Below are 222,169 nucleotides of genomic sequence, written 5' to 3' on the forward strand. Positions count from 1 at the left end.
GGGTGCGGGAGGTGGGGGCCGCACCCAGTACTTCTTTCTTCTACCTGAAGGGTGACTCACATGGCGTCTTCCAAGCCTGCTCCCAACTCCAAGCCGAAGCCCAAGCCGGCTCCTCAGAAGGCCCCGGCCAAGAAGACGGCCAAGGGCAAGCCCGCTCCCGGCTTCGAGCACCGCTCCGCCAGGGCGAGGTACTCCAAGGAGGGCTGATGGCAGGCGTTGGACCCCCTCCCAAGGAGAACGCTGTCCGCCGCAACGCGGTGGACCTGAGCCACCTTGAGGGTGACGACGACGTCCCCGACAAGCTCAAGAAGCTGTTCAAGCGCGATGGCTACTCAGTGGCCACCCACCGCTGGTGGGACACCTGGGTCGACTCCGACCAGTCCGAGAGCTTCAAGGCCACCGACTGGCAGCGACTCCAGATGCTCGCGCCTCTGGTGGAGGCGTACTACAAGCGCCCTGGCCACAACGCCCTGGCCGAGATCAGGCAGAACGAGAGCCTCCTCGGCGCGACCGTGACCGACCGCATGCGCCTACGCATGAACAAGAAGGACAACGACCAGCAGGGCTCCGAGAAGCCCAGCTCACTCCCCGAGAACGTCGCCGACATGGATCTGTACCGACAGCTCGGAGGCGCATAACTCAAGAGGGAGGTGACCGGCCATTCAGACCGGAAACCTCCCCGAGGGTGTTCCGCACCCCACGCGCAGCCTGGGCTACCAGATCCTGCGCTGGGGCGAGACCTACCTTGTCCAGCCGGACGGCGAGAACGCCGGCCAGCCCTGGCAGTTCACCGTCGAGCAGAAGCGCTTTATCCTGTGGCTCTACGCCATCGACGACAAGGGCAAGTGGCTCTACGACTCCGCCAGCCTGAGACGTTCCAAGGGCTGGGGGAAGACCCCGGTCCTCGCTGCTCTGTCGATCATCGAGTTCATCGGCCCCTGCCGGTTCTCGCACTTCGACGAGAACGGCTTCCCAGTCGGTAAGCGGGTCGGTCTGCCCCTGGTGCAGATCGCAGCTACCTCGATCGATCAGACGGCCAACACGCGAGACATGATCCGCGGCATGCTGGCCAACTCGCCGGCAGAGCTTGAGTTCGATCTGGAGCTTGGCAAGGAGCGGATCCAGTTCCGCTCCGGCAGGCCCGGCCGTATTGAGCCCGTCACCTCCTCCAGCCGCGGCCTGGAGGGTGCTCGTCCTACCTTCGTCGTCGCCGACGAGACCCACCACTGGGTGCCGTCCAACGGAGGCATCTCGGTCTTCGAGGTGCTGGACAGAAACATCCGTAAGACGGCCGGCTCGGGCTCGCGCTTCGTCGAGTCGACCAACGCGTTCAACCCGAACGAGGACTCGGTCGCTCAGCGCACCTACGAGGCGTATCAGAAGAAGCCCAACGGCAAGCTGCTCTACGACTGCATCGAGGCTGACTCCGATGAGATCGACCTCAAGGACACCGAGGCCGTCACCCTCGGCCTGAAGCAGGCGTACGGCGACTCGCACTGGGTGGACATCGAGGGCCTGGTCGCTGCGATCCAGGACCCGCGTACGAGTGTGGCACAGGCGTACCGCTTCTACTTGAACAAGATTCAGGAAAGCGCGGAGACCTGGCTGGCCCGGCCCATCTGGGATGGCCTGCGCAAGGACGACGACCCGATCAAGGCCGGCGACCAGATCTCGATCGGCTTCGACGGCTCGCTCTACTCAGACTCCACGGCGATCGTGGGCTGCCGCCTGAGGGACGGCAAGCTCTTCATGATCCATCTGGATGAGCAGCCTGATCCCAAGTTCGTGAAGAACGCTGCCGACTGGCAGGTGGACACGCTGCTGGTGGACCGTAAGATGCGGGAAGCCTTCGCGACCTACCGCGTCGAGTGGGCGTTCTGTGATCCGTCGTACTGGCAGAACGTCGTCGGTACCTGGGCGCTGGACTTCAAGGAGTCCGACCGGGACGGACGGGACATCGTCTTCGAGTTCTCCCCCCAGCGTGCCCGGCAGATGTGTGACGCGATCGAGCGCTTCCACACCGCGGCCTGCCTGGCGGAGGACCTCTGCCACGACGGCAACCCGGACCTAGGCCGGCACGTCACCAACGCGGTCACCTACGAGGTGCCCCAAGGGACCTTGATCCGCAAGGAGTCCAAGAAGTCCCGCAAGAAAATTGACGCCGCCATCGCGGCTGTCCTGGCGTACGAGGCCAGGGGCGAGGCCATCGCTGACGGACGCATGAAGGTGCGCCGCAGGGCCCGCATTCGCAGCTACTGACACAGGCCCTCGGCCACGCCGGGGGCCTCTTTCATGCCCAGATACAGGAGATTGGTAGCTTATGGCCCTCGGCCGCATAGGGGGCCGCCCCCAGACTCCGCTGGAGTGGATCAACTACCTCGAAGGAAAGTTGTCCAAGCAGCGCGCGGACGTACGCAAGTACTCCGCGTACTACGACTCCGAGAACAAGACCCTGTCGTATGCGCAGAAGAAGTTCGCCGAGATCTTCGGCGATCTGTTCGTCGGCTGGCGCGACAACTTCTGCCCGCTCATCGTGGACAGCATCAGTGAGCGCCTGAGGATTCAGGGCTTCCGGATGGGTCCGGAGGAGCCCGCAGACAAGGACGCCAACCTGATCTGGCAGCGCAACCGCCTCAACGCCGAGAGCAACGCCGGCCACATCGACGCCCTGATGGGCGGTGCCGCGTACCTGACGGTGTGGGGCGATGAGGACGACAAGGCGATGGTCGTACCCGAGAGCGCCGAGGACGTCACCGTCCAGTACGAGCCTGGTAGTCGGCGCAAGCGCGCCGCCGCGATGAAGCAGTACACGGACGACTGGGGCGACGAGCACGTCACCCTGTGGCTGCCGGACGGTGTGCACACTTCCGACCGGGTCAACGACGGTGGTAACGGTCGTCGGTGGACTGATCCGGTGACCGAGAAGAACCCGCTCAAGGTGGTTCCGGTCGTTCCCCTGCTGAACCGTACGCGGCTGAAGCTGACTCCGTTCTCGGAGCTGGCCTCGATCATCCCGGTGCAGGACGCCATCAACAAGGTGGCGGCTGACGCGCTGGTGGCCTCGGAGTTCGCGGCCTTCCCGCAGCGAATTTTGAGTGGGGTCGAACCGCTACCCGACGACCCCACTTCCGGTGAGGTTGAGGCTGCCCGTCAGGAAGCCATCAGGGCCTACATCGACCGCATCTTGACCTTGGACAATCCCGATGCCAAATGGGGTCAGTTCGAGGCCGCGGACCTGAACAACTATGTGGTGCTCATCGACATGCTGGTCCAGCACATGGCCAGCCAGTCCAGGGTGCCCTTCCATTACTTCTTGTTGAACGGCGGCCAAGCCCCGTCCGGCGAGAGCATCACCGCAGCAGAGGCCGGCCTGGTGGCCAAGGCCCGAGAGCGGATGCTGCATTTCGGAGAGTCCTGGGAAGAGGCCATGCGCCTCGCGTTCCTGGTCGAGGGCGACATGTCCAAGGCCGAGGCATACGACGCAGAGGTCATCTGGGACGACCCCGAGTACCGTAGCAAGGCACAGCTAGCCGACAGCCTCCTGAAGATGAAGGAGCTCAACGTCCCGGACAAGCAGCTCCAGGAGGAGTACGGCTACACCCCCACGCAGATCGAGCGTTTCGATCAGATGCGTGAGGAGGAGATGAAGCGTCAGAAGGAGCTGGACGACAAGTACGGCCCCAAGGACGTGGACCCTCTCACCGGCAAGCCCATCGCTGGGCCGGCCGGTAGCAAGCCTCCCGCTCGCGGCGAGGCCAAGCCGAAGACCGCCCAAGACAAGGTCGCTTCGGTTGAGCGCCAGAAGGCCGCTTAGTACCACCCCTCAGCACGCCCCCAGGCCCGAGCCGACATGGCATCGGGCCACTCAGCCCCCCATCCGACATGGAGAAGGACCTGATGACGGACACCCAGCCCAGCACCGACCCTCAGACCGCGACCGAGCCGGTTACGCCTGCCGCCAATCAGCAGGATGGTAGCCCGGACGTCAAGGACTGGGAGGCCGAAGCTAAGAAGTGGCAGCACTTCAGCAAGAAGCACGAAGCCAACTGGCAGAAGGCGACCACTGAGCTTGCCGCTCTGAACCAGGCCGGTATGACCGACGCGGAACGCGCGGTCGCCGAGGCCAAGGAGCAGGGCCGCAAGGAGGCTCTGGACTCCGTCATCACCGAGCGTGCACAGCTCAAGTTGGAGGCAGCAGCCGCGAAGGCCGGCGTGGATCTCACCACGCTGATGCCGCTGCTCGACACCTCCAAGTTCCTCGCCAACGGCGATGTGAACGATGCCGCGATCAACGAGTTCGTCACCGGCTACGCCGGTAGCGCGCCGAAGGCCCCCAAGTTCGCACAGGGCTTGGGCATCGGCCCGCAAAGCGACTCCCGTGCACCGGGCCAGCTCACTCGCGAGGAGCTCGCCCGACTGAGCCCCCGTGAGCGTGTGCAGGCCCGCAAGGACGGTCGCCTGGACGCGCTTTTGCGCGGCGAAATCTAACCCTCCCGCATACAGGGCCCTCGGCAGCAGCCGGGGGCCTTTCGTATGCCTACCGTAAGGACCCTCTCCCTTGGCTACCACGTTTACTGATGGCCTCTACGCCGACGGCGGCGCGAGGCTGACCAACGGCACCGCTGGTGTCTTCATTCCCGAGCTGTGGAGTGCACAGCTCCTGACCGACACTGAGGACCAGCTCGTCCTCGGCAACCTGTTCGGTACGTCCACGTACGAGGGCGAGTTCAAGCGTGAGGGCGATGTCATTCGCATCCCGCACTTCGTGGACACCGTCACCGACAAGGGCGTTGTGCCGGCCTACGGCACGATCACCGGCCGGGACAAGGCGCAGCTTGAGTACATCAAGATGCAGGTCGCCAAGGGCAGCTCCTTCAACTTCGAGGTCGACTCGCTGCACCAGCTCCAGACCAAGCAGGGCATCGACCTGATGACCGAGCTGGTCCGGCAGCGTGCCCGCAAGACCGCTCTGGCTCTGGATGCTCTGGTGGCTACCGCCATCGTCCAGGGCTCGATCGAGACCGCCGTGGCCTCCGGCGTCGGCAAGGACGCCAACTCCGACGGCGGCACCGCTGCGCTGCACGGTCTGGTCGAGACGGTTCCGCTGCCCACGGGCACGACTGGCCGCTACAACCAGGTCGTGGACATGCTGTCCCTGCTCGACGACGCCAACAGCGAGGGTGAGCAGTTCCTGGTCATCGGGACCGCCATCAAGGCGGAGTTCTTGAAGATGAAGGAGTTCATCGACGCCAGCCACTGGGGTGGCGCTCCTGTCATGGTGAACGGCTTCTTCGGCGTTCTGCTCGGCGTCCCGGTCATCGTGTCCAACACGATCGGTACCCGCATCACCCGCAAGGGCAAGCAGGCCCAGCTCACGGAGTCGCACGACGCCGCGCGGGCCGTGGACATGATCCTCGGTACCCGTGGCTCGGTCGCCGCGGTCATCCCGAACGTCGACATGAAGGTCTACGAGCCCGAGGACTCGTTCACCCAGGCGGTCAAGAGCCGTATCCACTACGACTCAAAGGTCATCGCCCCCCACGAGATCGTCGTCGGTGCCGGCGTCGCGGCCTGATCCGCTCCCTCTTGGTATGCCCCCGGCCTCGCGCCGGGGGCCTGCCCCTGCCTGGAAGGAGCCTTCATGCTGATGTCGGTTGCCGACATCGAGGCGCGCACTCAGCAGGTGTACGAAGACGCAGCGCTGATCCAGGTCCAGTCGTACATCATCGACATCACTGGGCTGATCGAGGACTTCCTCGGCCGCTCGTACGCGACGACCGAGCCCCCGGCCGCTGTGCGGGCCATCGCCTGCCGCGAGGTGATGCGCTACGTCAATACCGACCCTGGGATCGCCACCGACAGGCTCGGTGAGCTGTCCACGGGTTACGCCCACCAGGGCGCAATCGAGGTGCTCTCGGACGCCACAGAGTCCGCCCTGCGCCGCTACAGGAATCGCCGCGGAATCGGCTCGATCCAGCTTGTCAGCCGGTTCATTCCCGATCCCGTAGAGGACACCGGGAGTACTCCGTGATCCTCGACAAGGCCAACGAGATCGTGAAGATCTTCGACACCGAGTGGGTTCCGGACGGATACGGCGGGGGGCTCTCCCCCGTCAAGAGCGAGAACTTCACCGAGTACAAAGCGTTCCTCCTGCCGACCGGCTTTGCCGGCGCGGGCTGGGCGGTCAACATCCGCTACTCCGGACAGGGCTGGGCGGACACCGCTCGACTGACGGTGATCATGAAGTGGAAGCCCAGCTTGCTGAGCATGGGCCAGTGGACGCAGGTCGAGGCCCAGGGCCAGATCTGGACCGTCGTGCAGGCTCCCAGGCGCTGGAAGAGCCAGCGAGTGGAGTACGTGACGGTGCTGGTCGAGCTGAAGGGGGACCTGGAGTGAGTGTCTGGATCGACCCCAATATCGCCGAGATCGTCGCCGGTTTGGACGGTGTCAAGGACGAGGTGGTCGCCACGGCCCACCGTGGCGCAGCCAAGCTGCGGGCCAACATCGCCAAGCGCTCTGGGGCCATGGCCCGAAGCGTGACCGTATCCAAGGGCACCAAGGACGCCTTCTTCGGCATCAAGGATGCAGGCGCGTTGGGCTACAACTACGGCCACCACAACAACTGGTCGGACAGGGACATCGCCGGCAGCCATGTGATCGAGAAGACGATCAGGGAGATGTGATGACCCCTGATCCCGAGAAGGCGATCATCGCCGCTCTTGAGCACTACCTACCGGACCTCGTCCAGGGTGGCCAATCTCGCGTCTTCCCCGTCGCCCCGAACAACTGGGACAAGCTCGATTTCCTGGTCGTCAGGGCGACCCAGGGTGGCGCGAGCACGCTCCCGCACCTGTGGGCTACCTGCTTCTTCGAGATCGAGGCGTTCGCATCTACGCGCGGGGATGCCTCCCTACTCGCTCGTCGAGCTTCCGTAGCGATGTCGCAGGCAGCTCGCGACAACTTCCGCTACGAGACGGAGACAGAGGCCGGCTACCTGTTCCGCTTTCGCGAGGTCAACGCTCCGAGCCTCATCTACGACGGCCTCAGCTCGAAGCATGGCGACCGCGACATGTTCCAGGGGACCTACCAGATCTCCTTGCGCCCGCTGCGCTGAACCCGCCTTTCCCATGCCTACTTTCAGGAGGTTGGCAGTAGATGCCGCCCACTTACGTAACTCAGGACCCGGTCCTCGTCCCCGCAACTGGCTACATCTTCGTGGCCCCGGCCGGCACCCCCAAGCCGGTGCTCCCCTACGACATTCGCAACGAGCGGACGCTGAAGCAGAGCGTCGGCCTGTCCTGGTCCAGCATCGGCAACACGTCGCTGGAGTCCGGGATCAACCGCGAGTTCGAGGGTGACGACCCCGAGGTGCTGGGCACCTGGCAGCGCCCGAACCTGCGGACGACCAACCCGACCAAGGTCTATGCGCTGACCATCGCGCTGGCCGACTTCACCGTGGACAGCTACACCCTCTACTACGGCGGCGGAGACGTCGCCGCGGATGGCTCCTTCGTCATCCCGAACGTGAGCGCCGCGCAGGAGCGCGCCCTGCTGATCGTCGCCGTAGACGGCGACAAGCATGTGGTGGAGCACTACGAGCGGGTCAGCCTGATCGGGGCCGAAGGCACGCAGTTCGACCCGGCCGCGATGGCGGAGATGCCCGTGCGAGCCACGGTCCTGGGCGGAACTGAGGGTCAGGGCCAGATCAGCCCCGTCATGTGGGGTGCCGCGGTCGAGGTCAACCCGCCGACCGTCACCACCGTCGAGCCGGCCACTGCCGCGCCTGGTAGCACGGTCACGATCACCGGCACCTTCCTCAACGCTCCGGTCACCGTGTGGTTCGGGGTCTACGAGGGCCTGGAGCCCATCACGACTCCGACCGGTACCCAGCTCACCATCACGGTCCCGACGCCGGTAGAGACCGGCGACCTGCCGGTTCAGCTCCGGGTCCAGACCAACTTCGGCGAGAGCACCGAGACGCCGTTCACGATCGACCAGGTTCCCTGATCCCTTCCTTCCTTCCTTCCTTCTATCAGCCCAGGTGAGGCGTCACAGCCCACCTGGGCACTAGCCCTGCCGCGCGTGTTGGGGATGGCCGCGCGGTGGGGCTTTGCCATCCCTGCATCCCCTGAAGCAAGAAGAAAGGAAGCCCTCGTGGCTCTCAACTATGCGGACCTGATCGCCGAGGTCGAGCAGGAGAAGGCTGACAAGTCCCTGCCGTTCGTTGCCAAGGATGGCAAGACGGTCCTGCTGCGCCCGATTCTCCTGCTCAGTGACGCCGAACTGAAGACTGTGCAGGTCCTGATCAAGAAGATCGGTGACGACGACGCGGACTCCATCGACCGCCTGACCGCCATTGACCACCTGCTCGCCGCGGTCGCCGACAAGAAGGACTCCCTGAAGAAGTCCCTGGCTGACCTGCCGCCCGGCTTCCACGCTCGGATCTTCAACGAGTGGAACAAGGCCGTCAACGCGGGGGAAGCCTCGGCCTGATCGAGCTGCTCGACGAGCACGGGGGCGAGCTGTACGCGGACTTCCGCCGCTACTACCAGCTAGATCTACGTGATCTCGCTCGTGGCCGGCTCTCCCCCAGGCTTGCCCTGGCCCTGATCAGGCACCTCCCCGCTGAGTCCGCGTACGTCTCAGCCCTCCGAGGCATCGAGTACGCCGGCTGGGACCGGCACGCCTACATGACGGCGGACCTCTACGACGCCGTCAGCTCCTTGACCTACCTCTTCCTGGCCACGAAGTCCGAGAAGCCCAAGAGGGTCAAGCCCTTCCCCCCGTACCCGCGCCCCGGCGTGAAGGCCGAGGAGGGGTCCACCAAGCCCACCAACCCACTGCTTGCCCGTTTGAGGGGTGAGGACGCACCAGCCCCCTTCCTCGGGCCTGGCTCGAAGATCCCTCTTCCTCCGTCCCGCCCCTAAGGCCGGATGGAGGAACACATATGGCGGGGAGTCCCGCTCGCAAGGAAGTCGGGCGCGTAGGCGTCAAGGTCGTCCCGGATACCTCAGGGTTCGGATCTGACCTCAAGAGCGAACTGGCCAAGCACGCAAACACCAAGCTGGACATCGAGGTCGAGGGTGACTTCGCAGACTTCGAGGCCGACCTCAAGCGGATCACCTCCGGCAAGCACACCGTCAACATCGAGGTCAAGGCTGACGTTGCCGCCGCCGAGGCGGCCATCAACCGGGCCGCCCAGGACCGCACCGCCAAGCTCAAGCTCGACGTCGACACCAGTTCGATCGACGCAGCTCTAGCAAGGGCCCAGCAGCGTCTATCCGGGACCACCACCCAGAAGATAACCCTTCAGGTCGACCTGGACTCCAAGGCGGCTGAGGCCAAGCTACGAACGCTGACTCGGACCCAGACGAAGAAGATCCGGGTCGATATCGACACCAGCTCCTTCGACAAGGCCAAGGACGCCATCACGGACCTTGGCAGTGCCATCACCAGCGCCCTGTCAGGTGCGGCAGGCTTGCTCAGCGGCGTCACGAACGCCTTCAGCACCTTGGGCAGCACGGCAGGCTCGACAGCTTCGGCGGTGACCAGCTCGGGCTCCGCCATCTCTGGAGTCCTAGGCAGCGTCTCCAGCGCAGCCTTGTCCATCGTCAGCACCATCGCCCAGATCGCCGGCATGGCTGTGGTGATCACCGGAGTGATCGCCTTGCTGGGCTCACTCATCGTCGCAGCCGGAGCGGCAGTCGTTGCCCTGGCCGGCGTAGCCATCGGCGTAGCCAGCCTCATCGCACTACCTGCCATCTTCGCGGGCGTCGCGGGCCTGATGATCGCCAAGTCCGACGAGCTCAAGGCCGCTTTCTCCGAGCTCGGAAAGACGCTCAAGGCGACAGTCACCGAAGCCGCGATGCCCATGATGGACGCGCTGACGGCGGCGGTCGGCCGGATCAACGACGCCGTGTCCGAGGGCGCTCCGCTGTATGACGCGCTGGCCCTGGCCTTCGAGAGTGCCAGCCAAGCCGTAGGCCCTCTGACCGATGGCCTGATCGCCTTCGCCGAGAACGCCCTCACCGGGATGGCGAATGCCCTGTCCGACCTGGAGGCCCAGGGCTTCTGGGACGGGATCGCCGACGGGCTGGGCACCCTGGGCGAGGCGTTCGGTGGCTTCTTCACCAGCCTGGCCGCCTGGGCTCCTGAGCTGGAGGCATCGTTCCAGGCGCTCGCCGACGGGATGAACATCCTCCTGCCCTCGCTGGCCAACCTGTCAGGTGCGTTCGCCTCATTTGCTCCTGAACTGATCAACGGACTCGCGACCGCGTTCGGAACATTGTTCGATGCTTTCGCCGCCAACAAGGACATCTACGGCACAGCAGCCGTGGCGCTGGCCGACGGGCTCAATCGGATGGCACCTGCCTTCGAGAAGATCACGTCGGCACTGGCCCAAATGACTCCAGGGATCATGGACGCCCTGGCAGCCGGCCTGGAGCGCATCGCCACCTCCCTGGATGCCGACACCATCACGAACCTCGGCCTGTTCGCCCAAGCGATGGTCGATATGGGGGTCAAGGCCGCCGAGGCGGCGATCTCCATGACCTCGACCTTGGGTGAGGCTTGGGAGAGCATCGGCCGTGGTGCCGACATCAACGCCGGCATCTTGAAGGAGGCGGCCTCCGTCTCCGTGGAGCACCTGAAGGGCCTGGTGACCCAGGCCGACTCCACCCGCGAGGCAGCCAACAACCTCGTGCGCCAGCTCCAGGTTTCCTGGGAAGCGGTGATCACCTCCACGAAGGCCGCCGCGGACGGCACCTGGGACGCCTGGAAGACGGGAATCGACCGGCTCCAGGAGACCAACCAGACCGGCCTGGCACAGCTCAACGAGGACTTCAGGACGCGCTTCGGCGAGCTCATGGAGACGGTCAACGAGACCGGCGGCCAGCTCTCGCCAGCCTGGAAGGCGCAGATGCAGACCCTCATCGACGAGACGAGGGCCTCTGGCGGGCCTCTGGGCCAGTCCATGGCCGACAACATGCAGAAGATCCTCGATGCGCTGAGCACGGGCGGAGCAGCCAACGTCGCCAAGGTGCAGGAGATGCTCCGGGGCATGGAGAACCAGGTCCAGGCATCCCAGATCGCCTCGGCCCTGGGCATCAAGATGGACGAGGCCAGCTCGAAGGTCACTTCCAGTGGGGCGCAGATTCAGACGAGCTTCGCCGCTGTGATGAACGCACTCCCGGAGATGGTCCGCAGCGCCAAGACGCCAGAGGAGCTCCAGACCAAGCTGGACCAGATGACCACCATCGTCTCGGGTGCGGCCCCCGCCATGGGGACCGCGTTCAAGGCCCTCGGTGACTCCATGGTCAAGGGCATCGCCGACGCGGACGTGACTACGGCCACGACCACGCTGATGACCTCGATCCAGACCGCGATCACGAGCGGCGTGCCGGGCGTCGTGTCGGCCTTCCAGCAGCTCCCAACGCAGCTCGCCTCCGCGATGGCCACAGGGTCAACGACGGTGACCGCAGCGGTCACCACCCAGATGACCAACATCACCCAGGCCGTCACCACAGGCGTGACCAACGCGGTCACCGCGTACAAGAAGCTCCCGACCGACATGGCCGCGGCCTCTGACTTCTCCACCACCAACGAGAAGATCAAGACGGCCATGGAGACGGCCAAGAAGGACGTCGAGAGCAACGTCAAGCTGATGGTGACGGAGCTCAAGAAGCTCCCCGACGCCGGCAAGGAGGCCGGCAAGCTCGGAGGCTTCGCAGCAGCGGTCAAGTCCGAGGTCGAGGAGGCTAGGGAGGCTGTGGCCCTTGCGGTCCAGCAGATCGTCAGCGAGCTCGAACAGCTGAACCGCACCTTCACCACGAACATCGTCGTCAACGTCACCCGCAACGAAGAGGGCGGGGGAGGCGAAGGAAACATCGCCCCCAGCAGCCTGTCCCTTGCTAGCTCCGAGCCCATGCTGATGAGCACGGAGCCTGTTGCCCTCGCAGCGATGGCGTCGCCCTACACGGAGCAGGCCCGGACCACCGAAGCGATCATGAGCTATGCCCGCGCCATGAAGTCCGGCCGGCCGTTGTCCACGGAGACTCCGACCGTTCAGAAGGTCTACAACTTCACTATCAACGCGGCACCCAACGTGCCGACCGAGGAGCAGTTGAGGCGGCAGCTCGCCTACGCCGACGCGCTCTACGAGTAATCAGCGCCACCTCTCACCGAAGGCCCCGGCCCACCAGCCGGGGCCTTTCAGCTGTGCCCTCAAGGAGGCTCATTGCTGTTCCAACCGACCGTCGTACAGCTCCGAGGCGTGGACAACAAGCTCTACACGCTGGCCGGCGCTGGAGAGAGCTCAGCGGCGATCCTGCTTCAGCCGGGAGCCAAGGGCCTCGACGCCCCCACCTTCACTCTTCACGAGGACGAGTACCCGGCCATCGAAGGAGGCCACCTACGCTCCGCCCGAGCAGGCATCCGGGAAGTGTTCCTCCCCCTGAAGATCTCCGCGACCACCAGGCCCGAGATGATGAAGCTCAAGCGTGACTTCATCGCCTCGCTCAACCCGACTCAAGGTCTGGTCAAGCTCCTCTTCACTGAGTACGCCCAGCCGTCTCTCGAAGGCCCGCTCGAAGCCGAGCCCACCAAGCAGCTCACCTGCTACTACGTCTCAGGCATGGAGGGCGGTGAAGACGCCTCCGACGGGGTGAACTGGTCTACCTACGGCCTGATCCTGCACGCAACGGACCCATACTTCCGTGCTCTGCTCCGCACCAATGTGAGCTTCGTCCACTACGACACCTTGCGTCCGTTCATCCCGGACGTCGGCGCGAACCCGTTCCTGAGCCTCGACGGGCTGACACCCGGCGAAGGTCTGGCGCTCTCGACCAACCCCGAGTGGATCACCACTCAACTGGTTCCCAGCATCGGGAACGCCGAGGTACGGCCCCGATGGACCATCCGAGGCCCGCTCAACTCGACCTTCAGCCTGCGCTTGCACAACGCAGCAGGCGAAGTCGTCAAGGAACTGCGCATACACAAGCCCGTCTCGCTCGGCCCCGATGAGGTGCTGACCATCGAGACGACGCGCGGAGAGCTCGACGTCTTCCTTCAGGCCGTCGATGGCACCGGCCCCCGCACGCCCCTGTGGAGCCACTTCGACATCAGCTCCGATATGTGGGGGCTCAAGCCGGGTGACAACCAGGTGACGTTGCAGGTCGATCAGCCGCCCAACCTCACGCCCGAGGAGCTGGAGGACTGGCTGGTCCTCAACCGGCCGGTCGTGTCCCTGTCCTACCTCCCGGCATACCTAGGGATCTGAGCTTTGGACGCCAACTTCAAGATCTACGTTCGCGAGTCGCTGTTCCCCCGCGACACCAGCATTCCTCCGCTGGCTATCGTCAGTGCGCTCGACGCCTACACCAGCTTCGACGCGATTGTCCGCCACAACGATGTCGGATCCTGGACCCTCGTACTTCCCGCAGAGCATCCCCAGGCCCGGCTACTCCAGCCGGGCCGCGGCATCGTCGTCCTGAGGGAAGGGAACAGCTCCCCGGTCATCTCAGGCCCCATCCGCAAGATCACCCGAACGTGGGATGACTCCTCGGACTCTGGAGCCGGCTCCATCACGGTCACCGGAGTGGACGACAACGTGTTCCTGGCCGAACGCCTCGCTCTGCCTGCCCCTCAGAACGACATCCACCTTCAAGGAGCTGCCCAGCTCTGGAAGGCCGACCTGGCGTGGAGGAATGCCGGCGAGCTCCTGTACCACCTGCTCAAGGAGAACACCCAGGGCCACTCGTCCAGAGCCTTCCAGCCGCTGTTCTTGGCACCTCCGTCCGAGGATCTCTTGGCCGACGAGTCCACCAAGTCAGTCCGTCTCAAGTTCGACCGGATTGACGAACTGGTCGCTCTACTGTCGAGCGTCTACAACATGTCCGTGCGGTGCGTCTGGCACCCAGACCCGAAGGCAGCCGGTGGCGACAACGGCGAGCCTTCAGCGGCCGGCCCCGGCCTGCTGGTGACCTTCGAGCCCATCCGAGACATGACGGGTACCGCTCGCTTCTCTGCGGATCAGGGCAACCTGCGAGGTTACACGTACTCGACGGACGCCCCCGATGCAACCAGGTTGGTGATTGGCACCCAGAACCGCACCTGGCACGAGGCCACCCACGAGCCGACCTACGACGAGCTGGGGAACGTCACCGGCTACACGGTCAACATGGCCGAGAAGCAGGGCCCCGAGCGCTGGTTCGGCTACTACATCAACCGCTTCCGAGACCCGTGGTGGTGGGGCGACCCGGCCTCGACGCCGGCCGAGTTCCAGGACACCCTTCAGTGGGCCCAGCAGGGATTCTCTGCCACGGAGGTCGAATGGGGCATGTCGACCGAGCGATACAAGGACCGGCGTGACATCCCTTGGCAGTGGGCTCAGGACCCGTACCAGCAGACCGGCTGGCAGCTAGACCCTCCCACATGGTCCCCGCACTACAGGGCGCTCATGGACGAGGTGGAGTCGTTCAACCTCGAATCCGGCCCGAAGGGGTCCATCAAGGTCCACCCGATCGAGACACCACGCCTGCGCTACCACCTGGACTACGGCATCGGCGACCGAGTGAGCGTCAACGTGGACGAGGTGGACCAGGTCGAGCAGGTGAACGAGGTCCGGCTGAGCGCCACCGCGCAGGCCGGCCCAGAGGTACACCTCACGATCGGCGCGTCCAGCGCCACCGAGACGCCTTACCTCTACAGGTCCATCCGGGATCTGTGGAAGTCGCTCAACAACCTGTGGACCCGTGAGGCGCTGAGCCAGCCGCTCGACACGATCCCCCCGGCCCCGTTCGTCTTGAGGAAGGTGGTCTGAGTCTATGGCGATCACAAGCGTCACCGCCGTGGAGTGGAACGGCTCATGCGATGTCTCCATCGTTGACGGCCTCCCCACCGCCCCGGTGCCTGTAGGGAACGTCGGCTTCCGTATCGTCGTGGACAGGGCGCACACTGTCGGCATCTTCGTGGACAACGTCCTGCTCCCCAACTCCGAGTGGCCTATAGACACATCCAGCACCTATACGATCCAACTCAAAGTCCCCAACGACGGACTGGACCACAAGATCCAGTTCATTGACGACGGGACGCACGGCAATCCTGCGGCCAAGTCCTCGATCCTCACGGCACCCGCAATTGACTGTGCGGGCTTCATCACTTTTGAGGCCCTGGGCGAAGCCACTCACCCGGTGACCAAGGAGAAGTACGTCAAGGTCCGGGTGGCCAACACTGGCGCGGTCAATGAGACTCTGCTGGCTGACCTCTTCATCGACCCTAGCGCCACCTTCGCTGAATACCTTGAGCCGGGCGAGTCGAAGGTCATCACCGGCGTAGTTCCCGCCGATGGCAACTACCACCAGGTGGAGGGTCGCGCATGGCGCATCCAGCCCGACGGCGGCTTCGCCTTCCACGGGCACCTAATGAGCTGGGGTATCAAGGCCAACCCCACACCACCCCCGGCCGAGGACCCCACGAGCAGCGCTACGGTGTTCACGCCTGGCGAGACGATCTACGTAAGCAGCGCCACAGACAGCACCCCGCTGGCAGTGGACGGCTCGGAGTGGATTCTCCTAGAGATCCGTGAGCGGCCGGAAGCCGCGGAAATCCCCGAGCCCTGGAGGCTCATCGGAACAGAGGGCGGCTTCGTCCTGCCTCAGCAGGACGGCTCCTGGGTGTCCTCGATCTTGACGGACGAGACGTCGTACCCCCTGGGCACGAAATGGGATCTCCGCGCCCGCAGGTTCCAGGAGTACCGCCCATCGGAGGAGTACCTCCAGTACTTCAACATGGGCGAGACCGGAGGCGAGGAGCCCGAGCCCCCCAGCATTCCCTTCATCCTCGGGCCCAACAGCCCGTTCCCTGACGGGATCATGCGCCTCAACACATGGGTGACCTTGTACGGCAGTGGCACCCCTGGCTCCGTCATCGAATTCCAGGCCGCCCACACCAGCTCCGGGAGCGAAGGCGAGGAGACGATAACGCCGAACACCCCCGCGTCATGCACGGTCGGGGCGGATGGCCGCTGGCAGACCCGCATCTACGAGTTCGAGCGCGGCCCCTACTCCGAGGTGTGGATTGTCGCCTACCGAGCCCGAGCCCAGCTCAATGGCCAGACAACCGAATGGTCCGGCCCTAGCACGCTGTGGTGGGCCGACCACTGATCGATAACACTCCCAACCACGAGAGGCGAGGGCGTTGATTCTTGCAGGCAGCGTAAACCCCAGTGAGCACGGCTGGCCTTTCGCCGAAGGCGCGGGCCAGGTTGTCACCCAGCACCACTGGAAGACCATGGCCCAGACGTGGCAGTCCAACGGCGTGGCTGGTATGCCCTATACCGGCACGCCTTCGGCCGGCAACACGGGGCTGACGGGAGTGCGAGCCTCTGAGACGGTGGTCACCGTCCAGCCCGGCCACGCCACCATCAACGGCTTCTACTACGAGCTCACCACTCCGAAGGACTTCTCGCTCGACATCACGGGCTTGGACTTCGCCGACGACGGCACAGGCCGGCTGATGCGCCGCGACCTGGTCGTGCTCAAGGTGGACGAGGTCCTCGGAGAGTTCAGGCTGGTCCAGATCAAGAACGGTGTGACTAACGCCTCCGGCTCATGGCAGGTAGTCCTCAACGATCCCACCACGGAGATCCCCCTGTTCCAGGTGGATGTCCAGCAGGACATCGGCGTCGACCGGATCGTAGACCGCCGCTGGTTCCTCTCTCAGAGCATCCGGCCGCTGAGGTTCGAGGAGCCCGGCTTCGAGCCGGCCCCGGCCGATGGCGAGCTGGGTGTGGACGCCACGGGCTCTCGACTGGTCATCGGCAAGGCCGGTCAGTGGATCTCGGCCCGCGAGGTCTTCACCAACGACATCCCCCCGGAGATCACCACCCGCCTCGACGGACACGACACCAGTCTGACCGGACATGGCACACGCCTGGACACCCTCGACGGCTCGGTCTCGGCTCTACAGACCAACGTCTCCGAGATCAACACCACCATGAGCAACGGGCAGCTCATGCGTGACCTCACGTTCACGCTGGAAAACACCGCGAACTGGAACCTGAACAGCCCAGCCGGCGCGACCCTCATCTCGAATGCTTACGTCTTCGACCGGTACTTGCATGTCACGATCGGTATGCAGAGGCTCTTGACCGACTTCGCGCCTATGGCGTGGGGCGCAACCCCCATCGTCTTGATGAAGAACATCGTGCTGCCTGCGGGTGCCGAGTTCAGGAACAACTACCCGTACCCCGCAGTCGTAAGCCTCCCCACCGTGACGACGGCCGGCACCAACACGACCGCCTGGATCACGGCTACTCAGACCGACGGTATGCCCAGCTTCGTTCTGAAGGCGTGCCCGTCAGGTATCAAGGTGAACGGGTTCCTGCACGCCACTTTCTCCATGCCGCTCATCGGGGACTGGGCGTGACCAACACCGATCCGAGCCTCGGTATCGCCATGGAGAGGCTCCAGAGCCGCGTGGAGGTTGGCTTCGCCAAGATCGATGGCCAGAACGCCCTCATCCTTCTGCGCCTCGATCAGTGGGACAGCAAGCACGCTGACCTCACGCTCCGCGTCAATGAGCTGGAGGACTGGAAGGGCGAGATGGACAAGTCCGCGGTGACCAACGAACAGCTCAAGGACCGTACCCGGTTCATTCTCACCATCATGACCACGGTGGTCGTGGTCATCACCGGCGTCTTCGGCGCTATCCAGTTCTTCACCCCCTGAACAAGAAGTAAGAAGTCCATCCCTGGGCCCTGCCATACGGCGGGGCTCTTTCCTTTGGAGGTCCTTTGACGACCGCATCCAAGGTGGTGGCCGAGGCAGAGCGCGACCTCGGCATGAAGGAGAAGCCGCCCGGCTCAAACCTGGTGCCCATCACCCGTGAGTTTGGCAAGATCCCCGGCTACCCCGGCAAGGGCTACGGCTACCCCTGGTGCGCCGCAGCCACGTCAGTCTGGCTGGAAGCCATCGGCCTACGGCCGAACGTGGACTACCCACACACGGCAAGCACCATCACCCAGTACAACTGGGCCAAGAGCCGCGGGCGCTGGTACAAGACCCCCAAGGTCGGGGACCTAGTCCTCTACAGCTCCAACGGGGGCTCCAGCGGCATCTACCACGTCGAGCTCGTGACGAAGGTCAGCTCCAGCTCGATCACGACCATCGGTGGCAATACCTCCGGATCCGATGAGCGTGGCATCCAGGGCAACGGAGACGGCTGCTACCGCAAGACCATCTCCCGAGGCAACAGCCGCATCTACGGCTTCGTCAGGCCCCGCTACAGCAACTCCAACGACGCACCTGACAAGCCCTGGGATGGTAAGTCGTACCCCGGCTTCCTGATGCGCCTGGGCGACCGGGGAGCCGAGGTCAAGGCAGCTCAGAAGCTGCTCAACTCCTTCGGCTGGAAGCTCGTCGTCGATGGGGACTTCGGACCCGCCACCCAGCACGCGGTGGAGGTCTTCCAGGACCATCACGGCCTGGAGTCCGATGGCGTCATCGGCAAGAACACCTGGGCCAAGCTCTCGGCGGGAGAAGGCCGCGGGAAAGCGGTTGCTGCGCGGCCTACGCCGGCCTCGAAGCCGGCCCCGCGCCCGGCCGTCAAGCTGAACCGCACTCTCAAGCTCGGCAGCGAAGGCGCAGACGTGAAGCTGCTCCGCGACCGGCTCATCGCCAAGGGCTACACCTACCTCAAGCCCGGCTCGAAGTGGGGCTCCTACATGACCGTCGCGGTCATGGACGTCCAGGCCCGCCATCACCTCACGGTTGATGGCCTGGCCGGTGCCGACACCTACAAGGCCCTGGGCCTGTGAGGAGCTTCCGTGGATACCGCTGAGTTCGCTGCCAGCTTCCAAGCCCTGCTGGACCAGCAGAGGCCCCAGGACCTCAAGCCCCAGCCGTCACAGGACGTGCTGCTGGTGTCCGAGCCTCTGCCCGAGCCCGAGCTGGACCCGTTCTTCGAGCACTACTTCGTGCCCGAGACCACCCACACCAGCGACCTGCCTGCCTACCCCCTTGCCCCCGAGGACCCATACGGGGTCTTCGACGATCACCTGCTCGAAGAGACAGAGGAGACAAAAGACGTGGCTGTTACCAACCCCGCGAACGCTGCCTACCGGGCCAAGAGGACCGGCTTCCAGGGTGCCCTGGTGTCCGTCCTGGTCGCTGTCGGTGGGGTCCTGGCCTCGCTGACCATCGGCGCTGAGATCGACTGGAGGCTTCTGGGCCTGTCCGTCGGCCAGGCCGTCCTGACCGCTGTCATCTCGTACCTGCACAACGACAAGTCCGCCACCAGCGAGTGACCCTCGCCTGAAGAAGTAAGAAGCCCCCTCCTCACGGAGGGGGCCTTTTTGCGTTGTGTCACTTTTGGGTCTTGAGACCCTCGTTGCACCCGAGCATGAACGCGTCCTTATCCTCGTCGCTCTGGGGCTTGGCGAAGTCTTTGAGACCGTCCATCTCGTACATGTGCACGAACCCCTGCTCGCAAGAGGAGAACTTCCTGGTCGTCTCCAGAGACTTGCTCGTGAGGATGGTGGCGGCGGAGGATCCGTCTACGTAGAACCGGCTTCGCCTCAGGTCGTCGTCCGACGCCGAGCATCCGCTCATCGCCACGCCGGCCACGATTCCGAGGGATAACCACGCCTTTGTACGCATGGCCCGAGAGGGTAGCCGACGCCTACGACAACTTCGGCCTAGGGAATCGGGTCAGGGCCCGCAAGGTCTCCCCCACGGGCCCATACCGGCGTGCTAGTGGGTCTCGTCCAACTTCCGCAGGTGTGCTACAGCACTCTCAGGGCTGGAGAAAGTCAGGATCTCCTTGTCCGGGCTCGGAGCTCCGACCAATACCGAAACGGTAGGCCCGTCCGTCACCAAGATGCAGACGGGCTCGCTGTGAGTCCGGAGGTGGATCGCCGTAGCGTTGACGCTGTACCGAAGCAATGAGAACCAGCCGATTGAGTCGAGCTGCTTCCGGACCGCCTCAGCCGCTCCGTAGTGGTTCAAGCGGCCCTCCTGACCGCGATCTCGCGGGTAGCGATGGGGTCCACCACACCCGGATCCTCGCCGAACGGCGTCACCAGGAGGTCACCCGAGACCTTGACCTCGATCGTGTGGGAATCGAACCAATCCCACATGCCCGGAGCCGCTGGCCGACCCCAGAGCGGACACTCCTTGCTGAACATCAGAGTCCCGTTCCAGCTATCTGGGATGGGGTCGTCGGCGGACTCACGCCGCACAGCCGTCAGCGTGAAGCGCTCCAGACCCTCGTACGGGTCGTACTCGAACGCCAGCGGCTCGCTCTTGATCGTGTAGGGGACCTCGTCGTCCTCGTAGTGGTCCCAGTGCCACCAGGTGACCTTGACCGTGCCATCCGGCAGCTCCTCACGGCGAAGCTCTACCGGGTCCAGGTCCAACCCGCCCGCCATCTTGATGTAGAACTGGACCTCCGGCCAGTTGGCGAACTCAGGCTTGATCGCGCCCTCGGCCACGCTCCGGTGAACGCTGATGTAGTTCTTCACCCAGTGGTCGTAGTCCTGGACGTTCATCCCGTTCTCGTAGACCTCGACGATGGCTCGACCCTTGAGGGACGTACCGCAGCCAGACATGCTGTCTCCTTCCATGCGAAGGCCCCGGCCGGTTGGCCGGGGCCAGAGTCATACGGCTAGGTCAGGCAGCGGCGATGTTCGTCTTGAACTGCTCCCAGGTGCCAGCCGGGATCGAGACCCCCACGGTCACCTCTCGGCCGTCGCTGTCGTAGCCCTCGAACTCCAGCTCGTAGGAGCCGTCGGAGAGCTTCGCTGCGTCGGGGATGGTGTACGGGTCCAGATCGACGTACGGCATGCGTTCTCCTCTTCTGGTGGTGTAGGCCGCGGGCCGAGCGACCTTGGCCACACACGGACCGAAACCCGTGCGCGACCAGGAGTGCTCGATCTACCGATGTCCTCCGGGATGGGTAGTCTGGGCTCGTGGAGGACTTTCTGATCCGAGCCCTATTTGGGGCGGCACTCTTCTGCGTGCTGACGCTGGCTATCTGGCTCGTACGCTGGCTGGTCGGGGACTTCGGCTAGAGCGAAGGGCTACCTGCGCTCAACCCACCAGGAGGCCAGCTCGTTGCCCTGGATGACCCAGCGGCCGGTCAGCTCGTAAACCCAGCCCTTGGCGTCGTCCCAGCGTTCCTCGGACAGGAACGACCGAGGTACGAACCCGTTCGCCAGGACCTCGTCCAGGTTCTCGACGGTGCCGTCCCAGGCGTAGACCGTCCCGTTGTTCTGGTAGACCCGCGGCTCATCTGGGAGCCGTACGTACATGCCGAACGTGATGACCAGGTCCCCGGCGCGCAGCTCGGGGGTGGTCAGCATCTCCAGCTCACTCATGAGCAGTCCCTTCGGGTGTCTGTGTGGGTCAGGCGGCGAGAAGCTCCTGGGCGTCCTCTTCGGAGTCCTCAACCCAGACGAAGAGGGTTGCGGGGCGTCCGCCCTCCGAACGCATCTTGCGGGCCTGGACTTCGGCGCAGGACTCCACGATGGCCCGGATCTCCGCAGCCCTCGTACGCTGGAACTTCCGGGCAACCTCGGAGGAGGTCACACCCTGGTCCCCCGCCTCGCGGATGAAGGACAGGACCCGAGCCGGCACGTCGTCACCTGCTGCTTCGGCCTCGGGGAGCGTGTACGTCACGGTCGCGACCATGTACTGCACCAGAGCCAGCGCTGCATCGAAGTCCTGGATCTTCAGGACGTCACGCTTGTCGGCCAGCGCGTACAGACCGGCGATCCGGATCATGTACGCCATGGCCCGCTCGGTGTACTGGCCGAGCTCCTCCGAGCCTGTTGTGAGCGCATCGCAGATCTCTCGATGCTTATGCTCGAAGACCCTGGCCACGTCATCCGGGACGATGAGATCCGTAACCTCACCAGCGAACTTGAGGATCTGGCCGAGTCGAGTGCCCAGCCTCTTGATGACCTCGGTCGGGTCGACCGTTGCGAACACCGGCAGCTTCTTGGACTGGAGCACCCAGACCGGGAAGAACCTGTTGTAGGTGCCGCCCGTGGCGTCCTTAGACCCGGAGATCGCACCCCAGTTCTTCGGCTGGATGTGGCCCACGATTGCAACGTGTGGCTTCTTGATGACCAGGTCGGTCTGGCTCGTGCGGTGCGCGATGTTCGAGCCGTCCCACGCCTTACGCAGGTACGTACCGATCTTGGAGTCGCGCTTGCTGTTCGTGATGAAGGCATCCATCTCCTCCTCGACGAACATCATCGGCGTGGCAACCCCTCGGATTGCCCTCTCGGACAGCTCCGAGGCGAAACCCAAGCCGGTGGCCGGGCAGCCGTAGACCACGCTGTGCTCTGCGAAGTCCCCGAAGCCCTCAGCAATCACCTTCATGGCGATGGCCGTGGCCGTGCCCTTGCGGCCCAGGCCGGTGGGCCCGACCAACACTGGCCAGAATGACAAGGGCATCGAGCCCTTACCCGTACCGACACCTGGCAGGTTGCCAACGGCGGCTGAGAGACCAGCCAGGAGCGTTACCAGGACCCCGACCTTGGCCCCTTCGGTGTACTGGTCCAGCTCCTCGACCATGGCCTTGCCGACAGGCCCGACGAACATGGCTGGGTCGGCAACCGGAACCCGGTTGCTCATAGTTTCGGACATGGCGAATAGACCTCCGTGCTTGATGAAGAAGAAAGAAAGAAGGCGGACGCAGGCGGGCGAATTACCGACGCCGGTAGAGATCCCGCTCTCTAACCCAATCCCCGGTGAAGAAGGCCAGGGAGTTGTACCAACGGACCTTGTAGATGGGGCTGCCCTCTTCGTCCCACTCGATCTTGAGAATCTGCCAGTTGGGCGTAGGGTTCTTACGTCGCTCCACGATTTCCCACTTGCGGAATTGAGGCCGCTTACACCCGTCAGGGACGCGAGGGATTCGACGGAAGATCATGCGTATCTCCTAATGCTTGTTTGCCCAGGTAGAGGTTCGGCAGAGGGCCCCGAAGGGCCCCGAACCCAGCCGCTACCGGTCAGGAATGGAGCACACGGGCTGCTTGAGGCCCAACCGCTGTACCGCCAAGGTCGGCGCGCTTACCGGCAATCTGACCCTCTCGATAGCCATTTCCGGAGAGCTTCCGCTTGGGCTTCCGAAGGCTTATACCCTCGGTCACGTATCGCTTGACGATCGCCTGCTTATCGACCAGGGCAACCGCTGTTGAAGTACTGTTCGGCGTATCCGCGACAGCCCTCTCACGGGCTTCCCGGATCATTCGCCCAACCTCGGCGGCGTACCCCATGAGGAATGTGCGCTTCCACGCGGCGAGGGTCGGACCGTTCAGGTAGAAGCTCACTCCCTCAACCGCACGCGCCAGCTCGTTCGCGGACTGCAAGAGCAGCGAGGTGAAGAGCATCTGAATCTCTTCGATATCCGACGGGTAGCCCCCGAGGACGTAGAAGAAGCTCTTGGAGTTGCGCTGCTTCCGAATGCCCACGTCGGTGTACCCGTAGACCCCCGAGTTGCGGGCAATCTGGTTGAGCAGCGTTCGCTTCTCGGGAGCGTAGGGGGCGTGAACCTCGATGACGACGCTTGTGAGTTCCTCACGCTTCGTCGGGTCCTTCAGCATCGTTCGCTCAATGCCATGCTTGGCCATGAGCTTCATGGCCGCCGACATGAACGTCTTGGCCTCCTCGGCGTTGTCCGTACCCTCCGCCTTGGCGATGAGCAGGCGAACACGGCGCATCGTCTTGTTTTCTTCCATGGTGAAACCCCTTCAATGGGTGTGGGTGCTTGTAGAGGTTCGGTAAGGCCCTCCGAAGAGGGCCAGGCCCAACCGCTATGCGGCCCTGTAGTCGTTCCAGAAGCCGTCCACGGGCATACCTACGTGCCAGCTCTCGACGACCAGGCTGTGTGCGGACTCCTCCATGATCTGGGCGTGGATACCCAGAGCCTTGCCGATGGCGTTTTCCGGCTCCGATTCCGTGACCACCCAGACGAAAGGCGCATGCCCTTCGTCACGCTCCAGGCCCGAGATGGTGACGGTGTATACGGAGGTCTCAGACATTCGCACTCCCAACGTGAACGCGCAGGAAGTGGTTGCTGTTGGCGGTCTCCAGAAGATGCGAGGTATCCCCGGTCATCGTGACGACGACGTAGATGTAATCGCTGAGGAAGTTGATGGGGCCATTGTCGATACCCGAACCCTCGAACTTCTCCCGGAACGCGGCCAGCACTTCCGGGCATTCATCGAACGGCCGGGGAGTTCCGTCCTTGAATGTGGCCACGATGATGACCGGATCCATATCCCCGTTTTCCGAGTACCAGTCGCAGACGTATGTCTCGACCTTGCGCTCGGGTGTATCCCGCACGGCGAGGAATGACGCCTGAGTGATGAGGCGATCCTCAGCACCCACGAAGCTCTGGTTGTTGAGGTAGTCAACCCAGGTGCTGTCGTTCTCTACGATCCAGTCGTAGATGTCATCCGGCTTCCCGAGGATCTCGGGAGGGATACCGATCTCGGACACGTCCAGATCAAACTCGTAGACCTCCTTCTGCTCGACGGCCATACGGATGATGTGGCGAACCTCAGGGCTCTTAACCGGCATTACGATCCTCCTCGACTCCGGAAGCCCGGCACGTAGCCGGGCAGGAAAACTCTTCGTCGTGTATGTCGTCTTCCGTGGCGGGGGTGCCCGACCAAGGGCACCAATCCCCGATGTCGTTCGTGTGCTCGTTGATGTGGAACGGGTTAACCGGCATTGCGGTACTCCAGACCGGAGATCCATACGGAGTCGGACCGGGCGGTTCCCCAGCCGTGGATTTCCTCGTGAGCGTGCATCACGGCCTTGCCGAGAACCTGCTCCCAAACCGAAGGGGGCAACATCCGGAGCTGGTCGGCGATGATGTCGGCGGCGTCGGTGCCATCGTCCTCACCATCATTCGCGCCGACGTCCTTGTACCACTGGCGAACGTGGACGGCGCGGGAAAGAGCGTCGGTCATGGTCATGGTCTCCTCATAGTTCGAGCTCACTTGCTGTACGCCATTTCCGCGTAGGTCTGTACCTGAATGGCCTTGCCGTAGCTGAGGAGTTCGAGCAGCTCTCTACGCTGCTCCAGGGCATTCACGATGATTCCGCTGTCGCTGCCCCGTGCGATAGCACGCTCGTAGTCCTTGACCCCTTGGCTAAGGCAAATGCGAAGCTCGATTAGCTGGTCAATGGTGAGTTGCATGTCAGACCCCTACCGGGAAGAAGTGCATGGTGCCTATCGGAGTAGCCCAGTGAGTGTCGAATACGGTCTGTCCGTAGTCGCCGACGCGGGCAGCGAAGTCGGAAACCTCGTACTTGTAGATGATGAAACCGGCGTCATGAAGGGCCTTCTCCCAGCCCTTGAACCACGTGCACAATGCGAGAACAGAGTCGAATCCGCACCGCTCGAAGTCGTTGATGCCATTCAGGCGTCCGTCCCTGGACGGCGGCGGGTGCTCGTCGTCCCACGAATGCGAGTTAGCCATTTTTGACGTCGCCGCGTAGACCGCTTGTGACATTCCCTTGAACACGTACGGCCCCGAGGGGAACCCTTCGTACGTTTCCTGCTGGTGCGCAACTCGCCAGACGTACATGCCATTACCTTTCGCTTTTCGGACACGAGACAGTTTCGATAAAGCGGACAGGATTAGCTGTCCGCCAAATCCAAACGGACTAGTGGCTGTCGAAGACGTGCCCGTGGTCAGAGATCCAGAAGTCTTGCTCCCAGGCGATTACGTCCACCTCGATACGGAAGCCGGGAATGTTCGGAATTCCTTCGTCGGAGAACCCCTCCGTGTATTTCCAGGCAAAGTCCTCCATGCTGTCGTATTCACCCCTGTATCGGTCCTCGAAATTCGAGACGGCCTCATCGAGGTAATTCACACCTCCGACATATGCGAGGTAGTCAGCAAATGCCTGGCGATTATCGGAGTCAACCTCCGAGAGCTTTTCGTGAATCTCCCAAACGCTTTCGAGGCTCTGGTATTCGCGAAATTCGATGCTGAATTCGCTGTCGTAGTCCCCCAGCAAAACCTCGTCGGCATTCCTAGTGACCTCGGCAACCTTCGCCTTGAAGTCGTCCAAGTTCGCGCATTCGTCCAGGTCAACCCACCCGCCGACCAGGTTGCCGCCGACGTAGGCGGCCAGGTTCCAGAAGTGAACCGATACGGTGGACTGCATGACGGGGGAAGAAGTAAGAAGCATTCCCGTGCCTTTCATTTACGAGCGGAATTGCTCGGCAAGGCACCCCGAAGGGTGCCAGACCCAACCTTTCCGATCAGCTAATGAGAGCCTTCAATTCGGCTTTGATTTCCCTCGCACGCTGGCCACGGAACGTGGACGCATTCGACAGGAAATACCGGATGATGGAATCGGCATCGTCGTAGCCGTACATATCCGTGACCTTGTCCAGCGAACGCATAGCGTCCAGGTAGGGGACCGCACCGAAGTAGACCTTCGGCCAGGCGGAACGAATGTCCGCCGCGATTGCGTGAATGGGGCGGTGGGTAGTGGTACTCATTTCAGATCCTCTCTGCGCTGATGATGTGGCCATTTAGAGTGAGTTCGCCGGTCGCGTGCCCCGCGCACAGGAGGTATTCCGGTGTGACATCGTCGAGATCCGGGAGGCGTACACGAGCTTTGTGCGTACCGATTTCCGGGCAAAAGAAGACGTCGCACTCCACTACTTGCTCTCCTTGCACTTGTGGTCGAATGAACGCGCCGCGATGCATTCGAGGTAATCGCCCTCATCGATCCCGTAGACCATCTCGCCGCAGGTGAGGCAGTTGAATACCCCTCCCCATTGGTCGGTGTAGGCGACCGCTTGAATGCGGTTGAGCACCAGGGCCAGAGCCTTGTCAGCGAGCCTCGCCTTGAGACGCTTGATCACTGCGACTTCCTTTCGATCCACGAAACCCAGGTGACGGCCTGAACCGTCTGGGGAAGCTCCCCGAGCTGCCATGCAGCGGCCCTGTAGACGTCCGCCAAAAGCGCATACCGGCCTCTCGCGTTAAGGCCACGGGGCTCGGCCCCGTACCTCTCACCCACGGCAATGTCGTGGGCGTGCCGGTCAATGCAAACCGGCATGGGATCGGTCGGATCAGCAATGCACCGGTAGAACTGACCGGTCTTGATGTCCATCGGAAGAACCGTTTCCGGATCCTCACCGGCCATGATCCGAGCCGCCTTGGTAAGCGCGTCACCGAAGTGACCAGATGGCTTACCAGACTTGAATGCCCGAGTCGCGAGGTTGACGTTGGTCGCCCAACGCTTGTTCGCGGACAGTGCAGCGATCACACCTGCACCAGCTTTGATGTTGCCTTCGGCGATCATGTAGGCAAGCTGATTCGCGCTGCGATACCAGGCCATACCTCGGGCACGCTGGTCAACGGTTGCGGAATCCCAGACCGTGAGGACGTTGGTTGTGTACCTGGCGAACGTTGGCCCATCGGGGTTAATGGGAATGAGCACGGCAAAGCCGCCTTTCTTGCTGTGAATGTGGAGACAGAGTGAGTGCCCCTAGCCGCCTCGATGGGCAGACACGGCTATACCGAGCTAGGGGCTGGATTGGTTGCTATTTCTTGAGGTCTCTCAGCAGGTCGTCAGATCCCTTTCGGATCTGCTCTCGACAGTCGGCGCACATGTCCCCCTGGTTTCGTACGGGGATCACACCGCATGCTGAACAGCGTGGCTTCAAATAGCTACCAATCTCCTGAATTGGGGCATGGTTATGCCTCGGGCGTCAGACGCCGGCCAGGTCCAGGGCCATCTGATCGGGGTGAACCCAGGCGTAATCCTCGGCCATCCACGTACCGACCAACTCGTATCCGAGATGGGTCAAGTCGCTCATGTCGTCCGTGTCCAGACCGCCATTCCGCAGCGCGGCCAGGATCAGATCCCGCTGAAACTCTGGGTCGTTGATGCCAGGGAAAGACACGTCCCGGTGCCCTTCGGCCTCGGGCCAGATCTCATGCTCACCCAAGAGCTCCCGGAACTTGTCGTGCATGTCGTCGAGGCTGATATCCGCCTCAGTCAGCTTCCAGATCTTGGACGAGAGATCCGAACGCAGGTACTGATTCCAAGCGGCCTCGGCACGCTCCTCGATCAACCGATAGTTGTCGTCCTCGTCGTAGATCGGGTACTCATGCACCAGACCGGCGAGGACCTCGGCGAGGCCCTTGGCCTCATCACGAACCGAACCCTTGCCGAACTCACGGGGGTCAATCTCAAGCCAGTACTCGCAATGGCCATACGCACTGTCGTGGCAGATCAGCAGGGACTTGTAGTCCCGAGCCAGCGAACGGTGATTCGACTCCTGCCAGTCGCTGCCCGAGTAGTCCGAACCCTCCCACGGACCCGAGATCGTGAGAGTGTTACCGCCATGAAGCGCGGTCATCAGCTTGTCTTCCGTCACGATCCCGGCGTCAAGCAGGATCTGGAAAGCCTCGTTCTTCATACCTGTGTCCTCTCAGACGTTCCACGAGATGAGGTAGTCGGACGCGAGAGCCCTGGACTTGAATCCGGGGAGCCACTCGATGTCACCGGCCGGGCTGATCTCCCAGCCGTCCTCGCCCTTGCACACCGAACCGATGTGCTCCCACCGGATCGGCTTGAGGCTGTCTGCGGACCTCACGGCCTGCTTCACCTCGTACAGACCCGAGTCGATCTGCTCGTACCTGATGTTGGAGTGATCGAAGATGCAGCCCTTGGGCGTCTTGATTCCGAGCATGGGTGTCTCCCTGTTTGTGGTGGGTGGGGATGGGTGCCCCTAGGTCCCTTCGATGGGTACGGACACAGACCAGCGACGCAACCCGTTGGGTCGCGCCTAGGTCTGCACCGGCCTAAGAGCTGGCTGCGCTAGACGCCGTAGCCGGTGAGCTCGGCTATGACGAACAGGGCTTCCGTGACGGTGTGAATCTCCTCGCGGGCGGGGACCTCAACCGTCTGCCCCATGCCCAGACGCCAGATGTCGTCGATGGTCTGGCACAGACCCGCAACGTTGTCCGGCAGGTACCGAGCGATCATGAGATCCATCGTGTAGGTGTGCATCTGGAACAGACCCCGACCGGGGATCTCGCACTTGAGAATGAACTGGTTCATCGCTACCAATCTCCTAGTTGCGGGCAGCCGAAACTGCGTGCCGACGTGCCATGACCCTGCCGACCGCTTCACGATCCGAACCGAACGACGACCCGAGGCACGACACGTTGTCTCCCTTGGCCATGTACGCCACGTAGTAGCGGCCAGACTTCATGGTGAACCCGACGACGTTGCCGTCCTCAGTCAGAGTCGTCCCGCCCATGGCGTTGCCACCAAACCCGAGCATGCTTACCTCCTGCGCTACCAAACCCCTGGCTCAGGGCACAAGGGTGCCCTGGGTGCCGGCGAGTTCTCGGATGTGATCTGAGGACCACACTTCGTGTGATCCCGAGACCACCGCCGAAGCGGTGTACCTGCTAGACCCCCGTCCAGACCTCGGACTTGCGGGTGAACCCGACACCCAGTAGGTCATCGATCTCCGAGCTAAGTACCCGGAACGCATCGATCGCCGAGGGGTAGGTTCGCGGGGTGTTCTCCCAGGTGCAGGTGTCGTCCGCGCTGACCATCGCGCCCTTCGACGTGACCCACCATTCGCCATCGCGCTGGAACATCTCAACCGTGGCCGTGTCGTCAAAGCCCGGCAGGTGCAGTTCCGCAGTGAAACAGACCGACATCGTCAACCTCCAGTTGTGACCTGAGAGCTCGCAAGGTGCGAACCCCGAGGCCACCGCCGAAGCGGTTTCCCGTACTTAGACCGCGACGTGGGACAGTGCGTGCCGCAGCGCTTCCCGCTCGTAGTGCCGTGCCTCAACCAAGGTCTCCGCCTCGGTGGCCCAGGCCAGGTACTGCGAAGCCTGGTCGCACTTGCGGATGAACCCGCCGAAGACCTTCCCCTGGTCCGCGACCAGGACCCTGCACCCGCACCTCAGTGAGAGCGCCGTGTTGTGCTGCATACCAACCTCCCGAACTACCAACCTCATGCATGTGGGCATAGGGCTAGGCCACATCCCAGTACAGATCGGCCAGCTCACCCCAGGTCTCTACCCAGGGCATGGCCCCCTCGGGGCCGCCAGTCTCCAGGTGCATCTCTACGGCCACCTCAGACGCCCGTGACAGGGCGTCGTGGAGGGTGGCGCGGAACTCTCGCTGCTCGGTGAGCGTCAGGACGTCGAACATCTGGACCTCCAGTTGTGACCCAGGGACCACGCGAGTTCGTGATCCCAGAGCCACCGCCTGGCGGCGGTGGTGGGGTACCGCGTACCCCCTAGCGCTTGCACAGCCGGTCGTACTTGGCGGCGGCCCGGCCGCCCCAGTAGTACCCGAGCTTGCGGTGCGACTTGGCGTACTTCTGGACCTTGTAGACCGCCTCGGCCTTGTCCCCCTTGGTGACGCAGAGGATCACGCCGGGGTGGTTGTAGCTGAGTGCCCAGTACGCTTGCTGGGCGACCTTGCCGTGGGCCGCATACGCCACGGTGGGCTTGGCAGGCTTGGTGGGCTTGGCCTCGGCCGTACCCGCCGAACCGGCGACGACCACCAGGGCCAGCCCGGTGGCGATGAGCAGCTTGCGGAGCATGTGTACCTCCAGTTGTGGCCAGAGGACCGCACGAGGCGTGCGATCCCGTGACCACCGCCTGGCGGCGGTGGGGTGCGGGAAACCACTCCCGCACCGCGTTTTTCGTATCCGTCGCCGTAGGCGACGGCGAGATCTCTTGCCGTTACCGCAGACCCCTCGCGGGACCTGCTTCCCCTCTTGCTCGGACCTGAGGCATCGCTCTCTCAGTGCAGCCGCACCCGGCCCAAGGTGTCCGCGCGCCGGGCAGGTAGCAAGTACCCCGGACCTACATCGCGCTCGCACCGGCCTGTTGCCGGGCTTGGCCTCTCTCGGTTTCCGAACCGTCGAGTCAGGCTCAATCTCCAACCCAAACCCCGTGCGGCTCACCGCCTCCCAGGTGGCACGAACCTCACACCCACTTCCCGACTGGTCGAGCCAGCTAGCACGGTGGGTGCTCGGAACGCACGCCTTAGGCGCAGTTCCCCGCCCGGTGATCCGGGCTCTTCAGTTCTCAAGTGGCGCTAGCGGGCACTCGCTGTGGTGCGAGCTTCCGTCGCCCCGTCGCCGTCGCATTCGGCGCGCTGGGCAGTGAGGGTCACCGGCGGGCTGTCGGCCCGCCGCGCCGCCCGTGTGTTCACAGGGGAGCGGACTTGGTGTCGCGGTGGTGCGGTCTTGCGGTCTTGCTGGGAGCCAGGCTACCAGCCTCATGTTCGGGCTGGCAACTCTCCCCCCGCCCCGTCGTGCTGGGCGGGTCGTGCGGTGGTGCGGTGGTGCTGAGAGCTACGCTACCAGCCTCTTGCTGCGCTGGCAACTCCGCTGCTCCGGTGCTGTTGGCCCCCTCGCCTGCACTCTGGCCGGGTCGTCAAGGGCCTTGCTCCGGTGCTGCGGTGTGCCACCACCCTACAGGAGGCTGGTAGGTGCCGCAACTCCCCCGCTAGGTGCGCTGCCCGGTGGTGCTGGGCGGTGCGTCTTGCGGTGTGGCAACAGCTTGGCAGTAGTGGCCTGGTAGCGCAAGCCAGGGCAGCGAGCTACCAGCCTGATAGAGGGGCGCTTAGGTGCGTTGAGCTGGGCAAACAGAAAGTTAAAAGATCTTGGAAGCTCGGCACTTGGGCCACGCTGCGCAGTGAGAAGAAAGAAGTCTCTGACCTGGGCTTTCTTGTTTCTTTCTGCCCGGCACCGTGGGCGACCCATCCGGGGGCGTCCGCGCAGGTCAGCGGGGGGTGGGGGGGTGCATACATACGCCCGCGCGCGAGCCCGGAGGGTCTGCCTCTTACGATCAAGTACAAGTCTGGGAACGCGCTGAAATGGCCGTAGCCGGCCTTTGGAGACCAGGTTGGTAGTTATTCCCCGGAACACCAAAAACCCCGCTCGTAGGGCCCTTCTGGGCCCCGGAGCGGGGTTAGTTGTCCTGAGGTAGGTGGGTCATGTCGCCGACCCGGAAACTGCCTCTGAAATCCGTGCGACGGGGGCCCCGTATCGGGCCCCTCCGGATTCTGGCTGGGTCTGATTCGGGGGCATATCGGATCTCAGTTCTTGCTTACGACAGCCCTGGGAACGTTCGGACCGTCCGCGACCCAGAACTTGGCCACGAATGACGACCCGGCCGGCTCAATCGCGATGACAGGAGCGATCCTGGTAGGAGTGAGGCAGGGAACGGCATGGGAGCTCGGCCAGGGGAGGCCGAGCGGCACCTCCACAAGGTAGACCCAGCCGGTTTTGTAACGTTCCCGAGCTACTCGGACATGATCTCCGACGTGGAGCTCCTCTGGCTCACCAAGTGGGCCAGCGTCATACGCGGTATCGGGTAGATCCGCGGCCTCTCTATACGCCCTGTCGTAGACCAGTGACTCCTCGTCGGACACCCAGACGCTGACGTAGGCAAAATTCCCCTCCTCATAGGTCCGAAGGACCCTTGCGCTGAAGAACGGAATGGCGTAGTAGGCGTTGCGGGGGTTAAGGAGCATCCCTCTCGGCATCTGGTACTCGTAAATGTAACCGTCAGTGTACTGCTGACGACTGATATGCATCTCGGAGGCATGGGGCGTCAGCACTTCCAGCTCCCCAACGGGGCCGAGTGGGTTCCGGGGCCCCTGGGACGAGGGGGGCTGTTCGGATTGTGCGCTACTCATGGTCAAAATTTACACGATTATTACGCATGCTACCGATATATATGAGCGGTTTTACGGAATTGAGAGGTTAGCTAACCCTTACCCCCAAGATGGGCGATTCCGGCCAGCGGAAGGCCGATTGACAGCGGCACTCGCTACGACTGACCTTCCAAGAGGTTGGGGCTCCCAGCCTCTTTCCACTCCATCTCGATGTTGAAGGGCACCCTGGAGCCCTTCACCTCGTGGCCCACGCTACGTGCCCACGCCTTGATAATGGCCTGCTGACTCGGGCCGGTGGTCCTGGAGCTGCCGGACTTCCTGCGGGCCGGCCTGGAGGCCGCGGCGCTCGCTGGTACCTCAGTGGAGCTTCTGTCGATAACCTCCCATGCCTCCGTCCAGTCCATCTGGTGCGTCTGACACAGATCGTTCTGCCGGTGCTCGCCCTTGGGGTTGGTCCACTCGTTGTGGTAGGGGGCCTCAACGTCCTCGTCGTCGTGCCAATCACAGACCTGGATGACTTTGGTAGCCATGACCCTCCGCTCTCGTCCGTTGCTTGTAGCAACTGATTCTAACGGGGCCACTTGACTCAGCCCTCTTGACGTCGAGCAATTTGGTGCTCGACGATCGCAATTGCATGCAATGTCTTATCAGAGATCGGGGCCCCCAAGATCATGGACAGTAGCAAGCCTGATAGGAAGCTGGAAGCGTTGAGTGCGCGATTGCGCGACATCCGCCAGGATGCTGGACTCCAGGGACGCGAGCTGGCATCCCTGGCCGGGTGGCACCCGTCCAAGGTGTCGCGTATTGAGCTCGCGAAGCAGCGGCCGAGCGAGGAGGACATCGTCTCCTGGTGCCGGCACTGCGGGGCCGTCTCACAACAGGACGACCTAGTGACTCTCGTACGCACCATCGAGGCCATGTACGTCGAGTTAAGGCGCAAGACCAAGACGGGGCTCAAGCACTTCCAGGAATCGTTCACCCCTCTATGGCAGAACACCTTGCGGTTCCGTATCTACGAGCCGGCCATTGTGCCCGGTCTCATTCAGACCGAGGAATACTCGCGAGCAGTGCTCACATTGACTGCTGATCGCCTGGGCGGTGTCAATGACATAGACGAGGCTGTGGCAGCTCGGGCGCAGCGTCAGTCGGTGTTGTATGAGCGGACGAAGCGGTTCGTCGCACTCATAGAGGAGCAGGCTCTCCTGATGTACGTCGGGGATCCTGATGTGATGCTGGGGCAACTAGACCGTCTCCTGGCCATCATGGAGTCCCCGCGGTTCAGCCTCGGCATCATCCCGATGATGAGGCCGCGGCATGCCTGGCCATCTGAGGGGTTCTGGATCTACGACGAGTCCACGGTGATGGTCGAGACTCGTTCGGCTGTGTTGACGATCAACCAGCTCCGGGAAATCGCCGTATATGCGGACGTATTTGAGCGCCTGAAGAGCTCGGCCGCTTTTGGCCAGGACGCTCGGGATCTCATCAAGTTGGCACTCCAGAAGCACAGCGCGCAATCTCGCGCAATTTCCTAGCGATCCTGAGCAGGAGGCTTCTACGGTCGAATGAGTCACCCGGATAGCCGCTTTACGGAGAAGCCATGACCGAACTCGCACAAGCCACTCTCGAATCCCGCCTGGCGGTTCGCCGGGTCGGCAGGTCCACTCTGGTTCAGATGTGTGACCTGGCGGACTCCGTCGAGCTGGTGATGATGAGCGCTCGGTTCTGGGTGGACTTCCTGACCAAGGTCCGCGTCGATCACCTCAAGCCCAAACGGAACGGCGACTACGTCATCCTGGAGGTCGAGGACGATGCCCTCTCCAAGCGGCTCCAGAGCCTCATCGTCTCCGCACAGGCGTACGTGGAGTTCCAGCGTGCCGCAGCAGGTGGGCGCTTCGACGGCCTGAAACCGGCACCCCTCGGTATGGCGCATGGCCCATGGGTGTGGGCCGGCGGAACGGTGGAGACCGCCGAGTCTAGAGAACTGGACGGGGTCGTCTGAGGCATCACAGACAGCCCCGGTTGAGGTGCCCGCTGGTTCTCCCTCCTCCGGGGTGCAGTCCCCCAGTTCCTTCCTACTGGGGTTGGGGTCCTGGCCGCTGGCTCACACCACCCCATACCGGCCAGGGCCCCCTTAGATCTCTCGGCATGGTCATCTAGTAGCCGAGAGCTGTGGAACCCCCTGTCGCGCGGACGGGGGGTTCCCACATGTAGAAAGAAAGAAGGAACGAAAAAAAGGCCCCCAGTCCGAAGACTGGGGGCATCTCTTTTGTTAATCGTCAGGGGTGTGGATGACGGTGTAATTGTTGTTGGTTACGCCGAGCAGCTCGGACCAGGTGTAGCCACTGAATCCGTGATCGGCGCAGTCCCAGGAGCCATCGCGCCGCTGCCAGGCATCACCGTCTCTGTCCAGGAGGACCGAGCCATCCGGGGGCTCAGCCGGCAGGGTCTCCTGGTGGCAGGTGGGGCAGAGTTCCATGCTCAGACCTCCATGGCGTCTGCGTCGTCGGCCACCAGGCCGTTGTGGATGAAGGTGGTGGGGCCAAACTCCTCCTGGACGGAGCCCCAGGTCCAATCCTCGTAGTGTGCCCCGCCCATGGCACAGCCCCAGAGGCCGTTCTGACCTCGCTGCCAGGCGTCGCCCATCTCGTCCAGGACGATGCTGTAGATGGCCGGCTCCTCGGGGAGCCGGGAGATAGTGATGCTCATGATTCCTCCAGGAGGTCAAGTTCAGCGGTCGGGGTGACGAGACGGGCGATGCCCGCCCCCTTGATCAGCTTCAGGCAGCCGTGGCAGGGGGCGTCGGTGCAGTAGAGGGTTCCTCCGACGCAGTCATCTCGGCTGGCGTAGAGAAGTGCGTTTGATTCAGCGTGGATACTCCGGCAGTCGCTGTAACCAGGGCACGGGCTATCTCCTCTAACGCCGGCCTCATCCTCGCCGCGTTCCGCTCGAAGGCTTTTGCCCACCCGCTCGCATGGGCGCTGAAGGCATCCCGGCTCGTTGGGGGGCACCCCGTTGTACCCGGTTGAGGCAATACGTCGATCGGCACGGACGACAACCGCGCCAACTCGGCGACGGCTGCAATCACCGCGTCGTGATACGGCTTGAGCGATTCCGAGAAAGTAGTCGTCCCAGCCAGGTCGCTCCAGAAATCCCCCTGTTCCGCCGCCGACGGAATCTCCGGATTCACGGAACATGAGGTCTCCTTCGGGTAGTCAGTGGGCCAGGCGTAGTACGGCGAGACGCCCCAATGGAGCAGGCCCCGATCTGCCATGTGCTCGACCTTCTTACGGGCGAGCTTCTCCGGAACGCCTTCGGCGACCAGGGCCATCACCACAGGCGGATGCTCGTTGGGGTCTTCCCGGTAGCGCTGGGCCAGTTCGATCACGTGCTGGTCGTCGATGTCGGATCGCTTCACAACAGCTCCTAGAAGTCATGTAGGCAGTGCTGGCAGAAGCGGATGCTGTCGCCCGACGTCTTCATCGGGAGCTCAGGCAGGCCGGAGGAGTAGAGGTGCTCGAAGCCGTCCGCACGCTCCCGTGCGGACTGCCGGTTGATCTCCTGGATCTCCAGGTTGTAGGCGTCCACCAGGTCTTGTTCGGTCACGTAGATGTGACCGCACTCGAAGCAGACGATGTAGACCCCGCCAGTGGTCGGGAAGGGCTCGTCCTTGTAGCAGGACCAGCAGTAGTCAGGGCTGACGGTCACAGCTCCCCCGTCAGGAGTAGGACACCGACGATGGCGAGCAGGGTCAGCCCCGCCACGGCGGCACAGGCGATGAAGGTGACCAGGAGGCCCTCGACGAGGGTCATGACACCGAACAGGAGGATGACCGGAAGGGAGACCAGGAAGGTCCCGAGGGCTTTCTTCATGCGATTCCTTTCATGAGAGCCAGGAAGGCCCCCACCGCCACGAGGGCGATGAGGGCCAGGAGGGACTTGAGGGTGTCTAGGTCAGCCAACTGGCCGCCCAGATCATGAAGATGGCGACGAGGGTGTAGGCCCCGAGGCCAATTACCAGTTCGAGGGTGTCGCTCACGAGCCGTCCCTGTGTTAGCTTTGTGTCCTTCGATTTCATCAGCACATGGCTGCCGTGCTGTCACACGGCAGCTACAGAGAGCCCGCCCGGCTAGGCGGGCTTTCTGCTTTGTGGGCATGTCTCGGCATGATCGCCTTCGGCCGGTCGAGACCCATCCACCAAGGGCGGGTGCGGTCCTGGGCCCCACAGTTGAGGCACATGATCTGGCAGCCGAAGAGAGGCTTCTCCCAGGGCCTCAGCTCCTCCGGAAGACAAGGAGACCCTGGGTAGTCCAGGGTCTCCAGATCCGTCCAGGGCGGCATGCAGTCCTGCCAGGTCATGAACCGTCCCAGAAGCCGTTCTCCCTGCGGACGAACTCGAAGCGATCCTCCAGGCGGGTAAGGCGGTCTTCGAGCTCGCTTCTGAGTACCGGGCAATCATGGGCCGGGCGGTTCTCCAGCTCATCCTCCAGCTCGCTGATGCGGCTCATTTGCCAGCCGCTCATCGTGTGAGCCTCATCGAGCCGCTTCTTGAGCTGGGTGACCTCGGCCTCCAGCTCCTTGATCTTGTCGTCCCTCGGATCCCAGTAGGCCATCAGCCGATCAGCTCCTCTAGCTTCGCCACCCGCGCTTCGAGACGCATGTTGTCGTCTATGAGCTGGGCGATTCGGGTGTCCTGGCGATTGATCCGGGTGTGGAGATGCTGGGTCACCAGGTGCTGGGACACGGGATCGGGTTTGACGTCCATGTGATCGACGTCCTCAGGGGCGATGAAGTATTCAGGGTGGTTCTGCTGGAAGTCCTTGAGCACGCCCATCAGCCGTACATCTCCTTCACCCGTGCCAGCTTCTCGGCGGTCTTCGCCACCTCGTTGGACATCTCCCACATGTAGGCGGGGTACTGGCTGAACACATCCGAGGTGAGTACCTCACCGAGCTGCTGGTAGAGCTTGATCGCCGCGGCGATGCTCAGCGGGATGGGCTGGTGCTGGGTCAGGCCATAGGTCTCGAAGGTGGCCCGGACCACAACCACGTCCTCGTCGTAGTAGTCGTGGTAGGTCGCCTCGGTGGTGACTTCCCGGTAGATAGGACCTCGGGCTTCCGGGTCTCTCACAGGCCCTCCTTCTCTCCCGCTTCCGCCACGAGCTGGCGGAACCACCGCATCCTGTAGGCGTTCCTGTAGATGGTCCGGACGTCCTTCATGTCCTCGGCCATGAGGAGGTCATCGAAGACCTCCTGGAGAGTCAGGTAGCGCTTCCCGTCGAGTCCCTTCACTTGTCCCTCTCGTCCAGTTCGACCACCGGGCCATGCTCCTTGCGGTCGTAGCCGCCATAGGGCGCGTAGAACTCGTCCACCGGCTGCCACTCATCAGCGTCGGCGGCCCACTTACCGAATGAGCCCCAGCCGGCCTCATGTGCGGTGAGGGCTGGGACTTCCTCGTGAGCTGCCTCGATGGCTTGCTCCTCGTCGTCGGCCTCGACGTACGCGGTAAGCCACGTAGTGCGGGCCATGTTCACCTTGTACTTGGTCACCTGAACACCTCCGCCACCTCGGGGCCTACGAAGACCTCGTAGTCGTTGAAGAAGGGGATGTAGGCCGGCGTCGCGGTGACGCCGAAGAGGCGGGCCAGGAACAGGCCCTCCTCGGTGGAGACGTCCACCTTCCGGATGAAGTCGCCGGCCGCGATGGCGGCGTCGACCTTGGGGCTGATCGCCTTACAGGGTCCACAGCTCGGGCTCCAGAAGTACAGCTTCATCAACTGAACACCGCCTTGAACAGTCCCGCGATGGCGGCGAGCAGGGACACGACGATGAGGAGACAGAACAGCGAGACGATGACGTGCGCTGTGGCCTTGAAGATCTTCTCCATGGATGGTCCTTTCAGCCTTCGAGGAGGGCTTCCAGCGCCTTGACGCGCTGGTCGGCAACTGCGGCAGAGGAGAGATCGCCCTTCGCCTGAGCCTTGGCGAGTTTCCTGCGGTAGCGCTCCAGGTGGCGCACCGTCTTGGCCCTGAGCTCGTTGTTGACGGCCTTCTGCTTGGCCCAGCCGGCGTCCCGCTGAGAGATCAGCGCGGCCTGTTCCGACATCAGCTCGGCGTTACGCAGCTCCAGGTTCCTGACCTGCTGCACCAGTAGGTTGACGTGGGTGACGGCCTCGGAGCCATACTTGGTAGCGATCTCGGAGCCGTTCAATGGCTCCAGCATGGGTCGGTACATCTCTGCTTCCTCCTTCTGTTGTCTGATCCAGTCGAGGAACTCCACGGCCCTGGTGGAGTCAGGCAGCCGCACGCCTGACCTCCTCGTTGCCGATGGGGTTGTCCAGGTCGAAGTCCTGGAAGCTGCCGGGGGCGGTGGCCCTGAGCCAGATGAGCAGCTCCCTGGCCAGCTCGCGGATCTCGGCGTCGGCGGCCATGTGGTAGCGCTTGGTCAGGACCTCGCGCCAGGCCCGCATGTTGCCGGTGACGACCATGGACACCGGCTGGGAGTTGAGCAGGAAAGCCCTGGCCGCTTCGCGGGCCTGCTTGCGGGGGACGCCCGACTCTTCAAGGCTGTCCCGGACCATGCGGTAGTTGTGCACGGCCTCCTGGTGGGCGAACACAAGGAGGCTAGTGGCCGCGAGCCCGCGCAAGGCGGGCGGGATGACCGCCTCACGGTCGGCCTGGTCGACGTAGCGCTGCGACTCCACCGAGAAGGACAGGTGCCTGTGCCTGGTCAGCTCGGCCAGCAGGGACCGGCTGACGTCCGTGATGTAGAAGGTGGCGCTGGAGTGCTCCAGCACCGAGAAGTGCTGGTGGTCGATGATGTTGGCCAGGTAGCCCATCGTGTCGGCCGTCGCAGGGTTCTTCCGCTCCCATGCTTGATAGCAGGCCCGGCCTGCGGCCTCGGCCAGGCCGTCGGCGTCGGAGAACGCCTCCGAGCGGAACCCGGTGGCGTACTCGAAGGCGTCCTTGTTGAACTTGGTGTAGGCGATCAGATTGACCTGCAAGGGGGTCTCCTAGTAGTCAGCCCCGTAGAGGGAGCCCCATGAGCGACCCCCCACTTCGGGGTCGGTTGGTACTTCCAGGCCGCCGACCGTCTGGGTCATGAGCCGGCCCGCCTCGTGGGCGAGCTCGTGGGCGTCCCTCTGGGGGAAGCTGAAGAGGACTTCGTCATGGATGGGAAGGCGCATCATCGGGGTGAATCCGGCCTTGTCGAGCCGGATCATGGCTGCCCCGGTGATGTCACGGGAGCTGCTCTGCACGTAGTAGTTGAGCGCCGAGTAGGGGCGCTCCTTGTCTACGTAGAGGCGACGGCCGGTGGCCGTCTCGATGTAGCCGTCACGGCGGGCCTGCTTCTGGAGCTTCTTCGAGAAGCTCGTGACGCCCTTGTAGGTGTCATCGAATGCCCTATCGACTTTCTGGGCTGCGGCGAGTGGGAGTCCGTACTGGGCGACGATGGCGTTCACTCCCCCACCGAACGCCTTGGTGAAGTTGGCCCCCTTGCCGTACTTCCGCTCCTTGTCGTCCTTCGTGATGTGGTCCCCGAAGGCGGCTCTTGCCGTGAGGAGGTGGAGGTCGTCGCCGCGCTTGAACGCCGCGATCATGACCGGATCGGGGGCCAGGGCTCCCATGACGCGGAGCTCCATGTTGGAGTAGTCCACGCTGGCCGCGACCTCGCCCTCGTCGGCGAGGAAGCAACGACGGACCATCCAGTCGGCGGAGGGCAGGGTCTGGGCGGGGATGCCGGTGATGGACATGCGAGCCGTGCGGGCCTGCATGGTGTTGATGTTGGCGTGGCACCGGCCGTTCTCATCGGCGTTGGCCAGGAAGGCTTCGGGCCAGGTGCTGGCCCACTTGATCGCCTTCTTGTAGTCCTTGATGGCCTTGGCGAAGGTCATGCCCTCGCTGGCGAGCTGCTCCAGGAGGGCATCATCGACCTTGTCCTTGCCCTTGGGGGTCTTCTTGAAGTCGCTGAAGCCCAGGAGCTGGATGACGGAAGCAACCTGGTCGTTGGAGCTGGGGTTGAAGTCGTCGGGGTCCAGGTCGAGTTTCTCGACCTCGGCCTCGATGATCTGTAGTGCCTCCTCCCCGTCCAGGCGCAGGTTGTGCGCCAGCTCGGTGGTGTACTCGCGGTCGAGCAGGAAGCCCTTCTTGCTGATCTCCGAGCAGATGCGGGCAACTTCGTGCTCGTAGCGGATGAGGCGACGGGCGCTTGCCGGGATCTTGCGATCGAGGGTCTTGGCCAGGACCCAGGCGAGGACCGGGTCCATGAGCGCGTAGATCTGGAAGAACTCGTCGTCGAGAGAGACCTGCTTGAAGTACGTGGCCTTCGTCAGCTTGAGGGCCTTGCACTGCTCGCGGACCGAGCCTTTGATCTGCTCGGCCGCTACCTTGTCGATGTAGGCCGCGGTGAGCTCTTCGAGCTTGTGGCCGGTCCCGCCCTCCTTGCGGTCGCGGGAGTCCACCAGGCGGCTCAAGATGCCGGTGTCGGTCGTCTTGGGGAAGAGCTCCCCGAGGGGAACCCCCAGGCAGCGGTCAGCCACCTGGAGGTCGAAGGGCGCGTTATGGATGTAGAGCTTCTTGGCGTGCCGCAGTGTCTGCGTGACGTACCAGGCGAAGCGCGGGTGCCTCTCCACTGGGAGGAACCAGGACTCGGCCCCGGCTGAGAACTGTGACGCTCTCAGCCGGAAGCCGGGCTGGTAGATGTCCAGGGAGGTGGTCTCATTGTCGAAACCGAGCTCCGTGTGCTGCTTCGCCCAGTCGGCGAAGGCCGGGAGGTCGTCCTCGGTCTCCACAACGTGGCCGATGACAGAGCGGCCCGCGAGCCGCATCTCGTGGGTCCGCACTACCAATCTCCTAGATCAGGGCATGGATGATGGCCAGGATGATGATCGCCACCGAGTACCTGAGGATGACTCGGTAGGGGAGGTATCTCACGTCACTTCATCTTCACGAAGACCGGCTTGCACTGGTCCGGGTTGCCCTTCTCCAGCGGGCAGAAGTGACCGGCCCACGGACCCTTGGCCCCGTTGCCGGTGATGTACTTCATGTCGCCGTGGGCGCAGTTCTTGGTCTCGACGCCGGGCGGGGTGCTGTTCTGCTGAGAGCGCTGCTGGCCGCTGCTGTTGCCGCCACCACGCTGACCGGCCGGCGCGGTGCCCGAGTCGAGCGTCTTGGCGTACTTGGCGACCTTGGCGGTCAGCTCGATCAGGTCCTTCGCTTCGTTCAGGACGCTCTTGGCGTCCTCTACGGAGTCGGAGTGGAAGACGGTCCAGGGGGCGTCGAAGCCACTGCCGTACTTGATGGTGGTGGTGATCTTGGCCTCAGAGTTGTTGACGTTGGTCACGTAGGTCTCCTTCTTCGCGGGGGTGGCGGGGATGTTGTTCTGGGCCTCGTCGCGAGGCGGGTCGGCGTAGACGGCCTCGGCCGCCCAGGGGTCCTCGGTCGGCGCGTCATCCGGGGGCTGGTTGACGTAGTCCGGGACGTTGGCGGGCTCGTCAGTGGCCCAGGGGTCGTTGTCGTAGGCGCTCATGCAGCTACCAATCTCATGTATTCGGGCATGAAGAAGTAAGATCCCTACCTGATCGGACAAGCCCCCGAGGCGCAGTCCTCATCGATACCGTCCTCGACGTTGGTCAGGCCGGTGGCCTTGACCCAGTCCTCGTACTCCTGCTGGGTGATCCGCTCGTAGGGGGCGAGCTCGTATCCCTTCTCGGGGAAGACCGTGGTTCCCTTGAGGAAGGGCAGGCGGTTCGCCAGGATGTCGGCCAGGGCTTCCGAGCTGTACTTCTCGGGGTCCAGGTTGGCGGTGAAGCTCACCGCGTTGTCGGCGTATTCGGTCTGGAGCATCTCCTGGAAGGCAAGGAGCTGGTCGAAGGTCAGCTCGTCGGCGGACTCAACGATCTCACCGGGCCAGCCGGCCGCCTCCACCCTCTCGACCACGGTCTCCTTGGTCGGGATCTCGACCACCACCGTGTTGGCCGCCTGCGGGTCGTCCACCACGTTGTAGCCCTGGTGCCGGTAGATCTCCACCTGGGCTCGCTGATCGAGGTCCACCGTCGAGAACCGGATGCGGCGGATGTAGTAGCGGGCGAAGATCGAGTGCCCACCCTCCGTCGTCCCCGGCAGCTTGGCGATGCTGCCGGTAGGTGCCAGGGTGGTCACCTTGACCGGCTCGGGGATGCGGAGCTGGAAGGCGTACTTCCGGGCCTCGTCCCTGACGGCCTGCTTGAGCTTGCGGAAGATGGCCCTGACGTAGGCGGTGCCGGGAGCGGCGCTGTAGCGAACGCCCATGAGGGCCAGGGCCTCCTGGACTCCGAAGAGGCCCACCCCGATGCGGCGGTTCTTGGCAAGGATCGCAGCCTGCTTAGGGTCGTTGACGTCCCCGAAGGTGGCCCGGATCAGGAACCGGGTCATCAGCCTCGCGGCCTTCACCGCAGCCAACGTGTCGAAGGCACCGTCCTTGACGAAGGCTGCCAGGTTGAGGTGGCCCAGGTTGCAGTTCTCGAAGGGCTCCAGGGCGATCTCACCGCAAGGGTTCGTCGCGAAGACCTCGCCGGTCTCCCCCACCTGCGACAACGACTTGTTCCAGATGCCGGGCTCGCCGTTGGTGAGCATGCCCTGGGCGATGATGTCCAGAAGATCCCAAGCCTTCATGTAGTCCGAGGCCAGTGGGGTCACGCCGTTGAGCGCCTGGAAGTAGTCGTCGTCGATGATCACCGAGATGTTGGTCGTCCAGTGGCCTCCATCCTTCTTGCACTGGACGAACTCCCCGATGTACGGGTCGTTCCAGGGGAGCTGCGCCATGCGGGCGCTGCGACGGTTTCCGCCGGCCACCACACACTGGGCGATGGCGTGGTCGATCTCCATGGCGTCCAGTGGGGTGACACTGCCACCCACCCAGACGTCCACCTCGCGCTGGAAGACCCGGTTGTTGAGAACCTCGGACACCTGGTGGAGCATCCTGGCCAGTGGTGCCGGCCCGGAGGCCGTCCCGCCGAAGGTCTTCAACCTGCTGCCTTCACAGCGGACGTTGGAGACGTCGAACACCCGGTCCTGGTGCTGGGTGTCCGGCCGCATGTGGGCTTCCAGGAGATCGGACAGCGCCTCAGCCCAACCCTCTCGGGAGTCAGGCACCACCAGGGGCCAGTCCCATTCGTGGCTGAACTCCTCGGAGAGAAGACCCTCGGCCTTCATCGCCGCGTAGTCCGGGTGGCTCGGGTCGCACACGATGTGGACCCTCAGGCTGTGTTGCACCTGTCCGTAGCGGAAGGTGTAGTCCGAGCTGTAGTTCGAGCCGACTCCCCCGCCCTCCATGAGGCGGAGGAAGGTGAACTCGAAGTGCTCGCTGAAGCGATCCGTCCAGCCCGCGGTGTGACAGTTGAACAGGTACTGCCTGCCCTTGACGCCGGAGGCCCACAGGTGCCTACCGGCCGGGAGGACGGCGAAGGACTCCATCAGGTTGGCGAGCTCGACGCTCTCCCTGAAGTAGTCGTCGGGGTTCCAGTGGACAAGGTCCAGGTTGCCGTGGACGACCCGATCGACGGTCTCGGGCCAGGTCTCCTTGGAGCCGTCGGCCTTAGTCCGGCTGTAGGTCCGCTCGTAGACGGCCTGGCCGGTCGGTCCGAAGTTGGTGTCGGTCAAGAGTAGTTCTCCAATGCGTTGTAGGTGGAGCTCGCGCTGACTGCGCTGGTCAGGTAGTTGGCGTAGCCGTTGGGGACGGCCTTGCGGGAACCTGGGCCCTCGTGCTTGTGCCGGGGCTGGTTGAGGTGCTTGTTCAGCTCTCGGGTGACCGCGTTCACGGCGTCGCTCACGCGCCGGCTGTCCGGGGTCGGGTCGTCCGGGCCCTTCGGGCCGAAGGCGGCGAGAAGGATGTCGTGGGTCTTGTCGGACACGCGGTGGAGCGCGTCCCGGACGTCCATCAGGTTGGCCCAGACACTCTTGGCCTCGACCGCGACCCCGAGGTGCTCATCCCGTACTGGGGTCTCGTACGCCTCCGGATCGAAGTAGCACTCCTGGAGGAGGGCTCTAACCTCCTTGGGCGTGTAGACGAGCGCCTGCGGGTGGTCGACCATGTACCTGTAGTGCTGCTTGCCGCAGTACTCTCGGGCCTTCAGCGAGAGCTGGTAGTGCAGGACCTCGTACTCGGCCTTGTCGTACTCGGCCGCCCTCTTCAGGGCCTTGGCGTAGTGGCTCCAGTGGGTGAGTGCGGTGGTCGTCACCTCACTGGAGATGTCCTCCGCCTCTACGGCCGGGTACTGCTTGGCGAACTTCTTACCGATCGCCGCTGCGACCTGCACCAGCAGCGCGGTGTGCTCGGGTGAGATCTCGTTCAACTCGCTACCAATCTGATGGATCTGGGCATGGTTAAGCGGCTGTCGCGAACTTGCCGTCTCCGCCGCGCTTGAGCGCTCCGTAGCGCTCGCCCTCCACGACGAAGGAGCCGTCCGGCCAGATGTCGATGGCATAGGGCGACACGTCGTACTTGCCGACGTAGAGGATGCCGAAGCCTTGCTGCCAGTTGGCCACGCCCCCAGCGCCGAGGTACTGGGTCTTCTTGACGTCCATGAGGTTGCCAACCTCGAAGCCCCAGCGCCTGGTGGCCTTGCCCCCGATGTACTGGGAGGTGTGCCTGCGGACACCAAGGCGGTGGGTGTGTCCCATGATGACGTTGGCCCCGGCCTTCATCGCGTGGTTGAAGGCCGTCGTGCCGGCGATCTGAGACATGCCCTTGATCTCGTGGCCGTGGATCAGGACCGTGTCCGGTCCTACCTTGAAGAAGGGCTTGACCAGCTCCACTCCGAAGCCGTCGAAGTCGAGCAGCTTGCTGAAGTGGAGACTGTCGGCGAACTCCGCCAGGGCGGGCGCGTTCTGGGCCAGGTAGACCCTGGGGCGCTCGTCGTGGTTACCCTCCAGGATGCCGAGGTGTCCGCTGTAGACCCTGCGCAGCGGCTCCAGGAAGTGGAGCTTGCCGTAGTCGCTGTGCTTGATGACGAGTTGCTCGAACTCGCTCCTGGTGCCCTTGGACCACCTACTCGGTGTCGGGTAGTCCATCAGGTCGCCGATCTGGTAGACAGCGTCGGGCTGGTACTCGCCGATGAAGGCGAGCACGTTCTTGAGTGCTCGCTTGTCCTCGAACGGCAGTTGTACGTCCGAGACCACCACGATGCGTTTGGTCAATCCCACAGGCCCTCCTTGGCCAGCCGATCGACGGTGTCCACGTACATGAAGGTCCAGCCTCCGGTGTGCGTGGCCCAGTGATCCTCGGCCGTCTTCTGTCGGTGGAAGGCACAACCGGGCTCACACCAGAGCCCGTTCTGCTGACGCCTCTTGTGCCGCTTGAGTGCGGCGTAGCGTGCTCGCTGGAGGAGCATCACACCATCTCCTCCTCACCGAGGGCGTCCTCGTCCCAGATGTAACCGAGGTTGAGGAACAGGTCGTAGCTGTTGGGCATGTCCGGGTCCTTCCAGACCATGAACCGGCCGCCCTGGACGGCGATCACTTCCTCGTTGTTCAAGACCTCCGTGACGATCTTGGCCAGCATCGCCTCGATGGTGTCCGCGTTCGGGATGGTCAGGCCCTGCTCGGTGTCGTAGCCCCAGCCCTTGGCCGCGAACATGGCGGCCAGCTCGTCGGGAGCCAGCTCCCACTCTCCAGAGACCTTCACAGGTTGACCCTTCTTTCGGCGGCGTACATAACGGTGGGGATGAGCTTGAGTGCCTGGTCGTCGCTGAAGCCACAGGCGGTCAGCTCGATGTAGGTCTGCCAGGCGTCCTCGGCCAGTGCCTCGATGAGCTTGTGATCCATCAGCGGACCCTCCTGGCGGCGTCGCGGAGCTCATCCCACTTGGGGGTCAGCTCCGGCCAGCCGGCCGTGTAGAACTCGTCGGGCCGCCTGGTAGGCGGTGTGAAGTTGTCCACGGGGGGCTCCGCGGCCACCTGCTCGGGCTTCGAGTGCTTGCCGGCCCCGGCCTGGTAGCCGTTGAAGGCCACCTCGACGGCCTTCTCCAGGAGATTGAGCTTGTAGCGCAGCATCACGTTGTAGGCGATGCCGTCCTCAACCTCCTCCCTGGCGTACTGGATGACCTCCTGGAGGCTCATCCGCTCGAACTTCTGCTCCGAGCCCTCGTCGTACTGCTCCTTGCCAACGCCGAGGATGCGGCTCTGGACGGCGACGACGGCGGACATGACTTCCTTGGCAAGCTCTTCGCTGGTCACTGTGCTACCAATCTCCTGTTTCGTTGCATAGAAAGGTCAGGCACCGAGTTTGGCTCGGAGCCCATCTCTGCCGTGGTCCCGGAAGAATGAAGTAACGTCTCCTCCGGTCATCGGGATGGGGCGGATGTTGTCGAGTCCGCTGTTGGCGACCTTGGCCACCAGCTCGCGGCCGGGCTCGTCGTCGTCGTGCAGGATGAACACGGCGTCGAACTGCACGAGCAGTCGCCGCCAGATTGGATCCCAGGTGTTCGCCCCCGGCAGGCCGGTGGCGGGGAGGCCACACTGGACCGCAATGGCCCTGTCGAACTCTCCCTCGGTGATGCAGATGTTCCTAGTGCCCCACTCCAGAGCGTCCGTGCCGTACGGGCGTGGGATGTCGCCGGCCAGGGACAGGTACTTCGGCCCCGAGCCTTCCCCGAGCTTCCTGAAGCGGATGGAGATGCACTCCCCGCCCGGTGTCAGGTAGGGGATGGAGATGTAGCCCCGCACCATCTCATGGCCTGGCTCAGGTGAACGGACGACGCCGAACCGGTGGCTTGTGATCGTCTCCTCGGTAAGGAGCCTCTCCGGCCCCGTCAGATACGCCAAAGCCTCGTCGTCGAGCTGGCTTGCGTACTTGAGCGACGACTCCTCCGTAAACTTCCTGGAGGACTGACTCGGGACTATCGCCTTCACTTAGTTTTACCCTCCTCACCAGCGTGATTGCGTTGCCCTTCATGTCGCACGCCTGGCATCGAAAGGCTTCGTAACGGACGCTCGCGGACTTGTGGGTGTCGTCGTGGAACGGACACCGGATGGACTTCCACCGGCCGCCCTCGACCACCTCGGGGACGGATGCGCCGAAGAACTCCAGCAGGGGCGTGATCGGGATTGGCTCCATGCTACCAATCTCCTACTTGGTCTTACGCGAAGCTGCCTTCTCGAAGGCCGAGAGCATCTCCCGGTTGGTGGTCTTGCCGATGCTCGGCGCGGGCCGCTTGAGGTCGGTCGGGGGCTTCGACTTGTGGTCTTTGGCCATGGCTACCGCTTCCTCCTGCGCTGACGGGAGTTGTTGTTCGCCTCGTCCGAGGCGTAGCGAGGTCCCAGGACCCTGAGGGCCGGAGGGTTCTCCAGGTAGTCGGCAGCTCGCCGTAAGGTGTCCGGGCTGTCTCTGGCCGCTGTGAGCAGGCGTCCGTTACACATCCGGCACAGGAGTCCACGTACAACGCTGTCGCGGTGGTCGTGGTCCACCGAGAGGCGCTGCTTCCGGGTGCCCAGGCAGATGGCGCACCGGCTGCCCTGGGCCTCGAAGAGGGTGTCGTACTCGCCTTCCGCTAACCCGTAGGTCTTGCCGACCCTTCGACGATGGGTGGCTTCGCTCCGGGACTTGCGTTGGCAGGTGGTGCAGATTCGACCGCGAGGACCGGTGTAGAACTTGGCCTGTCGCTTCTTACCGCACCGGCTACACGCCCTCGTGGATCCTCCGTTCGACGGAGTCATCCCAGATGTCATCAGGCAGTTCACCTCCTGCCTTGCCGGTGAACTCCCAGTCCTTGATGAGCATCCGATCGAGATTGGCCTCCAACTCCACGAACAGATCGCCTGCTGCGTTGGCCCTGCCCGAGCGGTTCTTGAGCACGTAGACGCCCAGGGCTCGCCCACCGTTGACGATGAAGGAGTCGGTGTAGGCCAGCCCCAGGATCAGCGTCTGCAACTTACTGATCTTGCCTCGGATGTCCTTGAGCTTGAGCGGCTGATCGCCGGACTCGGCGTCACCCACCACATGGTGAAGGACAACCACGGCGGCCTCGGTCTTGCGGGCCAGGTCGACCAGGAAGCTCATGGTCGCTTCCAGGCCGGTGAAGCCCTCGCCACCTCCCTCATCGAAGACGTTCGCGAGGTTGTCCAGGACCAGCAGCTCGGGCCACATGCCGTACATGTAGGCATAGGCCAGGACCTCCTCTTCGATCTGAGAGAGGCTGGGGGCCGCATCGAAGTCGAACCAGACCCTCGTGAACTCCCTGAGGGCCTTGTCATACTTCTCACCCTTGCCGGCCTTGTAGGCAGCCTCGATCTCCTGCACCGGATCACCGGTCATGATGGCCGCTGCCCGGATGGCCTGAGTCACCTCGTCGGAGTCTGCCGACATGTAGATGCCGCGAGCCCCTGATCTGATGGCGAGATTGAGAGTGAAGGCGGACTTCCCCACACCTGGGGCCGCGGCCACCATCGCCACCTGGGAGCGGCGGACGTGGACTGTGGCGTCGGCGAGGGACTGCCACACCGTGGGGATGGGCGCGCCCGCGTCCTTCGCTTTTCGCTTGGCATGTGAGAGAAGAAGGATCTAAGCCACCTCCTCCGAGACACCGAGGCCCAGCTTGTGGAAGGTCCTGTCGATGCCCTTCTTGGTGAAGCGCCCCTGAGTGACCGTCTCGCCGGTCGGCTTGTGGACAACCCGGTTGGTCATGTAGCCCTGGTTGACCGCGTAGACCTTGGCAGCCGTGCCGTGCATGTCGATCCAGCGGAAGTCGTCCCGCAGGATCTCGTCGATGAAGTGGCGCTCGCGGATGCCGTACGGCTTGAGCATGCGAGCGACCTCGCGGATGCTCTTGGTCTCGGCAGTGTTCATGAAGTGGTCGTAGCGGTCGGCCTTGGGCGACAGCTCGACGACCTTCTCATGAGCCAGGTCCCTCTCAGCCCTGTACTTCTGAGCCAGCTCGCCGGCCCTGGCGGCGAGGGCCAGCACCACCTCCGGGTCGTCCAGGTCCACCCGCTCGGTGTCTACGGCCATCCCGGTCCTGTTGTAGGTCGGGATGATCTCGCCGTAGAGCTTGTCCTGCCACTCCTTGAGCTCGGGCCGACGAAGCGTGGAGACCAGCCGGTTGAGGCCCTTCTCCGTGACGACTACCAATTTCTGCCTGCCCCCAGGGGTGTCCACTTCGCGGACACCCTTCTCGTCTTCGCCCTCAAGCAGACGGGAGAGGTGGGGGGTGTGCTTGTATCCCCACGCTTTGGCGAGGTCAGCGATGGCGATGACAAATGTGTCGCCCTCCTTGAGGACGCGGACGTCCACCTGAGCGTCCTTGAAGATCTTGACCTCACTAGGCATAGGGGTCCTCCTCGTTGAGCCCCCGCAGCAGGGGCAGGATGGTGTTCCAGTACGCCTCGGCGACGGGGTGATCCTCGTCGTACAGCGACACGAGCGCCGCGCCACCTGAGTGGTGGATCAGGTTCCCGTCCTCGATCTTTGAGAAGTCCGCGAGAACTTCCTGGGCGTGCGGGGGCAGGACCTCTCCGTAGATCACGGCGATCTCGGCGAGGACCAGGTCTCGATCAGTCATGAGTCTCCTTACTTCATGAGGGGGCAGTGCGGGGCCACGCCGCAGGTGCGGCAGGCATCACCGGGGTTGGGCAGGAAGAGCCTGCGCTCCTCGATCGCTGCCGCGTTGAGGAACCACTGCTCGATCCACTCGTTGTCGAGGGTGGTCAGGTCGACGGGAGCCGTCGGCTTGGCGTCGCGGGTCATGAAGAAGTCGCCCCACGTCACGTCCTCGCCGAAGATCTCGTTGACGGCCTTGCGGTAGACGCTGAGCTGGAACGGCACCTGCGGTGCCTTGCTGCCGGTCTTGATGTCGCGGACCAGCAGCGCTCCGGTCACGGTGTCCTGCAACACGATGTCGATGTAGCCCCGGATGATGACGTCCAGGAACTCCACCTCGAAGCCGACCTCGGCGGCCGGCGAGCCGTCGGGGAGCTCGTAGGGACGTAGCCGCTTGTCCATGAGGTTGGCCCTCATGTAGTCGGCGACTTGGCCCATCCCGCCCTCGTAGCGGTCCTTCAGGTCGTTGGCGACCTTCTTGCGACCACCTACGAGCCATTTGGAGCGTTCCGGGCAGCGTTCGTCGGCCTTGGCGATCTCCCGTCGCCATGCCTTCTTGTAGACCTCAATGGCGTCGAAGACGTCCATGGTCCGGCAGGACTTCTCCCAGGCGTCGGCGGCCTCGTGGACCGCGATGCCTTGTATGGTCCAGCCGGCCGGGAGAGAAGGAAGTTTCTCGATCCTCTCCAGTTGGAAGGACAGGCCGCACCGAGCGATGCTGGTGAGCCTGGATACGGATGTTCGTCTACTCACTCGTTACCAATCTCCTTGTTGAGGGCATGGGTCAGATCGTCCCCTTCCAGAAGTTGATGCAGATGTCGCCGTCTTCATTGAAGGCGTCACGCAGGAGTGCATTGCCGTGGAAGTGCTCGATGGCGTAGCAGAGGTCGAGCACTCGGGCCTTGCCCGCATCCGCGAGGATCTCGCCGTAGGTTCCCCCCTTGGGGTGCTCCCCCTCGAACACCTTGACGCCTGGGGCTTCCCAGACGAGCTTGAGCTCACCGAGGGCGAACAGGTCCTGCGGGCCGATCTTTGACATTCAGCTACCAATCTGATGTTTCGAGCGAAAAGAAAAAGGAGCGGCCTCATCATTGAGGCCGCCCATCCGTCTTACGAGGTCCCGCTCATTGCCTCCTTCACATCTTCCAGGACCATGCGGATGTGCCAGTTCGACTTGTCGGCAGGCTTCTCGAAGAAGCCCGTGTCTCGGTCGTAGTCGATGTCGAGGTCCGCCTCGTCGAGCTTGGTGGCCCACCGGAGCGCGGAGTTGAGCTTGACGATCGGTATCTGCTGGCCCTGGGCTACCTTGCTCAGGTTCCGTAGGGAGGTCACTGGGCCAGACTGCCCATGCTCCTTGGCCACTCGCCACGGTATGAACTTCCTGTGGCTTAGGGACTTCTTCTGCATGCCGATACGTTCGACGGCCTGCTGCACGCCTCCGACGGAGACCTTGAAGTGGTCTGCGATCTCGCGGTAGGTCTTCCCGGCCTCGATCATGCGCCTAAGCTCAAGCGGGTCGATCAGCCTGTTAGCCACCGTTATGCCTCTCGTACATTATGACATCATTGCATCTTACCAATCTGTTCGTGCACTCGCTTCCACCTTGGGGGGTGGTTGAGATGGAGCTCGATGCTCGCGCAAGCACACGGACTACCAACATCCATGTACTTGCACAGAATCGGGTTCCCAAACAGGTTCCAACCCAGAGCCGGTCTTGCCTCGCCGAAGCGAGGCCCACGGTTTTCGGTCGTGATCTTCCACGGAACCTTAGGATGACTGGGGCGCGGCCATGACAGCCGTCTTTATATCTCCACCTCACGAGACCAGCGGTTCGCCTTCAGGGCTTAGCTACTGGTTCCCGGACCGTTCTTCTGGCGACGGTGCCCACGTTACTACTGTCAAATACTGCCGAGCGCGTTCCCACCTTGCCTCCGGGCCGTAATGATGGCCGTTCTGCGGTGGTGCTCTGCTCCAGACTACCAACCTTATGTTCGGCTGTCAATCTGGCGCTTTGGGGCGATTTCTCGCCCCTAAGCGTCCCACTCCTACAAGGTACCAAACTCATGTGAGCTTGTCAACTTGCTGTCCCCGGCTTGTTCTTCCCCCTCTCGGGGGGCGTCCCTTGCTGGCGACAGGCACCAGACTACCAGAGTCTTCGATTTACTACCAACCTCATTTGGTAGCTACTTTGCGTGACCTAGTCCTCGGCTGTGTCCTGTCGCAGGATGCCCGAGAGCACCTCAGGGGTGACTCCCGTGGCCAGAGCTACGAGGTCCGGCAGGGCTCCGAGGTGGACGTGGAAGAACAGCTCCCCCTTCCTGGTCCGCGGCGGCGGTGGGACTGCCGGAGGCTCGTAACGCACCGTAGGCACCGCATCAGAGTTGGACGCGTCCACCCAGGCCCGGCCACCCGGCATGACCTTGACGTAGCTCACACGGACCCCTGAGCGCCGGAGGAAGGCGTTCCTCTCCGGAGGCTCGATCCCGTCCCAGTACTTCCGCCAGGTCTCGCCCGTCGGTACCCACTCAGTGCGAGCCGGCAGGATGGGCAGCTCCTCCAGGACGGCGATGCGCTCGTCGAGGGCGCTGAGGCTTTGCTGGGCTGCCGCTCGGGCGGCACTGGACCTCGCGGTTGCCAACTGCGCTGAGACGGCCTCGTAGTTGGCCTGGAGCTCCTTCAGCTCCTCGGTGTGGTCCTCCCCTGGGAGCCGGTTCTCCACCAGGCGGGGAAGGCTGCCGATCACTCCCATGAGATGGCTGATGAAGAGTCTCTCCGCCTTGTCGGCCGCCAGCGTCTTATTCCCGCAGGGTGTCGTCCGCGAGGAGGCGCACCGGTAGTAGCGGGCCTCCCGCGAACTGCTGGTCCCGTACATGGGCTTCCCGCAGACCCCGCAGAACAGCACCTGTAGGAGGAGTGCTGCATCTATCCGGGTGCTCGACTTCTGCATCGAGCGGGCCTTCAGCGTCTCCTGGAGCCTGTCCCAGTCTCCCTGTGAGATGAGGGGCTCTGCTCGCTTGACGGGCATGCCGTCCGCGCCCCGGACGACCTCCTCAGGGCCCCTGCCGTCACCTCCCCGGAAGGTCTGCTGGCCCAGGAGGTTTCGGGACTTGAGGATCTCGTTCAGGCCCGCAGGGTTCCAGGGCCGGCAGGCCATGGGCGGGTGCCACCCGCCGTTGCGCATCCGTTGCAGGTCCTTGGGGGTGGGGACGCCCTGGTAGGTGAGTTCACGTGCCACGGAACGAACGGAGTGGCCGTTGATCACCTTCTGGATGACCTCCCGGACGATCTGGGCGTAGGGAGAGTCCTGGACCAGCTTCCAGCCGTTGGGGGTTGGTACGGCCTTGTAGCCGTAGGGCACGGACCCTCCAGGGTGTCGGCCTGTCTGGCGCATGTACACCTTGGCGTCGGTGGTCCGATCGGAGATCGACTGTGCCTCCATCTGAGCCGCGAAGGCGAAGATCATGAGGATGAGTTCCGACACGAGGTCGGAGGACAGATCGAAGGTGATCGGTGCTCCGCCTCCGGGCCCTTCGGCGAAGACGAGGACCTTGCTGTTCTGCTTGGCCCACTTGGTGAGTTCGGCCATGTCCGCCATGGAGCGGATGGCCCGGTCCTGCTTGGCCCAGATGATGGCGTCGAACTCGTTTACCCTGTCGTTGAGCCACTCCCCGAGGTTGGGGCGCTCGAACGGAGTGGTCTTGGTGGCGGACACATCGAGGTCTACGGCCTCGCCTACGACGGTCCAGGATCGTCGCGCAGCCTCTGCCATGGTGGTGGCGAGCTGGCGTTCAGGGCTGGTGGTCTCGTCGGTGAGTACGGACAGGCGGACGGCTAATAACGCTCGCACTGGACAGATCCCCTTCGTGACAGGCTGCCGGGGCAGCCGATGCAGGCTACGGGTATTTGCCGAGTGCTACTGCCAGCACCAGCCCCCGAAGCAGGCCGAGGAGTCCCCGCTGGACTGGCCCCGCCAGGGATGATCACGTCCAGACTGTGGACCCGGTCTTGGACATACCGATCGGCCAGAGTATCTTCTAAGCATGCCAGCGGACCCCATGCTCGTCGGTCGACGCCACGTCGACCTTCTGCGTGTCCGCAGTGCCATCTGTTGCGACGCCCGATAACTGCCGATTTTTCACGACTGAGCGCGTCGCATCTCTCCATTTGTCCCCTGCACTCGATGACGAGGCAGGAGGAACGCTGCGCGCGCCCATAAACCAGAAGGACGCGCAATGAGCACCCCTGCCAGCAGGCATCACAAGCGCCCGCGCGGCGAAGGCCAGTGGGCTCTCGGTTACCGGGAGCCGCTCAACAAGAACGAAGAGCTCAAGAAGAACGACGACGGCCTCAACGTCCGCCAGCGGATCATCGACATCTACTCCAAGCAGGGCTTCGACTCGATCGACCCCGCCGACCTGCGTGGCCGCATGCGCTGGTACGGCCTCTACACCCAGCGCAGGCCCGGCATCGACGGCGGCAAGACGGCGATCCTGGAGCCCGAGGAGCTCGACGACCGCTACTTCATGATGCGGGTGCGCATCGACGGCGGGCAGCTCGACCTCCGCCAGCTGCGCACGATCGCCGACCTGTCCAAGGAGTACGGCAGGGGCACCGCCGACCTGACCGACCGGCACAACGTGCAGGTGCACTGGGTCGAGATCGAGTCGGTGCCCGACATCTGGGCGCGGCTGGAGGCGGTGGGCCTGTCGACCACCGAGGCCTGTGGCGACGTCCCGCGCACGATCCTGGGCTGCCCGGTGGCCGGGATCGACGTCGAGGAGGTCTTCGACGCCACCAGCGAGATCGCCCAGATCATGCCGTACATCGGCGACCCCGCCTTCTCCAACCTGCCGCGCAAGTACAAGACGGCGCTCAGCGGCTGCTCCGCGCACTGCACCGTGCACGAGATCAACGACATCGCGTTCGTGGGCGTGGTCAACGAGCAGGGCGAGCAGGGCTACGACCTGTGGGTCGGCGGCGGGTTGTCGACCAACCCGATGCTGGCCCAGCGCCTGGGCGTGTTCGTCCGGCGCGATCAGGTGGGCGAGGTCTGGGCCGGCGTGACCGGCATCTTCCGCGACTACGGCTACCGGCGGCTGCGGAGCAGGGCCCGGCTGAAGTTCCTGGTCAACGACTGGGGCGCGGAGAAGTTCCGCCAGGTGCTGGAGACCGAATACCTCAAGGAGCCGCTGCCCGACGGCCCGGCGCCGGAGGCTCCGCACGTCAACCGCCGCGACCACGTCGGCGTCTTCCCGCAGAAGGACGGCAACTTCTACGTGGGCTTCGCACCCCGCGTCGGCCGCCTGGACGCCGACAAGCTGCACGCCATCGCCGACATCGCCGAGCGGCACGGCTCCGGCCGGGTCCGCACCACGCTCGAGCAGAAGATGATCATCCTGGACATCGCGCCGGGCCGGGTCGACTCACTGGTGGCCGAGCTGGAGGCCGTCGACCTGCAGGTGAACCCGTCCACCTTCCGCCGCCAGACGATGGCCTGCACCGGCATCGAATACTGCAAGCTGGCCATGATCGAGACCAAGGCCCTGGCCTCGGACCTCATCGACGAGCTGGAGAGCCGGCTGCCGACGTTCGACCAGCCGCTCACCATCAACGTCAACGGCTGCCCCAACTCCTGCGCCCGCATCCAGACCGCCGACATCGGCCTGAAGGGCCAGCTCATGCTGGACGAGGACGGCCGGCAGGTCGGCGGCTTCCAGATCCACCTGGGCGGCACGCTCGGCGTCAACTCCGGCTTCGGCCGCAAGGTGCGCGGTCTCAAGACCACCGCCAAGGCGCTGCCGGACTACATCGAGCGGGTCGTCCGAAACTTCGACGCCCAGAAGAAGGAGGGCGAGGCCTTCGCCGACTGGGTGCAGCGCGCGGACGAGGCGGACCTGAAATGAGCCGGGCCGTTCCCTTCCACTGCCCCTACTGCGGTGACGAGGGCCTGGAGCCCTACGAGGAAGCGGCCGACGCCGCCAGAACCCATGGCTCCGGTGCCGGCTGGTACTGCCGGGCATGCTCCCGCGCCTTCAAGCTGAAATTTCTCGGAATCGGAGTGAACATATGACGCTCGTCGACATCGAGGTCGGATTGGGGCAGCAGCGGAGCACTCTCGACCTGCAGGACATCGTCGAGTCCGCCGCCATCTTCCTGGAGGACGCCTCCGCCCGCGAGATCATCCGCTGGGCCGCGGCCACGTTCGGGGACCGGCTCTGCCTGACCTCCTCGATGAGCGACGCCCTGCTCATCGACCTGGTCAGCCGAGTCAAGCCGGGCGTGGACGTGCTGTTCATCGACACCGGCTACCACTTCGCCGAGACGATCGGCACCCGCGACGCGGTCCAGCAGGTGTACGACGTCAACGTGATCAACGTCAAGTCGTCGCGCACGGTCCAGGAGCAGGACCGTGACCTCGGTCCCCGCCTGTTCGGCCGCAACCCGGACCTGTGCTGCTACCTGCGCAAGGTGGAGCCGCTCAACCGCGCCCTGGAGCCCTACCTGGCGTGGATCTCCGGCATCCGCCGCGACGAGTCCGAGACCCGTACCAGCACCAAGGTCGTCGAGTGGGACGCCAAGCGGCAGATGGTCAAGGTCAACCCGATCGCCAAGTGGACCCAGGAAGACGTCGACAACTACATGTCCGACAACGGGGTGCTGATCAACCCGTTGCACTACGACAACTACCCCTCGATCGGCTGTGCCCCGTGCACCCGCCAGGTCGCCGAGGGCGAGGACCCGCGCAGTGGTCGCTGGGCCGGGCTGGGGAAGGTCGAATGCGGCATTCACCTGTAACTCCCAGCCGGTGGCCCGTCCCGTTGGCAGACGGGGCGGGCCAGGGCGGCGTTCCGCTGGTGGCGGTGGCGCACGGGTCGCGTGATCCGCGCGCCGCCGCGACGGTGGAGGCGCTGCTGGACGAGGTACGGCGGGCGCGTCCGGGGGTTCCGGTGCGCACCGCCTACCTCGACCATTCGACCCCGACGCTCGCGCAGGCGCTGCACGGCCTGCGGGAGGCCGTGGTGCTGCCACTGCTGCTGACGGAGGCGTACCACAGCAGGGTGGACCTGCCGGCGGCGCTCAACGAGGCCAGGGCGCGTGAGCCGCGGCTGCGCGTGCGCTACGGCACGACGCTCGGGCCGCACCCGCTGCTGTCGGCGACGCTGGAGCGGCGCCTGGCCGAGGCGGGCGTGCCGCCCGGCGACCCGGACACGGCGGTGGTGCTGGTGTCGGCCGGTTCGAGTGACGCCCGCGCGAACGCGGTCATCGCCCGGATGGCCCGGTCGTGGGGCCGCGGATGGTGGGCCGTGACGCCCGCCTACGCCTCGGCCGCGGACCCGGCGCCCGAACAGGCGGTCGCCCTCCTCAAGCGGGCGGGCGCGCCACGCGTGGCGGTCGCCCCCTACCTGCTGGCTCCGGGCTACTTCGCCGACAAGGTGCGGCGCGCCACCCTGGAGGCCGGCGCCGACGTGGTCGCCGACGTGCTGGGACCGGCGTCCGAGCTCGCCCAGGTGCTGCTGGAGAGGTACGAGGCGGCCCTGGGAAGCCCGGCGACCCTCGCGGCGTCGTAACCCGTGACCTGACCCCTGCCGGGGCTCAGACGGCCATCAGAGCGGCGGCGTGGGCCAGTGGCCGATTCCGTGGCCGATTCCAGTGCCGATCCAGCGCCCTTCAGCGCCCGCCCGTTCAGTGGCCGATGGAGCGGCCGCTGTCGCGCCAGTCCTCGCCGTGCAGCTCCCGCCAGTGCTCGCGCCAGGCCGCCCAGCGCCGCTTGAGCGGCTTGGCGCGGGAGTCGCCGAGGACCTTGACGTCGCCCATCACCGCGTAGGCGCGCACCCTGACGACCGGCGCGCTGGTGCCGGGCATCGCCTCCTGCACGTCGACGCGCTTGTCGCCCATGATGGCCATGCCGTCGAGGTCGACGTTGACGCCGTCGGGAACGATGATCTTGATGTCGCCCATCACGGAGACGGCCAGGATCTCGACGGTGTCGGTGCGCACCTCGGCCTCGCGCAGGTCCAGCAGCACGTCGCCCATCACGGCCACCGCGCCGAGCTCCTGGTCGATCCGCCAGGTGCCGCGCCGCTTGGTGTCGCCCATGACGCCGACGAACCACCGCCGCTTGCCGCCCTCATGCCGCTGCGCCGGGGTGTGCGCCGGGGCGCCCTCCGGCAGGTCCTGGGTGAGCAGGGCGAGCTCGGCGTGGGTGGTGGCGGTGTAGGCCGCCTCGGTGCGGTCGGTCAGCTCGGCGAGCGTCAGCCTGCCTTCGACCGAGGCCTCACGCAGCTGCTCCACGACGGCTTCCCGCTCGGCGTCGGAGGCTCTTACCTCCCCAGGGTCACTCATACTCGCAACATATCGCGTTTCCCGCCGAACGAGGTCCTCCTATGGGAGGAATCACCGTCAATCAAACGGATTGAACCCTTATCGACGTCAGCCACGTACCAGCGATCGGGGCCCGGCCTGGTCCCGCGGCGCGGCCGGGCCAGGCTAGGGTCCTTTTATGCATGAGGAACAGCTCTACCGTGCGGCGTTGAACGGCGAGTCGGAGAAGGTGAGCGAGCTGCTCGCCCAGGGCGCCGACCCCAATCTCGCCAGCGAGGCAGGCGAGGACACGGGCGACGGCGGCCTGCCGCTGTGCGCCGCCGCCGCCACGGACCGGGTCGAGGTCGCCCAGGCGCTCCTGGCCGCCGGGGCCGAGGTGGACGGCAGGGAGGCCGGCGGCTGGACCGCGCTGCTCTGGGCCGCCTCCAACGGCAACACCGACACCGTCAGGCTGCTGCTCGAAGCCGGGGCCGACGTCGACGCCGCCAATGAGGGCGGCGACACGCCCCTGACGCTGGCCGCCAGGCGCGGCTCGCTCGGCGTCGTGCGCGAGCTGCTGGCGGCCGGGGCGGACGCGCAGAAGTACGACGGCGACGGCGACCTGCCGCTCGACATCGCCTCCGACTGGGTGGGCGTGCACCTGGAGAGCGCGCTGCTCGACCAGATCGCCCAGGACGACTGGGAGTACGTCGTCGCCCGCCAGTTCGCCAAGGACGGCACCGAGCTGGTCACCGTGGCGGGCCGCTCGCCCGACGGTTCGCAGACGGAGCAGGTGCAGGCCCAGCGCGGCCACGCGGCGATCACGACCCTGCTGGAGGAGGCCACCGACGTCTTCACGCCGGTCGACGAGCTCGTGGCCCGCGCCCTGGCGCACCGCGACATCGACGAGGACGCCGAGACGTGGTGGGTGGTGGCCGACACGCTGATCAAGCGGGCCGACGACGAGACCTACGAGGCGCTGACCTCGCTGTGCCTCAGCGAGGACGCCCGGCGGCGCGAGTTCGGGGTGGACGCGATCGCCCAGTTCGGCGTGACCGAGGATGAGAAGCCCTATCTCGAACGTACGCTCCCGCTGCTGCAGAAGATGACCACCACCGAGAGCAACCCGCAGGTGCTCCGCTCGGTGCTGTCCGCGCTGGGCCACCAGGGCGACCCGCGAGCCCTGCCGCAGGTTCTGGACCTCATCGGCCGCGAGGGGCACCGGCGGACGATGACCGACCCGATCGCGCTGGCGGACGTGCTGCCGCCGGACCACGCCGAAGGCCTGGCCCTGCTGATCGAGATGACCCGCGACGAGGAGGACGAGGTCCGCGACTGGGCCACGGCCGGCCTGGCCGGGCTCGACGCCGACACCCCGGAGCTCAGGCAGGCCCTGGCCGACCGCCTGGACGACGGCGACCTGCGTACCGTCGCCGAGGCCACCCGCGGGCTGGCCGCACGCGGCGACGCCCGCGCCGAGCTGGGCGTCAAGCGGGTCCTGGCGGAGTCCGACGACGAGTACGCCCGAGACCTGGTGACCGAGCCCGCCCCCGAGGCCTGACGGGCGCACGCTCCCTGGCGGGCGGTCAGGGGCCGGAGAGGGCGGGGGCGGCGGTGAGGACGTCGCGCGCCAGGGCGACGTCGCCCGCCAGGGCGGCGTCGAAGGTCGCGCCGTCGCCGCGGCCGCCCAGCAGGAAGCAGAAGGCCACCACGTCCGCCGTGATGCGGGCGTCGGGCTCGCCGGAGGCGGCGGCGTCCTCGACGCCGAGCGCGAGGTGCCACGCGCCGCCGCCCGGCCCGGTGAGCTCCAGCAGGAGCGTCCGGCCCGACGCGTCGTGCCCCGACAGCAGCATCGTCCAGGGCAGGAGCCTGGCGCACATGTCCGCCGTCGGGTGGATGTGCTCGGGGATCGGGCGCGGCAGGCGGATGCGCGCGGTGCGGGCCGCGTCGTCGGTGTGGATCCACGTCTCCAGGGCCCTGGCCAGGATGTGGTCCGACACGGGGCCGTCCAGGCCGTCGAGGGCGGCGGGCGCGGAGGCGGGCAGGTTCGCCAGGTGGCGGCACAGGGCGTCGGCCTGGGCCCGCCAGTCCCTGCGCGTCTGCTCGGGGCTGCGGGCCCGCTCGTAGGACTGCACGTCGGCCGTACGAGTGGCGGAGTCGCCGGCGGTGAGCGGGGGGCCGAGCACGGGCGCGCCGACCGAGGCCGCGAGCAGGCCGTCCTTGGCCGCCAGGTGGGCGACGAGCTCCTGCAGGGTCCAGCCCTCGACGATGACGCGCGACCAGTCGTCGTCGACGGCGGCGGCCAGCAGCGCGTCCATGGCGGCGACGCGGCCGGCGTACGGGCTCGCCCAGTCGGCCGTGGGGGCCGCCGGCCTGCGCCGTGCCCTGGCCCCGGCCAGCAGCTGCGGCCGCAGCGACCGCTTCGGCTCCTCGGGGTCCTCCAGCAGCGCGTCCACGTACAGACGCTCGAGCGGATCCATCACACCTCTTCCTGTGCCAGCGCGTCCGCCAGCCGGCGCAGCGCCAGCCGGATGCGCGACTTGGCCGTGCCCTCGGGCACCCCTAACTCCTCGCCCACCTGGCGGTAGGTCCTGCCGCCGAAGTAGGCCAGCTCGACGACCTCACGCAGCCCGCCGGGCAGCGCCTCGACGGCCTGCCGTACCCGCCGAGCCTCGTCGGCGTCGAGCACGACGTCCTCCAGCCTGTCGGGATCGCGCTCGAAGAGCCGAGGGCCCAGCACCGAGACCCGCCGGCGCTCCTCCGCCCGGACGTGGTCGACGGCGCGGCGGTGCGCGATGGTGGCGAGCCAGGCCCGCAGCGTGCCCCGTTCGGGGTCGTAGGCCAGCGGGCGTTCCCAGAAGACCAGGAACACCTCCTGCGTGATGTCCTCGGCGATCACCCGGTCCCTGGTGACCCGCAGGGACAGACCGAAGATCAGCGAGGCCAGCCGATCGTAGATCTCCCCGAGCGCGGCCTCGTCGCCGCCGACCACCCGCTGGTGCAGCAGACGGTCGTCGTACGGCGCCTCCACTGGCACCACACTCCCGTGATACGGACCTGGGCGGCGAGTGTGCCGCGAACCGAGCATGCCACTATTCGCCGGAAAACGGCAGACGGATGCCGGTGCACAGGTACGTTGCTCGATCGAGATAATGTCGGAAGTCCGCTAACCAGAAGGAGAATCACCATGGCGACGACTCGCACCGCGACCACGCAGTGGAAGGGCGCTCTGCTCGACGGTTCCGGCACGGTTTCGCTCGACAGTTCCGGTGTCGGCACCTATGAGGTCTCCTGGCCGTCCAGGGCCGAGGCCGCCAACGGCAAGACCTCGCCCGAGGAGCTCATCGCGGCGGCCCACTCCTCGTGCTTCTCCATGGCGCTCGCGCACGGTCTGGCCGGCGCCGGCACCCCGCCCGAGTCGCTGCAGACCAGCGCGGACGTCACGTTCCAGCCGGGTGAGGGCATCACCGGCATCGTGATCACCGTGAAGGGCCAGGTGCCCGGCCTCACCGCCGAGCAGTTCCAGAGCGCCGCCGCGGATGCCAAGGCGAACTGCCCGGTCAGCAAGGCCCTGTCGGGCACGACGATCACGCTGAAGGCCGAACTGCTCTAGCAAGGCCCCGATCGCATGCGACAATCAAGTCACATGCGCGAAGTCTGGCCGGGCGAACCTTATCCACTCGGCGGCACCTGGGACGGCGTTGGCACCAGTTTTTCGGTGTTCTCCGAGGTGGCCGAGCGAGTTGAGCTGTGCCTTTTCCACGATGACGGCTCCGAAGAGCGGGTCGATCTTCCTGAGGTGGATGGGTTCGTCTGGCATGGCTACCTGCCCGGCATCATGCCGGGCCAGCGCTACGGCTATCGCGTGCACGGCCCCTACAACCCGGCGCTCGGACACCGGACCAACGCCTCCAAGCTGCTCCTCGACCCTTACGCCAAGGCCGTCGACGGGGAGCTGACCTGGAACGAGGCGTTGTTCCCCTACCACTTCACCGATCCGTCGCGGCTCAACACCGCCGACAGCGCCCCCTACATGCCGAAGAACGTGGTCATCAATCCGTTCTTCGACTGGGGCAACGACCGGTCCCCGCGGACCCCGTACCACGAGAGCGTCATCTACGAGGCGCACGTGCGGGGGCTGACGATGCGCCATCCCGGCGTGCCCGAGGAACTGCGGGGCACCTACGCGGGGGTGGGGCATCCGGCGATCATCGACCATCTGCTCTCGCTCGGGGTGACGGCGGTCGAGCTGATGCCGGTGCACCACTACATGCCCGAGCACTTCCTGGTCGCGCGGGGGCTGACCAACTACTGGGGCTACAACACGATGGCCTACCTCGCCCCGCACGGCGGCTATTCCGGCTCCGGCACGCGCGGCGAGCAGGTGCCCGAGTTCAAGGCCATGGTGAAGGCGCTGCACGAGGCGGGGATCGAGGTGATCCTCGACGTCGTCTACAACCACACCGCCGAGGGTGACCACATGGGGCCCACCCTCGGCTTCAGAGGCATCGACAACGCCGCCTACTACCGGCTGCACGACAACGACCGGCGCTACTACCTCGACTACACCGGCTGCGGCAACTCGCTCAACGTCCGCTCGCCGCACGCGCTGCAGCTGATCATGGACTCGTTGCGCTACTGGGTGCTGGAGATGCACGTCGACGGGTTCCGCTTCGACCTGGCGTCGGCGCTGGCCAGGGAGTTGCACGACGTCGACCGGCTGAGCGCCTTCTTCGACCTCATCCAGCAGGATCCGGTGATCTCGCAGGTCAAGCTGATCGCGGAGCCGTGGGATGTGGGGCCTGGAGGCTACCAAGTCGGAAATTTCCCGCCTTTGTGGACGGAGTGGAACGGGAAATACCGCGACACCGTGCGAGATTTCTGGCGGGGCACCCACTCCGCGCTGCCGGAGTTCGCCTCGCGGCTGACCGGGTCGGCCGACCTCTACGAGACCTCCGGCCGCCGTCCCGTGGCCTCGATCAACTTCGTCACCTGCCACGACGGCTTCACCCTCACCGACCTCGTGTCCTACGACCGCAAGCACAACGAGGCCAACGCCGAGGACAACCGCGACGGCACCAACGACAACCGCTCCTGGAACTGCGGCGCCGAGGGCCCGGTGGAGGATCCGGAGATCGTCAGGCTCCGCCACCGCCAGCGCCGCAACTTCCTGGCCACGCTCTTCCTGTCGCAGGGCGTCCCGATGCTCTCCCACGGCGACGAGATCGGCCGCACCCAGCGGGGCAACAACAACGCCTACTGCCAGGACAACGAGATCGCCTGGATCGACTGGTCGCACCTGCGCACCGAGTCCGACCTGCTGGCGTTCGTCCGCCTGCTGTCGAAGCTGCGCCGCGAGCACCCGGTCTTCCAGCGCCGCCGCTTCTTCCACGGCCGCCATCCCGACAACGGCAAGCGCGACCTGGTCTGGCTCACCCCCGGCGGCACCGAGATGACCGCGGGCGACTGGCACGTCAGCTATGCCAAGTCGCTGATGGTCTATCTCAACGGCGAGGCCATCACCGAGCCGGGGCCGCGCGGCGAACGGATCACGGACGACTCGTTCCTGCTGCTGATCAACGCCCACCACGAGGACATGACGTTCACCCTGCCCGGCGGGGCGTTCGGCGGCGCCTGGCTGCCCGTGCTCGACACCAACGACGAGAGCTGCGACAACCTGTACGTCGACGACGCCTGGCGGCCCGGTGACCTGGTCGCCGTCACCTCCCGCTCACTGCAGGTGCTGCGCCAGCCCCGGGCCCAGTAGGTCGTCGCAGTAAGTTGTCGGAGGGGTGTGCCAAGGTAGAGGGGTGCGCCGGATCCATCCCGACATCGAAGACAACCCGGACATCGAGCAGGCCTACGCCTACCCCGGGGACCGACCGTGGCTGCGCCTCAACATGGTGTCCAGCGTCGACGGCGCCGCCTGGCTGCAGGGGCTGTCCGGCGGGCTCTCCAGCAAGGGCGACAAGCGCGTCTTCGGGGTCCTGCGCGGGCTCGCCGACGTCATCATGGCGGGCGCCGCGACGGTCAGAGCCGAGCAGTACGCCGCCGTCAACCCGCGCGAATCGTGGCGCGAGATCCGGGCGGGCAGGCCGGCCGCGCCGCCGCTCGCGGTCGTCAGCCGGGGCCTCGACCTCGACCTGACCGGCCCGCTGTTCACCGGCGTCAGCCGGACCATCATCGTGACCTGCGCGAGCGCCCCCGCGGCCCGGCTCAAGGCAGCGGCCGAGGTGGCCGACGTGATCGTGGCCGGCGACGAGGGCGTGGACCTGCGGGCAGCCGTGGCCGACCTGCACGAGCGCGGCCTGAGCCGGATCCTGTGCGAGGGCGGGCCGCGGATCAACGCCCAGCTCGCGGCGGCCGGGCTGGTCGACGAGCTGTGCCTGTCGGTCAGCCCGCTGCTGCTCGGCGGCAGCGCGGCGCGCATCCTCGACGGCGAGCCGTCGCAGGTCAAGCTGGAGCTGAGGCAGGTGCTGGAGGAGGAGGGGGTCCTCTTCTGCCGCTATACGAGGGAGCAGAGCCGATGACAGACCCGACCATGCCACCGCAGGCGGAAGACCTGCCTCCTGCCGAGCCGCCGGTGGAGGTCGTCACCGAGCCGCCGGTGGAGGCCGTCGCGGAGCCGGCGGGCGGGCGGAAGAGGAAGGTCAAGGAGCCCGAGCCGATCCCGGAGCTCGACCTTCCGGTGCGGCCGCCGGTGGCGCCGATGCTGGCCAAGCCGATCAAGGCGATGCCCCGGCAGGACGGCGACCTGTTCTACGAGCCGAAGTGGGACGGGTTCCGGTGCATCGTGTTCCGCGACGGGGACGAGGTCTACCTCGGCAGCCGCAACGAGCGGCCGTTCACCCGCTACTTCCCCGAGCTGGTCGAGGCCGTCAAGCAGGAGCTCCCGGACAAGTGCGTGGTCGACGGTGAGATCGTGCTGCCGCAGGGGGCGCAGCTCGACTTCGAGGCGTTGCAGCAGCGCATCCATCCCGCGGCCTCCCGGGTGAAGATGCTCGCGGAGCGGACCCCGGCCTCCTTCGTGGCCTTCGACCTGCTGGCGATCGGGGACGAGTCGCTGATGGAGACGCCGTTCAGGGAGCGCCGGGCGCGCCTGGTGGAGATCTTCCCGGAGAAGGGCCGGTCCGTCCGGCTCACGCCGGTGACGACCAACGACGAGCAGGCGGCCGAGTGGTTCGAGATGTTCGAGGGCGCCGGGCTCGACGGCATCATCGTCAAGCCGGGCGACCAGCCCTACATCCCGGACAAGCGGACGATGTTCAAGGTCAAGCACGAGCGCACCGCCGACGTGGTGGTCGCCGGTTACCGCGAGCACAAGACCGGTCCCATCGTGGGCTCGATCCTGCTCGGCCTCTACGGCGACGACGGCAGGCTGCACCACGTGGGCGTGGCGGCCTCGTTCCCGATGGCGCGCCGGGCCGAGCTGGTGGAGGAGCTCAAGCCGTACATCGCCGACCTCGGCGAGCACCCGTGGGGACACTGGGCCGAGCAGGCGGCGGCCGGCGTCGGCCAGCCCGCGCCGGGCCCCGCCTCGGGCGGCCAGCGGGTGCCGGGGGCGATCTCGCGCTGGAACGCCAAGAAGGACCTGTCGTTCATCCCGCTCCGCCCGGAGCTGGTGATCGAGGTGGCCTACGACCAGATGGAGGGCGACCGGTTCCGGCACACCGCCCAGTGGCGGCGCTGGCGGCCCGACCGCACCCCGCAGTCGTGCACGTACGAGCAACTGGAGCAGCCGGTGTCGTACAACCTCGACGACATCCTTGCCCGATAGGGCACATAGCGATATATCTCGACATATGAGCACCGGAGATGAATTACGGGCGGCAGTGTCCGCTCGCCGCGACCTCGGCCCCGATTTCGAGGACGCCCTCGTCGAATCGTTCCTCGACAAGATGGGCCAGGAGATCGACCGGCGGGTGGACGAGCGCCTGGCCGCGGCTCCCAAGGCCAAGGACGTGGCCAAGTACGACCGGACACGCGACGGCCAGCGGCTCGCCCTGGCGATCGTCTCCCTGGCGCTGGGCACGATCGCCACGATCTCGCTCACCCTGTTCAATGAGGGCAGCGCGACGTACGTCCCCGTCTGGATCGCCATCGTGGTGGTCAACGTGGTCTTCAACAACGGCCACCGCCCCCGCTGAGCCCCCACCCCGCGAGCACGGGGCGAGTCGAGCACGGGAGCAGAGGCTCGGTGGGCGGCCGGGCGGTGGCGAGGCTCTGCGGGCGGCGAAATCCGTGGGTGACGAAATCCGTGGATGACGACCTTCCCCGGCGCTGACCTCGCCGATGGCGAAATCCGCCGGTGCTGACCTTTGTCGACGGCGAAATCCGTGGGTGGCGAAATCAGGGGGTGGTGGCTCAGGGGGTGAAGGCCAGGGAGGTGTTGTGGCCGCCGAAGCCGAAGGCGTTGGTCATCGCCGCGGTCCAGCTGCCCTGGCGTGGGGCTCCGGTGACGATGTCGAGTTTGACCTGGGGGTCGAGGCGGTCCAGGTTGCGGGTGGCGGGGATGAGGCCGTCCCGGAGCGCGAGGATGGCGGCGATCGCGCCGACGGCTCCCGCGGCCCCGCACAGGTGGCCGGTCATCGACTTGGTCGCGGTGACGGCGGGATGTGTGCCCAGCGCCTCGGCGATCGACGCGCTCTCCGTCACGTCTCCGGTCGGGGTGGAGGTGGCGTGCGCGTGCACGTGGCCGACGTCCAGCGGGTCCAGGCCGGCCGCCGCCAGGGCCAGGCGCATCGCGCGGACCTGCCCGCCCACGTCGGCGGCCGTGATGTGGTGGGCGTCGGACGTGGTGCCCGCGCCGGCCAGCGTGGCGTGGGCCCGAACGCCGCGAGCCGCGGCGAACCCGGCGCGTTCCAGCACCACCACCCCGGCCCCCTCCCCCAGCACGAACCCGTCACGCCCGGCGTCGAACGGCCGCGAGGCCTCCTGCGGCGCGTCGTTACGCTTGGACAGCGCCTTGATCTGGGCGAACCCGGCAAGGATCAGAGGGTGTACGCACGCCTCCGTGCCGCCGGCGATCACCACGTCGGCGCGGCCCAGGCGGATCAGGTCCAGCCCCATCGCGATCGCCTCGGCCCCGGAGGCGCACGCGCTCACCGGCGTGTGGGCGCCGCCACGGGCCCCGAACTCCATGCTGATCACGGCCGCGGCGCCGTTCGGCATCAGCATGGGGATGGTGTACGGCGAGACCCTGCGCGGGCCGGACGCCTCCAGGAGATCGTCCTGGTCGAGCGTGGTCAGCATCCCGCCGACGCCCGTGCCGATGACCACCGCCAGGCGCTCGGGCTCCACCTCGGGAGCTCCGGCGTCGGCCCACGCCTCCCTGGCGGCGACGAGTGCGGCCTGCTGGCAGCGGTCCAGCCGCCTGGCTCGCACCCTGCCCAGCACCTCGGCGGGATCCACCGGCATCCGGCCGGCGATCCGCGCGGGCAGACCCTCGGCCCAGTCCTGCTCGAGTGCCGTGACCCCGGAGCGTCCTTCGAGCATGCCCGCCCAGGTGGAGGCCACGTCCCCGCCCAGCGGCGTGGTCGCCCCCAGGCCCGTGACCTTGGCCCCCGCCGTCGTCTCGCCCACCATCGACGTCCCCCTTCGTCCGTGCGCCCGGCCCACGCCGGAACGGCGCAACCCCACGCTGCCAGTGTCATGCCGCATGGACAGGGCACCTGATCAACGAAAAACCGCCGCAAGATTTGTCGGGGATGTCACGGCTTGGGGCGGTCAGGTGAGCCAGATGAGACCGGCGAACCGGCCCGGGTCCTGGCGGCGGTGGGAGTAGAGCTCGTCGGACTCCAGTGTGCAACGGGCGTCGTGCCGTACGTCCGGCACGCCCGCCGCGCGGAGCTGGGCCTCGATGCCGGCGCGCAGGTTCAGGGCCGGGGTGCCCCAGGAGGTGGTGGAGTGGGCTTCCGGCACCTTGGCTGCCACCCGGTCCCGCAGCTCGGCGGGGACCTCGTAGCAGCGGCCGCAGGCTCCGGGGCCGATCAGCGCGGCCATCCGGTGGGGGTCCGCGCCCTTGTCGGCCATCGCACCGACCAGCGCCGCCGCGACCCCGGCCTCCGTACCCGGACGGCCCGAGTGGGCGGCCCCGACCATGCGGGCGACCGGGTCGGCCGCCAGCACCGCCGGGCAGTCCGCGCCGAGGGAGGCCAGCGCCAGGCCGGGCTCGGTGGTGTAGACGCCGTCGACCGGGGGCGCGTCGTCCCCGAACGGCTCGCTCACGTAGGCCACCTCGGCGCCGTGCACCTGGCGCATGAACACGATGGCCCGTACGCCGAGCTCTGCCGCCACGCCCTCCCGGTTCGCCCGCACGGCGGCGGGGTCGTCTCCGGTGAGCCCGCCCAGGTTGCGCGTGCCGTACGGCGGCACGCTGACGCCTCCGTGACGATCGGTGACGGCGACCTTGACTCCCGGGACCAGCTCCATCCTCCGATCTTATGACCGCCTCGCGCCCCCATGCCCTTCCAGGGGCGGGACATCCGTCGACGCTCCAGGGGCTTCCGGTCGGGGACCGTAGGGGCGGGGCTTCCGTCCGGTGGCGTATGGGCGAAGCTGGTGGGTGGCCGGCGGCGATGTGCGGGCGGTGGCCGTACAGGAATCGAATGCCTAGCGAGGAGAATCCCCATGACCAGCCTTGCCGATCTGCACGCCCTGATGGCCCGGCTCGGGCACCCCGTGTTGCAGGCGCCGCCCTTGTCGGGGGCGCGCTTCGCCGACGGCGCGTCGTACCGCTTCGAGATTCCCAGTGTGGAGGGGCCGGAGGTGCTGGAGGCGGTGGTCGAGGAGGCGGATCGGCTCGGCGTGCCGTTGCACCGCACGTCGCAGGGCAGCGGCGTGATGATGCTGTCGGACGGGGAGATCTCCGCGATGGCGGAGCTCGGGGCCGAGCGGGGGATCGAGGTCAACCTGTTCCTGGGGCCGCGCGCCGCGTGGGACACCGGCGGTCAGGCGAAGGCGACGCAGGCCGTCGGCGCGGCGGCGCGCGGGAACTCGATGGTGGCCGCGTGCGTGGCGGACGCGCTGCGGGCCTGTGAGCTGGGGATCCGCAGCCTGCTCGTCGGGGATCTGGGCACGCTGGAGGTGCTGTCGCGGCTCAAGGCCGACGGTACGTTGCCGGCGGGTCTGGTGCTGAAGACCTCTGTGCTGGTGCCGCTCACCAACGGTCCCACCGCGGCCGTCTTCGAGCGGCTGGGGGCGAGCACGCTCAATGTCGGCACCGATCTGACGGTGCCGCAGCTCGCGGAGGTGCGGGCCGCGACGAGCCTGCCGATCGACCTCTATCTGGAGGTGCCGGATGATCAGGGCGGGTTCGTACGGTTCTACGAGGCGGTGGAGATCGTCCGGGCGGCGGCGCCGGTCTATCTGAAGATGGGGCTGCGCAACGCGCCGAACATCTACCCGTCGGGCAGGCACCTGGGCGTCATCCCGAAGGAGCTCGGGCGGGAGCGGGTGCGCAGGGCGGCGCTGGTGCGGCGGCTGATGGAGCAGCTCGATCCCGGCCTGGCCGAGCCGCCCGTCGGCCGTCCCACCGATCTGGGCGTGCCCGAGGTGTGACTGGTCGGACCGTATCAAGCAAGCATATGCTTGGGCGCGTGGCTGACTATCGGAACCTGATCGGCGGCGAACTGGTCCCCGCGACCGGCGGCGCGAGCATGGACTCGGTGAACCCGGCGACCGGCGAGGTGTGGACGCGGGTGCCGGCGAGCGGGCGACCCGACGCCGAGGCCGCCGTCGAGGCCGCGCGGCGGGCGTTCCCCGGCTGGGCGGCGCTGCCCGCGCTGGGCCGGGCGCGCTACCTGCGCGCGGTGGCGCAGGTCTTCGCCGCGCACGCCGAGGAGCTCGCCAGGCTGGAGACCAGGGACAACGGCCGGATCCTGCGCGACACCCTGAAGAAGGACCTGCCCGGCATGACCTTCCTCTGGGAGCTGGCCGCCGGCCAGTGCCTGGACGCGGTCAAGGGCGACACGGTGATCCTGGGGCCGAACCAGCTCGGCCTGACCCGGCGGGAGCCGTACGGGGTGGCCGTCTGTGTCATTCCGTGGAACTCGCCCATCTCGACGTTCTCGGCCAAGGCCGCGTACGCGCTGGCGGCGGGGAACACGGTGATCGTCAAGCCGGCCGAGCAGGCGAGCGCGTCGGTGCTGCGGCTGGGCGAGCTGCTGGCCGAGGTGCTCCCGCCCGGGGTGCTGAACATCGTCAGCGGGCTGGGCGAGGAGGTGGGCGACGCGCTCGTACGACATCGCGGGGTCGGCAAGGTCAGCTTGACCGGCTCGACGGCGACCGGGCAGGCGATCACCCGGGCCTCGGCGGACGCCCTCAAACCGCTCACCTTCGAGCTAGGCGGCAAATCACCAAATATCGTCTTTCCGGATGCCGATCTGGACGCCGCCGCCGAGGGCGTCACCGTGAACTCCGTCTACACCGGGAACGCGGGTCAGGTGTGCGTGGCCGGTTCGCGGATCCTGATCCACCGCTCCATCTGGGACGACCTGCTGGCGCGGATCGAGCGGATCGCCGGGGACCTGGTGCTGGACGACCCCTTGGACCTGGCGACCACGATGGGCCCGATCGTCTCGGCCGAGCAGTTCGAGCGCGTCACGTCCTACTTGGACCTCGCCGAGAAGGAGGGCGCCGAGCTGGTCTTCGGCGGCAGGACGGGCGCCGACGTGGTGCCGCGCCTGCCCGGTGGCTACTGGGTCTCCCCCACGCTCTACACCGCGACGGACAACTCGCTGCGCGTCTGCCAGGAGGAGATCTTCGGGCCGGTGGCGGTGGCGATCCCGTTCGAGGAGGACGAGGAGGCGCTGGCGATCGCCAACGATTCCTCCTACGGTCTGGCCGCCGGGGTGTGGACGCGCGATCTCGGGCGTGCGCACCGGTTCGTCCGGGATCTGGAGAGCGGCACGGTATGGGTGAACACCTTCCGGCAGATGCCTCCCGGCCTGCCGTTCGGCGGGGTCAAGGACAGTGGGTACGGCCACGACGCGGTGCTGGAATACACGCGGGAAAAGGCAGCCATTATCAGCATTTAGTCAGATAGATTTCCCGTCATGAGCGAGGGGATCACCGATCAGCCAGACCTTTCCGAGGCCGCAGCCCAGTCCCGGGCCTCGGTGCTGCGCAGCCGTGCCGAATCGTACATCGCCCTGAGCCGGCATGACGCGGCGATCGCGGACTTGACGGAGTCGATCGCTCTCGTGCCGGACAACGCCAGGGCCTGGCGGTTGCGCGGGGAGAGTCACCGGATCATCGACAGGTACGAAGCAGCGATCTCCGACTTCGCCGAGTCGCTCAAACTGGAGCCGGACAGCTCCTACGCCCTCGGCTCACGCGGCCAGGCCTACGCCTCGCTCGGCCGCCTGGAGGAGGCCATGGCCGACTTCGAGCACGCGCTGACCCTGTCGCCGGAGTCGCTGTGGATCCTGGAGGCGAAGGCCGACGCCCTGGTGGACCTGGACCGGCTGGACGAGGCGCTGGACCTGCACGCCGGGATCATCGCCCTGAACGAGGACCTGGCCTACTCCTGGCTGGCCCGAGGCGACCTCTACCAGCGCATGGGCCTGTACACCGAGGCCATCGCCGACTACTCCAGCGCGCTGGAGGCCGATCCTGAGTATGTGCGGGCGTTCAGCAGGCGCGGCGAGGCGTACCGCATGATCGACCGCTACGACGAGGCGCTGCAGGACCTCAACCGGGCGGTCGAGCTGGACCCGGACAACGACCGCGCGCTGGGCAGCCGGGGCGCGGTGCTGAGCGAGATGGGCGACAACGAGGCGGCGCTGAAGGACCTGGACAGGGCGATCGAGCTGGACGAGGACTACATCTGGGCGTACCGGGTGCGGGGTGAGATCTACCAGGATCTGGACCGGCACGAGGAGGCGGTGTCCGACTTCACCCGCGCCCTGAGCCTGGAGTTCGGCGACGAGTGAGCGCCCGTGCCGGCGGCGAGCCACCGGCACGGGCAGAAGCGGACCGGCACCGGCGCTGAGCCGCCGGCACCGGCGCTCAGAGGGCGAGCAGGACCTTCACCGGCAATGCGCCGTCCGACAGCGGCCTGATCGCGATGCGGAGCAGGGCGAGCGCGTTGTCGTCACCCGCGATGCGGTTCGCGCTGAGCCCGTCGCAGGACTGGCAGTGGTGGATGATCAGCCACTCACCGTCCTGCCGGACGGAGACGCTCAGCGCCGCCATCCGGCCCCGGCAGCTCGCCCGCCGGTCGCCGGGAATCCGGTGATCGACGTGCAGACTGGTCAGGCAGTGCGGGCAGTGGTTGCGGTGAGCCGTGCCAGGCGCGATCACCGGCACGTCCAGCCGGCAGCCGACGCAGCGGAACGCGTCGGCCGGCTCGCCGTGCCTGACGTCCTTGCGCCGTTGCGGCCTGCGACCGCCGGGCTTGCCTCGTCCGTGGCCGCCCATCACAGGTCACCGAACGTTTCCAGCGGGAACGGCGGCTGAGCGAGCGGACGCACGGCCATGCGCATGAGGATGAGCTGGTTGTCGTCCCCGCAGATCGGGTTGGACGTCAGCTCCGCGCAGCGGGTGCAGCGATGGATGATCATCCAGTCGCCGGTCCGCAGCACCGCGATCGAGATCGGCACCATCCGCGCCCCGCACTCCGACGGCCCGCCCTCGACGCGGTCGAGAACGTGCATGGAGTGCAGACAGCTCGGACAGTGATTGCGCCGCGAACCGTCGGCGGCGGTGACCGTCACGGTCAAACCGCAGCGTACGCATGGAAATGTGTCAGTCAGTACGGAACGGGTCTTGTTGGTGGACACCCTGGGTACTCCTTGCCGGAATGGTGATGGAAGAGCAGCAAGGGAGCGCCGTGCGGGCCTCGCCGACCCACGCTCGCGCGCGGGTGGATGCGGTACGGCGCGTGCGTGGGCACGGCGACCGTACGGCAGGTCAGCGGTGGCGTGTCAGTGGCAGAATCGGACCACGGTACGACGAGGCGCGCTTGGCGCGGACCGAGGCATTGACCCCCCACTTTCCAGGGCCCTTGGGGCCCTGAGACGTATCCGACGAAACACCGATGAGCGTAGTGGCCCCTTCATCGGGATCGCCATCGATTTATCGGCCGCCCGCTCAGGACCGGGGCCGCGGATGACCGCCGGCCAGGGGGACGTACTTACTCCGTGTCGTCACGCGCCTTGCTCGGCTGGACCCTTTTGGGCTCGCCGGGCATCTTCGGATAGTTGGGCGGATAGGGCATGTCGCCGCGCTCGTCCTTTTCGTACCGTTCGAGCAGCGGCTCGATGGAGCACGGGTGGTCGTCGATGGCGGCGTGCACGTCGCCCACCTCGGCGAAGCGGGGCGGCACGGTGCGGATGTCGAAGTCGCGTGGGTCGGCATCGGCCAGCTCGTCCCAGGTGAGCGGCGTGGAGACGGGCGCATGGGGCTGCGCCCTGACGGAGTAGGCGCTGGCGATGGTCCGGTCACGGGCGTTCTGGTTGAAGTCGATGAAGACGCGCTCGCCGCGCTCCTCCTTCCACCAGGCCGTGGTCACCAGGGCGGGATCGCGCTCCTCGACCGCCCTGGCCAGCGCGATCCCCGCATGCCGTACCTGGACGAAGTCCCAGCGCGGCTCGATGCGCACCGCGATGTGCACGCCCCGGTTGCCGGAGGTCTTCACGAACCCGGTCATGCCGAGCTCCTCCAGCACCTCCCGCGCCAGGAACGCCGCCCTGCGCGTCGCCTCGAAGTCCAGCCCCGGCTGCGGGTCGAGATCGAGCCGCAGCTCGTCCGGATGCTCGACGTCGGCCGCGCGCACCTGCCACGGGTGGAAGTCGATGGTCCCCAGATTGGCGCAGTAGGCGATGGCGGCCACCTCGGTCACCCTCAGCGAGTCGGCCTTGCGCCCGCTGGGGAACGTCACGGTGACCGTCTCCAGCCAGTCGGGGCGTTTGGCCGGCATCCTCTTCTGGTAGATCGCCTCGCTCTGCACCCCGTCGGGATGCCGCTTGAGATTGGTCGGCCGGTCCTTCAGCGCCCGCAGCGCGCCCTCGCCCACGCTCACGTAGTACTCGACCAGCTCGCGCTTCGTGGCGCCGATCTCCGGAAAATACACCTTGTCGGGATTTGTGACCTTGACGGTCCGCTCCCCCACCTCAAGCTCTATGTACGGCGAAGCCATGGAACGAACCTACCTCCCAGCTCGAAGATCACCCTCGCGGACCGACCACGGTGGTGGACGGTCGACGCCCAGACGACGCCGGCGCCGACCGCCGAGCGCATGAGGATCGCGTGCCAGGATGAACACGCCGCCCGTGCCGATGACTCGCCGCATGCCACGCTCCCTGCCCGGAACATCGTGCCGATTCCCATGACGTTCACGAAGCGTAGGGCAGGGCTACGACAGAAACGGGGGCCCGTCCCGGAGCCTCCTCGGTGGCGGGACCGAGGGCTCAACGGGACGGGCTTCTCGAGACCACCCGCACACCGTTCCGGGCGCTGGCGCGCCACCCGGCCGGCCTGTTGATCGCCGGCGGCTCCAGCACGGGCGTGGGCTGTACCGCTCAGGCGATCACGCGAGTGATCTCACCCCTTGCAGGAGGCGATGACACCCCCTTGCCTACAAAGACGCAAATACATCCCAGAAAGGATGCTTCCCCCTGCGGAGATCTCTTTTTGCCGCATCTCGTACGCTGGAGGCATGGACAAGGTGGTCAAGAGCGAGGACGAGTGGCGGGTGCAGCTGTCGCCCGAGGAGTTTCACGTGCTCAGGCAGGCGGGCACCGAGAAGCCCTTCACCGGCGAGTACGTGGACACCAAGACGCAGGGCGTCTACACGTGCCGCGCGTGCGGGGCCGAGCTGTTCCGGTCGGACACGAAGTTCGAGTCGCACTGCGGGTGGCCGAGCTTCTATCAGCCGTCGGAGTCGGACGCGGTGACGTTGATCGAGGACCGCAGCCTCGGGATGGCGCGTACGGAGGTGCGCTGCGCCCGTTGCGACTCCCACCTGGGGCATGTGTTCCACGGTGAGGGGTACGCGACGCCGACGGACGATCGCTTCTGCATCAACTCGGTGTCGCTGAGGCTCGACCCCTCGCAGTGATCGTCCGGCGACCGTGCGTGTCGCGGGCCGCGCACGGGTAATTTTCGACCGTGAGGCTTGTCCATTTTCGTCATCGCTGGATGACGATCGAGACAATCGGCCGCGTCATCACTCAGCGGTGCGAGGTGTGCTGGAAGACCCGGGTGCGGGTGCGGTAGCCGGTTCAGCGCGCGGTGGGTGACCCGGTCAGGTCGGTGACCCGATCGGGTGCCCCGGCCAACTCGGGACCCGATGGGGCTCCGGTCTGTTCAGGACCGATGCGGTCGGTGGGTTCAGGACGGATGAAGGCGGTCGGTTCAGGGCGGATGTGGTCGGTCAGTTCGGGGCGGGATGGGTGACTCGGCAGGTGCCGTCGGAGGGGCCGAGGATGTTGGCCAGCACCGGGTTGCCGTTCTCCCCGAACCTGGCTTGTACGAACACCACCGGGTCTTTGACTCCGTTCGCCTTGAGGTACGTCATGCCGCGCTCGCAGAGGGTGATGGCGTGGGATGAGTTGCCTGCGCTTTCCGGCAAATTGGTGTAAATGCGCAAATATCGGCCCACGGTGCGGATGTCCTTGATGTGGCTGGTCGCCTCGTCGGCGGCACCCCACTGATCGCGGAAGTACGCCACGGCCTTCCGGTCGGTGTGCTTCGACAGGCCGTCTGCCTTGTACCCGGAGCCGTCGCCCGGATCCGGGGCCACCCGCCCGGGATCGTCCGGTCCGCTCGTGTCCCCCGAAACGGCGGTCGGAGCCCGGTCACCGGCGACCCCGGAATCGGCCACCGCGTCAGAGTCTGCCGCCTCGGAGCCCGAAGCCGTGGTTCCCGAGTCGGCCGCAGCGTTCGGGCCCGCCGTGGAGTTCGGAGCCGCCTCAGAGTTCGGGGTCGCTGCTGGTCCCGTAACGCTCTGCCCGCCCTCGGCCTTCAACGCGTTCCTGGGGCTGCCGCTCGTCACACCCCCCGACCGCGTGACCCCCGGGGACGACCCCGCCCCACCGCCTCCGCCCGCCACCGAAGACCGGGCATCATCGGCGGTAGCCGTGGAAACCATGAGCAGGCCCCCGAACGTGCCGTCCACGCCGTACACACTCAGGACCCCGGCCGCGAGCGCGAGAACCCCCGCCGACGCCGCCACCAGCCACGGCCCTCGCGACCCCGCACGCCGCCGCACCCCCCGCCGTCCGGCAGCGTGCCTACCGCCCCTACGCCGCCCGTCCCCACCGGGCGACGACGCCAGGCGAGCCGAACCCACACCCTCGTCGCACCTCAACGCCGGGCGAGCCGAGACCACATCCTCGCCGTCGCACCGCCCAGCCCTGCCCTCATCCCACTCCAGTGCCGGACCGATCGCAGGCGCGTCCCCATCGCACCCCGGCGCCAGGCCGATCGGAGCCGTATCCCCATCGCACCGCAGGACCGGGCCGACCAGAGGCGCGTCCCCATCGCACCGCGGTCCCGGGTGAGCCGGGACCGCAGGTTCATCGAGCCGTGACGTCGGGCGGGTCGAGAGCACATCCTCGTCGAGTTCCCCGGCCCCGTCCGGCCGCAGGACCGGGCCGCCGTTCTCGCCCGGCCCTGCGGCCGTGTCCGCATCGCGCCGCCCGGCCGTCTCGGGCGCGTCCTCGGCCCGGCCGTCGCCGGGCGGGGTGCTCAGGTGGTCGTACGGCCGTCGTCCTGCACGTTTCCGCATGCGGGTGCCCCCTTGGACCGTGCCAAGCGTGGATCCCGTGCCCGCCCCGTATCGAGCATGGAATTTCCCTGAGTGTGACAAACAGGGAAGATCAAGTCAGACGGATCCACAACTTGGGTCTCGTTCAGCCCGAGCACGGCCCGTCAGGGCAGGTCGGCGACGAGCTCCCGCACGGGCTTGCGGACGCCGGTGTAGAACGGGATCTCCAGCCGGGTGTGCCGCCGGGCCTCGGCGGCGCGCAGGGTGCGCATCAGGTCGACGATGCGGTGCAGCTCGTCGGCCTCGAACGCCAGCATCCACTCGTAGTCGTTGAGCGCGAAGCAGGCGACGGTGTTGGCGCGCACGTCCGGGTAGTCGCGGGCCATCCGGCCGTGCTCGGCCAGCATCGTGCGCCGCTCGGCGTCCTCCAGGAGGTACCACTCCAGGGAACGGACGAAGGGGTAGACGCTCACGTAGGCCCGGGGCTCCTCCTCGGCCAGGAACGCCGGGATGTGGGACTTGTTGAACTCGGCCGGCCGGTGCAGCGCCATCGCCGACCAGACGGGCGAGCTGTGCCGGCCCAGCTCGGTGCGGCGCAGCCGGGAGTAGACGTCCTGCAGGGCGTCCGCGGTCGGCGCGTGCCACCAGAACATGTAGTCGGCGTCGGCTCTGAACCCGGCCACGTCGTAGAGGCCACGGGTGACCACGTCCTTGCCGGCCGCCTGCTCCAGGAGGTCCTCGACCTCCGCGGAGACGGTGTCGCGGTCACCGGGGACCGGATCGGTGGCTTTGAAGACCGACCACATGGTGTAGCGGATCACCTGGTTGAGATCGCGGGCCTTCGGCCTCGCAGCGCCCTCTGTCATGCTCTCATTCTCCTGTCTGTGCGAGGTGGTCCAGAATCCGGGAGGCGGCCGTGCGCGCGGTGGCGACGCAGGCGGGGATGCCGATCCCGTCGTACGCGGCGCCGCACACCGCCAGCGCGGGCTGTCCGGCCACCGCGGCGTGGACCCGGGCCACCAGGTCGAGGTGGCCCACGTTGTACTGCGGCAGCGCGCCGCCCCAGCGGGTGACGCGGGAGTCGAGGGGCAGCGCCCGCACGCCCATCACCTCGCCCATCTCCGCCATCGCGACCGACACCAGCTCGGCGTCGTCGCGTTGCAGCAGGTGCTCCTCGCCGATCCTGCCGATCGAGCAGCGCAGGATCACCAGGTCGCGGCTCAGGTGGGGCCACTTGACCGAGCTGAACGTGACGGCCTTGACGGCCCGGCCGTCGACCGGGGGGACGAGGTAGCCGCTGCCGGTGGGCGGCTCGGGGAAGGCGTCGCGCGGGTAGGCGAGCGTGACGACGGCCATGCTGGCGTACTCCAGCCTGGCCAGCTCGATCGCCGCCTTGGGCGCCTCCGGCTTGAGCAGCCTGGCCGCCGCCGGGCCGGGCACGGCGACGATCACCGCGTCGGCCTCGATCACCTCGGGCCGGGGCACCGGCCCGGTGACGATCCGCCAGCCGGTTTCGGTCCGGTGGAGCTCGCGGGCGGTGACGCCGGTCCTGACGTCGGCTCCGGAGGCCTTGGCGACCGCCTCGGGCAGGCTCCCGATGCCGTTCCTGAGCGTGGTGAAGACGGGGCCCGCGTTCTTGGGCGCCTCGTCGAGGATCTGCCGGGCGGCGGTGAGCAGTGAGCGCTCGGCTCGGGCGGCGGCGGCCACCCGCGGCATCGTCGCCTCCAGCGACAGCAGGTCGGAGCGGCCCGCGTAGACGCCGCCGAGCAGCGGCTCGACCAGCCTCTCGACCACCTCGCCGCCCATCCTGGCGCGGATGTAGGCGGCGACGGAGACGTCGGAGCGCACCAGCGTGGCCGGCAGGATCTGGTCGAGCGGCACGCGGACCAGCCCGCCGGGCGACAGCAGGCCGGACTTCGCCAGGGCGGTGAGGTCGGCCGGCACGCCCATGAACTGCCCCTTGGGCAGCCGGCGCAGCGTCCCCCTGCTGTAGACGGCGGAGCGGGTGGTGCCGGGGGTCATCAGGTCGTCGCCGAGCCCGACCGCCCTGGCCAGCTCCTTGCCCTCCGGGCGTCTGGCCAGCATCGCCTCAGCGCCCACGTCGACGCTGACGCCGGCCACTTCGGAGGCGTACAGCTTGCCGCCGATGCGTGCGGCGCCTTCGAGCACCGTCACCTTGATCCGCTCGCCTGTGCCCTGTCTGAGGTGCCACGCGGCGGCGAGGCCGGAGATCCCGCCTCCGATGACGACCACGTGCGCCCGGTTGCCTTCCACGTTCCCTGACGCTACCGCGTCAAGGGACCGGTCGCCGATCCGGGCGTGACCGTACCGTGACGCCGGCCTGCAAACCGGCGGGGGCGTGCGTCCGTGTTAACGGTCATGAGGAGACACCAGATCGGCGTGGCGCTGGCCGCCGCGTGCGCGGCGCTGTTGATTTCCGGCTGTTCCGGCGGCACGGCGGGCTCGGCCCCGGACAGCGCGGCGGTGCCGGAGACCGCGTCCCGGGCCGAGTCGGCGACCGCGGACAGGGCCGGGGCGGCCGAGCGGGTCCGGCCCACGCCGCAGCCCAAGAAGGACGAGGACCTCGCCCCGAACGTGCAGGTGGCCCAGCAGGACCGGAAGGTCATCTACACCGCGAGCATGACCGTGCGCGCCAAGGACGTCCCGGCCGCCGCCCAGCAGGCCAAGCAGATCGTCAGCACCGCGGGCGGTTACCTCGCCAGGGAGGAGACCAGCTCGGCCGAGCGGACCAGGGCCTCGGCCCTGCTGGAGTTCAAGATCCCGCCCGCGCGCTACTCCGAGGTGCTGGGGTCGCTGGGCAAGGACCTGGGCAGGCAGCTGCGGCTGGAGCAGGGCACCCAGGACGTCACGCTGCAGGTCGCGGACGTCGACAGCCGCCTGAAGTCCGCGCAGCAGGCCCTGGACTCGCTCCGCACGCTGTTGAAGAGGGCCGACACCATCGGCCAGGTGCTGGACGTGGAGCGGGAGATCGCCGGTCGTGAGGCCGACCTGGAGTCGCTGCAGGCACAGCAGAAGGAGCTCGCCGCCCAGGTCGGCATGGCCACGCTCACGCTGCGGCTGGTCGGCCCGACGGCGGTGGTGCCGGACTCCTCGGAGGAGCCCGCCGGCTTCCTCGGCGGCCTCAAGTCGGGCTGGGACTCGCTGGTGGCCTTCCTGAAGATCCTGCTCACGGCGCTCGGCACGGTCCTGCCGTGGCTGGTCGTGGTGGCCCCGGTGACGGTGCTCGCGATCGTGCTGCTCCGCCGCCGCCGCCGACGCCGGCAGCCCGCCGCGCCCGCCGCCGGGGCCCCGTCCTCATGACCGACCGCGCGGGCCGTGCGGGGACGGCCCGGCGGCGGCTCAGGCCTCGTGGACCAGGTCGGTCAGCCGCCTGAGCTGGTCGGGGTCCGTCGAGGGCAGCACGCCGTGGCCGAGGTTGAACACGTGCCCCTCGGCGGCCTTGCCACGGCGCAGCACCTCGCGGGCCTTGCGCTCCACGACCTCCCAGGGGGCCGCCAGGATCGCCGGGTCCAGGTTGCCCTGCAACGCCTTGCCGGGGCCCACCCGGCGGGCGGCCGCGTCCAGCGGCACCCGCCAGTCCACGCCCACCACGTCGGCCCCGGCCTCGCCGAGCACGCCGAGCAGCTCGCCGGTGCCGACGCCGAAGTGGATGCGCGGCACGCCGAGATCGGCCAGGCCGTCGAAGATGCGGCGGGTGTGCGGCAGCACGAACTCGCGGTAGTCGTCCTCCGCCACCGCCCCCACCCAGGAGTCGAACAGCTGGATCGCCGAGGCGCCCGCCCTGATCTGGATGCGCAGGTGCTCCAGCACGATGCCGCTGAGCCGCTCCATCAGCGCGTGCCACAGCGTGGGCTCGCCGTACATCATGGCCTTGGTGCGGTCGTGGTTCTTGGACGGCCCGCCCTCGATGAGGTAGGAGCCGAGGGTGAACGGCGCGCCCGCGAAGCCGATCAGCGGCGTGCCGCCGAGCTCGCCGGTCAGCGCCTGGATGGCCTCGGTGACGTACGGCACGTCGGCGGGCTCCAGCGGGCGCAGCACGTCGAGGCCCCGGGCGTCGCGGATCGGGTCGGCCACGACGGGGCCGACGCCCGGCTTGATGTCGAGGTCGACGCCGATGGCCTTGAGCGGCACGACGATGTCGCTGAAGAAGATGGCCGCGTCGACGCCGTAGCGGCGGACCGGCTGCAGGGTGATCTCGACGATGAGGTCGGGCGTGGCGCACGCGGTGAGCATCGGCACACCCTCGCGGACCTTCAGGTATTCGGGCAGCGAGCGCCCGGCCTGGCGCATGTACCACACCGGGGTGTGGGGGACGGGCTGTCGACGGCAGGCGCGCAGGAAGGCGGAGTCGGCGAGGTTCACCTCTCAAGGGTGCCACGACCGGGCGCCGGTCCCGACACGGGAGCGCGGTGTCGGAAATCACGCCTGGGATCGCCGAATTCATGATCAGATAGCGGGATGGATGTTTATCGGCCGGCTCGGCGTCAGGGCCCCGCACGGGTCGACCACACCCCACGGGCGACCAGAAAGCCGGTTTCGACTGGGCAAAAAGTTCGCCAAGCCACCGCGCGGCATCGATTCAGCATCCACTTTCGGGACACGCCGAGCGCGTTGCGCGGAAATGTCAGCGGCTCGTGCCAACGTCGATCCCACGACCCGAAGAAAGGCCCCGGATCGATGACTGGTGCGATGACCGCGTTGTGGAGTTCTCCGGAGCACCACTATGAGCACCGCCATGCGCACTGTGCTTCCTGCGCGGGTGAGCGGCTGTTCGAGCAGCCGGCGTGCCTCGACGGCCACGAGCCGGGCGAGTGCCCCGAGTGGGCGTGCGTCGAGTGCGGGCACGCGATCATCCTCGGTCTGGCCGAGTGTGCGCGGCCGGTCCGCCTGCTGGTGACGGCAGCGGTTTGATCGCCAACGATGAGCACCCCCGTGGTCCCCTTCCGCCCTGTTTCGACCTACTCTTCGACTATGACCCTCGGTGACCAGCCGCCGGCCCCGGCCGCGTTCAGGCGCGCGGTCGAGAGCCTGCGTATCGCTGAGGTCCGGCCGGAGATCGAGCTCGAGGACCTGCCCGCGCCGCAGCGGCTCGCCCCCCACTCGGCGGCCATCGGCGCGTCGGTCTACCGCGACGACGACGAGCTCGCGGTCGGCCGGTTGATCCTGCTCTACGACCCCGACGGCCAGCGCGGCTGGGAGGGCCCCTTCAGGCTGGTGGCCTATGTCCGGGCCGACATGGAGCCGGAGATCACCTCCGACCCGCTGCTCGGCCCGGTGGCGTGGAGCTGGCTGACCGAGGCGCTCGAGACGCACCACGCCGACTACTCCGCCGCTGGCGGTACCGTGACTAGAGCGGTTTCCGAGGGTTTCGGCAACAAGGCCGAAGACCCGGTCACCACAGAGCTTGAGCTGCGCGCCTCCTGGTCCCCCGCTGAGGAGGACCTGTCCGGCCATGTCGCCGCCTGGTGCGACCTCATGTGCGTGGCGGCCGGGATCCCGCCGCTGCCGCCCGACGTGGCCGCCATGCCCCGCCGACGCGAAGATCCGGAGAGTGACCGAACGACGTGAGGCCACAAGTCAACACAGCACCGGTGTCATGAGGGCGGCGCACCTATGACCGAAGAACGCACCGTGGTCCCGCTGATCGAGCCACGCGAGGGCATCCCGCCCGTCGTCACCGACGCCGCCTCCCTGGCGCGCGTCGTCGACGCCTACGCCGCGGGCACCGGGCCGGTGGCCGTCGACGCCGAGCGCGCCTCCGGTTACCGCTACGGCAACCGCGCCTATCTGGTCCAGTTGCGCCGCGCCGGGGCCGGCACCGCGCTGATCGACCCCATCGCCTGCCCGGACCTGTCGGCGCTGGACGCGGCCGTGGCCGATGCGGAGATCGTGCTGCACGCCGCCTCGCAGGATCTGCCGTGCCTGCTGGAGATCGGGTTCAGGCCGCGCGACATGTTCGACACCGAGCTCGCGGGCCGGCTGCTCGGCTACGAGCGGGTGGGGCTCGGCACCATGGTCGAGACCGTGCTCGGCCTGCGGCTGGAGAAGGGCCACTCGGCGGCCGACTGGTCCACCAGGCCGCTGCCGGAGGCGTGGCTGCGCTACGCCGCGCTCGACGTCGAGGTGCTGGTGGAGCTGCGCGACGTGCTCCACGCGGAGCTGGCGGAGAGCGGCAAGCTGGAGTGGGCGCACGAGGAGTTCGCCGCGGTGCTCAACACCGGGCCGCCGGCGCCCCGGTCCGATCCGTGGCGGCGCACGTCCGGCATCCACAAGGTGCGCAACGTGCGCGCGCTGGCGATCGTGCGCGAGCTGTGGACGATGCGCGACACGATCGCCCGCGAGAACGACCTGGCCCCCGGCAGGGTGCTGCCGGACGCCGCGATCGTCATGGCCGCCTTGCAGGGCCCCCGCACCCGGAAGGCGCTCACCGACATCTCCGCCTTCACCGGGCGCAGCGCGCGCCGGTACATCAACGACTGGCTGGCCGCGGTGAACAGGGGCCGCACCCTGCCCGACGCCCAGCTTCCGCAGCCGAGCACGGCGGGGGACGGCCCGCCGCCCGCCAACCGCTGGGCCGATCGCGACCCCGCCGCCGCCAAGCGGCTGGCCGCGGCCCGCGCCGTGGTGGAGGCGCTGGCGAAGGAGCACCACATGCCTACTGAGAACCTGCTGCAGCCCGACGCGGTGCGCAGGCTCACCTGGGAACCGCCGGAGGAGATCACCGAGGAGAGCGTGACCGCCAGGCTGCGCGAGCTCGGCGCCCGCGAATGGCAGCTCTCCCTGTCCGTCCGCCCCCTCACCGAGGCGCTGGCCGGACAGGGGTCCAGGACCGAGGGCTAGAGACCGCGGGCCGGCGCACTTGACGCCTCCCGCGGCTCAGCCGTACCGTTCGGGAAAGCGCTTTCCCCGAAAGGACACCCATGAGCGTGCGCACCATCGGCGTCGTGATGAACGGCGTCACCGGACGGATGGGCTATCGCCAGCACCTGGTCCGCTCCGTTCTGGCGATCAACGAGCAGGGCGGGGTGACGCTCTCCGACGGCAGCCGGGTCAAGCTCAGGCCGGTCCTGGTCGGCCGGAACGCCGACAAGCTGGCCGGGCTCGCCGCCGAGCACGGCATCGCCGACCACACCACCGACCTCGACGCCGCGCTGGCCGCCGACGACAACCTGATCTACTTCGACGCCCAGGTCACCTCGGCCAGGGTGAAGGCGGTGCTCAAGGCCATCGAGGCGGGCAAGCACGTCTACGCCGAGAAGCCCACCGCCGAGTCGGTGCGGGAGGCGGTCGCCCTGTCCGAGGCCGCGACCGCCAAGGGCGTGAAGAACGGGGTGGTGCAGGACAAGCTGTTCCTGCCTGGCCTGCTGAAGCTCAAGCGGCTCATCGACGGCGGCTTCTTCGGCCGGATCCTGTCGGTGCGCGGCGAATTCGGCTACTGGGTGTTCGAGGGCGACTGGCAGGAGGCGCAGCGCCCGTCGTGGAACTACCGGGCCGAGGACGGCGGCGGCATCGTCCTCGACATGTTCCCGCACTGGCACTACGTGATGGAGAACCTGTTCGGCCGGGTCGAGTCGGTCTACGCCAGGGCGACCACGCACGTGCCCGAGCGGGTGGACGAGCAGGGCCGGGCCTACCGGGCCACCGCCGACGACGCCGCGTACGGCATCTTCGAGCTGGCGGGCGGCGTCATCGCCCAGATCAACTCCTCCTGGACGGTCCGGGTGAACCGGGACGAGCTGGTGGAGTTCCAGGTGGACGGCACGCACGGCAGCGCCGTCGCGGGCCTGCGCGACTGCCGCGTCCAGCATCGCGCCGCCACCCCCAAGCCGGTCTGGAACCCCGACCTGCCCGCCACCGCACGCTTCCGTGACGGCTGGCAGGAGGTGCCGGACAACGCCGAGTTCGACAACGGGTTCAAGATCCAGTGGGAGCTGTTCATCCGGCACGTCCTGGAGGACGCCCCCTTCCCGTACGACTTCGCGTCCGGCGCGCGCGGCGTGCAGTTAGCAGAGCTCGGCCTGCGCTCCTCGGCCGAGGGCCGCAGGATCGAGGTGCCGGGCCTGTGAACATCGACCTGCCCGGCGGCGCCTACACGCTGCGCGAGCCGGTGACCTGGCCGCCCGTCGAATGTCCCGCCACCAGCCGGGTGGTGTACGCCGCCGCGCACGTGGTGGCCGACCCCCTCGGCGACAACACGCCCGGCTCCCCCGCCGCCGTCGACTGGGAGGCCACCCTGCGCTTCCGCCGCCATCTGTGGTCGCACGGGCTGCGCGTCGCCGACGCCATGGACACCGCCCAGCGCAACATGGGCCTGGACTGGGCGGCCACGCGTGAGCTCATCGGGCGCAGCGCCGCCGAGGCCCGCGCGTTCGGCGACCCGGCCGAGCTCCTCGCCTGCGGCGCCGGCACCGACCACGCGCCGGACGCCGCCGACCTGGACGCCATCACGGCCGCGTACGCCGAGCAGCTGGAGACCGTCCAGTCGACCGGTGCGGGGGTGATCATCATGGCCTCCCGGCAGCTCGCCAGGGTGGCGGCCGGGCCCGAGGACTACCACCAGGTGTACGGCAGGCTGTTCGGGCTCGCCGAGCGGCCGGTGATCCTGCACTGGCTCGGCGAGATGTTCGACCCGCAGCTCGCCGGCTACTGGGGCTCGCGTGACGTGCCGGCCGCCACCGAGGCGTTCCTGGAGCTGATCCACGCGCACGCCCCGATGGTGGACGGGGTGAAGGTGTCGCTGCTGGACGAGGAGCATGAGGTCGGGCTGCGCGCCGCGCTGCCGGCGGGCGTCCGGCTCTACACGGGCGACGACTTCAACTACCCGTCGCTGATCAGGTCGGGCTCGCACGCTCTGCTCGGCATCTTCGACGCCATCGCGCCCGCCGCCGCGGCGGCCCTGCGGGTGCTGGACGCGGCCGAGGCGGCCCGCGACGAGGCCGGGCGTGACCGCCTGCTCGCCGCCTACGACGAGATCCTGGCCCCGACCGTGCCGCTGTCCAGGAAGATCTTCGAGACGCCGACGTACAACTACAAGACCGGGATCGTCTTCCTGGCCTGGCTGAACGGCCACCAGGACGCGTTCACCATGGTCAACGGCGCCCAGTCGGCGCGCTCGCTGACCCATCTGGCCGAGGTGTTCCGACTGGCCGACCAGGCGGGGCTGCTGGCGGACCAGGAGCTGGCCGTACACCGGATGAAGGCGCTGCTGGCGGTGCACGGACAGTGAGCGAGTCCGGCGTGGAAACCATCGGATCGACGGAGGAGCTGCGGTGAGCCTCTCGCTGAACCAGCGGACGACCCAGCGGTGGTCGGTGCCCGAGGCGGTGGCCGGGTGCGTCAGGCATGGCCTGGAGGCGATCGGCCTGTGGCGGGAGGAGGTGGCCGAGCACGGGCTCGCACGCAGCGCCAAGCTGGTGCGTGACGCCGGGCTGCGGGTGTCGTCCCTGTGCCGGGGCGGCTTCCTCACCGCGGGCGGGCTGCCGGGCGAGGAAGGGCGGCGCGCGTTCGCCGACGCGCTCGACGACAACAAGCGGGCCGTGGACGAGGCCGCCGAGCTGGGAGCCGCCTGCCTGGTAATGGTGGTGGGCGGCCTGCCGGGGGTCAAGCCGGGCGAGCCGCTGCCCGGCGGCTTCTCCCGCGACCTGGCGGGCGCCAGGCGGCAGGTGGCCGACGCGCTGGGCGTGCTCGCGCCGTACGCCGGGGAGCGGGGCGTCAAGCTGGCGCTGGAGCCGCTGCACCCGATCTACTGCCCCGACCGGGCCGTGCTGTCCACGCTGGGCCAGGCGCTGGAGCTGGCCCTGGCCCACCCGCGTGAGCAGGTGGGCGTGGTGGTGGACACCTTCCACGTGTGGTGGGATCCGGCCCTGCCGGAGCAGATCGCCAGGGCGGGCGACCGGATCGCCTCCTACCAGGTGTGCGACTACCTGCACCCGCTGCCGGCGGACGTGCTGCTCGGGCGCGGCATGATGGGCGACGGGGTGATCGACTTCCCGCCGATCACCAGGGCGGTGGCCGAGGCCGGCTACACCGGCGACGTGGAGGTGGAGATCTTCAACGCCGACATCTGGGCGGCCGACCCCGACGAGGTGGTGGCGACGATGAAGGAGCGCTACGCGAGCGTGGTGACGGCCGCCTCCTGAGGCTCGGCGATCGTCACGGTCCCCGCCGCGCCGTTCACGGTGACCCGCATGCCGTTGGTGATGCGGTGGGTGGCGTCGGGGACGCCGACCACGGCGGGGATGCCGTACTCCCGCGCCACCACCGCGCCGTGCGACATGGAGCCGCCCATCTCCATCACCAGGCCGCCGGCCGTGAGGAACAGCGGCGTCCAGCCGGGGTCGGTGGACGGGCAGATGAGGATCTCGCCCGGCTCCAGGTGGGCGCCTACCGGGTCGAGCACCACCCGCGCGGTGCCGGTCACCGTGCCGGCCGAGGCGGCGGTGCCGATCAGGGCGCCGTCCGCCGCGGCGGTCGCCAGCGCCTCGGGCTCGGTGCCGTCGGACAGCAGCACCCTCGGCACGTGCCTGCGGCGCGCCTCCCGCTCGTGAACCGCCCGCCGCCCGGCCACCAGCCCGCGCAGATCACCCCCCGCCGACGCTGACCCGGCCACCGGCCCGCGCAGGTCACCCCCGGCCGCCGGCTCGGGCAGGTCGCCGCCGGTCAGTGCGGACTCGATCTCCGCCGGGGTCAGGAAGAACACGTCCGCCGCCGTGTCGAGCACGCCGGTGGTCACCAGGTGGTCGCCGACGACGAGCAGGCTGCGCCGTACCCCCGCCAGGACCTTCACCAGGTAGAACTTGGGCAGCTCGCGCAGCCCCACGACCTGCCTGGTGCGGCGCAGCCCGAAGCGGACCACCGCGGCCCGCACCCGCCCACGGCGGCGGGCGGCGGTCACCAGCCGGGCCGTCGTGGCCTCGGCCTCGGCCGCGCCCCTGGCGAACAGCGCCTCGGGGGCGAGGTCGGCGCCGCCGTCCATGCGCAGGTAGTTGGCCAGCACGCCGAGGATGTGCGCCGGGTCCTCCGACCAGCGCGGCACGCCCACGTCGATCTCGGCGACGCCGCGGTGGCCGTACTCGCGCAGGAAGGCGGCGATCTCGCGCTGGGCCTTCGGCGGCAGCTCGCCCGCCCGGTAGCGGCGGACCAGCTCGCTCACCGGCTCCCGCCGGAACGGCTCGGGCTCGATGCGGGTGGACAGCGCCCACAGCTCCAGGTCCATCTCGGTGGTCGGGTTGTGCGGGACGCTGCGCAGCACGTCCTGCATCTCGCCCAGCGGCACGCCGGACAGCCTGGCCGCCAGCCCGAACAGCCCGTAGCCGGTGATCACGATCGGCATGATGGAGATCATCAGCGGGAAGGTGCCGGCGAGCACGCGCTCGGCGTGGGCCAGCCGTTCGGCGGGGGTGGCCGTGTCGGGCACACGCAGCCGCCGGTCGACCTCCTCGCCGATCCGCCTGGTGAAGGCGAGCGCCCGTTCGGGGCTGGTCAGCGCCTGCCGCGCTCGGGTGGGGGCGTGCACCCGCCGGGCGAAGCGGAAGGCGGCGCGGGCGAGGGGGAGGCGCGAGGCGTGGATCACCGACAGCCTGGGGTCGTCGGCGAGGCTCTCCAGCACGGCGCCGGAGCGAGCCTCCCCGGCTGAGAGCACCTTCGGCAGGATGAACCGGCCCGGACGGCTGCGCACGGCGGTGGTGAGGTCGATCCACAGCCGCTCGCCCGACACCGCCAGCACACCCGGCCCGTCACGCCGGCCGGCGAGGTCCCCGGGCGACGCGGCGAACAGGCTCGCCGCGCCGCCGGCCACCAGCTTGAGCGCGGCGATCCCCATGGGGGTGAGCGGCCCCATGACGCCCTGGACCACGTTGAGCGAGAAGTACAGCCGGAGGTCCTGCCCGCGCGGCTCCGGCAGGGGGTAGAGCGTGGTGATCGGCCTGGACTGGGTGAGCCACAGCTTCCCGTCCGCGTCGAGCGCCCACTCGGTGTCCTGCGGGGCGCCGTAGTGCTCCTCGACGCGGGCGCCGAGCGCGGCCAGCTCGCGCACCCGCGCGTCGTCCAGGCAGAACCCGTCGGGCCCAGCGTCGACCTGCTCGGTGTCGACGCGCTCGGTGCCGCCGCCGGGCAGCGCGCGGATCGCCAGCCGCTTGTCGCCCTGCTGCCGGTGCAGGATCTCGCCACGGTCCGTGTCGACCACGAACCGGTCCGGGTTGACCGCGCCGGACACCACGGCCTCGCCCAGGCCGGGAGCGGCGTCGATGACCGTCTCGCGTCGCCTGCCCGTCACGGGGTTGGCGGTGAACATCACCCCGGCCACCCGCGCGTCCACCAGGACCTGCACGACGACGGCGAGCCGCACACGGGCGTGGTCGATGCCGTTGGACTCGCGGTAGGCGACGGCGCGGTCGGTCCACAGGGAGGCCCAGCAGCGGCGCACGGCGTCCAGCACGGCCTGCGGTCCCACCACGTTGAGGTAGGTGTCCTGCTGTCCGGCGAAGCTCGCGAAGGGCAGGTCCTCGGCGGTGGCCGAGGATCGGACGGCCACCGCCGTCTCGTCGCCGAGTCGTCCGTACGCCTCCCGCACGGCCCGCTCCACGGCCGCCGGCACCGGGGTCTCCAGCAGCCGGGCCCTGGCCGCCGGCGCCAGTCCCCGGCCGCCCGCCGCGATGATCGCCTCCAGGCCCGCCGCCTCGGCGGCCTCCTGGTAGGCCCCGGTGGTCAGCACCCAGCCCGGCGGCACCGGCAGGCCGGCACGGGTGAGCTCGCCGAGATTGGCGGCCTTGCCGCCCACCTCGTCGAGCATCCCGCCGTCGATGCGGGAGAAGTCCAGGGCCGTCTTCATCGCGTGTCCTCCCGGCGTCCACCTCTTGTCCATGAGTCTCACGCTTCCGGCGGAAAAATTCAACACTTGATGATATGTCGATCCTCTCAGAAGGCCAGCGGCACTCCGTCCAGGTCCCAGGCGGGGTCCACCGCGATGCCCAGCTCCGCCAGCGCGGTCGGGGCCACGTCCACCAGCCTCGCCTCACCCAGCGACCCGCCGCCCAGGTCGGCGCCCAGCCGGTTGGCGATCACGAAGACCGTGCGCTCCTGCTCCGACGTCCCGCCGTGGCCGCCCTCGTCGACGTGGCCGTGGTCGGTGGTGACCAGCACGGTCCAGCGCTCGTCGCCATAGGAGGGGCGGGCGCGCACGGCGTCGAGGAAACGGCCCAGGAAGGTGTCCTGGACGAGCAGGGCCTCGGCGTACTCGGGGCAGAGCGGGCCCAGGTCGTGGGCGACCTCGTCGGTGTCGCCCAGGTAGACGAACACCAGGTCGGAGCCGGAGCCGGCGAGATGGCGCTCGGCCTCGGCGGCGATCCGCCGGTCGGCGGCGGCGAAGGTCAGGGCGAACCCGTCGAGCACGACCCTGGTGTCGATGTCCGCACCGAACGCGCCGTGCTCGTCCAGCGCCGCCCAGGAGAACAGCGCCGAGGTGGTCAGCTCGGGCCGCGCCGCCTTGGCCCGACTCAAGAAGTCCGGGTATTTCGTGAACTGGGCACCGGCGAAGCCGTTGTCCACCACCCCGTGCTTGTCCGGCCACACCCCGGTCGCGATCGACGACCATCCCGGCCCCGAATCGGTCCGCGCCCGGATCACCCGCGCTCCGGCCGGGTCCGCGGGCGTCTCGGCGAGCTCGGGGACGACCTCACCGGGCGACTCGGTACGCGGGGCGCCGGACTCGCCGTAAGGAAGACGGGCGGTGCCGTGCACACCGGTGGACAGCAGCGCGGTCAGGACGGGCGGCCGGAGGGCGAGGAGGCGATCGAAGCGCAGGCCGTCCATGCCGACGACGAGCACCTTGCTGTGGAGAGGGCGGTTGAGAGGGGAGGACATGCCCCTCATCTAAGCGCCGAAGCGCCGCACCCATTCGGCGGCCCCCGGCAGAATCTCCTCGACCGGCGCGACCTGGGGATACCAGGTGCGCTCCCACTCCAGCGACACCCATCCGTCGTAACCGGCGGCGCGCAGCAAGTCTCCCGCCTCGTCCAGCGGCACCAAGCCGGACCACATCGGCACCGGCGTCGTGTCCTCGGCCGAGACGGCGTCCTTGACCTGGACGTAAGCCAGGTAGGGGGCCAGGGCGGCGAGCGTGTCGGCGGGGGCCTCGCCGTGCCGCCACGGGTGCAGCAGGTCCCACATCGCACCGGCCGTCTCCGGCGTGCCCGCCTGGGCGAGCAGCTCTGCCAGGGCCGCACCGGTGGCCATCTCGTCGTGCGTCTCCACCAGCACACGCACGCCGAGTTCGGCCGCCGTACCGGAGACCGCCTTGAGGCGGGCAGCTCCGACGGCCGGATCGCCGCCGCGCGGGAACACCCGCACGCCGGGCGCGCCCAGGTCGGCGGCGAGCGCGAGGTCGGCGAGCAGCGCCTCGACGACGGGCTCGTCCTCCCCCGGCCGGCACACGCCGACGTAGCCGGCCAGCGCCGAGATCTCCAGCCCCGCCCGCTCGACCCTGCGCCGCACCGACAGGCGCTGGTCGCGGTCGAGGCCGGCGTGCACCCCGGTGTCGGGATGCAGCCGCAGCTCAAGCCCCTGGCACCCGTGCCGGGCCGCCGCCTCGATCGCCTCGTCGAGCCCCGCGCCGGGCATCCCGAGCGTGCTGACCGCCAGCCTCATCAGGCTCTCCCCCTCATGTCGACATCACCGCAGGTCCGCCACGCTCTCACGGAGCACCACCTGGCCAGCCACCTGCTCCACCGTCACGGACTCCCCCGCCGACAGCGCCAGCTCCAGGGCGCGCGCGCCCATGTCCTTGAGCGGCAGCCGTACGGTCGTCAGAGCGGGCACCAGGTCGCGCAGGGTGGCGATGTCGTCGAAACCGGCCACGGACACGTCCTGCGGCACCCGGATCCCCTGCTCGCGGTACGCGGCGAGCGCGCCCACGGCCATGACGTCGTTGACCGCGAACACGCAGGTCGCCTCGCCGGTCCGCCGCGCCGCCGCGTAGCCGCCGTCGCGGTCGAACGGCCCCGGGATCACCAGCGGCTCCGGCAGCCCGAGCTCCTTGACCGCCGAGACGAACCCGGCGCACCGGTCGGCCGCCGTCATCAGGTGCGGCGGCCCGGCCAGCACGGCGAAGCGGGTGTGGCCGAGACCGGCCAGCGAGCGGGCCAGCGCGGCGGCGCCCTCGTAGTTGGCGGGCGCCACGGTGTCGACATCGAGCAGGTCCTGGCCCACGCAGGCCACCCGCCCGCCTCCGGCCTGGTATTTGGCCAGCTCGGCGGCCAGGCGCGCGGTGACCGCCTGGTCGGTGACCCGGGAGCCGGCCAGGAGCACGGCACGCACCCGCTGGGCGTGCAGCGTCGCCACGTAGGCGATCTCCTGCTCGGGGTCGCGGTGGGTGGTGCCGACCATCACGAGCAGGCCCTCACCGGCGGCGGCCCCGATCGCGCCGTCGGCCAGCGCGGCGAAGTAGGGGTCGGTCAGGTCGTGGACGACGATGCCGATGACGTTGCTCGCCCCGCGCGCCAGCGTCTGGGCGGCGCTGTTGGGCCGGTAGCCGAGCTCGTCGGCGGCCCGCTCGACGCGCGCCCGCAACGCCGACCCCACCTGGCGGGTGCTGCCGTTCAGCACCCGCGAGGCGGTCGCGAGCGAGACGCCTGCCTGTCTGGCGACGTCTTCCAGCGTGACCACGAGACCTCCCGGAAAGCGGTTTCCCAGTGTGCCAGATGGCACCTGGGTCCGCATCCTTACATGTCTCGGGCTTACCTGTCTCAGGCCCAGGGGAACAGGATGTCGAGCAGTCCCTTCGACGTTTCCTGCGGCTGCGGCGCGAGGTCCGGGGTGGACGGCGCCATGGTCGGCTGATCCGCGGGCTTGTTCTCGAGCGAGCTCTCGGTCTTGCGGTCCTTGGGCTGCGGCTTGGTGGTCTCGGGCGTGAAGTCCTGGAGCGGCGCGTCGTTCTCGGGCGCCCGGGTGGCCCTGCTGGTCGGCTTGGCCGTCGCCCTCGGCGACCTGGTGGTGGCGGGCTCCCGCGTCTGGGTGGCGGTCCGTGTGGGCCGCACCCTGGCCGGCGCCTTGGTGGCGGGCTGGGTCGCGGAGGCCGTCGGCTCGGACGTGGCCGTGTCCTCGGCCTCCTCGATGGGGACGTCCATCTCGTCGTTGGGCGTCGCGGCGGGCGGCTTCAGCTCACCGACGGTGGCGCAGCGGCCACCGGCGCACGGGTCGTCGGAGGAGGTGCTGGTGAGCATCCAGCCCGCGCCGCCGCCGAGCAGCACCACGGCCGCCGCCGCCACCAGCAGGAGCCTGGTACGGCGACGCACCTCCTGGTCGCTCCTGCCGTGCCCGTCGTCGGGGTTCTCGGTCCAGCCGGAGCCGAGGAAGCCGCGCTTGGGGCGGTCGTCGTCGTCCCCGTACGAGCTCTCGTAGCTCTTGTCGAGCGGGAGGTAGGCGACTTCGCCGCCCTCGTCGAGGCGGTGCGCGCCGCTCGGGGAGTCACCCGTGTACAGGGGACCGCTCGGCGCGTCGCCCGTGTAGTGCGCACCACTCGGGGAGTCACCCACGTAGTGGGCACCGCTGGGCGAGTCACCCACGTAGTGCGCACCGCTCGGGGAGTCGCCAAGGTAGTGGGCGCCGCTCGGGGAGTCGCCCGCGTAGAGGGCGTCACTGGCGGCGGCGGTCGTGTAGAGCGCGCCGCCGGCGGCGTCGGCCGAGTAATGGGCGCCGCTGGGCGCGTCGCCCGTGTAGAGGGCGTCGGCCTGCCCGTCCACGAGATAGGCGCTGCCCGTCTCATCCTTGATGTAGCCGCCCTGGCTGTCCAGGTAGATGGGCTCGCCCGTGGTGAGGTACGGCTCACCGTCGGCCGACACACCCTGGGCCGGCGGCAGGATGTAGGTCTCGTTGCCCGAGACCTGGATGGCCGGCTGCTCGTCCGTGTCGTCGGTGCTCCAGCGCGGGGACAGCACGTCGCCGGTCAAGTCGGGGTTCGACGACCTCCCCTGTCCATCCTCATATGACCTGTCGTTCTCGTCGCGAGCCACGCTGTACCTCTCTAGTACGGATACGGACCGCTACCTTTCCTAACAGAATCGACCCCATCTTGTCCGGATATTTCACATGTTTCGCTAAAGTTACTCTCTGTCACATTGGCCCCAAGAGTCGTTTGAGCCCCAATTCGAGGGGGTATGGCAGCCGATCGGCCGTCAGGCGAGCAGTCCGTCGAGCAGGCCGTCGAGCGCGGACTTGATCCGCTCGACCCCCACGCCGCACTCGCGCATCCGGTAGGCCAGCAGCGGCGCGGCCAGCGGCGCCAGGAGCGCGTCCGCCACGCAGGCGGCGTCCAGCTCCGGCCGCAGCCGCCCGAGGAGCATGGCCAGATGGGCGTGGTAGGCGTCGTAGGCGCCCCCGAAGCGGGCGAACGTGCCGCTGGTCTCGGCCATCAGCAGCAGGTCGAGCTGCGCCACGGTCCGATCGGTGAGCGCGTGCAGGAACGCGCGGACCCGGGCCCCTGGCTCGGCCCCCGGCCCCAGCGGCGGCGGCCCTTCGATGAACGCCGACTGGAACGCGCGCTCGCGCTCGTCGATGAGCGCGTAGGCCAGCCCGGACCGGTCGCCGAAGCGGCGGTAGAGCGTGCCGACCCCCACCCCGGCGGCTGCGGCCACCTCGGCCATCGACAGCCCCTGCACGCCCTGGGCGGCCACGATGCCGGCGGCCGCGGCGAGGATCTTCGCCCGGTTGCGGCCGGCGTCGCTGCGCTCGCGTCTCACGGCCTCCATCCTTGCATACGGAATCGGTTCCGCTTATGGTGTGAAGCGGAACTGATTCCGCTTTGAGGAGGACCCATGGCCAGAATCGCACTGGTGACCGGTGGCAGCAGGGGCATCGGCGCGGCCGTCGCGCGGCGCCTGGCGGCGGACGGGTTCGACGTGGCGATCACCTATGCCGTCGCGGCCGACCGGGCCGCCACGGTGGTGAAGGAGATCGAGGCGGCGGGACGCCGCGCGCTGAGCGTGCGGGCCCAGGTGGCGGACGCCGCCGAGGTGGTCGGCGCGGTCGAGCGCACGGTCGCCGCACTGGGCGGGCTGGACGTCGTGGTGAGCAACGCGGGCATCGCCCCGTACGGCCCGCTGGAGGAGGTGACGCTCGACGAGGTCGACCGCACGCTGGCCGTACACGCGCGCGCGGCGTTCGTGCTGGCGCAGGCGGCGGCGCGGCACCTGACGGCGGGCGGCAGGATCATCACGATCGGCAGCAGCCTGGCCGAGCGGGTGCCCTACCCCGGCTGGACCCTCTACGCGATGAGCAAGTCGGCGCTGATCGGCCTGACCAAGGGCCTGGCCCGCGACCTCGGACCGCGTGGCATCACCGCCAACCTGGTGCACCCGGGCTCGACCGACACCGAGATGAACCCGGCCGACGGCCCGGAGGCGGACGAGGAGCGCCGGTTCACCGCGCTGGGCCGCTACTGCTCACCCGACGACATCGCCGCGACCGTGGCGCATCTCGCGGGCGAGGGCGGGCGTGCCGTCACCGGCGCGTGCATCGCGGTGGACGCGGGGGTAACCGCCTGAGTCACAGGCAGGGGTTGGTGGTGGTGTCGACGACCTTGTCCTTGAGCGAGTCCGGGATCGTGGACAGCACCCGGACGCCGGGCCAGTCCGCGCCGATGACGAGCTGGATCACCGGGCCGGTCAGCTGCGGGCCGGCGGGCTTGTCCGCGGGCTTGCCCTTGTAGGTGTCGGTGGTCAACGGTTTGACCTTGCCCACCACCGGGGTGCGCTTGTCCTTCGACAGCCTGGCGGCCACGGTCTCGCCGTAGGTGGGACCGTTCTCGGCGTCCTTCTTGGCGTAGCGGATCGAGGTGGTGGACGCCGGAGCGGCGTTGCCGACGTGGGTCACCACGAACCCCTGAGCCGCCAGCTCGTCGGCCACCGTGGTGGCCTTGCCCGCCTCGCCGGTGGCGTTCAGCACCTGGACGCGCACCTGCTCGTTCTTGACCTTCTTCACGGTGGGCGTCCCCGGGCTCGCGGCGACGGTGACCTCGACGTCGTCGCGCACCCGGGTGAAGAACTCGCTCGCCGCGGGCTCGCTGAACTGCACCCGGTTCTTGTCGGCCGGGTAGGGCTCGGTGGGGACGGTGATGCCCTTGAGCTCCTTGGCGGTCAGCCCGCTCACACTGTTGGCGATCTCCAGCTGCCGGGAGAGTGAGAGCCCGGTGTCGACGGTCACCGCGCCGGCGCCGGCCCGCAGGAACGCGTCGAGCTTGGCCGGGTCGGTGAGCAGGCCGCCGTCGGTGACCTTCTCCAGCACCTTGGTGAGGAAGACCTGCTGGCGCTGGATGCGGCTGAGGTCGCTGCCGTCACCGAGGGCGTAGCGGGTGCGCACGTAGCCGAGCGCCTGCTCGCCCTTCACGACGTGCTTGCCGGGGCCCAGCACGAACTTCGCCTTGGGGTCGTTGACGGCCTTGGGCAGGCAGATCTCGATGCCACCGATCGCGTCGATGATGCCCTTGAAGCCGGTGAAGTCGACCTTCACGAAGTGGTTGATGTGGATGTCGGTGAGCGCTTCCAGCGTCTTGATCGTGCAGGACTCGCCGCCGTCGTTGAAGGCGGAGTTGATCTGGCCCAGCCCGGCGGGCTTGACCGTGCCGTTCGGCAGGTCGCAGGCGGGAATCAGGACCATGGAGTCGCGAGGGAAGCTGATCATGGTCGCCTTGTCCCGGTTCGGGGAGATGTGCAGCAACATGATCGTGTCGGTGCGCTCACCCAGCCCCTGCGACAGCGCGCCGTACTTCTTGTTGTCGCCCTCGCGGGAGTCCGATCCGATGAGCAGCACGTTGAGCGCGCCGGTCTCGCGCGGGCGGTCCTCGCCCGCATCGATCGGCTTGCGTTTGATGAGGCTGTCCAGACTGCGGTAATAGCCGTAGCCGGACAGGCTGACCACCACGAGCACGACGGTCACGACCACGCTGACCCAGCCGAGCGGCGTCAGCCGCCCCGAAGGTGGCCGGTGCCTGCTCGAACGATGGCCCCGCTCGATCGCCGGAGCGGTACGAGAGTCCTGAACGTCGATATCCCGGTACCCGCCCACGCGTTGCCCTTCACACAATGATCAGGTCGGGCAGCATACTCAGAAATCGGCCCCTCATGAAATGGCAGTGCATGGGACTTGATCCCGATTGATCCCGTAAGTGGCTAGGGTACGTAGATCCATCGCACCCTTCTCAGGAGTCACAGCCCTCATGGCGCATGTCGAACCGCTACGGGAGGACGATCCGGGAACGGTAGGCGCGTACCGGCTGCTCGGTCGGCTCGGCTCCGGCGGTCAGGGAACCGTGTTCCTCGGCGAAACGCCTGATGGCAGGCGGGTCGCCGTCAAGGTGCTGCATGACAGCGCCGGGTTCGACGACAGGCTGGCCAAGGAGATCGCCGCCGCCGGGCAGGTGGCGCCCTTCTGCATCGCCCAGGTGCTGGACGCCTCGCCGGGGCGGCCCGCGTACATCGTGACCGAGTACGTCGAAGGGCCGTCCCTGCAGCAGGCCGGCCGGCACGCGGGCGCCGACCTGCAGCGGCTGGCCGTCGCCACCGCCACCGCGCTCGCCGCCATCCACGAGGCGGGCGTCGTGCACCGCGACTTCAAACCCGCCAACGTGCTGCTCGGCCCCGGCGGTCCTCGCGTCATCGACTTCGGCATCGCCCGCGCGGCCGGCGCGGCGGCCACGGTCAGCACCGGCATCGTCGGCACGCCCGCGTACATGGCGCCGGAGCAGCTGGCCGGGCAGCCGGTCGGGCCCCCCGCCGACGTGTTCGCCTGGGCGTCGGTGATCGTCTGGGCGGCCACGGGCGGGCCGCCGTTCGGCCAGGACACGCTCCCGGCGGTCATCAACCGCGTCCTGCACAACGAACCCCAGCTCGGCGACCTCGCCCACCCGCTGCGCTCCCTCGTGTACGACTGCCTCGCCAAGGACCCCCGAGCCCGCCCGGCCATGCGCGACGTCCTGCTACGCCTGCTGGGCGGCCGGCAACCACAGACCCCCGGCAGCCCGCCCACCCCACCGAACGGCGAATACCCGACGGGCGCGGGCCGGCCCGCCGCAATGAGCGGCGAATACCCGACGGGGGCGGGCGGCAGGCCCGCCGCGATGGGCGGAGGTCCGAGGGGCGGAGGCGGCCCGATGGGTGCGGGCGTCCAGCACGTCCCGGAGGGCTGGGACACCCGGCACCCGCCGATGGGCGGCGATCCGTACGACCGGCGACCCCCGAGGTCAGGCCCGCCGAACGGCCCTCACCCTCCGCACGGGCCGAACGGCCCTTACCGTCCCCACGGGCCGAACGGTCCCAACCCTTCGCACGGGCCGAACGGTCCCTATTCCCCGTACGGGCCGATGGGCGGCGCTGATGGCCCCTACCCGCCGTACGGCGCGAAAGGGGTGGGGCGTTCTTCGTCGCGGGGGCGGAAGGGGGTCGGCGTCGCGGTGGCGGCTGGGGTGGCGGTCGCCGCCGTGATCGGCGGTGTCGCCTGGGTCGTGCCCTGGCCGGGGCCGTCAGGACAGGAGACGCTGGCGGCGCCCTCCACCAGCCCTTCCACGCCCACCGCCGCGCCGACCACGCCCACTCCCTCGCCCACCGGCTCCACCCGCGCCAGGAAATCGCCCACGGCCGCTCCCCGGCGCACGACCACGGACAAGCCCGCCGCCCGGCCCACCCGCACGGCCGAACCCTCGCCCTCGCCCTCGCCGCGGCGCACGAAGGCGGCGTCGCCGAGCGCGACGCCCGAGCCGACCAGGAAGCCGGTCACGGCCAGGGTCAGCATTCTGCAGATCAAGCTGAGCGGCGGCCCCGGACAGGCCGACGCCGACGGCTGTCTCATGCCGCCGGTGCACTTCCAGACGTACGTGGAGTCCAGCCGCCAGGGCGTGTGGATCTCGTACGCCTGGCAGGTCGACGGCCGGAGCGTGGAGAGCGGCCGGTCGTGGGTGCCTAGGGACGACTACACCGCGTTCGTCACCGCCAAGCAGTACATGCTGGACGCCGGCGGCCACACCGTCAGCCTCCGGATCACCTCGCCCAGCAGCGCGAACAAGAGCGTCTCGGTCGACGTCTGCTCCGTGGACCACTGATGACGATGCCGTCCGCCATCGGCCCGTACCGGCTGATCAGACAGCTCGGCGAGGGCGGCCAGGGGGTCGTCTACCTGGGTGCCGCCCCCGACGGCACCCTGGTCGCCGTCAAGGCGCTGCGGGAGGGGGCCACCGGCGACGGGCGCTTCGCCAAGGAGGTCGCGGCCGCCCGCCGGGTGGAGCCGTTCTGCGTCGCCCAGGTGCTGGACGCCTCGCTGGGCGGCCGGCCGTACATCGTGACCGAGTACGTCGAGGGGCCGTCCCTGCAGCAGGCCGGCCGGCACGCGGGCGCCGACCTGCAGCGACTGGCCGTCGCCACCGCCACCGCGCTCGCCGCCATCCACCGGGCGGGCGTCGTGCACCGCGACTTCAAACCCGCCAACGTCCTGCTGGGACGGGACGGACCGCGCGTCATCGACTTCGGCATCGCCCGCGCCATGGACGCCGCGCTCACCGCCACCAGCAGCGTCATCGGGACGCCCGCGTACATGGCCCCGGAGCAGCTCGCCGGGCAGCCGGTCGGGCCGCCGACCGACGTGTTCGCCTGGGCCTGTGTCATGGTCTACGCGGCTTCCGGCGCGCCGCCGTTCGGCAACGACTCACTGCCGGCGGTGATCACGAGGATCCAGTACGACGAGCCACGGCTCGGCGAGGTGCCGGAGCCGCTGCGCTCGATCCTGTACGCCTGCCTGGCCAAGAACCCCGCCGCCCGCCCCGCCATGCAGGACGTCCTCTTCCAGCTCATCAGCGGCCGGCCCACCACCCCCGGCCCAACCCACCCCCATGAGTACGGCCCCACACCCAGCACAGCCCACCCCGGCGGGTACGGACCCCCACCCGACGGAACCCACCCAGGTGGGTACGGCCCCACACCCAGCGCAACCCACCCCAGCGGGTACAACCCCCACCCGGGCGCAGCCCAATCCCACGGGTACGGCCCCCACCCGGCCCAACCCGATGGGTACGGACGCCCGCCCGGTACAACTCACCCTCATGGGTCCAGGCCCACCCCCGTGGCCTCGCGTAACAGGGGCGGTCTGGCCTTGCTCGCGGGTGGGACGGCGCTTGTCGTCACGGGTGCGGTGGTCGCCGTGTGGGTGTGGCTGCCCGTGACCTCCGGGCGGCCCACCACGGTGACCCTGGACACCAGCCCGTCGTCCGCGACCACCACCACGGCGTCCCCGACCGCCACCGCCCCGAAGCGGTCCACCCGACCCAAGCGCCGAACCCCGCGCCCCACCAGGACCGCGACCAGCACCCCACCGAGCTCCCGCCCCACGACCGCCGGCCCCAAGACCGCCCAGCCCACCGCCACACGTCCCCGGACCACAGAACCCACCGCTACCGCAGGGGGAGGAGTGACCTCCGTGGCCTTCTCCGTCGAGGGCATCCGGGTGGGCGACTGCTGGCGCTCCGACGCCAACCTGTACGCCAAGGTCACGGCCACCGGCCCCTACAGCTACCGCTGGCTGCTCAACGGCCGGAACCAGGGCCGCCAGGCGGGCGGTCCATCGTCGAAGCCCCTGCTCCCCAGCATCGCCTGGGACCAGTCGGGGGGCACGCACCGGGTGGTCTTCCAGGTCGTCACCCCCACGAGCAGTCAGAAGAGCATCACCATGAAGATCTGCGAACCGGGCAAGGGCTGGGGCTACCCGTACGAAGACGAGGAAAGCTAGGGCTCCATGCGAACTCCCTGAATCCCGGGTGTCACCCTCCGTGGTGACGCCATCATGACATCCATGCTCATGACCGAGATCGCACCCCCTCCGGGTGCGCAGGCGGTGGCGGGGCTGCGGGCGCGCACCCGGGCCGCGCGCCGGATCGCCCTCATCGCGCTGACCGGCTCGCTCGCGCTCCTCAGCGCCACCCAACTGCTCGCCGAGCGCGCGGCCACGACGAGGGAGACCCCACCTCTGACGGCCCCAACGCAAGAGGCCCAGCCCTTCGCAGAGCCGACGCCTGAGGCACCGCCCCAGGCAGCCCGAACGCAGAAGCCACTCCCCTCGGCACCGCAGCCCTCGGCGGTGCTGGCGCTGGTGGTCTTCGTCGGCGCGCTGCCCGTGCTGGCCCTCACCCAGGCGGCCTGGGGCGTGCGGGTGCGGCAGACGCGGCGCCGGGAGCATGAGCTGTACGTGGCCCCGCCCGCCTCCCGGTTGCGCCCGCTGAGCAGGCTGGGGATGGCCTGCGGGTGGGCGCTGGTGGTGCTGCTGGGTGGCGCGCTGCCGCGCCTGTTCGCCGACGCCGGCCGGCACGCGGTCGCCACCGTCCTGGCCGACGCCGTCAACGTGCTGGCGATGGTCGCGACAGCAGCAGGGATGTGCTTCTGCCTCTGCTGGGCGCGCGACGCGCTTCGGCGGGCACGGGACGATCCGTGGTGGACACGTAACGCGCGCGGGCGGGCACGGGGCACCACCCCGTGGTCGGCACGGGACGCGCTGCAACCGGCGCGTGACCCGCGCGGGATCCCCGCGCGGGCCGGCCGGGCGGGCGGGGTGCCCGGAGATCCGTGGGATCCCGGTCGCGGCGCGCCCCGGCGGCGGCGGGGCGCGGTGCTGTGGGCGGGGGCGGCCGGGGCCGTCGCGGCCCTGCTGGGAGCCCGCGCCCACTTCTGGACTCCGGCCACCCCCATGATCTACGCCCTGCTCGTCACGACGTTCGCGTGCATGGTGGTTACTGACGAGTAGCATGGGCTCGCAAGCCATCCAGCAACGAGGAGCGAATCCGTGCCTTCCTCTCGTGACGTCGTGTTCGTCGACGGCGTGCGCACGCCTTTCGGCAGGTCAGGGCCGAAGGGGCTCTATGCGGAGACCCGCGCCGACGACCTGGTCGTCCGCGTCATCCGCGAGCTCATCAGGCGTAATCCCCAACTGCCACCCGAGCGCGTGGACGAGGTCGCGATCGCCGCGACCACCCAGATCGGCGACCAGGGCCTCACCATCGGCCGGTCGGCCGCGGTGCTGGCCGGGCTGCCCAAGTCCGTCCCCGGCTACGCGATCGACCGCATGTGCGCCGGGGCGATGACCGCGGTGACGACGGTCGCCGGCGGCATCGCGTTCGGCGCCTACGACGTGGCCATCGCGGGCGGCGTCGAGCACATGGGCCGCCACCCGATGGGCGAGGGCGTCGACCCCAACCCGCGGTTCCTGTCGGAGAAGCTGGTCGACCCGAGCGCGCTGGTCATGGGCATGACGGCCGAGAACCTGCACGACCGCTACCCGTCGATCACCAAGGAGCGCGCCGACGCCTACGCGGCGCTGTCGCAGGAGAAGGTGGCCAAGGCCTACGCCGACGGCAAGATCCAGCCGGACCTGGTGCCGACGGCGATCAGGACGGCCGAGAAGGGCTGGGGCCTGGCGGTGCAGGACGAGGCTCCGCGTCCCGGCACCACGGTGGAGACGCTGGGCGGGCTGAAGACCCCGTTCCGGCCGCACGGCAACGTCACCGCGGGCAACTCCTCCGGCATCAACGACGGCGCGACCGGCTGTGTGGTCGCCGCCGCCGACGTGGCCGGCGAGCTGGGCCTCACGCCGAAGATGCGGCTCGTCTCGTACGCCTTCGCGGGCGTGGACCCGGCGGTCATGGGCGTCGGCCCGATCCCGTCCACCGAGCGGGCGCTGCGCCTGGCCGGGCTGTCCATCTCCGACATCGGCCTGTTCGAGATCAACGAGGCGTTCGCGGTGCAGGTGCTGGCCTTCCTGGAGCACTTCGGGATCGCCGACGACGACCCTCGGGTGAACCCCTACGGCGGCGCGATCGCCTTCGGCCACCCGCTGGCCTCCTCGGGCGTGCGGCTGATGACACAGCTCGCCCGCCAGTTCGGCGAGCGCCCCGACGTTCGCTACGGCATCACCACCATGTGCGTCGGCATGGGCATGGGCGGCACCGTGATCTGGGAGAACCTGGCATGAGCAACCTTGAGACCTGGCGTTCGCTGCTGAGCGAGCGCAACGCGGCCGAAGTGGTCACCAAGGCCCTGGTGCGCGACGTGGAGCTGCCCGGCGGCGCGGGCACGATGGCGCTGATCACGCTCGACAACGGCTTCGACCACACCAAGCCCAACACCTTCGGCCCCCACGGGCTGTTCGCGCTGAACGGGGCGCTGTCCGAGATCGCCGCCCGGACCGATCTGGCGGCGGTCGGCGTCACCGGCAAACCGTTCATCTTCGCCGTCGGCGCGGACCTCACCGGCGCGGCGAAGCTGGCCTCGCGCGAGGAGGCGCTGGCGATCGGCGCGCTGGGCCACCACGTCTTCCGCCGCCTGGGCGAGCTCCCCATCCCGTCGTTCGCTTTCGTGAACGGCGCGGCGATGGGCGGCGGCCTGGAGGTCGCGCTGCACTGCACCTACCGGACGATCTCCGCCGGCGTCCCGGCGGTCGCGCTGCCCGAGTGCTTCCTCGGCCTGGTGCCGGGCTGGGGTGGCACGCAACTGCTGCCCCGCCTGATCGGCCCGGCGAACGCCATCAAGCTCGTCATCGACAACCCGCTGGCGCAGAACCGCATGCTCAAGGGCGCTCAGGCGTTCGAGCTCGGCGTCGCCGACGCGATGTTCGAGCCGGCCGACTTCCTGGAGGAGTCGCTGCGCTGGGCGGCCCGCGTGCTGCAGGGCGAGGTGACGGTCGACCGCCCTGACCACACAGCCGCCGACTCCGGCACCGACTGGGACAAGGTGATCGGCGACGCGCGCTTCCTGGTCGACATGAAGCTGCACGGCGCCTCCCCCGCGCCCTACCGGGCGCTCGACCTCATCTCACTGGCCCGTACGGCGAGCCGCGACGAGGGCTTCGCCGCCGAGGACGAGGCGCTGGCCGACCTGCTGATGGGTGACGAGCTGCGGGCCGGGCTCTACTCCTTCGACCTGGTCCAGAAGCGGGCCAAGCGGCCGACGGGCGCCCCGGACGCGTCGCTGGCGCGCAAGGTCACCAAGGTCGGCGTGGTGGGCGCGGGCCTGATGGCCTCGCAGATGGCGCTGCTGTTCGCGCGCCGCCTGGAGGTGCCGGTCGTGCTGACCGATCTCGACCAGGCCCGGCTCGACAAGGGTGTGGCGTACGCGCACGCCGAGATCGGCAAGCTGCTGGCCAAGGGGCGCGTCTCCGCCGACCAGGCCAACCGGCTCACCGCCCTGATCACCGGCTCGCTCACCAAGGACGCCTTCGCCGACGCCGACTTCGTGATCGAGGCCGTGTTCGAGGACCTGGCCGTCAAGAAGCAGGTGTTCGCCGAGGTGGAGGCCGTGGTGTCCGACACCTGTGTGCTGGCCACCAACACCTCCTCGCTGTCGCTGACCGAGATGGGCGAGCGGCTCGCGCACCCGGAGCGGCTGGTCGGCTTCCACTTCTTCAACCCGGTCGCGGTGATGCCGCTGCTGGAGATCGGCAGGGGCGCGGCGACGGACGACGCCACGCTGGCCACCGCGTTCGCCGTGGGCCGGTCGTTGAAGAAGTCGGCGGTGCTGGTCAAGGACGCCCCCGCGTTCGTGGTCAACCGGCTGCTGACCCGGTTCATGGGCGAGGTGATCACCGCCGTGGACGAGGGCACGCCGCTGGAGGCGGCCGAGCACGCGCTGGACGAGCTCGGCCTGCCGATCACCCCGTTCGCGCTGCTGCAGCTCGTCGGCCCGGCCGTGGGCCTGCACGTGGCCGAGACGCTGCACGAGGCCTTCCCGGACCGGTTCCGCGTCTCCGCCAATCTCGCCAAGCTCGTCGCATCGGGCAAGCCGGGCGTGTACCTGCCGGACTTCTCCCTCGATCCGGAGGCGGTGGCCCTGTTCACGGGCGGCTCCTCCCCCTCCACGGCCGAGGAGCTGCGCCGCCGGGTGCTGGAGGCGCTGGCCGAAGAGATCCACATCATGCTGGACGAGGGCGTGGTCACCGCGCCGCAGGACATCGACCTGTGCATGATCCTCGGCGCCGGATGGCCGTTCCACCTCGGCGGGATCACCCCGTACCTGGATCGGAACGGTTTCTCCGGGTCCCGCTTCCTGCCTGCCGGGGTGGCCTCGCTGCCGGCTTGACCAGCTCTTGAGGAGACCCGCCCGCGGGTCTCCTCACCTCCGGTCGCCCCGCGTCGTAGCGTCTGATGCCGTGCTACGAGGAAAGCGGATCACGATGACGGCCGTCGCGCTGTGCGGAGCCTTTCTGGTGACGGCGGCCGCGACACCGGCGTGCGCCGAACGCGACCCCAAGTCCACCCTGCGCATCGTGCTCGCGGTGAAGCAGGGCGAGACGAAGGCGGTCACGCTCACCTGCGACCGCGCCGGCGGCGACCACCCCGCGCCGCGCGCGGCCTGCCGCCTGTTGCGGCAGGTCCACGGCGATCCGGCCGCGCTCAACGTGACGCCCGGCGCGGTGTGCACGCGCGAGCTGCGCCCGCACGCGGTGGTGGTGGCGGGCATGTGGCGCGGCGAGCCGGTCTCCTTCGGCCGCGTGTACGCCAACGCCTGCTTGGTACACGCCGCCGGCGGGGCGGTCTTCGCCCTCTGACGAGGGGTCAGGGCTTGGGCGAGGTCGGCTCGTAGCCGGCGATCGTGCTGTGACGGTAACCGTAGAAGAAGTAGAGCACGCCGCCCAGGGCCAGCCAGATCAGGAACCTCAGCCACGTCTCGACCGGCAGGTTGAGCATCAGGTAGAGGCAGGCCAGCACGGCCAGCACGGGCAGCAGCGGCACCAGCGGCGCCTTGAACGCCCGGTGCAGGTCCGGCCGGGTGCGGCGCAGGATGATGACGCCCGCCGAGACCACCACGAACGCGAAGAGCGTGCCGATGTTCACCAGCTCGGCCAGCGCGCTCAGCGAGATGAACCCGGCCAGCACGGCCGCGACGGCGCCGACGATCGCGGTCAGCACGGCGGGCGTGCCGGTCCTGGGGTGGACCTTGGCCAGCGCGCGCGGCAGCAGCCCGTCGCGGCACATCGCGAACAGCACCCGGGTCTGCCCGAGCATGAGGATCATCACCACGGTCGTCAGGCCCGCGATGGCGCCGATGCTGATCAGAGCCGCCGCCCAGTTCTGACCGACCGAGGTGAACGCGTCGGCCAGCGGCGCGCTGGAGCTCAGCTCGGTGTACTTCTGCATGCCGACGACGACCAGTGAGACCGCGACGTACAGGACCGTGCAGATCGCCAGCGAGCCGATGATGCCGCGCGGCATGTCGCGCTGCGGCTCGATGGTCTCCTCCGCCGCGGTGGCGACGATGTCGAAGCCGATGAAGGCGAAGAACACGATCGCGGCGGCGGAGAAGATGCCCAGCACGCCGAACGCGACCGGGGTGATGCCGAACAGGACCTGGATCAGTGGCGCGTGGACTCCGCTGCCTGTCTCGGTGGGGGTCGATTCGGGGATGAACGGGGTGTAGTTGGCGGCGTTGATGAAGAACAGCCCCGCCACGATGACCAGCAGGATGACCGTGAGCTTGATGGCGACGATGACCAGGTTGACCCGGGAGGACAGCTTGATGCCCGCGATCAGGATCGCGGTGAGGATCAGCACGATGATCACCGCGGGCAGGTTGACGACCGGAGCCTCGCCCGCCATCCAGCTGGGCAGGTAGATGCCCATCGAGTTCAGCAGCGAGCTGAAGTAGCCGGACCAGCCGACGGCGACCACGGCGGACGCGAGCGCCATCTCCAGCATCAGGTCCCAGCCGATGATCCAGGCGGGGAACTCGCCCAGCGTGGCGAAGGCGAAAGTGTAGGCGGAGCCCGCCACCGGGATGGTGGAGGCGAACTCGGCGTAGCACAGGGCCGCCAGTCCGCAGACAATCGCCGCGATGATGAAGGAGAGCGCCACCGCGGGGCCGGCCAGCTCCTTCGCCACCTGGCCGGTCAGCACGAAGATGCCGGTGCCCACGATCACGCCGATGCCGAAGACGGTCAGGTCGACGGCGGTTAGACGCTTACGCAGCTGGTGCTCGGGGGCCTCGGTGTCGTGCATCGACTGCTCGACACTCTTGGTGCGAAAGATGTCCACCCTCTGCGCCATTCCCGCACAGAGGGTGATCATGCGCCGATCGAAAGTCTTCAGACCCTCTTTCTATGAGGGACTTGACACCTGCGGGCTCCGCCTGGCGACCGCCTCGGTGATCTGACGGGCCAGGCCCTGTCCGGTCAGCCCGATCCGGCCGAGGATGACCCCCCGCTTGGCGTGGTCCAGGAACTCCTGGGGGATGCCGTACGAGCGCACCGGGACGTCGCAGTCGGCGTCGCGCAGCAGGCGTGAGACGGCGTCGCCCACGGCACCGACGCGCCCGTTGTCCTCGACGACGGCGACCAGCCGGTGCGTGCGGGCGGCGTCGGTGAGGGCCTCGTCGAGCGGCTTGACCCAGCGCGGGTCGACCACCGTCGTGGTGATGCCCTGGGCGTCGAGCAGGACGGCGGCCTCCATGCAGACCTGAGCCATCGGGCCCACGCCGACCAGGAGCACGTCGGGGTCGTCGGCGGCGGGCGCGCGAAGGACGTCCATCTCGCCCAGCCTGCCGACCGGCTCGACGCTCTCGGCGACCGGGCCCTTGGGCCAGCGCAGCACGGTCGGCCCGTCGGTGACGTTCACCGCCTCGCCGAGCAGCTCGATCAGGCGCTCGCCGTCGCGCGGCACGGCGACCCGGAGGCCGGGCACCACCTGCAGGAGCGACAGGTCCCACATGCCGTTGTGGCTGGCGCCGTCGTCGCCGGTGACGCCGGCCCGGTCGAGCACCACGGTGACGGGCAGCTTGTGCAGGGCCACGTCCATGAGGAGCTGGTCGAAGGCGCGGTTGAGGAAGGTGGCGTAGACCGCCACGACCGGATGCATGCCGCCGAGCGCCAGGCCGGCGGCGCTGGTGAGGGCGTGCTGCTCGGCGATGCCGACGTCGTAGGTGCGCTCGGGGTAGGCCTCGGCGAAGGCGTGCAGGCCGGTGGGGTGGAGCATCGCCGCGGTGATCGCGACCAGGTCCTCGCGCTCCTTGCCCAGCCGGACCAGCTCCTCGCTGAACACGTTGGTCCAGATGCGGCCCTTGGGCTTCTCGGCGCCGGTGGCGCGGTCGAAGGCGCCGGGCGAGTGGAACTGGTCCTCGTCGTGGTTCTCCGCCGGGCTGTAGCCGCGGCCCTTCTGGGTGAGCGCGTGCACGATCACCGGGCCGCGGAAGTCGCGGGCCTTGCGCAGCGCCGCCTCCATGGCCTGCTCGTCGTGGCCGTCGATGGGGCCGACGTACTTGAGGCCGAGGTCCTCGAACATGGCCTGCGGGGCGATGACGTCCTTGACGCCCTTCTTGAAGCCGTGCAGGGCGTCGTACAGGACGGGCACGTTGCCGATCTTGCCCTTGACGTATTCCAGCACGTCCTCGTAGCGGCGGTCGACCCGCAGCGACGACAGGTGTGAGGCGAGCCCGCCGATCGTCGGCGAGTAGGAGCGGCCGTTGTCGTTGACCACGATGACGACCCGCAGGTCCTTGGCCCCGGCGATGTTGTTGAGCGCCTCCCAGGCCATGCCGCCGGTCAGCGCGCCGTCGCCGATCACCGCGACGACCGTGCGGTCGTGTTCGCGGCGCAGCTTGAACGCCTTGGCCAGGCCGTCGGCGTAGGACAGCGCGGTGGAGGCGTGGGAGTTCTCCACGTGGTCGTGCTCGGACTCCGCCTGGCTCGGGTAGCCCGACAGGCCGCCCTCCTGCTTGAGCGCGCCGAAGCCCTCGGCCCGGCCGGTGAGCAGTTTGTGGACGTACGCCTGGTGGCCGGTGTCCCAGATGACCGGATCGCGTGGCGAGTCGAAGACGCGGTGCACGGCGATGGTCAGCTCGACCACGCCGAGGTTGGGCCCGAGGTGGCCGCCGAATCTGGCGCAGGCGTCGACGAGCAGGTCGCGGACCTCACCCGCCAGCTGTGGCAGCTCCTCGACAGCGAGCCGTTTGACGTCCTGCGGTCCCTTGACCGAGCCCAGCAACCCGCTCACGGATCCGGCCCCCCTCTGCTGTTGTTCGCCGACGGGGACGAGTCTAGTTCGCGGACGCCCCGGTGGCCCCATCAAGGTAAATCCGCCCACCTTTGTCCGCTCTTGGCCTAGTCTTTCCCTCACTATGAACACTCTCCCCATGAAGAAACTGTCGTCACTCCTAGCCGCCGGCGTGGTGCTCGCGCTGGCAGGCGCGGGGACGGCAGTGGCAGAGGCGGCGCCCGCCAAAGCCGAACAGCAGATCATCCAGCAGGCTCAGCAGCAGGTCGCGCCGCCGCGCGGCAAGGCCGCGGCGACGGCCAACCCGCTCTACCGCACCGGACGGCTGGCCGGCTCCCGGTGTTCCACGGGCAGCCTGCCCAGGGGCAGCACGGCCGCGTACAAGCGTTTCCTCTCGCGCGTGACCGACTGTCTGAACCGGTCCTGGGCCTCCCAGTTCCGCAAGGCCGGGCTGAGCTTCAGCAAGCCCAGGCTGCGGATCATCACCAAGAAGGTCCGGACCCCCTGCGGCAACTGGAGCTCGGGCGCCGACGGCATCTACTGCTCCGCCAACCGCACCATGTACATGCTGATCACCAAGCAGAACCTGCGTAACCCGTTCGCGCTGGGCATCACCCGCCTGATGGCCCATGAGTACGGCCACCACGTGCAGCAGGTCTCCGGCATCTGGAACTACTACTGGACCGCCAGGAGCCGTGCCAGCAGGTCCTCTCAGCTCCTGCTCTCGCGCCGGTCCGAACTGCAGGCCGAGTGCTTCTCCGCGGTCTTCATGAACAGCGTCCGCAACACCCTCCCGGTGACGTCGGAGGAGTGGAACCACACCGTGAACTGGTTCCACGAGAACGGCCACAAGGGCTGGGCGCAGAACGACCACGGCAAGGGCCCGACCCAGGCCTACTGGATGACGCGCGGCTTCAACTCCGGCTCCGTCGGCTCCTGCAACACCTGGTCCGCCTCCTCCCGGCGGGTCGCCTAACGCTCACCGCGGCCGCCCCTCACCGGGGCGGCCGCGCGGTGAATGCCAAGGTTACTTAAACAAATCACCATAAAGTGGTCTAAGATCCGCGATCGTGCGAACTCCCCTTATCGCAGCGTCTATCTGCATGGTCGCGGGTCTGGCGCTCTCCGGTACGGCCGGCGCCGAGACGACTTCCGCGACCACGGGGCTGCCCGCCGTACTGACCAAGAACAAGATCTACCGGTCGGGCACCCCCTCCCCCCAGTCATGCGCGATCCCGGAGATCCGCGCCGGCAGCGTCGCCTCGGTGAAGGTGTTCCACCGGGCCATGGCCAGGTGCGCCGACCGGTTCTGGGCCACCCGGTTCAGGGCGATCGGCCTCCGCTACACGCCGCCGAAGCTGGCGATCACGACCGGCAGCAACTCGGTGTGCGGCAAGATCACCTCGAACGGCGCCCAGTACTGCCCGGTGCAGCGCACCATCGCCATCCGCATCATGAAGCGGGACCTGCGCGACCCGTTCAAGATGAACATCGCGCACTCCGTCGCCCACGAGTGGGGCCACCACGTGCAGGAGCTCACCGGCATCCTGGACGCGCAGAACAAGCTCTACTGGCGCGCGGGCAGGACGGCGCGCACCACGCTGAGCCACCGCCTGGAGATGCAGGCCGAGTGCTTCGCCGGCGTCTTCTACCGGGCCACGCTCGACTCCATCGACCCCGGCATCACCTGGAGCCAGTGGGTCAACGCGGTTCGCCAGGCGGGCGAGAGCAAGATCCACGGTAAGCCGCGCAACCTCGCCTACTGGCAGGACCGCGGCTACGACGGCGCGTCCGCCCGCTACTGCAACACCTGGACCGCTCCCGGCGCCAGGGTGGCTTAATGCGCTAGTGCCTAGGTGCCGGCCCTGGCCAGCACCTCCAGCGGATCGGCGAGCACGTGGGCGAAGGCCAGCTCGGCCGCGCCCACGAGCGTCGCGTCGTCCGCCAGCGCGGAGGTGCGCAGCCGCAGCCGCTCCCGCTGGGGGGCCATGGCGTGCATCGCCAGCCGGCTGCGCACCTGGGCCGCCGAGCCGAGATAGATCTCCCGCAGGATGCCCCCGAAGATCACCATCTCCGGGTTGAAGATGTTGATCAGGTTGGCGACGCCCAGGCCGAGCCAGTCGCCGACCCTCTTGAGCGCCTCCTGCGCCACGATGTCACCCCGGTCGGCCGCCTCCACCACGGCCCGGACCGCGTCGCGGCCGCGCTGGTCGGCGGGGAAGCGGCCGGCGGACTCCAGCAGCGCCCGCTCCCCCACCTCGGCCTCCAGGCAGCCGCGGGACCCGCAGCCGCAGGCCCGGCCACCGGGGTTGATCACCATGTGGCCCACCTCACCGCCATAGCCGTCGTGGCCACCCAGCAGATGGTTGCCGGCGATGATGCCGCCGCCGATGCCGACGTCGCCGTGCAGATAGATGAGGTCCTTGACAGCCGCGCCGACGCCCCGGCTGTGCTCGGCGAGCGCGGCCAGGTTGGCGTCGTTGCCGACGCTCACCGGCAGGCCGAGACCGAGCCTGCGGCTCAGCTCCTCGCCGAACGGCACGTCCTCCGTCAGCAGGTTGGGGCCGAACCTGATCACGCCGTCGCCCTTGCGCACCCCGCCGGAGACGGCCGCCGCGACGCCCACGCAGACGGTGTCGTCCCTGGTCTTGCGCCGCATCTGCCGGGCGAACCCGGCCAGCATGCCGGCCAGCTCGCCCAGCACGAACGGGCCGCGCCGGCGCACCGTCTCCTTGCGGTCCAGGATCACGCCGCCCAGCCCGACCCGCGCCACCGCGAGCCGGTCCGGGCCCACGTCGAACGCGAAGACGTACACGCGCGAGGACTCCGGCCGCACCACGAGCGACGGCCGCCCGGCGCGGCCGGTCTCCCGCGGCAGCTCCTCCCGCACCAGACCGGCCGCCGTGAGGTCGGAGGTGAGCGCCATGATGGTGCTGCGGTTCAGGCCCATCTTGGAGGTGAGCTCGGCGCGCGAGATCGGCCCGCCCAGGTGGACATGGCGCAGCAGCGCGCCGAGGTTGTGGCGCCTGATGTCCTCCTGGGAAGGCCCGGCACGCATGGTCTGAGGTTCCTTGAACGGGTGGAAGTCGCTGATCACCTTAGACCAGCGGCGGCCGCCCGCTTGCGCGCCAGCGCGTCCACGCCCGCTGCCAGCAGCAGCACGCTGCCGGTGACCAGGTACTTCACGCTCGCGCCGTACCCCATCAGGGCCATGCCGTTCTCGATCACCGCGACGACCGCACCGCCGAGGATCGCGTCCAGCACCCGCCCCTTGCCGCCGAACAGGCTCGTGCCGCCGATCACGGCCGCGCCCACCGCGTACAGCAGCACCGAACTGCCGCCCGTGTTCGGGTCGACGGAGGCGGCCCTGGAAGCCGCGACGATGCCGCCGACCGCCGCCATCGAGGAGCAGATGACGAAGGCGCTGACCTTGATCCTGTCGACCGCGATGCCGGCCCTGCGGGCCGCCTCCGCGTTCCCGCCGACCGCGTAGAGGTGCCGTCCGAAAGCGGTACGGCGCAGCACGAACGTCCAGATGATCAGCAGCACCAGGATCACCGGGACCACGATCGGCACGCCGGTCAGCGAGGTGATCAGCGCGTTACGGCTGCGCTCCAGGTTCAGCACGTACACCGCGGCGCCCGCGATGACCGCCAGTGAGCCCACCCGGGCGAGAATCAGCGACATCGGGTCGGCGGCCAGGCCGCGCTGCGCGCGCTTCCTGGCCCGCAAGAACTGCACGGCCGCGTAGATGCCCACGCCCGCCGCGTACGTCGCCCAGCCGAGCCACGGCGGCAGGTTCCGGGTCGCGATCGCGACGATCACGTCGTCCCTGATCGAGATGTTCGTGCCCTCGTCCACCAACACCAGGACGAGCCCCTGGAAGGCGAGGAAGGCGGCCAGCGTCACCACGAACGACGGGATGCCCACCTTGGCCACCAGACCGCCGAGCATCAGGCCGATGAGCACACCGGTGATGATCGCGGCCACCACGCCGACGTACCACGGCAGGCCCATGTTGGTGAGCGTCACCGCCAGCACCGCCGCGCACACACCGCTGGCGAACCCGGCCGACAGGTCGATCTCGCCGAGCAGCAGCACGAACACCAGGCCCATCGCGATCAGCGTGACCGCGGCGCCCTGCGTGAACAGGTTGGCGAAGTTGATCGCCGTGAGGAACGAGGGCCGCGCGATGGCGAAGACCGTACAGAGCACGACCAGGCCCAGCACGGAGGGCAGCGCGCCCATGTCGCCGCCGCGCACCCGCTCCACGTACGCGCGCACGCTGTGCCCGATCGACGGCGAGTTGGCGGCGGTGGCGACCACCTCGCCGGGCAGTTCTTTGACCTTGTTCATGGCATGATCCCCAGGTCTCCGCTACGGCCGGACGTGATCAGTTCGACGACCTGCGCGTGGGTCACATCGGCGGTCTTGACCTGGGCGGCCATTCTGCCGAGATAGAGCGCCGCGATCCGGTCGGAGACGGCGAAAACATCGTTCATGTTGTGTGAGATGAGCACGACGGCCAGGCCCTTGTCGGCCAGCCTGCGCACCAGTTCGAGGACCTGGGCGGTCTGGGCGACGCCGAGCGCGGCGGTCGGCTCGTCGAGGATGACGACCTTGCTGTTCCACAGCACGGCCTTGGCGATGGCGACGGTCTGCCGCTGCCCACCGGACAGGCTCGAGACCTGCTGCCTGATGGACTTCACGGTGCGCACGGACAGGCCGCTGAGCGTCTCCTGGGCCATCTCCTCCATCGAGGCCTCGTCGAGAACCAGGCCCCTGCGGCGCTCTCTGCCGAGGAACATGTTCTGGACGATGTCCAGGTTGTCGCAGAGCGCGAGGTCCTGGTAGACGATCTCGATGCCGAGCGTGCCCGCGTCGCGGGGGCCGTGCACCTGGACGGGTTTCCCGTCGAAGAGGATGTCGCCGGAGTCGATCGGATAGATACCGCCGACGCACTTGACCAGCGTCGACTTGCCGGCGCCGTTGTCGCCGACCAGCGCTGTCACCTCGCCCGCGTGGGCGGAGAAGGCGACGTCGTGCAGGACCTGCACGGGGCCGAAGCTCTTGTCGATCCCGCGCACTTCGAGCAGGGGGGTCGTCATGGGTCTCCCTCGGGAGGGGTACGGCCCGCGCCCGAGCGCGGACCGTACCCTGTGCCGGTTGATCTACTTACTGGATTCCTGCTTCTGTGCACTTCTCGGCGAAGTCTTCGGTGCACAGCTCTTCCTTGGTGACGAAACCGTCAGCCACTACGTCCTTGACGTTCTCGAAGTAGATGGCCTGCGGGTCCAGCAGTTCCGCCGGGACGTCCTGACCGGTCTCCGTGTCCTTGACGCTTCCGCCGGCCGTCGGCTTCTCGCCCTTGGCCAGGGCGACCGCCAGCGCGGCGGCCGCGTCCGCCTCCTTCTTGACCGCCTTGTACACGGTCATGCACTGGTCGCCCGCGAGGATGTTCTGCAGGCCCTGCACGGTGGCGTCCTGGCCGGTCACCGGCACCTTGCCGTTGAGCTTGTTCTTCTTCAGCACGGTGATGGCGGCGTTGCCGAGACCGTCGTTGGCCGCCAGCACGCCGGCGATCTTCGACTCCTTGGTCAGCATCTGCTCGAAGAGCGTGCCTGCCTGGGCGTTGTCCCAGTCGGGCACGGACTGCTCCGGACCCTTGACGTACTCGCCCGAGTCGAACTTGGGCTTGAGCACGCCGTCGTAGCCGGCCTTGAACAGGGTCGCGTTGTTGTCGGTCGGCGAGCCGTTCAGGTAGGCCACGATGGGCTTGTCGGCCTTCTTGTCCGTCAGGCACTTGCTCAGGCCCTCACCCTGCAGGGTGCCGACCTTGGTGTTGTCGAAGCTGACGTAGTAGGCGGCGCCGCCGCCCAGGGTCAGCCGGTCGTAGTCGATCGTGGCCACGCCCTGCGACTTGGCCTTCTCGATGACCGTCTTGCCGGTGCCGCTGTCCAGGTTGACGATCATCAGCACGGTGGCGCCGTTGGTGATCATCTGGTCGGCGATGGTCTGGAACGCCGTCTTGTCGTTCTGCGCGTTCTGGATGTCGTATTCAACACCCGCGGCCTTGAACGCCTCTCCCAGGTACTTGCGGTCCGCCGTCTCCCACCGAGCGGAGGACTTGCTGTCGGGCAGAATGACGCCGATCTTGCCCGCTTTCTGGGAGGCCTCGGCCGCAGGGGCCGAGCTTGAGGTCGAGGTGGTGGTCGAGCCGCCGTCGCCCCCGCAGGCGGTAAGACCGAGTGCGAGCGCGGCCGCCGAAGCGGTCAGGCTGAGGATCCCCTTGCGCATATGCAGGGTCCTTTCTTCCGGAGGGGCCCGGATGAATGTTGTTTGCGGCAACGTATTCCGGCGACCGCCTGCTTTGGAAGACCTTCCGAGGGGGGAGTTTGTTGTTCCCGGTAACAATCCTGAAACGCCGCCTCCATCTCCCCGACACCGGGACGACTCCGTGTCGCCCCCTGGCCTTGGCGGTATGCGCTTTCCGGCTGCTGATCTCCACGTCAGACCGTGAGGCTCTGGACGATCAGGATGAGGGCCGAGAGGGAGGCCACCGCGAGGACGGCCACCCGCACCTTGCCGCCGTCCAGATAGCGGCGCAGCGGCCCGGAGACCAGGAAGCCGGCGATCATCGGCACGAGGAGGGTCGCGCCGGCGGTGAGCGCCCGAGCCGGCAGATGGTCGACCAGGGCCAGGATGACGAGCGACTGGGCGGCGCTCAGGCAGAAGTACATCGCCAGCGTCGCCCGGATCTCCGGGCCCTTGGCCGTCTGGTAGATCAACGCGATGGGCGGCCCGCCGATGCCCGTCGCGGTGCCGGTGATCCCCGAGACGAACCCGGCCGTGGTGATCGTGACCCCGTTGCGCGGCAGGCTCACCGCACGGGCCGTGAGCCCCACCGCCACGAGCACCATCACACCGGCGAGCACGCCTAATGTGTAGACGGAAATGTAGACAACGATGAGTCCGCCGATGACGCTCCCAGGAAGCCTGCCCAGGATCGCGAAACCCACCCCGCGCCAGTCCACCCGCCGCCACTCCGCAGCCAGGGTGAACAGCGGCAACGTCAGGTTCACCACCTGGATCGCACCCGGCATCACGGCCGGATCCAGCAGGACGAGCACGGGAACCGCGACCAGCCCGAGCCCGAACCCCACACCTCCCTGCACGACCGCCCCGACGAAGACCGCCGCACCACCGATGAACAGGATCAATACCTCATCAGTCACGCGGAAGAGTCAATCATCTTTACTCTCTGTTGCTAGATGAGCCGCGAGAGTAACCGGCGGGATGTAGGGTCTACCTACAGGCGCTGACGTAGCTTTGGGAGTATGCAGATGAAACCGAAGGCCACGACGATTCGCGTCAGCGTCCAGACCCGAGACAGGATCGCAGCACTGGCGAGAAAGGCAGGTGAACCCATGACCGCGATCATCGACCAGGCCATCCGGGAGATGGAGAAGAAGCACCGCTGGCAGCACGTCGCGGAGCAGATCGAGCACACCCAGAGGACCGACCCCCAAGGTTGGGCCGACTATCTGGCCGAATCCCAGCTGGTTCAAGGGCCACTTCCCCACTCCAGGCGCATCGCGCCCGAGTGGGAGGGGCTCATAACGTTTCCCGAGGAGAGCAATGAGGGTGATCCAGGGCGAGATCTGGCTCGCTAACCTGGGCGAACCGAGCGGCCGCGAGCAGGGCTACCGTCGCCCGGTGCTCGTCATCAGTAACGACGATTTCAACACGGCGACCCCTGTGAAGATCGTCGTCCCGCTGACCACGACGAACCGGGGATGGGACAACCACATCCCGATCGGCTGCGAGGGGACCGGCTTGGACAAGCCGAGCTGGGCCATGGTGGAGCACGTTCGCAGCGTCTCCCCCCAGCGTTTCAGCAGGAGGATCGGCATCGCGTCCGACGAGGTCATCCATGAGGTCACCGACTGGATCACCGACATGATCTAGCGAGACTCTGCCACCCGGCGAAATGATGGTTCGCCGGGTGGCAGCCTCATCCTGCCACAGGAGACCGCCGGTGACCCGGCGGTGGCCCAAGCCCTCGCTCCTCTAAGCTGCCTGATCGTGCCCGCCCCCTTCACCCCCCGCCATTCGCCTCGACTCGCGCCCGGGCCTGCCCGGACCCCGCCATCCGGATCCGCCGCGACCGGGCCGCTCGGCTCCACCCGGACCGCGCCGCCCAGTTCTCCTGCCGCCGCGTTCTCAAGCTCCGCTCGCACCACCGGGCCTGCCGTGGGCACGCCTTCCAAACCCGCTCGGACCTCGTACCTGGACGGGTCGGCTCGGAGCGCGCGGCTCAACGGCAGGTCGGCTCGGAGCGCGCCGCCCGAGGGCAGGGCGGCTCGGAGTACGCGGCTCACGGGCAGGTCGGCTCGGAGTGCGGTCCTGGTGGTCGTGTGTCTCGCCGCCTTCCTGCCGGGAGGGTCCGCGTGGGCGGCGCCGTACAGGGATCCGCTGGTGGGGACCGGCAGGCTGGCGGTGCGTTCGTGCCCGGAGCCGGCGATCGTCCAGGGTGGCATTCCCCGGACGCGCGAGTACGTCACGGCAGTCCTGAAATGTCTGGATAAATCATGGTCAGCGCATTTGGTCCGGGCCCGGCTGGCCTTCCGTAAGCCCGCCGTGCGCTTCTACGAGGCGCCCGAACCACGGGTGTGCGGCGTCGCGTGGCCGGACGGTGCCGCCGCCTTCTACTGCACGAACCGGGGCAGGCTGGTCTTCCCGCTCACCGGCCGCTGGATCGAGGACCGTACGGACCTCTACCCTCTCAAGGTCGCCGCCCATGAGTACGGCCACCACGTGCAGAGCCTGACCGGCATCAGACGCCACTACGAGTCCGCCGCGCGGGCCGGGAAGGCGCCCCTGGCGGAGCTGAGCCGCCGCTACGAGCTCCAGGCCGACTGCCTGTCCGGCGTGTTCCTGGGCAGCGTCTGGCGGTCACTGGACCGTACGGACCGCGACTGGGCGGCGCTGCTGGAGGCGACCAGGGCGAGCGGCGACGACCCCGACGGCCACCGAGGTCACGGCGGCGGCGCCACCCGCGCCCGCTGGCTCAAGCGCGGCTATCAGACGCTCTCCCCCGGCGCCTGCGACACCTGGTCAGCCCCCTCCGGCAAAGTCTCCTGACCCGGAACACCCCCCGACGCCTCAGCCGAAATCCCAGGAAACAGCGGGAACCCACCAAGGCCTGCGCCACCCCGGACACCCGCCGGGCGAGCCCCAAGCTCCCCCGAACGCTCTCCGCGAGACGTCCCAGGGGCCGGCGCTCGGACCGGCAAGGCCTCCTGAACGCCTGAGCTCCCGAGCGCGCCACGAACTCCCGGTGTACGGACGCGCGAGAGCCGCCAGGCGGTGGTGTCCGTCTGGCGGCTCTCCTTGGCCGGGTGATGGTGTGCCCCCGATGCGGGCGCGTGAGGATCGCGCCCATGCCCTGCCGCCAGGCGGCCGGGCCCCCGGCGCCCTCGCCCCGGCTCATGACCGGAGCGTGGGCGCGGGACGCCTCATGGTCCCGACGCGCGGTCAGGACTTGGCCAGCAGCCCCCGCAGCACGTACTGCATGATGCCGCCGTGCCGGTAGTAGTCGGCCTCGCCGGGCGTGTCGATGCGGAGGACCGCGTCGAACTCCACGTCGCCGGCCTTGACGTGCACGGTCTGCGGGATGCCGCCCTCGTTGAGCGCGGTGACACCGCTGATCTCGAACGTCTCCTCGCCCGTCAGCCCGAGCGACTCCGCCGTGGCCCCCTCGGGGAACTGCAGCGGGAGCACGCCCATGCCGATCAGGTTGGAGCGGTGGATGCGCTCGTAGGACTCGGCGATGACGGCGCGGACGCCGAGCAGCGCGGTGCCCTTGGCGGCCCAGTCGCGCGAGGAGCCGGAGCCGTACTCCTTGCCGGCCAGCACGACCAGCGGCGTGCCCGCCGAGATGTAGTTGGCGGAGGCGTCGTAGATGAACGACACGGGCGCGTCGGGCTGGGTGAAGTCGCGGGTGTAGCCGCCCTCGGTGCCCGGCGCGATCTGGTTGCGCAGGCGGATGTTGGCGAACGTGCCGCGAATCATCACCTCGTGGTTGCCGCGCCGCGAGCCGTAGGAGTTGAAGTCCTTGACCTCGACGCCGTGCGCGCGCAGGTATTCGGCGGCGGGGGTGCCGGCCTTGATGGAGCCGGCGGGCGAGATGTGGTCGGTGGTGACCGAGTCGCCGACCTTGACCAGCACGCGGGCGCCGGCGATGTCGGTGACGGGCTCCGGCTCCACCGGCATGCCCTCGAAGTAGGGGGCCTTGCGCACATAGGTGGAGTCGGGGTCCCACTCGAAGGTGTCGCCCGTCGGGATCGGCAGCGAGCGCCACAGGTCGTCGCCCTCGAAGACGTCGGCGTAGTCGCGCTCGAACATCTCGCGTCCGATCGAGGAGTGCACCACGTCGGTGATCTCCTCGGGCGACGGCCAGATGTCGCGCAGGAACACCGGCTCGCCGTCGGCGCCCGTGCCGAGCGGCTCGGTGTCGAGGTCGAGGTCCATGGTCCCGGCCAGCGCGTAGGCGACCACGAGCGGCGGCGAGGCCAGGTAGTTCATCTTGACGTCAGGGTTGATCCGGCCCTCGAAGTTGCGGTTGCCGGACAGCACGGCGGTGACCGCGAGGTCGTTGGCCTGGATCGCCTCGGAGATCTCCGGCTCCAGCGGGCCGGAGTTGCCGATGCAGGTGGTGCAGCCGTAGCCGACGAGGTTGAAGCCGATCTTGTCGAGGTACGGCTGGAGGCCGGAGCGCTCGAAGTAGCCGGTGACGACCTGCGAGCCGGGCGCCAGCGAGGTCTTGACCCACGGCTTGCGGGTCAGGCCCTTCTCGACGGCGTTGCGGGCCATCAGGGCCGCGCCGAGCATGACGTACGGGTTGGAGGTGTTGGTGCACGAGGTGATCGCGGCGATGGAGACGATGCCGTGGTCGATCTCGAAGGAGGTGCCGTCGGCCAGGGTGACCGGCACCTTCTTGTGCGGCCGGGCGCCGTTGAGGTGGGCGTGGTGCGGCTGGTCGCCGACGCTGTCGTGACTGATCGCCGGGGAGTCGGAGGCCGGGAAGGACTCGGCGGAGGCCTCGTCACCCGGGCTCAGGTCGGCCGGGGCGTAGTCCTTGACGGCCGCGCGCCAGGCCTGCTTGGCGTCCGACAGCGCGATGCGGTCCTGCGGGCGCTTGGGGCCGGCGATCGACGGCACGACGGTGCCGAGGTCGAGCTCGATGTACTCGGAGAACACCGGCTCGGGGGCCGACTTGTCGAGCCACATGCCCTGGGCCTTGGCGTACGCCTCGACGAGCGCGATCTGCTCCTCGGCGCGGCCGGTCAGGCGGAGGTAGTCGATGGTCTGGCCGTCGACCGGGAAGATGGCGCAGGTGGAGCCGAACTCGGGGCTCATGTTGCCGATCGTGGCCCGGTCGGCCAGCGGCACGGAGGCGACGCCGTCGCCGTAGAACTCGACGAACTTGCCGACCACGCCGTGCTTGCGCAGCATCTCGGTGATCGTCAGCACCAGGTCGGTGGCGGTCGCGCCGGCGGGCAGCTTGCCACTGAGCTTAAAGCCGAGGACGCGCGGGATCAGCATGGAGATCGGCTGGCCGAGCATCGCGGCCTCGGCCTCGATGCCGCCGACGCCCCAGCCGAGGACGCCGATGCCGTTCTCCATCGTGGTGTGGGAGTCGGTGCCCACGCAGGTGTCGGGGTAGGCCTTGCCGTCGCGGGTCATCACGACGCGGGCCAGGTGCTCGATGTTGACCTGGTGGACGATGCCGGTGCCGGGCGGGACGACCTTGAACTCGTCGAAGGCCGTCTGGCCCCAGCGGAGGAACTGGTAGCGCTCGCGGTTGCGCTCGTACTCGCGCTCGACGTTGCGCTGGAAGGCGTCGGGGTGCCCGAAGTAGTCGACGATGACCGAGTGGTCGATGACCATCTCGGCGGGGGCCAGCGGGTTGATGCGGGCCGGGTCGCCGCCCAGGTCGCGGACGGCCTCACGCATGGTGGCCAGGTCGACCACGCAGGGCACGCCGGTGAAGTCCTGCATGATGACGCGGGCGGGGGTGAACTGGATCTCCACGCTCGGCGCGGCGGCGGGGTCCCAGCCGCCGAGCGCGCGGATGTGGTCGGCGGTGATGTTGGCGCCGTCCTCGGTGCGGAGGAGGTTCTCCAGGAGGATCTTCAGGCTGTACGGGAGGCGGGCAGCGCCCTCGACGGCATCCAGCCGGAAGATCTCATAACTCGCGTCACCGACGCGTAGCGTGTCACGGCTGCCGAAGCTGTTCGCGGACACGGTGGATCGCCTCCTCCATAGACAGTTGCTAGGTAAATCCTGCCGCACCTCGGGAACGATCAACACGTTAGGTGACCCTAAGTCCCAGGTCGCGGCGAGTGTCTCGATGTCAAGATATCTCTAAAAGTATCTCGACCTCAAGTTAAACCGGCGCCAGCCGCCAGAACAGCAGGCCGACGATGGCGACCGACAGCACCGGGGCGAGGATCTTCTGCTCGAACTTCCGGCCCGTCTTGATGCCGATCTTCCACGGCAGCAGGAACTTGACCGACAGCGGCCAGAGGACCGGGCATCCTCGCTCCGTCAGGCAGTCGCCCACCACGTGCGTGAGGCTGCCGATGCCGACGGCCAGCCCCAGCCAGGCGTAGCCCACGCCCTGTGACATGAAGACGGCGTAGAGCCCGGCGGTGAGCCCGATGTTGACCAGCGCGGAGCCGAGCTTCTTGCCCGGGATGCCGATGCCGAGCGCGCGCAAGGCCAGCCCGATGAGCAGCACCACCATGATGTCGCGGCCGATCGGATAGGTGTTGGCCAGCCAATGCGCGCCGAACCCGATCGCCACCGCGAAGGCCAGCGAATGGGTCGCACCCCGGTGCCCCCCGCTCACCCAGGAGACCGCCTTGCTGAGCACCCAGGTCACCGGCCCGAATGTCTGCGCGATCGTGGCGCTGGGGTGGTCGAGGTCGGGCAGCATCGCGGCGCCCGCACAGATGATCGCCCCCGCGATGAGCTCGGTCGGGCCCAGGGCGGTGGCCATGATCCCCGTCTCGATGAACCGCGAGGACTCGTTCAGCAGCGGTAACGCGGCCAGCGGAGGCGCCAGGCCCAGCCAGGCGATGGCCCCCGTGAGCGCATGAGTGTGGCCCATCATGATCGGGACTGTACGCCAAACGGTCCGGAAACGCAGACGAGGTCGTCTCCGCGGCGACAGCACCCCCCAGCCCTGCCGACGCGGAACGACCTCGTCTGCTCTGAACAACGAGCCCTCCCCCTCTCCTGTTCCCGGATTTCTGAAGTTTTTGGTGATCTGTCTCACTTGCCGGAGCGCATTGTCAACGACATGCCAAAGATATATCTTTGAAGAGTCGAGAACAGTCGCAGGAAGGAACCCTCACATGACATCCGCACAAGCCGCGGGCCGGCCCTGGCCCGACGCGCACGAGTTCAAGAAGGCCGCCCGGGAGGCGTTCAAGGCCGTGGCCGACGCCTTCGAGCAGGGGCACCAGCACCACCACGGCGGCCCGCGCGAGCACCGGCACCGCGGCAGGCGCGGGCCCGGCCAGTTCCCGTTCGACTTCGGGCGAGGCCCGTGGGGGCCCGGACCGTTCGGCGGGCACCGCGGCTGGGGCGGCAGGCCCCGCAAGGCCAAGCGGGGCGACGTACGCGCCGCGATCCTGGCGCTGCTGGCCGAGGAGCCGCGCAACGGCTACCAGATCATCCAGGAGATCGCCGAGCGCAGCGAAGGCGGCTGGAAGCCCAGCCCCGGCGCCGTCTACCCGGCGTTGCAGCAGCTCACCGACGAGGGCTTGGTCATCTCGGTCGAGAACGAGGGCCGCAAGACGTTCCGCCTCACCGAGTCCGGCCAGGCCTACATCGACGCGCACGCCGACGAGGTCAGCGCCCCCTGGGACGAGATGCGGCCGGACATCGACGACAACACGGCGGACCTGTGGGACACCGCCAGGCAGTCCGCGTTCGCGATGATGCAGATTCTTCAGACCGGAAGTGACGCACAAATCCGCGAAGCGCGTAAGACTCTGGGAGAGACCCGGCGCAAGCTCTACCAGATCCTGGCCGACGGCGACCCGGGCGAGGAGTGACCACCATGACCGGTGCCGCACCGGCGGGCGGGCTCGCAGAGAGGAATCGATCCGGCATGGACCAACACGATCTCCGCATCGGCGACGCCGAGCGGGAGCAGACCATGGCCGCCCTGCGCGAGCACTTCGCCGCGGGGCGCCTGACCCACGAGGAGCTCGACGAGCGCCTGGACCAGTCCCTGGCCGCGCGCACCGCCCGCGACCTGGCCCAGGTGACGGCCGACCTGCCGGGCAGCCAGGTGCCCGGCTACAGCGTGCCTGACTACCGCGAGCCCGCCACGCGGCACGACGTGGACGACTGGCGGGAGGCGATGCGCGCCCATCGCAAGCAGATGCGGGAGATGCGCCACCAGCGCTGGGAGACGCACCACCGCGGCCGGCCGGGTTCCCCCTGGCGCGGCCGCCGCGGCCCCGGCCCGATCCTGCCGTTCCTGCTCATCCTGGCGATGGTGGGGCTGATCTTCGGCGGGGCCGGCATGCTCAAGGTGCTGTTCTTCGTCTGGATCGCCGGCATGATCTTCGCCTTCGCCGGCCGGCGCTTCCACCACCACCGGGACTGAGCCTCACCCCATCTCTTCGAGCCGGCGGCCCTTGGTCTCCTTGAGCCACCTGGCCACGAAGAGGAAGGAGAGCACGGCGAAGAGCGCGTACATGGCGTAGGTGAGCGGGAGGTTCCACTCCGACAGCGCCGGGAAGGTCACCGTGATCAGCCAGTTCGCCACCCACTGAGCCGCCGCCGCGACGCCCAGGGCGGCGGCTCGGATCCGGTTCGGGAACATCTCCCCCAGCAGCACCCAGACCACCACGCCCCAGGACAGCGCGAAGAACAGCACGAACGTGTTGGCGGCGATCAGCGCGGCCAGGCCCTGCGCGCCGGGCAGCGAGACCTCTCCGTCGATGGTCCTGGCGAAGCTGAAGGCGAAGGCGGCGGTGGCCAGCGAGATCGCCATCCCGGCGGAGCCGATGAGCAGCAGCGGCTTACGGCCGATCTTGTCGACCAGGGAGATGGCGATGAAGGTGCCGATGATGTTGATGACCGAGCTGGAGAAGCTGATCAGCAGCGAGTCGGCCTGGCTGATGCCCACCGACTGCCACAGCACCGACGAGTAGTAGAAGATCACGTTGATGCCCACGAACTGCTGGAAGACCGACAGGACGATGCCGATCCAGACGATCGGCAGCAGTCCCAGCGCGGGGCCGCGCAGGTCCTTCAGCGTCGGCCGGTCCTCGGTCCTGAGCACCTGCCTGATCTCCTGCACCCGCGCGTCGAGATCCACGTCCGCGTTCTCGACCTCGCCCAGCACCTTACGGGCCTGCTCGTGCCGGCCTGCCATGACGAGGTAGCGGGGCGACTCGGGGATGATCGAGGCCAGCAGGAGGAAGAGCAGGGCCGGCACGACGCACGCCCCCAGCATCCACTGCCATGCCTGCAGCCCTCCCAGCACGTTGTTCACGTCCCCGTCCGCCACCCTGACGAGCACGTAGTTGACCAACTGGGAGCAGGCGATGCCGAGCACGATCGCCAGCTGCTGGAACGAACCCAGCCGGCCGCGATATTCGGCGGGCGCCACCTCGGCGATGTAGGCGGGACCGAGCACGGACGCCATCCCGATCGCGAACCCGGCCAGGAGCCGCCACAGGGTCAGGTCCCAGACGGTGAACGGGAGCATCTGCCCGATCGAGCTGGCGGCGAACAGGATCGCCGCCACCTGCATCGACCTGGTCCTCCCCAACCGGTCGGCGAGCCGGCCCCCGATCCACGCCCCCAGAGCCGAGCCGAGCAGCGCGATGGCGACCACCACGCCGATCTCCACGGGCCCCACCTGGAAATGGCGTTGAATGCCGACGACCGCACCGTTGATGACAGAACTGTCGTAACCGAACAGGAATCCGCCCATGGCCGCCGCGGCCGCGATGAAGATGACGTGGCGCAGATTCTCCTGGCGCACATGATCAGTAGCCATGACGATCCCTTCCCCAGGGAGAGGGACCTACCCATGGATACCGTCCGTAGTGCTCCGATTACTCCGGTTTCAGCGGGTCAGCCAGAAGACGGCGACGACCACGGCCGCCACCGCCAGCGCCAGTCCGTAAAGGAGCAGGGCCCTGGCGAGGCGGCGGCGGAGGTATCCGGGGCGGTGCCGGCCGGCGGTCACAGGCGCGGGTCCACGGGCTCGGACTCCAGCGCGAGCACCCCGAAGACCGGCTCGTGCACCCGCCAGCCCGCCTCCCCCTCGGCCAGCCGCGACAGCGCCTCCAGCCCGAGCGCGTGCTCGCGCAGCGCCAGCGAGCGCTTCTTGCCGAGGAAACGCCTGCGCAGCACGTCCAGCGACTCGGTGTAGTCGGGGCCGTAGATGATGCGCAGATACTCCCGGCCCCTGACCTTGACGCCCGGCTGGACCCGGCCGCCCACGTGCGCGGCGGGCTTGACCACCATGCCCTCGCCGCCCTGCGCGGTCATGGACTCCCACCACGCCACCGCCTCGGCCCGCGACCGCTCGGCGTCCAGGGAGACGACGACGTGCCGGGTCTGCGTGATCATGGGCGAGTCGAGCAGCGCCAGCGTCTCCAGGTGCCAGGCGTGCGGCTCCAGCGCCGTCGCCCTGCCCTCGCACGCCAGGATCTGGAACGGCGCCAGCCGCACCCCGTCCAGGCCGTCGACGGGCCAGCAGTAACGCGCGTACGCGTCCCGGAACAGGGCGGCGTTGCCGGCCCGCTGCCGGGTGCGCGCCAGCAGCCCGCCCACGTCCAGCCCACGACCGGCCGCCGCCTCCAGCGCTGACACCGCCTCGGGCAGCGCGGCCCGCGCGGCGGCCCCGACGGAGGCGTACTGGCTCTTGATCAGCTCGCCCGCCTTGGCCGACCAGGGCAGCAGCTCGCAGTCGAGCACCACCCAGTCGGAGTCGAGCGCCTCCCACAGCGGCTCGCACGCCTCCCGCAGCCGCTCGACGAGCGGCCCCATGTCGGTGAAGAACGGCCGGCCGGTGCGCGTGTAGACCGCGCCGCCGCCGGCGACGCCGAAGCGCTTCACCGCCGCCTCGGGAGTCCTGGCGAGTACGGCCACCGCCCGCGAGCCCATGTGCTTCTCCTCGCACACCACCTCGGTGACCCCGGCGGCGGCGAACTCCGCGAACGCCTCGTCCGGGTGCTCCAGGTAGCCGTCGAGCGTGGACGTCTGGGCCGGGGCCATGGTCGGCGGCAGGTACACCAGCCAGCGCGGGTCCACCGCGAACCGGCTCATGACCTCCAGCGCGGCGGCCGCGTTCTCCTCGCGCACCTTGATCCGCCCGGCGAACCTGGTCTCGATGTGCCGGGTGCCGCGTACGTCGCCGATGTCCAGGAGGGCCGGATCACGGCTCGGGCCGGCCAACGGCTTGACGGACTCGTACCAGACCTTCTCCGCGGGCACCTGGACGAGCTCCCGCTCGGGGTAGCGCAGCGCGGTCAGGCTGCCGCCGAAGACGCAGCCGGTGTCGAGGCAGATCGTGTTGTTGACCCACTCGGGCCGGGTGGTGGGCGTGTGGCCGTAGACGACCATGGCCCGGCCGCGGTACTCCTCGGCCCACGGGTAGCGGACCGGCAGGCCGTACTCGTCGGTCTCGCCGGTGGTGTCGCCGTACAGCGCGAACGCGCGGACCCTGCCGGACGCGCGGCCGTGGTAGGCCTCCTTGAGGCCGGCGTGCGCGACCACGAGCCGCCCGCCGTCGAGCACGTAGTGGCTGATCAGGCCGTCCATGAAGGCGTGGGCCCGGGCGACGAACTCCGGCGGCTCGGCGGCGAGCTGGTCGAGCGACTCGCGCAGGCCGTGCGCGACCGTGACCTTGCGGCCCTGCAGGGCGCGGGCCAGCTTGGCCTCGTGGTTGCCCGCCACGCAGATCGCCGTGCCGGCCGCCACCATGCTCATGACCAGCCGCAGCACGCCGGGCGAGTCGGGGCCGCGGTCGACCAGGTCGCCGACGAACACGGCCGTGCGGCCCTCAGGATGGGAGATGCCCTCCCAGCCGAGCCGGGCGAGCAGCGTCTCCAGCTCCGCGCGGCAGCCGTGGACGTCGCCGATGATGTCGAACGGGCCGGTGAGCTCGCGCTTGTCCGTCCACCCCTTCTCGTACGTGATCTCCGCGCCGTCGATCTCCTCCACGCCGCGCAGGACGTGCACCTTCCTGAAGCCGTCGCGAGAGATCTTGCCGAGCGAGCGGCGCAGCTCCTTGCGCTGGCGGATCACCACCCGGGCGCCGAAGTCGCGGTCGGGGCGGGTCGAGTTGCGCTCGACGGCCACCTCTTCCGGCACGTCCAGGACGATCGCCTCGGCCAGCACGTCGTGCTTCTTGGCCAGGTCGATGAGGCTCTTGCGGGCGGCGTACTGCACGTTGGTGGCGTCGACCACGGTGAGCAGGCCCCGGGACAGGCGCACGCCGACGATGTGGTGCAGCAGGTCGAACGCCGCCGGGGTGGCCGCCTGGTCGTTCTCGTCGTCGGCGACCAGGCCGCGGCAGAAGTCCGACGAGATGATCTGCGTCGGCTTGAAGTGCCTGGCGGCGAACGTCGACTTGCCGCTGCCGGAGACGCCGACGAGGACCACGAGGGAGAGCTCGGGGATGCTAATCACGGACGAACACTCCCATCTGGGTGGGCGGGCCGAGGTCGGGATCCGGTTCGCCCACGGGCTTGACGGAGACACGGTAGCCGTACCGACCGGCCACCCGGGCGGCCCAGGCCTCGAACTCGGCGCGGGTCCACTCGAACCGGTGGTCGGGGTGGCGCAGTCCCGTCAGGAAGTCGTAGCGGACGTTGTACTCGATGTTCGGCGTGGTCACCAGCACGTGACCGGGCCTGGCGTGCCCGAACACGACCTGCTCGAGCGCGGCCAGCCGGGGCGGGTCGACGTGCTCGACGACCTCCATGAGCACGGCCGCGTCGTAGCCGGACAGGCGCTTGTCGGTGTAGGTGAGCGCGCCCTGGAAGAGGGTGAGCCTGTCCCGCTTGCTGTCGGGCATCCGGTCGAGCTTGAGCTTGCGGGCGGCGATGGTGAGCGCCATCGACGAGACGTCCATCCCGGCCACACGGGCGAACCTCGGCCTGGCCAGCAGCGCGCCGACCAGCTCACCCTGCCCGCAGCCCAGGTCGATCACGCTGGTCGCGCCGAGCTCCTCCAGGGTCTCCAGTACGGCGATCCGCCGCTGCAGGTTGAGCGACTTCCGCTTCCCCACCCCAGCACCCTCGGACGCAGCGGCCTCCGCCTCGGCGGTCTCCGGCTCGGCGGCCTCCGCATGGGCTTCGGCCTCGGCCGCCGCAGCCTCGTCGGCGGCCGTCTCCTCCGCCGCGGCCTCCTCCGACACCGCGGGCGCCAGCCGCTCCTCGGGCTCGTCGCCCAGCTCGGCCAGCCGGGCCAGCGCGGTGCGCGCCATCGCCCAGCGGCGGCCGAGGTAACGCCGGGTGATCATGGTGCGCTCCGGGTGGTCGCGCAGCCAGCCCCCACCGGCCCTGATCAGCTTGTCGATCTCGTCCGAGGCGATCCAGTAGTGCTTGCCGTCGTCGAGCACCGGCAGCAGCACGTACAGGTGGTTGAGCGCGTCGGCGAGCCGTACGGTCCCGCTCAGCGCAAGCCGGACATAGCGCGACTCGCCCCATTCGGGAAAGCCCTCGTCGAGCAGCACCGGCTGCGCCTCGACCCGCCAGCCGAGCGGCGCGAACAACCGCTCGGCCAGCTCGGGCCCGCCCCGGCAGGGCAGCGCGGGCAGCCGGATCTCCAGCGGCAGCGGCGTGTCGGCCAGCTCCTGCCGGGAGGCGCACCGCCCGGCCCGCGCGGTCCTGAACACGTCGGCCAGCGCCACCGCCAGCAGGGAGGAGGCGGCGTAGGGCCGGTCGTTCACGTACTGCGAGAGGCTGAAGTCGGGCGAGCCCTTGCCCCGCGACCTGGCCAGCGCGACCGGGTCGATGTCCAGCAGCAGCGCCGCGGTGCAGCGCTGTTCGCCGGCTTCGGGATAGAAGACGGTGGCCTCGCCGAACGACTGCCCGAACCGCTGCACCTTGTCCGGATGTTTGTGCAGCAGGAAACCCAGGTCGGTGGCGGGCCGGGCAGTCGTGGAGATCGTCAAGAGCACCGCCCAAGTCTGCCCCAGGCGAGCAAAGGGACGCCATCGGATAAGTCACTACACGTGCGGCAGCACCTCCGCGGCGATCAGCTCCAGGTGGTCGAGGTCCGACAGGTCCATCACCTGGAGGTAGACGTGCTCGGCGCCCAGCTCGGCCAGCCGGCCGAGCTTCTCCAGCACCTCGGCGGGGCTGCCGGCGAGCCCGTTCTCACGCAGCCCGGCCAGATCGGTGCCGATGGCGGCCGCGCGCCGGTCGAGCTCCGCCTGGTCACGGCCGACGCAGACGGTCTGCGCCGCCGACAGCCTGACGGTGCGGCCGATCTCCTCGGCCGCCTGCCGTACCCGGCCGAAGGCCTCACCGGTGGCGTCGAGCGTGCGGAACGGCACGTTGTACTCGTCGGCGAAGGCCGCGGCGAGCCGGGGCGTGCGCCTGGCGCCGACGCCGCCGATGATGATCGGCGGATTGGGCCGCTGGACCGGCTTGGGCAGCGCGGGCGAGTCGACGAGCCGGTAGTAGCGGCCGTCGTAGGAGAACGACTTCTCCGCCGTCCAGAGCCCCTTGACGATCTCGACCTGCTCCTCGAAGCGGCCGAACCGCTCCCCGGACGGCGGGAAGGGGATGCCGTAGGCGGCGTGCTCGCCGTCGAACCAGCCCGCGCCGATGCCCAGCTCGACCCGGCCGCCGCTCATCTGGTCCACCTGGGCGACGCTGATCGCCAGCGGGCCCGGCAGCCGGAAGGTGGCCGGGCTCACCAGGGTGCCCAGCCTGATCGTGGACGTCTCCCTGGCCAGCCCGGCCAGGGTGATCCAGGCGTCGGTGGAGCCGGGACCCGGGTCGCCCTCCCCGATGCGCTGGTAGTGATCGGACCGGAAGAACGCGTCGAACCCCAGGCGCTCGGCGGCCTTGGCCACGACGAGGAGATCGTCGTAGGTGGCCCCCTGCTGGGGCTCGGTGAAGAGCCTCAATTTCATGACGCCATTATCCGCTCATAACGGACGCCATCCGGAGATTGCCCCCGCGACACCGCGAACGCTTGCTAACGTCCTCTTCAAGCGCACTCTGTAGCCGTTCGAACACTCGGAGTGATTCATGTCGGCATCACGGCGCAAGGGTCGTCCGGGCACCCTCCCGCGCCCTTTCGCGGTCCTGTTCGCGCTGGCCCTCGCCGGGGCGACCGCGGTGGCGATCACCCTGCTGCCCGCGCGAGCCACGCTCCAGCTCACCGTCCCCAGCCCGGCGCCGCCGTCGCCCGCGCCGTCACCGGCCCCGGCCCCGGCCCCGCTGCTGGGCCGGTCCACGTACGTCGGCTTCGTCGACACGGCAGCGGATCCGGGCTTCGACCTGCCGGCCGACGCGCGCCGCACCGGCGTGCGCTGGTACGCCCTCGGCCACCTGGTGGCGGGCCCGGACGGCTGCACCTCGCGGTGGGCCGGGCGGCTGGACTTCGGCCACGACCCGGTGGCCAACCGGATCGGCCGCCTGCGCGCCGTGGGCGCCGACGCCGGACTGATCTTCGGCGGTCCCGACGGCGGGGAGCCCGCGGCCACCTGCACCAGGCCGGGCGCCCTCGCCGCCGCCTACCGCCGCGTCGTGGGCGCCTTCGACGCCGGCTACATCGACTTCGACCTGCGTACCAAGAGTGCGGATCACACGGCGACGGCGGTCCGGCGGGCGCGGGCCATCAGGGCGATGCAGCAGGAGCGGCGGCTGCGGGTCAGTTTCACCCTGCCGCTGCGGCCGTACGGGCTCGCCACCCGCGACCTGGACACGCTGCGCCTCACCCGCGAGGCGGGAGCCGACGTCGGGGCCGTCAACCTGCTGGCCGACATCGAGCCGCACGGCGCTCCCGAGGGGAGGATGCAGCGGATCGCGGTGGCCCTGCACGCGGCGCGCACCCAGCTCGCGCGGGTGTACGACCTGGCCGATCCGGACCACGCCTGGGGGCGGCTGGCGCTGACCTGCGTACTGAAGGATCGGGACGACCTGAGCGAGACCGACGCCCGCAAGCTGGCGGCCTTCGCCGACCGCTACGGGCTGGCCTGGCTGTCCGCGCGGGGGGTGGACCCCGGGCCCGGCGTCACGCGGATTCTGTGGCGCATGCCCGACCGAACTATAGGATTTCCTGGGGAAGGGCGGCTTTTGATCCGTTAGGGGGATGCCGGGGTGGCCACGAGGCCGGAGACGGCGAAGAAGATCCTTCTGCGCTGGATGTACGGCTCGATGGCCTTTTTCGGGCTCTTCCTTGCGGGATTCGTCATCACCGCCACCGTGCAGGGCCTCGTCTCCCCGCCTGTCATGCTCACCGTCCTGGTCTGCCTGGCGAGCGTGCTGGTGCTCTACTGCCTCATCCTCAGAGACGCCTTCGACGACCGGCCGCGCCCCGTGCTGAAGCTGACCGCGGGCGCCCTGCTCACGGCGGCCATGCTGCCGCTGCAGGCGCTGAACCCGCTCGCCGGCACCGGGAGCTGGGAGACGATCGCCTTTGTCTGGCTCGCCTCGGCCGCGCTGTACCTGCCGCTCTGGTCGATCCTCACCGTCGGCGCCGCCCTCACCGCCGCGCTCACCGTCTATGTCTCGGCCGCGACCGACTTATCGTGGCAGGGCGCGCTGATGACCTACGCCCTCACCGCCCTGCTGTGGCCCGGGGCGACGTGGGTCTGGTGCTGGCTGTGGCGGACCATCAGGGACGCGCATGACAGCCAGGCGGCCAAGGCCAGGCTCGCCGTGTCGGAGGAGCGGCTGCGCTTCGCCCGCGACCTGCACGACCTGCTCGGCCACAGCCTCTCGGTCATCACCCTCAAGAGCGAGCTGTCGGCCAAGATGGCCACCAAGGACGCCGCCAGGGCCGCGACCGAGATGTCGGAGGTGCGGCGCCTGGCCGGGGAGTCACTGGCGGAGGTGCAGGTGGCCGTGGACGGCTATCGCTCGCTCGACCTGGACGAGGAGCTGACCGGGGTGCGCGCCGCGCTGGAGGCGGCCGGCGCCCGCTGCACGATCGAGGCCAGGGCCGACGAGCTGTCACCCCCCGCCCGTACGCTGCTCGCCTGGGCGGTCCGGGAGGGGGCGACCAACGTGCTGAAGCACAGCCGGGCGACGCGGTGCTCGATCACGATCGACGGCGGGGTGCTGGAGATGCGCAACGACGGCGTGAAGGCGCCGGCCGCCGACACAGGCAAGGAAACAAGCAGCGACACAGGTAGCGGCCTGCGCGGGCTCGCCGAGCGGATGGCCACCGCGGGTGGCTCGTTCTCCGCCACGTCCACGCCGGCCGGGGAGTTCGTGCTGCGAGCCGAGGTGCGGGCATGAGGAAGGCCACCAAACTCAAGGCCACCAAGTTTGACAAGGTCCGCTGGCTCCTCCTGTACACCTCCGACCTTGCGCTTCTGCCGGGCCTGATCGGCGTCCTCGACGTCTACTACCGCTGGCAGCGGGGGCTCCCGGTGCCGGTGGCCGTCCTCGCCGTCGCGTTCGTCCTGAGCGTGATCGTGCTGGCCTCCCGATCGCTCAGGATCGCCGTCAGAGGCGGGCCTCGGCCCACCGGGATGCTGGCGGTCGCCGGGACGATGGTCCTGCTGCTGGCCGTGTTCCCGATCCTGTTCGTGATGCCGGTGTGGCTGGCGATGGCGGCGCCCTTCATCCGCAGGCGCACCCTGCTGCTGCTGGCCCTCGCCTCCGTCGCGTTCGTCACCGTGTACGAAGCGCTGGTCAACGGCTTCAACCTGCCGGTGCTCCTCCTGCAGGTCGTGCTCACCGTGATCGTCGTCGGCGGCGTGCTGGCGAACCTGTGGCTGTGGCGGATCGCCAGAGAGGCGCACGAAGGGGAGGAGGCCAAGGCGCTGCTGGCCGTGTCGGAGGAGCGGCTGCGCTTCGCCCGCGACCTCAACGACCTGCTCGGGCAGAGCCTGACCGACATCGCGGCCCGGACGGCGGGCGCCGAGCAGGCCCTGCGCGCCGACCCGGAGGCCGCCGCGCGCGAGATGTTCGAAGTCCGCGACCTGGCCAGGCAGACGCTCCGCGAGGTGCGCCAGACCGTGCAGAGCTACCGGGCGCTGGACCTCGGCGAGGTGCTCGCCAGCGTGCGCGCGGTGCTGGAGGCGGCCGACGTGCGCTGCACCGTGGACGCCGAGGCGGGCGAGCTGCCCGCCGAGACCCGTACCCTGCTCGCCACCGTGGTCCGCGAGGGAGCGACGAACGTGCTCAAGCACAGCAAGGCCGAGCACTGCACGATCACCATCAAGGAGGGGATCCTGGAGATGTCCAACGACGGCGTCAGCGGCCCGGCGGGCGAGCACGCCCCCAACGGCCTGGGCGGTCTGGCGCAGCGCGTCATCACCGCGGGCGGCGCGCTCTCCGCGGCGCCCACCCCCGAGGGCGCCTACGTGCTCCGGGTCGAGGTGCCGGCATGACGACCCGCGTGCTGCTGGCCGACGACGAGCACCTCATCCGTGGCGCGATCGCCGCGCTGCTCGACCTGGAGGACGGGATCGAGGTCGTCGCCCAGGTCGGCAGGGGCGACCAGATCCTGGCCGCGGTCGCCGAACACCGGCCGGACGTGGCCGTCCTGGACATCGAGATGCCCGGCATGGACGGGCTCAGCGCCGCCGAACAGATCAGCTCCCTGTGCAAGATCGTGATCCTGACCAGCCTGGGCCGTCCCGGTTATCTGCGCCGGGCGATGGCGGCGGGGGTGAGCGGGTTCCTCGGCAAGGACGCCTCGGCCGAGGAGCTGGCCATGGCGATCCGCAAGGTGCAGTCCGGCGGCCGCTATCTGGACGCCGAGCTGGCCGCCGCCGCCATGGCGGCGGGCGACAGCCCGCTCACCGACCGCGAGCGGGACGCGCTGCGACTGGCGGGCGACGGCCACACGATCGCCAGGATCGCCGCCGACCTGCACCTCACCGAGGGCACCGTACGCAACTATCTGTCGAACGCGATGACCAAGCTGAACGCCCAGAACCGCCTGGAGGCCATCCGCACCGCCCAGCGTATGGGCTGGCTCTAGTTGCGTCACCACTGTCGGGTTGATCAGTTCGTCCATGATGCCCATGGCTGGTCCCCTGTTCATGGCCGGGCAGCCCTCAGGCCGCCCGGCCGGTGATGAGTCAGACGGGGTCGATCGCGAGGTCGGTGACCTGGTCGTCCTTGATGCCGAACACGAACGCGAAGGACAGAGGCCCGCCGGGGAACTCACCGTCCCCGGAGGCCACCAGACGGTCGCCCGCGAACGAGGTCGGCGTGATCACGATCTTGGGGTTGATCAGGTGCCCCTGGATCCACTCGCGGATCTCGGCCTCGCCGGCGTAGGTCGTCCCGTCATCGCGCACGGTGGCCCCGTCGCCGAAGACCGCGGCCAGCGCGTTCGCGTCGTGCGCGTTGGTGGCCGCGATGAAGTTCTCGACAGCCTTGGGCAGGGTGATGTCGTCCATTTCTGCTCTCCGGTCTTCTCGGGTGCCAGGACGCGGGCGCGTCCTAGTACGTCCCTGCAGCACCTCAGCAGCACGATGACGATGCGGGCGGCGACCCGCCACGGGCCGTGCAGCGCGGTGACCAGCTCGAGGTGCCGAGCAGGGGTCAAGTCGGCATAGACATGCGCGGGGCGCATACTGATGAAGGCTTCGTCGGGTCGGTTGTGTGTGGTAACTCAATCCACCCCGCCGAGGCTCCTCACGTTCGCGGCAAGGTCAACTCCCGCGAGTTACAGACACAACTTCTGGCAACAGGCTTAGAAGTCCGCACCGCGCGAGAGCTTTTCGTTCGCGCGCAGCTCCGCGAGTGCGTTCTCGTGCATCGCAACAACGACGTCGTAGCCAGAGTTGCCGAGCACGATCCGTTGCGGCGGAACGGGTGCGTTCATCGCGCGGATCACGGCCTGCACTCCGCGTTCAGGGTCACCCGCTTGCTTGCCGTTATGTTCCACGAACGCCGCCTTGACGCCCTCGACCAGCGGCACGTAGGCGTCGACGGTCTCGTTGACGGGCTCGTTCTGGAAGCCGGCGAAAGCCTTGGTGCGGAACGCTCCCGGCTCTACGACGAGCACGCGCACACCGAACGGCTCAACTTCATGGCGCAGTGTCTCCGACAGTCCTTCGAGCGCGAACTTCGCCGCCGAGTAGTAGCCGAACCCCTGTGCGCCGACGAGGCCTGCCACCGACGACATGTTCACGATCCAGCCGTCGCCGCGTGCCCGCATACCTGGCAGGACCGCGCGCATCACCTCGACCACGGCGAACAGGTTGAGGTCGAACGTGCGGCGGACCGTCTCGTCAGGGGCCCCCTCAACCGAGCCGAACCAGCCACGGCCCGCGTTGTTGACGAGCACGTCGATCCCGCCAAACCGCTCCTCTGCCGTCTTGACCGCGGCACGCACCTGCTCGGCATCGGTGACATCGAGCTGGAGAACCAGCACACGGTCGCCGTGCGGTTCAGCCCATTCCTGCAGTTCAGAGGGCCGACGCGCTGTCACCACCACCTGATCGCCCTGTTCCAGTGCAGCCTCGGCATAGACCAGGCCGAACCCTCCGGGCGTCCCACCAGTGACGAACCAAGTCCTCATGGACTTCTCCTCTCGCTATAGCGAGCAATGTAGCGCTATATAGGCTACTGTAGCAAGCATGCAGAACGCACGGGATCGACTCCTGCTCGCCGCGGCGGAGTTGCTGGAGGGCGGCGGCACGGTGTCCACGAGGGCGGTGTGCGAACGCGCCGGGGTGCAGGCCCCGACGCTGTACCACCACTTCGGCAGCAAGCAGGGCCTGATCGACGCCGTGCTGAACCACGGCTTCACCCAGTACACGGCGGTCGAGAGCTCTGGCAACCCGCTGGACGACCTGCGCGAGGGCTGGGACAGGCACGTGCGGTTCGGGCTGGAGCACCCGTCGTTCTACGGGCTGCTTTACGGCCGCGCCGAGCCGGGAAAGCCCTGCGTCGTCACCGCTCCCGCGCACGCCGCGTTGCGCGAGCGGTTGACCGCCGCCGCCGTCCAGGGCCTGCTCAAGGTGCCAGCGGACGAAGCCGCCGAACAGGTGCTTGCCGCCAACGTCGGCATCACGCTCACCTTGATCAGCCAGCCGGAGCCGGACTTCGGGCTGTCCGGACGCGTCCGCGAGGCCGCGCTGGCCGGAGTCCTGCACACGCCCTCCGCCGACGCCCCCGCGACCCGTGCGAGCGCCGCACTGACGTTGCGTGCGCTGGTCGGCAACGACCCGGGCGACCTCACCCCTGGCGAACGCGCGCTGCTCGGCGAGCTGCTGGACCGCCTGGCCCGCTAAGGCCTGTCTGACAAATGATCACGGTGGATGCGGTTAGATAATCGCTCGTGGTGCGACGAGGCGAGCTGACCGACAAGGCTTGGCAACGGATCGAGCCCCTGCTGCCCGCGACGGACGGCAGGGGACGGCCCTGGCGTGATCACCGCGAGGTCATCAACGGGATCTTGTGGCGGTTGCGGACCGGATCGCCCTGGCGCGACATCCCCGAGCGCTACGGTCCCTGGCAGACCTGCTATGAGCGGTTCAAACGCTGGGACCAAGACGGCACCTGGGCCAGGATTCTGGAAGATCTACAGGTCAAAGACGACTCTCTCGGGACGGTCGAGTTGACCGTCAGCATCGACTCGACCATCGCCCGCGCGCACCAGCACGCCGCCGGAGCCCAAAAAGGGGGACAGCGGTGAGACGATTGATGCGAAAGCCTCCCAAAGACGACAAGCCCTCGGGCGCTCCCGTGGCGGACTCACCACCAAGCTCCACCTGATCACCGAACCCCGTGGCCTGCCGCTGACCGTGCATCTGACCGGCGGCAATGTCGTGGACTGCACCGCCTTCGAAGCGGTGATGGCCACCTTCCGGCTGCGTCTCCACATCGGCCGGCCCCGCACCCGCCCAGCTCGTCTGCTGGGCGACAAGGGCTACTCCTCCAAGAAGATCCGCCTGTACCTGCGGCGACGCGGTATCCAGGCGGTCATCCCCGAACGCAAAGACCAGATCGCCAACCGCAAGCGCAAGGGCAGCCGGGGAGGTCGCCCTTTCGCCTTCGACGCGATCACCTACAAAGAGCGCAACCTGGTCGAGCGTTGTTTCGCCAAGCTCAAGCAGTGGCGAGCCATCGCCACCCGCTTCGACAAGCTCGCCAGCCGCTACCTCGCAGGCGTCATCCTGGCATCCGTCATGCTCTGGCTCCGCCATTTTGAATTGTCAGACAGGCCTTAGGCGCGGGTGAGCCCCATGTCTAGGCGCGGGTGAGCAGCGCCACGCACTCCACGTGGTGGGTCATCGGGAAGGCGTCGAAGGCCCGCAGGTCCGTCAGCGGGTAGCCGCGCTCGGCCAGCCAGGCCAGGTCGCGGGCCAGGGTGGCCGGGTCGCAGGAGACGTACACGATCCGCTGCGGGGTGAGCGAGGCGATCCGGTCCACCACGTCACGGCCCAGCCCCGTCCGGGGCGGGTCCACCACCACGAGGTCGGCGCGTTCGATCTGGAAGCGGTCGAGCGCCTCCTCCACCCGTCCTCGCTCCACCCGCGCCTGCGGCAGGTCACGGAGGTTGGCGCGGGCGTCGCGGACGGCCGCGGACTCCGACTCCAGCCCGAACACCGCGCCCTCGGCCCCCACACCCTCGGCCAGCCCGGCGGCGAACAGGCCGACGCCGCAGTAGAGGTCGAGGGCCCACTCCCCCGGCTCGGGCGCGGCGTAGGTCAGCACGGCGTCCAGGAGGGTCTCGGCGGCGCCGGGATGCACCTGCCAGAAGCCGCTGCCGGCCACCCGGAACTCGCGGTCGCCCACCCGCTCGCGCAGCACGCCCGAGCCACGCCTCGGGACGGTACGGCCCTTGCCCTGGTCGAGCAGGATGGAGGCGTCCGCGTCGAGATCGGGGACGGCCACGCTGCGGCGGGGCCGCGGCGCGACCACGACGGCCCGGTCGCCGCCGGCCGAGGCGATCACCTCGACCGCGACGGCTCCCGGCCACTCGTGACCCTCGGCGCCGACGGCCTCCACCTCGGGGTGCGCGATCAGGCAGGCGTCGATCGGCTGGATGTCGTGCGAGCGGTGCTTGCGGAGGCCCAGCCGGCCGTCGGGCAGTGCGGCGAACTGGACGCGGGTGCGCCAGCCGAGCCCGTCCTTGGCGCCCGGCACCTCCTCGACGACGACCTCCCGCTCGACGCGGGCCAGCCGGCGCAGCTGCTCGGCGACCACCTCGCCCTTGAGCCGTCGCTGAGCCTCCAGGGTGGCGTGCTGCCAGTCACAGCCGCCGCACCGCCCCGGGCCCGCGTAGGGGCAGGGCGGGACCACGCGGTCGGGGGACGCTTCGAGGATCTCCACGGCGTCGGCCCTGAGGAAGCGGGTGGTCTCCTCGGTCACCTCGACCCTGACCCGCTCCCCCGGCAGGGCGTGCCGGACGAAGACCACGCGCCCTTCGTGGCGTGCCACACACCAGCCGCCATGGGCGACCGGACCTACTGTCAGCTCGAGAGATACCTGTTCCACAGAGACACCCTATGCCCTGACCTGCCCGGCTACTTTCACCGATCGATCGACTACCCTGAGTGATCGTGGACAGGGGTCGGGTGGTGCGGCGGGGGCTCGGATTCGGGGGGACGCTGCTGGCCACACTGTTCTTCTGCGCCTCGCTGACGCCGTCGCTGCTCCCGCGCACCTGGCTCTACCAGGGGCTGATGGGCGGGATCACCGCGCTGCTCGGCTACGCGCTGGGCGCCGTCGCCGGGGCGGGCTGCCGGGCGCTGCTGCGGGGGCGCCTGCCGACGTCACGGTGGCGGCGGACGGCCTGGCGGGTCATGCTCGCCGGCTGCGCGATCCTGACGGCGGCGGCGCTGTGGTACAGCTTCGACTGGCAGCGCGACCTGCGCTCGCTGATGGGCATGGACCCCGCCATCAGCTGGTCCGCGCCGGTCATCCTCGCCGTGGCCGTCGCGTTCTTCGCCGCCTTCCTGCTGGTCGCCCGGCTGATCCGGCTGGGCGCGCGCAAGCTCGTCGCCTGGCTGGGCCTGTTCGTGCCCTCCTATGTCGGCCACGTCATCGGGGTGCTGCTCGTCGCCTTCCTGGTCTCGGTCTTCGCCAGCGACGTGCTGTTCTCCGGGTTCGTCACCACCATCAGCGACGTGTCGTCGGTGGCAAACTCCGGCACCCAGCCCGGTGTGCGGCGCCCGACGTCCGCCACGCTGTCCGGCGGGCCGGGGTCGCTGGTGAGCTGGGAGTCGCTGGGCAGGGAAGGCCGCACGTTCACCGGCACCGCCACCACGCCCGCCAGGCTGGCCGCGTTCTCCGGCGGCGGGGCGGTCGAGCCGATCAGGGTCTACATCGGCCTGGACGCCGCCTCCTCACCGCGTGACCAGGCCGCGCTGGCCGTGCGCGAGCTGGAGCGCACCGGCGCGTTCGAGCGGCCGGTGCTGGCCGTGCTCGGCACGACGGGCACCGGCTGGGTCGACCACGGCATCGCCGACACGCTGGAGTACATGTACAACGGCGACTCGGCCATGGTCGCGGTGCAGTACTCCTACCTGCCGAGCTGGGTGTCGTTCCTGGTCGACAGGGGCAAGGCCGCGAGGGCCGGGGTGGCGTTGTTCGAGGCGGTGCGCACCAGGTGGGCGGCGCTGCCCGCCGATGACCGGCCCAGGCTGGTGATCTCCGGTGAGAGCCTGGGCTCCTTCGAGCTGGAGAACGCCTTCCGCGGCCTCGCCGACTTGGCGGCCAGGACCGACGGCGCGCTCTTCGTCGGACCGCCGAACGCCAATCCCATCTGGCGGGCCCTCACCGACGGCCGCGACCCGGGCAGCCCGCTGTGGCGGCCCGTCTACGACTCGGGCCGGACCGTCCGCTTCGCGCAGCGGCCCGCCGACCTGTGGCGACCGCCGGGCCCGTGGCCGCATCCCCGCGTGGTCTATCTGCAGAACTCCTCCGACCCGGTCGTCTGGTGGTCGCCCGCGCTCGTCTACGACCGGCCCGGCTGGCTGGAGCCGCCCCGCGCGCCCGGCGTCAACCCGCAGATGAACTGGTTCCCGCTGGTGACGTTCTGGCAGGTCCTGGTCGACATGATCGCCGCACGGTCCGTCCCGCCCGGCCACGGCCACCGGTACGGCCCCAACATCGTGAACGGCTGGGCCGCGGTCGCCGCGCCGCAGGGCTGGAACGAGGCCGACACCGCCAGGCTGCGCGCGCACATCAGCGCGTCCTGACGCCCCCGTCGCCGTCGCGCCCGTTGTTGCCCGACCGGCGTCCCCGGCCCGGGACGAGCGGCTCGCGGCGGCCCTGGAGCCGGTCGGAGGAGTGCAGCTGCCACGGCACGCTGGTCACCATCACGCCCGGCTTGAACAGCAGGCGCGCCTTGAGCCTGAACGCGCTCTGGTTGTGCAGCAGGTGCTCCCACCAGTGGCCGACGACGTACTCGGGGATGAAGACGGTCACCACGTCGCGCGGGGAGCGGCGGCGCAGGCTCTTGACGTAGTCGAGGATCGGCTGGGTGATCTCCCGGTACGGCGAGTCCAGCATCTTCAGCGGCACCTGGATGCCGCGCCGCTCCCACTCCTCCTGCAGCGCCCGCGCCTCCTTGCCCTCCACCCCCACGGTGATCGCCTCCAGCGTGGACGGCCGGGTGGCGCGGGCGTAGGCCAGGGCCCGCATCGTGGGCTTGTGGATCTTGGAGACCAGGACGATCGCGTGGTTGCGGGCGGGCAGCATCGACTCGTCGTACTCCTCGGTGATCTCCAGCTCGGCCGCGACGTTGTCGTAGTGGCCACGGATGGCCTTCATCATCAGGAACAGGATCGGCATGGCGATGCACACGATCCAGGCGCCGACGACGAACTTGGTGACCAGCACCACGATGAGCACCAGCCCGGTCATGACCGCGCCGAAGAAGTTGATCATGCGGGAGCGGTGCATCTGGTGGCGCGGCTTCAGATCCACCTCGGTCTTCAACCGGCGGGTCCAGTGGATCACCATGCCGGTCTGGCTGAGGGTGAAGGAGACGAAGACGCCGACGATGTAGAGGTTCAGCAGCCGGCTGACGTCCGCCTGGAAGCCCCACAGCAGCAGGCAGGCCGCCAGGGCCAGGATGATGATGCCGTTGGAGAAGGCCAGCCGGTCGCCGCGGGTGTGCAGTTGGCGGGGCAGGAAGCGGTCCTGGGCCAGGATGGAGGCGAGCACCGGGAAGCCGTTGAAGGCGGTGTTGGCCGCGAGGAACAGGATGAGCGCGGTGACCCCCGAGATGATCACGAACGGCATCGACCCGCCGCCGAAGACCGCGTCGGCCACCTGCGAGATGATCGGCTGCTGGTGATAGTCGGGGCCGACGGGGGTGCCGTCCGCCCGCAGCAGGGCGGTGGCCGCCACGGAGGGCTCGGCCACCTTCACGCCGGAGGCCAGCCCCAGCGCGATGATGCCGCCGAACATGGTGATCGCGATCAGGCCCATCATGAGCAGCGTCGTGGCGGCGTTGCGGCTCCTGGGCTTGCGGAAGGCCGGCACGCCGTTGCTGATGGCCTCGACGCCGGTCAGCGCGGCGCAGCCGGTGGAGAAGGCGCGCAGGATGAGGAAGGCCGCGGCGAAGGCCGTCAGGTCGGTCTGCTCGGCCACGATGCCGAACTCGGCGCTGGGCGCGTGCAGCTGCTCGCCGAGGGCGACCGTCCGGAAGCCGCCGATGGCGATCATTGCGAGCACCGAGAACATGAACGCGTAGGTCGGGATGGCGAAGGCCCCGCCCGACTCGCGCAGGCCGCGCAGGTTGACCACGGTCAGCAGGATCACGATGCAGATGGCGACCGTGGGCTTGTGCTGGGCGACGAAGGGAATGGTGGCGCCGACGTAGTCGACGCCGTTGGCCACCGACACCGCGACGGTCAGCACGTAGTCGACCATCAGGGCGCTGGCCACGGTGAGGCCGGCGTTCTGCCCGAGGTTGGTGGTGGCGACCTCGTAGTCGCCGCCGCCGCTGGGGTAGGCGTGCACGTTCTGCCGGTAGGAGGCGACGACGGTGAGCATGACCACGACGACGGCGATCGCGATCCACGGGCTGTAGGCGTAGAAGGACACGCCCGCGAGGGACAGGATGACCAGGATCTCCTGCGGCGCGTAGGCCACCGACGAGAGAGCGTCGCTGGCGAAGACCGGCAGGGCGATGCGTTTGGGCAGCAGTTGCTCGTGAAGCTGGGCGCTGCGCAGCGCCCGCCCCACAAGCACGCGTTTGAGGAGATCGGTTCCCTTCACCACGTAACGAGATGCTAGCCGCACGAAGTGCGACATCAGACGACGCGCTCCCCCGGCAAGCCATACTGGTGTCGAGCAACCGGCCGACCGCGAAGTGCGGGGGAGTATGCATATTGTGATCATGGGATGTGGCCGGGTCGGATCGACTCTGGCGCACATCCTCGAGGACAACGGCCACTCGGTCGCGATCATCGACCGGGATCCCCAGGCGTTCCGCCGCCTGCGTGCCGGATTCCGGGGCCGCCGGGTGACCGGCGTCGGTTTCGACCGGGGCGTGCTCATCGACGCGGGCATCGAGTCGGCGGCGGCCTATGTGGCCGTCTCCAGCGGTGACAACTCCAACATCATCTCGGCCCGGGTCGCCCGCGAGACGTTCGGCGTGGACAACGTGGTGGCCCGCATCTACGACCCCCGGCGTGCCGAGGTCTACCAGCGGCTGGGCATCCCCACGGTGGCGACCGTGCGGTGGACGGCCGACCAGGTCATGCGCCGCATCCTGCCGGAGGGGGCCGAGCCGCTCTGGCGTGACCCGACCGGCACCGTGGTCCTGGCCGAGGTCACCGTCAACCCCGCCTGGATCGGCACCCGCGTCGTGGACCTGGAGGCGCGGACGCGGGCCCGTGCCGCGTTCCTCAACCGCATGGGCGAGGCCGTGGTCATCACGGGCACCACCATGGTGCAGGAGGGCGACGTGCTGCACGTCATCGCCGCGGAGAGCGACATGGACCGGATCAACAAGGTGCTGGCCGCGGCACCGGAAGAGGACGAGTGATGCGCGTCGCCATCGCCGGAGCCGGGGCGGTGGGCCGGTCCATCGCGGCCGAGCTCCTGGAGAACGGCCACGAGATCCTGCTCATCGACTCCGATCCCCGGGCCATCAAGATAGACAGCGTGCCGCGCGCCGAGTGGCTGCTGGCCGACGCCTGCGAGATCGCGTCGCTGGACGAGGCGGGTCTGAACAACTGTCATGTGGTCGTCGCCTCCACCGGCGACGACAAGGTCAACCTCGTGGTGTCGCTGCTGGCCAAGACCGAGTACGGCGTGCCGCGCGTGGTGGCCCGCATCAACCAGCCGAACAACGAGTGGCTGTTCAACGAGTCGTGGGGCGTCGACGTGGCCGTCTCGACGCCACGCCTGCTGAGCGCGCTGGTCGAGGAGGCGGTGAGCGTCGGCGACCTGGTGCGGCTGATGACGTTCAGGCAGGGCCAGGCCAACCTGGTCGAGCTCACGCTGGCCGAGGACGCGCCCGTGGTGGGTCAGCGGGCCGGCTCGGTGCCGTGGCCGACGGACACGGCGCTGGTGGCGATCCTGCGCGAGGGCCGGGTGATGGTGCCGAGCGCCGACGACCCGCTGGAGGCGGGCGACGAGCTGCTGTTCGTCGCCAACCAGGAGATGGAGCAGGAGCTGGCGCACCTGCTCTCCCAGCACTGAGAGGTACGGGGCCCGCACGCGGACTTCGGGCCCCAAGGCGAAGGGTACGGATCCGCGGCGGATCCGTACCCTTTGCTGCTGTGAGGCGGGTCAGGCTGGGGCGACCGGCGGTTTGATCGGTGTGCGCCCCTTGCCGAGCACCCACACCATCGCGGCCAGCGCCGCCACCTGGAGCGGCCAGCCCATCGCGATCTTGGCGAAGCCGAGCGCCGCCACCGCCTGGTCGCCGCCGTAGAGGTAGACCGGCAGCTGCACGGCCACCCGGACCACGCAGGGGATCATGAGCAGCCAGGTCAGCTTGACGCAGAGCCTGACGATGCCGGGATCCTTGCGCCAGCCGACCGGGTCGTTGGTCACCGAGCCGATCAGGAAGCCGACGACGGGCCAGCGGGTCACGATGGAGACCAGCATGGCGACGGCGTAGCCGGCGTTGTAGAGAATGCCGGGCAGGAAGTAGTCTTTCGCGTCGCCGGTGCGGCTGGCGAAGAACGCCCCGATCGCGATGCCGATCAGGGCGTTGATGACGAACTGCGGCGTCGACCGCTGCGCGATCCGGACAAGCAGGAGCACCACCGCCAGAGTGATGCTGATGATGAGCGACAGGCGCAGCTCTTCGGTGATGATCCAGGTCAGCGTGAAGGCGATCGTCGGCACCGCCGCCTCGACGATGCCGCGAAAGCCGCCGAACGCCTTGGCGAGCTGGGCTCGCACCGCCGACTCGACGGTGTCGTGGGCGACCTCTCCGGCCTCGGCACTCACCTGATCAACTCCCTGGGCGCAACTCGTATCGAGGATTGAACATGACCTTGCGCCCGTCCTGGATGCTGACGAGCCCTTCGGCCTTGACCGGGCGGCCGGGTTCGATCCCGGCGATCCGGCGGCGGCCGAGCCACACCAGGTCGATCACGTCCGACCCGTCGTAAAGCTCCGCTTCGAGAGCGGGCGCGCCGCCCCGCGGGCGGAGCGTCACCGTACGCAGCGTACCGGCTACACAGAAGCGGCGGCGGCCGCCACACGAGGCGATAGGGGTCGCGCCGGCCTCGTCGGCGCCCTCCCGCAGCTCCTGTGCCTCGATTTCGGACTGGCTGGAGGCCAGCCGACTGAAGAAGCCGCGCAATCCTCCGCGTTTCGGAGGCTCTGCCGTACTCATGATGAATCAGCCTATGTGATGGCGGCGCGTCAGCGAGTCTCGGTGATCTCAGGTCCTCGTTTGAACGGGTTGACGGGCTCCTCTTCGACCTCGTCGGCCGGATCGGTGGGCCGGCGCAGCGGGATGGACTCCTCGCGGGCCATCGGCTCGTCGCCACGCACGACCACGATGTCCTTGACGAAGTCGAGGAAGGCCTCGGCCACCTGGTCGTCCACCGCGGCCCTGCCGTTGACGACGGCGAGCAGGAACCAGCGCGGCCCGTCGATGCCGATGTAGCGGGCGGGCCTCGTGGCGCCCTCGACCGTCACCTGGCCGGCCAGCTCGACGCCGAACACGCCCTCCCGCTCCTCCAGCGTCTTCGCGCCGGCCTTGATCTTGGTCCTGATCTCCTCCCACAGGCCGCCCGACTTGGGCGCGGCCAGTGCCTGGAGCTGCAGCGAGCTCTCCTCCCACAGCACCACGACGCCGACGTGCTGGTCTCCCACGGAGGCCAGCCGGACGTCGAACGCCGAGTTGTGGGGCAGGCGGAGACCGCCCAGGTCGATCCTGTCGTGGTCAGGGTGCGGCTCGTCGGCGTCCCACGGCCCCCACTCGCGCGTGGGGGTCGCGACGGTTTCCCCGGCCGCGTGCTTGGCCTGCTCACGACGGCGTCGTCGGAACACTTCGTTTCACTCTCCCTGGAATCAACGTCCTGTCGAACCGTGCCCGCCGGCGCCGCGCGGGGAGGCCGGCAGGCTCTCCACCTCGCGGAAGGCGGCCCGTTCGACTCGCTGGAAGACGAGTTGGGCCAGCCTGTCGCCACGGCGCAGCCGGAACGACTCCTTGGCATCGGTATTGATCATTGTGACCTTGATCTCGCCGCGGTAGCCGGCGTCGACCGTGCCCGGCGCGTTCACCAGAGTGACGCCGTGCCGCGCGGCCAGGCCGGACCGGGGATGCACCAGGGCCACGTAGCCGTCGGGCAGCGCGATCGCCACACCCGTGCGGATGACCGCCCGCTCCCCCGGCAGCAGCTCGGCGTCCTCGGCCGCGTGCAGGTCCGCGCCGGCGTCGCCCGGGTGGGCGTAGGAGGGCACCGGCAGCTCGGGATCGAGCCGCTGGATGAGAACCTCCACGTCGCGCACCGGAGCTTCTTCGCCGGTCCCGCCGGTCCGCTCGCTCACAGGCTCACCTCGTGGTCCTGGTGTCTGCCTCAAGGTACGCCTTCCCGGCGGGGATCCCGGTGCACCGGTCCGCCGGGTGGAGTGTCGTGCCGACGGGAACAGGACGGTGCGCCTTCGGCCGTGAGGAGTCAGGCGGCGACGTGGTCGCCAAGGAACAGGTCACGGGTGACGAGGTTACTCCGTGTCAGCGCCATCTCGACCCGCCGCGCGGGATTCGCGGCCGTCGGACTCATCCCCGGCGGGCTGGTCGTCGGGCTCACCGCCGGCGGGCTCGCTGTCGGGCTCGCTGTCGGGCTCACCGTCGGCGGGCTCGTCGCCCGGTGGGCCCGGTGGACCCGATGGCACGGCCAGCACGTCTGACGGCGCCGGCAGGGCCAGGGGATCGGATCTCAGCTCCGGCAGCGCGCGGTAGATCACCGCGGCCACCGGAACGGCGACCACGGCCCCGGCGATGCCGGCCAGGATGCCGCCGACGGCCAGCACCAGGATGATGGCGAGCGGGTGGAACCGCAGCGCCCTGCCGACGATCAGCGGCTGGAGCACGTGGTTCTCCAGTTGCTGCTCGATGACCAGGATGCCGACGAAGATCAGGGCGTAGACGATCCCCTTGGCGCCCAGGGTGACCAGGGTGGCGACCGTGCCGGCGAAGAAGATGCCGACGATCGGGATGAAGCTGGCGAAGAAGATGAGCACGGCGAGCGGCGCCCAGAGCGGCACGCCCATGCCCGCCAGCACGATGCCCATGACCACGCCGTGCACGGCGGCGACGATCACACTGCCCTGCACGTAGTGCGACAGGGTGGTCCAGGCCGCTCGGCCGGCCCGGTCGACCCTCGGCGACATCCGGCCGAACCCCTTGAGGAACCACGCCCAGATCCGGTCGCCGTCCTTGAGCAGGAAGAACGTCACGAACAGCATCAGCACGATGGACGCGAGCACCTCGACGGCGACGGCTCCGGCGCTCAGCACCGTGCCGGTGATGGCCGTCCGCTGGGCGTCGATCATCGACACGACGTTGTTGACGTAGTCGGTGATCTGCGCCTCTTGCAGGTGCAGCGGGCCGGTCGTCAGCCACTCCTGCACCTCGGCGACGGTGACCTGGACCTGCTTGACCAGGTTGGGGAACTCCTCGGTGGCGCGAGCGCCGACGAGCCAGCCGGTGCCCATGATCACCGCCAGCGCGGCGATCATGGTGATCCAGGTGGCCCAGATGGACCGCATGCCCGCCTCGCGCAGACTCCGGGTCAGCGGGAAGAGCAGCGCCGTCAGCAGCAGGGCGATGGCCACCGGCAGCGCCACGAAGCTGAGCCTCGCGACGGCTCCGGCGAAGTAGAACAGGACGATGCCGATGAGGATCAGGCACGCGCTCCATGCGGCCATCCGCGCCAGTACGGGTGGCACGAGTTTGGTTCCGCGGTCGCTCAGCACGGTTCCAGACTGGCACGTCAGAGCCGCGGATGCGCGCGGTTAAATGATCGGGTCTGGCAGGGCACGGCGCCGCCGTGCCCTGCCGCCGTGCCCTGCCGCCGGGCGTCAGGTCAGCGACACCTCGACTGTCGTCGTCTCGCCGTACGCCAGCACGAACTCCTCGACGTTGCCCGCGGCGCACAGGTCGTCCTGCGCGAGCCGGACCAGCTCGGCCAGCGGAGAGGTCACCGTGAGGCAGGAGACCTCGGCCCGCATGGACAGCTTGGCCTCGGACTTGGCCCTGCGGACCTGGCGCAGCACCTCGGAGGCCGCCTCCAGCACCGCCGGGTCGCCGGTCCCCGGCTCGGTGGCGGGCCAGCGCGCCTGGTGCACCGAGCCCTCGCGCCACCAGGACCACACCTCTTCGGTGACGAACGGCAGGAACGGCGCGAACAGCCGCAGCAGCACGTCGAGCGCCTGCCGCAACGCCGCGTGCGCCGAGGCCGCCGCCGGGCCGGGTTCGTACGCCCTGGCCTTGACCAGCTCCAGATAGTCGTCGCAGAACGACCAGAAGAACCGCTCGATCGCCTCCAGCGCCCGGGTGTGCTCGTAGCCGTCGAACGCCTCGCCCGCCTCGCGCACCACGCCGGCCAGCGCCGCCAGCATCGACAGGTCGACCGGCTCGGTGACCTCGCCCACGGACCGGTCGTCGCCCATGCTCAGCACGAACTTGGACGCGTTGAGGATCTTGATCGCCAGCCGTCGCCCGATCTTGAGCTGGCCGGCGTCGAAGGCGGTGTCGACGCCGTACCGGCCGCCCGCCGCCCAGTAGCGGACCGCGTCGGAGCCGTGCTGCTCCAGCAGGTCCATCGGGGTGACCACGTTGCCCTTGGACTTGGACATCTTCTTGCGGTCGGGGTCGAGGATCCAGCCGGAGATGGCGACGTCGCTCCACGGCACGTCGCCGAACTCCAGATGCGACCTGACCACGGTCGCGAACAGCCAGGTCCGGATGATCTCGTGGGACTGCGGGCGCAGGTCGGCCGGGAAGACCCGCTGGAACAGGTCGTCGTCGGTCTCCCAGCGCCCGGCGATCTGCGGGGTCAGCGACGAGGTGGCCCAGGTGTCCATGACGTCGGGGTCGGCCACGAACCCGCCGGGCACGCCCCGCTGCTCCGGCGTGTAGCCGGGCGGCGTGTCGGAGGACGGGTCGATCGGCAGCAGCTCCTCGGGCGGCACGATCGGCTCGTCGTAGCGCGGCCGGCCGGACTCGTCGAGCCGGTACCACACCGGGAACGGCACGCCAAAGAACCGCTGCCGGGAGATCAGCCAGTCGCCCGCGAGACCCTGCACCCAGTTGTCGTAGCGCACCCGCATGTGCGGCGGGTGCCAGGCCAGCTCGCTGCCCCGCGCCAGCATCCGCTCGCGCAGCGCCTCGTCGCGCCCGCCGTTGCGGATGTACCACTGCCGGGTGGTGACGATCTCCAGCGGCTTGTCGCCGCGCTCGTAGAACTTCACCGTGCGCTTGACCGGGCGCGGGTCGCCGTCCAGGTCGCCGGACTCGCGCAGCAGCTCCACGATCCGCTCGCGGGCGCTGTGCACGGTCTTGCCCGCCAGCTCTTTGTACGGCTCCGGCTCGACGTCGTCGGGCGGCTCGGGCAGCAGCCGGCCGTCCCAGCCGATGACGGGCCGGGTGGGCAGGTGGAGCTCGCGCCACCACGTCACGTCGGTGATGTCGCCGAAGGTGCAGATCATCGCGATGCCCGAGCCCTTGTCGGGCTCGGCCAGGTGGTGGGCCAGGATCGGCACCTCGACGCCGAACAGCGGCGTCAGCACCGAGGTGCCGAACAGCGCCTGGTAGCGCTCGTCGTCGGGGTGGGCGACCAGGGCCACGCAGGCGGGGATGAGCTCGGGCCGGGTCGTCTCGATCCAGACCGGCCCCTTCTCGCCGTAGAAGGAGATCCGGTGGAAGGCGCCGGGCCACTCCCGGTCCTCCAGCTCGGCCTGGGCGACGGCGGTGCGGAAGGAGACGTCCCACAGCGTCGGCGCCTCGGCGAGGTAGGCCTCGCCGCGGCGCAGGTTGCGCAGGAACGCCCGCTGGGAGACGCGGCGTGAGTCGTCGCTGATCGTGGTGTAGAGCAGCGACCAGTCGACCGACAGGCCGACCCGCCGCCACACCTCCTCGAACGCCTGCTCGTCGATCTCCGTCAGCTTGTGGCAGAGCTCCACGAAGTTACGCCGCGAGATGGAGACATCGCGTTTGCCGGGCTTGTCCGGTGGCACGAAGTCGGGGTCATAGGGCAGCGACGGGTCACAGCGGACGCCGTACACGTTCTGCACGCGACGCTCGGTCGGCAGGCCGTTGTCGTCCCAGCCGATCGGGTAGAACACCGACTTGCCCAGCATGCGCTGGTAGCGGGCCATGATGTCGGTGTGGGTGAAGGAGAAGACGTGGCCGACGTGCAGGGAGCCGGAGACGGTGGGCGGCGGCGTGTCGATCGAGTAGATCCGCTCACGCGGCTGGGACCGGTCGAACCGATAGGTGCCCTGCTCCTCCCAGCGGGCTACCCATACCTGCTCCAGGCCGTCGAGAGTCGGTTTCTCGGGCATGAGCGGATGGCGTAGGCGCTGTTCAGTCATGCCTCCTTATGGTACGGCTTGCCGGGCCCGGCAAGCGTTAGAGACTAGGGTTCGTTATCTGAGGGAAGGGAGAAGTTCTCATGGCGGATGAGAGGCCTGACGTCGCCTGGCGAGTGATCGGCGCTGCGGTGGGGCTGGTGACCGCGTGGGGGGCGCGTAAGCTCCTCGGGCTCGCCTGGGTGAAGGCGACCGGCAAGGAGCCGCCCATCGACCCGGACTCGCCCGAGGTCTCCATGGGCGAGGCGATCGGTTACGCCGTGGTGATGGGCGTGGGCATGTCGGTGGCGCAGATCGTGGTCAACCGGACCGCCAAGAAGCGCTATGACTCATGGCGGGCGCTGAAGCAGGTGTCTCCAAGGCAGTGAGAAACTCGCTGGCCCAGCGGTCCACGTCGTAGGTGGCGACCCGGCGGCGCATCGTGCGCATGCGCCGGGCCAGCTCGTGCGGCGTGGCCCGCATCGCGGCCATCATCTGGCGCTTGACGTCCTCCACGTCGTAGGGGTTGACCAGGAACGACTGCCGCAGCTCGTCGGCCGCGCCGGCGAACTCGCTGAGCACCAGCGCGCCGTGCAGGTCGTGGTGGCAGGCGACGTACTCCTTGGCGACCAGGTTCATCCCGTCGCGCAGGGGCGTGACGACCATGACGTCCGCCGCCAGGTAGAGCGCGGCGAGCTCCTGCTTGCCGTAGGACTGGTGGAAGTACTGGATCGGCTGGTTGCCCAGCACGGAGTTCTCGCCGTTGATCCGGCCCACCTGCAGCTCGATGTCGTCGCGCAGCCGCCGGTACTCCTCCACCCGCTCCCGGCTGGGGGTGGCGATCTGCACGAACACCGCCTCGCCGGGGCCGATACGCCCGTCCTTGAGCAGCTCGCCGAAGGCCTCCAGGCGCTGCCCGATGCCCTTGGTGTAGTCGAGCCGGTCCACGCCGAGCAGCACGTGCTCGGGGTCGCCGAGCTCCATCCGGATCTCCTTGGCCCGGGAGATCACCTGCGGCTCGCGTACCATCGAGTCCAGCTCGCCGAAGTCCACCGAGATCGGGAACGCCTGGGTGGTGACCACCCGGTCCTCCAGGAAGATCTCGTTGCCCTTGTACGGCACGCCCAGCAGCCTGCGGCACAGCCGCCGGAAGTTCGACGCGCCGCCCGGGAGCTGGAAGCCCACCAGGTCGGCGCCGAGCAGCCCTTCGACCAGCTCCCTGCGCCAGGGCAGCCGCCAGAACAGCTCCACCGGCGGGAACGGGATGTGCAGGAAGAATCCGATGCGCAGGTCCGGCCGGAGCTTGCGCAGCATCGCGGGCACGAGCTGGAGCTGGTAGTCCTGCACCCAGACGACGGCGCCCTCCTCGGCGGCCTCGGCGGCCGCGATGGCGAAGCGCTCGTTGACGGCCCGGTACGTCTCCCACATGGGCCGTTCGAAGATCGGCGGCGCGACCACGTCGTGGTAGAGCGGCCAGAGCGTGGCGTTGGAGAATCCCTCGTAGTACAGCTCGACCTCGGCGGCCGACAGCGGCACCGGGATCAGGCTCATGCCGTCCTGCTCGAACGGCTCCAGTACTTCGTCAGCCGCGCCGTGCCAGCCGAGCCAGGCTCCGTGACGGCGTTGCATCACCGGCGCGATGGCGGTGACCAGCCCGCCGGGGCTCCTACGCCATGAGGCCGTTCCGTCTTGCTCGACGTTCCGGTCCACCGGCAACCGGTTCGCGACGATCAGAAACGAGCTACGGCCAACCACCCAAGTCCTCCTCGCCTCATACTTCCGAAAGACGCGACGCGCGTCTCACAGCGGCTATCACCTGTTCCGGCCCCGCATGGGGAATGATCGCGGCGATATGGGCATCCGGCCTGATGAGCCATGCCTCATCGGGTCCTGCGCCGAGCCTCTCAGCGAGCGTGCCGGTCCCGTCCATCTCCGCGAGCCCGCGAACGGCGAGCGGCGCCGTAGTGACTTTGCCCAAGACCTGGGCAAACAAACCCGAATCGCACATTCCGCCCAGAAGCAGCAGGAATCCATCACGGCACAGCTCGCGCAGCCGTCCCCTGGGCAGCGGCACGTCGGGCACGATCACGCCGGGCGCCGGATCGCACAGCGCGCCCTTCGGCGGCCTGCCCCGGAACGGCCGCGCCGGCTCCGGTGTGGTGAGCGGCGAGTCCACGTACCAGAACGGCTCGGCGAAGCGGCCGGAGTCGACCTCGGCGGCGTCGCCGCCCGCCCGGCAGGCCTCCAGCGCGGCCCGCCTGCGGGCCCGCTCGCCCTCGGTCCTCGGCGCGAGGAAGCGCATGGTGGCGGCCGTGACCTCCAGGTTCTCCCGCGCCGCCGCGTGACGCTCGTCGTGGTAGCTCTCCAGGAGCTCCTCCGGCGCCCAGCCGTTCAGCACGAACGCCAGCTTCCAGGCGGCGTTCTCGGCGTCGGGCACGCCCGAGTTGAGGCCGCGGGCGCCGAACGGGGCCACCAGGTGGGCGCAGTCCCCGGCCAGCAGCACCCGGCCCACCCGCATGCGGGAGGCGATCCGCGAGTGGAAGCGGTAGGTCGTCTGCCAGAGCAGGTCGTAGTCGCGGTCCCCGATGATCTGCCGGATCCTGCGCGCCACGTCCTGACCTGTCGGGATGAAATGCGGGGGGATCTGCCAGTCGATCCTGTACGTGCCCTCGGGGCAGGGATGGATGAGCACCTGCCTGCCCGGATTCCACTCCGGGTCGAAGTGGAAGCGGCGCTCGTGCTCCCAGCCGGGCAGGTCGGCCCGGATGTCGCAGATGAGGAACTGGTCGTCGAACGACTCACCGTCGAAGCGCACCCCGAGCGCCTGCCGGAGCCCCTGGGCGCGCGCACCGGCGCACACGACGGCGTACGGCGCCCGCAGCGTCCGGTCCCGGCAGCGCACGGTGACGCCCCCGTCGTCCTGCTCCAGGCCGGTCACCCGGTGGTCCCAGCGGACCTCCACCAGCGGCTGCGCGGCGATGGCCGCGTCGAGGATCTGCTCGGTGCGCGTCTGGGAGATGTTTACGCACGGCGGCAGCGGCCCCTGGGTGTCGAAGGTCCACGACAGCAGCTCTTCGCCCCGGTAGTAGGTGCGGGCGGTGGTCCAGGCCAGCCCCTCCTCGGCGATCCGGCCCGCGCCGGCGGCCGACCAGATGTCGAGCACGTCACGCTGCTGGCAGATCGACTTGGACCCGGCGGGCCGGCGGCCGGGTCGCTCGTCGAGGACCAGCACCGGCACGCCCCAGCGGGCCAGCAGCAGGGCCGCGCTCTGCCCGACCGGTCCCGCGCCCACCACGATGACCTGCTCACCGACGGCTGCCGTCATGCCTGCAGCAACTCCCACACCTCGCGATCGCGCTCCGCCGTCCACACCCGTGGCCGCTCCACCCCGTCCAGCTCGTCCCACAGCCGCGAGACGTTGAACGGCAGGCAGTGCTCGAAGATCGGCCAGGCGCCGTAGCGAGGCGCGAGCGCCCGGTGGGCGCCCTCGAACGCCTCCTTCAGCGTGCCGCCCCTGCCGTGCGCCGCGCCGACCTCGGTGAGCATGACGCGCAGGAAGTCACGGGTCTGCGCGACCGCCGCCGCCACCTCCCGCTCGCCGCGCGCCACCGCTCCCCTGCCGCCGACCAGGACCCGCGCCCCGAACGACGCGACCCGGTCGAGCGTGGCCCCGGCCCAGTCGCGGTGGAAGGCGTCACCGGTGTAGAGGGCCGCCTGGGACTCCACCAGGTCCCCGGCGAACAGCACGCCCTGCCTCGGCAGCCACGCCACCAGATCGCCCTCGGTGTGGCCGCGCCCGCAGTGCGCCAGCACCACCTCGCCCCGGTCACCGCCGAGCTGGATGGTGAACGTGTCGCTGAACGTCGCCGTGGGCCAGGTCAGCCCGGGGATGGAGGAGGGCTCCTTGAACAGCCGGGGCATCCGGCCGTACTCGCTCGCCCAGTCCTGCTCCCCGCGCTCGGCGATCAGCTCGCGGGTCTTGTCGTGCGCCACGATCACCTCGGCGCCGAACGCCGAGGCGCCCAGGACCCTGACCGCGTGATAGTGCGACAGGACCAGGTATCTGACCGGCTTGGCGGTGCGCTGCCGCAGCGTCGCGAGCCACTCGCGGGCCGCCACCGGCGTCGCCATGGCCTCGAAGCAGACCAGGAAGTCCTCTCCCTCGACGGCCCCCACGTTCGGGTCGCCCTCGGCCGTGAGCGCGTACACGCCCTCGGCGAGCTCCTCGAAGGAGCGCTGCTTGTCGCCCAGATCCGCGGACGAGGCGAACGGTTTGGGCATGGCCCCTCCTCGGGGGATCAGGCGTGACGGCGGGACTGGATCAGGTGGAAGCGGCCGGCGACGAAGCCGGGGTCGGTCAGCGAGGCCGTGGCGGCCGGGTTGGCGCCGGTGCCGTGATAGTCGGAGAACGCGGCCGCCTGGTTGACGTACACGCCGCCGGTGAGGTTGCACGACAGGTTGACGCCCGACTCCAGCGCCGCCTGTTCGGCCTCCGCCAGCACCGCGGGCGAGGTGGAGTAGACGGAGGCCGTCAGCGCGCCGCGCTCGGCGGTCGTACGGCGCAGCACGTCGAGGCTCTCGGCCGTCGAGCTGGTCGGGATGACGAACGAGATCGGGCCGAAGTGCTCGCGACCGTAGACGTCGGTACGCGAGGGGGCCACGCGGAGGATCGCGGGGGTGCGGATCACCGCCTCGGGGAAGTCCGGATGCCGCGGCGAGCGCGACGCGAGCACGGTCTTGCCGAGCTTGTGAGCGCTTTCCAGGCGCGACAGGACGTCCGGGCCGACGATCGCGCCGGTCAGCTCGACCGCCCGCGCGTCGTCGCCGAGCAGCTCGCCGACCGCGGCGGCGAGCCCCTCCGCGACCTCGTCGAAGCTCTTGTGCCCCTCGTCGGTGTCGATCCCGCCGAGGGGGATGAGGATGTTCTGCGGGGCGGTGCACATCTGGCCGCTGTAGAGCGACAGCGAGAACGCCAGGTTGCCGAGCATCCCGCGCCAGGAGTCGGTGGAGTCGACGACGACCGAGTTGACCCCGGCCTTCTCGGTGTGGACGAGGGCCTGGACGGCGTTACGCTCCAGCCAGTCGCCGAACTCGGTGGAGCCGGTGAAGTCGACGACGCGCACGGCCGGGTCGGTGGCGAGCTCGACCGCCAGCCCCCTGCCCTCCTCCGCGGCCAGCTGCACCAGCGCCGGATGGAAGCCCGCCTCGGCGAGGACCTCCCGGGCGATCCGCACGGTGATCGCCAACGGCAGGATGGCGCGCGCGTGCGGCTTGACGATCACCGGGTTGCCGGTGACCAGGGAGGCGAACAGACCGGGGTAGGCGTTGAAGGTCGGGAAGGTGCTGCAGCCGATGACCAGCGCGACGCCGCGCGGCACCACGGTGAAGCGCTTGTCCAGCACCAGGGGGCCGCCCTTGCCCGGCTTCTCCCAGCGGACGGCGGAGGTCGAGGCGGTCATGGCCGCGTAGGCGCAGGCCACGGCCTCCAGCGCCCGCTCCTGCGCGTGCGGCCCGCCGGCCTGGAAGGCCATCACGAACGCCTGCCCGGTGGTGTGCCGCACGGCGTGGGCGAGCTCGAAACTGTGCTCGTTGAGCCGGTTGACGATCTCGACGCAGGTGAGCGCGCGGACCTCGGGCCCGGCGTCGCGCCAGGCGGGCAGCGCCGCCTTGGCGGCGGCGGCCAGGCCCGGCGGGCACGGCTCGGGGTAAGTGACGCCCAGGTCCATCCCGTACGGGGAGCGCTCGGTGCCGATCCAGGCGCCGGTGGCCGGCTGGTCGAGCTCGAACGGCTTGCCGAGATGGTCCTCGAACGCCTGCTCGCCCCGCTCGGCCGAGCCCTCACCGTAGACGCGCGGGCTGGGCGAATCGGGGTAGGCGCTCCAGTAGCCACGCTGGGCGATCGCGGTCAGGGCCTTGTCCAGGGTCTGGCGATTGCGCTCGAACATCGTTGTTCACCCTCTAGACAGAAGATGGGCCGGACGGTTGCAGTATCTACCGAACATTCGGTCAGTTGGCAAGGGGCCCCTCTGCCGAAGCCTGCGGCGTGACAGCCACAAGCGAGATACTTACCTATATGTCCACCCCAACCCGTCAACGGAAACGCGGACACGACCCGGAGTCCGTGCTGGCCATCGCCGTCGGCGTCTTCAACGAGCGCGGCTACGACGGGACGAGCATGGAGGATCTGGCCAGGGCGCTCGGCGTCACCAAATCCGCCATCTACTACCACGTACCCGGCAAGGAGCAACTGCTCGCGCGAGCCCTGGACCGGGCGCTCGACGGCCTGTTCACCCTGATCGCCGACGAGCGCGCCACCTCAGGTCCGGCGATCGACCGCCTGGAGTGGGTCGTACGGCAGTGCGTGCGCACCTTGGTGGACCGCCTGCCGTACGTGACGTTGCTGCTGCGGGTGCGCGGCAACAGCGCGACCGAGCAGGGCGCGCTGGATCGGCGGCGGGAGTTCGACACGTTCGTCCATCACCTGGTCGGGCAGGCGGCGGCCGAGGGCGGAATCCGGCCGGACCTCGATCCGGCGCTGGTGACCAAGCTGCTGTTCGGCGCCGTCAGCTCGATCGCCGAGTGGGATCGCCCGGCGTCCGGCGGGTCGGCGGACGACCTGGCCGACATGCTGGTCACGATGATGTTCGACGGGTTGCGGGGCTAGCTAGGCATCCAGCTCCGGGGCGCGCCGGCCGGGCGGCAGCGGGGCCTTGACGCGCAGGTCGTTGCGGATGGCCTCGCCGAGTCTCTTGGTGGCCATCCGGTTGAGCGCCCCGCCGGCCACGGCCCCGGTGAGGAACGGGCCGAGCGTGGTCAGGTGGCGGCCGAGCGTCCGCATCAGCCGGTTGCGCAGCGCGGTCTTGGCGGCCGCGCCGAGGGCGAGGGTCACGGAGGCGGGGGCGAGCGGATCCACGCCGCGCTGCTTGGCCCAGGCGGCGGTGAAGACAACGGCGCGCTGGGAGCCGGTGCCCTGGACGTGCACGCCGTAGACCTCGTGCAGCTCGGCCAGGAGCTTGACCTCGATGGCGGCCACCACGATGGTCTCGGCGACGAGCTGGGCGGGGGCCGACAGGAGGAGGGGTGGGGCGGCGAACTCGGCCGCCGCCAGGGCGCCGCCGATGGCCCCGACGGTCATCGTGGCCTTCTGCGCGGTGCGGACGAGGTCGTCGGCGAGTTCCTCGCCGGTCAGTCCCTGGTGATGGTCGGAGAGCGTGTGCAGGTCCCTGATCGGGATGCGGGGCGCGATGTTCAGGAAGACGTCCGCCAGCCAGCGGCCGCGACCGGCGCCGTTCTTCCTGGCCTTGCTCGCGCCCGTCGCCAGGGCGCGGGCTAGACGGCCGAGCAGCCTGCGCCGCTCGGCCGGCTCCAGCTCGGCGGGCTCGGTGAGCCTGCCTACGAGCTCGCCGACCTCCGACTCGGAGGTGGCGACCTCGTCACCCGGTTGAGGATCCTTGTCAGGTGTGGCCACGCGTCTGCCTCCTTGTCAGGCGGCGCACTCCCGGCAAACCTGCTGACCGTTCCTCTCGGAGGCCAACTGGCTACGGTGGTGCACGAGGAAGCAGCGTGAGCAGGTGAACTCGTCAGCCTGGCGCGGGATGACCCGCAGGCTGAGCTCTTCGTTCGACAGATCCGCACCGGGCAGTTCGAGCGATTCGGCGAGATCGGTCTCGTCGATGTCGATGCTGCCTGACGATTTGTCGGTGCGCCGCGCCTGGAGCTCCTGGAGGCTGTCTTCCCCCAGATCGTCGTCTGTCTTGCGCGGGCTGTCGTAGTCGGTAGCCATGGTGATTACTCCATCCCCCTCATCAATATGTCTTCGCGCTCGTCGCGCGTCTTCTAACGTCCGGGAGGTCCGTCTTGTGCCCGTTCCGCCGGGGAGATTTCCCATCGGTACCCCGAGGAAACGGACCACGAACCTCCCAACACGTCAGGGCCTGCTGCCGTCGGCAATGGTTAGCCAAATATGGCGAAACCCACAGCCTTGGCGTCATGCGCCACCGTGTTCGACGGCACATCCAACCACATGTGCGACGAGAACGAGACGCCCCCCGTTGGACAACACGCCGGGACAACACGCCGATCAGCGTCTCGGAAGCCTAATGGTCACCACGAGTCCTCCGCCCTCCCGGGGCACCGCGTTCACGGTGCCGCCGTGAGCCTGCACCACGGCACGGACGATGGACAGCCCCAGACCCGATCCCTTGGCCGAATCAACGCGGTCCGCATTGAGCCTCCTGAACGGTTCGAACAGGCTGTTCACCTCGTACGCCGGCACATGCTGCCCGGTGTTGGCCACCTGAACAACCAAGGCACCGTCCACCATTCCCGTTCGGATCCATACTTTTCCGTTTTCGGGAATGTTGTACTTCACGGCGTTCTCAAGGAGGTTGCTGACGGAGCGCTCCAGGAGCACGGGATCGCCGACGGTAGGCGCGCTGACCAGTTCGGTGGTCAGCGTGACGCCGTGCTCTTCCGCGAAAGGCGTAACCTGCTCGACCGCCGTCTGCGTCACGTCCATGACGTCCACCGGCTTGCGCACCGCGAGCTCGCGCTCGCTCCTGGCGAGCAGCAGCAGCCCCTCGATGAGCTTCTCGTTGCGCGCGTTGACCTCCAGGAGGGTACGGCCCAGCGCCTTGAGGTCCTGGGACGCCTCCGGGTCGGACAGGGCGATCTCCAGGACCGTCCGGTTGATGGTGAGCGGCGTGCGCAGCTCGTGCGAGGCGTTGGCGACGAAGCGGCGCTGGGCGTCGAAGGCGACGTTGAGCCGGATCAGCATGTCGTCGAAGGTGTCGGCCAGCTCCTTGAGCTCGTCGTTCGGCCCCTGGAGGTCGATGCGCTGGTGGGCCAGGGTGCTCTCGGAGAGCTTGCGGGCCGTGGAGGTCATCTGGCTGACGGGCCGCAGCGCCCGGTCGGCCACGAAGTAGCCGAAGATGACGGCGAGGATGCCGACGCCCATCAATCCCAGGATCGACTGCCTGACCAGAGTGTCCAGCACCTCGTTGATGCCGTTGACCCGGAGCAGCTTGACCTGTGTCTCCAGGTAGGCGGCGAGATCCGACGGCGTGCCCTCCGGCAGCTTCAGTTCGTACACGAACCCCGTGTAGAGCACCGAGCGCACGATGAAGTGGATCACTACCAGCAGCAGCGCCCCGGCCAGGAAGAACATGCCGCTGTAGGTCAGGGCGAGCCGCCAGCGGATGCTCACCTTGCCGGGCAGGTCCCGCACACGCTCCATCGTGCTACGCACATCCGGCGAGTGCGACGGCGGGGGTGGCCCGTCCCAGACGGGCGGCCCGCTGGGCGGCGGCGCCTGCCCGGCCCGCGCCGCCTTCCGCGCCGAGTGCGGGCTGATCATCGGGTGGGTGGGCACCGCCTCACGGTCCGGCCGTTCCGTCACAACTTGTACCCAACTCCGGGCACGGTCTCGATCACCTGAGGCTCGCCCAGCTTCTTCCGCAAGGTCATCATGGTCACCCGCACCACGTTGGTGAACGGGTCGATGTTCTCGTCCCAGGCCTTGTCCAGCAGGTCCTCCTGGCTGACCACGGCGCCCTCGGCCCGCATGAGCTCCTCCAGGACGGCGAACTCCTTCTTGGTCAGCACGACCTCCTTGCCGTCGCGCTGGACCAGGCGCTTGCCCGGGTCGAGCCGGACGCCGGCGCGTTCGAGCACGGGCGGCAGGGCGGGAGCCGAGCGGCGGCCCAGCGCGCGCACCCGCGCGACCAGCTCGACGAAGACGAACGGCTTGGCGAGGTAGTCGTCGGCGCCCAGGCCGAGCCCCTCCACCTTGTCGTCCACGTCGCCGGAGGCGGTCAGCATCAGGATCCGCGACGAGGTGCGCTGCTCGACGAGGCGGCGGCAGACCTCGTCGCCGTGCACCACCGGCAGGTCCCGGTCCAGGACGATCACGTCATAGTCGATGTAGGAGGTGCGCTCCAGCGCGCCGCCGCCGTCGTAGGCCACGTCCACGGCCATGGCCTCGCGCCGCAGCCCGGTCGCGATCGCGTCCGCGAGCACCCGCTCATCCTCGACCACCAGCACTCGCACTCTGGTACACCTCTCTCCGATTCTGGCTGAGTAATTCTGCCCACAGCCGCGATAAGCGCACGGTAAGGCATGTTCGGACGTGCCCGGACGCGGGTGACGCAAGGCACAACGGATTTCATGTTTCGGGAGCGGAACAGTCTGGGTACACCTGCGAAACACCCAAAATCCGTGCGCCGGTTTTCGGCGTTCGCGGGCGATGGGTCACACTTCGCCCCGCATCAGCACGAACCCCTGAGAGAGTAGGTGAGATGGGCGAGTTCACGACCACGATCGAAAGCCGCCTCGACCAGGCTTACAAGGGCCTCCGGGAGGCCAGGAGCGCCGGCGACGATTACCTCGCCGACACCCTCACCGCCGAGATCGAGGATCTCCGCCGCCTGGCGGACGATCACGGCGTTCCCCTGCCCCGCTGAGCGTGACACGGCCGGAGCCCCTGAGGAGGGGCTCCGGCCGTTCTCTCATCAGATCCTGATCAGTCGCGCTCGGGATCGAGCGGCGCCAGCAGATCATGCAGGTCCTCGAACAGGCCGGGCGCCGCGCAGAGCATGAACTCGCTGTTGGACGGCCTGCCGTCCAGGCCGCCGATCCTGGCCCCGGCCTCGCTCGCCACCAGGCCCCCCGCAGCGTAGTCCCAGTAGTTGACGCCCCGCTCGTAGTAGGCGTCCACCCGGCCGGAGGCCACCGAGCACAGGTCGGCGGCGCAGGAGCCGCCCCGCCTGATGTCACGCACCCTCGGCAGCACCGAGGCGAGCACCTGCGCCTGAACGGCACGCCGGGCCGAGTCGTACCCGAAGCCGGTCGCCACCAGCGCCTGCCCCGGCGGCACGGCCGGGTTGCAGCGCAGCCGCTCACCGTCGAGCCAGGCGCCCTCGCCGAGCGCCGCGGTGAACATCTCGCCGCGTGGCGCCACGTTCACCGCCCCCGCCACGACGCGGCCGTTCACCTCGACGGCGATCGACACCGCCCAGTCGGGCAGGCCGTACAGGAAGTTGACGGTCCCGTCGATCGGGTCGACGACCCAGCGCACGTCGGAGTCGCCCGGCGCCTCGCCGCCCTCCTCGCCGAGGACGCGGTCGTCCGGCCGGACGGCCGCGATCCGCTGCCTGATGAGCTCCTCGGACGCCTTGTCCAGCAGCGTGACCACGTCGGTGGGACTGGACTTGGTCAGCACGTCGGCGGACGCCACGGACATCGTGGGCCGCTTGGCGAGCAGCATGTCGCCGGCCTCGCGGGCGATGTCCTCGGCCAGTCGCGCGAAGTCGGTCATCATGCCACCGAGTCCGGGCGCTTCCACTCCTGGCCGAGGACGTGCCGGCCGAGGAAGGCCAGGACGGTCTCGTACCAGGCGACGACGTTGCCGGGCTTGAGGATCCAGTGGTTCTCGTCGGGGAAGTAGAGGAACTTCGACTCGACGTCGGAGCGGCGCAGGTCCCACCACAGGCGCAGGGCCTCGCCGATCGGCACCCGGTAGTCCTTGTCGCCGTGGATGACGAGCATCGGGGTGCTGATCCGGTCCAGGCCGTGGTGCGGGGAGAGCGCGGTGTAGCGCTCGGAGCCGGGGGCGCCGAACTCCCGCTGCCAGTACAAGGCCATGTCGGTGGTGCCGGCGAACTGGTCGAGGTTCCACAGCGAGGCGTGGGTGACGATCGCCTTGTAGCGGTCGCTGTGCCCGGCGACCCAGTTGGCCATGTAGCCGCCGTACGAGCCGCCCATCGCGGCGATCCGCTCGCCGTCGAGGTCGTCCCTGGCCAGCGCCACGTCCACGATCGCGTCGAGGTCGGCCATGGTGCGCGGGCCCCAGTCGCCCCAGCCCCGGTCGATCATGTCCTGACCGTATCCGGTGGACAGACACGGGTCCGGCATCAACACGGCGTAACCGTGCTGGGCCATGATCCACGCCTGCCAGCGCCACTGCCAGTCGTTCCACGAGGCCACCGGGCCGCCGTGGATCCAGAGCAGGAACGGCGCGGGCTCGGCGGCGGAGGCGGTCTCGGGCAGGATGAGCCAGCCGCGGACGGTGGCGCCGTCGTCGGCCGTCGCGGAGATCTCCGTCAGTGTGCCGGGCACCTCCGGGCGCGGCGCGGGCGAGGGCAGGTCGGTGATCTCGCCGGTGACGACGTCGATCCTGGCAGGCCCGGGGGCCAGGGCGACGCCGCTGCGCAGCGCGTGCACGAAGCGGCCGTCGGCGGAGGCGTTGAGCCCGAGGTAGGCGGCGTCGTCCCCGGTGAGCCTGGTGTGCTCACCGGTCAACGGGACGCGGAAGACCGGGCGGCGGCCCTGGTGGTCGGCGGTGATGTACACGGCCGAGGAGTCGGGCGCCCACGCGGCGTCCGACGGGAACAGGTCGGGCGCGTAGGCGCGGCCCTGCCTGGTGGCCAGATCGCCCACCCAGAGCTCGACCCTGGCGGAGACGTCCAGGCCGGTGACCCGATCGCGGGTGCAGGCGACCCGCGCGCCGTCCGGGGAGACGGCCAGCGGGCCGCCGAAATCCCAGCCTTCCTGGCTGAACAGGGCGCGCCGATCCCCGCTCGCCACGTCGATCGCCACCAGCTCGGTCCGATGCTCGCCGGCGGGCAGCGAGATCCGCCAGGTGGCGAGCACGGTGGCGCCGTCGGGGGTGAGCGCGATGGAACAGTCGCGCAGCGCCTCGCCGGGGTCGGGGGTGAGCTCGCGCACGTCCTCCAGGCGGTCGTCGCCGAGCCGGCCCGCGAACAGCCTGACATGGCCGGGGCCGAGGTCGTGGTCCCAGTAGCGGACCGGGTAGCCCTCGTGCAGGATCGCGCTGCTCCCCGCGTCCTTGCGGGCCTTACGCCGCTCCTCCTCCGTCGCCTCCTCGCCGGCGAGCACCTCGGAGGCGAACACCACCACGTCGCCGGCCGTACGGAAGACGCCGATGCCGCCGGGCCTGGTGGCCACCTGGCGGGCCTCACCGCCTGCGCGGGGCAGCAGCCAGAGCGCGGGCGCCTCGTCGGCGGCGTCCTTGACGGTGGGGTCCGGGCGGGCGGAGGTGAAGAGCAGGTCGCCGGCGTCGGTGAACTCCGCCGCCGTCTCCCCCTTGGCCGACCTGGTCAGCCGGTACGGCTCGCCGTCCACGGGGATGGACCACAGCGCGGTGCCGTACGACTTGCCGTCCGGGTTGAGTGCCTGCACCGCCGACACCAGACGGGAGCCGTCGGGCGCGAGTTTCAAGGAGAGAACTCGAGGGATGGCGACATAGTCACGGATATCGTCAAATGCGCTCACTCGATCGAACCTACCTCGTGGAAGGACCACTGGCACTGCGGCATAGGGTTGAGCCGTGGGAGATTACGACGCGCTGCTGGTGTTGTCGTTCGGCGGTCCCGAGGGGCCCGGCGACGTGCTGCCGTTCCTGGAGAACGTCGTGCGCGGCCGGGGAGTCCCCCGTGAGCGGCTGATGGAGGTCGCCGAGCACTACCAGGGCTTCGGTGGCGTCAGCCCGATCAACGGCCAGAACCGCGAGCTCGTCGAGGCGCTGCGCCCGCTGGCGGGCGTGCCGGTCTACTGGGGCAACCGCAACTGGCACCCCTTCGGCGAGGACACCGTACGGCAGATGGCGGCCGACGGCGTGCGCAGGGCGGCGGTCTTCGCCACCTCCGCCTACGCCGGCTACTCCAGCTGCCGTCAGTACTACGAGGACATCGCCAGGATCTCCGTCGACGGCGGCCCCGAGCTGGTCAAGCTGCGCCACTTCGGCGACCATCCGGGCTTCGTCGAGGCCATGACCGACCACACCCGGCAGGCGCTGGAGCGGCTCGGGCGCGACGACGCGCGCCTGGTGTTCACCGCGCACAGCATCCCGGTCTCGATGGCCGAGACGGCCGGCCCCTCGGGCGGCCTGTACGAAGCGCAGCTGCGCCGCACCGCCGAGCTGGTCTCCCGGTCGCTGGGCCGCACCGAGCCCTGGGACCTGGTGTGGCAGTCGCGCAGCGGCCCGCCCCAGGTGCCGTGGCTGGAGCCGGACGTCTGCGACCATCTGCGGGCGGTCGACGCCAAGTCCGTGGTGCTGGTGCCGATCGGGTTCGTCTCCGACCACATGGAGGTCGTCTACGACCTCGACACCGAGGCCAGGCAGGTGGCCGACGAGCTGGGGCTGCCCATGGAGCGGGCGGCGACCGCCGGCACCCACCCGGCGTTCGTCCGGATGGTGCGCGAGCTCATGGACGAGCCGGAGCCCGTCGCCTGCGCGCTGACCTGCTGCCCGCCGCCCCGGCACCGTCCGGCCTGATCAGGCACCTGATCAGGCGTAGGTGCGGGCGTACGCCTCGGCGATGCCCAGCACCTTGTTGACGTAGTCCCACGAGTGGTTGTAGTGCCAGATCGCCTTGCGCAGCTTCTCGCCGCCCTGGCCGGCGCCGGTCGCGCAGAGGTAGTTGGCCGCGCCCGGCACCGCGTCGTACGGGCTCCAGATGTCGGCCTTGCCGTCGCCGTCGCCGTCCACGCCGTAGGCCTTCCAGGTGGCGGGCATGAACTGCATCGGGCCGAGCGCGCCCGCGCTGGAGGGGCCGTTGTTGCGCCCGTGGCCGGTCTCCACCTGCCCGATCGCGGCCAGCACGGTCCATGACAGCCCGGGGCAGCGGGTGGCCGAGAGCTTGTAGAGGTCCAGATAGCTGCCGGGCCGCCCGGTGGTGGCGACCGGCTGCTCGCGCTGCTTCTTCTTACGCTTCCCCGCGTCCAGCAGGACCACCTGGGCGCCCTTGCCGAGCAGCTTGCGCACGCCCGCCTCGCCGATCCGGCCCTCCTTGCCGTGCAGCAGCACCGCGACGCCCTGTGCCAGCCCGAGCCTCCTGCCCTGCTCGGCGCTCACCAGGCCGTCGACCCCGGACAGGCCCAGCGGGGCCGAGGCCGCGACGCGCAGCCTGGGACCGCCGTCCACCTGGTAGTGGGCGCCCAGCACCAGGCCGAACTCGCGCGTGGCGGCGGCGTCGGCGACGAGCTCGCCCCGGGTCAGGGCGCTCCAGACTGCGGGCTGGTCGGCGACCGGCTGCGGCGTCCAGGAGCGGAAGTCGGCGGGGTCGACGGCGAGCAGGTTGAGCCCGGTGCCCGAGATCTTGACCGCCCCCGCGTCGACCACGACGGCCTTGGTCACGTGCGTCAGCTTGGACAGCTCGAAGCGGGTCCCCTTGGGGACCGTGGCCGGCGCGACGGCGAGCACGCGGGGCGGGGTGGGTGTCACACCGGCGCCGCCCGCGCCGAAGTCCTTGACGGGAGCCGTCGTGGGGACGAGCTTGTCGAGCGCGGGGGTCTCCTGCTGGGGCGTCGTCGACCGCCGGGGTGGTGCTTCGTGCGCGGTCTCAGTCGGGTCTCCGCCCAGGACCAGGACGACCCCACCGGCCGCGAGCGTGACGGCGAGTACGGCCACGACCATGAAGACAACACCACGGAAGGAGGGAAGACCGGACACCCGGCACACGTTAACCCACTCGCCGAGAAATGAGTTGCATCACGGACAGACGCCACGCAAAGGTAGGCGGGCACAGTAAGGGGAGTCAGCCATGGTCGGGCCTTACCGGGGGTTGTTCAAGGGGCCCGGCGTCAAAGCTTTCGTACTCGCCGGATTCATCGGGCGGATGCCGATGTCCATGCTCGGCATCGGGATCGTGCTGCTGGTCGAGGGGCTCACCGGGTCGTACGCGATCGCCGGGGCCGTCGCCGCCGCCTCCAACATCTCCTTCGCCGTGGCCGCGCCCCTGTCCGGCCGCCTGGTGGACCGGTTCGGCCAGAGCCGGGTGATCATCCCCTTCGCCGCCGTCAACGCGCTCGCGCTCGTGACGCTCATGCTCAGCGCCCGCCTGGACCTGCCCCAGTGGACCCTGTACGCCTCCGGCCTCCTGGTCGGCGCCACCTCGCTCTCCCTGGGCTCGATGGTGCGGGCGCGCTGGTCCCAGCTGTACGCCGGCTCGCCGAGGCTGAACACGGCCTTCGCCTTCGAGTCCGTCGCCGACGAGGTGATCTTCGTGACCGGGCCCGCCCTGGTCACGGTGCTGGCCACCACGATCAACCCGTACGCGGGCCTGATCGTGGCGCTGGCGTGCATGTTCAGCGGGTCCATCGCGCTGGCGCTGCAGCGGCGCACCCAGCCCGTCGTCCAGCCGGTCCGGGCGGCCGGCGGCACGCCCATCCTCATTCCCGGGATCGCCCTGCTGTCCTGTGTCTACCTGGGGCTGGGCGCGGTCTTCGGCTCGGTGGACCTGATCACCGTCGCGTACGCCGAGGACCACGGGGTGAAATGGGCCGCCGGGTTCCTGCTGGCCGCCTTCGCGGGCGGCTCGATGGTGTCGGGGCTGTGGTTCGGCTCGCGGAGGTGGCGCATGTCACTGCGCGGCCGGTTCGTGCGGGCGCTGGGCGTCTTCGTGGTCGGGCTGCTGCCGATCATGTTCATCGGCGACGTGCGGATCATGGCGGCGGGGCTCTTCGTGGCCGGGCTGGCCATCTCGCCGACGCTCATCACCGGCTTCTCGCTGACCGAGCGACTGGTGCCGTCGTCGCTGCTCACCGAGGGCATGGCGTGGATCTCCACCTCGATCGGGCTGGGCGTGGCGATGGGCGCATGGGCGGGCGGCAGGCTCACCGAGGCGTTCGGCGCCTCCAACGCCTACGGCTTCTCCCTCGCCTGCGCGGTCGTCGCGGGAATCGTGGGATTGGCAGGTTCGGGTTTGCTGAGACTTCCCGAAGCGCCTTCACCGGCCGAGAGCTGATCCGCTACCGTCGAGACATCCCTCGCATCACCCTTCACACTGGAAGCTTTATTTATGTCCCGACAATTCAGTTCACTTCTGGCCATTGCCGCAGTTGCCGTCACCCTCACCCCGGCACCCGCGCTCGCCCAGCCCACCGTCAAGGAGGTCGACTGCACGCAGGTGAAATGCGTCGCACTGACCTTCGACGACGGTCCTGGCAAGTACGCGGGGACGCTGCTCGACACCCTCAAGAAGTACGACGCGAAGGCGACGTTCTTCCTGGAGGGGCAGTACGTGAAAAGCCGGCCTTCCTATGTCAAGCGCATGGTGAAGGAAGGGCACGAGATCGGCAATCACAGCTACAAACACCCCGACTTCACCAAGATGACCGCCACGGCCATCAGGTCCGAGATTCAGAAGACCAACGACGAGATCAAGAAGGCCGCGGGCGTCGAGCCCAAGCTGCTGCGCCCCCCGTACGGTCTGTCAGGCGTGCTGACCTCGGAGGTCGCGGCCGAGTACGACATGCCGATCATCCTGTGGACCGGCGGTTCCCGTGACTGGGAGTCCAAGAACGAGGAGGCGATCAAGAAGCAGACGCTCGCGGTCGCCAAGGGCAACAGCATCGTGCTCATGCACGACTGGGTGAAGCAGACGGTGGACGCGATGCCGTCGATCATCAAGACGCTGCAGAAGAACGGCTACCACCTCGTCAAGGTCACCGACATCATCAAGCACGAGAACCTCAAGCCCGGCGACACCTTCCCCCTTCCCGAAGGCTGGGATAAATGAGTAGCGTTCACGTTTAACACGGAGCTCTAGGCAGGGACGCGCTCATGGTCTTCACCAATTGGGCAGGCAATCAGACCGGCGTCCCCGCCGAGGTGCGCACCCCGGCCTCCACCGAGGAGGTCGTCGACGCCGTGCGGGCCGCCGCCGCGAGCGGGCGGCGGCTGCGCATGGCCGGCACGGGCCACTCCTTCACCGGAGTGGCCCTCACCGACGGGATCCTGCTGCTCCCCGGCGGCCTCACCGGCGTCAGGTCCTGGCACGACGACCGCGTCACCGTCCTGGCCGGCACCCCGCTCAAGGCGCTGAACGAGCTGCTCGACGAGCGCGGCCTGGCCCTGGCCAACATGGGCGACATCACCGAGCAGACCGTCGCCGGCGCCATCCAGACCGGCACCCACGGCACCGGCCGCGACACCGGCGGCCTGGCCGACCAGGTCACCGAGCTGGAGCTGGTGCTCGCCGACGGCCGCGTGGTGACGGCCGGACCGGGCAGTGGCCAACAGGACCTGTTCGACGCCGCCCGGGTGGGCCTCGGCGCGCTCGGCGTGCTGACGGCGGTGACGTTCCGGGTGGAGCCCGCGTTCCTGCTGCACAACCGGCGGCGGCGGGTGACGCTGAGCGCCATCCTCGGCGCACTCGACGCCACGACCTCGGGCAACGAGCACCTAGACTTCTTCTGGCTGCCGCACACCGACGCCTGCCTGGTCAAGACCAACAACCGGCACCCCGGCCCGGCCCGGCCGCCCAGCGCCTTCAAGCACTGGCTGGACAACGTGTTCCTGGAGAACACCCTCTTCGGCGCCACCTGCGCCACCGGCGCCCGCTTCCCCGCGCTGATCCCCCGGATCAACGCCGTCAGCGCCGCCGCGCTGGGCGACTCCGAGTCCGTCGACACCTCGTACAAGATCTTCACCGCGCGGCGCGACGTGCGCTTCCTGGAGATGGAGTACGCCATCCCGCGCGAGCGGCTGGGACAGGCGCTGCGCGAGACGCGCGACCTGATCGACCGGATGGACTGGAAGATCACCTTTCCGGTGGAGGTGCGGGTCACGCCCGCCAGCGACGCGTGGCTGTCCACCGCGTACGGCAGGCCGACGGCCTACCTCGCCTGCCACATCTACCGGCCCACACCCCACCCCGCCTACTTCGAGGGGGTCGAGGAGATCATGACCCGGCTGGGAGGACGGCCTCACTGGGGCAAACTGCACACCAAGGACGCCGCCTACCTGCGGGGCGTCTATCCCCGCTTCGCCGACTTCGTCGCCCTGCGCGACCGTCTCGACCCCGGCCGCCTGTTCGGCAGCGCCTACCTGGAGACGGTTCTCGGCTGACTCTCGTTCCCGCCGGATGACCTTCCGTTCCCGCCGAAGGTAAAAAGCGTTCCCTGAATGGGCGCGAGCGCGTGTCCCGGCGCTCCCGCGCGCCGCGTGCGGGGCAACCTCGACGCTCGTGCCCCGACGATTCGGCCTGCCCTCCGTATACCTCGCGGCGGCCGTGGTCACAGCCGCGGCGACGGCCGTGACCACCGCTGTGCCCCTCGCCATGACGCCCGCCTCCGGACTGGCCGGCCACCCCTCCGCGACCGAGCCCACCCGCCCCTACATCGTCACGGCGCGCGACCGGGCCGCCGCCCGCGATCTCGTCGGCGAGGTCCGCTGGCGAGTGCGGCGCTACTACACCGCCGCACTGCCCGGCTTCGCCACCTGGCTGAGCGCCGCCGAGGAGGCGGAGCTGCGCGCCGACCCGCGCGTGCAAGCGCTGGAGCCCGACCGCGAGATCCACCCGATGACCGGCCGCGCGCCCGCCTCCGTCCAGGCCGAGGGCGGCAAGGGCGTCACCGTCTACGTCGTGGACAGCGGCCTGGACCTCGACCGGAGCGAGTTCGGCGACCGCGCCTGGCGGGCCTTCGACGCCACCGGCGGCACCGGCCAGGACTGCACCGGACACGGCACCCAGGTGGCCCGCGCCGTCGCCGGCCGCTCGCACGGCGTGGCGCCGCAGGCCAGGATCGCCTCGGTGCGCGTGCTCGGCTGCCGCGGCTCCGGCACCCTCTCGGACCTGCTGGCCGGCCTCGACTGGGTGCACCGGCACGCGCGCGGCCCGGCCGTGACCAACCTCTCGCTCAACGGGGCCGACTCCCCCGCGCTGAACGCCGCCACCCACATGCTCGTGCGCTCGGGCGTCTTCGTCACCGCGGCGGCGGACTCCGGCGCCTGCCGCACCACCCCCGGCGGGCAGGCGTACTCAGCGGCCTCCCCGCAACTCGCCGGCGCTGCCGCCCGCCAGTTGGAGCTCCAGCCAAACACGAATCCCACCGCTCTGGCGTCTTCGCTCAACTGCACAACGGCACGCGGCGATATTCGCCAGAATCCGTCGAGGACGTCTAACCTCCTCCTGCGCGGCGGCGGGCTCTGAAAGGATGGATTCCTCAAATGTGACCGGCGTCACAACGCCCCGAGGCTATCCCACGAAGGCGATGTTCGGACATGCCGGGTACGGTGCTGGCAGGCAACCGGCACACGCGAGAGACTCAAGGGTCCGGGGGAAGAATGAGCACGCTGACGAAGGGACTCGCATGCAGGAGCTCCGACTCGTCGCGGTGAGTGAGGACGGCACCTATCTCGTGCTGGCTACTGCCGGGCGAGGCACGCGCTTCACACTTCCCGTGGACGACCGGCTCCGTGCTGCCGTCCGCGGCAACTTCTCCCGTCTCGGCCAGTACGAGATCGAAGTGGAGAGTCCGTTGCGCCCCAAGGAGATCCAGGCCCGCATCCGTGCCGGCGAAACCGCGGAGGAGATCGCCGCGACCGCCGGCATCCCGGTCGAGCGAGTCCGCTGGTTCGAGGGGCCTGTGCTCCAGGAGCGCGAGTACGTCGCGCAGCAGGCGCAGCGCGCCGCCGTCCGGATGCCCGGCGAGTCCTCCTCCGGTCCCGTCCTCGGCGACCTCGTCGCCGAGCGGCTCAACCGGCGCGGCGTGCCCACCGACGAGATCGACTGGGACTCCGCCAAGCGCGACGACGGCCTGTGGCGGGTCAAGCTCGGCTACGTCTGGAACGGTCACACCAGGCACGCCGAATGGCTCTTCGACCCGCGCCGGCGCCATGTGAGCCCGAACGACGACGAGGCGATGCGGCTGTCGTCGGCCGACTTCGACCCCGACCCCGTGGTCGAGGACACCACCGTCACCCCGTTCACCCCGCGCGTGGCCAAGCTCCAGCCGGTCCCGCCGCTCGCCGCCGACCCGCTGCCGTTCCCGTCCGTGGTCCGGCAGCAGGATCACGAGGAGCCCGCCGTCGGCTACGAGCCGCAGGCCAGGCCGCCCTCGTACGACGTGCCGCCGCCCACCCCCGCCAGGGAGGCCCCCTACGACCGGGCGCCGGCCCGCGAGACCGACCCGGCACCGCCCCACGACGGCTCGGCGGGCCGCGCACCCGACACCCACCGGACAGAGCCCTCCGTCAGGGAGACCGGCCACACCCGTCCCGGCGAGACCACCTCTCGCCGTGGCGGGTCTTCGCCATGGCTGCCCGACTTCGGGCAGTCGCGGGACCGCGAGTCCATCTACTCCCCCCGCACCACCACACCCGCGCCCGGCTCCCCGACCCACCCGGACCAGTCCGGCGGCCCTACGCCCCAGAGCCCCGCACCCACCGGCGCCGCCCCGGACTCCACCCCTCCGGGCACCGCCTCCCCCGGCACCACGCCGCTGCGCGCCTCCACGAGCGCGCCACCCACCACACGGCAGGACGACCGCACGCCGGACACCGAGGCCCGCCCCACCACACCCCACCACGACCGCACGCCGGACATCGGAGCCGGCCTGGCTGCGCGCCACGACGAACGGCCTTCCGCCGCTGACGGCGGGGCGGCGGCGTCTTCCGCCGAGGTCTCGCGCGCCTTCGAGCCCGAAGTGGTGCAGCCCCCCAGGGCCGCTCCCACACCCGAGGCCCCCTCCTCGTCCCCCGAGCCCACACCTGCGCAATCGTCCGCCTCAGAGGTCTTCACCCCAGAAAGCACCACGACTGCGCCCCCCACGGCGGAGGCCGCACACACCGAAGGGCCGCCGCCCACCGTCGAGTCCTCCGCGCCAACGGATCTCGCCACGGAGAACGAGCCCACCACAGCGACCACGAACACGGCATCTCCTGCCGAGGCCACGCCCGCGAAGGCGACGCCTGCAGCAGAGAGCCTCGCTGCGGAGACGCCTGTTGCAGAGCAGCCCGTCGCGGAGACGCCCGTGGCGGAGACGCCCGTCGCGGAGACGCTGACGCCGTCGCATCCCGTCGCCGAGTCTCCTGCGCAGCACCAGCAGGCCACCGAGACCACCTCGCAGGCGCACGGGGCCATCGATTCCGCCGACAGCGTCGCCGTACAGGCCGCTGACGCGTCCGCCGCCGCCGACGCACGCCCCTCTCAGGTATCCGCCGGCCAGGAGGCGACGCCGGCGCCGAGTCCCACCGAGGTGCAGGGCAACGCCGCAGAGACGAAGGACGACGCCTCACAGGCACAAGAGGCACCCGCGGCGACTTCCGACACGTCCACGGTGACCGCCTCCGACCAGGCGACGACGGCCGCTGCCGAGGAGACGCCACCGGCCTCGGCCAAGACCGCGACGTCCGCCGTACCGGAGAAGGACACCGCGCCCGCCGCGCGCCAGGAGGACGCGGCGGCACCGGCCGTCGACAAGCACGCCGCAGCCGCCGTACCCCAAATGGACGCGTCACCAGCACCTCAGCAGGACGCTACGCCTCCTCACCAGGAGGGTCAGTCTGCCCAGCCTCAGCGGCAGGCTGTTGCCACCGCACCCGAGGAGAGCGCAGCACCCACCCCGCCTCGCCAGGACGCCGCGCCCACCGACGAACCGCAGCAAGAGGCCGCACCTGACAAGGAGGCGACCCCCGCCGCCGCGAAGCAGGCGGCCCCCGCAGCGCCCACGCAGGACGTCAAGCCGGCCGCCGCCAGTAAGGACGCGGCCCCCGATAAGGACACGGCGCCCGCCACACCCGACGTCAAAGCACAGCCCGACGTCAAGGCAGAGCCCGAGGTCAAGGCGGAGCCTGCGGCGAAGGTCAAGTCTGGGGGCAAGGGCGCTGAAGGCAAGAGTGCTGAGGGCAACGGTGCCGGAGGCAAGGGTGCTGGGGGCAAGCCGGTGCCCGCCGCGCGGCCGAGCAAGGAGGACGAGGCGAAGGAGGAGCCCGCCGCCAAGGAGGAGCCTCCCGTGCCGGTCCCCTCTCCGCCCCCTGCACCGGCAGCACGCCAGCCGCGCAAGGGCTCCCGGGGCCGTCGCGCGTCGGTGCCCACCTGGGACGAGATCATGTTCGGCGCCCGCCGCCAGGACTGACCCAGCCCAGCGCCACCCACACCGGCCTCAGCACCGGGCCCGCACGAGACCGACGCAAGACGAGCCGGCCGGACCCGCCCGGGACCGCTCCCAACCGGGCCTCGACACCAGGACCGAGGCCGCCGCAAGCCCGGCACCGCCACCACCGGGCTCAGTCCTGCCCAGGACCTCGTCGCCCGAAGACCGACACAGGACCGAGCCAAGCCGGGAGCGACCCACGACCGCCCGCCAGGCTCAAGATCCCTTAAGGCTGGCCCCGAGGGGTGAAGCCGCTCGGTGGTCACCCCTTCAAGAAGGGTGCCAGCCATTCCGGGGTCACCTCGGCGGGGAAGGCCGTGGCCTGGGATTCGGAGACGTCGATGGCCGAGTAGCCGCCCTTGCCGGCGCCGACTCCCGTGATCATGGTGAGGACTCCGGCGCGTCGCTGGAACCAGGTCTGGCGCAGGCGCCAGCCCACCACGGCACGCCGCTCCACCACCGCCTGCGCGCGCCGTAGCGAGCCGGACCGCACCGTCAGGCGGACGCCGTCGTAGCCGTGGCCGAGCGAGTGGTAGCGGTCGATGCCCAGGGGGATGCCGAGGGCCGCCAGGAGCAGGCTGAGCACCAGCAGGACCCACCACAGCGGCGACCCGGTGGCCCAGATCAGCGCGGCGGCGACGGCCGTCACGACGAGCCACGGGGCGATGGCCCGGAACAGGCGGCGGTTGCGGGCGATGGGCGGGTGGGTGCGCAACTCGGCCTCGTAGGGGCCGATGGCGTCGCCGGTGACCTTGAGGACCACGGGCCGGGGCACGACCGGCAGGAGTTGCCCGCGGGTCTCCGAGTCGCCGAGGCCCGTCACGATGGCCCAGGCCCGGGCGACCCCGGCCCAGCGTTCGGCCAGGCCTTCGACGATCTCGTAGCCGCGCACCCGCCTGGACTCCAGCGACACGCTGCGTCTGTTGATGAGGCCGCGCTCGGCGACGAGGTAGCCGTCGCGCCGGTTGAGCTTGAAGTTCCAGTTGAACACCGCGTACATCACGCCGCCCACGAACGGCATCGCCACCACGAGCAGCACCGCGGCGGCCACCAGCAGGGACGGCCGCTCCCAGAGCCACTCGCCGACCGTCCAGGCGGCGTTCCTGCCGAAACCGAACTCGTCGCCCCACTGGAACGCCAGGCCGATGGCGCCGCCCGCGAGCGCGAACGGGGTGAGCAGGTACGCGCCCGAAAGCGGGCCGTACAGGAGCCACTTGCGCGGCACGGCGACGATGACGTCCGCGCCGGCCGCCTCCCCGGGCGGCGGCGCGGCCTCGATGACGTCCTGGACCTCGGCCCCGGCGGCGCGGGCGCGGCGCAGCAGGATGGGCCTGAGCCGTTCGGCCTCCTTCAGGGTGACGCCGTCGAGGGTGGCCTCGCCGTCGCCGCCGCTCGCACCCGTGTCGATCTTGAGTACGGCCAGGCCGAGCAGCCGGTGCATGGGCGGGGTGGACACGTCGACCCCGCGTACCCGTTCCAGGGGGATGGTGCGGACGGAACGGCTGATCAGCGAACGTTTGATCTCCAGCCGGTCGCCGGCGAAGTCGTAGGTGAAGGTGAGCCACCTGATCACGGCGAAAACCACGGTCCCGACCAGGCCCAGCGCGGCCCACAGGTAGGACCTGCCGGAGAAGCCGCCGACGACGAGCACCCCGACCAGCGGCAGCAGCAGCGAGGGCAGCATCCGTACCGGGTCGATGAGCAGCACCTTGGGACTCAACCGCCGCGACGTCACAGCCGCAGGCACCGTACCGAGCTCCGGCGGCCCGCCCGGCGGCGGCGAGCCCTCGACCGAGGGCGACCCGTCAGCTGGGGAGGCCCCACCGGACATGGGCGGGTTTCCAGCCGAGGACGGGCCGTCCGACGGATCCGAATCCTCAGTCCGGGGCGGGCCTTCAGACGCAGGCGGGCGATCGTACGAGGAGGACATGCCCACGGACGGGGGTGGCCCCTCGGACGGGGACGGGCCCTCGGACTGGGGCGGGCCGTCGGGCTGGGAGGGCTGGGTGGGGCCGGTCACGTCGCGTCGTCCCTGAGCTGCTCGGCGCGGTGGGCGAGGTCTTCGGCCAGGCCCGCGGCCACGAGGTAGTCGAGGCCCTTGATCGTGGAGGAGCCGGCGTGCGAGGCGGTGCGGATCTCGAGCGTCGCCAGCCCGAGCAGCCGCTCCAGCCAGCCCTGCTCCTTGTCCACCGTCTGGATGCGGCTGACGGGCACGAACACCCACTCCCTGGTCAGGAACCCCTGACGGGCGTAGACGACGTCGCCGGACAGCTCCCACCGGTGCACCCTGTAGCGCACGAACGGCTCGGCCACCAGGAACGGCGTCGTCAGCACCCCCACGGCGACCGGCAGCGCCCAGGGCCGGGCGGCGAACCACTCCGGCACCCACGACCACCCGCTCCCGCCCACCCAGCCACCGACCAGGATCGATCCGCCGATGAGGAGGACGAAACCGATCAACGCCTCGATCAGCCAGAGCCCGCGGGCCTTGGGTGAGACGCGGTTCGCCGGATCGCGTAGGGGGCCTGATGACATCACAGCACCAGCTTATGGCTCGCGGCATATCAGCGATCTGTCAGCGACGGGCCGATTCATATCCGGAAAGTGTCAGTGGCGTAAGCCACAGTGGGGGTCATGCGATATGCGATAGAGGCCGAAGGCCTGGTGAAACGCTACGGCGAGACCAAGGCGCTGGACGGCGTCGATCTCGTCGTGCCCCCCGGCAGGCTGCTCGGCGTGCTCGGGCCCAATGGCGCGGGCAAGACCACCGCGGTGCGCATCCTGGCGACGCTGCTGGTGCCCGACTCCGGGCGGGCCTCGGTGCTGGGGTTCGACGTGGGCCGCCAGTCCCACCAGGTCAGGTCGCTGATCGGGCTGACAGGGCAGTACGCCGCGGTCGACGAGATGCTGACCGGCGTCGAAAACCTGGTGATGATCGGCCGCCTGCTGGGGCTGTCCCGCCGCGAGTCGCGCGAGCAGGCGACGGCGTTGCTGGAGCGGTTCGACCTCGCCGCCGCGGGCGGGCGGGCGGCCAAGACCTTCTCCGGCGGCATGCGCAGGCGGCTCGACCTGGCCGCGAGCCTGGTGGGCAGGCCGCAGGTGCTGTTCCTGGACGAGCCCACCACCGGGCTCGACCCGCGCAGCCGCACCGAGCTGTGGGGCGTCGTGCGCGGGCTGATGGCCGACGGCGTGACCGTGCTGCTGACCACCCAATACCTTGAGGAGGCCGACCAGCTCGCCGACGACATCGTGGTCTTCGACCACGGCAAGGTGATCGCCTCGGGCACCTCCGACGAGCTCAAGGCCACCACCGGCGGGCAGGTGCTGGAGGTGCGGCCGCTGGAGGCGCACCAGCTGGAGCTGGTCGCCAAGATCGTCGCCGAGATCGTGGACGAGCGGCCCGAGACCTCCGGCGGCAAGGTCACCGTCGCCGTGCACGACCCTGCGGTGGTGCCGGCCATCGTGCGCCGCCTCGACGATCTGGGGATCGTCGCCTCGGAGCTGGCGCTGCGCAAGTCCAGCCTGGACGAGGTGTTCCTGGCCCTGACGGGCCACCGCGCCGAGGAGCCGGCGAAGGCCGAAGAGGAGATCTACTCATGACCGCGATCACCACTCCCCTGCCCGCCCTGCCCGGGAGGGTGGGCCCGGGGGCCACGGTCAGGCAGACGCTGACGCTGGCGTGGCGCAGCCTGGTGCAGATCAAGCACAACCCCTGGGAGCTGCTCGACCTCTCCATCCAGCCGATCATGTTCCTGCTGCTGTTCACGTACGTGTTCGGCGGCGCCATCTCCGGCTCGACCGGCGACTACCTGCAGTTCGCGCTGCCGGGCCTGCTCGTCCAGAACGCGCTGTTCTACACCCTGTCCACGGCGATCGGGCTCAACACCGACATCACCAAGGGCGTCTTCGACCGGCTGCGCAGCCTGCCGATCGCGCGGACGGCGCCGCTGGCCGGGCGGATCATCGCCGACACGTTCAAGCAGGTGTGGGCGTTCGCGCTGCTCGTCGGGTTCGGCATGGTGCTGGGGTTCAGGATCTCCACCGGCGTGGCCGGGCTGCTCGGGGCGCTGGTCCTGCTGGTGATCGTGGCGCTGGCCATGTCGTGGATGTCGGTGCTGATCGGGCTCAAGGCGTCCAGCCCCGAGAAGGTGCAGATGATCGCCTTCTCGGTGATGATGCCGCTGACGTTCACCAGCAGCGCCCTGGTGTCTCCCGACACCTTCCCCGGCTGGCTGCGGGCCTGGTCCGACGTCAACCCGGTGACCCATCTGTCCGACGCGATCCGCGGGCTGCTGATCGGCGGCGACGTGGCCAGCCCGGCCATGATCTCGCTGCTGTGGTCGGCGGGCTTCGTCGTGGTGTTCGCCCCGCTGGCGATCAGAGTCTTCCGCAGCCGCGTCTGACCGGGGTCACATGCGCAGTGCGAGCGCGACGACTTCATCCTGGTCCATCCCCCGGCCGCGTTCGAGGTGACGGCGAAACGCCTGATCCCCGAGCGCGGCCTTCGCGTCCGCGGTGAGCCGCACGTGGTCGAAGTCCACCACAGCCGCGATGCCCTTGACCGTCTCCGCGCCGCCGAGCAGCGTCGCGGCCTCCTCCGCCCGCCGCTGCGCCAGGGCCAGCCCCGCGCAGGCGATGATGGCGATCCCGGCGAGCTGCGCGTCGCTCACCTCGGTCGCCTGTTTCAGCGCCAGTGTGAGCAGCCGCCGCGCCCCGGCGAGATCACCTTCGTGTACGGCCAGCAGCCCGAGCGAAGAGTTGACGGCCGAGATCATCTGGATCGGCACGGCGGCGCTCGCGTCCATCATGCTCAGCGCCCGCGCGTAGTGCTCGCGGGCCCTGCGCAGGTCACCGTCCTGCCTGGCGAACTCACCCCAGGCCGCCATGATCCCCGCCTCGCCGAGCTGGTCGCCGCTGTCGGCCGCCACCTGGGCGATGTCGTGCAGGAGCCGCTCGGCCTCGGCGCGGCGGCCCAGCAGATTGAGGCCGAGCGCCAATCTGGCCCGCATGTACGCGGTGTCCTCCAGCGCGCCGAGCTCGACGGCCAGCTCCAGGGCGTCCCGCATCACTGCGATGCCGAGCTCGGACTCGCCGCGCAGGAAGTGGACGTCGGACAGGGTCGCGAGCGCGGTGGCGGCACCCCACCGGTCGCCGATCCTCCGATAGCCGTCGAGCGCGGTCAGGGTCTCCCACTCGCCCTGCTCGATGCGCCCGGCGGAGTAGTGCGTCAGCCCGCGGAGCAGCATCCCGGTGGCGACCACCCACGGGTCGGGGTGCCCGGCCATCTCCGCCACCAGCGCCTCCGACTGCGGCGCGCCACCGCCGGACAGCACGAACATGGGCCCCGCCAGCGCCACCAGGGGATGCGGCGCCACCTCCGGCGAGCCCAGGTCGCGCATCTCCTCCAGCATGACCTGGGCCTCCTCCCACGAAAGGAGCAGGCCGACCCCGTTCAGCACGTGAATGGCCAGGTTCGTGGCGCGCATGGGGGCGGGGCCGTCGCTCGCGACCGCGAGCGCCTCGCGCGACCGGAGCGCGCCTTCGAGCCGGTGCCCGCGCAGCCACCAGTACCAGCCGAGCGCGCTGACCAGCCGGAGCGCCAGCTCGCCGGCGCCGCTCTCGATCGCCCACCGCAACGCGGTGGACAGGTTCTCGTGCTCGGCGCTCAGCTCGGCCAGCCGGTCGATCTGCTCTCCGGTACGCAGCCTCGGCTCGGCGGCCTCGGCCAGCTCGGTGAAGTGAACGGCGTGCGCCCGCCGGACGACGTCCAGCTCGCCGGACTCGTCGAGCCGCTCGGTGGCGTAGGCCCGGATCGTCTCCAGCATCCGGTAGCGGCCGGCGTCGAAGATCACGAACGACTTGTCCACCAGCCGGGCCAGCGATCCCAGCACGTCATGGGCGGTGGCGTCGGCGGACCCGCCCTTGAGCCGCTCGACGGTGGCGGCGTGGACTCGCTCGATCGCGTCGAGTGTGGCGCCGCCCGCGAACACCGCGAGCCGCCGGCCCAGCGCCCGTTCCTCCTCGTCCAGCAGGTTCCAGCTCCACTCGACCACGGCGCGGAGCGTCTGGTGGCGTGCCTGGGCGGTGCGGCTGCCCGAGCTGAGCAGCCGGAACCTGCCCTCCCTCGCCCCCAGTCGGGCGGCGATCTCCCCGGCGGTCAGCGACCGCAGCCGGGCGGCGGCCAGCTCGATGGCGAGCGGCAGCCCGTCCAGGGCCCGGCAGATGGCCACCACCGGGCCGGCGTCCTGCCGTACCTGATAGCCGGGCCGTACGGCGGCGGCCCTGTCGGCGAAGAGCCGCACGGCGGGATAACCGGCGGCGTCGCCCGGATCGACACCGGCCGGCGGCAGGCCGAGCGGCGGCAGGGTCCAGGTGACCTCGCCCGTGATGCCGAGCGGCTCCCGGCTGGTGGCCAGGATCCGTACGCCCGGGCAGTCGGCGAGCACCTGGTCGGCGATCCGCGCCGCCTGCTCGACCACGTGCTCGCAGTTGTCCAGCACGATCAGCAGCCGCTTGCCGCGCAGCGCCCTGATCAGGCGTTCGAACGGGTCCTGCGGCAGGGAGGCCATCGGCAGGGACCGGCCGTCGCGCAGGTCGAGCGCGCTCAGCAGGCTCTGCACCAGCCCGGCCTCGTCGCTCACGGGAGCCAGCTCGGCCAGCCACACCCCGTCGGGCATGCTCTCGGTCACGGCCTCGGCGACCTCCGTGGCCAGCCGCGTCTTGCCCGCGCCGCCGGGGCCGATCAGCGTCACCAGCCGGTGCGCGGACAGCAGGCCGGCGGTGTGGTCGAGGTCGGCCTCCCGGCCGACGAAGCTGGTCAGCCGCGCCCGCAGATTCCCCCGGCGCCCACCCGCCGGAGGCACCCCCTCCGGCGCTCGACCCTCGCGCCCCCAGCCCTCCGCCCTACCGTCCGGCTCCCGACCTCCACGTCCGCCGACCTCCGGCCCGCCGTCCGGCATCCGACCTCGGGGCACGCTGACCTGGGACGGGCCGTCCGGTGTCCGGCCCTTGCGCGCGCCGCCGGGCGCGCTGCTTCTGCGTGTGCCCGGCGTGGGCCGGCCGCTGCCATGTTCGGCCGTGGGCGGTGCGCTGCCGTTATCGGTCGTGGGCGGGGCGCCGCGGAGCATGGTCAAGTGCAGCTCCGCCAGGGCCGGCGAGGGGTCGGCGCCGAGTTCGTCGCGGAAGGTGCGGCGTGCCGTCTCGTACGCGGCCAGGGCCTCCACCCGCCGGCCCGCGCCGTACAGGGCTCTCATCCGCTGGCCGTGCAGGCGCTCGCGCAGCGGGTGGGCGGCCAGCAGGCCGGACAGCTCGTCGATGAGGCCGGCGGGCCGGCCGAGCCGCAGTTCGGCCTCTATGCGGTCCTCGGCGACCGACAGCCGCCTGCTCTCCAGGCGGGCGACGTCGGCGGCGATCACCTCGCCTGCCAGGCCCGCCAGCACCGGACCGCGCCACAACGCCAGCGCCTCCCGCAGGGTGGCGGCCGCCGTGGAGGCGTCACCGGCCGCCAGCGCCTCCTGGCCCGCACGGGCGAGAAGCGTGAATCTGCGTACGTCGACCTGGTCAGGTCCGGCCACCAGCCGGTATCCGGCGGGTTCGCCGACGACGAGGCCGCGCGCATGATTTTTTCCCAGTGCGGAGCGCAGCCGTGAGATCAGCGCCTGCAGCGCGTTGCCGACGCCCGACGGCACCTGGTCGTCCCAAATTCCGGCGATCAGCCGCTCGACGGGAACGATCCGGCCCGCGTCGAGAACGAGCAGGCCAAGCAAGGTCCGCAACCGCTGCCCCGCGATCTCCACGACCTCGCCGTCTCGGCGGACCTCGAGCGGGCCGAGGACGGCGAAGGTCATGCTTGGGTCCAAGCTCACCCGCTCCATGCCTCGATTCTGACGGATTTCGCGCCCTTTACCGGCCACCGACCATCGCGAAACGGTCTTCGCAGCGTCTAGACCCGCGTAGCATCATGCGGCATGGGGCTGCGTAACGAGGCAAGGCGTGTGCGACGCACCGCTGTCATTGTGACAGCGGTGACGGCGACACTCGCCTCGACCGGTTGCGGCGCCTTCTTCGGCAGGTCCGAAGCCAGCGACATCGCGAGGATCAACGTTTCGAGCCCGGATCTGAGCGAGGGTAAACCGCTGCCCCGCCAGCACTCCTGCAAGGGCGCGGAAGGCAGCCCGGCGCTGCGTTGGTCCAGCCAGCCCTTGCCGAAGGCGAAGTCGGTCGCGATCGTCGTCGATTCCCATACTCCGTCCACGTCGGCCGTGCACTGGGTGCTGTTCAACATCCCCGCCACCACGACCGAGCTGGGCGCCGATTCCGCCGAGAGCCTGCCAGAAGGCTCCAGTCAGGCGAAGGTCACCAGCGGCAAGGTCGGCTACGAGCCCCCTTGCAATGACAAGGGCACCTACCGGTTCAGCGTCTACACGCTGAGCGGGCGGGTCGAGGTCCAGGAGGGCGCCCACCTCTCCGAGATCCTGAAGAAGATCGCGGACCAGACCATTGCCCGTGGAAGACTCACGGTGGTTGACATTGAGTGAAATCGCGGACACTGCGCGTATTAATGGTTACCAATTCTTCACTTAGGGTGTGACAACGCTCATAGTGGTCCGACAGAATCAGATCGAATTGTTAGGTGCTGGTGATCACAGGGGGCAGGTCGCGTCGATGGCCGCGCGATCTCACCGGCGCCACAGGGAGGCCATGGCTTTGAGGGTGGTGCAATGATCGCGGTCGTCGTGAGCTTGGTCGCTGTCGTGCTCCTCGTGCTCGTCGTCGTGGCACTGGGCATGCGTTCCATGAACCGCCGGGAGAGTTCGCTTCCTCCCGAGCGGCTGAAGGAGATGGCTGAGAAAGAGGGGTTGACCCACGCGCGCTCGACGGACGAGTTCGCCGCGTCGGAGCCCAAGATGAGCAAGTTCAGCCCGGATTTCAGCCCTATTGACGAACGCAAGGCCAAACCGGTGCGCACCGGCCAGCGTGGCAAGCGTGGCGTTGACGAGTGGGGCAATCCCAGCTCCGATGATGAGGACGAGGAGTTCTGGGCCAACATCCGCAGCGACGCCGAGGAGGGTGGTTTCGGCGCCGGCGGCACGGTCGCCGCCCGTAAGGGCGCTTCCCGTCCCGTCGATCGTGAGCGGCCCAGCGGCGAACGGCCCGGCGGCGAGCGTCAGCGCCCCGGCGGTCCGGCGGATCGTGAGCGGTCCGGCGGTCCGGCGGATCGTGAGCGGCCCAGCGCCCCCGCAGAGCGTGAGCGGCCCGCGGCCCGGCCCGGCCCAGCTGAGCCCGGCCGACCGGCCGCCCGGCCCGCCCGCAGAGGCAGGCGTGAGCCCGTCGCCGCCGACCCGAACGCGGCGACCGTCCAGGCGCCGCTACCCCAGCGCCCCGCGAAGGCCCCGGCTCCCGCCGCCGCCTCCGCAGGCCTGGCGGACCTGGTCGAGCCGGTGCAGCAGCGCCCCGCGCAGCCCAACGGGCAGCTGGCGGACCAGCGCACGGTGACGTTCGCCGCCCCGACGGCCGACGTGATGAGCATCCTGGGCGCCGGCGCCCAGTCGGTGCCGTCGACCCGGCCCGACCCGCTGCAGACCGGCGGCTCCTTCCCCGCCTCGCAGAGCCAGTCCCTTTCGAGCAACGGCCAGCCCGCGCCCGGCGGCGACTCCCGCTACCGGTCGGTGTCCAGCAACGGCTCTCCCGGCAGCGGTTCCTTCCCGGCCGTGCACCCGGCGTCCAGCGGTTCCTTTCCCGCCATGCCGGCCGCACCGCTGCACGGCGCGCCGACCAGCGACCCGTTCCCCGCCTACACCGGCGGCGCCGGCCCGCTCGACCCCACCTGGAACAGCACCCCGGCCACCACGTCCGGCTCCTGGGCGGCCTCGCCCGACATCCTCGACGACCCCGCCCCCGCCGGCTCGACCCCGAGCGGATCCTGGCCCGCGTTCGAGCCCGCGCCGACCGCGCCGGCATCCACCTACCCCACCTCCTACGAGGTGCGGCCCGGCTGGGCGGTGGCCGACGACTCCGACCCGCTGACCGGCCCCTCCCCCGCCACCAGCACGCCCACGGCTCCGGCCAGAGCCGTGTCGGCCTACGACGACGTGCTGTCGGCCCCATCGCCCGTGCAACCCGCCCAGGCGTACGCGTACGAAACGGGCGACTACGCCAACAGCCCGGCCGCGTGGCAGGAGCAGCCGCCCGCGGCGGCTGCCGGAACCTGGCCCGGCTACAGCGCGGCCCCCGAGGCCGGCCGCTCCGCCGAGCAGACCGGCGGGCACCGCCGGACGACCCCGGAGCAGGAGTTCCCCGACTACTACCGTTGATCGGCGCGGCGCCGGGCGACACGACGGGGAAGGCATACTTCTGTAAAACCCGTTGTCCGCGTCTTAAGGACGACCGTGGCGGCACTAGGGTTTGCACCATGACCCGCGTGACTGACAGTAGCGTCCTGAGTACTCTCAGGCACGACGTGCCCGCCTCGCTTGTGGTCTTCCTCGTCGCGGTGCCCCTCTCACTGGGCGTCGCGATGGCCTCGGGGGCCCCGCTCGCCGCAGGATTGATCGCCGCCGTGGTCGGCGGCATCGTGGCGGGAGCTCTGGGCGGCTCGGCCGTTCAAGTGAGCGGGCCCGCGGCCGGACTGTCCCTGGTCGTCGCCGACCTGGTGCAGACGTACGGCTGGCGCGCCACCTGCATGATCACTCTGCTCGCGGGGGCGGTGCAGCTCCTGCTGGGCGTGTTCCGGGCGGCCAGGGCGGCGCTGGCCGTCTCCCCCGCCGTCGTGCACGGCATGCTGGCGGGCGTCGGCGTGGTCATCGCCCTGTCCCAGCTGCACATCGTGCTGGGCGGCAGCCCGCAGCGTTCGGCGCTGGCCAACCTGGTGGAGTTGCCCGGTCAGCTCGCCGAGCTGCACGGTCACAAGATCGCGGTGGGCCTGCTCACGATCGGGGTGCTGGCCGTCTGGCTGCGGATGCCGAAACCGGTCAAGGCGGTGCCCGCGCCGCTGGCGGCGCTGCTCATCGCCTCGGCCAGCGCCTGGGCCTTCAGCTGGGACGTCACCCGCATCGACCTGTCCAACACCTTCACCCAGTGGGCCTTCCCCGTGCTGCCGCAGGGAGACTGGCATCTGATCCTGGCCGCGGTGCTCCTGGTGGCGCTGCTGGCCGGGGTCGAGTCGCTGCTGTGCTCGGTCGCGGTCGACAGCATGCACACCGGCCCTCGCGCCGACCTGGACCAGGAGCTGGCCGGGCAGGGCGTGGCCAACATGGTCTCCGGCGCGCTGGGCGGCCTGCCGCTGGCGGGTGTGATCGTACGCAGCACCGCGAACGCGCATGCGGGCGCGCGCAGCCGGGCGTCGACGATCCTGCACGGCGTGTGGGTGCTGGTGTTCGCGCTCGGCTTCGGCTGGTCGATCCAGCTGATCCCGATGGAGGCGCTGGCGGCGCTGCTGGTGTTCATCGGCGTGCAGATGGTCAACCTCGGCCACATCAAGAAGGTGCACGGCCACGGCGAGGTGCCCGCCTACATCGTCACGATGGGCGGTGTGATCGTGCTCGGGCTGGCCGAAGGCGTGCTGTTCGGCCTGGCCCTGGCCGCGCTGCTCGCGCTGCGCCGGTTGACCTGGGTCACCGTCAAGACCCGGCTGGAGGCCGACGGACGCCACCACGCGACGATCTCCGGCTCCCTCACCTTCCTCGGCGTGCCGCGGCTCACGCAGGACCTGCGGGCCATCCCCGCGGGGGCGGCCGTGGACCTCGACCTGGACATCGATTTCATGGACAACGCCGCCTTCGAGGCGATCCACTCCTGGCGGCAGGACCACGAGCGGCTCGGCGGCACCGTCGACATCGACGAGCTCCACGACGAGTGGTACGCCATGGCGGCCAGCGGGGTCCGCATGTATCCCGCCAAGAACCCGGCCAGGGCGCCGGAGCGGTCGTGGCTGCCGTGGGCCCACCGGCGTCACCGTACGGCCCACCGCGTCATGCCGATGCACGGCACGCCCGTGCAGCCGGACTGCCAGCTCACCGCGGGCGCGCGGGAATTTCACCGGCGTACGGCTCCGCTGGTGCGGCCCATCTTCACCGAGCTGGCCCGTAAGCAGCAGCCGACCCACCTGTTCATCACGTGCGCGGACTCCAGGGTCGTGCCCAGCCTGATCACCGCCAGCGGCCCCGGGGATCTGTTCACCGTGCGCAACATCGGCAACCTGGTGCCGCGCAAGGGCGACGAGTCGCACGACGACTCGGTGGGGGCGGCGATCGAGTACGCGACGCAGGTGCTGGGTGTGCACACGATCACGGTGTGCGGGCATTCGGGCTGCGGGGCGATGGCCGGGCTGCTCAGCGGCGGGGTGAAGGCGGGCAGCCTGCCTGCGATGCGGCGCTGGCTGCGTCATGGCAACCACAGCCTGGCCAGGTTCATCGAGACCGAGGGCGACCGGCTGGACGGCAACGCCCTGGACACGCTCTGCCGGGTGAACGTGCAGCAGCAGCTGGAGAACCTGCGCACCTACCGGAAGGTGGACGAGCAGATCCGATCCGGGCGGCTGAAACTGGTGGGCCTCTACTTCGACATCGGCTCGGCCAGGGTGCACATGCTGCCGCCGGTGCCCTCCACCCTCTCGGTGAAGAAGTGACGGCGCCCGTTCTGCGTAATCCTCCACAGACCGGGCGCTCGTCCGCGCCTAACGTCGTCGGCATCCGCGAGGCCGTCCCCTGTGCCCATGGCTCGCTTCGCGGGAGGTCCTGACTCCCAGGGGCCCGAGGGGCGGAGGCGCCGGGGCCCTTCGCCCCTCATTCAGCGCCGGTGTGCGCGTACGACTCCCCCGGACGTCCTGCGGCGACGGCCGGGTAGTAGGCCGCCCACGCCTCGTCTCCCATGCGCAGCACCTTCAGCCCGATCCAGCCCAGCCCGATGACCGGCACGGTCCAGAAGACCACGGTCGCGGGCCCGTACTCCACCAGGAACGACCCGAGATAACCGGCGGCGACCAGCGCCGGCACCCACCACCCGGTGAACCCGGTCCGCCACACCGCCGCGACCAGCACCGGCAGGCCGAGGAAGCCGAAGAACATCCACGGCATCTGGAAGCCGAAGACGACGCCCGGCAGGTTCAGCATCTCGTCGAGGATCTTCTGCGCCTGCTCCGGCGTGTAGCGCTGTCCCAGCCACCACTCCACGGGGTCGCTCAGCAGCAGGCCGGAGAGCGACAGGTAGCCGATCACGGTGAACGCGCCGGACACGTGCCCGAGCCGGGTCGCCCTGCGCCTGGTGAGATGGACGAGCCCGAGCCCGGCCACCGCCATGAGCATCCAGCTCCAGTGATAGAGCACGGACTGGGTCTGGGCGAGGACGGGGTTGTCGCCGAAGCTGACCGCCTCACGATCGTCGCCCCACGTGCCGGGGTCGATGATGACGGCCAGCGCCTGCAGCAGCGGGGCCACGATGAGCAGAAGGCCTGCTGTGACGCGGCGGAAGGTCACCTGATTGTTCAACATTCCGCCGACATTAGGCGGGGGTCGCGGTGGCGGTCGTCCGCCTGCCGAATGACCGCCTGTCGCCTTCTCGGCGGACGTCGGCGCCTCCGCGCGGCCCTCCCCGAGCGTCCGCGCGCTCATGACCGGTACGCGGCCCGAGCGGCGGCGGCCGGGTGTGAGACGAGCCGGCCTGTAGGCCGGGTTCTGTTCTAGGCGCTTCGCTGACCTTGGGTTGTTTCGCGATCTCGGTTCTGAGCTGCGGAAGCACCTCTCAGTAGTTGTCAGCAGCTTCCGGCGCTTTTTGGGTTGTGGCGGAACAGAGACGGAACAAGATCTTCTGCCGAAGAGAGCCGGTCAGTGTTGGGTCTGCACTCTCACCAGGCTCCCGCGACCACTCGCTTGTAAGCGTAACTATTCGATCAGGAGAGCTGGTGTTTTAGCTGCTCAGGTCTACATTCGGTGTGAGCTCAAGTGCATGGGCGCGCTGTGGTGGGCGTCCCCGATGTCACCCAATCTGTCACTCAAGCACCTGCGGATCCGAGTCCCGGCGAGCGCAAGGTGTCTGCTCGATCGGCTATGAAATCAGTCCAGGGACGCGAAGAACGACAGGGTCAGCAGACCCACCAGGGCCATCGCAATGCCGGACAAGATGGCGGCGGCGTCTTTGCGATGGATGAGGGCGAGCGCGAAGGCCGGCGCTGGAGCAAGCAGCCACACCAACACTGTCGCGATAATCAGTGGGTCAGACATGTCGATCATGTGATAGCGCTGTCTGAACAGCTGGACCGCGGCGGCAAGCCACAGAATTGCGATCCCGAGCAGGGTGCGTGCGACCCACCGTCCGTCTGTCGTCATGAGGCGTCATTATGTCCTGCGGTACAGATCATGGTCGAACCAGGTGGTGTCGTCTTCGCAGCCAGGCAGGTGATGGGAGGCGGAAGTGATCTCTTCGGTGTGAAGCAGATATACCGGTTACGTGATCAGGCGTTTGAGCCGGTGGGCCCATGGTCAGGGCGCACCGAAGTGCATGATCAGATCTCATTGAGCGCCCCGGATGTCACGCAGTTTGTCACTAGCTGGGTTGTGGATGCTGGCGCGTCGGCTCGACGACCGTCCATACTTCTTTGTCTGCAAGGCAAGCTAGGACAGGCGGGGTAGGATCAGCACTTACACATGACTTGATCAAGGTACCTTGTTTACGATCGCTTACGGGCGGCTAGGGATGCCCATGGCGGTTGTCATATAGATGGTCGCTTCGTACGTTGACGTTTATGTTGCGTGAGATTGCGACTCACACAGTAGCTGCTGCCATAGATCGATCCTATGCTTATGACAGGACAAGCCAAATGTAGCCGAGGGATGGATTGAGATATTTCCATGTTGAGCGAACTATTGCCTGGAATTCGAGAGGTAAGAACACCTCTAGCCACAGGCTATACATGGCTCCTTTTCATTTGGTTACTTTGGGGACGAAACTTACCCGAGCCCGAAAAAGCCACAGGTTTGCTTAAGGATGTTTACGTGGCTTCAGAGGCGCTTAATCCTGTTGCCATCGGCATAGCAGCAAGCTTCGTAGCTTATCTGATTGGATGTTTATCAACCGCATTGTCCGATTCGATTGCTGATTGGCTAATATCTTATGCGTCCATTGACGCTCGACTTAAAAGATTGATATCACGAGCCCGCAAGATCAATGATCCAGATAAGCTGAAAGACAAGATGGCGGCGCTTTCTGAGAGGGGCGAGAAAAGTCCTGTAAGGGCTCGACTTCGCGAAGCGCTATATACTCGCTTAGAGCCCCACCGTGAGGCTATCGCCAAACATGTGTACGAAGACACCAGCAGTTTTCGAATCAGTAAACTACGTAGTAGTTTTCGACACCCAAGTCGGGCTCATCATTTACAGCGCCTGTCGGGTGAATTTGATGCGGATTTTGTTGCAGCGATAGAGCGATTGATCGTGGACGATTACCTCCATGATCTTAGTCGTGATCTAAATCTAGTTCCAGCAAGACTTCTCGGCAACGATCCTGAACTACACAACGTTTATGATCGGCTGCAAGCAGAGGCGCAATTCAGAATTGCTACATCCTTCCCCATTTCACTTGTAGCCATCGCTCTTGCGATTATAAATAGCCCAACATGGCTGCTCATGTTGATCCTGCCGACGGCTCTTTAAATCACTGGTATGCAGCGTAGGGCCGAGGGTGTTGGAATTTTGGCGGAAGCTATTCTGATCGGGAGAGTCGAGTCACCCGTGTTTGATCGTTTTGAGAAACTAACACAAGAAAGCCTCCTAGACTATCCGCCCGATAGCGACAGCAGCAATAACATCAATGCTTATGTGTCACTCAAAGATTCGATGGGTATTCCGATGAAAGTTGAAGATCCTGAGTGAGCTGCGAAAGATGATAAAAGAGCAAATCAACACCAGCAGTTCAAGCGCGTCAACGGCCATCCATCCCGTCTGCCGTCGACCCACCGCGGAGCGGCAGCGGGCCGGCGACGGAGGTGCAAGCCCGGCTTGACGTGTCCCTGAGCCCGGACGTCTTCCACGGCAATTGGACGCCAACGGTTACAGCCGGGCTTGCGGCGGAGGAGGCGGTCTGCTGGGCTGGCCTAGGTCGATGGCAGGCGGGATGGGCTTCCACACCCGGCCACCCCACCACCGGCACGTGCGTGCGACGCCATCCCGGAGCCGGAGCGCCCCCGCCGGAGGCATGGTAGTAAGGCCAGCACCGTGACTGCCTCCGCTTGCGCTGAGCAGCTCGGTCCCGTGAGCAGAGCAGTGCGCCTTCAGAAGCGGCCCTGTCCTCGTCCGCGCCAGCCGACCGGCGTTTTGCGGGTCGGGCATGGAGCCCAAGTGGAGTGCCCGGCCCGCGTCGCGTCGGCGGCGCGTGCGGCCCGGTCAGGGCCGCTTTAAGTATGAGAAGAAAGTTCTCACAGCTTCCGAATGACGGCCGGAATCGGTAGCCGTTGTCATCGGTTACCGAAGCGATCGCAGTAGCTCCCGAAACTCCTCGGTCTCAGGCTCGTTGGAATAGCGCTGCTCAAGCACTGCGTCCAGTTCCCCGGCGACCATGAGCAGAGAAGGAATGGACTTCCGGCCGGATTCCAATGCCTCTCGTCCAAGCGATATTGCCTGGTCTAGGTTGCCGTCTCGTGCAGCTGCTACCCCAAGCGTGAGCTGAGCTTCAGCTCTGCGCATCGGCGCACGGATAGTTCCGTCTGGTCCGACCGAGTTCTCCAGCACTACGTTCGCGTGCATGACGGCAAGAGAGTCTTCCCCTGCGAGTCGATAGGCGTCCATCGCATAGAAGTCCCACTTTGCAGGATCTACGATGAAGTGGTTATCTGTGCGCTCGGGGACTGGGAACTTACTGAGTACGGTATGACCTCGTTCAAGAGTTTCACGCAGCTTGCGAGACTCTCCAATACGTGCAAGAGCTTTGGCCTCCTGGGCGATGAGCTGCACAACGACAGAGTGATTGCGGCTGATGTCCTGTGCTGCGCATGCGGGACCAATAACGTCGCGGTATCTGCCTTGGGTGAGCGCGAACCAGGCTGACATCTCATGAGACCAGCCAATGATCTCTGTGTTGCCTGCTTCCTCCCCGAGCTTGTGAGCAGCAGTCCGAGTGACTTCAGCGGCCGTCCTAAGGCCCATGTCGTACTCCAGGCACCCTACGAGCAAGGCAAGCCAGCCGGTGGCGGTGAGGAGCTCGGTGTGAGCCTTCAAGCCGACCGGCTTGCGAAGCATGCCGGCTATCCGGCGCAGCCAGTCATGCGCGTCATTTCGCAAGCTTTCCGCATCGCGATAGGCATACTCGCAGCCAAGCTCAAAGACCGTGGAGTGCAGAGCATCGATTGTTATGGCGTCCGTGTCAGACTTGTGAATCCGACTGATTAGCTCAGCGGTCTGCCAAGGACGGAGATCTCTGTTGGCCGCAATGTCAGCGTGAGCAGCGGCGATAAGTTCGCCACGTGCGTTCAATGCGACATCGCACGCACGAGCTACCTCTTCAGACGGCGCTTTTTTGCCTGTTTCTAGCCGGGAAAGGTATCCCTTGTCGTACTTCACCTGCACCGCAAAGCGGGAAAGGGAGAGGTCGCGCTCAAGGCGGAGTTGCCTAAGCTTGTCACCGAAGATCGCCATAATCATCACCCTACGTGCAGCTTTGCTGTTGCCTCAATTGTCCTCAAGGGGTAGGCAACAGTAGGCATCGGACAACAACTATCAGTCTACGCGTGGCGGCTGTTCCATGGAGCTCGCAAGGGAGTTCGCACCACAAGGGTGCGGCCCTCGATTCGGAGGTGAGCTCTGTGAAGCTCTTGATCGACGTCACCGGCAAGTCGTTCATGGTGACGAAGGAAGCGGTTGAGAAGTCCGACCAGAACGGGCGTCAGAAGTCCGAGCGGGAGACCGGCCGACCGATGTGGGTCACGCAGGTCATGGCGCTGGACGAGACGGGCGGCGAGATGATCAACGTCACTACGGCCGGTGAAAGGCCCACGGTGAGCGTTGGTTCTCAGGTCTCCCTGTTCAAGCTGGAGGCACTGCCTTGGGCGACCAACGGTCGCAACGGCGTGGCCTTCCGCGCGGCTGACATCAAGCCCGCTGGTGCTCCGGCCAGCAAGTAGACCGCATTTCCCCCGACCTGCGCCAAGGACAGCGTCCCGAGCTGAAGGTCGAAGCGAAGTCCGCTCACATCAAGAACACAACAGGTGATCAGTGGCCTGTATAGGGCCCCGTCGCCCAGAGAGCTTCTGCTACCTCTCCGGCCTGATCTGCCTGATCTCGCCTGGGATCGGTTCTGACATCCACGTGAGGACCGATCCCGGCGATCACCCCTAGAAGGGGCTCACCTGGCTATTCCAGGTCCGTATTGAGCCGTAATCGGCTCAAATCCACAATCGTTAGAGGAGTCGTCATCGTGACGAACACCGCTGATTTCGCTGCGGTTTTTGTGACGCTCTACGTCGCACACAGCGTAGGAGACCACTGGGTTCAAACCCACCATCAGGCGTGCGCCAAGGGCGCACCCACAAACGCGGGACGACTCGCGTGCCTTCGGCACGTGATCACCCTGACCCTTACCAAGGGCATCGCGTTCGTCGCGCTCGCTCTAGCCACCGGCCTGACGACAGAGCCGTTGTCTCTGTTCGCTGGATTCGCGGTAGATGCGCTCTCGCACTACTGGGCCGATCGCCGCACCACGCTGGCCCGTCTCGCCAAGCTCATCGGCAAGGACGCCTTCTTCCGGATGGGGCTCCCCCGTCCTGGAACTGACGACCCCGCACATCTCGGCACGGGCGCTTACGCCCTCGACCAGTCCTGGCATGTGGGCTGGCTATTCATCGCCGCACTCATCATCACCGCGTAATCCGATCAGAAGGGATTCTTACTATGGGCTGGCTCTTCAAGGATCGCGAAGACGCGATCACCTGCAACTCCGATGCTGCCGCCGATGCGTGGCGCAAAGCCGCCAAGGCCAAAAAGGCCGGCGACCAGAAAGCCGCAAAGGCATGGACCGACTGGGCGCGCGACTGCGACCAGACCGCAACCAAGTTCGCCAACGGCGACTACGACGACGTTATCCAGAACCCCTAATCACGGGTCATAAATCGTCGTTATCCAGCCTCGTCACACACAAGCGGGACCGTATCGCCTGCTACAACGCACGGTCCCGCTCTCAACCCCCACCCTCGCCACGAGGAGGAGAGTCATGTCCAAGCGTACCTTCGGGGTACATCACAACAACAGAGGCGGCATTGGCCGTCGCGGTAGCTCCGTCACCGTGATCCAGAACAACGTGCAGAACAGCTACCTGCGCACCGCGAAGATCACCTTCTATGTGGTCTTGGCGGTTGTCGGCATCTTCGTCGCCGTCATCTCCACCTACTACCTGCCCCCGCTCGCCGCCGTCCCGATCGGCCTCGCGGCCGGAACCATCATCGGCGGCCTGGCCGCTTCCATCATCGCCATCTGGCCCGTCCTGCGCGCCATCTGGTGGTGGCTGCCGGAAATCACCCTCGTCCTGCTGCTGATCGGCGGCTGGGTGTACCTCCAAGACCAGACCAACCCCCTCATCACCGGTGCCGCCTACGCCAGCATCATCGTCGGCTGTTGTCTCACGTCCGCCTCGCGCCGGTACACGCTCGCTCTGCTCTGGTGCCTCATCGTCCGGCACCGCCTGCGCACCTGCTTCTCCACCTTCCTGCCCACCGACCGGCACGGCCACCTGCCGTTCATCGGCATGGCCAAGCCCATCCCGGTCGGGGAACGCGTCTGGGTCTGGCTGCGTCCCGGCCTGTCCCTGGACCAGATCGAAAACCAGCTCGGCAGAATCGCCGTCGCCTGCTGGGCGGCCTCGGTCACCGTAACCAAGGCCCGTACCTCCAACTCCGCCGCCATCTACCTGGACATCAAACGCCGTGATGTCCTCGGCGGCCTGGTCGGCTCCCCCCTCACCGAGGACCTGCCGACCGACGTCCCGGCCATCACCCGGCCGATCGCCACCGTTCCGGCTCAGCTCGATCTCGCTGACGTGCCGGAAACCGACGACACCGACCCTGCCGAGCGTCCGGCCAAGAAGAACGGCCGACCCCCGGCCGTCAACGGCATTCCCGCCAAGACGGCCACGGACAACCCCGACCTCGACTGGATCTGACGCGTCGTCCGCTACCGGGAGAACCTCGCTTGCTCCTCCCGGTAGCACCTCTCACATTCGCCTGACACGTAAGAGGTGACGCTGCCATGCACGCGGCTCTTTCCGACCTTCCGGCCACGATCCCGGTAGCGCCGTCGATGTCCATGTTCGACCCGGTGTTCATCGGGATCAATGAATTCGGCAACCCGGTCTATCTCGACCTGGTGTATCACAACCTGCTGGACGCCGGAGAACCCGGCGGCGGCAAGTCCGTACTGATCCAAAACCTTGTCGGGCACGCCTTCCTGTGCCACGACTTCACCCCCGTTCTGCTCGACCCCAAATGGGTCGAACTGGGGATGTGGATGGAAGCCGCCGAAGCAACCGGCGGCGTTTTCGTCGGCCCCGACATCGACAAGGGCCTTCGCGTGCTGCGTCGCCTGCAAAAGGTGATGGACCGCCGCTACTCCTGGCTGGTCGCGCATGGACGCCGCAAGTTCCTGGCCAGCGACGCCATCAACGTCATCGGCGTCTTCATCGATGAACTCGCCTACTACACCGCCACCACCGGCACTCCCGAGCAGCAGAAAGAGTTCATCGCGCTCGTCCGCGACCTGGTCGCACGAGGCCGCGCCTGCGCCATGCCGGTCATCGCCGCTACCCAACGCCCGAGCGTGGACATCATCCCCACCTCGCTACGCGACCTGTTCGGCTACCGGGCAGCCTTCCGCTGCACCACCCCGAACAGCTCCGACATCATCCTCGGCCACGGCTGGGCCTCGGCCGGATTCAACGCCCAAGCCATCAGCCCGGAAACCCCCGGCGTCTTCTACCTCATCGCCGAAGGCGGCATCCCGCACCTGGTCAAAGCCGCCTACCTCACCGACGCGCAAATCCACCAGCTCGTCGACTACGTCACCTGGACCCGCCGCAACGGCGACCAGGCCCCCATACCTCTCGCCGCCTGAATGGAGAACCCAACATGCACCACGACACGGCCCTCGCCTCGAATGCGAGCACTGCGGGGAGGTGTGCCCCGATGCCCGCTGAGGCCAACCCCGGTATCGCCTGGCTGGAAAGCCCGCACATCATCCAGCACACCCGCTGGTACGACGAACTCAGCCGCCCCTACACCTGGCGTCTGCCCATGTTCTGGCTCAAGAACGACGTCGACACCGGCATCGATGGAGAAACGACCGCGATGACCGTCCCGGCCTCCGCCTACGACGACCCGCACTGGAGGCCGCTGTGATCCACAAGGTCTATCACCCCAACGGCAGCCCCGACCTACGCAACTGGATAGCCCAGTGCGACAACCAATGCCGCAACACCGTCGCCCTGCTTGAGGCGACACCCGCCGGCTGGCTCATCGGCCAGCGTGAAAACGGCCGCTGCTACTGCCCGGCCTGCGCCGAGGTACTCGCCATGGGTCTCATCTCCTGGGCGCTGGCCTGCCCGATCTGCCAGTCCCCGTGGCTCATCTTCGGCACCGACAGCAACGGCACCGCCGAATTCGTCCTGTGCGACGGACAGTGCCGCTCCACCTACCTGGCCGCTGACGGCTGGCGCTGCACCTGCTGCGGCGACCCCATCACCTTGGCTGACGGCACCGACTGACCATGCACGCGAGGGCCGGACCTCTCGCCAAAGATCCCCGGCCCTCGCCTCAGCTCACTCCCAGCAAAGGAGCAGAACTGCCATGCACTGTATCCCCGCTTCGGCTGCTCGGATACCGCAGCTCGAACGGCTCAACGCCACCCCCGGTACCCGGGTCGTCTTCTACGACCCCATGGGCGCTCAGTACAACTTGCCCACTTATCCGTGGAAGTGGGCACCCAAGCATCTGAAGACCCGACGCCAACTTGCCGCCCTCGGCCTGCGTCCCGGCGGACAAGCCCCCGTCGCCCAAATCCTGTGGCGCAAAGGCGGCCGTGTCGCCTACCTCTACGACGTCACCCGCGCGCTGCCCAAGCGCACGCCCACCAGCAAGCAGCTGGCCGCTCTCGACAAGGCTCTACGCGCGCGCCGCATGAAGCGGAGCGCCTCATGAGCCGTTCCATCGAAACCCCCGACTACGCCGCCTTCCTCAAAAGGATCATCCGCGCCTACAGCAAGCGCATCGCCGAAGGCGACATCGAAGCCCTCGCCGACCTCGCTGGCGTCGTCGCCGAACTCGACCACGCCATCGCCCAAGCCGTCATCCAACTCCGAGCCAACTACGGCTACTCCTGGGCCGACATCGCCCGCCCTCTCGGCATCACCCGCCAGGCCGCCCAACAGCGCTGGGGCGGTGAACAGCGATGACCGGCCCCCGCATACCCCGGCTCGACTACGTCACCCGAACCAAGGGCGTCTACCTGGAGTTCTACGACCCTGACGGCATCCGCCACGGCGGCTTGCCCACCTACCCCTACCGCTGGGCTCCGCCCGGCCTGCTCACCGTGCGGCAACTACGCGCCAAGCAGCTGCGCCCCGGCGGCCAAGACATAGCCGCACAGATCATCTGGCGTCGCGGTCGACGTGTCGCCTACCTCTACCGCGAGGACCTCGCCAAGCCCAAGCGCACCGCGACTCCAGCGCAGATGGCCGCCATCCAAAAGGCCTTGCGCGCTCGGCGGATCTGCTCCACCTGCGGCACCGAGAAGCCGTACTACATCGCCCGCTCCCTGGGCGAATGCAACGACTGCCACGACAAGTGGAGGTTCACATGCAGCTGAACACTGATCACGCCTCCCGCAGCGAACGCGTCGAATCCGGCGTCCAGCTCGTCATCCTGCTCCTGGTCGGCCTCATGGCCGGAGCCGCCTCCTTCACCCACGTCCACGACTGGACCATGGCCAACAGCCCCGAAGGAACCAGCGAATGGTTCGGCTGGGCCAACGCCGTCATCTCCGAACTCACCCCCACCGCCTCCGGCCTGGAAGTCCGGCGACGCAAGCGCAACGGACAATCCATCGCCTATCCGATGATCGTCCTCATCGCCTCCGCCGGTCTGTCCATCGCGGCCCAAATCGCTGTCGCCAAGCCTCACCCCACTGGCTGGCTGATCGCCGCAATCCCTGCCCTGGCCTTCCTAGCCCTCACCAAACTCGTGCTTTCCCGCACTCCGACTACGCAACCGGTGGCACTCGACACAGCCACCGTGCCGGAACCTGACCCGGAAACCACACCTCAACCTGCGGACGCGCCCCTCGGCCACGAGCGCCAGGACCACGCACACACCGACCGCACCGTCCAGGAGCGGACCCCGGCCCTGCCGGTCCTACAACTGCCCACCCCCGCCCTGGAAGGACAGCACTGACCCATGCAACTCCAGCTCGACACCGCTTCGGCGCTGGCTCTCACCCCCGGGACCACTTCCCTGGCCCCGGGCGTGGGGGCGAACACCGAACCCCTCTTCGCGCGTGAACCTCGCCAGCACATCCGCACCGCCCTGGAACGCGCCGCACGCCCCGACTACCCCGCCTGGCTCGGCCACGTCGAATCAGCCGCCGCCTGCACCCACCCCATCCGGCTGCACGGCAACCTGGCCGCCGTCGACACCCGCACCGGCGAGATCCTCACCGTCCGGCACACCTCGACCCTGCCCGACGGCGTCATCTACAAAGCCTGCGGCAACCGCCGCCACACCGTCTGCCCCGCCTGCGCCACCACCTACCAACACGACGCCTACCACCTCGTCCGGGCCGGACTCGTTGGCGGCAAGACCATCCCCGACACCGTCCGCACCCACCCGGCCGTCTTCGCCACCCTCACCGCCCCCTCCTTCGGCCCCGTCCACACCCGCGACGTCCGCCACTGCTCCTGCCGCGACAAAACCCGCTGTACCTGCCGCCCCACCCCCTGCCATGCCCGCCGCGGCAACCCTGCCTGCCCCCACGGAAAGCCGCTGGCCTGCTGGCAACGCCACTCCCCCGGCGACGAACAGCTTGGCCGGCCTTTGTGCCCCGACTGCTACGACCACGCCCACCACGTCGTGTGGAACCACCACGCCGGAGAACTCTGGCGCCGCACCAAACAACACGCCGAACGACACCTCAACCAGCTCGCCCGGCAACGCGGCCTGCCCAAAGTCCGGCTCTCCCACGGCAAAGCCGCTGAATACCAAGCACGCGGCGCTGTCCACTTCCACATCCTGCTCCGCCTGGACGGCATCGACCCCGACCAGCCCGACGCCATCACCCCGCCCCCGGACGGCATCACCACCGACGACATCACCGCCGCTGTCACCCTCGCGGCCACCACCATCACCTACACCACGCCCGCTCACCCGGACATGCCCGGCGGCTGGCCCATCGCCTGGGGCGGACAGCATGAGATCCGGCCCATCACCCTGTCGGCCTCCGGCGACGCCCTCGATGACCAGGCCGTAGCCGCTTATCTGGCCAAGTACTCCACCAAAGGCACTGAGGCCACCGGTCACACCTCCCGGCGGCTCACCGCCGACACCATCGATCTGTACGCCAACCCCGCCGGCACCCACCCCGAACGACTCATCGCTGCCGCCTGGACGCTCGGTCATACTCCTGAATGGAGAGGATTGCGCAGGTGGGCGCACATGCTCGGCTTCGGCGGACACTTCCTCACCAAAGCCCGCCGCTACTCGATCACCTTCGGCTCCATCCGCGAACAACGAGCCGCCTACAAACGCGCACACGCCCTCAACCGAGGCCAGCAAGGGCCAGAGGGACACCCCGAACCAACGCCATTTCAGCGTCAAGCCGTCCTTGACGTCAAAACCGAGGAAACCACCCTCGTCATCGGATTCCTCACCTACGCAGGCACCGGCTGGCACACGACCGGTGACCAACTCCTCGCCAACACGGCAGCGGCCCAAGCCCGCGAACGCACCCGAGCAGGACGCGAAGAACTCGCCCACCACCAGGCATGCAGTTCGTCCACACCGCTCGCCGCCTGACCAACCTCAGACCGCGAACGGAGTGCACCACCGCCATGAATCCCACCACCCAGCGAACATGGAGCACCGAAGACGTCTCAACCTTCCTCGGCGTGCCCGTTGCCACCTTGTACCAATGGCGACACCGAGGAATCGGCCCGAAGGCGGCCCGTGTCGGTCGTCACCTCCGCTACCTGGAGGAGGACGTTCTTGACTGGTTCCGTCAGCAACGAGATGCGGCCTGATGGCTCGCGTCCGTGACCTCTGGTTCCGGACCGTCACAGGATCAGATGGTCAAAAGCATCGACAGAAGACGAAACGGCATCCCGACAACGGCGGCAGCAAAGAGGCCAAGCGCTGGCTCGCCATCTGGATCGGGCCAGACGGCAAGGAGGAAACGAAAGCCTTCACGACCAAAGTCCAGGCGACGAATCATGGAACGGCCAAGGAGGCTGACCGGCTCCGTGGTGTCTATGTCGACGAACGCAGGGGCAGGCTCCTCTTTCGTCAGTACGCCCAGGACAAGTGGCTACCATCACAGGTGCACTTGAGGACCAACAGTCTCGACACTTATACCGTCCACCTGCACGCGCACCTGATCCCCGCCTTGGGCGAAAGGCGGATCGGCAGCCTCACCAGGGCGGACATGAAAGCCGTCGTCGCACGGTTGAACAAGACCTTGGCCCCGACGACGGTGCACACCGTGTTCGCGGTCCTGCGTCTCGTCATGCAAGCCGCCGTCGATGACGGCGACATCCCCAACAACCCGTGCTCACGCGTTCCCCTACCGCGCATCACGGCCCGCATGGTCGAGCCCTTGCCAGTAGAGGCTGTCTTGGCTCTCGCCAACGCCATGACCCCTCGCTACCAGCTGGCCGTGTGGCTCGGCTTCGGGCTCGGGCTTCGACTTGGTGAGGCCCTCGGACTGACGGTCTCCAAGGTCGAGCTGGGAGCCAAGCGCGTTCTCGTTCACCGCCAAGCGCAGAACGGCGAATTGGTCGAGCTCAAGACCAAGGCATCACGCCGCGCGCTGCCTGGCGATGACCTCGTCCTCGCCCAGATCAAAGAGCATCAGACGCGCTACGCCGCTGGCCCAGAGGGCGTCCTCATCACCAACAGGTGTCGTCGTATCGCTCAGCGAAAGTCGTTCAACGAATGCTGGCGCGAGGCCGTCGAAAAGGCCGGCCTTCCCAAGGGCACTCGGTTCCACGATCTGAGGCATTTCTACGCCTCCGGGCTGATTGCAGCGAACCTCAACCCCAAGGTGATCCAGACTCGTCTGGGCCACGCCACCATTGCCGAGACGATGGACACCTATGGGCACCTCTTCCCGGACCAAGACGATCTCGGGCGCGGGGCGATTGATGCGCTCCTGCTTCCGAGTCTCACGGAACAGGGACGGAACAGGGACGGAACAGGCAATCTTGAACATGGCTCCGCCCCTGGTCACAGGGGCGGAGAGGGACGAGCCAGCCTGTAGGCCGGGTTCTGTCCTTCGCGATGCGAAGGGGCGACCATCCATCTAGGGCCGTCGTTGCCGGCGGCCTCAAGCGGTCTACCCGTGCGCCTCGGGCGGGCAGCCCTCAAGCGGTGCACGCGGGACGCCCCGGAAGGCGTCCCTTCTTGACCTTGCTCCAGGTGGGGTTTACCGAGCCGCCCACGTCACCGTGGGCGCTGGTGGTCTCTTACACCACCGTTTCACCCTTACCTCCCGGAGACCGGGAGGCGGTCTGTTTTCTGTGGCACTGTCCCGCGGGTCACCCCGGGTCGGCGTTACCGACCACCCTGCCCTGTGGAGCCCGGACCTTCCTCGGCGGGCCCGTGCGGGCCCGACGCGGCCGCCCGGCCGGCTCGTCTGAGTCGAGGTTATCGCATGCAAGCTGTTCGCAAGCAAATGACAAGATCGGGGCGATGGGATAGGGGAGTGTCATCGCCTGAGGGGGGCGGTGCACGATGGTCGTGCCGGGTGTTCTGGCGGCACCCGGCACGACCGGCCTCGGGGGCCGGTCAGCGCAGGTGGGACGTGTCGTTGAACGTCTTGACGACGGACTGGCCGTCGGCGTAGTGCTCGATCAGGGACAGGCAGGCCAGGTCGAGGTGCATGCGGTAGAGGGCCGCCGGGGGTGCCAGCAGGGCCAGGCGCAGCAGGGTCTTGATGGGGGTGACGTGGGAGACCACCAGGATCGTGCGGCCCTCGTAGGTGTCCTTGAGCCGCTGCTGGGCTCGTTCGACGCGGCGTGCCACCGTGGCGAAGCTCTCGCCTCCGGGGGGTGGGGTGTCGGGGTCGGTCAGCCAGGCCGCGAGCTCGGCGGGCCAGCGTCGCTGGACCTCCGTGAACGTGTGCCCTTCCCAGGCGCCGAAATCGGTCTCCCTGAGGTCTTCGTCCACCTCGTAGTCGAGGCCCGTCCGCGCCGCCACGGCCTGGGCCGTCTGCCTGGCGCGGGTGAGGGGGGAGGTGACGATCACGTCTGGCCGGTACGGGTCGCGCGACAGTTTCTCGGCGGCCGCCGTGGCCTGGGCCAGGCCGTTGGGTGTGAGGTCGGGGTCGCCGAGGCCCGAGAAGCGCCGCTCCACCGACAGCGGGGTCTCGCCGTGCCTGAGCAAGACCAGGGAGGTCGCCACGTGGGTGGGAGGGGACCAGCCGGTGCCTCTGGTGCGCTGCTGGGCCGCTGCCACGGAGGCGGTGGGGGCGGACAAATCCGGAATGTCGCCCGCATCCAGGAGATCCGTCTGCTCCACCAGGGACGCCGTCCGCCGCGCGGTCGGACCACTCGCGGCAGTCCGCGCCCGGGAGTCACTCACCGTCCGCTGCGCGGCCGAGTCACTCGCCGCAGGCTGCGCGGCCGCATCTCCCGCCGTAGGTCGCGCGCTCGCCGTCGGCTGCGCGCTCGCATCGCGCGCTCGGGGGGCGGTCCGTGGGGCCGCGCCGGAGGCGGGTGGTGTGTCGCCGGTCGTTTCGTGGTGTACGGCGGAGCCGCCCGCCTTCCAGGTCAGGCCCTTGGCGGCGGCGTCCATGGCCTCGTTGGCCAGGCGGTCGGCGTGTTGGTTGCGGGCGCGGGGGATCCAGGTCCACTCCGTCACCCGCAGCCGCCTGGCGAGCTTGGCCGCCTCCAGGGCCAGCGGGCGCAGCCCCTCATGCTTGACCTTCCAGCGGCCGGCCATCTGCTCGACGACCAGCTTGGAGTCCATCCGCACGGCCACCTGGGCGCCGTCGCCGGCCAGCTCCAGCACCGAGCGGAGGCCGGCGATCAGGCCGCGGTACTCGGCCACGTTGTTGGTGGCGACGCCGATCGCCTCGGCCGCCTCCGCCAGCACCTGGCCGTCGGAGGCGTCCTTGACCACGGCGCCGTAGCCGGCCGGGCCCGGGTTGCCGCGTGACCCGCCGTCGGCTTCGATGACGTACGAGGTCAAATGCCTGACTCCGGGGTGCGGACGAGGATCCTGCGGCACTCGTCACAGCGCAGCACCTCGTCGTGCGGCGCGGCCTTGATCCGGTTCATCTCGGCGATGGACAGGGCCACCTTGCAGCCCTGGCAGCGGCCGCCGTGCAGCATCGCGGCGCCGACGCCGTACTGGTCCCTGAGCTTCTCGTAGAGCGCCAGCAGGTCGGCGGGGATGTCGCCGGTGGCGGCGGAGCGGTCGGTGCGCAGCTCGGCCGCCTCCTTGTCGATCTCGGCGAAGGCGGCGTCGCGGCGGGCCTCGGAGGCGGACAGGACCGCGGCGAGCTCGTCGCGCTTCGCGCCGAAGTCGCGCACCTGGGCGTCGGCGGCCTCGCGGCGCTCCATGATCTCCAGCACGACCTCTTCGAGGTCGCTCTGCCGCCGCTGCAGCGAGCCGATCTCGGACTGCAGGCCGGACAGGTCACGCGGCGAGGTCACGGCGCCGGAGTCGAGCCGCTTCTGGTCGCGGTCGGCGCGGGTGCGGACGGTGTCGACGTCGCCCTCGGCCTTGATCTGATCGCGGGCGAGGTCGCTCGCCTCGGTCTCGGCCTCGATCGCCTGGGTGACCAGCCGGGCGTAGCGCTTGGACTGCTCGTCGATCTCGGCCAGCTCGGGCAGGGTGCGGCGGCGGTGTGCCAGCCGGTCGAGCTTGGAGTCGAGCTCAGCCAGGTCGAGCAGTCGCTTCTGGGCCTCGGGGGCTGCTTTCATGATCAATATCCTCTTGTCCAAGCATCGGTGACCGTGGCGGAGACACGTGTCTCAACGTTAACGCCACTGGAGCCCAGGATGGACGCGGCGCTGTCGAGCCACGGCCATTCGGTGGCCCAGTGCGCGGCGTCGATCAGCGCGGGCCCGCCCGCCTCCACGAACTCGCTGGCCGGGTGGTGTCGCAGATCGGCCGTGAGGAACACGTCCACCCCCGCGGCACGGGCGGTGTCCAGGAGTGAGTCGCCCGCTCCCCCGCTGACGGCCACCCGGGAGACGCGGCGGGACTCGTCACCGGCGACGCGGATGCCCCACGAGGTGCGCGGCAGCCCGGCGGCGGCCCGCTCGGCGAACTCGCCGAGCGTCGTCTCCTCGGGCAGGTCCCCGATACGGCCCAGCCCGCGCCAGGGGTCGTCCGGGAACGGCCGCAGCGGCACCAGGTCGCCCACCAGGCCGACGGCGCGGGCCAGGGCGTCGGACACGCCCGGGTTCGCCACGTCGGCGTTGGTGTGGGCGGTGTAGAGGGCGATGTCATGCTTGATCAGCGTGTGGAGCAGGCGTCCCTTGGGTGTGGTGGCGGCGACGCCGGTGACGCCGCGCAGGTAGAGCGGATGGTGGGTGACGATGAGGTCGGCGCCCCAGTCGAGGGCCTCCTCGGCGACGGCGGCGACCGGGTCCACCGCGAACAGCACCCGGCTCACCGGCAGGGCCGGATCGCCGCAGACCAGGCCCACCGCGTCCCAGGACTCGGCTCGGGCGGGCGGGTAGGCCACCTCGAGCACGTCGATCACGTCGGTCAGTGTCACAGCAGCCACCTGCGCAGACTATCGGTTCACCGGGGGACGCCGTGGCGGACGGCGACGGCCCGGGGCGTCGGTCCCAGGCGGCGGGGGCGCGGGTCCCCGGAGGCGGCGGACGAACGTGACGGCCCTGCGATGGACGGGGATGGCCGTCGGCGGGGGCTCGGGGCGTTGATCTCCAAGGGGTGGGCACGGGATGGCGTCCGACGTAGTGTAAGTGGATCCTGACGCGGGTGGAGGGCGGCATGACACCTAGGGTCGCGATCATCGGAGCGGGGTTCGGCGGGCTGTGCATGGCGATCCGGCTGGAGCGGGCCGGGATCGGTTCGTACACGGTCTTCGAGAAGGCGGGTGACCTCGGCGGCACCTGGCGCGACAACGGCTATCCGGGCGCGGGCTGCGACATCCCCTCGCACCTGTACTCGTACTCCTTCGAGAAGTACGCGAGCTGGACCCGCCGCTATCCCGGGCAGCCCGAAATTCTCAGATATTTACATCACTGCGCCGATAAATACGGCGTCAGGCGAAAAATCCGGTTCGCCACAGAAATCACCGCCGCCGACTTCGACGGCTCCCGCTGGCACCTCACCACCGAAGGCGGCCGCTCCGAGGCGTTCGACGTGGTGGTGATGGGCGTAGGCCAGCTCAGCCGCCCCCGCTTACCCGACATCCCCGGCATGCGGGAGTTCGAGGGCACGTCCTTCCACTCGGCCCGCTGGAACCACGAGCACGACCTGACCGGCGGACGGGTGGCCGTGATCGGCAACGGCTCGTCGGCCGCCCAGTTCGTCCCCCATGTCGCTGAGCGGGCCGAGCGCCTGGAGCTGTTCCAGCGGACCCCGAACTGGGTGATCCCCAAGCCCGACGCCACCTTCGCCCCGGCCGCCAGGCTGGCCTTCCGCTACCTGCCCGGCCTCCAGCGCGCCTACCGCGAGTGGATCTTCCGCTACGCCGAGAACACCCTCTACCCGGCCCTCGCCCAGGGCTGGAGCAGGGAGCTGCTGAGAAAGCGCGCCCTGGCCCACCTGCACGCCCAGGTGGCGGATCCGAGCCTGCGGGCCAAGCTCACGCCCGGCTACCCGGCCGGCTGCAAGCGGGTGATCATCGACAGCGCGTTCTATCCGGCCCTGTGCAGACCCAACGTGGACGTGGTGACCGACAGGATCGTCCGCATCACGCCGAAGGGCGTGCGGACGGCGGAGTCGTCGTACGAGGTGGACACGATCATCTACGCCACGGGCTTCAGGAGCACCGAGTTCCTCGCTCCCATGAGGGTGACGGGACGCGGCGGACGCGACCTCGCCGAGCAGTGGGCGGACGGCGCCGAGGCCTATCTCGGCATCTCCGCGCCGAACTTCCCCAACCTCTTCCTGCTGTACGGCCCCAACACGAATCTGGGGCACAACTCGATCGTCTTCATGATCGAGTGCCAGGTGAACCACATCATGGCGTGCCTGCCGCACCTGTCGCGGGGCAGGCGGCTGGAGGTGCGGCCGGAGGTGATGTCCGCCTGGCGCGCGCGGCTCGACGCGTCGATGGCGCGGATGGTGTGGGGCGGCTGCCAGAGCTGGTACAAGACGGCCGAGGGCCGCGTCACGAACAACTGGCCCGGCCCGGCCACCCTGTATCGCAGGCTGACGGCCAGGCCGCCGCGGCGGGCGTACAGACAGGTGTGACGCCCCGCCAAGGAGAAGCGGATGATCTCGTACGGCGCCACATGGCCGTGGCGGAGCCCACCAGGTAGCGTCCGACCTATGACGACCTCCCTGCACCAGCGCTCCCTCGTGGCCGACACCCACAACGACCTCCTGATGGCCGTCGCGGCGAGGCCGCGCGCGAAGTGGGCCGCCTTCTTCCGTGAGCGCTGGCTGCCGCAGCTCCTCGACGGCGGGGTGAACCTCCAGGTCCTGCCGGTCTTCATCGACGACGGCTACCGGCCCGAGGGGGCGCTGCGGCAGACGCTGCGCATGATCGAGTGCGCGCACGTGCTGGCCGAGGGCAATCCGGAGCACGTACGGCTCTGCCGTGACGCGGCGGAGATCGACGCGGCGCTCGACGCCGGCCTGATCGCGCTGGTCCTGGCCATGGAGAGCATGCCGGGGCTGGACGCGAGCGTGGAGCTGATCTCCACCGTGCACCGGCTGGGCGTGCGGGTGGCCTCGATCGCGCACTGGGGGCGCACGCCGCTGGCCGACGGCAGCGGCGAGGACGCCACCGGCAGCGGGCTCACCTCGCACGGCGTGGCCGCGCTGCGCGAGATGGAGCGGCTCGGCATCGTCTTCGATGTCTCCCACCTGGGCGCCTCGGGGGTGGCGCAGGTGCTGGAGCTGGCCACCAAGCCGCTGATCGCGACCCACTCCTCGGCCCGCGCGCTGCGTGACCACCACCGCAACCTGACCGACGAGCAGCTGCGCGGCGTGGCCGGCACGGGCGGCGTGATCTGCGTGAACTTCTTCGCCGGGTTCCTCACCGAGAACGAGCACGAGGCGACGCTGGACCACCTGCTCGACCACATCGAGCACGTCGTGGAGGTGGCCGGGATCGACCACGTCGGCATGGGGCCGGACTTCGTCCGCGAGGTGCTGACGGACCTGACGCCGCCGTGCTGCGAGCACACCTACGGCGTGGACGTCAACGCGGCCATCCCCGGGCTGGACGGCCCGGCGGGGCTGCCCATGGTGACCGAGGGGCTGCTCGGACGCGGTGTGCCGGACAAGGACGTACAGAAGATCATCGGCGGTAACGTGCACCGGCTCTTCGGGGAGATGCTGGGTATGACCCCTTCGTGACGGATCTGGCGGTGGCGGCGGCCGAGCGCAGCGGCGTGGTGATCCGCGAGTTGCGGGAGTTCGCCGAGTTCGAGCGGGTGTACCGGCTCTTCGACGACATCTGGCATCCCGAGCCGGGCAATGCACCCGTGCCGATGGAGCTGCTGGTCGCCTTCTCGCACACGGGCGGTTACGTGGCGGGCGCCTTCGAGGGCGAGGCTCTGGTGGGCGCGTCGGTGGGGTTCCTGGCGGCGGATCGGACCCTGCACTCGCACGTCACCGGGGCGGTGCTGGGGCGCGGCGTCGGCTACGCGCTCAAGCTGCACCAGCGCGCCTGGTGCCTGGAGCACGGGCTGGGCCGGATCACCTGGACGTTCGACCCGCTGGTGCGCAGGAACGCGCACTTCAACCTGGTCAAGCTGGGGGCCAGGCCGGAGGCGTACCTGGAGAGCTTCTACGGCGTCATGGGCGACGCGATCAACGAGGGGGACGAGTCCGACCGGCTGCTGACGGTGTGGCGCCTGGCCGAGCCGCCCGGCGGCGAGGCGCGCGAGCCGGCGTGGCCGTGCGCGCTGGAGGTGGTCGGTGAGCGTCCGGTCGTGACGGCGGTGTCCGGCCCCGTGGTACTGGTGGCGACTCCGCGCGACATCGAGACGCTGCGCCGGGAGGATCCGGGGGCGGCGCGGGAATGGCGGCTGGCCATGCGGGAGGCGCTCGGCGGGCGGCTCTCCCGAGGAGCTCATGTCACGGGCATGACCAGCGACGGAAAATACATTGTGAATCATCGTTGACGGGGTATTCCACCGTAGTTTCGGCTCTCTGTAATGTGGCGATAAGGAAGAGCGAGCAAGGAGATCCGCATGACGGAATTCACTCCAACGGTTCCTGCGCGAGTCCTACCCCCCGTCGCCATCCGTGATCTGCCCGACCCACCGCGGTCGCCGTGGCGCATCATCGGCCCCGGCCTGGTGGGAGCCGGAGTGGGGCTCGCCTCGGGCGAGTTCATCCTCTGGCCGTACATCGCCTCCCAGGTGGGCCTGGTGTTCATCTGGGGCGCCCTGATCGGCATCATCACCCAGTGGTTCCTCAACATGGAGATCGAGCGCTACACGCTGGCCACCGGCGAGACCGCGCTCACCGGGTTCAGCCGGATGTGGAAACACTGGGGGCTGGTGTTCGTCCTCATGACGCTCGGCTCGAACCTGTGGCCGGGGTGGGTGACGACGTCGGCCACCATGGTGACCTACCTGACCGGTACGGGCGAGGAGAGCGTGCGCTGGATCGCCATCGGCATGCTGCTGGTGATCGCGCTGGGGCTGACGCTGGCGCCGATCATCTACGTCGCGCTGGAACGGGTGATCTTCGTCAAGATCGGCCTAGTGGTCATCCTCGTGGTGGTCGCCATCGTGTTCGCGATCACCGCCGAGAGCTGGGTGCAGCTCGGCCGCGGCCTGAGCGTCGGCGCGCAGTTCCCGGTGCCGCCGCTGGACTTCGCCCTGCTGATGGGCGCCATCGCCTACGCGGGCGCGGGCGGCGGGCAGAACCTGTGCCAGAGCAACTGGATCCGCGACAAGGGCTTCGGCATGGGCCTGTACGTGCCGCGCCTGGTCAGTCCGGTCACCGGGCACGAGGAGGCCGCCGCGTCGACCGGCTTCCAGTTCGCGCCCACGAAGGCGAACCTGGAGCGCTGGCGGGCGTGGTGGCGCTTCGCCAACATCGAGCAGGCGTCCACGTTCGCGCTGGTGTCGTTCGTGACGATCGCGCTGATGTCGATGCTGGCCTACTCCACCGTGTTCGGCCGGGAGGGCCTGGCCAACAGCATCGACTTCCTGCAGGTCGAGGGTCAGGTGCTGCAGGAGGTGGTGGGGCCGTGGTTCGGCGTGCTGTTCTGGGTGATCGGCGCGCTGGCGCTGTTCGCCTCGGCGATGGGCATCGTCGACTACACCTCGCGGCTGGCCTCGGACATGCTCAAGACCGTCTACCTGCGTGACCGGGCCATCTCGGTCAACCGCGTGTACTTCCTGGTGGTCTGGGCGATCGCCATCATCGGCACGCTGATCCTGCTGCTGGGCTTCGACCAGCCGCTCATCCTGCTGGTGTTCTCGGCGAGCTTCGCGGCCGTGATGATGTTCGTGTACTCGATCCTGCTCATCATCCTCAACCGCAAGTCGCTGCCCGAGGCCATCAAGGTCCGCTCCTACCGGCTCGGCGCGCTGATCTGGTCGGTGGCCTTCTTCGGCACGCTGACCGTCATCGTGCTGTTCCAGCAGATCCAGCGAATCTTCGGAGGCTGACCGCCGTCGGCAATGCGGAAGCGAACCTTCCTCGATAGCGGGCAGACTGGCAGGCATGCTGGAAACCTCGGCCCGCCTGCTCAAGCTGCTGTCCCTGCTCCAGGCGCACAAGGAGTGGTCCGGCCCCGAGCTGTCCGCGCGGCTCGGGGTCTCGACCAGGACGATCCGCAACGACGTCGAACGGCTGCGCAGCCTCGGCTACCCGGTGCACGCCACCCCCGGCGTGGCCGGCGGTTACCGGCTGGGCGCCGGGGCCGCGCTGCCTCCGCTGCTGCTCGACGACGAGGAGGCCGTGGCGGTCGCGGTCGGGCTCGGCCGGGCGGCGGGCGGCGGCGTGGCGGGCATCGAGGAGTCCTCGGTGCGCGCGCTGGCCAAGCTGGAGCAGGTGCTGCCGTCGCGGCTGCGGCGGCGGGTCACCACGCTCAACGCCTTCACCGTGCAGATCCCTGGGCAGATCCCCGGCAAGTCGCCGCTGGTGGCGCCGGAGGTGCTGACCACGATCGCGAACGCGGCCCGCGACCGCGAGCGGCTCCGCTTCGACTACACCGGCCACGACGGCGCCGACAGTGTGCGGGACGTGGAGCCGTACCGGCTCGTGCACCGCCACAGCCGGTGGTACCTGGTCGGCTACGACACCGAGCGGCGGGACTGGCGGACGTTCCGGGCCGACCGCATCAGCCCGCGCACGCCTGCGGGGCCCCGCTTCACCCAGCGTGACCTGCCCGCCGACGGCGATGTGGCGGCGTACGTGGAGAAGGGCGTGAACAGCGCCATGTGGCGCCATCGGGGGACGGTCCTGGTGCGCGTCTCGGCGGAGGCGCTGCGGGCCCGGCTGCCCTCGCCCGAGCTGGACATCGAGGCGGTCGACGACGAATCCTGCCTGCTCAGGCTGGGCGGCGACGACCTCAACGGGATGGCCACCTGGGTCGGCTTCCTCGGGCTGGACTTCGAGGTGCTCGACCCGCCCGAGCTGGCGGACGCCGTACGCGTGCTGGCGGAGCGTTACGGCCGGGCGGTCAGCGGGCGGTAAGAGGCCGGTCAGCGCCCCCGGCCAGGGTCGGCGCATGGACATCGCGCAGATAGCGGGAAGCAGGGACGACTTTCAGCTCGTTCACCACCTGACGCTCCGAGGCTCGCAGGTGGAGATCGGCAGGCAGCTCGCCGAGCGCGCGCGCAGCCTCGGCTGGGCGCCGCAGCCGATCGATCCCACGGTCGGCAGGGCCCGCAGAACCTGGTTCGAGCGCCACTGGCCGCAGCACCACGCCCGGCTGGACGGCGCCGCCCAGGTGCTCGGGCTCGACCCGGACCAGGACGAGCTCGCGCTCGACGGCCTCGGCTACGTCCCGGCGGGGTCGGGCTGCTCGGCGCTGTGGTGCCCGCCTGCCCGCGCCACCGACGGGCACGGCAGGACCGGCCGCAACTACGACTTCTTCACCATGACGGCAACCGAGATCATGGGTGGCGCCGAGCCCGCCCCCGGCGAATTGCCGATGGCCTCGCGCCCCCACGTCATCTCCACGGTGCCGGACGAGGGCCTGGCCTCCACCGTCATCACCATGTCCGACCTGGACGGCTGCATGGACGGCGTCAACGAGGCGGGCCTGGCCGTGATGCTGCTCATCGCCGACGTCACCGACGCCGCGCCGCCCGAGCAGTTCGCTCCCCAGGTCGGCCTGAGCAGCGTGCAGGCTCCCCGGTTCCTCGTCGACACCTGCGAGACCGTGGAGCAGGCCAAGCAGGCGCTGCTCGGGGCCAAGCACTACGACCACGGCATGGGCCTGCACTACCTGGTCGCCGACGCCCACGGAGGGGCGTTCGTGTGGGAGCGCGGCAAGGACGGCTCCGAGCACATCATCGAGAACCCGGGCGAGCCGCTCGCCGTCACCAACCACCTGTTGCACCGCAACCCGGACCCGGCGAACCTGCCGGAGGACACCCCGGCCACCTTCGGCACGTTCGGCCGGCTGTGCGCGCTGCACGAGTGCGCCAAGGCGGCCACCATGTCGCCGGCGGAGCTGCGCGAGAGCCTGCTGCGGGTGGCCACCGGCGCCGATCCGGCCGAGCCGTGGCGGACGACCTGGAGCACGGTCTTCGACACCCATGAGCGCACCCTGGCGACCCGCTTCTACCTGGGCGATTCGGCCGGCGTGCCGAGGTACACCGAGGAGCTGACCTTCAGCGCGCGTCCAGGTACGCCTGCCTGACCGCGGAGCGGGAGAGCTTCCCGGTGGGGGTGCGGGGCAGCCGCTCGCGGTACTCGATCACCTTCGGGTGCTTGAACCTGGCGAGCCGCGGCCCGCAGTGGCCGAGCAGCTCGGCGGTGAGCTCGGGCCCCGGCGTGACACCCTCGGCCGGCTCGACGAGGGCGACCACGTTGTGGCCCCACTCCTCGTCCGGCACCCCGATGACGGCCACGTCGGCCACCGCCGGGTGCTCCAGCAGGGCGGCCTCGATCTCGGCGGGATAGATGTTGACCCCGCCCGAGACGATCAGGTCGGTGCGCCGGTCGCACAGGAAGAGGTAGCCGTCCTCGTCCAGATAGCCGATGTCGCCGGGGGCGTACCACTCGCCGCGCATGCTGGCGGCGGTCTTGGCCCGGTCCTTGCGGTATTCGAAGGTGCCCAGGCTGGACTTGACGTGGACGAGGCCGGGCTCGCCGGCGGGCGCCTCCTCCCCCGCCGCGTCGAGGATCTTCGCCTCGAACGTGGGCGCGGGCCTGCCCACGGTGCCGGGCCTGGCCAGCCAGTCGTGCGGTTTGACGGCGAAGGCGATGGCGGACTCGGTGGAGCCGTAGTACTCGTACAGCACCGGCCCCCACCAGTCCATCATCGCCTGCTTGACCGCGACCGGGCAGGCGGCGGCGGTGTGGATGACCTGCTGGAGGCTGGAGACGTCGTAGCGCTGCCTGACCTCGGCGGGCAGGCGCAGCATCCGGTGGAACATGGTGGGCACCATCATCGCGTTCGTCACCCGGTGCCGGTCGATCAGCTCCAGGACGGCGACCGGCTCGAACCGGGGCGCGATCACCACGGTGTGCCCGAGATGCAGCGCGAACTGCGTGTGGGCGCACGGCGCGGAGTGGTACATCGGCGAGGTCACCAGGTGCACGCCGTCGCCCGGCCGCAGGTCGAGGACCTCGCCGAGGAACCAGGCGTAGAGCGGCACGACGCTCTCCGGCTCGGCGCCCGGCAGCGGGCGCTGCACCCCCTTGGGGAAGCCGGTGGTGCCGGAGGTGTACCACATGACCGCCCCGGCGGCCCGCCCCTCCGGCGCGGTGACCGGCCGCCCTTCGGCCAGCCGGTCCGTGCCGGTCTCGGCCCCCGGCACCGTCCGCGCCTCCCCCGCCACGACCAGCCTGGCGTCGCAGTCGTCCAGGATGTACGCCACCTCCGCCTCGGTCAGATGCCAGTTGACGGGCACGTAGTAGAGGCCGATCTGCCCGGTCGCCATCAGCATGACGATCGCGTCCAGGCCGTTGGGCAGCACGCCCGCCACGACGTCGCCGTCCGTGAGCCCGCGGGCGCGCAGTCCGTGTGACACCTGGTGGACCCGCGCGAGCAGCTCGCCATAGGTGGTCCGGGACCCGTCGGCGTCGATCACCGCGAGCCGGTCGGGGTCGGCCCCGGCGATCGCGTAGAAGCCCGGCAGCCCGCTGACGTCCATCACAGCCCCAGTGACTCGGCGAGGCGGGCACGGTGGACGCGGGGCGGGCCGAGCAGCACCTCGTCGGTCTTGGCCCGTTTGTAGAACAGGTGCGCGTCGTGCTCCCAGGTGTAGCCGATGCCGCCGTGCAGCAGCAGATGGTCGCGGGCCACCTCGAAGCAGGCGCGGCCGACGTACGCCTGGGCCAGCGCGGCGGCCTCGGGCAGCTCGCCGGGGGACTCGTCGGCGGCCCAGGCGGCGTAGCGCACGATGGACTCGGCCTGTTCGAGCTTGCAGTGCATGTCGGCGAGCTTGTGCTTGACGCCCTGATAAGAGCCGATATAGCGGCCGAAGGTCACGCGGATCTTGGCATACGCCACGATGGCGTCCAGCGCGGCCCGCATCACGCCGAGCTGCTCGGCCGCCAGCGCCACCGCCAGCCGGTCGCCGGCGCCGTCCTCGGGCCAGGCCCCGAGCACCCGCGCACGGGCGCCGTCGAGCTCGACCCTGGCCTGGCCCCGGGTGGGGTCGAGCGTCTCCAGCGCGGTCCTGGTGACACCCTCGCCGGCGAGTTCGACGGCGACCGTGACCACGCCGCCGCCGGTCAGCGCCGGCGCCACCAGCACGTCGGCCTCCATGCCGGACAGCACCTGGGTCAGCGTCCCGGTGACGGTGGCTGACTCCCCCGCGACCTGGTCGGCGGTGACGGCGTCGGCGGGCGGCAGGGCGAGGGTGGCGGCGAGCCGGCCTTCGGCGATCGCGGTGAGCAGCTCCTTGTCCGGCACCCGGGCCAGCGCGATGGCGGCGAACGTGGTGGCCAGGAAGGGGCCGGGCAGCAGCGCCGCGCCGGTCTCCTCCAGCGCGACCGCCAGCTCCGCGAAGCCCGCGCCGGCTCCGCCGTACTCCTCGGCGACGATCAGGCCGGACAGGCCGAGCTCGCCGGACAGGCGCGCGTACACCTCGGGGTCGTAGCCCTCGCGGACCTTGGGCAGCGGCGAGGCCGCGCCCAGGAAGGCGCGGACGGCGGCGCGCAGTTCCCGCTGCTCCTGGTCGAGTACGAGCTTCACGTCTGCGTCCCCACCTTCAGGTCCTTGAACGGCACGGTCTTGTCCATCCTCGGCTCGGGCGGCAGGTTGAGCACGCGGTCACCGATGATGTTGCGCATGATCTCGTTGGTGCCGCCGCCCAGCGCCATCCCGGGGGCGACGCTGAGCGCCTGGCCGAGCGGGTGGCCGCCGACGACCGAGGCGGGGCCGGCGAGGCGGGTGGCGAGGTCGGCCTGGAACAGGTAGAGCTCGGCCAGCAGCAGCTTGGCGGCGCTGCCGCGGGCGCCGGGGAAGACGCCCGCGTTGGTCTCCTGGGCCAGGCGCTGGTTGAACAGCTCCAGGGCGCGCGAGCGGATGTGCAGCTCGACGAGCTCGTCGCGGACCAGCGGGTCACTCGTGTCGAGCACCTCGCGCAGCGCCGCGACGGAGGCGGGGTTGTCCCGCCGGCCGCCCATGCCGACGCCCGCGGAGATCGACAGCCGTTCGTGCAGCAGCGTCGTGACCGCCACGCTCCAGCCGTCGTTCACCTCGCCGACGCGGTGCTCGTCGGGGATCGGCACGTCGTCGAAGAAGATCTCGTTGAAGTTGGCCCGGCCGCTCATGTCCCGGAGCGGCCGGACGGTGACGCCGGGGTGGCGCATGTCCACCACGAACATGGTCAGGCCCTTGTGCTTGGGCACGTCCACGTCGGTGCGGGCGAGCAGCAGCCCCCAGTCGGCGTGCTGGGCGACCGAGGTCCACACCTTCTGGCCGTTGACGATCCAGCCGTCGCCGTCGCGCACCGCCCTGGTCTGCAGCGCGGCCACGTCGCTGCCCGCGCCCGGCTCGGAGAACAGCTGGCACCAGATCTCCTCGCCGCGCAGCAGCGGCCGGACGAAGCGGGCGCGCTGCTCGTCGGTGCCGCGGTCGACCAGGGTGGGGCCGGTCATGCCGAGGCCGATGGAGAAGACGTACAGGGGCAGGGTGAAGTGGGTGGCCTCGGCGGCGAAGGCGCGCTCCTCGGCCTGGGTGAGGCCCTGGCCGCCCCACTGGCGCGGCCAGGTGATGCCGCTGTAGCCGGCGTCGTGGAGCCTGGCCATGAAGTCCTTGGCGCGGGCGATCGGATCGCCCTGCGGCAGGTCGTCCGATGGGGTGTTGGCCACCAGCCAGGCCCTGGCGGCGCGGCGGTAATCAGCGAGATTCACGTCGACTCCTCAGCATCAGCGCTCACTTACTTTATCCACACGCAGGAGGAGCGTACAGAGCAATGCTCTAGTGGTGTTTTATCCAGATTTGTCGCTGAATCTCCGCTAATTGGAATCGTAGCGACTTAATGTGATCACCTGGTTACCGGGGGGAAAGGCGTGATCACACCGTTCGGCACGTCCGTGCGCGCGCGGCTGACGTTGTTCGCCAGCGTGGCCATGGCGCTGCTCTGCGTCGTGGTCAACTCCTTCCTGCTCTACATGCTGCACTCCTCGGCCGCCCACGAGCAGCGGGTCGCGGTGTCGGGCGCCGCCCTGCGGGTGGTCCACCTGATCGAACGGGACCGGCTGCCCGACGTCCTGCGTTCCGGCCAGCCCAGCATCCAGGTGGTCGACGACCGGGGACGGCTGGTGTCCTCGACGCAGGACCTCGCCGGAGCACCGCGCATGAGCACGCTCGAACCCACCCGCGGGGCCAGAATGCTCCTGGAGACGTGCGACCTGCCCACGTACCCTGGCCAGTGCAACGTCCTGGTCGTCGTCCACGTCTATCGGCCGGCGGGCGACTGGCTGGTCTACGCCACCCAGAAGGCGGTCCCCTGGTACGTCTCCCCGAGCGTGCCCGCCACCCTGCTCGGACTCTCTCTCGGGTTGGTGGCGCTGACCTGGTTCGGCGTCTCGCGGGTGGTGGCCAAGACGCTCGCGCCGGTGGATCGCATCCGCGCCTACCTGGCCGAGATCTCCGCCGGCGGCGGCGGCATGCGCGTGCCGGTGCCCGCCAACGACGACGAGATCCGGGCCCTGGCCGAGACCGCCAACCAGACGCTGGAGCGGCTGGAGGCGGCGATGGAGCAGCAGCGCAGGTTCGCCTCCGACGCCTCGCACGACCTGCGCAGCCCGATCACCGCCATGCGCACCCAGATCGAGGAGGCCCTGCTCTACCCGAACGACACCGACTGGCCCGAGACCGGCCGGGCCCTGCTGGCGAGCCTGGAGCGGCTGCAGGCCCTGGTCACCGACCTGCTCACGCTGGCCAAACTCGACGCGGGCACGATCGCCGCCAAGGAGTCGGTGGACCTGTCCGAGCTGGTCACCGTGGAGACCGCCAGGCACCGTTCCAAGCTCGTGGTCATCACGCTGCAGTCGGGCGTGACGGTCACCGGCGACCGGCTCAGGCTCGCCCGCCTGCTGACGAACCTGCTCGACAACGCCGAGCGGCACGCCGAGAGGATGATCTGCGTCTCCGTCCGGAGGAACGGCGCGGCCACCCTGGAGGTGCTGGACGACGGCGGCGGCATCGCGCCCGAACAGCGGGAGGAGGTCTTCCGGAGATTCACCAGGCTGGACGCCTCACGCAACCGCGACGCCGGGGGCACGGGACTCGGCCTGGCCATCGCCCGCGACATCGCCGAGACGCACAGCGGCACTCTTACCATCGAGGATTCCGACAGGGGCGCCCGGTTCGTGCTGCGGTTGCCGCTCCGGCAGGGCTGAGCCTTGTTTCTGCGATGGTCTCTCACCCGATGGTCGGTGCGCCGCCGCCTGACCGTGGTGACCCTGCTGACGACGCTCTGCGCCGGCCTCCTCGGCGTGGTGCTGGCCACCCCGCTGCTGTACACCCTGCTCACCAACTATGTGACCGAGCAGGCGGCGCAGGCCGCGCGCCGGGTCGCCTTCGACGTCGAGCGGCGCGCGCCGGACGACCTCAAGCCGGTGGCCGTCACCGAGAGCGTCGACCTCATCCAGGTGGTCGACGACCGGGGCGTGGTCCGCCAGGCCAGTTCCTCGCTGCTCGGCTTGCCCGCGCTGACCAGGGCGAAGGTCGAAGGCGACGCCATGCGCGTGGACGGCCGGACCTGCACCGACCGGCTCCCGGGCGAGCACTGCCTGATCACCGTCGGCTACTGGGTGCCCGTGCGCGGCGAAAGCTGGATGGTGTACGCCTACGCGCCCGACGTGCATTACTACATCAGCCTGGAGTACGTGCTCGGCATGCTGCTCGGCGTGCTGGCCGTCTCGCTCGTCACGGCCAACGTGGCCTCGGTGACCGCGGGCAAGGCGCTGGAGCCGGTGAAGGCCATCAAGAGCGAGCTCGCCGAGATCACCGCCACCGACCTGGAGCGCCGGGTCCCGCGCTCGACGCACCAGGACGAGCTCGACGACCTGGCCCGCACCGTCAACCAGACGCTGGACCGGCTGGAGCGGGCGGTGGAGCAGCAGCGCAAGTTCGCCTCCGACGCCTCGCACGACCTGCGCAGCCCGATCACCGCCATGCGCACCCAGATCGAGGAGGCCCTGCTCTACCCGAACGACACCGACTGGCCCGAGACCGGCCGGGCCTTGCTGGCGAGCCTGGAGCGGCTGGAGGCCATCGTCACCGACCTGCTCGCCCTGGCCAGGCTGGAGGCCAGCGCGCCCCTGGCCGCCGAGCCCGTGGACCTGGCCGACCTGGTGCAGGAGGAGCTGGCGCGACGGCCGCGGACCAAGCGCGTCAGGCGGGGCCTGAGCCCCGGCGTGGTGGTGTCCGGGGACAGGATCCGGCTGTCCAGGCTGCTCACCAACCTGCTGGACAACGCCGAACGGCACGCCGAGTCCACGATCAGGGTGACCGTGCGCGCGCACGGAGGACTGGCCGTGCTGGAGGTCATCGACGACGGCGAGGGCATTCCGCCCGAACATCGCGAGAAGGTCTTCCAGAGATTCGTCCGGCTGGACGCCGCGCGCAGCCGCGACGCCGGCGGCACCGGACTGGGCCTGCCCATCGCCCGTGAAATAGCGGGTGCGCATAACGGCTCTCTTACGATCGAAGACTCCGACCTCGGCGCCCGCTTTGTCCTACAAATACCTTTGCGTAGTGATTAAAGTGAACACATGTGACTCCAGGTTTCAGCCGGTTACGGCGCGAGGATTTGTTGGCAACCGCTTGCGAGGTCATCGCGGCTCAAGGTTTCGGCCATACCCGAACCATGGACATCGCCCGAGCCGCCGGTGTCAGCCAGGGCTTGCTCTTCTACCACTTCGAAACGAAGGACCGGCTTTTCGCCCAGGCGTTCTCGTACGCGGCCAGACGTCACCTGGAAGCGCTGAACGGGGTCGAGCGGTCGCAGCGGCCACCGCTGGAGCGGCTACGGGCGCTGCTCCGGCTCTGCTCCCCCGCCGGCTCCTCCGACGGCTGGCGGCTGTGGATCGACGCCTGGGCGGAGTCGATGCGCAGCGACGACATGGAGGAGACCTCACGGCGGCTGGAACTGCAGGGGCGGCTGGTGCTGCGCGGCATCATCGAGGCCGGGGTGGAGTCGGGCGTCTTCACCTGCGCCGACCCGGAGGCCGCCACCTGGCGGATCTTCGCGCTCATCGACGGGCTGGCGATCCAGATCAACGTGCACGGCAAGGTCCTGTCGCGCCGCCGCGTCACCCAGCTCGTCCGTACGGCGGCCGTCATGGAGCTGGGCGTGGCCGTGGCTGACCTCTGAGCGCAGGACGGTGGCCGCACCGCCGAACGGGTCTGACGAGGGTGGGACCATAGACGGGTTCGGACGGCGATCGACGGAAGGTTTTGATCGGTGAGGCGGCTAGTCACGGTCCTGCTGCTCGCCTGTGCGGCGATGGCGATCGCTCCCCCCGCTCAGGCGCACAACGTGCTGATCAGCAGCGACCCCAAGGACGGGGCGACGCTGTCGGCCCCGCCCGGGCAGATCACGCTGGTGTTCGACCAGCCGGTGCGCCAGGGCTACGCGCAGATCGGCGTGACCGGCGCGGACGGGTCGGCGTGGGCCGACGGGGCGACGACGGTGGCCGCCGAGCGGGTGACGGTCAAGGTGAAGCCGCTGACGACGGGCGGCGCGTACGTGGTCGGCTACCGGATCCTGTCGGCCGACGGGCACCCGGTCACCGGCAAGATCGGCTTCACCCTCACCGGCGGAGGCACCCCCACCGGGGCCCCGCAGGACGCCGGTACCGAGCCGGACACCGCGGCCCAGCAGGATGCTGCGGCCCCGCAGAACGCCGGAGCCGACCGGGACGCCGGAGCCCAGCCGGACGCCGGAGCCGCGGCGGCGGAGGCCGCCGCGAACGGCGGCGCGGGCATGGCCGTGGTGTGGATCGTGGCCGCCCTGCTGGTGCTGGCGGCGGGCACCGCCGTGGCCCTGCGCCGCGCCAACCCCCGCCCGCCTGCCGACGCGCCCGACCCGAGCGACCCTAGCGACCCTAGCGACCCGACCGACACGGCGGACGCGGTCCGGATCGGCGGTGTGCCGGTTCGGCCGGAGGAGGGGACGCGCGCGTGACGCTCATCGACACCCCTCGTGAGCAGCGGATCGGCGGGCTGCTGAGCGGCGGGGCGTTCGCCGTGTGCGCGGTCGTGGCCGCCGTGGTGGCCGGCACGCTCACCGCCCAGGAGTCCGTGCCCGGCATCCCGATGCCGGGGCTCGTGGTGACCGTGGGGCTCCCCGTGGTGCGGGTGCTGCTCGACGTCTCGGCCGTGGCCGTGGTCGGGCTGAGCCTGCTGGCCAAGCTGCTCGGCTTCGACGCGCCCGACAAGACCGAGCCGGTCATGCGCCGGGTACGGCCGCTCGCGGTCACCGCCGCCTGGGCGTGGGCCGTCTGCGCCCTGCTGACGATCGTGCTCCAGACGGCCGAGCTCAATCCCGGGAGCGTCCCCACGCTCGGCATGATCGCCTCCTACGTCGACACCGTCGGCACCGGCCAGGGGCTGCTCTTCAGCGCCGCCTGCGCACTGGCCGCCGCGGGGATCGGGCTGATGGCGGTGCGCTTCGGCGAGAAGGTGCCGGCCGAGCTGCGCATCATCGTCGCCCTGTTCGGCCTGCTGCCCATCCCGGTGACCGGGCACGCCGTCAACTCCGTCTGGCACGACCCCATCATGATCATGATGGAGGTGCACGTCATGGGCGCCGCCGCGTGGACGGGCGGCCTGGTGGCGACGGCCGTGTTCGTCGCCTCGCGCAGGGAGCTGCTGGCCGTCGTGCTGCCTCGCTTCTCCCGGCTGGCGACCGTCTGCCTGCTCATGGTGGGCGCGTCCGGGCTGGTGAGCGGGCTCGGCACGATGGCGCTCACGCCCGGCGTCGAGCTGCCCGCGGCGATCCTGACCAGCCAGTACGGCATCCTCGTGGTGATCAAGGTGACCCTGACCGCGCTGCTGGTGCCGCTGGCGGCGCACATCCGGTTCCGGCTGATGCCCGGCATCCGCAGGGGCGAGGCCATGGCCGTCGCCGGCTGGGCGACGGCGGAGCTGGCCGTGATGGGGCTGGCCTACGGCGTGGCGGTGGCGATCACGCGGGCCTCCATCGGCTGACGCCGGGTCGCGTACCACTCACACGCCAGCCAGACGACCAGCAGGCCCGGCCCGGCCCAGACGGCCGACTCCGTGGCCAGGGGCGGCGCCCCCAGCAGGTCGTCCTGGCCCAGGAGCAGGCCGTACACCGGTCCCATGAGCGCGCTCTGCGCGGCCAGGCCGGCGTAGACGGCGGCCGTCGCCACGACGGACCCGAGCACGGCCCGCACCAGCGGATGCCGGAGCAGGAAGGCCAGGTCCACGCAGAGCCCGGCGGCCACCAGGAACAGCGGCAACGCCGACGGCGGGAACCCGGTGAAGGTGAGCATCGGCCAGAACAGCACGCGGACGCCCACGTACGCGGCCGCCACCAGCGTCGCCGCGCCGAACCTGCCGATCATCATCCGGGCGGCCACCAGCACCCCGAGGCCGACGACGACCGCGTACACCGGGTAGAGGAGGTCGGGGACGGGCAGCGTGAAGTTGGTGACCATGATGCGGTCGACCGGGCGGCCCATCTGCTCGGCGGCGAAGTCCAGCAGGATCTTCTCGGCGTAGACGACGCCGTTGTCCCACGCCCCGAGGGACAGGATGCCGTACTCCTGGTGCTGCTCGGGGAAGTGCACGTTCTCCAGGAAGAACGCGAGGAACGCGCCGAGCATCACCGTGCGCGTCCGCCCCGGCGGCGCGCCCACGAACCAGCCGCGCACCACGCCCGCGATCATGAAGAAGGTGCCGATGTACAGCGCGAGGTGCGACGGGCTCCAGGACGTGATGTCCAGCCCGTTGATCCGGTGGTTGATCAGGTCGAGCGGCACCGCGACCAGGAAGATGCCGGTGCCCCACTGGATCAGCCGCAGCGCCGCCCGGTCGACGCCGTAACCGGTGTAGCCGTGGATGATCGTCAGCGCGAGGACGATGGCGGTGCCGACGGAGTTGAGCAGGTGGGGCGGGGCCAGGTCGTCGCGCAGCCACATGAAATGCCAGGACACGTCCCAGGCCGAGCCGAGCACCTTGAGCGAGAACGCCACCAGCCACCCGACGTAGAGCAACCGGAACAGATCAGGCGGCGTCGCGCGGCCCGCCGGGCCTCTGGTCCAGTAAGGCAAGGCCCACTGGGCGGCCTTCTTGAGCGTCGCTGGTGACTTCACGGCCGAAATCTTACGGTCATCGGACCCGGGGACCGCTACACCCCTCGCCCGGCAAAGTTTCGGTCACGGTGTCACCTGGAGCCATCCGGCCGTCTCAGCGATCTCTCAGGTGCGGAAAGTAGGCTCACCGCCATGAAACGTACGGCCGTGCTGGTCGCGGTGCTCGCCCTTGTGGGGGTGATGACGTGGTCGGTGTGGCCGTCAGGGCCGGAGGTCAGCGGTCTGCACCAGCGGATCACCGTCGTCGACGGACCCGCCGACGACCAGCGTGTCGAGCTCGACACGACCTTCTTCGCCCCGCCCGGCGGCGGGAAGGCGCCCGCGGTGCTCGTCGCGCACGGTTTCGGCGGCAGCAAGCTGAGCGTCCGCGAGGAGGCCGTCCGCCTGGCCGAGGCGGGCTACGCCGTGCTCACCTGGTCCGCGCGCGGCTTCGGCCGCTCGACCGGCGAGATAGCGCTCAACTCCGCTGACTACGAGGTCAAGGACGTCAAGCAGCTCATCGACTGGCTGGCCAAGCGGCCCGAGGTCCGGCTCGACGCCTCCGGCGACCCGCGCGTGGGCATCACGGGCGGCTCCTACGGCGGCTCCATCGCGCTGATGACGGCCGCGCACGACCCCCGGGTCGACGCGATCGTGCCGCAGATCACCTGGTCCGACCTGGCCGACGCGCTGTTCCCGGACGCCACCGGCAAGGGCCCCGAGAACGGCGTGTTCAAGCGCATGTGGGCGGGCATCTTCTTCGGCCGGGGCGGCGGCGGTGCCCCGCAGGGCCTGGAGGCCCTCAACCGGCAGCCCGAGGCGCTGACCGCCGAGCAGGCGAGGTGCGGCCGGTTCCTGCCCGCCATCTGCGAGGTCTACCAGGAGGTCGCCAAGACCGGCCGGGCCACGCCCGAGGCGGTGGCGTTGCTGAGCAGGTCCAGCCCCGTGGCGGTGGCCGGGCGGATCAAGGCGCCGACGCTGCTCATCCAGGGCCAGCGCGACTCGCTGTTCCCGCTGGAGCACGCCGACGCCAACGCCAGGGCCATCGCCGCCACCGGCACCCCGGTCAGCCTGGCCTGGTTCGACGGCGGCCATGACGGCGGCAACGGCGAGGTGGACTGGCTGCACGAGCAGACGACCGCCTGGTTCGCCCGCCATCTCAAGGGCGAGCCCGCCTCCGTCAGCGCCTTCACCGTCACCCGCGACGGCGGCCGCGACCCCGGCACCCGCCAGCGCATCCGCATGCATCCCGAGGCCGCCGCCTACCCCGGCCTGAGCGGCACCGACGTCACCACCGTCACGCTCGGCGGCCCCGAGCAGAACATCGTCAACCCGCCCGGCGGCTCCCCCGCCTCGATCTCCACCGTGCCGGGCGTCAGCGGCCTGCTGGGCGGCCAGGGCAACGTGAGCGTCTCGCTCGACATGCCCGGCCAGAGCGCCGCCTTCGAGTCCCCGC

At 68.8% G+C, this 222,169-nt stretch carries 233 protein-coding genes, 1 other RNA gene and 2 pseudogenes (1 of these 236 cut by a window edge); 109 read left to right on the forward strand and 127 right to left on the reverse strand.

Annotated features, from left to right (window positions below; all coding sequences use genetic code 11):
- Positions 1 to 60 precede the first annotated feature (60 nt).
- The 21 genes from ACTMTF_RS15075 (at position 61) to ACTMTF_RS15175 (ending at position 19,303) form a co-directional block, all read left to right on the forward strand.
- Positions 61 to 207, forward strand: a complete 147-nt coding sequence (locus ACTMTF_RS15075) for a hypothetical protein (RefSeq protein WP_441111172.1) — start codon at positions 61 to 63, stop codon at positions 205 to 207.
- Positions 207 to 638 carry a hypothetical protein gene (locus ACTMTF_RS15080; protein WP_441111173.1) on the forward strand — a complete coding sequence of 144 codons (432 nt, stop codon included), beginning with the start codon at positions 207 to 209 and terminating at the stop codon, positions 636 to 638. Before ACTMTF_RS15075 ends, ACTMTF_RS15080 begins: the two co-directional genes overlap by 1 nt.
- A 424-nt stretch (positions 639 to 1,062) precedes the next feature.
- A complete protein-coding gene (locus ACTMTF_RS15085) occupies positions 1,063 to 2,259 on the forward strand; it encodes a terminase TerL endonuclease subunit (RefSeq protein WP_441111174.1) in 1,197 nt (398 codons plus the stop codon).
- Positions 2,260 to 2,389: 130 nt separating this feature from the next.
- Positions 2,390 to 3,814, forward strand: a complete 1,425-nt coding sequence (locus ACTMTF_RS15090; protein ID WP_441111175.1) for a phage portal protein — start codon at positions 2,390 to 2,392, stop codon at positions 3,812 to 3,814.
- A gap of 68 nt (positions 3,815 to 3,882) precedes the next feature.
- Positions 3,883 to 4,488: a hypothetical protein gene (locus ACTMTF_RS15095; RefSeq protein ID WP_441111176.1), complete on the forward strand. Its 606-nt coding sequence runs from the start codon at positions 3,883 to 3,885 to the stop codon at positions 4,486 to 4,488.
- Positions 4,489 to 4,558: 70 nt separating this feature from the next.
- Positions 4,559 to 5,575 (forward strand): hypothetical protein, encoded by a 1,017-nt coding sequence (locus tag ACTMTF_RS15100; protein WP_441111177.1) that lies wholly within the window; start codon positions 4,559 to 4,561, stop codon positions 5,573 to 5,575.
- Positions 5,576 to 5,647: 72 nt separating this feature from the next.
- On the forward strand, positions 5,648 to 6,031 hold the full coding sequence (locus ACTMTF_RS15105; protein WP_441111178.1) for a hypothetical protein: 384 nt from the start codon (positions 5,648 to 5,650) through the stop codon (positions 6,029 to 6,031).
- Positions 6,028 to 6,396, forward strand: a complete 369-nt coding sequence (locus tag ACTMTF_RS15110) for a hypothetical protein (RefSeq protein ID WP_441111179.1) — start codon at positions 6,028 to 6,030, stop codon at positions 6,394 to 6,396. The genes ACTMTF_RS15105 and ACTMTF_RS15110 overlap by 4 nt, the downstream gene beginning before the upstream one ends.
- Positions 6,393 to 6,683 (forward strand): DUF5403 family protein, encoded by a 291-nt coding sequence (locus ACTMTF_RS15115; protein ID WP_441111180.1) that lies wholly within the window; start codon positions 6,393 to 6,395, stop codon positions 6,681 to 6,683. The genes ACTMTF_RS15110 and ACTMTF_RS15115 overlap by 4 nt, the downstream gene beginning before the upstream one ends.
- Entirely contained in the window at positions 6,683 to 7,114 is a 432-nt protein-coding gene (locus ACTMTF_RS15120; protein ID WP_441111181.1) for a hypothetical protein, read from the forward strand. The genes ACTMTF_RS15115 and ACTMTF_RS15120 overlap by 1 nt, the downstream gene beginning before the upstream one ends.
- A 41-nt stretch (positions 7,115 to 7,155) precedes the next feature.
- The gene (locus ACTMTF_RS15125; protein WP_441111182.1) at positions 7,156 to 8,007 is read left to right on the forward strand and encodes an IPT/TIG domain-containing protein; all 852 of its coding nucleotides are present in this window, start codon (positions 7,156 to 7,158) and stop codon (positions 8,005 to 8,007) included.
- Positions 8,008 to 8,082: 75 nt separating this feature from the next.
- Complete coding sequence (locus ACTMTF_RS15130; RefSeq protein ID WP_441111183.1) at positions 8,083 to 8,493, forward strand: hypothetical protein; 411 nt, start codon at positions 8,083 to 8,085, stop codon at positions 8,491 to 8,493.
- Complete coding sequence (locus ACTMTF_RS15135) at positions 8,454 to 8,927, forward strand: hypothetical protein (RefSeq protein ID WP_441111184.1); 474 nt, start codon at positions 8,454 to 8,456, stop codon at positions 8,925 to 8,927. Before ACTMTF_RS15130 ends, ACTMTF_RS15135 begins: the two co-directional genes overlap by 40 nt.
- A gap of 20 nt (positions 8,928 to 8,947) precedes the next feature.
- Positions 8,948 to 12,163: a hypothetical protein gene (locus ACTMTF_RS15140; RefSeq protein WP_441111185.1), complete on the forward strand. Its 3,216-nt coding sequence runs from the start codon at positions 8,948 to 8,950 to the stop codon at positions 12,161 to 12,163.
- Positions 12,164 to 12,235: 72 nt separating this feature from the next.
- A complete protein-coding gene (locus ACTMTF_RS15145) occupies positions 12,236 to 13,276 on the forward strand; it encodes a hypothetical protein (RefSeq protein ID WP_441111186.1) in 1,041 nt (346 codons plus the stop codon).
- 3 nt (positions 13,277 to 13,279) lie between these two features.
- Positions 13,280 to 14,818 (forward strand): Gp37-like protein, encoded by a 1,539-nt coding sequence (locus tag ACTMTF_RS15150; protein WP_441111187.1) that lies wholly within the window; start codon positions 13,280 to 13,282, stop codon positions 14,816 to 14,818.
- A 4-nt stretch (positions 14,819 to 14,822) separates the two neighbouring features.
- Positions 14,823 to 16,160, forward strand: coding sequence for a hypothetical protein (locus ACTMTF_RS15155; protein WP_441111188.1), 1,338 nt, complete (start codon positions 14,823 to 14,825; stop codon positions 16,158 to 16,160).
- 34 nt (positions 16,161 to 16,194) lie between these two features.
- Positions 16,195 to 17,424, forward strand: coding sequence for a hypothetical protein (locus tag ACTMTF_RS15160; protein ID WP_441111189.1), 1,230 nt, complete (start codon positions 16,195 to 16,197; stop codon positions 17,422 to 17,424).
- Positions 17,421 to 17,726, forward strand: coding sequence for a hypothetical protein (locus tag ACTMTF_RS15165; RefSeq protein WP_441111190.1), 306 nt, complete (start codon positions 17,421 to 17,423; stop codon positions 17,724 to 17,726). The genes ACTMTF_RS15160 and ACTMTF_RS15165 overlap by 4 nt, the downstream gene beginning before the upstream one ends.
- An 86-nt stretch (positions 17,727 to 17,812) precedes the next feature.
- A complete protein-coding gene (locus ACTMTF_RS15170) occupies positions 17,813 to 18,814 on the forward strand; it encodes a peptidoglycan-binding protein (protein WP_441111191.1) in 1,002 nt (333 codons plus the stop codon).
- A gap of 9 nt (positions 18,815 to 18,823) precedes the next feature.
- The gene (locus ACTMTF_RS15175; protein ID WP_441111192.1) at positions 18,824 to 19,303 is read left to right on the forward strand and encodes a hypothetical protein; all 480 of its coding nucleotides are present in this window, start codon (positions 18,824 to 18,826) and stop codon (positions 19,301 to 19,303) included.
- A 58-nt stretch (positions 19,304 to 19,361) separates the two neighbouring features.
- On the opposite strand, the gene ACTMTF_RS15180 is transcribed toward ACTMTF_RS15175, so the two are convergent.
- The 25 genes from ACTMTF_RS15180 to ACTMTF_RS15300 all read right to left on the reverse strand — a co-directional run bounded on the left by ACTMTF_RS15180 (position 19,362) and on the right by ACTMTF_RS15300 (position 33,238).
- Positions 19,362 to 19,655: a hypothetical protein gene (locus tag ACTMTF_RS15180; protein ID WP_441111193.1), complete on the reverse strand. Its 294-nt coding sequence runs from the start codon at positions 19,653 to 19,655 to the stop codon at positions 19,362 to 19,364.
- Positions 19,656 to 19,999: 344 nt separating this feature from the next.
- Positions 20,000 to 20,605: a hypothetical protein gene (locus ACTMTF_RS15185; RefSeq protein WP_441111194.1), complete on the reverse strand. Its 606-nt coding sequence runs from the start codon at positions 20,603 to 20,605 to the stop codon at positions 20,000 to 20,002.
- Positions 20,606 to 20,666: 61 nt separating this feature from the next.
- Positions 20,667 to 20,840, reverse strand: coding sequence for a hypothetical protein (locus tag ACTMTF_RS15190; RefSeq protein WP_441111195.1), 174 nt, complete (start codon positions 20,838 to 20,840; stop codon positions 20,667 to 20,669).
- Positions 20,841 to 21,076: 236 nt separating this feature from the next.
- The gene (locus tag ACTMTF_RS15195) at positions 21,077 to 21,373 is read right to left on the reverse strand and encodes a hypothetical protein (protein ID WP_441111196.1); all 297 of its coding nucleotides are present in this window, start codon (positions 21,371 to 21,373) and stop codon (positions 21,077 to 21,079) included.
- 28 nt (positions 21,374 to 21,401) lie between these two features.
- A complete protein-coding gene (locus ACTMTF_RS15200; protein ID WP_441111197.1) occupies positions 21,402 to 22,649 on the reverse strand; it encodes a DUF3987 domain-containing protein in 1,248 nt (415 codons plus the stop codon).
- Between the two features lie 365 nt (positions 22,650 to 23,014).
- Positions 23,015 to 23,743: a DUF2786 domain-containing protein gene (locus ACTMTF_RS15205; RefSeq protein WP_441111198.1), complete on the reverse strand. Its 729-nt coding sequence runs from the start codon at positions 23,741 to 23,743 to the stop codon at positions 23,015 to 23,017.
- A gap of 75 nt (positions 23,744 to 23,818) precedes the next feature.
- Positions 23,819 to 24,046 (reverse strand): hypothetical protein, encoded by a 228-nt coding sequence (locus ACTMTF_RS15210; protein ID WP_441111199.1) that lies wholly within the window; start codon positions 24,044 to 24,046, stop codon positions 23,819 to 23,821.
- Entirely contained in the window at positions 24,039 to 24,587 is a 549-nt protein-coding gene (locus ACTMTF_RS15215) for a hypothetical protein (RefSeq protein ID WP_441111200.1), read from the reverse strand. Before ACTMTF_RS15215 ends, ACTMTF_RS15210 begins: the two co-directional genes overlap by 8 nt.
- A gap of 143 nt (positions 24,588 to 24,730) precedes the next feature.
- The gene (locus ACTMTF_RS15220; protein WP_441111201.1) at positions 24,731 to 24,988 is read right to left on the reverse strand and encodes a hypothetical protein; all 258 of its coding nucleotides are present in this window, start codon (positions 24,986 to 24,988) and stop codon (positions 24,731 to 24,733) included.
- Between the two features lie 20 nt (positions 24,989 to 25,008).
- Positions 25,009 to 25,212, reverse strand: a complete 204-nt coding sequence (locus ACTMTF_RS15225; RefSeq protein WP_441111202.1) for a hypothetical protein — start codon at positions 25,210 to 25,212, stop codon at positions 25,009 to 25,011.
- Between the two features lies 1 nt (position 25,213).
- Positions 25,214 to 25,603 carry a hypothetical protein gene (locus ACTMTF_RS15230; protein ID WP_441111203.1) on the reverse strand — a complete coding sequence of 130 codons (390 nt, stop codon included), beginning with the start codon at positions 25,601 to 25,603 and terminating at the stop codon, positions 25,214 to 25,216.
- A 79-nt stretch (positions 25,604 to 25,682) separates the two neighbouring features.
- A complete protein-coding gene (locus ACTMTF_RS15235) occupies positions 25,683 to 26,189 on the reverse strand; it encodes an antirestriction protein ArdA (RefSeq protein ID WP_441111204.1) in 507 nt (168 codons plus the stop codon).
- Positions 26,190 to 26,286: 97 nt separating this feature from the next.
- Positions 26,287 to 26,529: a hypothetical protein gene (locus ACTMTF_RS15240; RefSeq protein WP_441111205.1), complete on the reverse strand. Its 243-nt coding sequence runs from the start codon at positions 26,527 to 26,529 to the stop codon at positions 26,287 to 26,289.
- Between the two features lie 162 nt (positions 26,530 to 26,691).
- The gene (locus ACTMTF_RS15245) at positions 26,692 to 26,898 is read right to left on the reverse strand and encodes a hypothetical protein (protein ID WP_441111206.1); all 207 of its coding nucleotides are present in this window, start codon (positions 26,896 to 26,898) and stop codon (positions 26,692 to 26,694) included.
- Entirely contained in the window at positions 26,895 to 27,479 is a 585-nt protein-coding gene (locus tag ACTMTF_RS15250) for a DUF7178 family protein (protein ID WP_441111207.1), read from the reverse strand. Before ACTMTF_RS15250 ends, ACTMTF_RS15245 begins: the two co-directional genes overlap by 4 nt.
- A 271-nt stretch (positions 27,480 to 27,750) precedes the next feature.
- Positions 27,751 to 28,464: a hypothetical protein gene (locus ACTMTF_RS15255; protein ID WP_441111208.1), complete on the reverse strand. Its 714-nt coding sequence runs from the start codon at positions 28,462 to 28,464 to the stop codon at positions 27,751 to 27,753.
- Between the two features lie 12 nt (positions 28,465 to 28,476).
- Positions 28,477 to 28,737 carry a hypothetical protein gene (locus tag ACTMTF_RS15260; protein WP_441111209.1) on the reverse strand — a complete coding sequence of 87 codons (261 nt, stop codon included), beginning with the start codon at positions 28,735 to 28,737 and terminating at the stop codon, positions 28,477 to 28,479.
- 128 nt (positions 28,738 to 28,865) lie between these two features.
- Positions 28,866 to 29,108: a hypothetical protein gene (locus ACTMTF_RS15265; RefSeq protein WP_441111210.1), complete on the reverse strand. Its 243-nt coding sequence runs from the start codon at positions 29,106 to 29,108 to the stop codon at positions 28,866 to 28,868.
- 13 nt (positions 29,109 to 29,121) lie between these two features.
- Positions 29,122 to 29,334, reverse strand: a complete 213-nt coding sequence (locus ACTMTF_RS15270; RefSeq protein ID WP_441111211.1) for a hypothetical protein — start codon at positions 29,332 to 29,334, stop codon at positions 29,122 to 29,124.
- A 130-nt stretch (positions 29,335 to 29,464) separates the two neighbouring features.
- The gene (locus ACTMTF_RS15275) at positions 29,465 to 29,722 is read right to left on the reverse strand and encodes a hypothetical protein (RefSeq protein WP_441111212.1); all 258 of its coding nucleotides are present in this window, start codon (positions 29,720 to 29,722) and stop codon (positions 29,465 to 29,467) included.
- A 75-nt stretch (positions 29,723 to 29,797) separates the two neighbouring features.
- Complete coding sequence (locus ACTMTF_RS15280; protein ID WP_441111213.1) at positions 29,798 to 30,001, reverse strand: hypothetical protein; 204 nt, start codon at positions 29,999 to 30,001, stop codon at positions 29,798 to 29,800.
- 43 nt (positions 30,002 to 30,044) lie between these two features.
- Positions 30,045 to 30,224 carry a hypothetical protein gene (locus tag ACTMTF_RS15285; protein WP_441111214.1) on the reverse strand — a complete coding sequence of 60 codons (180 nt, stop codon included), beginning with the start codon at positions 30,222 to 30,224 and terminating at the stop codon, positions 30,045 to 30,047.
- Positions 30,225 to 30,312: 88 nt separating this feature from the next.
- Positions 30,313 to 30,621 (reverse strand): hypothetical protein, encoded by a 309-nt coding sequence (locus ACTMTF_RS15290; protein ID WP_441111215.1) that lies wholly within the window; start codon positions 30,619 to 30,621, stop codon positions 30,313 to 30,315.
- A gap of 1,505 nt (positions 30,622 to 32,126) precedes the next feature.
- Positions 32,127 to 32,651: a hypothetical protein gene (locus tag ACTMTF_RS15295; RefSeq protein WP_441111216.1), complete on the reverse strand. Its 525-nt coding sequence runs from the start codon at positions 32,649 to 32,651 to the stop codon at positions 32,127 to 32,129.
- 212 nt (positions 32,652 to 32,863) lie between these two features.
- A complete protein-coding gene (locus tag ACTMTF_RS15300) occupies positions 32,864 to 33,238 on the reverse strand; it encodes a hypothetical protein (protein WP_441111217.1) in 375 nt (124 codons plus the stop codon).
- Between the two features lie 141 nt (positions 33,239 to 33,379).
- On the opposite strand from ACTMTF_RS15300, the gene ACTMTF_RS15305 reads away from it, so the two are divergent.
- A complete protein-coding gene (locus ACTMTF_RS15305; protein WP_441111218.1) occupies positions 33,380 to 34,240 on the forward strand; it encodes a helix-turn-helix domain-containing protein in 861 nt (286 codons plus the stop codon).
- A gap of 65 nt (positions 34,241 to 34,305) precedes the next feature.
- Positions 34,306 to 34,707: a hypothetical protein gene (locus tag ACTMTF_RS15310; RefSeq protein WP_441111219.1), complete on the forward strand. Its 402-nt coding sequence runs from the start codon at positions 34,306 to 34,308 to the stop codon at positions 34,705 to 34,707.
- Between the two features lie 270 nt (positions 34,708 to 34,977).
- On the opposite strand, the gene ACTMTF_RS15315 is transcribed toward ACTMTF_RS15310, so the two are convergent.
- The 33 genes and pseudogenes from ACTMTF_RS15315 to ACTMTF_RS15475 all read right to left on the reverse strand — a co-directional run bounded on the left by ACTMTF_RS15315 (position 34,978) and on the right by ACTMTF_RS15475 (position 54,119).
- Positions 34,978 to 35,184, reverse strand: coding sequence for a hypothetical protein (locus tag ACTMTF_RS15315; protein ID WP_441111220.1), 207 nt, complete (start codon positions 35,182 to 35,184; stop codon positions 34,978 to 34,980).
- Positions 35,185 to 35,186: 2 nt separating this feature from the next.
- On the reverse strand, positions 35,187 to 35,414 hold the full coding sequence (locus ACTMTF_RS15320) for a hypothetical protein (protein WP_441111221.1): 228 nt from the start codon (positions 35,412 to 35,414) through the stop codon (positions 35,187 to 35,189).
- Entirely contained in the window at positions 35,411 to 35,902 is a 492-nt protein-coding gene (locus ACTMTF_RS15325) for a deoxycytidylate deaminase (protein WP_441111222.1), read from the reverse strand. The genes ACTMTF_RS15320 and ACTMTF_RS15325 overlap by 4 nt, the downstream gene beginning before the upstream one ends.
- Before the next feature lie 229 nt (positions 35,903 to 36,131).
- Positions 36,132 to 36,413 (reverse strand): hypothetical protein, encoded by a 282-nt coding sequence (locus ACTMTF_RS15330; protein WP_441111223.1) that lies wholly within the window; start codon positions 36,411 to 36,413, stop codon positions 36,132 to 36,134.
- Positions 36,410 to 36,577 carry a hypothetical protein gene (locus ACTMTF_RS15335; protein ID WP_441111224.1) on the reverse strand — a complete coding sequence of 56 codons (168 nt, stop codon included), beginning with the start codon at positions 36,575 to 36,577 and terminating at the stop codon, positions 36,410 to 36,412. The genes ACTMTF_RS15330 and ACTMTF_RS15335 overlap by 4 nt, the downstream gene beginning before the upstream one ends.
- A 482-nt stretch (positions 36,578 to 37,059) precedes the next feature.
- A complete protein-coding gene (locus ACTMTF_RS15340; RefSeq protein ID WP_441111225.1) occupies positions 37,060 to 37,317 on the reverse strand; it encodes a hypothetical protein in 258 nt (85 codons plus the stop codon).
- Positions 37,317 to 37,538 (reverse strand): hypothetical protein, encoded by a 222-nt coding sequence (locus ACTMTF_RS15345; RefSeq protein ID WP_441111226.1) that lies wholly within the window; start codon positions 37,536 to 37,538, stop codon positions 37,317 to 37,319. Before ACTMTF_RS15345 ends, ACTMTF_RS15340 begins: the two co-directional genes overlap by 1 nt.
- Positions 37,538 to 37,834, reverse strand: a complete 297-nt coding sequence (locus ACTMTF_RS15350) for a hypothetical protein (RefSeq protein WP_441111227.1) — start codon at positions 37,832 to 37,834, stop codon at positions 37,538 to 37,540. The genes ACTMTF_RS15345 and ACTMTF_RS15350 overlap by 1 nt, the downstream gene beginning before the upstream one ends.
- Positions 37,831 to 37,995: a hypothetical protein gene (locus ACTMTF_RS15355; protein ID WP_441111228.1), complete on the reverse strand. Its 165-nt coding sequence runs from the start codon at positions 37,993 to 37,995 to the stop codon at positions 37,831 to 37,833. Before ACTMTF_RS15355 ends, ACTMTF_RS15350 begins: the two co-directional genes overlap by 4 nt.
- Positions 37,992 to 38,252, reverse strand: coding sequence for a hypothetical protein (locus ACTMTF_RS15360; RefSeq protein ID WP_441111229.1), 261 nt, complete (start codon positions 38,250 to 38,252; stop codon positions 37,992 to 37,994). Before ACTMTF_RS15360 ends, ACTMTF_RS15355 begins: the two co-directional genes overlap by 4 nt.
- Complete coding sequence (locus ACTMTF_RS15365) at positions 38,249 to 38,476, reverse strand: thioredoxin family protein (RefSeq protein ID WP_441111230.1); 228 nt, start codon at positions 38,474 to 38,476, stop codon at positions 38,249 to 38,251. The genes ACTMTF_RS15360 and ACTMTF_RS15365 overlap by 4 nt, the downstream gene beginning before the upstream one ends.
- 124 nt (positions 38,477 to 38,600) lie before the next feature.
- Positions 38,601 to 39,008, reverse strand: coding sequence for a hypothetical protein (locus tag ACTMTF_RS15370; protein ID WP_441111231.1), 408 nt, complete (start codon positions 39,006 to 39,008; stop codon positions 38,601 to 38,603).
- On the reverse strand, positions 38,995 to 39,705 hold the full coding sequence (gene thyX, locus ACTMTF_RS15375) for an FAD-dependent thymidylate synthase (protein WP_441111232.1): 711 nt from the start codon (positions 39,703 to 39,705) through the stop codon (positions 38,995 to 38,997). Before thyX ends, ACTMTF_RS15370 begins: the two co-directional genes overlap by 14 nt.
- A gap of 9 nt (positions 39,706 to 39,714) precedes the next feature.
- Positions 39,715 to 41,544, reverse strand: a complete 1,830-nt coding sequence (locus tag ACTMTF_RS15380; protein WP_441111233.1) for a DNA polymerase — start codon at positions 41,542 to 41,544, stop codon at positions 39,715 to 39,717.
- A gap of 92 nt (positions 41,545 to 41,636) precedes the next feature.
- Positions 41,637 to 42,230 (reverse strand): hypothetical protein, encoded by a 594-nt coding sequence (locus tag ACTMTF_RS15385; RefSeq protein WP_441111234.1) that lies wholly within the window; start codon positions 42,228 to 42,230, stop codon positions 41,637 to 41,639.
- A 44-nt stretch (positions 42,231 to 42,274) separates the two neighbouring features.
- Complete coding sequence (gene nrdJ / locus ACTMTF_RS15390) at positions 42,275 to 44,341, reverse strand: ribonucleoside-triphosphate reductase, adenosylcobalamin-dependent (protein ID WP_441111235.1); 2,067 nt, start codon at positions 44,339 to 44,341, stop codon at positions 42,275 to 42,277.
- Entirely contained in the window at positions 44,338 to 45,033 is a 696-nt protein-coding gene (locus ACTMTF_RS15395) for a hypothetical protein (protein WP_441111236.1), read from the reverse strand. The genes nrdJ and ACTMTF_RS15395 overlap by 4 nt, the downstream gene beginning before the upstream one ends.
- A gap of 31 nt (positions 45,034 to 45,064) precedes the next feature.
- Positions 45,065 to 45,883, reverse strand: coding sequence for a metallophosphoesterase (locus tag ACTMTF_RS15400; protein ID WP_441111237.1), 819 nt, complete (start codon positions 45,881 to 45,883; stop codon positions 45,065 to 45,067).
- The gene (locus ACTMTF_RS15405) at positions 45,874 to 46,071 is read right to left on the reverse strand and encodes a hypothetical protein (protein ID WP_441111238.1); all 198 of its coding nucleotides are present in this window, start codon (positions 46,069 to 46,071) and stop codon (positions 45,874 to 45,876) included. Before ACTMTF_RS15405 ends, ACTMTF_RS15400 begins: the two co-directional genes overlap by 10 nt.
- Positions 46,071 to 46,364 (reverse strand): hypothetical protein, encoded by a 294-nt coding sequence (locus ACTMTF_RS15410; RefSeq protein ID WP_441111239.1) that lies wholly within the window; start codon positions 46,362 to 46,364, stop codon positions 46,071 to 46,073. Before ACTMTF_RS15410 ends, ACTMTF_RS15405 begins: the two co-directional genes overlap by 1 nt.
- Positions 46,361 to 46,504 (reverse strand): hypothetical protein, encoded by a 144-nt coding sequence (locus ACTMTF_RS15415; protein WP_441111240.1) that lies wholly within the window; start codon positions 46,502 to 46,504, stop codon positions 46,361 to 46,363. Before ACTMTF_RS15415 ends, ACTMTF_RS15410 begins: the two co-directional genes overlap by 4 nt.
- A complete protein-coding gene (locus ACTMTF_RS15420; RefSeq protein ID WP_441111241.1) occupies positions 46,504 to 46,914 on the reverse strand; it encodes a hypothetical protein in 411 nt (136 codons plus the stop codon). Before ACTMTF_RS15420 ends, ACTMTF_RS15415 begins: the two co-directional genes overlap by 1 nt.
- A gap of 36 nt (positions 46,915 to 46,950) precedes the next feature.
- Positions 46,951 to 47,589 (reverse strand): toprim domain-containing protein, encoded by a 639-nt coding sequence (locus ACTMTF_RS15425; protein ID WP_441111469.1) that lies wholly within the window; start codon positions 47,587 to 47,589, stop codon positions 46,951 to 46,953.
- A 16-nt stretch (positions 47,590 to 47,605) separates the two neighbouring features.
- Positions 47,606 to 47,794, reverse strand: a pseudogene (locus ACTMTF_RS15430) (CHC2 zinc finger domain-containing protein); the annotation flags it as partial.
- Between the two features lie 12 nt (positions 47,795 to 47,806).
- Positions 47,807 to 47,932 carry a hypothetical protein gene (locus ACTMTF_RS15435; protein ID WP_441111242.1) on the reverse strand — a complete coding sequence of 42 codons (126 nt, stop codon included), beginning with the start codon at positions 47,930 to 47,932 and terminating at the stop codon, positions 47,807 to 47,809.
- Between the two features lie 2 nt (positions 47,933 to 47,934).
- Complete coding sequence (locus ACTMTF_RS15440; RefSeq protein WP_441111243.1) at positions 47,935 to 48,405, reverse strand: endonuclease VII domain-containing protein; 471 nt, start codon at positions 48,403 to 48,405, stop codon at positions 47,935 to 47,937.
- Complete coding sequence (locus ACTMTF_RS15445; RefSeq protein ID WP_441111244.1) at positions 48,356 to 49,177, reverse strand: AAA family ATPase; 822 nt, start codon at positions 49,175 to 49,177, stop codon at positions 48,356 to 48,358. Before ACTMTF_RS15445 ends, ACTMTF_RS15440 begins: the two co-directional genes overlap by 50 nt.
- Positions 49,178 to 49,237: 60 nt before the next feature.
- Positions 49,238 to 50,002: a phage antirepressor KilAC domain-containing protein gene (locus ACTMTF_RS15450; protein WP_441111245.1), complete on the reverse strand. Its 765-nt coding sequence runs from the start codon at positions 50,000 to 50,002 to the stop codon at positions 49,238 to 49,240.
- Entirely contained in the window at positions 49,995 to 50,234 is a 240-nt protein-coding gene (locus tag ACTMTF_RS15455) for a hypothetical protein (protein WP_441111246.1), read from the reverse strand. Before ACTMTF_RS15455 ends, ACTMTF_RS15450 begins: the two co-directional genes overlap by 8 nt.
- 8 nt (positions 50,235 to 50,242) lie before the next feature.
- On the reverse strand, positions 50,243 to 51,025 hold the full coding sequence (locus ACTMTF_RS15460) for a RecB family exonuclease (RefSeq protein ID WP_441111247.1): 783 nt from the start codon (positions 51,023 to 51,025) through the stop codon (positions 50,243 to 50,245).
- A gap of 31 nt (positions 51,026 to 51,056) precedes the next feature.
- Entirely contained in the window at positions 51,057 to 51,311 is a 255-nt protein-coding gene (locus ACTMTF_RS15465; protein WP_441111248.1) for a hypothetical protein, read from the reverse strand.
- 71 nt (positions 51,312 to 51,382) lie between these two features.
- Positions 51,383 to 51,808, reverse strand: coding sequence for a hypothetical protein (locus tag ACTMTF_RS15470; RefSeq protein ID WP_441111249.1), 426 nt, complete (start codon positions 51,806 to 51,808; stop codon positions 51,383 to 51,385).
- Positions 51,809 to 52,469: 661 nt separating this feature from the next.
- Positions 52,470 to 54,119, reverse strand: a complete 1,650-nt coding sequence (locus ACTMTF_RS15475; RefSeq protein ID WP_441111250.1) for a recombinase family protein — start codon at positions 54,117 to 54,119, stop codon at positions 52,470 to 52,472.
- Between the two features lie 193 nt (positions 54,120 to 54,312).
- Here ACTMTF_RS15475 and ACTMTF_RS15480 point away from each other — a divergent pair, with 193 nt between their 5' ends.
- The 4 genes from ACTMTF_RS15480 to ACTMTF_RS15495 all read left to right on the forward strand — a co-directional run bounded on the left by ACTMTF_RS15480 (position 54,313) and on the right by ACTMTF_RS15495 (position 57,840).
- A complete protein-coding gene (locus tag ACTMTF_RS15480) occupies positions 54,313 to 54,396 on the forward strand; it encodes a putative leader peptide (protein ID WP_354532976.1) in 84 nt (27 codons plus the stop codon).
- 108 nt (positions 54,397 to 54,504) lie between these two features.
- A complete protein-coding gene (locus ACTMTF_RS15485; protein ID WP_441111251.1) occupies positions 54,505 to 56,175 on the forward strand; it encodes a nitrite/sulfite reductase in 1,671 nt (556 codons plus the stop codon).
- Positions 56,176 to 56,338: 163 nt separating this feature from the next.
- Positions 56,339 to 57,067 carry a phosphoadenylyl-sulfate reductase gene (locus ACTMTF_RS15490; RefSeq protein ID WP_441111252.1) on the forward strand — a complete coding sequence of 243 codons (729 nt, stop codon included), beginning with the start codon at positions 56,339 to 56,341 and terminating at the stop codon, positions 57,065 to 57,067.
- A 23-nt stretch (positions 57,068 to 57,090) separates the two neighbouring features.
- Positions 57,091 to 57,840, forward strand: coding sequence for a sirohydrochlorin chelatase (locus tag ACTMTF_RS15495; protein WP_441111253.1), 750 nt, complete (start codon positions 57,091 to 57,093; stop codon positions 57,838 to 57,840).
- A 115-nt stretch (positions 57,841 to 57,955) separates the two neighbouring features.
- Here ACTMTF_RS15495 and ACTMTF_RS15500 read toward each other — a convergent pair whose 3' ends face one another.
- Positions 57,956 to 58,615, reverse strand: coding sequence for a DUF1707 SHOCT-like domain-containing protein (locus ACTMTF_RS15500; RefSeq protein WP_441111254.1), 660 nt, complete (start codon positions 58,613 to 58,615; stop codon positions 57,956 to 57,958).
- A 157-nt stretch (positions 58,616 to 58,772) separates the two neighbouring features.
- Between ACTMTF_RS15500 and ACTMTF_RS15505 the strand changes: the two genes are divergently transcribed.
- Positions 58,773 to 60,134, forward strand: coding sequence for an ankyrin repeat domain-containing protein (locus ACTMTF_RS15505; RefSeq protein ID WP_441111255.1), 1,362 nt, complete (start codon positions 58,773 to 58,775; stop codon positions 60,132 to 60,134).
- A gap of 25 nt (positions 60,135 to 60,159) precedes the next feature.
- On the opposite strand, the gene ACTMTF_RS15510 is transcribed toward ACTMTF_RS15505, so the two are convergent.
- The gene (locus ACTMTF_RS15510) at positions 60,160 to 61,053 is read right to left on the reverse strand and encodes a maleylpyruvate isomerase family mycothiol-dependent enzyme (RefSeq protein ID WP_441111256.1); all 894 of its coding nucleotides are present in this window, start codon (positions 61,051 to 61,053) and stop codon (positions 60,160 to 60,162) included.
- The gene (locus tag ACTMTF_RS15515; RefSeq protein ID WP_441111257.1) at positions 61,053 to 61,613 is read right to left on the reverse strand and encodes a sigma-70 family RNA polymerase sigma factor; all 561 of its coding nucleotides are present in this window, start codon (positions 61,611 to 61,613) and stop codon (positions 61,053 to 61,055) included. The genes ACTMTF_RS15510 and ACTMTF_RS15515 overlap by 1 nt, the downstream gene beginning before the upstream one ends.
- A gap of 147 nt (positions 61,614 to 61,760) precedes the next feature.
- Here ACTMTF_RS15515 and ACTMTF_RS15520 point away from each other — a divergent pair, with 147 nt between their 5' ends.
- The 5 genes from ACTMTF_RS15520 to ACTMTF_RS15540 are packed head-to-tail and all read left to right on the forward strand — an operon-like array spanning position 61,761 to position 66,720.
- Positions 61,761 to 62,186, forward strand: coding sequence for an OsmC family protein (locus ACTMTF_RS15520; RefSeq protein WP_441111258.1), 426 nt, complete (start codon positions 61,761 to 61,763; stop codon positions 62,184 to 62,186).
- Positions 62,187 to 62,219: 33 nt separating this feature from the next.
- Positions 62,220 to 64,340, forward strand: a complete 2,121-nt coding sequence (glgX, locus tag ACTMTF_RS15525) for a glycogen debranching protein GlgX (RefSeq protein ID WP_441111259.1) — start codon at positions 62,220 to 62,222, stop codon at positions 64,338 to 64,340.
- A gap of 43 nt (positions 64,341 to 64,383) precedes the next feature.
- Entirely contained in the window at positions 64,384 to 65,103 is a 720-nt protein-coding gene (locus ACTMTF_RS15530) for a pyrimidine reductase family protein (RefSeq protein WP_441111260.1), read from the forward strand.
- Positions 65,100 to 66,350, forward strand: a complete 1,251-nt coding sequence (locus tag ACTMTF_RS15535; protein ID WP_441111261.1) for an ATP-dependent DNA ligase — start codon at positions 65,100 to 65,102, stop codon at positions 66,348 to 66,350. Before ACTMTF_RS15530 ends, ACTMTF_RS15535 begins: the two co-directional genes overlap by 4 nt.
- Positions 66,351 to 66,375: 25 nt before the next feature.
- Positions 66,376 to 66,720, forward strand: coding sequence for a hypothetical protein (locus tag ACTMTF_RS15540; RefSeq protein ID WP_441111262.1), 345 nt, complete (start codon positions 66,376 to 66,378; stop codon positions 66,718 to 66,720).
- A 217-nt stretch (positions 66,721 to 66,937) separates the two neighbouring features.
- Here ACTMTF_RS15540 and ACTMTF_RS15545 read toward each other — a convergent pair whose 3' ends face one another.
- Positions 66,938 to 68,158, reverse strand: a complete 1,221-nt coding sequence (locus tag ACTMTF_RS15545; protein WP_441111464.1) for a beta-ketoacyl-[acyl-carrier-protein] synthase family protein — start codon at positions 68,156 to 68,158, stop codon at positions 66,938 to 66,940.
- Between the two features lie 141 nt (positions 68,159 to 68,299).
- Positions 68,300 to 69,004, reverse strand: a complete 705-nt coding sequence (gene pgeF, locus ACTMTF_RS15550) for a peptidoglycan editing factor PgeF (protein WP_441111263.1) — start codon at positions 69,002 to 69,004, stop codon at positions 68,300 to 68,302.
- A 198-nt stretch (positions 69,005 to 69,202) separates the two neighbouring features.
- Between pgeF and ACTMTF_RS15555 the strand changes: the two genes are divergently transcribed.
- The 3 genes from ACTMTF_RS15555 to ACTMTF_RS15565 are packed head-to-tail and all read left to right on the forward strand — an operon-like array spanning position 69,203 to position 72,507.
- On the forward strand, positions 69,203 to 70,132 hold the full coding sequence (locus ACTMTF_RS15555; protein ID WP_441111264.1) for a hypothetical protein: 930 nt from the start codon (positions 69,203 to 69,205) through the stop codon (positions 70,130 to 70,132).
- A 38-nt stretch (positions 70,133 to 70,170) separates the two neighbouring features.
- On the forward strand, positions 70,171 to 71,610 hold the full coding sequence (locus ACTMTF_RS15560; protein ID WP_441111265.1) for an aldehyde dehydrogenase family protein: 1,440 nt from the start codon (positions 70,171 to 70,173) through the stop codon (positions 71,608 to 71,610).
- 18 nt (positions 71,611 to 71,628) lie between these two features.
- The gene (locus tag ACTMTF_RS15565; protein WP_441111266.1) at positions 71,629 to 72,507 is read left to right on the forward strand and encodes a tetratricopeptide repeat protein; all 879 of its coding nucleotides are present in this window, start codon (positions 71,629 to 71,631) and stop codon (positions 72,505 to 72,507) included.
- Between the two features lie 76 nt (positions 72,508 to 72,583).
- On the opposite strand, the gene ACTMTF_RS15570 is transcribed toward ACTMTF_RS15565, so the two are convergent.
- From ACTMTF_RS15570 to ligD, 3 genes are all read right to left on the reverse strand, one after another.
- The gene (locus ACTMTF_RS15570; protein WP_441111267.1) at positions 72,584 to 72,994 is read right to left on the reverse strand and encodes an RNHCP domain-containing protein; all 411 of its coding nucleotides are present in this window, start codon (positions 72,992 to 72,994) and stop codon (positions 72,584 to 72,586) included.
- Positions 72,994 to 73,356 (reverse strand): RNHCP domain-containing protein, encoded by a 363-nt coding sequence (locus ACTMTF_RS15575; protein ID WP_441111268.1) that lies wholly within the window; start codon positions 73,354 to 73,356, stop codon positions 72,994 to 72,996. Before ACTMTF_RS15575 ends, ACTMTF_RS15570 begins: the two co-directional genes overlap by 1 nt.
- Before the next feature lie 353 nt (positions 73,357 to 73,709).
- Positions 73,710 to 74,714: a non-homologous end-joining DNA ligase gene (gene ligD, locus ACTMTF_RS15580; RefSeq protein WP_441111269.1), complete on the reverse strand. Its 1,005-nt coding sequence runs from the start codon at positions 74,712 to 74,714 to the stop codon at positions 73,710 to 73,712.
- A gap of 519 nt (positions 74,715 to 75,233) precedes the next feature.
- Between ligD and msrB the strand changes: the two genes are divergently transcribed.
- Complete coding sequence (gene msrB / locus ACTMTF_RS15585; RefSeq protein ID WP_441111270.1) at positions 75,234 to 75,635, forward strand: peptide-methionine (R)-S-oxide reductase MsrB; 402 nt, start codon at positions 75,234 to 75,236, stop codon at positions 75,633 to 75,635.
- A 315-nt stretch (positions 75,636 to 75,950) separates the two neighbouring features.
- On the opposite strand, the gene ACTMTF_RS15590 is transcribed toward msrB, so the two are convergent.
- From ACTMTF_RS15590 to hemG, 3 genes are all read right to left on the reverse strand, one after another.
- Entirely contained in the window at positions 75,951 to 76,400 is a 450-nt protein-coding gene (locus ACTMTF_RS15590) for a hypothetical protein (protein WP_441111271.1), read from the reverse strand.
- 1,049 nt (positions 76,401 to 77,449) lie between these two features.
- The gene (hemQ, locus tag ACTMTF_RS15595; protein WP_441111272.1) at positions 77,450 to 78,151 is read right to left on the reverse strand and encodes a hydrogen peroxide-dependent heme synthase; all 702 of its coding nucleotides are present in this window, start codon (positions 78,149 to 78,151) and stop codon (positions 77,450 to 77,452) included.
- 4 nt (positions 78,152 to 78,155) lie between these two features.
- Positions 78,156 to 79,559, reverse strand: coding sequence for a protoporphyrinogen oxidase (hemG, locus tag ACTMTF_RS15600; RefSeq protein ID WP_441111273.1), 1,404 nt, complete (start codon positions 79,557 to 79,559; stop codon positions 78,156 to 78,158).
- 105 nt (positions 79,560 to 79,664) lie between these two features.
- Between hemG and ACTMTF_RS15605 the strand changes: the two genes are divergently transcribed.
- Entirely contained in the window at positions 79,665 to 80,606 is a 942-nt protein-coding gene (locus ACTMTF_RS15605) for a DUF4349 domain-containing protein (RefSeq protein ID WP_441111274.1), read from the forward strand.
- Positions 80,607 to 80,645: 39 nt separating this feature from the next.
- Here ACTMTF_RS15605 and hemE read toward each other — a convergent pair whose 3' ends face one another.
- Entirely contained in the window at positions 80,646 to 81,644 is a 999-nt protein-coding gene (gene hemE / locus ACTMTF_RS15610; RefSeq protein WP_441111465.1) for a uroporphyrinogen decarboxylase, read from the reverse strand.
- A gap of 351 nt (positions 81,645 to 81,995) precedes the next feature.
- On the opposite strand from hemE, the gene ACTMTF_RS15615 reads away from it, so the two are divergent.
- The 6 genes from ACTMTF_RS15615 (at position 81,996) to ACTMTF_RS15640 (ending at position 87,445) form a co-directional block, all read left to right on the forward strand.
- Positions 81,996 to 82,217, forward strand: coding sequence for a hypothetical protein (locus ACTMTF_RS15615; protein WP_441111275.1), 222 nt, complete (start codon positions 81,996 to 81,998; stop codon positions 82,215 to 82,217).
- 60 nt (positions 82,218 to 82,277) lie between these two features.
- Positions 82,278 to 82,874: a DUF3000 domain-containing protein gene (locus tag ACTMTF_RS15620; protein ID WP_397002620.1), complete on the forward strand. Its 597-nt coding sequence runs from the start codon at positions 82,278 to 82,280 to the stop codon at positions 82,872 to 82,874.
- Positions 82,875 to 82,919: 45 nt separating this feature from the next.
- A complete protein-coding gene (locus ACTMTF_RS15625) occupies positions 82,920 to 84,146 on the forward strand; it encodes an HRDC domain-containing protein (RefSeq protein WP_441111276.1) in 1,227 nt (408 codons plus the stop codon).
- 80 nt (positions 84,147 to 84,226) lie between these two features.
- A complete protein-coding gene (locus tag ACTMTF_RS15630) occupies positions 84,227 to 85,372 on the forward strand; it encodes a Gfo/Idh/MocA family protein (RefSeq protein ID WP_441111277.1) in 1,146 nt (381 codons plus the stop codon).
- A complete protein-coding gene (locus tag ACTMTF_RS15635; protein WP_441111278.1) occupies positions 85,369 to 86,532 on the forward strand; it encodes a dihydrodipicolinate synthase family protein in 1,164 nt (387 codons plus the stop codon). Before ACTMTF_RS15630 ends, ACTMTF_RS15635 begins: the two co-directional genes overlap by 4 nt.
- A gap of 43 nt (positions 86,533 to 86,575) precedes the next feature.
- Positions 86,576 to 87,445 (forward strand): sugar phosphate isomerase/epimerase family protein, encoded by an 870-nt coding sequence (locus ACTMTF_RS15640; protein ID WP_441111279.1) that lies wholly within the window; start codon positions 86,576 to 86,578, stop codon positions 87,443 to 87,445.
- Here the strand turns inward: ACTMTF_RS15640 and ACTMTF_RS15645 are convergent.
- The 6 genes from ACTMTF_RS15645 to ACTMTF_RS15670 all read right to left on the reverse strand — a co-directional run bounded on the left by ACTMTF_RS15645 (position 87,415) and on the right by ACTMTF_RS15670 (position 95,047).
- Complete coding sequence (locus tag ACTMTF_RS15645) at positions 87,415 to 90,135, reverse strand: PEP/pyruvate-binding domain-containing protein (RefSeq protein ID WP_441111280.1); 2,721 nt, start codon at positions 90,133 to 90,135, stop codon at positions 87,415 to 87,417. The genes ACTMTF_RS15640 and ACTMTF_RS15645 overlap by 31 nt on opposite strands.
- 86 nt (positions 90,136 to 90,221) lie before the next feature.
- Entirely contained in the window at positions 90,222 to 91,166 is a 945-nt protein-coding gene (locus ACTMTF_RS15650) for an alkaline phosphatase family protein (protein ID WP_441111281.1), read from the reverse strand.
- 9 nt (positions 91,167 to 91,175) lie between these two features.
- Positions 91,176 to 91,949 carry a sugar phosphate isomerase/epimerase family protein gene (locus ACTMTF_RS15655; protein WP_441111282.1) on the reverse strand — a complete coding sequence of 258 codons (774 nt, stop codon included), beginning with the start codon at positions 91,947 to 91,949 and terminating at the stop codon, positions 91,176 to 91,178.
- Positions 91,950 to 91,973: 24 nt separating this feature from the next.
- The gene (locus ACTMTF_RS15660; protein ID WP_397002636.1) at positions 91,974 to 92,966 is read right to left on the reverse strand and encodes a LacI family DNA-binding transcriptional regulator; all 993 of its coding nucleotides are present in this window, start codon (positions 92,964 to 92,966) and stop codon (positions 91,974 to 91,976) included.
- Between the two features lie 80 nt (positions 92,967 to 93,046).
- Entirely contained in the window at positions 93,047 to 94,249 is a 1,203-nt protein-coding gene (locus tag ACTMTF_RS15665) for a hypothetical protein (RefSeq protein WP_441111283.1), read from the reverse strand.
- Between the two features lie 225 nt (positions 94,250 to 94,474).
- Positions 94,475 to 95,047: a TetR/AcrR family transcriptional regulator gene (locus tag ACTMTF_RS15670; RefSeq protein ID WP_441111284.1), complete on the reverse strand. Its 573-nt coding sequence runs from the start codon at positions 95,045 to 95,047 to the stop codon at positions 94,475 to 94,477.
- 66 nt (positions 95,048 to 95,113) lie between these two features.
- Here ACTMTF_RS15670 and ACTMTF_RS15675 point away from each other — a divergent pair, with 66 nt between their 5' ends.
- A complete protein-coding gene (locus ACTMTF_RS15675; protein ID WP_441111285.1) occupies positions 95,114 to 95,842 on the forward strand; it encodes an SDR family NAD(P)-dependent oxidoreductase in 729 nt (242 codons plus the stop codon).
- A 1-nt stretch (position 95,843) separates the two neighbouring features.
- On the opposite strand, the gene ACTMTF_RS15680 is transcribed toward ACTMTF_RS15675, so the two are convergent.
- Complete coding sequence (locus ACTMTF_RS15680) at positions 95,844 to 97,361, reverse strand: LCP family protein (protein WP_441111286.1); 1,518 nt, start codon at positions 97,359 to 97,361, stop codon at positions 95,844 to 95,846.
- 151 nt (positions 97,362 to 97,512) lie between these two features.
- Here ACTMTF_RS15680 and ACTMTF_RS15685 point away from each other — a divergent pair, with 151 nt between their 5' ends.
- The 6 genes from ACTMTF_RS15685 to ACTMTF_RS15710 all read left to right on the forward strand — a co-directional run bounded on the left by ACTMTF_RS15685 (position 97,513) and on the right by ACTMTF_RS15710 (position 105,869).
- Positions 97,513 to 99,390: a serine/threonine-protein kinase gene (locus tag ACTMTF_RS15685; RefSeq protein ID WP_441111287.1), complete on the forward strand. Its 1,878-nt coding sequence runs from the start codon at positions 97,513 to 97,515 to the stop codon at positions 99,388 to 99,390.
- A complete protein-coding gene (locus ACTMTF_RS15690; RefSeq protein WP_441111288.1) occupies positions 99,390 to 101,066 on the forward strand; it encodes a serine/threonine protein kinase in 1,677 nt (558 codons plus the stop codon). The genes ACTMTF_RS15685 and ACTMTF_RS15690 overlap by 1 nt, the downstream gene beginning before the upstream one ends.
- 54 nt (positions 101,067 to 101,120) lie before the next feature.
- Positions 101,121 to 102,074 carry a hypothetical protein gene (locus ACTMTF_RS15695; protein WP_441111289.1) on the forward strand — a complete coding sequence of 318 codons (954 nt, stop codon included), beginning with the start codon at positions 101,121 to 101,123 and terminating at the stop codon, positions 102,072 to 102,074.
- Positions 102,075 to 102,113: 39 nt separating this feature from the next.
- Positions 102,114 to 103,298, forward strand: a complete 1,185-nt coding sequence (locus ACTMTF_RS15700; protein ID WP_441111290.1) for a thiolase family protein — start codon at positions 102,114 to 102,116, stop codon at positions 103,296 to 103,298.
- Entirely contained in the window at positions 103,295 to 105,400 is a 2,106-nt protein-coding gene (locus ACTMTF_RS15705) for a 3-hydroxyacyl-CoA dehydrogenase NAD-binding domain-containing protein (RefSeq protein WP_441111291.1), read from the forward strand. Before ACTMTF_RS15700 ends, ACTMTF_RS15705 begins: the two co-directional genes overlap by 4 nt.
- A 70-nt stretch (positions 105,401 to 105,470) precedes the next feature.
- Positions 105,471 to 105,869: an SSI family serine proteinase inhibitor gene (locus tag ACTMTF_RS15710; RefSeq protein ID WP_441111292.1), complete on the forward strand. Its 399-nt coding sequence runs from the start codon at positions 105,471 to 105,473 to the stop codon at positions 105,867 to 105,869.
- A 7-nt stretch (positions 105,870 to 105,876) separates the two neighbouring features.
- On the opposite strand, the gene ACTMTF_RS15715 is transcribed toward ACTMTF_RS15710, so the two are convergent.
- Positions 105,877 to 107,385: an amino acid permease gene (locus tag ACTMTF_RS15715; RefSeq protein ID WP_441111293.1), complete on the reverse strand. Its 1,509-nt coding sequence runs from the start codon at positions 107,383 to 107,385 to the stop codon at positions 105,877 to 105,879.
- 30 nt (positions 107,386 to 107,415) lie between these two features.
- Positions 107,416 to 109,296 carry a 1-deoxy-D-xylulose-5-phosphate synthase gene (gene dxs / locus ACTMTF_RS15720; protein ID WP_441111466.1) on the reverse strand — a complete coding sequence of 627 codons (1,881 nt, stop codon included), beginning with the start codon at positions 109,294 to 109,296 and terminating at the stop codon, positions 107,416 to 107,418.
- Between the two features lie 148 nt (positions 109,297 to 109,444).
- Between dxs and ACTMTF_RS15725 the strand changes: the two genes are divergently transcribed.
- Both ACTMTF_RS15725 and ACTMTF_RS15730 read left to right on the forward strand, forming a co-directional pair.
- Positions 109,445 to 110,281 carry a neutral zinc metallopeptidase gene (locus ACTMTF_RS15725; RefSeq protein ID WP_397002660.1) on the forward strand — a complete coding sequence of 279 codons (837 nt, stop codon included), beginning with the start codon at positions 109,445 to 109,447 and terminating at the stop codon, positions 110,279 to 110,281.
- Between the two features lie 127 nt (positions 110,282 to 110,408).
- Complete coding sequence (locus ACTMTF_RS15730) at positions 110,409 to 111,146, forward strand: neutral zinc metallopeptidase (protein ID WP_441111294.1); 738 nt, start codon at positions 110,409 to 110,411, stop codon at positions 111,144 to 111,146.
- A gap of 11 nt (positions 111,147 to 111,157) precedes the next feature.
- On the opposite strand, the gene ACTMTF_RS15735 is transcribed toward ACTMTF_RS15730, so the two are convergent.
- The 5 genes from ACTMTF_RS15735 to ACTMTF_RS15755 all read right to left on the reverse strand — a co-directional run bounded on the left by ACTMTF_RS15735 (position 111,158) and on the right by ACTMTF_RS15755 (position 116,540).
- Positions 111,158 to 112,363, reverse strand: coding sequence for an ROK family protein (locus ACTMTF_RS15735; protein ID WP_441111295.1), 1,206 nt, complete (start codon positions 112,361 to 112,363; stop codon positions 111,158 to 111,160).
- Positions 112,364 to 112,398: 35 nt separating this feature from the next.
- Positions 112,399 to 113,661: a sugar ABC transporter permease gene (locus ACTMTF_RS15740; RefSeq protein WP_397002665.1), complete on the reverse strand. Its 1,263-nt coding sequence runs from the start codon at positions 113,659 to 113,661 to the stop codon at positions 112,399 to 112,401.
- Positions 113,658 to 114,413 (reverse strand): ATP-binding cassette domain-containing protein, encoded by a 756-nt coding sequence (locus tag ACTMTF_RS15745; protein WP_327105374.1) that lies wholly within the window; start codon positions 114,411 to 114,413, stop codon positions 113,658 to 113,660. The genes ACTMTF_RS15740 and ACTMTF_RS15745 overlap by 4 nt, the downstream gene beginning before the upstream one ends.
- Positions 114,414 to 114,480: 67 nt before the next feature.
- The gene (locus ACTMTF_RS15750; protein WP_397002667.1) at positions 114,481 to 115,602 is read right to left on the reverse strand and encodes a sugar ABC transporter substrate-binding protein; all 1,122 of its coding nucleotides are present in this window, start codon (positions 115,600 to 115,602) and stop codon (positions 114,481 to 114,483) included.
- 212 nt (positions 115,603 to 115,814) lie between these two features.
- Positions 115,815 to 116,540 carry a TSUP family transporter gene (locus ACTMTF_RS15755; protein ID WP_441111296.1) on the reverse strand — a complete coding sequence of 242 codons (726 nt, stop codon included), beginning with the start codon at positions 116,538 to 116,540 and terminating at the stop codon, positions 115,815 to 115,817.
- Positions 116,541 to 116,732: 192 nt separating this feature from the next.
- Here ACTMTF_RS15755 and ACTMTF_RS15760 point away from each other — a divergent pair, with 192 nt between their 5' ends.
- From ACTMTF_RS15760 to ACTMTF_RS15770, 3 genes are all read left to right on the forward strand, one after another.
- Complete coding sequence (locus ACTMTF_RS15760) at positions 116,733 to 116,978, forward strand: hypothetical protein (RefSeq protein WP_441111297.1); 246 nt, start codon at positions 116,733 to 116,735, stop codon at positions 116,976 to 116,978.
- Positions 116,950 to 117,273 carry a type II toxin-antitoxin system PemK/MazF family toxin gene (locus ACTMTF_RS15765; RefSeq protein ID WP_441111298.1) on the forward strand — a complete coding sequence of 108 codons (324 nt, stop codon included), beginning with the start codon at positions 116,950 to 116,952 and terminating at the stop codon, positions 117,271 to 117,273. Before ACTMTF_RS15760 ends, ACTMTF_RS15765 begins: the two co-directional genes overlap by 29 nt.
- A gap of 510 nt (positions 117,274 to 117,783) precedes the next feature.
- Positions 117,784 to 118,449: a neutral zinc metallopeptidase gene (locus tag ACTMTF_RS15770; RefSeq protein ID WP_441111299.1), complete on the forward strand. Its 666-nt coding sequence runs from the start codon at positions 117,784 to 117,786 to the stop codon at positions 118,447 to 118,449.
- A 393-nt stretch (positions 118,450 to 118,842) separates the two neighbouring features.
- Here ACTMTF_RS15770 and acnA read toward each other — a convergent pair whose 3' ends face one another.
- Together acnA and ACTMTF_RS15780 are read right to left on the reverse strand one after the other, a co-directional pair.
- Complete coding sequence (acnA, locus tag ACTMTF_RS15775) at positions 118,843 to 121,614, reverse strand: aconitate hydratase AcnA (protein ID WP_441111300.1); 2,772 nt, start codon at positions 121,612 to 121,614, stop codon at positions 118,843 to 118,845.
- 142 nt (positions 121,615 to 121,756) lie between these two features.
- Positions 121,757 to 122,485, reverse strand: a complete 729-nt coding sequence (locus tag ACTMTF_RS15780; protein ID WP_397002676.1) for a metal-dependent hydrolase — start codon at positions 122,483 to 122,485, stop codon at positions 121,757 to 121,759.
- 244 nt (positions 122,486 to 122,729) lie between these two features.
- Between ACTMTF_RS15780 and ACTMTF_RS15785 the strand changes: the two genes are divergently transcribed.
- The gene (locus ACTMTF_RS15785) at positions 122,730 to 123,434 is read left to right on the forward strand and encodes a PadR family transcriptional regulator (protein ID WP_441111301.1); all 705 of its coding nucleotides are present in this window, start codon (positions 122,730 to 122,732) and stop codon (positions 123,432 to 123,434) included.
- A gap of 56 nt (positions 123,435 to 123,490) precedes the next feature.
- Positions 123,491 to 123,994 carry a DUF1707 domain-containing protein gene (locus ACTMTF_RS15790; protein ID WP_441111302.1) on the forward strand — a complete coding sequence of 168 codons (504 nt, stop codon included), beginning with the start codon at positions 123,491 to 123,493 and terminating at the stop codon, positions 123,992 to 123,994.
- 3 nt (positions 123,995 to 123,997) lie between these two features.
- Here ACTMTF_RS15790 and ACTMTF_RS15795 read toward each other — a convergent pair whose 3' ends face one another.
- The 5 genes from ACTMTF_RS15795 to ACTMTF_RS15815 form a co-directional block, all read right to left on the reverse strand.
- Positions 123,998 to 125,398 (reverse strand): sugar porter family MFS transporter, encoded by a 1,401-nt coding sequence (locus ACTMTF_RS15795; protein ID WP_441111303.1) that lies wholly within the window; start codon positions 125,396 to 125,398, stop codon positions 123,998 to 124,000.
- A gap of 69 nt (positions 125,399 to 125,467) precedes the next feature.
- A complete protein-coding gene (locus ACTMTF_RS15800; RefSeq protein WP_397002684.1) occupies positions 125,468 to 125,590 on the reverse strand; it encodes a hypothetical protein in 123 nt (40 codons plus the stop codon).
- Positions 125,587 to 128,040, reverse strand: a complete 2,454-nt coding sequence (locus tag ACTMTF_RS15805) for a polynucleotide kinase-phosphatase (RefSeq protein WP_441111304.1) — start codon at positions 128,038 to 128,040, stop codon at positions 125,587 to 125,589. The genes ACTMTF_RS15800 and ACTMTF_RS15805 overlap by 4 nt, the downstream gene beginning before the upstream one ends.
- Positions 128,033 to 129,535, reverse strand: a complete 1,503-nt coding sequence (locus ACTMTF_RS15810) for a 3' terminal RNA ribose 2'-O-methyltransferase Hen1 (RefSeq protein WP_441111305.1) — start codon at positions 129,533 to 129,535, stop codon at positions 128,033 to 128,035. The genes ACTMTF_RS15805 and ACTMTF_RS15810 overlap by 8 nt, the downstream gene beginning before the upstream one ends.
- 48 nt (positions 129,536 to 129,583) lie before the next feature.
- Complete coding sequence (locus ACTMTF_RS15815) at positions 129,584 to 130,498, reverse strand: LLM class F420-dependent oxidoreductase (protein ID WP_441111306.1); 915 nt, start codon at positions 130,496 to 130,498, stop codon at positions 129,584 to 129,586.
- Positions 130,499 to 130,616: 118 nt separating this feature from the next.
- Here ACTMTF_RS15815 and ACTMTF_RS15820 point away from each other — a divergent pair, with 118 nt between their 5' ends.
- The 4 genes from ACTMTF_RS15820 to ACTMTF_RS15835 are packed head-to-tail and all read left to right on the forward strand — an operon-like array spanning position 130,617 to position 134,529.
- Positions 130,617 to 131,678 (forward strand): hypothetical protein, encoded by a 1,062-nt coding sequence (locus ACTMTF_RS15820; RefSeq protein ID WP_441111307.1) that lies wholly within the window; start codon positions 130,617 to 130,619, stop codon positions 131,676 to 131,678.
- A gap of 12 nt (positions 131,679 to 131,690) precedes the next feature.
- A complete protein-coding gene (locus tag ACTMTF_RS15825; RefSeq protein ID WP_441111308.1) occupies positions 131,691 to 132,833 on the forward strand; it encodes a sensor histidine kinase in 1,143 nt (380 codons plus the stop codon).
- Entirely contained in the window at positions 132,830 to 133,933 is a 1,104-nt protein-coding gene (locus tag ACTMTF_RS15830; protein WP_441111309.1) for a sensor histidine kinase, read from the forward strand. Before ACTMTF_RS15825 ends, ACTMTF_RS15830 begins: the two co-directional genes overlap by 4 nt.
- Complete coding sequence (locus tag ACTMTF_RS15835) at positions 133,930 to 134,529, forward strand: response regulator transcription factor (protein WP_441111310.1); 600 nt, start codon at positions 133,930 to 133,932, stop codon at positions 134,527 to 134,529. Before ACTMTF_RS15830 ends, ACTMTF_RS15835 begins: the two co-directional genes overlap by 4 nt.
- 100 nt (positions 134,530 to 134,629) lie before the next feature.
- On the opposite strand, the gene ACTMTF_RS15840 is transcribed toward ACTMTF_RS15835, so the two are convergent.
- Positions 134,630 to 134,953, reverse strand: coding sequence for a nuclear transport factor 2 family protein (locus ACTMTF_RS15840; RefSeq protein WP_354842435.1), 324 nt, complete (start codon positions 134,951 to 134,953; stop codon positions 134,630 to 134,632).
- A 296-nt stretch (positions 134,954 to 135,249) separates the two neighbouring features.
- Complete coding sequence (locus tag ACTMTF_RS15845) at positions 135,250 to 136,080, reverse strand: SDR family NAD(P)-dependent oxidoreductase (protein WP_441111311.1); 831 nt, start codon at positions 136,078 to 136,080, stop codon at positions 135,250 to 135,252.
- 58 nt (positions 136,081 to 136,138) lie between these two features.
- On the opposite strand from ACTMTF_RS15845, the gene ACTMTF_RS15850 reads away from it, so the two are divergent.
- On the forward strand, positions 136,139 to 136,795 hold the full coding sequence (locus tag ACTMTF_RS15850) for a TetR/AcrR family transcriptional regulator (protein WP_441111312.1): 657 nt from the start codon (positions 136,139 to 136,141) through the stop codon (positions 136,793 to 136,795).
- 50 nt (positions 136,796 to 136,845) lie between these two features.
- Positions 136,846 to 137,734 (forward strand): IS5 family transposase gene (locus ACTMTF_RS15855; RefSeq protein ID WP_441111313.1). Its coding sequence is split into 2 segments (ribosomal slippage): positions 136,846 to 137,180 and positions 137,179 to 137,734, totalling 891 coding nucleotides; the frame shifts between segments, so codons are not numbered across the junction.
- A gap of 19 nt (positions 137,735 to 137,753) precedes the next feature.
- Here the strand turns inward: ACTMTF_RS15855 and ACTMTF_RS15860 are convergent.
- Entirely contained in the window at positions 137,754 to 139,004 is a 1,251-nt protein-coding gene (locus ACTMTF_RS15860; protein WP_441111314.1) for a class I SAM-dependent RNA methyltransferase, read from the reverse strand.
- A gap of 65 nt (positions 139,005 to 139,069) precedes the next feature.
- On the opposite strand from ACTMTF_RS15860, the gene ACTMTF_RS15865 reads away from it, so the two are divergent.
- Complete coding sequence (locus ACTMTF_RS15865) at positions 139,070 to 140,710, forward strand: alpha/beta hydrolase (protein WP_441111315.1); 1,641 nt, start codon at positions 139,070 to 139,072, stop codon at positions 140,708 to 140,710.
- On the opposite strand, the gene ACTMTF_RS15870 is transcribed toward ACTMTF_RS15865, so the two are convergent.
- Positions 140,697 to 142,742: an APC family permease gene (locus ACTMTF_RS15870; RefSeq protein WP_441111316.1), complete on the reverse strand. Its 2,046-nt coding sequence runs from the start codon at positions 142,740 to 142,742 to the stop codon at positions 140,697 to 140,699. The two genes, ACTMTF_RS15865 and ACTMTF_RS15870, sit on opposite strands and share 14 nt — an antisense overlap.
- A 103-nt stretch (positions 142,743 to 142,845) precedes the next feature.
- On the opposite strand from ACTMTF_RS15870, the gene ACTMTF_RS15875 reads away from it, so the two are divergent.
- Both ACTMTF_RS15875 and ACTMTF_RS15880 read left to right on the forward strand, forming a co-directional pair.
- On the forward strand, positions 142,846 to 143,511 hold the full coding sequence (locus ACTMTF_RS15875; protein WP_441111317.1) for a potassium channel family protein: 666 nt from the start codon (positions 142,846 to 142,848) through the stop codon (positions 143,509 to 143,511).
- Complete coding sequence (locus ACTMTF_RS15880; protein WP_397002707.1) at positions 143,511 to 144,170, forward strand: potassium channel family protein; 660 nt, start codon at positions 143,511 to 143,513, stop codon at positions 144,168 to 144,170. The genes ACTMTF_RS15875 and ACTMTF_RS15880 overlap by 1 nt, the downstream gene beginning before the upstream one ends.
- A gap of 90 nt (positions 144,171 to 144,260) precedes the next feature.
- On the opposite strand, the gene ACTMTF_RS15885 is transcribed toward ACTMTF_RS15880, so the two are convergent.
- The 6 genes from ACTMTF_RS15885 to valS all read right to left on the reverse strand — a co-directional run bounded on the left by ACTMTF_RS15885 (position 144,261) and on the right by valS (position 150,530).
- Positions 144,261 to 144,929 carry a DUF3159 domain-containing protein gene (locus ACTMTF_RS15885; RefSeq protein WP_441111318.1) on the reverse strand — a complete coding sequence of 223 codons (669 nt, stop codon included), beginning with the start codon at positions 144,927 to 144,929 and terminating at the stop codon, positions 144,261 to 144,263.
- 4 nt (positions 144,930 to 144,933) lie between these two features.
- Positions 144,934 to 145,320 carry an OB-fold nucleic acid binding domain-containing protein gene (locus ACTMTF_RS15890; RefSeq protein ID WP_189140792.1) on the reverse strand — a complete coding sequence of 129 codons (387 nt, stop codon included), beginning with the start codon at positions 145,318 to 145,320 and terminating at the stop codon, positions 144,934 to 144,936.
- Between the two features lie 29 nt (positions 145,321 to 145,349).
- Positions 145,350 to 145,982, reverse strand: coding sequence for a DUF3710 domain-containing protein (locus tag ACTMTF_RS15895; RefSeq protein ID WP_441111319.1), 633 nt, complete (start codon positions 145,980 to 145,982; stop codon positions 145,350 to 145,352).
- A 21-nt stretch (positions 145,983 to 146,003) separates the two neighbouring features.
- Positions 146,004 to 146,483, reverse strand: a complete 480-nt coding sequence (dut, locus tag ACTMTF_RS15900; RefSeq protein WP_397002713.1) for a dUTP diphosphatase — start codon at positions 146,481 to 146,483, stop codon at positions 146,004 to 146,006.
- A gap of 174 nt (positions 146,484 to 146,657) precedes the next feature.
- Positions 146,658 to 147,911 carry an AI-2E family transporter gene (locus ACTMTF_RS15905; RefSeq protein ID WP_441111320.1) on the reverse strand — a complete coding sequence of 418 codons (1,254 nt, stop codon included), beginning with the start codon at positions 147,909 to 147,911 and terminating at the stop codon, positions 146,658 to 146,660.
- Positions 147,912 to 148,016: 105 nt separating this feature from the next.
- A complete protein-coding gene (valS, locus tag ACTMTF_RS15910) occupies positions 148,017 to 150,530 on the reverse strand; it encodes a valine--tRNA ligase (RefSeq protein WP_441111321.1) in 2,514 nt (837 codons plus the stop codon).
- Between the two features lie 80 nt (positions 150,531 to 150,610).
- Here valS and ACTMTF_RS15915 point away from each other — a divergent pair, with 80 nt between their 5' ends.
- Positions 150,611 to 150,895, forward strand: a complete 285-nt coding sequence (locus ACTMTF_RS15915) for a DUF4235 domain-containing protein (RefSeq protein WP_397002719.1) — start codon at positions 150,611 to 150,613, stop codon at positions 150,893 to 150,895.
- On the opposite strand, the gene ACTMTF_RS15920 is transcribed toward ACTMTF_RS15915, so the two are convergent.
- The 4 genes from ACTMTF_RS15920 to paaN are packed head-to-tail and all read right to left on the reverse strand — an operon-like array spanning position 150,828 to position 156,451.
- A complete protein-coding gene (locus ACTMTF_RS15920; RefSeq protein ID WP_441111322.1) occupies positions 150,828 to 152,261 on the reverse strand; it encodes an alpha,alpha-trehalose-phosphate synthase (UDP-forming) in 1,434 nt (477 codons plus the stop codon). The two genes, ACTMTF_RS15915 and ACTMTF_RS15920, sit on opposite strands and share 68 nt — an antisense overlap.
- Before the next feature lie 16 nt (positions 152,262 to 152,277).
- Positions 152,278 to 153,831, reverse strand: a complete 1,554-nt coding sequence (locus tag ACTMTF_RS15925) for an FAD-dependent monooxygenase (RefSeq protein WP_441111323.1) — start codon at positions 153,829 to 153,831, stop codon at positions 152,278 to 152,280.
- Complete coding sequence (locus ACTMTF_RS15930; RefSeq protein WP_441111324.1) at positions 153,828 to 154,787, reverse strand: MBL fold metallo-hydrolase; 960 nt, start codon at positions 154,785 to 154,787, stop codon at positions 153,828 to 153,830. Before ACTMTF_RS15930 ends, ACTMTF_RS15925 begins: the two co-directional genes overlap by 4 nt.
- A 17-nt stretch (positions 154,788 to 154,804) precedes the next feature.
- Entirely contained in the window at positions 154,805 to 156,451 is a 1,647-nt protein-coding gene (gene paaN, locus ACTMTF_RS15935; RefSeq protein WP_441111325.1) for a phenylacetic acid degradation protein PaaN, read from the reverse strand.
- Positions 156,452 to 156,579: 128 nt separating this feature from the next.
- Here paaN and ACTMTF_RS15940 point away from each other — a divergent pair, with 128 nt between their 5' ends.
- A complete protein-coding gene (locus tag ACTMTF_RS15940; protein WP_441111326.1) occupies positions 156,580 to 157,170 on the forward strand; it encodes a TetR/AcrR family transcriptional regulator in 591 nt (196 codons plus the stop codon).
- Here ACTMTF_RS15940 and ACTMTF_RS15945 read toward each other — a convergent pair whose 3' ends face one another.
- The 4 genes from ACTMTF_RS15945 to ACTMTF_RS15960 all read right to left on the reverse strand — a co-directional run bounded on the left by ACTMTF_RS15945 (position 157,171) and on the right by ACTMTF_RS15960 (position 160,553).
- Positions 157,171 to 157,974 (reverse strand): hypothetical protein, encoded by an 804-nt coding sequence (locus ACTMTF_RS15945; RefSeq protein ID WP_441111327.1) that lies wholly within the window; start codon positions 157,972 to 157,974, stop codon positions 157,171 to 157,173.
- A gap of 15 nt (positions 157,975 to 157,989) precedes the next feature.
- Entirely contained in the window at positions 157,990 to 158,289 is a 300-nt protein-coding gene (locus tag ACTMTF_RS15950; RefSeq protein ID WP_090929286.1) for a DUF4193 domain-containing protein, read from the reverse strand.
- Positions 158,290 to 158,586: 297 nt separating this feature from the next.
- Positions 158,587 to 159,903, reverse strand: a complete 1,317-nt coding sequence (locus ACTMTF_RS15955) for a sensor histidine kinase (protein ID WP_441111328.1) — start codon at positions 159,901 to 159,903, stop codon at positions 158,587 to 158,589.
- Positions 159,900 to 160,553, reverse strand: coding sequence for a response regulator transcription factor (locus tag ACTMTF_RS15960; RefSeq protein WP_397002735.1), 654 nt, complete (start codon positions 160,551 to 160,553; stop codon positions 159,900 to 159,902). The genes ACTMTF_RS15955 and ACTMTF_RS15960 overlap by 4 nt, the downstream gene beginning before the upstream one ends.
- A 248-nt stretch (positions 160,554 to 160,801) precedes the next feature.
- Between ACTMTF_RS15960 and ACTMTF_RS15965 the strand changes: the two genes are divergently transcribed.
- Positions 160,802 to 160,966, forward strand: coding sequence for a hypothetical protein (locus ACTMTF_RS15965; RefSeq protein WP_397002737.1), 165 nt, complete (start codon positions 160,802 to 160,804; stop codon positions 160,964 to 160,966).
- Between the two features lie 59 nt (positions 160,967 to 161,025).
- On the opposite strand, the gene ACTMTF_RS15970 is transcribed toward ACTMTF_RS15965, so the two are convergent.
- Entirely contained in the window at positions 161,026 to 161,820 is a 795-nt protein-coding gene (locus tag ACTMTF_RS15970) for an inositol monophosphatase family protein (protein WP_441111467.1), read from the reverse strand.
- Positions 161,820 to 163,742 (reverse strand): alpha/beta fold hydrolase, encoded by a 1,923-nt coding sequence (locus ACTMTF_RS15975; protein WP_441111329.1) that lies wholly within the window; start codon positions 163,740 to 163,742, stop codon positions 161,820 to 161,822. Before ACTMTF_RS15975 ends, ACTMTF_RS15970 begins: the two co-directional genes overlap by 1 nt.
- Before the next feature lie 109 nt (positions 163,743 to 163,851).
- Between ACTMTF_RS15975 and ACTMTF_RS15980 the strand changes: the two genes are divergently transcribed.
- Entirely contained in the window at positions 163,852 to 164,799 is a 948-nt protein-coding gene (locus ACTMTF_RS15980; RefSeq protein ID WP_441111330.1) for a ferrochelatase, read from the forward strand.
- Positions 164,800 to 164,811: 12 nt separating this feature from the next.
- Here ACTMTF_RS15980 and ACTMTF_RS15985 read toward each other — a convergent pair whose 3' ends face one another.
- Entirely contained in the window at positions 164,812 to 165,975 is a 1,164-nt protein-coding gene (locus tag ACTMTF_RS15985; protein WP_441111331.1) for a lytic transglycosylase domain-containing protein, read from the reverse strand.
- Between the two features lie 91 nt (positions 165,976 to 166,066).
- Here ACTMTF_RS15985 and ACTMTF_RS15990 point away from each other — a divergent pair, with 91 nt between their 5' ends.
- The 5 genes from ACTMTF_RS15990 (at position 166,067) to sepH (ending at position 173,384) form a co-directional block, all read left to right on the forward strand.
- Positions 166,067 to 167,269, forward strand: coding sequence for an MFS transporter (locus ACTMTF_RS15990; RefSeq protein ID WP_441111332.1), 1,203 nt, complete (start codon positions 166,067 to 166,069; stop codon positions 167,267 to 167,269).
- 54 nt (positions 167,270 to 167,323) lie between these two features.
- Positions 167,324 to 168,043, forward strand: a complete 720-nt coding sequence (locus tag ACTMTF_RS15995; RefSeq protein WP_441111333.1) for a polysaccharide deacetylase family protein — start codon at positions 167,324 to 167,326, stop codon at positions 168,041 to 168,043.
- A 44-nt stretch (positions 168,044 to 168,087) separates the two neighbouring features.
- Positions 168,088 to 169,374 carry a D-arabinono-1,4-lactone oxidase gene (locus tag ACTMTF_RS16000; RefSeq protein WP_441111334.1) on the forward strand — a complete coding sequence of 429 codons (1,287 nt, stop codon included), beginning with the start codon at positions 168,088 to 168,090 and terminating at the stop codon, positions 169,372 to 169,374.
- Between the two features lie 118 nt (positions 169,375 to 169,492).
- Positions 169,493 to 170,458: a S8 family serine peptidase gene (locus tag ACTMTF_RS16005; protein WP_441111335.1), complete on the forward strand. Its 966-nt coding sequence runs from the start codon at positions 169,493 to 169,495 to the stop codon at positions 170,456 to 170,458.
- 160 nt (positions 170,459 to 170,618) lie between these two features.
- Entirely contained in the window at positions 170,619 to 173,384 is a 2,766-nt protein-coding gene (gene sepH / locus ACTMTF_RS16010) for a septation protein SepH (protein WP_441111336.1), read from the forward strand.
- A 280-nt stretch (positions 173,385 to 173,664) separates the two neighbouring features.
- Here the strand turns inward: sepH and ACTMTF_RS16015 are convergent, their stop codons facing one another.
- The gene (locus ACTMTF_RS16015) at positions 173,665 to 175,233 is read right to left on the reverse strand and encodes a PH domain-containing protein (protein WP_441111337.1); all 1,569 of its coding nucleotides are present in this window, start codon (positions 175,231 to 175,233) and stop codon (positions 173,665 to 173,667) included.
- A 185-nt stretch (positions 175,234 to 175,418) separates the two neighbouring features.
- On the reverse strand, positions 175,419 to 175,937 hold the full coding sequence (locus ACTMTF_RS16020; protein ID WP_397002759.1) for a PH domain-containing protein: 519 nt from the start codon (positions 175,935 to 175,937) through the stop codon (positions 175,419 to 175,421).
- Between the two features lie 99 nt (positions 175,938 to 176,036).
- On the opposite strand from ACTMTF_RS16020, the gene ACTMTF_RS16025 reads away from it, so the two are divergent.
- Positions 176,037 to 177,002, forward strand: coding sequence for an ATP-binding cassette domain-containing protein (locus ACTMTF_RS16025; protein ID WP_441111338.1), 966 nt, complete (start codon positions 176,037 to 176,039; stop codon positions 177,000 to 177,002).
- A complete protein-coding gene (locus tag ACTMTF_RS16030) occupies positions 176,999 to 177,805 on the forward strand; it encodes an ABC transporter permease (RefSeq protein WP_397002763.1) in 807 nt (268 codons plus the stop codon). The genes ACTMTF_RS16025 and ACTMTF_RS16030 overlap by 4 nt, the downstream gene beginning before the upstream one ends.
- Positions 177,806 to 177,811: 6 nt before the next feature.
- Here the strand turns inward: ACTMTF_RS16030 and ACTMTF_RS16035 are convergent, their stop codons facing one another.
- A complete protein-coding gene (locus tag ACTMTF_RS16035; protein WP_441111339.1) occupies positions 177,812 to 181,249 on the reverse strand; it encodes an AfsR/SARP family transcriptional regulator in 3,438 nt (1,145 codons plus the stop codon).
- A gap of 120 nt (positions 181,250 to 181,369) precedes the next feature.
- On the opposite strand from ACTMTF_RS16035, the gene ACTMTF_RS16040 reads away from it, so the two are divergent.
- The 3 genes from ACTMTF_RS16040 (at position 181,370) to ACTMTF_RS16050 (ending at position 186,027) form a co-directional block, all read left to right on the forward strand.
- Positions 181,370 to 181,939, forward strand: coding sequence for a YbhB/YbcL family Raf kinase inhibitor-like protein (locus tag ACTMTF_RS16040; RefSeq protein ID WP_441111340.1), 570 nt, complete (start codon positions 181,370 to 181,372; stop codon positions 181,937 to 181,939).
- Positions 181,940 to 182,122: 183 nt separating this feature from the next.
- On the forward strand, positions 182,123 to 183,715 hold the full coding sequence (locus ACTMTF_RS16045) for a hypothetical protein (protein WP_441111341.1): 1,593 nt from the start codon (positions 182,123 to 182,125) through the stop codon (positions 183,713 to 183,715).
- Between the two features lie 98 nt (positions 183,716 to 183,813).
- On the forward strand, positions 183,814 to 186,027 hold the full coding sequence (locus tag ACTMTF_RS16050) for a SulP family inorganic anion transporter (RefSeq protein WP_441111342.1): 2,214 nt from the start codon (positions 183,814 to 183,816) through the stop codon (positions 186,025 to 186,027).
- 157 nt (positions 186,028 to 186,184) lie between these two features.
- Here ACTMTF_RS16050 and ACTMTF_RS16055 read toward each other — a convergent pair whose 3' ends face one another.
- Both ACTMTF_RS16055 and ACTMTF_RS16060 read right to left on the reverse strand, forming a co-directional pair.
- Entirely contained in the window at positions 186,185 to 186,889 is a 705-nt protein-coding gene (locus ACTMTF_RS16055; protein ID WP_441111343.1) for a hypothetical protein, read from the reverse strand.
- A 561-nt stretch (positions 186,890 to 187,450) separates the two neighbouring features.
- Positions 187,451 to 187,723, reverse strand: a complete 273-nt coding sequence (locus ACTMTF_RS16060; RefSeq protein WP_441111344.1) for a hypothetical protein — start codon at positions 187,721 to 187,723, stop codon at positions 187,451 to 187,453.
- Between the two features lie 522 nt (positions 187,724 to 188,245).
- Between ACTMTF_RS16060 and ACTMTF_RS16065 the strand changes: the two genes are divergently transcribed.
- Entirely contained in the window at positions 188,246 to 189,046 is an 801-nt protein-coding gene (locus ACTMTF_RS16065; RefSeq protein ID WP_441111345.1) for a hypothetical protein, read from the forward strand.
- 9 nt (positions 189,047 to 189,055) lie between these two features.
- On the forward strand, positions 189,056 to 189,265 hold the full coding sequence (locus tag ACTMTF_RS16070; protein ID WP_441111346.1) for a hypothetical protein: 210 nt from the start codon (positions 189,056 to 189,058) through the stop codon (positions 189,263 to 189,265).
- A 588-nt stretch (positions 189,266 to 189,853) separates the two neighbouring features.
- Here ACTMTF_RS16070 and ACTMTF_RS16075 read toward each other — a convergent pair.
- Positions 189,854 to 191,023, reverse strand: a complete 1,170-nt coding sequence (locus tag ACTMTF_RS16075) for a helix-turn-helix domain-containing protein (RefSeq protein WP_441111347.1) — start codon at positions 191,021 to 191,023, stop codon at positions 189,854 to 189,856.
- Positions 191,024 to 191,190: 167 nt separating this feature from the next.
- Here ACTMTF_RS16075 and ACTMTF_RS16080 point away from each other — a divergent pair, with 167 nt between their 5' ends.
- The 13 genes from ACTMTF_RS16080 (at position 191,191) to ACTMTF_RS16140 (ending at position 198,659) form a co-directional block, all read left to right on the forward strand.
- On the forward strand, positions 191,191 to 191,508 hold the full coding sequence (locus tag ACTMTF_RS16080) for a hypothetical protein (RefSeq protein ID WP_441111348.1): 318 nt from the start codon (positions 191,191 to 191,193) through the stop codon (positions 191,506 to 191,508).
- Between the two features lie 293 nt (positions 191,509 to 191,801).
- Positions 191,802 to 192,251, forward strand: coding sequence for a DUF3307 domain-containing protein (locus ACTMTF_RS16085; protein ID WP_441111349.1), 450 nt, complete (start codon positions 191,802 to 191,804; stop codon positions 192,249 to 192,251).
- Positions 192,252 to 192,274: 23 nt separating this feature from the next.
- Complete coding sequence (locus tag ACTMTF_RS16090; protein ID WP_441111350.1) at positions 192,275 to 192,478, forward strand: hypothetical protein; 204 nt, start codon at positions 192,275 to 192,277, stop codon at positions 192,476 to 192,478.
- A 115-nt stretch (positions 192,479 to 192,593) separates the two neighbouring features.
- A complete protein-coding gene (locus ACTMTF_RS16095) occupies positions 192,594 to 193,538 on the forward strand; it encodes a hypothetical protein (protein WP_441111351.1) in 945 nt (314 codons plus the stop codon).
- A 143-nt stretch (positions 193,539 to 193,681) separates the two neighbouring features.
- Positions 193,682 to 194,485: an FtsK/SpoIIIE domain-containing protein gene (locus tag ACTMTF_RS16100; protein WP_441111352.1), complete on the forward strand. Its 804-nt coding sequence runs from the start codon at positions 193,682 to 193,684 to the stop codon at positions 194,483 to 194,485.
- Between the two features lie 71 nt (positions 194,486 to 194,556).
- Positions 194,557 to 194,769 (forward strand): hypothetical protein, encoded by a 213-nt coding sequence (locus ACTMTF_RS16105; protein WP_357587197.1) that lies wholly within the window; start codon positions 194,557 to 194,559, stop codon positions 194,767 to 194,769.
- A complete protein-coding gene (locus ACTMTF_RS16110) occupies positions 194,766 to 195,134 on the forward strand; it encodes a hypothetical protein (protein ID WP_441111353.1) in 369 nt (122 codons plus the stop codon). The genes ACTMTF_RS16105 and ACTMTF_RS16110 overlap by 4 nt, the downstream gene beginning before the upstream one ends.
- 82 nt (positions 195,135 to 195,216) lie before the next feature.
- Positions 195,217 to 195,567: an RRQRL motif-containing zinc-binding protein gene (locus ACTMTF_RS16115; RefSeq protein WP_441111354.1), complete on the forward strand. Its 351-nt coding sequence runs from the start codon at positions 195,217 to 195,219 to the stop codon at positions 195,565 to 195,567.
- A complete protein-coding gene (locus ACTMTF_RS16120; RefSeq protein ID WP_441111355.1) occupies positions 195,564 to 195,821 on the forward strand; it encodes a hypothetical protein in 258 nt (85 codons plus the stop codon). The genes ACTMTF_RS16115 and ACTMTF_RS16120 overlap by 4 nt, the downstream gene beginning before the upstream one ends.
- Positions 195,818 to 196,234 carry an RRQRL motif-containing zinc-binding protein gene (locus ACTMTF_RS16125; protein ID WP_441111356.1) on the forward strand — a complete coding sequence of 139 codons (417 nt, stop codon included), beginning with the start codon at positions 195,818 to 195,820 and terminating at the stop codon, positions 196,232 to 196,234. The genes ACTMTF_RS16120 and ACTMTF_RS16125 overlap by 4 nt, the downstream gene beginning before the upstream one ends.
- The gene (locus ACTMTF_RS16130; RefSeq protein WP_441111357.1) at positions 196,225 to 196,818 is read left to right on the forward strand and encodes a hypothetical protein; all 594 of its coding nucleotides are present in this window, start codon (positions 196,225 to 196,227) and stop codon (positions 196,816 to 196,818) included. Before ACTMTF_RS16125 ends, ACTMTF_RS16130 begins: the two co-directional genes overlap by 10 nt.
- Before the next feature lie 3 nt (positions 196,819 to 196,821).
- Positions 196,822 to 198,435, forward strand: a complete 1,614-nt coding sequence (locus tag ACTMTF_RS16135; RefSeq protein ID WP_441111358.1) for a replication initiator — start codon at positions 196,822 to 196,824, stop codon at positions 198,433 to 198,435.
- A 35-nt stretch (positions 198,436 to 198,470) separates the two neighbouring features.
- The gene (locus tag ACTMTF_RS16140; protein ID WP_397002808.1) at positions 198,471 to 198,659 is read left to right on the forward strand and encodes a helix-turn-helix transcriptional regulator; all 189 of its coding nucleotides are present in this window, start codon (positions 198,471 to 198,473) and stop codon (positions 198,657 to 198,659) included.
- A 41-nt stretch (positions 198,660 to 198,700) separates the two neighbouring features.
- Here ACTMTF_RS16140 and ACTMTF_RS16145 read toward each other — a convergent pair whose 3' ends face one another.
- Positions 198,701 to 198,850, reverse strand: coding sequence for a hypothetical protein (locus ACTMTF_RS16145; protein ID WP_441111359.1), 150 nt, complete (start codon positions 198,848 to 198,850; stop codon positions 198,701 to 198,703).
- A gap of 417 nt (positions 198,851 to 199,267) precedes the next feature.
- Between ACTMTF_RS16145 and ACTMTF_RS16150 the strand changes: the two are divergent.
- Positions 199,268 to 199,684 (forward strand): annotated as a pseudogene (locus ACTMTF_RS16150) (tyrosine-type recombinase/integrase); the annotation flags it as partial.
- A 191-nt stretch (positions 199,685 to 199,875) separates the two neighbouring features.
- Here ACTMTF_RS16150 and rnpB read toward each other — a convergent pair.
- The 4 genes from rnpB to ACTMTF_RS16170 all read right to left on the reverse strand — a co-directional run bounded on the left by rnpB (position 199,876) and on the right by ACTMTF_RS16170 (position 203,365).
- Positions 199,876 to 200,268: RNase P RNA component class A (gene rnpB, locus ACTMTF_RS16155), an RNA gene on the reverse strand.
- 153 nt (positions 200,269 to 200,421) lie between these two features.
- Positions 200,422 to 201,825, reverse strand: a complete 1,404-nt coding sequence (locus tag ACTMTF_RS16160; RefSeq protein ID WP_441111360.1) for a bifunctional RNase H/acid phosphatase — start codon at positions 201,823 to 201,825, stop codon at positions 200,422 to 200,424.
- Positions 201,822 to 202,562: a zinc ribbon domain-containing protein gene (locus ACTMTF_RS16165; RefSeq protein WP_441111361.1), complete on the reverse strand. Its 741-nt coding sequence runs from the start codon at positions 202,560 to 202,562 to the stop codon at positions 201,822 to 201,824. Before ACTMTF_RS16165 ends, ACTMTF_RS16160 begins: the two co-directional genes overlap by 4 nt.
- A gap of 2 nt (positions 202,563 to 202,564) precedes the next feature.
- Positions 202,565 to 203,365: a Nif3-like dinuclear metal center hexameric protein gene (locus ACTMTF_RS16170; protein ID WP_397003857.1), complete on the reverse strand. Its 801-nt coding sequence runs from the start codon at positions 203,363 to 203,365 to the stop codon at positions 202,565 to 202,567.
- A gap of 239 nt (positions 203,366 to 203,604) precedes the next feature.
- Between ACTMTF_RS16170 and ACTMTF_RS16175 the strand changes: the two genes are divergently transcribed.
- The 6 genes from ACTMTF_RS16175 (at position 203,605) to ACTMTF_RS16200 (ending at position 210,625) form a co-directional block, all read left to right on the forward strand.
- Positions 203,605 to 205,035: a flavin-containing monooxygenase gene (locus ACTMTF_RS16175; protein WP_441111362.1), complete on the forward strand. Its 1,431-nt coding sequence runs from the start codon at positions 203,605 to 203,607 to the stop codon at positions 205,033 to 205,035.
- A gap of 78 nt (positions 205,036 to 205,113) precedes the next feature.
- On the forward strand, positions 205,114 to 206,148 hold the full coding sequence (locus ACTMTF_RS16180) for a dipeptidase (RefSeq protein WP_441111363.1): 1,035 nt from the start codon (positions 205,114 to 205,116) through the stop codon (positions 206,146 to 206,148).
- Positions 206,145 to 206,918, forward strand: a complete 774-nt coding sequence (locus tag ACTMTF_RS16185) for a GNAT family N-acetyltransferase (protein ID WP_441111364.1) — start codon at positions 206,145 to 206,147, stop codon at positions 206,916 to 206,918. Before ACTMTF_RS16180 ends, ACTMTF_RS16185 begins: the two co-directional genes overlap by 4 nt.
- A 69-nt stretch (positions 206,919 to 206,987) precedes the next feature.
- Positions 206,988 to 208,421, forward strand: coding sequence for an Nramp family divalent metal transporter (locus ACTMTF_RS16190; RefSeq protein WP_441111365.1), 1,434 nt, complete (start codon positions 206,988 to 206,990; stop codon positions 208,419 to 208,421).
- 55 nt (positions 208,422 to 208,476) lie between these two features.
- A complete protein-coding gene (locus ACTMTF_RS16195) occupies positions 208,477 to 209,451 on the forward strand; it encodes a helix-turn-helix transcriptional regulator (protein ID WP_441111366.1) in 975 nt (324 codons plus the stop codon).
- A gap of 34 nt (positions 209,452 to 209,485) precedes the next feature.
- Positions 209,486 to 210,625 (forward strand): C45 family autoproteolytic acyltransferase/hydolase, encoded by a 1,140-nt coding sequence (locus ACTMTF_RS16200; protein ID WP_441111367.1) that lies wholly within the window; start codon positions 209,486 to 209,488, stop codon positions 210,623 to 210,625.
- Here ACTMTF_RS16200 and ACTMTF_RS16205 read toward each other — a convergent pair.
- From ACTMTF_RS16205 to ACTMTF_RS16215, 3 genes are read right to left on the reverse strand one after another with little or no spacing between them, the layout of a single operon-like run.
- On the reverse strand, positions 210,597 to 212,084 hold the full coding sequence (locus tag ACTMTF_RS16205) for an AMP-binding protein (RefSeq protein WP_441111368.1): 1,488 nt from the start codon (positions 212,082 to 212,084) through the stop codon (positions 210,597 to 210,599). The genes ACTMTF_RS16200 and ACTMTF_RS16205 overlap by 29 nt on opposite strands.
- Complete coding sequence (locus tag ACTMTF_RS16210; RefSeq protein ID WP_441111369.1) at positions 212,084 to 213,130, reverse strand: acyl-CoA dehydrogenase family protein; 1,047 nt, start codon at positions 213,128 to 213,130, stop codon at positions 212,084 to 212,086. Before ACTMTF_RS16210 ends, ACTMTF_RS16205 begins: the two co-directional genes overlap by 1 nt.
- Positions 213,127 to 214,293: an acyl-CoA dehydrogenase family protein gene (locus ACTMTF_RS16215; RefSeq protein WP_441111370.1), complete on the reverse strand. Its 1,167-nt coding sequence runs from the start codon at positions 214,291 to 214,293 to the stop codon at positions 213,127 to 213,129. The genes ACTMTF_RS16210 and ACTMTF_RS16215 overlap by 4 nt, the downstream gene beginning before the upstream one ends.
- 159 nt (positions 214,294 to 214,452) lie before the next feature.
- On the opposite strand from ACTMTF_RS16215, the gene ACTMTF_RS16220 reads away from it, so the two are divergent.
- The 5 genes from ACTMTF_RS16220 (at position 214,453) to ACTMTF_RS16240 (ending at position 219,604) form a co-directional block, all read left to right on the forward strand.
- On the forward strand, positions 214,453 to 215,787 hold the full coding sequence (locus tag ACTMTF_RS16220) for a sensor histidine kinase (protein WP_441111371.1): 1,335 nt from the start codon (positions 214,453 to 214,455) through the stop codon (positions 215,785 to 215,787).
- Between the two features lie 36 nt (positions 215,788 to 215,823).
- Positions 215,824 to 217,155: a sensor histidine kinase gene (locus tag ACTMTF_RS16225; protein WP_441111372.1), complete on the forward strand. Its 1,332-nt coding sequence runs from the start codon at positions 215,824 to 215,826 to the stop codon at positions 217,153 to 217,155.
- A gap of 11 nt (positions 217,156 to 217,166) precedes the next feature.
- Entirely contained in the window at positions 217,167 to 217,766 is a 600-nt protein-coding gene (locus ACTMTF_RS16230; RefSeq protein ID WP_441111373.1) for a TetR/AcrR family transcriptional regulator, read from the forward strand.
- 90 nt (positions 217,767 to 217,856) lie between these two features.
- A complete protein-coding gene (locus tag ACTMTF_RS16235; RefSeq protein WP_441111374.1) occupies positions 217,857 to 218,579 on the forward strand; it encodes a copper resistance CopC family protein in 723 nt (240 codons plus the stop codon).
- Positions 218,576 to 219,604 (forward strand): copper resistance D family protein, encoded by a 1,029-nt coding sequence (locus ACTMTF_RS16240; RefSeq protein ID WP_441111375.1) that lies wholly within the window; start codon positions 218,576 to 218,578, stop codon positions 219,602 to 219,604. Before ACTMTF_RS16235 ends, ACTMTF_RS16240 begins: the two co-directional genes overlap by 4 nt.
- On the opposite strand, the gene ACTMTF_RS16245 is transcribed toward ACTMTF_RS16240, so the two are convergent.
- Positions 219,562 to 220,734: a hypothetical protein gene (locus ACTMTF_RS16245; protein ID WP_441111376.1), complete on the reverse strand. Its 1,173-nt coding sequence runs from the start codon at positions 220,732 to 220,734 to the stop codon at positions 219,562 to 219,564. The genes ACTMTF_RS16240 and ACTMTF_RS16245 overlap by 43 nt on opposite strands.
- A gap of 132 nt (positions 220,735 to 220,866) precedes the next feature.
- Here ACTMTF_RS16245 and ACTMTF_RS16250 point away from each other — a divergent pair, with 132 nt between their 5' ends.
- Positions 220,867 to 222,169, forward strand: partial view of an alpha/beta fold hydrolase gene (locus ACTMTF_RS16250; RefSeq protein WP_441111377.1) — the 5' portion only. It continues 1,286 nt past the right edge of the window; only the first 1,303 of its 2,589 coding nucleotides appear in the window; the start codon lies at positions 220,867 to 220,869; its stop codon lies beyond the right edge, outside the window.

This window comes from Nonomuraea sp. ZG12 (assembly GCF_052068115.1).
Lineage (GTDB): Bacteria > Actinomycetota > Actinomycetes > Streptosporangiales > Streptosporangiaceae > Nonomuraea.

Excerpts from the sequence above, each read along its gene's own strand:
- ACTMTF_RS16115 (WP_441111354.1), top strand. The coding sequence starts at position 195,217 with ATGCACTGTATCCCCGCTTCGGCTGCTCGGATACCGCAGCTCGAACGG.
- ACTMTF_RS15365 (WP_441111230.1), bottom strand. The coding sequence starts at position 38,476 with ATGAAGCTGTACTTCTGGAGCCCGAGCTGTGGACCCTGTAAGGCGATC.
- ACTMTF_RS15835 (WP_441111310.1), top strand. The coding sequence starts at position 133,930 with ATGACGACCCGCGTGCTGCTGGCCGACGACGAGCACCTCATCCGTGGC.
- ACTMTF_RS16195 (WP_441111366.1), top strand. The coding sequence starts at position 208,477 with ATGCTGGAAACCTCGGCCCGCCTGCTCAAGCTGCTGTCCCTGCTCCAG.
- ACTMTF_RS15650 (WP_441111281.1), bottom strand. The coding sequence starts at position 91,166 with ATGTCCTCCCCTCTCAACCGCCCTCTCCACAGCAAGGTGCTCGTCGTC.
- ACTMTF_RS15345 (WP_441111226.1), bottom strand. The coding sequence starts at position 37,538 with ATGGGCGTGCTCAAGGACTTCCAGCAGAACCACCCTGAATACTTCATC.
- pgeF (WP_441111263.1), bottom strand. The coding sequence starts at position 69,004 with ATGGAGCTGGTCCCGGGAGTCAAGGTCGCCGTCACCGATCGTCACGGA.
- ACTMTF_RS15785 (WP_441111301.1), top strand. The coding sequence starts at position 122,730 with ATGACATCCGCACAAGCCGCGGGCCGGCCCTGGCCCGACGCGCACGAG.
- ACTMTF_RS15435 (WP_441111242.1), bottom strand. The coding sequence starts at position 47,932 with ATGGCCAAAGACCACAAGTCGAAGCCCCCGACCGACCTCAAGCGGCCC.
- ACTMTF_RS15705 (WP_441111291.1), top strand. The coding sequence starts at position 103,295 with ATGAGCAACCTTGAGACCTGGCGTTCGCTGCTGAGCGAGCGCAACGCG.
- ACTMTF_RS15200 (WP_441111197.1), bottom strand. The coding sequence starts at position 22,649 with ATGTCCGAAACTATGAGCAACCGGGTTCCGGTTGCCGACCCAGCCATG.
- ACTMTF_RS16040 (WP_441111340.1), top strand. The coding sequence starts at position 181,370 with ATGGGGCTGCGTAACGAGGCAAGGCGTGTGCGACGCACCGCTGTCATT.
- ACTMTF_RS15385 (WP_441111234.1), bottom strand. The coding sequence starts at position 42,230 with ATGAGCGCCTACGACAACGACCCCTGGGCCACTGACGAGCCCGCCAAC.
- ACTMTF_RS16075 (WP_441111347.1), bottom strand. The coding sequence starts at position 191,023 with ATGGCGATCTTCGGTGACAAGCTTAGGCAACTCCGCCTTGAGCGCGAC.
- ACTMTF_RS15490 (WP_441111252.1), top strand. The coding sequence starts at position 56,339 with ATGACGCTCGTCGACATCGAGGTCGGATTGGGGCAGCAGCGGAGCACT.
- ACTMTF_RS15830 (WP_441111309.1), top strand. The coding sequence starts at position 132,830 with ATGAGGAAGGCCACCAAACTCAAGGCCACCAAGTTTGACAAGGTCCGC.
- ACTMTF_RS15190 (WP_441111195.1), bottom strand. The coding sequence starts at position 20,840 with ATGCCGTACGTCGATCTGGACCCGTACACCATCCCCGACGCAGCGAAG.
- ACTMTF_RS15620 (WP_397002620.1), top strand. The coding sequence starts at position 82,278 with ATGACCCTCGGTGACCAGCCGCCGGCCCCGGCCGCGTTCAGGCGCGCG.
- ACTMTF_RS16165 (WP_441111361.1), bottom strand. The coding sequence starts at position 202,562 with ATGAAAGCAGCCCCCGAGGCCCAGAAGCGACTGCTCGACCTGGCTGAG.
- ACTMTF_RS15280 (WP_441111213.1), bottom strand. The coding sequence starts at position 30,001 with ATGCAGCACAACACGGCGCTCTCACTGAGGTGCGGGTGCAGGGTCCTG.
- ACTMTF_RS15505 (WP_441111255.1), top strand. The coding sequence starts at position 58,773 with ATGCATGAGGAACAGCTCTACCGTGCGGCGTTGAACGGCGAGTCGGAG.
- ACTMTF_RS15125 (WP_441111182.1), top strand. The coding sequence starts at position 7,156 with ATGCCGCCCACTTACGTAACTCAGGACCCGGTCCTCGTCCCCGCAACT.
- ACTMTF_RS15605 (WP_441111274.1), top strand. The coding sequence starts at position 79,665 with ATGAGGAGACACCAGATCGGCGTGGCGCTGGCCGCCGCGTGCGCGGCG.
- ACTMTF_RS15950 (WP_090929286.1), bottom strand. The coding sequence starts at position 158,289 with ATGGCTACCGACTACGACAGCCCGCGCAAGACAGACGACGATCTGGGG.
- ACTMTF_RS15535 (WP_441111261.1), top strand. The coding sequence starts at position 65,100 with ATGACAGACCCGACCATGCCACCGCAGGCGGAAGACCTGCCTCCTGCC.
- ACTMTF_RS16180 (WP_441111363.1), top strand. The coding sequence starts at position 205,114 with ATGACGACCTCCCTGCACCAGCGCTCCCTCGTGGCCGACACCCACAAC.
- ACTMTF_RS16050 (WP_441111342.1), top strand. The coding sequence starts at position 183,814 with ATGACCCGCGTGACTGACAGTAGCGTCCTGAGTACTCTCAGGCACGAC.
- ACTMTF_RS15875 (WP_441111317.1), top strand. The coding sequence starts at position 142,846 with ATGCATATTGTGATCATGGGATGTGGCCGGGTCGGATCGACTCTGGCG.
- ACTMTF_RS16060 (WP_441111344.1), bottom strand. The coding sequence starts at position 187,723 with ATGACGACAGACGGACGGTGGGTCGCACGCACCCTGCTCGGGATCGCA.
- ACTMTF_RS15555 (WP_441111264.1), top strand. The coding sequence starts at position 69,203 with ATGACCAGCCTTGCCGATCTGCACGCCCTGATGGCCCGGCTCGGGCAC.
- ACTMTF_RS15335 (WP_441111224.1), bottom strand. The coding sequence starts at position 36,577 with ATGAAGAAAGCCCTCGGGACCTTCCTGGTCTCCCTTCCGGTCATCCTC.
- ACTMTF_RS15965 (WP_397002737.1), top strand. The coding sequence starts at position 160,802 with ATGGGCGAGTTCACGACCACGATCGAAAGCCGCCTCGACCAGGCTTAC.
- ACTMTF_RS15325 (WP_441111222.1), bottom strand. The coding sequence starts at position 35,902 with ATGTTCCGTGAATCCGGAGATTCCGTCGGCGGCGGAACAGGGGGATTT.
- ACTMTF_RS15930 (WP_441111324.1), bottom strand. The coding sequence starts at position 154,787 with ATGCCCAAACCGTTCGCCTCGTCCGCGGATCTGGGCGACAAGCAGCGC.
- ACTMTF_RS15235 (WP_441111204.1), bottom strand. The coding sequence starts at position 26,189 with ATGCAGTCCACCGTATCGGTTCACTTCTGGAACCTGGCCGCCTACGTC.
- ACTMTF_RS15485 (WP_441111251.1), top strand. The coding sequence starts at position 54,505 with ATGAGCACCCCTGCCAGCAGGCATCACAAGCGCCCGCGCGGCGAAGGC.
- ACTMTF_RS15625 (WP_441111276.1), top strand. The coding sequence starts at position 82,920 with ATGACCGAAGAACGCACCGTGGTCCCGCTGATCGAGCCACGCGAGGGC.
- ACTMTF_RS15695 (WP_441111289.1), top strand. The coding sequence starts at position 101,121 with ATGACATCCATGCTCATGACCGAGATCGCACCCCCTCCGGGTGCGCAG.
- ACTMTF_RS15225 (WP_441111202.1), bottom strand. The coding sequence starts at position 25,212 with ATGCAACTCACCATTGACCAGCTAATCGAGCTTCGCATTTGCCTTAGC.
- ACTMTF_RS15520 (WP_441111258.1), top strand. The coding sequence starts at position 61,761 with ATGGCGACGACTCGCACCGCGACCACGCAGTGGAAGGGCGCTCTGCTC.
- ACTMTF_RS15970 (WP_441111467.1), bottom strand. The coding sequence starts at position 161,820 with ATGACCGACTTCGCGCGACTGGCCGAGGACATCGCCCGCGAGGCCGGC.
- ACTMTF_RS16025 (WP_441111338.1), top strand. The coding sequence starts at position 176,037 with ATGCGATATGCGATAGAGGCCGAAGGCCTGGTGAAACGCTACGGCGAG.
- ACTMTF_RS16035 (WP_441111339.1), bottom strand. The coding sequence starts at position 181,249 with ATGACCTTCGCCGTCCTCGGCCCGCTCGAGGTCCGCCGAGACGGCGAG.
- ACTMTF_RS16145 (WP_441111359.1), bottom strand. The coding sequence starts at position 198,850 with ATGATTCGTCGCCTGGACTTTGGTCGTGAAGGCTTTCGTTTCCTCCTT.
- ACTMTF_RS15080 (WP_441111173.1), top strand. The coding sequence starts at position 207 with ATGGCAGGCGTTGGACCCCCTCCCAAGGAGAACGCTGTCCGCCGCAAC.
- ACTMTF_RS15685 (WP_441111287.1), top strand. The coding sequence starts at position 97,513 with ATGGCGCATGTCGAACCGCTACGGGAGGACGATCCGGGAACGGTAGGC.
- ACTMTF_RS15450 (WP_441111245.1), bottom strand. The coding sequence starts at position 50,002 with ATGCCTAGTGAGGTCAAGATCTTCAAGGACGCTCAGGTGGACGTCCGC.
- ACTMTF_RS16190 (WP_441111365.1), top strand. The coding sequence starts at position 206,988 with ATGACGGAATTCACTCCAACGGTTCCTGCGCGAGTCCTACCCCCCGTC.
- ligD (WP_441111269.1), bottom strand. The coding sequence starts at position 74,714 with ATGGCTTCGCCGTACATAGAGCTTGAGGTGGGGGAGCGGACCGTCAAG.
- ACTMTF_RS15615 (WP_441111275.1), top strand. The coding sequence starts at position 81,996 with ATGACCGCGTTGTGGAGTTCTCCGGAGCACCACTATGAGCACCGCCAT.
- ACTMTF_RS16055 (WP_441111343.1), bottom strand. The coding sequence starts at position 186,889 with ATGTTGAACAATCAGGTGACCTTCCGCCGCGTCACAGCAGGCCTTCTG.
- ACTMTF_RS15915 (WP_397002719.1), top strand. The coding sequence starts at position 150,611 with ATGGCGGATGAGAGGCCTGACGTCGCCTGGCGAGTGATCGGCGCTGCG.
- ACTMTF_RS15795 (WP_441111303.1), bottom strand. The coding sequence starts at position 125,398 with ATGGCTACTGATCATGTGCGCCAGGAGAATCTGCGCCACGTCATCTTC.
- ACTMTF_RS15675 (WP_441111285.1), top strand. The coding sequence starts at position 95,114 with ATGGCCAGAATCGCACTGGTGACCGGTGGCAGCAGGGGCATCGGCGCG.
- ACTMTF_RS15155 (WP_441111188.1), top strand. The coding sequence starts at position 14,823 with ATGGCGATCACAAGCGTCACCGCCGTGGAGTGGAACGGCTCATGCGAT.
- ACTMTF_RS15790 (WP_441111302.1), top strand. The coding sequence starts at position 123,491 with ATGGACCAACACGATCTCCGCATCGGCGACGCCGAGCGGGAGCAGACC.
- ACTMTF_RS16090 (WP_441111350.1), top strand. The coding sequence starts at position 192,275 with ATGGGCTGGCTCTTCAAGGATCGCGAAGACGCGATCACCTGCAACTCC.
- ACTMTF_RS16120 (WP_441111355.1), top strand. The coding sequence starts at position 195,564 with ATGAGCCGTTCCATCGAAACCCCCGACTACGCCGCCTTCCTCAAAAGG.
- ACTMTF_RS15990 (WP_441111332.1), top strand. The coding sequence starts at position 166,067 with ATGGTCGGGCCTTACCGGGGGTTGTTCAAGGGGCCCGGCGTCAAAGCT.
- ACTMTF_RS15630 (WP_441111277.1), top strand. The coding sequence starts at position 84,227 with ATGAGCGTGCGCACCATCGGCGTCGTGATGAACGGCGTCACCGGACGG.
- ACTMTF_RS15085 (WP_441111174.1), top strand. The coding sequence starts at position 1,063 with ATGCTGGCCAACTCGCCGGCAGAGCTTGAGTTCGATCTGGAGCTTGGC.
- ACTMTF_RS16125 (WP_441111356.1), top strand. The coding sequence starts at position 195,818 with ATGACCGGCCCCCGCATACCCCGGCTCGACTACGTCACCCGAACCAAG.
- ACTMTF_RS15670 (WP_441111284.1), bottom strand. The coding sequence starts at position 95,047 with ATGGAGGCCGTGAGACGCGAGCGCAGCGACGCCGGCCGCAACCGGGCG.
- ACTMTF_RS15270 (WP_441111211.1), bottom strand. The coding sequence starts at position 29,334 with ATGCTCGGGTTTGGTGGCAACGCCATGGGCGGGACGACTCTGACTGAG.
- ACTMTF_RS15455 (WP_441111246.1), bottom strand. The coding sequence starts at position 50,234 with ATGACTGATCGAGACCTGGTCCTCGCCGAGATCGCCGTGATCTACGGA.
- ACTMTF_RS16095 (WP_441111351.1), top strand. The coding sequence starts at position 192,594 with ATGTCCAAGCGTACCTTCGGGGTACATCACAACAACAGAGGCGGCATT.
- ACTMTF_RS15845 (WP_441111311.1), bottom strand. The coding sequence starts at position 136,080 with ATGAGGACTTGGTTCGTCACTGGTGGGACGCCCGGAGGGTTCGGCCTG.
- ACTMTF_RS15690 (WP_441111288.1), top strand. The coding sequence starts at position 99,390 with ATGACGATGCCGTCCGCCATCGGCCCGTACCGGCTGATCAGACAGCTC.
- ACTMTF_RS15120 (WP_441111181.1), top strand. The coding sequence starts at position 6,683 with ATGACCCCTGATCCCGAGAAGGCGATCATCGCCGCTCTTGAGCACTAC.
- ACTMTF_RS15105 (WP_441111178.1), top strand. The coding sequence starts at position 5,648 with ATGTCGGTTGCCGACATCGAGGCGCGCACTCAGCAGGTGTACGAAGAC.
- ACTMTF_RS15480 (WP_354532976.1), top strand. The coding sequence starts at position 54,313 with ATGCCAGCGGACCCCATGCTCGTCGGTCGACGCCACGTCGACCTTCTG.
- ACTMTF_RS15315 (WP_441111220.1), bottom strand. The coding sequence starts at position 35,184 with ATGGAACTCTGCCCCACCTGCCACCAGGAGACCCTGCCGGCTGAGCCC.
- paaN (WP_441111325.1), bottom strand. The coding sequence starts at position 156,451 with ATGTTCGAGCGCAATCGCCAGACCCTGGACAAGGCCCTGACCGCGATC.
- ACTMTF_RS15840 (WP_354842435.1), bottom strand. The coding sequence starts at position 134,953 with ATGGACGACATCACCCTGCCCAAGGCTGTCGAGAACTTCATCGCGGCC.
- ACTMTF_RS15275 (WP_441111212.1), bottom strand. The coding sequence starts at position 29,722 with ATGTCGGTCTGTTTCACTGCGGAACTGCACCTGCCGGGCTTTGACGAC.
- ACTMTF_RS15265 (WP_441111210.1), bottom strand. The coding sequence starts at position 29,108 with ATGAACCAGTTCATTCTCAAGTGCGAGATCCCCGGTCGGGGTCTGTTC.
- ACTMTF_RS15545 (WP_441111464.1), bottom strand. The coding sequence starts at position 68,158 with ATGGTGGGCGAGACGACGGCGGGGGCCAAGGTCACGGGCCTGGGGGCG.
- ACTMTF_RS16070 (WP_441111346.1), top strand. The coding sequence starts at position 189,056 with ATGCAGCGTAGGGCCGAGGGTGTTGGAATTTTGGCGGAAGCTATTCTG.
- ACTMTF_RS15540 (WP_441111262.1), top strand. The coding sequence starts at position 66,376 with ATGAGCACCGGAGATGAATTACGGGCGGCAGTGTCCGCTCGCCGCGAC.
- ACTMTF_RS16130 (WP_441111357.1), top strand. The coding sequence starts at position 196,225 with ATGCAGCTGAACACTGATCACGCCTCCCGCAGCGAACGCGTCGAATCC.
- ACTMTF_RS15465 (WP_441111248.1), bottom strand. The coding sequence starts at position 51,311 with ATGTCAAAGATCGGCCCGCAGGACCTGTTCGCCCTCGGTGAGCTCAAG.
- ACTMTF_RS15220 (WP_441111201.1), bottom strand. The coding sequence starts at position 24,988 with ATGACCATGACCGACGCTCTTTCCCGCGCCGTCCACGTTCGCCAGTGG.
- ACTMTF_RS16000 (WP_441111334.1), top strand. The coding sequence starts at position 168,088 with ATGGTCTTCACCAATTGGGCAGGCAATCAGACCGGCGTCCCCGCCGAG.
- ACTMTF_RS15730 (WP_441111294.1), top strand. The coding sequence starts at position 110,409 with ATGGTCGCGGGTCTGGCGCTCTCCGGTACGGCCGGCGCCGAGACGACT.
- ACTMTF_RS15075 (WP_441111172.1), top strand. The coding sequence starts at position 61 with ATGGCGTCTTCCAAGCCTGCTCCCAACTCCAAGCCGAAGCCCAAGCCG.
- ACTMTF_RS16205 (WP_441111368.1), bottom strand. The coding sequence starts at position 212,084 with ATGGACGTCAGCGGGCTGCCGGGCTTCTACGCGATCGCCGGGGCCGAC.
- ACTMTF_RS15310 (WP_441111219.1), top strand. The coding sequence starts at position 34,306 with ATGACCGAACTCGCACAAGCCACTCTCGAATCCCGCCTGGCGGTTCGC.
- ACTMTF_RS15240 (WP_441111205.1), bottom strand. The coding sequence starts at position 26,529 with ATGAGTACCACTACCCACCGCCCCATTCACGCAATCGCGGCGGACATT.
- ACTMTF_RS15850 (WP_441111312.1), top strand. The coding sequence starts at position 136,139 with ATGCAGAACGCACGGGATCGACTCCTGCTCGCCGCGGCGGAGTTGCTG.
- ACTMTF_RS15745 (WP_327105374.1), bottom strand. The coding sequence starts at position 114,413 with ATGACGACCCCCCTGCTCGAAGTGCGCGGGATCGACAAGAGCTTCGGC.
- ACTMTF_RS15570 (WP_441111267.1), bottom strand. The coding sequence starts at position 72,994 with ATGGGCGGCCACGGACGAGGCAAGCCCGGCGGTCGCAGGCCGCAACGG.
- ACTMTF_RS16065 (WP_441111345.1), top strand. The coding sequence starts at position 188,246 with ATGTTGAGCGAACTATTGCCTGGAATTCGAGAGGTAAGAACACCTCTA.
- ACTMTF_RS15195 (WP_441111196.1), bottom strand. The coding sequence starts at position 21,373 with ATGAGTGAGCTGGAGATGCTGACCACCCCCGAGCTGCGCGCCGGGGAC.
- msrB (WP_441111270.1), top strand. The coding sequence starts at position 75,234 with ATGGACAAGGTGGTCAAGAGCGAGGACGAGTGGCGGGTGCAGCTGTCG.
- ACTMTF_RS16100 (WP_441111352.1), top strand. The coding sequence starts at position 193,682 with ATGTTCGACCCGGTGTTCATCGGGATCAATGAATTCGGCAACCCGGTC.
- ACTMTF_RS15440 (WP_441111243.1), bottom strand. The coding sequence starts at position 48,405 with ATGACATCTGGGATGACTCCGTCGAACGGAGGATCCACGAGGGCGTGT.
- ACTMTF_RS15880 (WP_397002707.1), top strand. The coding sequence starts at position 143,511 with ATGCGCGTCGCCATCGCCGGAGCCGGGGCGGTGGGCCGGTCCATCGCG.
- ACTMTF_RS15215 (WP_441111200.1), bottom strand. The coding sequence starts at position 24,587 with ATGCCGGTTAAGAGCCCTGAGGTTCGCCACATCATCCGTATGGCCGTC.
- ACTMTF_RS16175 (WP_441111362.1), top strand. The coding sequence starts at position 203,605 with ATGACACCTAGGGTCGCGATCATCGGAGCGGGGTTCGGCGGGCTGTGC.
- ACTMTF_RS15940 (WP_441111326.1), top strand. The coding sequence starts at position 156,580 with ATGTCCACCCCAACCCGTCAACGGAAACGCGGACACGACCCGGAGTCC.
- ACTMTF_RS15740 (WP_397002665.1), bottom strand. The coding sequence starts at position 113,661 with ATGAACAAGGTCAAAGAACTGCCCGGCGAGGTGGTCGCCACCGCCGCC.
- ACTMTF_RS15725 (WP_397002660.1), top strand. The coding sequence starts at position 109,445 with ATGAAGAAACTGTCGTCACTCCTAGCCGCCGGCGTGGTGCTCGCGCTG.
- ACTMTF_RS16030 (WP_397002763.1), top strand. The coding sequence starts at position 176,999 with ATGACCGCGATCACCACTCCCCTGCCCGCCCTGCCCGGGAGGGTGGGC.
- ACTMTF_RS15565 (WP_441111266.1), top strand. The coding sequence starts at position 71,629 with ATGAGCGAGGGGATCACCGATCAGCCAGACCTTTCCGAGGCCGCAGCC.
- ACTMTF_RS15820 (WP_441111307.1), top strand. The coding sequence starts at position 130,617 with ATGTCGGCATCACGGCGCAAGGGTCGTCCGGGCACCCTCCCGCGCCCT.
- valS (WP_441111321.1), bottom strand. The coding sequence starts at position 150,530 with ATGACTGAACAGCGCCTACGCCATCCGCTCATGCCCGAGAAACCGACT.
- ACTMTF_RS15140 (WP_441111185.1), top strand. The coding sequence starts at position 8,948 with ATGGCGGGGAGTCCCGCTCGCAAGGAAGTCGGGCGCGTAGGCGTCAAG.
- ACTMTF_RS15735 (WP_441111295.1), bottom strand. The coding sequence starts at position 112,363 with ATGCGTGCCGGGCCTTCCCAGGAGGACATCAGGCGCCACAACCTCGGC.
- ACTMTF_RS15300 (WP_441111217.1), bottom strand. The coding sequence starts at position 33,238 with ATGGCTACCAAAGTCATCCAGGTCTGTGATTGGCACGACGACGAGGAC.
- ACTMTF_RS16200 (WP_441111367.1), top strand. The coding sequence starts at position 209,486 with ATGGACATCGCGCAGATAGCGGGAAGCAGGGACGACTTTCAGCTCGTT.
- ACTMTF_RS15340 (WP_441111225.1), bottom strand. The coding sequence starts at position 37,317 with ATGGCCTACTGGGATCCGAGGGACGACAAGATCAAGGAGCTGGAGGCC.
- ACTMTF_RS16015 (WP_441111337.1), bottom strand. The coding sequence starts at position 175,233 with ATGTCCGGTGGGGCCTCCCCAGCTGACGGGTCGCCCTCGGTCGAGGGC.
- ACTMTF_RS15750 (WP_397002667.1), bottom strand. The coding sequence starts at position 115,602 with ATGCGCAAGGGGATCCTCAGCCTGACCGCTTCGGCGGCCGCGCTCGCA.
- ACTMTF_RS15255 (WP_441111208.1), bottom strand. The coding sequence starts at position 28,464 with ATGAAGAACGAGGCTTTCCAGATCCTGCTTGACGCCGGGATCGTGACG.
- ACTMTF_RS15320 (WP_441111221.1), bottom strand. The coding sequence starts at position 35,414 with ATGAGCATCACTATCTCCCGGCTCCCCGAGGAGCCGGCCATCTACAGC.
- ACTMTF_RS16135 (WP_441111358.1), top strand. The coding sequence starts at position 196,822 with ATGCAACTCCAGCTCGACACCGCTTCGGCGCTGGCTCTCACCCCCGGG.
- ACTMTF_RS15305 (WP_441111218.1), top strand. The coding sequence starts at position 33,380 with ATGGACAGTAGCAAGCCTGATAGGAAGCTGGAAGCGTTGAGTGCGCGA.
- ACTMTF_RS15715 (WP_441111293.1), bottom strand. The coding sequence starts at position 107,385 with ATGATCACCCTCTGTGCGGGAATGGCGCAGAGGGTGGACATCTTTCGC.
- ACTMTF_RS15655 (WP_441111282.1), bottom strand. The coding sequence starts at position 91,949 with ATGAGGCTGGCGGTCAGCACGCTCGGGATGCCCGGCGCGGGGCTCGAC.
- ACTMTF_RS16140 (WP_397002808.1), top strand. The coding sequence starts at position 198,471 with ATGAATCCCACCACCCAGCGAACATGGAGCACCGAAGACGTCTCAACC.
- ACTMTF_RS15925 (WP_441111323.1), bottom strand. The coding sequence starts at position 153,831 with ATGACGGCAGCCGTCGGTGAGCAGGTCATCGTGGTGGGCGCGGGACCG.
- ACTMTF_RS15285 (WP_441111214.1), bottom strand. The coding sequence starts at position 30,224 with ATGTTCGACGTCCTGACGCTCACCGAGCAGCGAGAGTTCCGCGCCACC.
- ACTMTF_RS15890 (WP_189140792.1), bottom strand. The coding sequence starts at position 145,320 with ATGAGTACGGCAGAGCCTCCGAAACGCGGAGGATTGCGCGGCTTCTTC.
- ACTMTF_RS16020 (WP_397002759.1), bottom strand. The coding sequence starts at position 175,937 with ATGTCATCAGGCCCCCTACGCGATCCGGCGAACCGCGTCTCACCCAAG.
- ACTMTF_RS15510 (WP_441111256.1), bottom strand. The coding sequence starts at position 61,053 with ATGGATCCGCTCGAGCGTCTGTACGTGGACGCGCTGCTGGAGGACCCC.
- ACTMTF_RS16045 (WP_441111341.1), top strand. The coding sequence starts at position 182,123 with ATGATCGCGGTCGTCGTGAGCTTGGTCGCTGTCGTGCTCCTCGTGCTC.
- ACTMTF_RS15230 (WP_441111203.1), bottom strand. The coding sequence starts at position 25,603 with ATGTACGTCTGGCGAGTTGCGCACCAGCAGGAAACGTACGAAGGGTTC.
- ACTMTF_RS15645 (WP_441111280.1), bottom strand. The coding sequence starts at position 90,135 with ATGAAGACGGCCCTGGACTTCTCCCGCATCGACGGCGGGATGCTCGAC.
- glgX (WP_441111259.1), top strand. The coding sequence starts at position 62,220 with ATGCGCGAAGTCTGGCCGGGCGAACCTTATCCACTCGGCGGCACCTGG.
- ACTMTF_RS15210 (WP_441111199.1), bottom strand. The coding sequence starts at position 24,046 with ATGTCTGAGACCTCCGTATACACCGTCACCATCTCGGGCCTGGAGCGT.
- ACTMTF_RS15185 (WP_441111194.1), bottom strand. The coding sequence starts at position 20,605 with ATGTCTGGCTGCGGTACGTCCCTCAAGGGTCGAGCCATCGTCGAGGTC.
- ACTMTF_RS15260 (WP_441111209.1), bottom strand. The coding sequence starts at position 28,737 with ATGCTCGGAATCAAGACGCCCAAGGGCTGCATCTTCGATCACTCCAAC.
- ACTMTF_RS16105 (WP_357587197.1), top strand. The coding sequence starts at position 194,557 with ATGCCCGCTGAGGCCAACCCCGGTATCGCCTGGCTGGAAAGCCCGCAC.
- ACTMTF_RS15405 (WP_441111238.1), bottom strand. The coding sequence starts at position 46,071 with ATGCTCCTCCAGCGAGCACGCTACGCCGCACTCAAGCGGCACAAGAGG.
- ACTMTF_RS15760 (WP_441111297.1), top strand. The coding sequence starts at position 116,733 with ATGACCGCGATCATCGACCAGGCCATCCGGGAGATGGAGAAGAAGCAC.
- ACTMTF_RS15995 (WP_441111333.1), top strand. The coding sequence starts at position 167,324 with ATGTCCCGACAATTCAGTTCACTTCTGGCCATTGCCGCAGTTGCCGTC.
- ACTMTF_RS15290 (WP_441111215.1), bottom strand. The coding sequence starts at position 30,621 with ATGCTCCGCAAGCTGCTCATCGCCACCGGGCTGGCCCTGGTGGTCGTC.
- ACTMTF_RS15415 (WP_441111240.1), bottom strand. The coding sequence starts at position 46,504 with ATGGATCACAAGCTCATCGAGGCACTGGCCGAGGACGCCTGGCAGACC.
- ACTMTF_RS15815 (WP_441111306.1), bottom strand. The coding sequence starts at position 130,498 with ATGAAATTGAGGCTCTTCACCGAGCCCCAGCAGGGGGCCACCTACGAC.
- ACTMTF_RS15180 (WP_441111193.1), bottom strand. The coding sequence starts at position 19,655 with ATGCGTACAAAGGCGTGGTTATCCCTCGGAATCGTGGCCGGCGTGGCG.
- hemQ (WP_441111272.1), bottom strand. The coding sequence starts at position 78,151 with ATGACAGAGGGCGCTGCGAGGCCGAAGGCCCGCGATCTCAACCAGGTG.
- sepH (WP_441111336.1), top strand. The coding sequence starts at position 170,619 with ATGCAGGAGCTCCGACTCGTCGCGGTGAGTGAGGACGGCACCTATCTC.
- ACTMTF_RS15095 (WP_441111176.1), top strand. The coding sequence starts at position 3,883 with ATGGAGAAGGACCTGATGACGGACACCCAGCCCAGCACCGACCCTCAG.
- ACTMTF_RS15205 (WP_441111198.1), bottom strand. The coding sequence starts at position 23,743 with ATGGAAGAAAACAAGACGATGCGCCGTGTTCGCCTGCTCATCGCCAAG.
- ACTMTF_RS15500 (WP_441111254.1), bottom strand. The coding sequence starts at position 58,615 with ATGAGTGACCCTGGGGAGGTAAGAGCCTCCGACGCCGAGCGGGAAGCC.
- ACTMTF_RS15780 (WP_397002676.1), bottom strand. The coding sequence starts at position 122,485 with ATGATGGGCCACACTCATGCGCTCACGGGGGCCATCGCCTGGCTGGGC.